Source organism: Methylobacterium sp. SyP6R (genome assembly GCF_019216885.1).
Classification (GTDB): Bacteria; Pseudomonadota; Alphaproteobacteria; order Rhizobiales; family Beijerinckiaceae; genus Methylobacterium.
Map to the genome: position 1 here is coordinate 5,380,255 of NZ_JAAQRC020000001.1, position 221,963 is coordinate 5,602,217.

Consider the following 221,963-nt stretch of genomic DNA (forward strand, 5'->3'; position numbering starts at 1 on the left):
ATCGATATATCCATGCTTTACGTATGCCATGATGAATGTTAGTCTTTTGTTTTATAAATTGTACTATGATGAAAACTTATCAGGAATGTTTTGCAAGCAAAATCGCCGACTTCAATTCATCGACCGTCGGCATCCCACGGAACACCTGCTCGCCGACGACGATGGTCGGTACGGACGTGATGGCCATGTCCTCGCGGGCGTGCCGCAGGGCCTCCCGATGGCTCTGCTCATACGTGCCCTCGTCGAGGGCCTTCCTCACCTCGTTCCGATCGAGCCCGGCCTCCGCGGCGAGTTCGACGAGGACGTCCGGATCGCCGATGTTGCGGTCTTCCTGGAAGAAGGCGCGGAGGACGCCCAGAGAGTAGGCGTGCCCGGCACCCCGCTCCTTGGCGAGCGCCAGAACCTCGAACGCCTTGGCGGTCCGCGGCTGCGGCGACCATGACGGCAGCCGGATCGGAATGCCGAGTCGCGCCGCGATCGGATAGACGGATCGCTGCCAGATCGCCGGAAGGTAGGGATCTTCGACCCGCAAGGTCGGAACGGGTTCGGGACGGAGTTCGAAGGCGCGCCACTCGATCTCGACCGGCAGGTCACCGATCGCGTCCTGGACGACCTTCTCCGCCAGCAGGCAGTAAGGGCAAACGTAATCGGTGTAGATCGCGATCTTATGCATCGACCCGCCTCGTGCTCGCGCAAGCCGCCGCGACCTCGCCGGCCGTGTGGCGCGCCGGCCGGCCTCTCGCCGATCGCTCCCGCGGGATGTATCCGTCCGGCGAGATCATCTTGGGATGATGCTGAGCCACCAGCCGGAGGATGGCGTCCGCCGTCGGGTTGTCGAACCGGATCGGGTCCGACAGGAATCGCATCGTTCCGCCCTCGTGGTAGGGCTGCGCGATCGCTGCGCGTCGACCGTCGAACTCGAGCGGCTGGATCCCGTACATCTTGCAGGTCAGCTTGTTGAAGACCGGCGCTGCCTTGAGCCACTCCCCACCCACGTTGACCTCGTTGTACCAATGCAGGAAGACATCTCCGCCGACGAGGGCCTCGATCGCCGACGAGGTGACGTGGTTCCGGACCGTCGCGGCGAGAACCCGGCAAGGGATGCCGGCCGTCCGGCACGCCGCGGCATAGATGAGGGCCTTATGGAGGCAGAAGCCCCGGCCGGCGGCAATCGCCAGGCTGGCGGAGATGCGACTGCCGAGATAGGTGCCGAAGATCTCGTAGAAGATCTCGTCCCTGACGGCGTAGTACAGAGCCACGGCGATCGATCGATCGTCGAGGCGCACCCCCCTCAGCGCCCGGTCGACGAAGGCCTGGACCGCCTCGTCGTCGCAATCGAGGACCGCGCAGGGTGCGAAGGGTTCGATCGAGGGAACCGGGAATGCGTGCGAGGCAAGAGGCGAGTAGCGGCTGCCTATCATAGATTGACCCCCAGCAAGGCTGCAATGCGTCCGCGTTGTATATCGTTCGTTCCGGAGTAGATCGGACCGGCGACTGCACTCGCCAGGTCGGCATCGAGCTTGGTCTCCGACAGGATGCCCCTGCCGCCATGGATCTGTATCGCGTCGAGAGCGCTCGCAACGGCGGACTCGCTGACGAAGATCTTGGCGATCGCGATATCGCTCGTGATGTCGTCGTTGCTTCGGATCTTGTCGGCAACATAGTAGAGCCATTTCTGGCTCAATTCATACCTGATCTTCATGTCGGCAAGGCGATTGGAGACCGACTGGAAGCTTCCGATGTTGGCACCGAACTGTCTGCGGTGGTTGGCGTAGGCGACGCATGTGTCCAGCCGCCGTCGCATCTCCCCGACCGTGATGGCGAAGGCGAACAGGATTTCGCGCTTCATATCGCATCAAGATGCTTGCTCATGCAAATTTCCTGCTTCGAGTTGAACCTGATCGCACGCCGATCCGGCTTTCCCGTCGGGGTTCGGGGTTCGGGGTTCGGGGAATGGGAGCCGCATCGACCGTGAAGCGATGCGGCAGCGCCGTGCGCGGCAAGTGATCGGCACAATGGCGACGGAGGGCGAGGGCCGTGACGGGCGCATCCTCGTCGATTTGCACCGACGCATGGAGGATGGACCCGTCGCCGGCAGAATCCCGCAGGGGACTGACGACGGCGGCCCGCACGGATGGATGCCGCTCGAGAGCGATCTCGATATCCCTCAGGTTCGTGCGGACACCCCGCACCTTGATGTTGAGATCCTTCCGTCCGAGCAGGACGAGGGCTCCGTCCTCGTCTCGCCGAACCACGTCGCCGGTGCGATAGAACGAGCAATCGTCGTGTCGATAAAACGAAGCGCCGGTCCTTTCCTTATTCGTGTATCCCAGGGCAGCGAAGGGCGTCGAAGTATGCAATTCGCCGACGCCCGCCCCCTCGAGGTCGTATCCTTCATCCGTGACGATGCGATAACGGGTTCCTTCGATCGGACGACCTATCGGAAATCTGTCAATCGTGCCGAAATCAGCAGAGCTTGTGCTGAATATGAAGCTGTCGTTCGTTTCCGTGGATCCGTAGACGTTGTGGCAGCGCGACCGGGGGAAGTGCTCGGCGATCAACCGTCTCAGATCCCCGCTCAACGCCTCGCCGGTGACGATCAGATCCGATGGAGCGGGAAGAGGGCAGTCCGCGCCCTGGAGGAGCAAGCAATAGAGAAGCGGAACCCCCTCCAGCAGATGAGGGCGATGCTCCCGTATCATGTCCCGGAGCAGGCGCCCGTCTACCGCCTCCCGGGCGGAGACCGCGATCACGGTCGCCCCGGCGTGGAGGGCCGCCCAGATCTCGAGCAGGCTCAAGTCGAAGTTCAACGGCGCGTAGCTGAAAACACGACGTCCCGTGCTCAGCGCGAACTGCGTCTCCCCCCATGCGAAGAAGCGGGACAACCCTGCGTCGGACAGGAGAACGCCCTTCGGAACACCCGTGCTTCCCGAAGTCGTGAGGATGAGAGGTCCCGCCCCGCTCGGGGGAACACGGCCGGAGTCCGACATCGCCGCCCCGCCGCAAGCCTCGAGGGCGAGACGCTCGGCGTCGACATGAGCCTCTGCAACGACGTTCGCCTCTCGATAGACCGCGAATTTCGCCGTCGAACCCAGGTTGTCGGGGGCGATGAGAGTCGTATGCCCGAGGCGATTGAGCGCGATGACAGCCGAAAGTCGTTCCGGTTCCTTTCCGGATCGAAGCGCGACCACGCTTCCCGGGGGAAGACCTGAGGTTGCGAGGTGACGTTCCGCGCGAACGGTCATGTCTTGCAACGTCTCGAAGCTGATGCGGCAGTCCCGGTAGATCAGTGCCGTTGTGCCCGGTTGCACGCAGGCCCAATGGCGCAAGCGATGCGAAAGTATGCCGTCCGTCATGCACCACCCTCGACCCACCGGAACCCAGCAGATATTTGCATGCGCAATCACATACATGGACGGTGACCTGCGTGTCAACACTGCAAACGGCGAGAATTATGAAAACTGGACGACAGTATCGCCGAATGACGGCCTACGAATAAAATTCTATCGCCATGCCGGTTTCAAAGACGATTTTTTGAGGGCGCTCAAATCATATCTAGCAGTCGATCGAGATTGTATTTTTTCAGATTTTTTGAAAGATCGCTTTCATAGAGTGTCGAGGCTATTATTAATTTCTCTCGACCTAATTTTGTAATAACGCAGTACACCCCCCTTTTGTCGCTCGGGCATGTATCGCGTACCGTTAGGCCCATTTTTTCTAACTTATCGGTCATTCGGGAAATAGAACTTTGTTTTAATCCTAGCTTTTGCGCAAGGTCTTGCATGCGTAACTCGGAATTGCTTGCATCTGATAGATGCTTGAGCGCGCGGTACTCATTCAATCCGAGCCCGTGACGAAACTCTAGATTGTGTGCGAGAGCGGCCTCGATGTCGGATATCGAGCGCGTCAAGCGTTCCCATTTCTCATGCTTCCCACCCATAAAAACCGACTCTCCGATAGCTTAAACATCGATAATAGCATTAGATGCTTGTACACACAAGCATCGGAACGGGAAGCGGCGCGCCGAGACAAGCAAGACGGTAAAGCGGGCCGAGACCGAGATCCGCGACCCCTTGCGGTGGGCGCTGCCGGCGCATCGCGTGTCCCGCCGGGTCTCTCCTGACGCCGCAGCGGCGTTCGAGCCGCGAGATTTTACCGCAATTTCCGCGACGAACCGGCAGCCACTGCGTCGCAAGACGCACGACGGGTTCCGGCGGACGCGCAACCGTTTCGGGCGCAATAACCCCCGACTTCGTGGTGATCGATTCGGAGAGCGCCGCGACACCGCGGCGATCCGCTTCAACCCGGCGATCCGGCATGGCGCGCTCCCGCGCGGCCTCGCCTGACCCCCGCCGACGCGGCGTGGACCGCCATCGGCTTCCTGTACGCTCATCCGGAACCCTCCCATCCGCTCCGGAGGCAGGTCATCGCACTCGCACGCGCCATCCTCGACGCGCAGGCACTGGCGGCCGGCGCGGACGGAGCCCGGCGTCTCTCCCCCTCGCCTGAACGGGTGCCCCTGTACGATGCATGCGGCGGATCGGTCGGACCTGGGCTATTTTCGGACGCAGCGAACCGCCCGATGGGGCTGCGTCCCACCCGCACGAATGGGCGCGTGTTCATCGATCACGGATTGGATCACATCGAGCTGACCCGACCCCTCGACCGGGGGCAGCCCGTCACCCATGGCATCGAACACCTGTCGCCCTCGTCCCCGGCCCGCATGTCCCGGGGGGAGGGCAGGCCGCCCTCGAAGGGAAGAGCGCTCGGACCGAGACGTGTGATACGGCTTCCGGAAGATTCCTTCCGGACGCCGTATCACCAGCCCGCGCGGCGCGTGAGCGAAGCCGATTTCCGCATCGCGAAGCGATCAATCGGAAATCGTATGAATGCGATTAGCGCAGGAGGAGGAGGGCTACGACGCGGACCGCATGACGGCAGGAAACCGACCCGAGGGGCGCACCATGTCGAGACGGGACGCTCGTCAGGCCGGCGGCCCCAGGGCTGCGCAGCGGAAGGCGCCGTAGCCGGATTGTGCCAGGCGTTCGGCGAGCGCCGGCAGGACGGTGTCGGCCTCCTCGCGCAGGGTCCAGGGCGGGTTGACCACGATGAGCCCGCTGCCGCTCAAACGGGTCGGGTCGGGCCGGTGGATCAGGAGGTCGAGGCGTAAGGCGGGTCGGGGCAGCGCCGCGTCGAGGGTGGCGGCCAGCCGGTCGATCACGGCCACGTCCTTGATCGGGTACCAGGCGAGGTAGGTGCCGGTCGCCCATTTCCCCACCGCCTTCAGCAGCTCGCGGCCCAGCCGCTCGACCTCGCCCGGCACCTCGTAGGGTGGGTCGATGAGCACCAGGCCGCGGCGCTCCTTCGGGGGGATGAGGGCGGGGAGCGCGGTCCAGCCGTCCAGGGCCAGCACCTTGGTGCGGGAATCCTGGTTGTAGCGGGCATGCAGCACCGCGCCGTCGGCCGGGTGCAATTCCACGAACACGCCCTGGTCGCCGGGGCGCAGGAACTCGCGGATCAGGGCCGGCGAGCCCGGATAGATCGTGGCGCCGTGGCGCGCCCGGACGGACGCCACCGCCGCGCGATAGGGGGCGAGCAGCGCCTCGGCCGCGCCGGGGAAGGGCGCATCGAGCCGGCCGATGCCATCGTGCCACTCCCCGGTGCGCCCGGCCTCGTCGGCGGTGAGGTCGTAGAAGCCGAGGCCGGCATGGGTGTCGATCGCCCGGAACGGCGTCGCCTTGCGCTGGAGATGCGCCAGCACCCGGGTCAGCACCCAGTGCTTGAGCACGTCGGCGTGGTTGCCGGCGTGGAAGGCGTGGCGGTAATTCACGGGTCCTACGGTCCTCGTCTCGCCGTCCCGCATGAGAATCGGCACGGGAAGCCCTATCATCATCGCATGCGCCGCGACGAGGTCCTTGCCGGCTTGAAGTCCACCGAGCCCGTGTTGCGGGCGATCGGGGTTGCCGCACTCTACCTGTTCGGCTCCCATGCCCGGGACGAGGCCCAGGAGGATTCGGATATCGACGCGTTCGTCGATCCTGCGCCCGGTGTCGCGTTCGGCTTCCTGCCTGTCATGGCAGCCTACGAGGCGATCGAGGCGGCGGTCGGGTCGATTACGGCACGCCCAGCGGCCTACATCCGGGTTTGCGCCCGCAGATCGAGCGGGATGCGGTCAGGGTGTTCCGATGGTCTTCGGACGCCCGACAGGGCATATCCCGCCACAACCTCATCCTGAGGTGTCAGAGCATTTTCCGACGAAGTGGATGCCGGTTCGTCGCAGAAAATGCGGCACAATCAAAGACCGAGAGAGCTTCGCGATTGCAACGCGATCGTGAAGTGCTCTAGCCGGTCGGGGATCGGCTGACCTCGAAGGAGGGCTCCAGGGATCGCGGAGGCTTCTGGAGCCCTCCTTCGAGGCTCCTTTCAGTCGCACCTCAGGATGAGGTGGTGGGTAGGATATCCCCCCAATAATCTCAAGTATTTTTCAGAAATTGCTGCTCAAACAGGCTCTCAGGATGAGGTGGTGAATTGGATCGGCAGCGCCCCTCACCGCCCCGCCCCCACCGTCACCTCCCCGGCGCGGCAGTTCTGGCGCGCCACCTCGGGGCAGGCGGTGAAGCCGCGCAGGTCCTTGGTGAAGCAGATCCGCACCTCCTCGAGCCGGCCCGCCTTGCAGGTGACCGACATCATGTCCGGGCGCAGGCCCGGATTGGCGGCGACGAACTGGCGGGCGATGTCGATGGGGGCGGCGCGCAGGTCTTCCCTGGGGGCCGACAGGGCGGCGGGAATCGTCACCGCCGCGCGGGCCTTGGCGGTCGCGCGGAAATAGGCGGCCGGGTCGAGGCCCGAGCAGGTGCCGTGCTGGCGCCATTCGTGCCGGGCCAGGCCCTCGCTCGGGAAGACGCCCTCGGCCTCGGCGAGCGCCGGGCGGCTCGGGCTGCGGGAAAATGCGCCGCACTCGCTCGGGAAGCCGCGGTCGTATTGCGGCCACAGGCCGTGGACCACGAAGCCCGGGTTGCGGCCGGTGTCGCATTGCCGGTCGTTCCGCCGCTCGCCGGTCAGCGCGCAATAGGTCGGCGACCAGGACAGCGCCAGGACGTAGAAGTCGAACGAGCCCGGCTCGCCCCCGCGCCCCTGCGCGGCGGCGGGGCCGGCGGCGAGAGAGCCCGCGACGCTCGCCGCGAGGAGAAGACCGGCGAGGGCGCGCATCAGGGCCGGGCCTCGCGGCAGGACGACGCCGAGGCGTAGGCATAGGCGAGGTTGCGGTCGAGGCCGTGGACGCAGAACTCGACGCCGTAGGTCGCCCCGATGATGCCGAGGCTCTCACGCACCGAGTAATCCACCCGCCGGCGGATTCCGTCCGAGGTGGTGGCGACCGCGGTGCAGAAGCGGCGCGGGTAGAAGTCGAGGCCCCAGGGCCGCCAGGCGGTGCGCTCGATGCTGTCGTAGGCCGCGATCGTCAGCGTCGAGTTCCAGAACTTCGCCTCCTTCTCGGCGAACTGGTAGGTGATCTTCTCCAGCACGCCGGCATCCTGGCAGCCGGGGATCTGGGCGTCGAACGGGAACTCGCGCTCCTCGGCCGGGGCGATCTCCTGGCGGGCCGAGCGGGCCTGCGCGGCGGACAGGCCGGCGGCGGTGAGCCCCAGCAGGAGGGCGGCGAGAAGGGGTGTCTTGCGAGGGGGTGTCTTGCGCATGGGCCGGTCCCTGGGCCCGGGCGGCGCCCGCGCGAAGGCGGCACCCTGGTCCCCGGGCGAATGACGGTTGCTCTCTCGAACCTGACACCAAGCCTCCGCATGCGCCAAGTCAAGCTTCCGGGCTAGGCCCATGGCGCTTTCGCGGGCGCCTGGTGTGCGGGAGGCACACTCCCTTGCCTTGATGTGTGTCGGGAGCGCACCCATTCCCCGGGGAGCGCGCCCGCGCCGCGGTTTGCCTCGCCTACGCGACGCACTAAGACGGGGATCACACGCCCGCCGAAAAGATGTCAGCCCGCATGAGCACCGAGACCGCCCCCGAGACGAAGCCCGTCGGCCCCGGCGATCAGGTGCTCCTGGTCGACGGTTCGTCGTTCATCTTCCGGGCCTATTTCCAGTCGATCAACCAGCCCGAGCGCTACAACTTCCGGCCCTCCGACGGCCTGCCGACCGGGGCGGTGCGGCTGTTCTGCGCCAAGCTCGCCCAGTTCGTGCAGGAGGGCGCGGCCGGGGTGATGCCGACCCACCTCGCCATCGTGTTCGACAAGTCCGAGGGCTCGTTCCGGAAGGAAATCTTTCCGGACTACAAGGGCCACCGGCCCGACGCGCCCGACGACCTCAAGCGCCAGATGCCCTTGATGCGCGACGCGGTCCGCGCCTTCGGCCTGCATCCGATCGAGTTGCAGCGCTACGAGGCCGACGACCTGATCGCGACCTATTCCCGCCAGGCGGAAGGCCGGGGGGCCGGCGTCATCATCGTCTCGTCCGACAAGGACCTGATGCAGCTCGTCGGCGATCTCGTGCGGTTCTACGATTTCGAATCGGGCCAGAAGGGCAAGCCGGGCTACCGCCCCGAGCGCAACCTCGACCGCGCCGCGATCATCGAGCGCTGGGAGGGCCTGAACCCGGAGCAGATCGGCGACGCCCTGGCGCTGATCGGCGACACCTCCGACAACGTGCCGGGCGTGCCGGGCATCGGGCTCAAGACCGCCGCGGCGCTCATCAAGGAATTCGGCAGCCTGGAGGCGCTCCTGGAGAAGGCCTCCACGATCAAGCAGCCCAAGCGCCGCGAGACCCTGCTGAGTCACATCGACCAGGCCCGGCTGTCGCGCCGCCTCGTCGCCCTCGACGAAGCCGTGCCGGTCCCGGTGCCCCTCGACGCTCTCGCCCTGCCGAAGCCCGATCCCGAGCGCCTCGTCGGCTTCCTCAAGGCGATGGAGTTCAACACCCTGACGCGCCGCATCGCCCAGATGCTGCATGTCGACCCCGAGGCCGTGCGGGCTGATCCCTCCCTGCTGCCGGAGGGCGCCGAGGCCGGCTTCTCGAACGAGAAGGGCGGCAGCGACGTCACGCCGTTCTTCGGCGACACGCCCGACGGCGCTCCGGCTTCAGCCGCGGCGGAGGTCGATCCCTTCGCCGATCTCGCCCTGCCGGATGCGCCCCCGAAGCCGAAGGCGCCCGCCGAGGCGACGCCGACGACCCTCGTGGCGGCGCGCGCGGCGGAAGCGGTCAAGCCCTTCGACACGGGTGCTTACGAGACCGTCACCACGGTCGAGAGCCTGGAAGCCTGGATCGCCGAGGCGATCGAGGCGGGCGTCGTCGCGGTCGATACCGAGACGACCGCGCTCGACGCCAACAAGGCCGACCTCGTCGGCGTCTCGCTCGCCACCGCGCCGGGCCGCGCCTGCTACATCCCGCTCAGCCATCGCGGCGGCGAGGACCTGTTCGGCGGCGGCCTGCTGCCGGGGCAATTGTCCTGGGAGGCCGTGCAGACCCGCCTGAAGCCGCTCTTGGAGAATCCGGCGGTGCTCAAGGTCGGCCAGAACGTCAAGTACGACTGGCTGGTGCTCGCCCGTCACGGCATCGAGGTCCGGCCCTTCGACGACACGATGCTGATCTCCTACGTGCTCGATGCCGGCAAGGGCTCGCACGGCATGGACGAACTGGCGCGGCGCCATCTCGGCCACCAGCCGATCACCTTCGCGGACGTCGCCGGAACCGGGCGCCAGAAGATCACCTTCGACCGCGTCGCCCTCGACAAGGCCACGGCCTACGCCGCGGAAGACGCCGACGTGACCCTGCGGCTGTGGCGGCTGATGAAGCCGCGGCTCGCCGCCGAGCGCCGCGCCTCGGTCTACGAGACCCTGGAGCGGCCCCTCGTCCCGGTGCTGGCGCGGATGGAGCGCGAGGGCATCAAGGTCGACCGCCAGATGCTGAGCCGGCTCTCGGGCGATTTCGCCCAGTCGCTCGCGCGGCTGGAGGACGAGATCCAGGAGATGGCGGGGGAGAAGTTCTCGGTCTCGTCGCCGAAGCAGATCGGCGACATCCTGTTCGGCAAGATGGGCCTGCCCGGCGCCAAGAAGACCCCGTCCGGCCAGTGGGCGACGCCCGCGACCCTGCTGGAGGAACTGGCCGGCCAGGGCCACGACCTGCCGCGCCGGATCCTGGAATGGCGCCAGCTCTCGAAGCTGAAATCGACCTATACCGACAGCCTGCAGGAGCATGCCGACCGGGCGACCGACCGGGTCCACACGTCCTTCGCGCTCGCCGCCACCACGACCGGGCGGCTCTCCTCCTCCGACCCGAACCTCCAGAACATCCCGATCCGCACGGAGGAGGGCCGGCGCATCCGCCAGGCCTTCGTGGCCGATGCCGGGCACAAGCTGATCTCGGCCGATTACAGCCAGATCGAGCTGCGGCTGCTCGCCCACATCGCCGACATCCCGCAGCTGCGCCAGGCCTTCGAGGAGGGCATCGACATCCACGCGGCCACCGCCTCGGCGATGTTCGGCGTGCCCCTCGACCAGATGACCCCGGACCTGCGCCGGCGCGCCAAGACGATCAATTTCGGCATCATCTACGGCATCTCGGCCTTCGGCCTCGCCGACCGGCTCGGCATCCCGCAGGGCGAGGCCTCGGCCTTCATCAAGCAGTATTTCGAGCGCTTCCCCGGCATCCGCGCCTATATCGACGACACCAAGAAGATCTGCCGCGACAAGGGCTACGTCACGACCCTGTTCGGCCGGGTCTGCCACTATCCGCAGATCCGCTCCAACAACCCGCAGGAGCGCGCCTCGGTCGAGCGCCAGGCGATCAACGCGCCGATCCAGGGCACGGCCGCCGACATCATCCGCCGGGCGATGGTCCGGATGGAGGGGGCCTTGTCCGAGGCCGGCCTCACGACCCGGATGCTGCTCCAGGTCCACGACGAGCTGGTCTTCGAGGCGCCCGACGAGGAGGTCGAGCGGGCGCTGCCGATCATCGCCCGGGTGATGGAGGAGGCGCCGCACCCGGCCGTCTCCTTACGGGTGCCGCTCGCCGTCGAGGCCAAGGCGGCCCTGAACTGGCAGGAGGCGCATTGAGCCGGACGACGCGGGCGTTCAAGCAAGGCGCCGCAGGCATTTGAGAAGGGCGCTGCACCGTCAGGAGCGGCGCCCCTCGCTCACGGCAGGGCCGGGACCGGCTCCCGGGCCGGGCCGGGCTGGGGCTGCGCCACCTCCCACACCAGGATCCAGAACAGCGCCACCAGCACCGCCGGCATGCCGCCGAAGCCCAGCATCTGCAACGGCATCATCAGAGTGGGGCTGATCCAGGCGAAGAGCGTGATCCTGTCCGTCTGTGCCCCCGGCTCCGCGGCCGAAATCCGCCAGACCAGCACGGCCGCCACGAGGGTCAGGTCGTAGTTGAAGGCATAGGGCGTCAGGAGCGGGACGGCCGTCGCGACGAGGCCCGCGCGCTGCACCGGGTCGCGGGTGCGGCGCACGGCCCAGACCGTCGCCGCGAGGACCGGGACGGCGACGAGGATCTGCGCGGTCCAGGACGCGCCCATCGACAGCCCGAAGGTGCGCGCACCCGCGAAGACCGACGCCATCATGTAGGGGTAGAACCCCTCGAAGGAGTCGAGGAGGCCGTACAGGAAGGCGCTCGTCTCGCCGAGATTGTGCCGCCAGGGATCCACCCCGAAGGCCAGGACCGAGGCGCCGACCAGCGCCACGGTGGTGGCGCAGGCCGCCGCGATGGTCCGCCAGGCGCCCAGCGCGATCAGGACCGGCGGCAGCACGAGGCCGAGCTGCGGCTTGTAGGTGAGCAGGCCGAACAGGAGGCCGGCGAGCACCGGCCGGCGATCCAGGGCGAGCAGGCCGCCGAGCAGCAGGGCGCCGGTGAGGAAGCCGTTCTGGCCGCCGGCGGCGTTGATGAGGCAGGCCGGCGCCAGGCAGAGGAGCAGCAGGGCGTGCAGGCGCCGCCCGGGGGGCACACAGGACAGCGTCACGCCCGCGAAGGCGGCGAACAGCCCGATCGTCCAGATCGCGAGCGCCACGAAATAGGGCAGCTGCCCGAGCGGCCCGAGCAGCAGCAGCGTGAAGGGCGGATAGCTCCAGTTGTGGAACGGCAGCGGGGTGCCGAACAGGGTGCCGATCGCCGCGTGATAGGCCCGGAGGTCGAACAGGGTGTCGAGCTGTCCCGCGAAGGCGAGGCGCGGCCCGGCCCAGGCGTTGATGAAGTCGCGTCCGATCGGGTGCCCGGTGACGTCGAGCCCACCCTCGGCCGGCCAATAGTAGCGCACGAGGATGGGCAGCGCGCTCAGGACCCCCAGGAGGATCAGCAACGTACTCGGCGCGATCGACCGCCTGGGTGCGGAATTCAGGGGCATCGCGTGACCTCTCGCATCGGGGCGCGTCCGGCCGGCCGCAGCGTACGTCGCGTGCCCGCGGCCGGCGCCCGTCTCCGGGAGGCGCGTCGGGTCCGGTCGGCGCCCGCATGCGGCCTGCCTCCGGCCGAGAGGGTAAGGATGCCGGTCTTAACGGTGGGTTGCGCCGGTCCTCACGCCGGGACCCGCACCGTCGCCCGCAGGCCCCCGAGCGGGGAATCGTGGAGCGCCACGTCGCCGCCATGCGCCCGGGCGATGTCGAGGGCGATGGCGAGGCCGAGGCCCGATCCCCCGGCATCCTGGCGGGCGTCGTCGAGGCGCACGAAGGGCTTGAACACCTCCTCGCGCTGCTCGGGCGGGATGCCCGGGCCGTCGTCGTCGATCGAGACGGCGAGCCAGCGCGCCTCCTGGCGGGCGGTGATCGCGATGGTGTCGCCGTAGCGGGCGGCGTTGGCCGCGAGGTTGAACAGGCAGCGCCGGAACGCGTCGGGCCGCACCGTCACGGTCGCCTGGCCCTCCAGCGTCACCTCGGAGACGTGGCCGCCCAATCGCTCGACGTCGGTGCGGACGTCCTCGAGCAGGGCCCGGAGGTCGATGGCGGCGGCCGGCTCGCCGGAATCGCCCTTGGCGAAGGCGAGATAGGCCTCGAGCATCCGGCTCATCTCGTCGACGTCGCGTTGCAGGTCGTCGATCTCGGGGGTCTGGGGCAGCAGCACCAGGGAGAGCCGGAAGCGCGTGATGATGGTGCGCAGGTCGTGGCTCACCCCGTTGAGCATCGTGGTGCGCTGCTCCATCGCCCGCTCGATGCGCCTTTTCATCTCGATGAAGGCGTGGCCGGCCTTGCGCACCTCGCGGGCGCCGCGGGGGCGGAAATCCAGCTCCCGGCCCTTGCCGAAGCTCTCCGCCACGTCGGCGAGCCGCAGGATCGGCCGGATCTGGTTGCGCAGGAACAGGATCGCGACGCCGAGCAGCACCATCGAGGAGCCGCCCATCCAGAGCAGGAAGATGTGCGAGTTCGAGGCATAGGCCTGGCTGCGCCGGGCGATCACCCGCATCACCCCGCCGGGGATCTCGACCCGGATCTCGATCAGGCTGGAGCGCCCGACCGTGTCGATCCAGAACGGCCGCGCGATCTGGCGGCGGATCTCGTCGGACAGGGCCTCGTCGAGGAGCGAGAAGAACGGCCGCGGGCCGGGGGTCGGGAGCTTGGCGCCCTCCAGGATGTCGACGTCGAGGTTCAGGCGCTCGCTGGCGATCCGCTCCAGGGTCTCGGAGCCCTTGTCCTGGGGGTAGCTCTCGTAGATGTCGATGAGGGCCGCCACGTCGGCGGTCACGGCCGCCGAGAGGCGCCGGGTCACCAGCTGCCAGTGCCGCTCCATGAAGGTGTAGGCGATCACCGATTGCAGCAGCACCATCGGGGCGATGATGATGATGAGCGAGCGGGCGTAGAGCCCCTTCGGCAGCCGGTCGCCGATGACGCGGCCGAGGCGGCGCCAGGCCCGCCGGGGCGTCGGGAGCGTCCCGGCGAGGGTGGGGGCGGGCACGTCCTTCAGTCCAGGACCAGCCGGTAGCCGACGCCGCGCACGGTCTGCACGTAGCGCGGGTTGGCCGGGTCGTCCTCGATGCGCCGGCGCAGGCGGTTCATCTGCACGTCGACGGTGCGCTCGTTGGCCGCCCCGTTGGTGCCGGTCAGCGCCTCGCGCTCGACATTGCCGCCGCGCGCCAGCGCCAGGATGGTCAGGATCTCGCGCTCGCGCTCGGAGAGGCGGATCGCCTCGTCGTCGCGGGTCAGCTCGCCGCGCTCGATGCGGAACTGGAACGGCCCGAACCGCACCGCGTCGAGGGGGGCGGCCGTCCCGTCGGCGGGTCCCCGGGCGTTGCGGCGCAGGATGTTGTTGAGGCGCAGGATCAATTCCCGCGGCTCGAAGGGCTTTGGGAGATAGTCGTCGGCACCGATCTCGAGCCCGGTGACCCGGTCGTTCGGGTTCGAGCGGGCGGTGAGCATCAGGATCGGCACGCTCGAGGTCAGGCGGATCTGGCGGGCATAGTCGAAGCCGGTCTCGCCCGGCATCATCACGTCGAGCACCACCGCGTCGAAGACCAGGCTGCGGCCGCGCGCCCGGGCCTCGGCGGCGCTGGCTGCCGCCGTGACCCGGTAGCCGTTCTCGCCGAGGAAGCGGGCGAGCAGGTCGCGCAAGCGCCGGTCGTCGTCGACCACCAGGATGTGGGGGGCGTGGTCCGGGAGTTCCGCCCGGGGGGCGATGGCGGGGCCGGCGCTCACGGGCGGGCCTCGCTCTCCGCCGCCGGCTCGCCGCCCGCGATGAGCCGGCTCACCGCCGCGCGCTCCTCCGGCTCGATCATGGCGAGCAGGAACCGGCTCGCCGGTTCGCGCAAGTCCGGACCCATCTCGGCCAGTGCCCGGCGGACGCGGCGGCCCTGGACCCCGGCGAGGCGCTGGGCCAGCTGCCGGCCTTCCGGCGTGCAGCTGAGGAGGCGGTGGCGGCGGTCGCTCGTGCCCGTCCGCTGCGCGATGTAGCCCTGCTCGATCAATTCCTTCAGCACCCGGTTCAGGCTCTGCTTGGTGATCCGCAGGATATCCAGGAGTTCGGCGATGGTGAGGCCGGGATGGCGGTCGACGAAATGCAGCACCCGGTGATGGGCGCGGCCGAAGCCGTACTCGGCCAGGATGCGGTCCGGATCGGCGACGAAGTCGCGATAGGCGAAGAACAAGAGCTCGATCAGGTCGTAATGCGGCTGTGCGTCGTCGGGCAGGACGGACTCGTGCCGGGCGGACTCTTGCCGGGCGGACTCTTGCAGACCGGACTCTTGCGCCGCCTGCGCGGGGGAGTAGCCTGCATCCGGCAGGTCCTCGTCGGCGACGTCCGGGATGGGGGCCGGACGGGTCCGGGCGGCCTGGGTCACGGGTCGCACCTCTTTTGCGGGACAAGTCGACGGGATTTGCGGCCTTCGCGGGCCCTCGTCATTTATGTCAGTCTTGTTGACATATCTCAGCCCCATTGATACCCGTCAACCCCGCCGGCGAAACGAACGTACGCCCCGCGCCCCGCTCAAGCACGAACGTTGCGCGAGAACGAGCCTGGCGGAAACGAACGCATACGAGGATCATCGTCATGTCCGTCATTCCCTTCGACCAGCGTGAAGGCCACATCTGGTTCGACGGCCGCATGGTGCCGTGGGCGGACGCGAAGATTCACGTACTCAGCCACGGCCTGCACTACGGCTCCAGCGTGTTCGAGGGCGAGCGCGCCTATGGCGGCCAGATCTTCAAGTGCACCGAGCATTCGCAGCGCCTGCGCCGCTCGGCCGAGCTCCTCGACTTCGAGGTCCCGTACTCGGTGGCCGAGATCGATGCCGCCAAGAAGCTGGTGCTGAAGGAGAGCGGCCTTAAGGACGCCTATCTCCGCCCGGTCGCCTGGCGCGGCTCGGAGATGATGGGCGTCTCGGCGCAACACAACACCATCCACCTTGCCATCGCGGCGTGGGAGTGGCCGAGCTACTTCGACCCGGCGACCAAGATGAAGGGCATCCGAATGGACCTGGCGGAGTACCGCCGGCCCGATCCGCGCACCGCCCCCTCCGCCTCGAAGGCGGCGGGTCTGTACATGATCTGCACGATCTCCAAGCACCGGGCCGAGAACAAGGGCTATGCCGATGCCCTGATGCTCGACTGGGAGGACAACGTCGCCGAGTGCACCGGCGCCAACGTGTTCTTCATCCAGGACGGGGTGATCCACACGCCCCAGGCCGACCGCTTCCTCAACGGCATCACCCGCCAGACCGTGATCGACCTGGCGAAGCGCCGCGGCTACGAGGTGGTCGAGCGGCGCATCCGCCCCGAGGAGATGGCGGGCTTCTCCGAGTGCTTCATCACCGGCTCGGCCGCCGAGGTCACCCCGGTCTCGGAGATCGCCCAGTACCGCTTCACCCCGGCGGCGATGACCCAGACCCTGATGGACGACTACACCGCCGAGGTGCAGCCGCGGGCCAAGGCGGCCTGAACGAAGGCGGCCTGAACGAAGGCGGCCTGAACCTCGCGACGATCGCCTGAACCGAAGGCCCCGGGCGGGAGACCGCCCGGGGCCTTCGCGCGTCCGGATCTGCGATTTCCCGGGGACAAGCCGCCGCTGCGACGGTCGACCCGGGAACGCGGGCCGGGGCTTCCCCGTTATCTGGGCGGAACATTCAGAGAACATGAGGCTCTCATGACCGCCAAGACCGCCGCCGCCAAGACCGCCGACCACCACGAGACCGAGAACCCGAAGCAGGACCCGAAGGATACCTCGAACCGCATCAAGGACCCGAAGGACTGGACCACCGGCTCCGAGCCGATGACCGGGGCCCAGGCCTCCTACCTCAAGACCCTGGCCGAGCAGGCCAAGGACGACGATGCGTACGACCCCGATCTCGACAAGGCCGAGGCCTCGCAGCGCATCGACGCCCTGCGCAAGGAGACCGGCAAGGCCTGACGGCGAGGTTCGCCGCGCGGACGACGCAAGCGGGGGCCGGGACAGGGGGGCGCTCCCCCCTCCCGGAACGACGAACGGGGTCTCGCCCGGCAGAGGGACACCGCAGCGGCGGATTAGCCCATCGGGTTAACCCCCGGTGAGGGGATCTGCCGTAATGTCCCGGGCGACGGACCGGGAGAAGGCGACGTGCGTGGCAGATCACGGGGGACGGCGGCGCCGCGGTGCTTCCGACGTGACCAATCCGGCGCGACGGCGATCGAGTACGCCCTGATCGCGGGCCTGATCTTCCTCGCTCTGACGACCGCACTCGCGGTCTACGGCGATTCGGCCGGCGGCCTGTTCGGGAACCTCAGCAACCGGTTCGTCGCGGCCCTGCGCTGAGGCCGCTTTTCCGTCGTCATACGCTTTCCGATTGATCGCTTCGCGATGCGGAAAGCGGCTTCACTCCGCCGCCATCCCGAGATTGTCCAGGCATTGCCGGATCTGACCGGCCAGGATGTCCGCCAGCGGATTGGGCTCCTCCGCGCGGTGGCGCATCAGTCCGATACGGCAGGCCGGCAGGGCCGCGAAGCCGTCCTGCGGCCCGAGCACCCGCATGCCGGGGCGCAAGGCGCTTTCGGGCAGCACTGAGACCGCGAGCCCCGCCAGCACCGCGGCCCCGACCGCGGTGGAGTTCCAGCTGACGAACAGGATCCGGCTCTGGCGCCCGCCGCGCTCCAGCGCCTCGATGGCCGCCCGGCGCCAGTTGCAGGCCGGCCGCCCGAGGGCGAGGGGCACCGGCTGCGCGGTATGGACGGCGTGGCGGCTCGACGTGACCCAGAGCAGGGCCTCGGTGCGGATCGTCTCGACGGTGCGTCGTCCCTTCTCCTTCGCAGACCCCTTGGCCTCCGTCACGATGGCGAGGTCGATGTCGCCGTCGGCGATCCGCTCGGCCAGCATGTCGGTGGGTTCGCAGATCACCGTGACCTCGGCCCGGGGATGGGTCCGGGCGAAGCGCCCGAGGATCTCCGGCAGGTAGCGGTCGACGTAATCGTCCGGCAGGCCGAGGCGCACCCGCCCGGCGAGGTCGCCCTCGTCGAAGGTCGCCAGGCACTCGGTCTGCAGCCGCACGATGCGCCGCGCATAATCGAGCAAGCGCTCGCCGTCGTCGGTCAGCCGCACGCCGCGGCCGGCCTTGGCGAAGATCTCGCGCCCGATCCGCTCCTCCAGCCGCTTCATCTGCATCGAGACGGCGGACTGGGTCTTGTGCACGAGGTCCGCCGCCCGGGTGAACGAGCCGCTCTCGGCGATCGCCACCAGGGTCCGGAGCTGGTCGATGTCGAGGGGATGCACCGGGCCGCTCCGTCGTCGATTCTCGCATCAATCCTTGTGATGTGACATATCTCAATCATTCGCTCAACGCATCGGCGAAGCGCGGCTATGACGGGTGCAGCGGAAAGAGCGATGGCCGGCGCATGACGAGGTTCGCCGCATGCTCTTCGCGGGAGACCACGATGACGATCAGCTACGCCCCCCTGTACGGTGCCCTCACGATGGCTTTCGGCTTCGGCCGCAAGGCCGTGCAGATCGCGGCCCGGATCGTCACCCTGTGGATCAACCGCCGCGCCGCCTACCGCCTCGCCGAACTCGACGACCGGGCGCTGAAAGACATCGGCCTCACCCGCAGCGACGTGCTCGGCGCCCTCGACCTGCCCTTCGCGCAAGACCCGACCCTGCCCCTGGTGCATCGACGTCGCGCGCGGCGCCAGCCCCCGCCGCCGGCCATGACCGTGCGGCTGGCCGCCCGGGACGGGCGGGCGGTGGAGGGGAAGGCGCGGGAGGCCTGACGGGCTCGCGCTGTCCCCGGTCGACCCGCTGAGCGGACGACGGATCCTCTCTCCCGCCCGGGAGAGAGGATTTTTTATGTTTTTCCAGGATCTTACGTGTTCTGTGCCATGGACCACGACACCGGCAGCGCGTCCACCCGGCGGATCGCGGACGAACCGCGCACGGTCAGCGGTCGATCGAGGCGCAGGCCGGGCAGCCGGCGAGTGAGCGCCCGCAGGCCCTCCTCCAGCTCGATGCGGGCCAGCGCCTCGCCGAGGCAGCGATGCGCGCCGCCGCCGAAGACCGGGTGCCAGCGCGGGTGGTCGCTCCGGCGAATGTCGAAGACGTCCGGATCGGCGTAGAGGGCCGGATCGCGCATCGCCGACAGCGTCGAGACCGACAACAGCGCGCCCGCCGGCAGCACGGCGCCCTCCAGCGGGATGTCGGCCAGCGCGAAGCGCGGGAACGACCCGACCGCCGGCTCGAAGCGCAACGCCTCGGCCACGGCGCCCGGGATCAGCGCCTCGTCGCGGCAGACCGCCTCCCATTGGTCCCGGTGCGCGAGCAGCAGGCCGGTCTGGATCGCCAGCGCCGCCCGCGTGGTGTCGCTGCCGGCGAGGATCAGGGAGACGATCTGCATGCGCGTCTCCGCAGCCGATTCCGGATCGTCCTCGGCGATGGACGGCAGCAGGGCGGAGATCAGGTCGTCCCGCGGGCTGCTGCGGCGCTCCGCCACCAGGTCCTCGACGTAAGCGATGAGCCGGCGCGCCGCCTCGTCGCTCTCGGGGAAATCCTCAGGTCTCCAGACCGAGGTCAGGGCGCGGGACACCGCGTAGACCCAAGCGGTGAAGTCCGGCACGTCGCGCTCGGGGAGGCCCAGGATCAGCGCGATCGCCCGGGCGGGGAGGGGGGCGGCGTAGTCGTCGAGCAGGTCCATCCGGCCGCGGGCCGCATGCTCGGCCACTAGGCCTTCTGCGAGGGCCCGGATGCGCGGGCGCAGGGCCGCCACGACCTGAAACGCGAAGGTGCGGGCGATCGGCGCGCGGCGACGCTGGTGGACCTCGCCGTTGGAGAGGAGCACCGTCTGCCGGAAGAACTCGAACAGCGGCCCCGATGTGATGCCGCGCAGCCGCGCGAATTCGGTCTCCACCTGCCGCGTGCGCGGATCGGTGACGAGGCCATGGACGTCACGGGCGCGCAGCACCATGACCGCGCCGTCGTCGGTGCGGATGCAGGGGACGGCGGCGCGGTATTGCGCGAGGACGGCGTGCGGATCGGCCTCCAGGACGGCACGGGGGACGAGGACGAGGTCCGTTGGCGAGCCGTCCGGGGCGGCCGCGTGCGTGTTTGTGGCCATCGTCGCCTTCCTGAAATTGCCCTGGCCGATACCATGAACCGGAACAAGCCGGATTTCAGCGGGGCACGGTGATGGGACGGCCCCTGCTTGGTGACATCGCGAGGGGTGGGACATCACGGGGGCAGCCGTTCCCCCATCGCCTAACGGCTCGCGACCTCCCGCCGCTCCAGCACCCCCACCGTCCGGAACGCCAGGGCCAGCCCCACCACACCGAACAGGGCCGACCCGATCCCCATCCCGGCCATCGCTCCCTCCGGCCCGGCGAGATGCGCGCCGAGCCAGGCGGTCGGCATCGTGCCCAAAGTCGCCCGGCCCCAGTTGAGGGCGCTCGCGGCGAGCGGGAAGCCGAGATTGTTGAACGAGGCGTTGCCGAGGAAGAGCAGTCCGTTGAAGAACCAGATCGCCCCGCCGGCGAGGCAGAAGAAGGCCAGCAGGTCGGCGCCCGCTCCGTCGAGCCCGAACAGGGCGGTGAGCGGCCCGCGGGCGAAGACGAGCGCGAGCCAGACCGCCGCGACGTAGAGGCCGGTGACCAGGGCGGCGTCGCGCAATGTCGCGCGCATCCGGTCGAAGCGGCCGGCGCCCCAGTTCTGGCCGAGGATCGGGCCGACGGCGCCCGAGAGCGCGAACAGGCCGCCGAAGGCCACCGGCACCACCCGGTCGACCACCGCGTTGCCGGCGACCGTCGCGGTGCCGAACCCCGCCATGACGTGGGCGAGGAAGGCGCTCGCCACCGGTGGCGCCAGGTTGGTGAGCACGGTGGGCAACGCGACGCGCAGGATCGGCCCGGCATCGGCCATCACTGCCGCGAGGGTCGGTTTCGCCACCATCCGGTGGACGCGCACCGCGCCCGCATAGCCCACCCAGGCAAAGGCGAGGCGGGCGATGACGATGGTGGTCGCCGCCCCCTCGATCCCGAGATGCAGGCCGAAGATCAGCAGCGGGTCGAGCATCACCGTGACCGCGGCGCCGGCGAGCGTGACGTTCATGCCGCGCCTTGCGTCGCCGACCGCCCGCAGCACGCCGGAGAACCCCATGCCCACGGCCATCAGCAGGGTCGAGGGCAGGGCGATCCACAGGAAGGTCCGGGCCGCCGGCACGGTCTCGGGGCCAGCGCCGATCAGCGTCAGGAACGGCGTGAGCAGCGGCAGCATCAGCGCCGTGACGAGGCCCGAGGCGACGACCGCCAGCACCAGGGACGAGGCGGCGAGGCGGCGCGCCCGCGCGACGTCGCCGCTGCCGAGCGCCCGCGAGACCAGGGCGCCGACGGCGATCATCATCCCGATATTGATCGATACCGCGAAGATCTGGACGATGGTGGCAAAGCCCACCGCCGCCGTCAGGACCGGATCGCCGAGCCGCGCGATGTAGAGCAGCGACAACAGATCGACGACGAAGATCGCCATCAGGCCGACCGAGCCGGTCGCCCCCATCACCACGACGTGGCGGAAGGTCGAGCCGGTGACGAAGCGGGCGGGCGGGGGAGCGGGGCCGGTCTCCGGCGGGCGCACCTCACCCATCGGCGCCGGCCCGCTCGCGGGCGATGATGTCCTCGGTCTCGGGGTTGAGGCCGTGCGAGGCGTGGAGCGGCGCGGTCAGGGGCTCGGGCTTGATCCGCACCAGGCTGCGCAGGGGGTCGGTCCGGTCGAGGGGATCGCCGGCCTGCTGCAGCACCAGCCGGGCGAGGTCGCGCTTGCGCACGTCGTCGACCGTGCGGGCCGCCTCCTCGGGGGGGAGGCCCAGCGCCTCCAGGGTGGCCCGCCCGAAGGCGAGGGCCGATTCGAAGGTCTCGCGGATCTGGTAATCGACGTCGCGGCCCATCGCCTCGATCGCCTGCACCCGGTCGAACACCCGGACATAGGTGCGGGCGGCCGGGAACTCGGCATGGACGAGATCGACGATCTTGAGGGTCGCTTCCGGATCGTCGATGCAGATGCAGACCACCTCGGCCTTGCCGGCACCCGAGGAGCGCAGCACGTCGAGGCGGGTGCCGTCGCCGTAATAGACCCGGAAGCCGAAGCGGGCGGCGCTGCGGATCTGCTCCACGTCCTTGTCGATCACCGTGACACTGAGGCCTTGCGCCAGCAGCACCTGGTTGAGGATGTGGCCGAAGCGGCCGAAGCCGATCACCAGGACGCGGGCCTCCGCGCCCTCGATCGCCTCGGGCTCGGGTTCGAGCGGGGCGGTGGTGCGCCGCGCCAGCACCCCGTCGAGGACCTTGGCGCCGATCGGGCCGATCAGCATGGTGATGGCGGCGAGCGCGATGGCGAGGCGCCCGGACTGCCCGTCGACGAGGCCGAGTTCCTGGCCCACCGGCAGCAGCACGAAGGCGAACTCGCCCGCCGGCGCCAGCACGGCGGCGCCGCGCAGGCCGTCGAGCCAGGACGAGCCGAACAGCCGAAAGAGGCCTGCCACCAGCGCGACCTTGATGAGGATCGCCCCGACGGTGGCGACGGTGAGGCCGAGCCAGTTCTGGCCGACGAGGCCGAGGTCGATCGACATGCCGACGCTCATGAAGAACAGGCCGAGCAGCATGCCGCGGAACGGCTCGATATCGGCTTCCAGCTGGTGGCGGAAATTCGATTCGGCCAGCAGCAGCCCGGCGAGGAACGCCCCCATCGCCATCGACAGCCCGACCTCCTCCATGACGAGGGCGGTGCCGAGCACGACGAGGAGGGCGGCCGCCGTCATCACCTCGCGGGCGCCGCTGGCGGCGAGCAGCCGGAAGAACGGGTTGAGGCCGTAGCGCCCGACCAGCACCACGCCGATCACCGCCGCGACCGCCGTGCCGGCCGATTGCAAAGCCGTGCCGAGCCAGGCCTCGCCGCCCTCGCCCGTCCCGGTCTGGGCGACGAGCGGCAGCAGCGCCAGGATGCCGACGATCGACAGGTCCTGGAACAGCAGCACCGCGAAGGCGCGCTGGCCGTAAGGGGCCGCGAGGTCGCGGCGCTCCTCCAGGAGCTGGAGCGCGACCGCGGTCGCCGAGAGGGCGAGCGCGATGCCGATCACCGTCGCGGCGCCGCCCGACAGGCCGGACAGGAAGCCGAGGCCGCCGAGCGCCAGGGCGCAGAGCCCGAGCTGGAGCGTGCCGAGGCCCAGGATGTCGCGTCGCAGCGAGATCAGGCGCGAGATCTCGAGCTCCAGCCCGACGATGAACAGGAGCAGCACCACCCCGAGTTCCGAGACGCTGCGGGCGGTCTCCGGCTCGGTGATGAGCGAGAGGCCCGACGGGCCGATGACGACGCCGGCCACGAGGTAGCCGAGCACCGCGCTCTGCCCGAGCAGGCGGAAGATCGGCACGCCGATCACCGCGGCGGACAGGAAGGTCAGGACCGGCGGCAGGAAGCTGGCGTGGTCGGCGGCGGTCGCCATCGCGCGGGATTCTCCCGGGTTCGAGGTCGGCTCAAGCCTCCCCTTACCCCGAACCGGGCCGCCGGGCTAACCCGGTCTTCACCCCGTTTCGCGTATCCCGTGTGCGTGTCCCGTGCCGACCGTCGCGCGCGTGCCGCAGGGGACCCGTCACGCGCGCGACCTATTGATCGCCACGATTGCGTGGCACAAGAGGTTGACAGGGACCGTCCCGCCTCGCCACATCCCGGATCATGAGCGCCTCCGTGAACCAGACCGACGCCGGTGCCGCCGCGCCCGCGAAGCCGCCCCTCGAGATCCTCCTCTGCGCGCCGCGCGGGTTCTGCGCCGGCGTGGTGCGGGCCATCGACGTCGTCGAGCGCGCCCTGGCCCTCTACGGCCCGCCCGTCTACGTGCGGCACGAGATCGTGCACAACAAGTACGTGGTCGAGAGCCTGAAGCGCAAAGGCGCGGTCTTCGTCGCCGAGCTCGACGAGGTGCCGGACGGCAAGGCCCCGGTGATCTTCTCCGCCCACGGCGTGGCCAAGACCGTGCCGCAGAACGCGAATTCCCGCGGGCTGACCACCATCGACGCGACCTGCCCGCTGGTGACCAAGGTCCACCGCGAGGCCGAGATCCACCACAAGCGCGGCCGCCACGTGCTGCTGGTCGGCCATTCCGGCCACCCGGAGGTCGTCGGCACCATGGGCCAGCTGCCCAAGGGCTCGATCACCCTGGTGGAGGATATCGAGCAGATCGAGGCGCTGGAGCCCGAGAGCCGCGACAACCTCGCCTGGGTGACCCAGACGACGCTGTCCGTCGACGACACCCACCACATCGTCGAGGCGCTCAAGCAGAAGTTCCCCAAGATCGTCGGCCCGCACAAGGACGATATCTGCTACGCCACAACCAACCGCCAGGAGGCGGTGAAGCAGGTCGCCCCCCTCGTCGACGCGCTGATCGTCGTCGGCTCCTCGAACTCCTCGAACTCGCAGCGCCTGCGCGAGGTCGCCGAGCGGGTCGGCTGCCCGATCACCCGGCTCGTCAACCGCGCCGAGGATCTGGACTGGGACGCCTTCTCCAACATCCGCCGGCTCGGCCTCACCGCCGGCGCCTCGGCCCCCGAGGTGCTGGTGGAAGAGATCATCGACGCTTTCGCGACCCGCTACGAGGTCACGGTCGACACCGTCTCGACCACGACCGAGGACATGGTCTTCCCGCTGCCGCGCGAGCTGCGCAGCGAGGCGGCTGAGTAACATCACACGACCGGTTACAAGGTTCGCGCCTCCCCTCCCCACAAGGGGAAGGGAGGCGCGAACCTTTTGCGGTTCCGGCAGCGACGCGCGACGCTGCGTCTCCATCCCATCTCTTCGAGCAAAGCAGAACGGCCGTGGCGGTCTACACCGAGGTTCCGGACGAGGCGCTGGCCGCCTTTCTCGCCGCCTACGAGATCGGCGATCTCCTGTCCTACAAGGGCATCGCCGAGGGGGTGGAGAACACCAACTTCATCCTGCACACCACCACCGGCGCCTATATCCTGACGCTGTACGAGAAGCGGGTGAAGGAGGGCGACCTGCCGTTCTTCCTCGGGCTGATGCAGCACCTGGCGGCGAACGGCCTGGCCTGCCCACAGCCGATCCGCACCCGCGACGGTGCCACCCTGGGGCGGCTCTGCGGCCGGCCGGCCGTGATCGTGTCGTTCCTCGAGGGCGTCTCGGTACGCCGGCCGGGGGTCAAGCATTGCCGGGCGCTGGGCGCGGCGCTCGCCGGCCTGCACGCCGCCGGGGCCGATTTCCCGATGCAGCGGCCGAACGCCCTCTCGGTCGCGGGCTGGCGCCCGCTCTTCGAGGCGGCCGAGCCGCAAGCCGACCGCGTCGCCCCGGGACTTGCCGCCCGCACCCGCGCGGACCTGGCGCTCCTCGAAGAATCCTGGCCGCAGGGTTTGCCCGGCGGCGTCATCCACGCCGATCTCTTCACCGACAACGTGTTCTTCCTCGGCGACGAGGTGTCGGGCCTGATCGACTTCTACTTCGCGTGCACCGATTCTTTCGCGTACGATCTGGCGATCTGCCTCAATGCCTGGTGCTTCGAGGCGGATTACGCGTTCAACCGCACCAAGGGCCAGGCGATGATCGCCGCCTACCAGGCCGTGCGCCCCCTCGACCCGCGCGAGGTCGCGGCGCTCCCGCTGCTCGCCCGCGGCGCGGCGCTCCGCTTCATGCTGACCCGCCTCGTCGACTGGCTCAACGTGCCCCCCGGCGCCCTGGTGAAGCCGAAGGACCCGCTCGAATACGACCGCAGGCTCGCCTTCCACCGCAAGGTCGCGGCGGCGGAGGAGTATGGGTGGAGCGCGGTGGCCGGGTGACGAGCGGCCCTTCCCCGGTTGAGAATGGTATGAAAGAATCATACCCATTCCGCCCACCGTCCGGGGAGCTGCGATCATGTCTGCCACGACCAAGCGGACCTTCAGCCTGCCCGACGAGCAATCGCACTATATCGACAGCCTGGTCGCCTCCGGCACCTATGCGACCGGCAGCGAGGTGGTGCGAGCCGGTCTGAGGGCTCTGCAGGAGCGCGACGCGGCGGTCGAAACCTGGCTGCGCGACGAGGTCGTGAAGACCTACGACGAGATGGCGAGCGACCCGGGACGCGGACGATCCGTGGACGATGTGCGCGCCGGCCTCCGCGCCCGTCATGCTGCCCGGCTGCGGGCGCCAATCGGTGAGCCCGACGGTCGTCCTCTCACCGGAGGCCGAAACCGATCTGCAGGGCATCGACGACCATGTTGCTGAGAGGGCCGGGACGACGCGCGCCCTCGGCTATGTCGAGCGGATCCTGGCCCATTGCGAAGGGTTCGCGACCTTTCCGGAGCGCGGGCGAAGACGTGACGACCTTCGCCCGGGTTTACGGGTGACGGGATTCGAGCGCAGGGTCACGATCGCGTTTCATTGCACGGTCGACCAAGTGGTGATCGACTGAATCCTCTGCGCGGGCCGGAACGTCGAGGCTGCTTTCGACGCGGACGATGCGCCGTAGGGCACGCCCGGCCCGACATTCCTCACAACCGCGCCAGCAGCTCCGTCTTCTTCGCGGCGAACTCGGCCTCGGTCAGCACGCCCTTGCGGTGCAGCTCCGATAAGCGCTCGATCATTCCGAAGACGTCACCGGTCGGGGCGGTCGGGGCATCGGCCGGCTTCGAGGGGGCCGGCGGCGAATAAGCCTCCGGCTCGGGCGCAGCATAGGACGCGGCCTGGGGCGCGGGGCCCGCCTCCTGCCTGCCCTCGTTTTGCGCAGGCTCCCCCACCACCGGCAGTTCCTCCAGCCGCACCGGGCCGTGCTGGCTGGTGAAGCTCAAGGAGTACGAAGAGCCCTGCTGCTGCGAGACGCCGCCGATCTGGTGGTCGCCGGTGTCGTAGAGCGTCACCCGGCCGCCGGTCTCGATCGCCAGGCGGCGGGATTCGGGGAAGAAGGCGTAACGCGTGTCGTTCTGCGAGCCGGAGGTCGCCGGCTGGCCGAGACCGTCCGGCCACCAGGAGCCGCCCCAGGATCCACCCCCCGACTGATTCCAGGATCCGCCCGAGCCGGAACCCTGGCTCTGGCTCGATCCCCAGCCCGATCCCTGGTTCTCCCCGGTGGCGAGCGGCGCCAGCTCGTCGCAGAGCGCGACGACCCTGGCCTTGAGACCGGAATTGAACATGTCGCCGATCATCGTCATCCCGCCGGCGGACCACTGACCCATGCCGCCGAGATCGGGATGGTTGAACTGCGCCATCCGGCCGTGGCCGCGGGCGAGCGCGTCGAGGAGGTGGCGGACGGCATCAGGGCCGACGCCGTGGCGGGCGGCGATCGCGTCGAGGTCGGGCATCGGTCAGGTCGCTCCGGAGCAGAAGCCGGACTTAGCGCAGTCCCTGCCCGAGGGGAACGCCCCCGGGAAGCACCAGGCGTCAGCCGGTCCCCGGCCACATCCCGCGCAGGCGTCCCAGCAGCCCGCCGGGCCGGCGGGGCAGGGGCGGGATCGTCGGCGAGAGGTGCCAGGAGCCCGGATCGGCGCGCAGGTCGCTCTCCCGCAGGGAGTCGATCCGGGCGATCTTGTCGAGGAGTTCCGCCGCCACGGTCTCGGGCTCCCGCAGCACGAAGTTGACGGTGAAGCCGTCGCCGGCGTGGCTGCTGGTTCCGACCGGGTAGTAGTAATGCGCCTGCGTGCCGGTGATGAGGTCGATCAGCCGGTAGGTCCCGCTCAGCTTGAGCCGGTCGGCGAGCGCGATCACCCGCCGGCCCGGCGGCGCGAAGAGCAGGGTGTGGAAGGCCGAGCCGTTGGCCCCGAGGATCACCCGGTGGCGGGCGAAGAGGCGCACCTGCTCGGGAAAGCTCAGGAGCTCCGGGTGGACGATCCGCACCCCCTCGCGCTCCAAGACGTGCGTCACCGCCTCCTCGTTGGAAAAGCGCCGCACGCCGCCGGTCAGGCGGGTCTTCGAGAGGTAGACCGGCTGCGGGTCGGCATCGACCTCCTCGGGCGCGTAGTAGCCGCGCCCGATCTCCCGACACAGATCGGCCATGACCGGGAAGGCGTAATCGTCCTGCTGCAGGGCGGCCTGCGGCGCCAGGAGGGTCGGGATCCGGACCGGCCGGCCGAAACTGGCGAGATCCATCACGGTGAGGCCCAAGCGGCCGAGGATCTCCGGGATGAACGGGGTGCCGCTCCAGTCGGCGTCGAGTCCCGGCCCGTGGCAGAGCAGGGTCGGGCGCAGGCCCCTCCCGTCGAGGTCGAGGAGCGGCCAGAACCGCGCCAGGGTGTTGATGACGAAGTGGCCGTAATGCGGGTGGATCGCCCCGACATAGAGATAGGTGCCCTCCGGCGCCTCGTCGGTCACCGGGCCCTGATGCGCGGGCCACTCGGTCGTCTGCCAGGTCGGGGTGCGGTCGCCGCTGTGGTGGTCGAGGGATTCGGGCACCATCCGGCGCGCGGCATCGAAGATCACCGGCACCTTGTCGAGGTCGGGCACCCGCATGAGGTAGTGGGCATCCTCGACCAGGCGCAGGGCCGGCCGGCCCTGCCGCACGTCGGCACGGCCGTAGAACGCTTCGCTCCGCTGCAGGATCATGCCGAACTTGAGTTCCCGTCGCCCGCGAAGCCTCAGGGCTGCGCCGCCGGGCTCGCATCCCCCGGCACTTCGATCACTGCCCTTAAGCCGCCGAGGGCGGCCGCGTCGAGACGCAGGCGCCCGCGATACAGGGCGGCGAGGTCGGAGACGATGGAGAGGCCGAGGCCCGAACCGGGCTTGGTCTCGTCGAGCCGCCGGCCGCGCTCCAGCACCGCGGCCCTTGCCTCCGGCGGCAGGCCGGGCCCGTCATCCTCCACCGTGACGATCAGGTGCGGGTACTCGCCCTGGCCGATCACCTCGGCGCGGATCGAGACCCGGGCATGGGCCCATTTGGCGGCGTTGTCGACGAGGTTGCCGATCATCTCCTCGAAATCCTGGCGCTCGCCGCGGAAGCGCAAGCCCGGGGTGACGCTGGTGTCGAAGGTCAGGTCCTTGTCGTAGAAGATCTTGCCGAAGGTGCGCACCAGAGCCGCCACCACCGGCTCGACGTCGGTGAAGGTGCCGAGCGCGCCGGCCAAAGCCGCGGCCCGGGCCCGGTCGAGGTGGTAGTTCACCTGGTCGCGCATCACCGCGGCCTGCTCGCGCACCTTCACGGCGAGTTCGCTGTTGGCGTCCCCCGCCGAGGCTTCGTTGACGATGATGCTCAACGGGGTCTTCAGCGCATGCGCCAGGTTGCCGACCTGGGTGCGGGCCCGCTCCAGGATCTCGCGGTTGGTCTCCAGCAGCAGGTTCACCTCGCCGGCCAGCGGCGCGATGTCCCGCGGATACTCGCCCGAGATGCGGTCGGCCTCGCCGCGGCGGATCGCGCCGAGGGCCGCCCGCAGCTTGATCAGGGGCGCGAGGCCGAAGCGGATCTGCAGCAGGGTGGTGAGGCCGAGCGAGAGGCCGAGCAGCGAGAAGGTGGTGGTGAGCGCCAGCGTGAAGCGCCGCATGTCGGCGGCGATCTCGTCCGACGGGCCGGCGACCCGCACGATGTAGCGGCCCTCCTCGCCGAGATCGACGGTGCGCTCGATGATGCGCAACGGCCGGTCGTCCTGCGCCTTGCCGTAGCCCTTGCGCAATTGCCCGGCCCCGGCCTCGCCGACGGCGTTGTCGGGGGGCTGGAGCGGCACGCCGACGAGGGAACGCGAGGTGCGCAGGTCCCGCGGCCGGGCATTGGGCCGGCCGACCTGCCAGTACCAGCCCGACAGGGGCAGGTCGAAGCGCGGATCGCCGAGCGCCCCGAAGCTGCGCGCCTCGGAATCGGACGGGGAGACGAGGTTGGTGGCGAGATCGTTGGCGTAGACGAGGAGCCGGCTGTCGAAGGCCCGCTCGGTGGTCTCGCGGTAGAGAGTCGAGAGGATCAGCCCGGCGATCAGCAGGATCAGCGCGCTCGAGATCAGCGACGAGACCGCCAGGCGCACCGCGATCGAGCGCTTGCGCCACGGCCGCCAGCCGAACCAGCGGCGCGGCGTGGCGGGGGCGACGCCGCCGGCGAGCCCCGTTTCCGGCTTTGCCTCGGCCGCGGCCCGGCCGGGGCCGGTCACGGCTGCTTTCCGCCGGCGCCCGCGTCGATCAGGTAGCCGAGGCCGCGCACGGTCTGGATCAGGTCGACCGCGAGCTTCTTGCGCAGGCGCCCGACGAAGACCTCGATGGTGTTCGAGTCGCGGTCGAAATCCTGGTCGTAGAGGTGCTCGGTCAGTTCGGCCCGGGAGACGACCCGGCCGGTATGGTGCATCAGGTAGGAGAGCAGCCGGTACTCGTGCGAGGTGAGCTTGACCGGGCTGCCGTCGACGAAGACGCGGCCCGACCGCGTGTCGAGCACCACGGGGCCGACGCTGATCTGGCTCGTGGCGTGGCCGGCGGTGCGGCGCAGGAGCGCGCGGACCCGCGCCAGCAGCTCCTCCATGTGGAAGGGCTTCGTCACGTAGTCGTCGGCGCCGGCATCGAAGCCGTTGACCTTGTCGCTCCAGCGGTCGCGGGCGGTGAGGATGATGACCGGGGTCTTCACCTGCGCCCGGCGCCAGCCCGACAGGACCGAGACGCCGTCGGCCTTCGGCAGGCCCATGTCGAGGATGATGCAGTCGTAGGGCTCGGTCTCGCCGAGGAAAGCGCCCTCCTCGCCGTCGAACGCCTTGTCGACGGCGTAGCCCGCCTCCTCCAGGGCGCTCACGACCTGGCGGTTGAGATCCCGGTCATCCTCGACCACGAGCAGACGCACGACCCGAACCCCTTCGCTCACAGCAAATCCGCGGCAAACCCGCGTTTCACCACTGGCCGGCCACTTTCCCCGACCGGGCATCCACCATCACGTGCACGAACTGCCCGTCCTTGCGCAAGGCCGTCAGCATGTAGACCAGCACCTCGTCCCGGCGGCAGAGATTGGCCCGCACGATGTCGGCCCGCGGCACGGCGGCCCGCGCCGCCCGGATCGCCGCCACCGGCTCGACCACCCGCTTCTCCGCCACCGCCTCGCGCAGGTCGCCGGAGGAGAGGCAGGTCTGGGCGGTCTCGGCGGCCTTGACCGGCCGGGCCGGCACCGCCCCGGTGGGGGTCTCGTCCCGCTCCTCCGCGGCCGCGAGCCAGCCCGAGGCGCCGGCGAGGCCGACGACGGCGGGGAGCAGGAGAAGAACGAGCTGGCGCATGCCGGGGACCATCGTCGCCGGGCACTGAATGCACCCTGAATGCGAAAGTGCCTGGGTCGGGAGCGTCGGGGCGGTCACATCCTCGTGTGCCGCGAGGTCCGGCGGGGGCCGGCCGTGGCTTGAGGCTGTGTCGTGGGTCGGTGTCGTGGGTCGGTGTCGTGGGTCGGTGTCTTGGGTCTGTGTCTTGGCACTGTGGTTTTCCTGGCGCGGGTGAACCGATCCGGCGGCATGGCGGTTATGGTTAAGGCTGCGTTCACCGCGCCGGCCGACCCTGCCGGCCACCATCCAGGGAGAGGCCATGCGCTCCGCCGCTTTCCCGTTCCTCGCCGCCGCCTGGTGCTGCGCCGGAGCGGCTTTCGCCCAGGACGCTACCCCCGTGATGACGCCGGCGGCCGCCATCGCCGATCTGGGGAGCGCGCCCTTGCTGCTGCGCATCCGTCCGCGGGACGAGATGCCGGAGGACGGTCCGGGCGCCGACGCGGCCGAGGCCGCCCGGGAGGCGGAGGCCTCGCGCCAGGCGGCCGTCGCCCGTGCCGCGGCGGCCCGGGAGGCGTTCGAGGCGCGGATCACCGCCCGGGCCAACCGGGCGATCGCCTCGGTCTGCACCGGGTGTCTCGGGCCGGTGCCGCCCTCGGTGGCGCTGGCGCCACCGGATGCGGTGCCCGCGCCGCCGCGGCTGGTGCCGGCGTCGGTCGCCATGACGGAGCCCTGAGACGGAGCGGTGATCGACGGGGTTGACGAAAGGTCCGAGTCGGCTTCCGCTGTCATCGGCGGACGCGGCGGAGCTGTGTCCGTCCCGGTCGACTCGGAGCAGGGGGCATCGGCGAGCATGGCCGCTGACATCGAACTCGTGTTGTTCGACCTCGACAACGTCCTGTACCACTACGACCGCCGCCGGCGCGTCGACTATCTTTCAGGCATCACCGGCATCCCGGCCGACGCCATCTACGCCGCGATCTGGGACAGCGGCCTGGAGTTCCAGGGCGATAGCGGCGCTCTTTCGCCCCGGGCCTATCTCCAGGCCTTCGGCGAGCGGATCGGATATCCGGTCAGCCTGACGGACTGGCTGGAGGCGCGCCGCGCCGCGATGGCGCCCGACACGGAGGTCCTCGCGCTGGTCGAGCGGGTGAGGGCCGCGACGGCCGTCGCCATCCTGACGAACAACTCGGAATTGCTGACGGGACACATCGACGTGCTGTGCCCGGAACTGCGGCCCCTGTTCGGGAATCGGATCCACGCCTCGGCCTCGTTCCGCACGGCCAAGCCCGATGTCGCCTGCTACCAGCGCTGCCTCGCGGGCCTCGGGGTGAGGCCGTCGGCGGTGCTGTTCACCGACGATCTGCCCGAGAACGTCGCGGGCGCGCGGGAGGCGGGGCTCCACGCCCATCATTTCACGTCGGTCGACGCCTTGCGCCGGGACCTCGCGGCGCGGGGAATGGATGTGTAGGATTGCTGATCTGATAGGCGTCAATCGTCTCAACGCGTGCCGAGCCGCCTCCCCGCTCGCTTCAGGGTGCCGTTCATCCGGGTTTGCCAACCATCGCCCGTTGCCTTGAACGCTTCGACCACGTCGCGATCCAGGCGGATGGTCACCGGCACCTTTGTCACGTCGGCCCTGGGCCGGCCGCGCGGGCGCGTCAATGCTGTATAGGGTGCGGGCGGCAGCACCTCGGCGGCTGGCCGCATCCTCGCAAATCGCTCCGCCGTGATCTCCGGATTGTCGGGATCCTGCGCGATGCCGGCCTGGATCTCCGCCTCCTCGGCGTCAGTCAGGGGGGTAGGCTCGCCTTACGCGTGGTCATTGCGACTCCTCTCACTGCGGCTTGCCCGCCATAGGCTGATGGCTGAGATGGCCTCGCTGCCGACGAGGGCAAAGACCAGGGACGCGAGCTTCCCATCGAGGAAACCGATCGCAAGGAAGCGCGGGCGGCCGTCCGACGCGGGCCTGGCCGCCTCGACCACGGCGTCCATCCATTCGAACCGGTCGCGCGCATCGGCAAAATCCATCCGATGCTTGCGGATGTTGCCCTCGCGCTTGAACTCGTCCCAGACCATCCGCAGGTCTCACCGTTCCATGCGGAGGCCTCGCACGCAAGATTTTCGTGCGTACAAAAAATGTCGGCTCGGTCCCTGTCTCCGCCCAACAATCTGCCCGGGTCTGCCGATCGCCTCGAAACTGCCGCCGCGATCATCCGAATCCGACCGACTGCCGATCTCCGCACCTCCGTCGATCATCGCAGCCCACCACCCTGGACCTCCCACGCCCGATCGGGCAGGGCAGGGCGCCAGACCCGCCGACCCGAGAGCGACGTGATCCGCCCAACCCTCCCATTCCTCGCCGCCCTCCTCACCCTCGCCACCCCCGCCCAGGCCGTGGTCGGCGGGAGCGAGGCGCCCGGTGCGGCGCTCGCGCGCTCCAGCGTGATGGTGCTGTCCTCCCGCGGCGGGGTCTGCACCGGCATCGTGCTGGCCCGCGACGTGGTGCTCACCGCGGCCCATTGCGCCGCGCCCGGGGCCGAGCACCGGGTGCATTTTCGCGATGAGCAAGGGGAGCCGGTACTTCTCGGGGTCGCCGCCCGGGCGGTGCATCCGGGCTACGATGCCGGCGCCATCGCCGGGCGGCGGCGCTCGATCGACCTCGCGCTCCTGCGCACCGACACCGCCCTGCCGGCCCGCTTCGTCCCGGCCGCCCTCGCCGAGGCGCCGGTCGCCGCCGGCACGCCGCTGACGCTCGGCGGATACGGCGTGGCGCGGCCCGGCGACCATCGCAGCACCGGCACCTTCCGCACCGCCACCCTGCCGCTGGTCGAGCCCTACGGCCCGAGCCGGATCCTGGTCTGGCTGAAGGGCGCGAGCGCCTCCGGCGCCTGCGAGGGCGATTCCGGCGGGCCGATCGCCGGCGCCGGCGGGGCCGTGCTCGCGGTGACCACCTGGGCGAGCGGGGCCGGCAAGGGATCGGAAAAGTCGCCGTGCGGCGGCGTCTCGCAGGGCGTGCTGGTCGCGCCGCAGCGGGCCTGGATCGACCGCACGACGGCGGGCTGGGGCGCCGCGCCGCGCTGGGAGTGAGCCTCCTGCCACCGTCACGCTCACGGTTTCGTTCCTGCCGCGGTTCTCTGCCGGTGCGGAACCACACCCCTTCCGCCAGACTTCACTTGTCGAGCGTGGCCGCACGCTTCTAGGGTGGTTCCATGCGCGTCTCTCCCTTCCGCCTCCGCCCCGCTCTCGCTGCCCTCGCGGTGGCCGCGCCCCTCGGCCTGTGGAGCGGCTCCGCCGGCGCCGTGGTCCGGGGCGAGGTGACCCGCGATCCCGACGGCCTGCGCGGCTCGGTGGTGCGGATCGAGAGCACCACCGGCGAGATGTGCTCCGGCTCGCTCATCGCCCCCGACCTCGTGCTGACGGCGGCCCATTGCGTGATGCGCAAGGCCGGCTACTGGGTCGTGGCCGTCGACCGCAATTTCCGCCAGCGCCGCCTGCGGGCGATCGCGGCGGCGATGCATCCGGATTTCGTGCCCGGCACCACGCCCGAGACCCAGCCCGGCACCGACCTCGCCATCCTGAAGCTCGACCAGCGCCTCGGCCCCGATTTCCGCCCCCTCGACACCCGCTCCGGCGGCGACATCGCGCAAGGGGACAACGTCGCGATCGCCGGCTACGGCGTGGTGGCGGAGAACCGCCGCGGCACCGCCCGCGTGCTGCGCCAGGCCCGCCTCGTCTCGCTGGGCGAACTCCAGGTCGCCAACACCGTCACGGTGGTGGCCGACCGCCACACCCTCGCCGAGACCGCCGGCGCCGGCGCCTGCCTCGGCGATTCCGGCGGGCCGATCCTGCGCGCCGGCCCCGGCGGCTACCAGCTCGTCGGCGTGGTGAGCTGGTCGAGCGGTGCCGCCCAGCAGGGCCGGGTCCGCACCGCCTGCGGCGGCTTCACCGCCGTCACGCCGATCGGCCTGCATGCCGGCTGGATCAACGCGCGAGCCGCCGAGCTCGCCCGTTTCGAGCCCGGCGAGGCGATGCCGGCGGGGAACCGCCCTCATCCGGCGGACTGGACCGGGGGGCGCTGACGACAGCTTGACTGTTCGGCGGCAAGGTCTTCCAACGGGCTCCATCAGATCCCGGAGTGTCCGATGAGCCAAGCCGTCTTCAGTCTCGCCCGCATCCTCGTCGTCGTGCTGTTCTGCGTCTCCGGCGCCCAGAAGCTGATGAACCCGGCCGGCGTCGTCGCCGCGGTCTCGAGCAAGGGGCTGCCCTACCCGGAGGTGCTGGCCTGGCTCACCATCGCGGCCGAACTCGGCCTCGGCCTGCTGATCGCGCTGGGCTTCTACGCCCGGGCGGCCTCGGTGCTGCTCGCCGTCTTCACCCTGACGACGATCGTGTTTTTCCACAATTTCTGGGCGATGACGGGAGACGCCGTCCGCATGAACCAGATCCAGGCGATGAAGAACCTCTCGATCATCGGCGGCCTCCTGATGATCGCCGCCGCCGGTCCGGGCCGCTTCGCTCTCAACCGTCGCTGAGCATGACGCTTTTTGTCCGAAGGACGGCGCCGGAACGGCGGCGCCCCCGGTACGTTGACCGGCCCTGAAGGAGCGCGATCGGCGACAGGAGCAGGCGAGGGACATGGCCGCGGACACGACACTGCCGGACGCGGCCTTCCGCAGCTTCGCCGAAGGCGCCGGGCTCATGATCTGGCGCGCCGATCCCCAGGCGCGCCTCATCTACGTCAATCCGGCCTGGACGGAATTCCGCGGCCGGGCGGCCGATGACGAACTCGGCCACGGCTGGAAGGACGGGCTCCATCCCGAGGACCGGGCCGGGCACGAGGCCGCTCTCGCGGCGGCCTACGCCAAGCGCCGGCCCCACAGCGCCGAGTACCGCCTGCGCCGCCACGACGGCGCCTTCCGGTGGGTCCACGGCCACGCCTACCCGCTGCACGAGGGCGACGATTTCACCGGTTTTGCCGGCTCCTGCTTCGACATCACCGAGCGCAAGGAGGCCGAGGAGCACGCCGCCCGGGCGATGGCCGAGCAGGACGCGCTCTTGGCCGAGATCTATCACCGGGTGCGCAACAACCTCCAGGTCACGGTCAGCCTGATCGGCCTCTATGGCCGCGCCGCGGCCGGCCCCTGCCGCCCGGCCTTCGATGCCCTCGGCCAACGGGTGCGGGCGATCGCGCTCGTGCAGCAGCACCTGCACGAGGCGCCGCAGATCGCCAGCGTCGACCTCGCCGAATACCTGACCCGCCTCGCGGAAGGGTTGGGCCAGCTGCGCCGGGCCGGACGGATCGCCGTGACGGTCGAGACCGGGCGCACCGCTCTCCTGGAGCCGCGCCGGGTCAACGCGCTCGGCATGATCCTGGCCGAGATCGTCGCCGAATGCCTCGACGGCACCGACGAGGGCTCTGCCTGCGTCACCCGGGTCGAGGTGCCGGGGGATAAGCCGTCCGATCCGGTGCGGGTGCGGATCACCTCGGGCGGCGTCGCCGGCGAACCGCCGGAGGGCGTGCCGCGGATCGGTCCCCGGTTGATCGCCGCCTATGCGGCCCAGGCCGAGATCGCGGTCTCGGGCAAAGGCACCCCGGAGGCGCCGCTGGAACTGACCCTGCCGCCGTGACACGGTGGCGGCCCGCCCGCCCGCCTGGCCTGAGATGGTGGCGGGCGGGGCGCCGCCCGCCTATATGCCGGGTCTCATCTCCTTCATCCCCGTTCAGGTCCCATGCTGCCGCCCATCGACGAGATCGTCTCCAACTTCGAGTTCCTGGACGAGTGGGACGACCGCCATCAGTACCTGATGGAGCTCGGCCGCAAGCTGCCGCCCCTGCCGGAGGAAGCCCACAATGAGGCCAACCGGGTGCGCGGCTGCGTCAGCCAGGTCTGGCTCGAGACGAAGGTGGACCGCTCCGGCCCCGAGCCGCGCCTGCACTTCCTCGGCGACAGCGACGCCCACATCACCAAGGGCGTGGTGGCCGTCCTGATCGCGTTCTTCGACGGCCGCACGGCCTCGGACGCCGCCCGCGCCGACGCCCTCGGCCTGTTCCAGACGCTCGGCCTTTCCGAGCACCTGACGGCGCAGCGCTCGAACGGCGCCCGGGCGATGATGGACCGCATCCGGGCCGACGCTCAAGGAGTGGCCGCCGCGGCGTAGGCGCGCCCTTGCAGCGGCGCCCCCGGGACGGCACATCCATGCGACGTGCAACATCCCGGGGAGCCGCATGACCCTTCGCCTGAGCCCGCCTGCCGCCGCGCCGACGGCGCCCGTCCGGCCCGTCACCGTCACGGTCCATGGCCGCGCGGTGACCGACCCCTATGCCTGGCTCAAGGCGGAGAACTGGAAGGACGTGCTGAAGGACCCCGCTGCCCTGCCGGCGGAGATCCGCACCCTCCTGGACGCCGAGAACACGTACGCGGATGCCGCGCTCGCCGGCACCAAGGCTCTGCGCGAGACGCTGGTCGCCGAGATGCGTGGGCGCATCCGCGAGGATGACGGCAGCGTGCCGGACCTCGATGGCCCCTTCGCCTATTACACCCGCTATCGCGAGGGCGGGCAGCACCCGCTGGTCTGCCGCCGCCCGGCCGACCGTGTCACCCCCGGCCTCGTCGGCGATCTCGCCGGCGAAGGCGAGGAGATACTGATCGACGGCGACCGGGAAGGGGAGGGGCACGCCTTCTTCAGCCTGGAGGATGCCAGCCATTCCGACGACCATCGGCTGGTCGCCTGGAGCGCCGACACCAAGGGCTCCGAACTCTACACCATCCGGGTCCGCGACCTCGCGACGGGGCGGGACCTGGAGGACCAGATCCTCGCCACCACCGGCGACGTGGTGTGGAGCGGCGACGGACGCGCCTTCTGGTACGTCGCGGTCGACGAGAACCACCGCCCCGCGACCGTGATGCTGCACCGCCTCGGCACGCCGCAGAGCGACGACGACACGGTCTACGAGGAGAGCGATTCCGGATTCTTCGTCGGCATCGGCGAGACCCAATCCGGCGCCTATCTGGTGGTGACGGCGAACGACCACGAGACCTCGGAGGTCCATCTCGCCGAGCGCGCCACGCCCTTCGCCCCCCTGCGGGTGGTGGCGAAGCGCGAGCACAAGCTGATCTACTCGGTCGAGCATCGCGGCGACGAATTGTTCGTGCTCACCAATGCCGACGGCGCCGAGGACTTCAAGATCGCGGTGGCGCCCCTCGACAGCCCGGCCCGGGCGAATTGGCGCGACCTGATCCCGCATCGCGCCGGGGTGATGATCCGCTTCCAGCACGTGCTCGCCCGCCACCTCGTGCGGCTCGAACTCGAGAATGCCCGGCCGCGCCTGATCGTGCGCGACGCGACGAGCGGCGCCGAGCATACCGTGGCCTTCGCCGAGGAGGCCTATTCCCTCGGTCTCTCGCCGGGCCACGCCTTCGACACCGATCTGATCCGCTTCACCTACTCGTCGATGACGACGCCGGCGGAGACCTACGACTATCACGCGACGACCCGCGACCGGACCTTGCGCAAGCGCCAGGACGTGCCGAGCGGCCACGATCCGGCTTCCTACGTCACCCGCCGCCTGTTCGCGACCGCGCCGGACGGCGAGCAGGTGCCGGTCTCGCTGCTGCACCGGCGCGACACCCCCCTCGACGGGACCGCGCCGCTCCTCCTCTACGGTTACGGCTCCTACGGCTCGCTGATGTCGGCGGCCTTCCGCACCAACCCGCTCTCGCTCGTCGATCGCGGCTTCGTCTACGCCATCGCGCATGTCCGCGGCGGCACCGAGAAGGGCTGGCGCTGGTACCTCGACGGCAAGCGCGAGAAGAAGCCCAACACCTTCTCGGACTTCGTGGCCTGCGCCCGCGCCCTGATCGAGGCGCGCTACACGGGAGCCGGCCGCATCGTGGCGCACGGCGGCAGTGCCGGCGGCATGCTGATGGGGGCGGTGGCCAACCTCGCGCCGGAGCTGTTCGCCGGCATCGTCGCCGACGTGCCCTTCGTCGACGTGCTCAACACCATGCTCGACGGCGACTTGCCGCTGACCCCGCCGGAATGGCCCGAATGGGGCAATCCGGGCGCCGACCTCCAGGCCTTCGAGACCATCCTGTCGTATTCGCCTTACGATAATATCGGGGCGAAGACCTATCCGGCGATCCTGGCGCTCGGCGGCCTCACCGACCCGCGGGTGACCTACTGGGAGCCGGCGAAATGGGTCGCGCGCCTGCGCGCCACCATGACCGGGGGTGGGCCGGTGCTGCTGCGCACCAACATGGAGGCGGGGCACGGCGGCGCGGCCGGCCGGTTCGACCGGCTGGAGGAGGTGGCGCTGATCTACGCCTTCGCGCTGGCGGCGGTGGGGGCGGAGGCGGTGGTGTAAGCGCCTGTTCGACTGACCCTTGCTCCCACCCACAACCTCATCCTGAGGCGCGAGCAAAGCGAGCCTCGAAGGAGGGCTCCAGGGGTCGCTGAGATTTATGGAGCCCTCCTTCGAGGTCAGTCGATCTGCGATCGACTAACACCTCAGGATGAGGTCGCGGGTGGGAGAGAAAAGCCAATCCCGCTCCTCTTCCCGCGAGTCAGGCCAGCTCAGTGGCCGGCGGCGGAGGTTGATGCTCTGTCCGCCGTCACCATCCGGTCACGCCAGCGTGCTGAATCGGGCTCCACAAGGAGAACCGCGTGACCGGCAGCCCCCGCTACGCCCTCTACTTCACGCCGAGGCCCGGCTCGGACCTCGCCCGCTTCGGCAGCGCCGTCCTCGGCTATGACAACCATACCGGCGCGGAGATCCCCCGTCCGGGTAGGTTGGCCGACCTTCCGGGCGTGACCGGCTCGCCGCGGGTCTACGGCTTCCACGCCACCCTGAAGGCGCCGATGCGTTTGCGAGCTGGCGCCACCGAGGCCGATCTTCTGGAGGCTGCCGCCACCCTGGCGGCGGATCATCCGCTGGTGTCGGTAGGTCCCTTGCAGGTCGCGACGCTCGGCGCCTTCACGGCCCTGATCCCGGTGGCCGCACCGCCGGAGCTCGGCCTGTTCGCCGCCGAATGTGTCGCCGCCTTCGAGCCGTTCCGCGCTCCCCTGACCGAGGCGGAGATCGTCCGCCGCAGGCCGGAGCGCCTGAGCCCCCGCGGTCGGGCGCTGCTGGCGGCCTGGGGCTACCCGCACGTCTTCGAGGAATTCCGCTTCCACATGACCCTGACCGACGCCCTGCCGGAGGCCGACCGTGCGCCCTGGCGCGAGCGCCTGGCGGCGGCCTATGGCGAGGCCGAGCCCCTCACCCTCGACGCCCTGTCGGTGCTGCGCCAAGACGTCCTGCCCGACGGCGGGGCAGGCCGGTTCCGGGTGGTGCAGCGCCTATCCTTCGGAGGTTGATGCCATGGCCGGACAGCTTGGCCTGGAGCCCACCGTCGACCCGACCGCCAAGGTCCGGGACTGCCGTCTCGGCCGCTACACCGAAATCGGCCCGCGCACCCAGCTCGCCGAGACGAGTCTCGACGACTATTCCTATATCGGCAACGACGGTGAGGTGATCTACACCACGATCGGCAAGTTCTGCTCGATCGCCGCGATGGTGCGGATCAATCCGGGCAACCACCCGATGGAACGGGCCTCGCAGAGCCACTTCACCTACCGCGCCGCCTCGTACTGGCCGCAAGAAGAGAACGAGCCGGCTTTCTTCGACCGGCGCCGGGCCTTGCCCGTCACGATCGGCCACGACGTCTGGATCGGCCACGGCGTCGTGGTTCTGCCGGGGCGGACCATCGGGACGGGGGCGGTCGTCGGCGCGGGCGCCATCGTCACCCGGGACGTCGCGCCCTACACCATCGTGGTCGGCAACCCGGCCCGGCCCGTGCGCCGCCGCTTCGGCGAGGCGGTGTCCGAGCGCCTGTTGCAACTCGCCTGGTGGGACTGGGACCACGACCGGTTGCGCGCCGCGCTCCCGGATTTTCGCCAGCTTCCGATCGAAGCCTTCCTTGATCAGTACGCCGGCTAAGCACTGACGAACTGTCATCCGGCTGTCGCTTAACGGGCGTTTACGTTCGCCGAACAGTGGAGTCGGGCGAACGGATGCTGGTTGTCGAGAATCTCACGCGTCAATACGGGGCCCGCCGGGCCGTGGACGGGGTCAGCCTGTCCATCGAGCGCGGCAGCTTCGTCGGCGTGATCGGGCGCTCGGGCGCCGGCAAGTCGACCCTGCTGCGGATGCTCAACCGCCTCGCCGACCCGACGGCGGGGCGCATCCTCTACGACGGCACCGACGTGACGGCCTTGCGCGGCGGCGCCCTTCGCGCGTGGCGCGCCCGTTGCGCGATGATCTTCCAGCAATTCAACCTCGTCGGCCGGCTCGACGTGATGACGAACGTGCTGATGGGCCGGCTCAACCAGGTGCCGGCCCACCGCTCGCTCCTGAAATTGTGGAGCGAGGAGGACCGGGCGCTGGCCCTCGCCGCCCTCGAGAATTTCGACATGGGGGCCTTCGCCGCCAACCGGGCCGACCAACTCTCCGGCGGCCAGCAGCAGCGCGTCGCCATCGCCCGGGCCCTGGTGCAGGAGCCGGAGATTATTTTGGCCGACGAGCCGGTCGCTTCCCTCGACCCGCGCAACACCCGCCTGGTGATGGACGCGCTCGCCGACGCCAACAAGCGCTACGGCATCACCGTGTTGTGCAACCTGCACTCCCTCGACCTCGCCCGCGCCTATTGCGACCGGCTGATCGGCCTCTCGGCCGGCCGGGTGGTGTTCGACGGCCGCGGCTTCGACCTCACCGAGGACGTCGCCCGCACTCTCTACGGCCTCGAGGCCGGCGAGGTGATGGACCGCGGCGAGCCCGAGACGCTGCCGATGCCGGTGCGGGCGCCTGTCCGCCATGCCGAGGCGCTGAGCGCCTGAGATTTTTTTCGTTCCGAGAAGGACTCGATCGATGCTGAACCGTCGCACCCTCGTGGGCGCCGCTGCCCTGCTGCTCGCCGCCGGCCCCGCCTTCGCGCAGGATTGGAAGGCGAAATATCCCGAGCTGACGCTGGGCGTGATCCCGGCCGAGAACGCGTCGGGCACCGTCGACCGCTGGACCCCGCTCACCGCCTATCTCACCAAGGAACTCGGCGTTCCGGTGAAGCTGCGGGTCGCGAATGATTACGCCGCGGTGATCGAGGGCCAGCGCGCCGGCAACATCCAGATCGCCTTCTACGGCCCGGCCTCCTTCGCCCGCGCCGCCATCACCGGCGTGAAGCTCGAGCCGCTGGTCAACCAGAAGCACGAGACCGGCGTGTCGGGCTATTACTCGGTGATCTACGTGCGGGCCGACAGCCCGTACAAGTCGATTGAGGACCTGAAGGGCAAGAGCCTGGCGCTGGTCGATCCGAACTCGACCTCCGGCAACCAGGCCCCGCGCTTCTTCCTGCACAAGGCCGGTCACGACGTCGACAAGTTCTTCGGCAAGACCTTCTACGCCGGCAGCCACGAGAACGCCGTGCTGGCGCTGGCCCAGGGCACGGCCGACGCCGCCGCCAATTTCTGGAACTCCGACACCGACAGCAACCTGACCCGGATGCTCACCAAGGGCATGGTGAAGAACGCCGACGGCACGCCGATGAAGCAGTCGGATTTCCGCGTCGTCTTCAAGTCCGAGTTCCTGCCCGAGGGGCCCTTCGCGGTCCTCGCCAGCCTGCCGGACGACCTGAAGCAGACAATCCGCCAGGCCTTCATCGACTTCCCGACCAAGGACAAGGCCGCCTTCGACAAACTCTCCGACGGCAAGGACCTCGGCCTCACCCCGGTGACGCTGAAGGACTACCAGCCGATCATCGAGATGCTCCGCCACAACGACGAGCAGCGCAAGCGGTCGTGACGCACGGGTCTTCTCCTCTCCCCGCGGGCGGGGAGAGGGCCGAACCTCCGTTCAGGAGGTGAGGCGAGCCCGCAGGGCGAGGGTGAGGGGGTGTTTCCGGATGAGACTCCTCCGGAAACACCCCCTCACCCTCGCTTCGGCTGCGCCTCCGCTAGCTCCGTCGACGACAAGGTCGCCGGAGCCCTCTCCCCGCCCGCGGGGAGAGGGGACACCCGCGCTCGACTGTCTCGCTGGATGCCCTCCCGACGTGAGGGCGCCGATCCGGCACCGGAGACCCAAAACCCCGTGACCGTCCGCATCGAGACACTACCGCCCGAGCGCGAGAACACCCTGCTCGCCGCCTATTCCGGCGCCGTCGCCTCGGCGCGCCGACGCAACCTGGCGGTCTTCGTCGTCATCGTGGCCCTGTACCTGCTCGCCGGCTGGATGGCCGAGGTGCGGCCGCTCACCTTCCTCGACAACATCCAGAACTTCACCGCCTATCTCGGCCAGATCCTGCCGCCGCTGACCCTCGCCAACCTGCCGGCGGATGTCGCGGCCTGGTACTGGGGCCTGCCGAAATGGCTCGCGCTCCTGGGCGAGACGATCCTGATGGCCTATCTCGGCACGCTGTTCGGCGGCATCGCGGCGTTTGGCCTGTGCTTCCTCGCCTCGGCCAACCTGGTGCGGTCCCCGGCAATCCGCTTCTGCGCCCGCCGCTTCCTGGAAGTGTGCCGCACGGTGCCCGAGGTGGTGTTCGCACTGATCTTCGTCATCGCCTTCGGGCTCGGGCCGATGGTCGGCGTGCTGGCGCTCGCCATCCACACCACCGGCGCGCTCGGCAAGCTCTTCTCCGAGGTGGTCGAGAACATCGACATGAAACCGGTCGAGGGGCTGACCGGCACCGGGGCGGGCTTCCTCGAGACCGTGCGCTTCGCGGTGGTGCCGCAGGTGCTCTCCAACTTCGCCTCCTACGCGCTCCTGCGCTTCGAGATCAACGTGCGGGGCGCGGGCGTGATGGGCTTCGTCGGGGCCGGCGGCATCGGCCAGGAATTCCTGGTGGCGATCCGCAACTTCTACTATTCGGACGTGAGCGCGATCCTCGTCCTCATCATCCTCACCGTGGTGGCGATCGACCTCGCCACCGAGCGCTTGCGCCACCACCTCCTCGGCCGGGAGGCCCACGCGTGAGAAACCGCCCGCCCTCCGCCTTGCGCCAGGCCGCGCTCGCCGACCTCGACGGGTTGCGCGCCCGCCACCCGGCGGTCTTCCGGGCCGCGTGGTCGCGCCGCGCGGTCGTCATCGGCAGCCTCGCCCTGGTCGTCGGCCTCGCGGTGTTCGCGATGATGCGGCTCGATTTCTCGCTGCTGCGCATCCTCCACGGCCTGCATCGCTTAAGCGAGTTCGCCGGCATGATGCTGCCGCCTTCCGCGGAAGGGCGGTTCGGCCTGTTCCTGACCGCGTTGGGCGAGACCCTGGCGATCGCCTTCCTCGGCACCCTGACGGCGGCCTGCCTCGCCTTTCCGGTCGCCTTCCTCGCCGCCCGCAACGTGGTGCCCAATCCCTTCCTGCGCTTCGGGGTGCGCCGCGGCTTCGACGTGATCCGCTCCGTCGACGTGCTGATCTGGGCGCTGATCTGGATCAATGTCGTCGGCCTCGGGCCGTTCGCCGGGGCGCTCGCCATCGCCTGCTCGGATTTCGGGGCCTTCGGCAAGCTGTTCTCCGAAGCGATCGAGACCGCCGACCGCAAGGCGCCGGAGGGCGTGACCGCGTCCGGCGGCTCCCGGCTGCACCGGGTGCGGTTCGGCCTGGTGCCGGCGGTGCTGCCGGTGCTGGCAAGCCAGGTGCTGTACTTCTTCGAGTCGAACACCCGCTCGGCCACCATCATCGGCATCGTCGGGGCGGGCGGCATCGGCCAGTACCTCACCGAGCTGATCCGGGTGCTGGAGATGCAGCAGGTCGCCTTCCTGGTGCTGATGATCCTCGTCACCGTGGCGCTGATCGACCTCGTCTCGGCCCGCCTGCGCCGGGCGATCATCGGCGGCGCGGCGCACTGAGCCTTCGGGGTTAGAGGCCTGATTCCACCGCGTTTTCGCGAGTGCGAAGGGTTGCGAAAGCCTCGCGCGGCGCGAGTGTCTTCCGCATTGTCTTCTCCCCGGGCGCGCGCCTATAAGCCGGCTGTCTCACGCAAGGCCTTGCGGCGTCGAGAGCCCCGCCGGGCGCTCTCCGCGCGCAAGGATCAACCAATCCGCCGGGGAGCACCATGGCCGGGCATTCACAGTTCAAGAACATCATGCACCGCAAGGGCCGCGTCGACGCGGTCCGCTCGAAGGTGTTTTCCAAGCTCGCCCGAGAGATCACCGTCGCGGCCAAGCTCGGCACGCCCGACCCGTCGATGAACCCGCGCCTGCGCGCCGCGATTCTCGCGGCCCGGGCCGAGAACATGCCCAAGGACAACATCGAGCGCGCCATCAAGAAGGCGGCCGGGGGCGACGCGGAGAATTACGAGGAAGTGCGCTACGAGGGCTACGGCCCCGGCGGCGCCGCGCTCATCGTCGAGGCGCAGACCGACAACCGCAACCGCACGGCGAGCGACGTGCGCTCGGCCTTCACCAAGTCCGGCGGCAGCCTCGCCGAGACCGGCGCCGTGTCGTTCATGTTCGACCATGTCGGCCTCGTCGCCTTCGACGCCAAGGTGGCCGATGCCGACACGATGCTGGAAGCCGCCATCGAGGCCGGCGCCGACGACGTGAAGTCCGACGAGAGCGGCCATGAGGTCACCTGCGAGCAGGGGTCCCTCGGCGAGGTCGCCAAGACCCTGGAGGCCCGCTTCGGCGAGCCCCGCCGCACCGCCCTGATCTGGCGCGCCCAGAATACCGTCGACGTCGACGACGAGACCGCCGAGAAGCTGATCCGCCTCGTCGAGACCATCGAGGACCAGGACGACGTGCAGAACGTCTTCGTGAATTTTGCCGTTTCCGACGCGATGCTGGCGAAGATGCAGGGGTGAGATCCTGTTCGCATTGAGTACAAGCTAGCAGGATTTCTTCTGTTATCCATGGGCTCGTCGGCGCGGTCGGGATCATGAAATCCATAGGGGCGCGGGTTTTCTCCTCTCCCCGCGGGCGGGGAGAGGGCCGATCCCCCGTTCAGGGGGAGCGGCGAGCCCGTAGGGCGAGGGTGAGGGGGTATTTCCGGAGAAGCCTCCCTCGTCGAGACCCCCTCACCCTCGCTCCGGCTTCGCCTCCGCTTGCCGTGTCTCCTGAACGTCGACACGGCCCTCTCCCCGCCCGCGGGGAGAGGAGAGGACCTGCGCCATCCTTGTGCCCGACTGCCCCTTGAGATGACGCGGAGGGTGTCTCTTCTGCTGAGGTGAGCGAACTTCCGGCTCCAGCGGCCGCAGCTCACCCCGGCAGCCGCAGCCTTGCCCGCAAGCCCCCCATCGCCGACCGGTCGAGCTCCAGCCCGCCGCCATAGAGCTCCGCCAGTTCCGTCGTGATGGCGAGGCCGAAGCCGTGGCCCGGCACGGTCTCGTCGAGGCGCCGGCCGCGCTGCGCCACCGCCGCCAGCGCCGCCTGTCCGAGGCCGGGGCCGTCATCCTCGATCGCCACCACCACCTCGCCGCCCGAGCCTTCCGCCGATACCCGCACCGCGCGGGTACACCAGGTGCAGGCATTGTCGACCAGGTTGCCCAGCATCTCGTCGAGGTCCTGCGGGTCGCAGGCCGCGGCGAGGCCGGGCGGGACCGCGCAGGTCACCCGCACGCCCTTCTCGGCGTGCAGCCGCTCCAGGGCCCCGGCGAGATCGGTAACCGGGCCGGCGAGTTCCGTGCGCAGCCGCGTCGCCCCGGTCAGCGCGGCGCTGCGGGCCCGGCGCAGGTGATGGCGCACGGAGCGGTCGAGGTGGGCCGCCAACTGCGACAGCCGCCCGTCCGGGTCGCGGCCGGGCTCGGACAGGGCGAGCGACAAGGTGGCGAGCGGCGTCTTCAAGCCATGGGCGAGGTTCGCCACATGGGTGCGGGCCTGGGCGAGCTGCGCCGCGTTCTGGTCCAGGAGGGCGTTGATCTCGGCGGCGAGCGGCCGGACCTCGACGGGCTGGGAATCCGGCACCCGCTCGCGCCGGCCTGCCCGCACCGCCTCCAGCTCCTGCCGCAACCGGTCGAGGGGACGAAGCCCCAGGCGAACCTGCGCCACGCCGGCGGCCGCCAGAACCAGCCCCAGCACCGCCAGGCAGGCGGCGAGGCTCAAGCCCGCCTCCCGGAGCGGGCCGTTCAGGGCCGCGCGGGGGGCGCTCGCCGCCACCACGGTCCCGTCCGGCAGCGTCAGGATGCGCAGGATCAGGGCCTGTCCCTGCGGGCCGGTGCCGTCCGCCGGGCGGGGTCCTTCCTCGTCCTCAGGCAGCGCCGGAACGGTCAGGCTGCGCTCCCCGAGGGAGGCGGAGCGCAGGACCGTGCCGCCGCGCTGCACCTGCCAGGTCCAGCCCGAGCCCGGCCGGTCGAAGGGCGGCGCGTCGAGGTCGCGGGAGAGATGTAAAGCGGGGCCGGGCTCCAGCCCCGAGACCAGGGCGACGATCTGCGCATCGAGCCGGGAGTCGATCTGCCCCCGCACGAACCGGGCGAGGATCAGCGCGATGGCGATTCCCGCCACGATTAGCGCGGTCGCGCCCAGCGCCAGCGCCCCGAGGAGCAGGCGCCGACGCAGGGAACCGATCTGGCCGAGCCCGATCACGCCGCCTCGCCCGCGGTGAGCCGGTAGCCGTGGCCGCGTACGGTCTCGATCCGGGCCGGGGCGATCTTGCGGCGCAACCGCGTGATGATGACCTCGACCGAGTTCGAATCGACCTCCGCGTCGCCCTCGTAGACCCGTTCCATCAGCTCGCCCCGCGGCACCACTCCGTCGCGGCGCAGGATCAGGCAGGACAGCACGCGCCATTCGAGCCCGGTGAGCTTGAGCGGCAGCCCGTCACGGGTGAAGGCGCCGAGGCCGGGATCGAAGCTGATGGGACCGCAGGTCACGATGGTCGCCCCATGGGCGGCGGCGCGGCGCACCAGGGCGCGCAAGCGGATCACCAGCTCCTCGACCCGGAACGGCTTCACCAGGTAGTCGTCGGCCCCGGCCTTGAAGCCCGCCACCTTGTCGCTCCAGGCGTCCCGCGCGGTGAGGATCAGCACCGGCAGGGTTCGGCCGGCGGCCCGCCAGCCCTGCAGCACCGAAATCCCCTCGCGCTTCGGCAGGCCGAGATCGAGCACCGCCGCGTCGTAGGTCTCGGTGTCGCCGAGATGCGCGCCGTCCTCGCCGTCATGGGCGTGGTCGACGGCACAGTTCTCGGCGCGCAGGACCCGCAGGATCTCGGCGGCGAGCGCCGCATCGTCCTCGACGAGCAGGAGCTTCATGAGCGGTCGAACCCGGGTGGCACAAGCGGATTCCGCCGTAGTCCCGGCGGTTTAACCGAACCTGAACGGCCGGGTTCAGGCCCGGTTCCCGGGGCCTGACGTAGAAGAGCGCCAACCCGGACAGGGCCTCATCACACAGGAACGACAGACATGACCGACCGCACCACCATCGAGGGCAAGGCCACCGAGATCGAGACCAGCACGGTCGAAACCTCGAAGACCGACGCCGTCACCCCGCGCGCCAAGCCCCGCCGCGGCCTCCTCGTCGGCGCCGTCGCGGTGCCGCTGGCCCTCGGCGCCGTCGGGCTCTCCCTCGCCCAGCCCGCCCAGACGCCGCTCACCCCCGTCGCCCCGGTCGCGGTGAGCGCGCTCCAGCCCTCCGGCGCCATCGCCGCCAAGGGCGAGGTTGCCGAGATTTTCGGGAACAAGTTCATCCTTCAGGACGGCACCGGCCGGGCGCTGGTCGAGACCGGCCGGTCCGGGGAGGGCGGCACCCTGGTGGCCAAGGGCGAGAGCGTGACGGTGCAGGGCCGGTTCGAGAACGGCTTCCTCCACGCCAGCGCGCTCACCCGGGCCGACGGCAAGACCGAAGCCCTCCGGCCGGTCGGCCCGCCCCCCGGCGGCCTCGACTGGGCCAAGGACAAGGTCGGGCTCGGGCCGAACGTGGACGTCCCGGCCCTCACCAAGGCGGTCACGGATGCCGGCTACTCGGACGTGCGCGTCGCCGGCCGCGGCCCGCGCCACCTCGACGTGGCGGCGAAGGGGCAGGACGGCAAGGAGCGGATGCTCCATGTCGGCTTCGATGGGCAGATCCGGGAGAAGCGGGTGTTCTGAGTCGTCGCGACCGGCTCGGCTCGACGAGGTCGGGCAGCATCGCTGAGGCGGGCTGTCCGGGGAAAGGTGTGGCGCGAGCTTTTCCTCTCCCCGCGGGCGGGGAGAGGGCTGCGAACCCCTTGTTGGGTTCGCAGCGAGCCCGCAGGGCGAGGGTGAGGGGGTGGTTCCGGAGAAGCCTCACTCGTCGAGACCCCCTCACCCTCGCTTCGGCTGCGCCTCCGCTTGCTGCCGACCCGACAAGGGGTCAGCAGCCCTCTCCCCGCTCGCGGGGAGAGGGGATTCCTGCGCCAGCGTAAGGGCTTATCGGCAGCGCCCGGTCGGAAGGAACAACCTCACAACGTCGCCAGCACGCCCCCATCCACGTAGAGAATCTGTCCGTTGACGAAGTCCGACGCCGCCGACGCCAGGAAGATCGCCGCGCCCTGCAACTCCTCCACCCGGCCCCAGCGCCCGGCCGGGGTCCGGTTCTTCAGCCAGGCATCGAATTCCGGATTCTCGATCAGAGCCTGGTTCAGGGGCGTCGCGAAATAACCCGGGCCGATGCCGTTCACCTGAAGGCCGTGGCGGGCCCAGTCGGTGCACATGCCCTTGGTCAGGTTCTTCACCGCGCCCTTCGAGGCGGTGTAGGGGGCGATCGAGTAGCGCGCCGCCTCGCTCTGGAGGCTGGCGATGTTGATGATCTTGCCGCGCTTGCGCGTGATCATGTGCCGGGCCACCGCCTGACCGACATAGAACACGCTGTCGAGATTGACCCGCATCAGTTCATGCCAGGTCTCGACGGGATAGTCTTCGAGCGGCGCGCGGCGCTGGATGCCGGCATTGTTGACGAGAATATCGAGGGCGCCGATCTCGGCCTCGATCCGGTCGACGCCCACCTTCACCGCAACTGCGTCGGATACGTCGAAGGCCGCGGCTTGCGCCGTGATGCCCTCGTTGCGCAGCTCCGCCACGGCGCCGTCGAGCTTGGCCGCATCGCGCCCGTTCAGCACGATCGCCGCCCCCGCGCGGCCGAGGCCGAGCGCCAGCGACAGGCCGATGCCCTGGCTGGAGCCGGTCACCAGGGCGCGGCGGCCCGACAGATCGAACAAGGCGGTCGACACCGGCAAATCCCTCCCAGATGCGCCCCGCATCCGGCGGCCGTTCGGGGCCGATCCCGCGGTTGCGCTTATGCCCGAAGGGAAGCATGGTACCGATACCAACGCAAGCGGCATCGCGGCGCCGGAGAATCGGCAGCCAGAGAGCCCGCCGGGAGGAGATTGGTGCCATGACGCTCGCCGCGCGCATCCACGCCGCCAAGGACCTGCGGATCGAGCCGATCTCGCTGCGCGAGCCGGAAGCCGACGAGGTCGTGGTGGCGCTCGGCGCCGGCGGCATCTGCGGCTCGGACCTGTCCTATTACGGCAAGGGCCGGGTCGGGGACTTTTCCTTACGCGAGCCGATGGTGCTCGGCCACGAGGTCGCCGGCACGGTGACGCGGGTCGGCGCGGCGGTCGCAAGCGTCAGGCCCGGCGACCGGGTCGCGGTCGATCCGAGCCGGCCCTGCCTCTCCTGCGATTATTGCCGTGCCGGCCGCTCGAACCTGTGCCGCAACATGCGTTTCTTCGGCTCGGCGGCGATCTTCCCGCACGTCCAGGGCGGCTTCAGCGAACAGTTCCTGGCGCGTGCCGACCAGTGCGTGCCGATCCCCGATGCGATGCCGATGCGGGTCGCGGCCTGCGGCGAGCCGCTGGCGGTGGCGCTGCACGGAATCCGGCGCGCGGGCGAACTGCTCGGCCGCCACGTCCTCATCGCCGGGGCCGGGCCGATCGGCCTCCTGTGCCTGATGGCGGCGAAGCTCGCCGGCGCCCGCCGGATCGTCTGCACCGACCTGTCGGACGTGCCCCTCGCCATCGCCCGGGAGATCGGCGCCGCGGAGACCATCAACGTCGCCGCCGAGCCCGAGCGGCTGGGATCTTACGAGGCCGACAAGGGCACGTTCGATGTCGCGCTGGAGGCGACCGGCGCGCCCGCGGCCCTGGCCTCGCTGTTCCGGGTGGTGCGGCCCGGCGGCCGGGTGGTGCAGCTCGGCATGATGCCGCCGGGCGACGTCCCGGTGCCGGCCAACCTCCTGATGGCCCGCGAGATCGACTTCGTCGGCGCCTTCCGCTTCCACGAGGAGTACCGTACCGCCATCGCGCTGCTGGCCGCCGGCCGGATCGACGTCGCGCCGATCCTCTCGGCCGAGATACCGATGTCGCGGGCCGACGAGGCCTTTGCCCTCGCCGCCGACCGTACCAAGGCGATCAAGGTCCACCTCGCCTTCTAGGCCGACTCTGCGCGGGCACGACCATGGCCGAGGACCAGGCACCGTTGCGCCGGGCGCCCTTGCGCCGGGCACCGACGATGCGCGACGTGTCGCGCCTCGCCGGCGTCTCGCCGATGACGGTCTCGCGCACCCTCAGCCAGGCCGCCCTCGTCTCGGAAGAGACGCGGGCGCGGGTGCTGGCGGCGGTGGAGCGGCTCGGCTACGTGCCGGATCGCGGGGCGGGGGGATTGTCGTCGCGGCGCACCGGCTTCGTCGCCCTGATCGTCCCCAGCCTGACCAACCCGAACTTCGCCGACACCGCCGCCGGCCTCACCCAGGCGATGCGCCCGCGCGGCTACCAGCCCCTGATCGGCGTCACCGGCTACTCGCTGGACGAGGAGGAAGTGGTCTTACGCGCGATGCTATCGCGCCGCCCGGACGCGATCGTGGTGTCGGGCATGCAGCATTCGCCCACGACCCGCGACCTTCTGGCCCGCGCCGGGGTGCCGGTGGTGGAGATCTGGGACCGCCCCGAGGCGCCGCTCGACCGGGCGGTGGGTTTCTCGAACTACGAGGTCGGCCGGCTCGCGGCGAAGACGCTGATGGACCTCGGTGCCACCCGCATCGCCGGGCTCGGGCCGGATCGGACCGGCGAGGTCCGCGACTTCCGCGGCGAGGAGCGCCTGAGGGGCCTGCGCGACGGCCTCGCCGAGGCCGGTCTCCCGGACGATCTGATCCTGCATCACGGACGGGCGGCGGGCGCCTTCGCCCACGGCGCCGAGGCGATGGCCGAGCTCCTGCGCCGCGGCGGCGCCGAGGCTTTGTTCCTCGTCTCCGACATCTCGGCCTTCGGCGCCGTGATGGAATGCCGGCGCCGCGGCATCCGGGTGCCGGAGGACGTGCAGGTCCTCGGCTTCGGCGATTTCGAGATCGGCCGCCAATGCGTGCCGCGCCTCTCCACCATCGCGGTCGATGCCGCCGAGATCGGCTTGCGGACCGGTGGGTTGCTGCTCGGGCTCCTCGACGGGGGGGCTACGGCTCCGGCGGTGATCGATCTCGGGTTCCGGCTCGTCCTGCGGGAGAGCACGATCCGGCGGTGAGAATCAGGCCAGCCGCGGCGCCTGGGTCTGACGCTGCCGCAGCACCGGGGCGACGGCGTCCCGCTCGGTCTCCTCCCGTGTGTTGCGCGCGGGCCGTGCCAGCTCGACCGGCGGGAACAGGTCGTGCAGCCCGCGCGAGACGCCGATGAGGACAGGAGCGAAGGTCCCGTTGAGCGCGGAGGGGGCCGCATCGGCCTTGACGAATCGTGAGCTGGACATGTGCAGTGCAAACCCCGCGGTCAGGCTCAACGCGCTGCACCATGGTTTGGTTCACGACCTGCGTGCAGATGATGTGCGGATCCCCTTCGGCGATGCGAGCGGGCGACATGACACGACCCGTCGGCGGCGAGGCGCCCGTCCCGTGGCGCTGCCAGGGATCGACGGCGTGTGTCAGTTCCGTGCCGTCGGGGCGATCAGCGTCTCGGTGGCACCGGCCGGGTCCATGCCGATGCGGCCCCAGCCCGGCAGCTTCAGGGCCGGGCGGCGCAGGTCGAGCCCCGCCACCGCCCCGAGGACGTTCACCTCGATCCCCTCGACCCAGCCGAGGGTGAGCCCGAGATAGCCCCTGCCCGAGAGCTGCAATCCGGTGCGGCTCGGGGTCCAGGCGACCACGTCCTCCGAAAAATCCTTGCCGAGGGCCGTCGGCGGCAGCGCCACGGCGAGCTCCGGCACCGCCCGCAGCACATGGGTCACGAAGGTGTTGGAGTTCGGCCCCGGCCAGGCGCTGTAGCTGCCGGCGGCCCGGTGCGGATAGGTCGCGACCGCGGCGCGGATCCGCGGCACGGCGCGCTCCGCCGCCTCGCCGTCGAGGGCCAGCACCACCTGCGGCGGGTTGCCGAACCAGCGCGCATCGGCCGCGTAGGCGTCGGTCCGCACCGGCAGGCCCCAGCCGACCACATCGTAGCGGGTGTAGCGCGGGGCGCCCGCCTCCTTGACCACGATCCAGGTGTGGTGGGCGAAGATGCCCCGCCAGCGCCCGACCCGGGCGGCGTAGATCCGCACCTTCGCCTCCGGAGCGGCCGTTGCGGCGGGCAGGAGCCGGGCGCTCGACCAGTCGGCGGTGGACCAGTCGGGAGCGACGTCGTCGCGGCTCCACCACCACAGGGCGTGGGCGGCGAGCGGCAGCAGGAACAGGATGACGAGGGCGAGCACCAGGGTGCGCGCCAGCCAGGCCAGGGCGAGAAGCATGACCGCAAGATGGCGCTGCGAGCGTGGCCGCGCAACCGGCGCGGCGATCCGCCGTTCATCCGCGAACCGGAGCCGCACGAGACCGTTGTCGGCAAAGAGATGAACTGTGACGGGTACGGGAGGGCGTGATGGCCGAGGTGAAACGGGTGCTGGATGCCCTGGTGCGCAGTCGCCGCGGCGGGCTCGCGGCCTCCGCCGCCCTCGGTGGGCTGGCGCTCATCGCCGGGCTTGCCCTGCGGGCGACGCAAGCGGAGGCGCCGGCCGCGCAACCGTCGTCGAAGTCCCCCGCGACCCCCTTCGAGGCCGGCGCGCTCAGCGACGACGAGGCGACGCTCTGCCTGCGCATCATGGTGGCGGCCTCGGCCGCCGACGGGGTGATCGATGCCCGCGAGCGCGAGCGGCTCGACGCGGCGGTTGCCGAATCCGGCCTCGACCTCGCCGGCCGGCAATGGCTCGCCCGCGAGCTGGAGGACCCGGCGACGATCGACGAGATCGCCGACCGGGTCCAGGATCCCGAATCGGGCGCCCGGGTCTACGCCGCGGCCCGCCTCGCCATCGACCCCGATACGATGCAGGAGCGCACCTTCCTGCGGATGCTGGCGGAGGCCCTCGACCTCGACGAGGGTGCGGTCGCGCGGGTCGAATCCGGCCTCGCGGCCTGACCGGGGCGAGGCTTCCATGCACGCCGCAGGCCGGCAAGCCCTCGAACTGCTCGCCCGCCTCGGCTACGGCGCCCGCGGGGTCACCTACTGCCTCGTCGGCGGCCTCGCCCTGCTGGCGACGATCGGCGTCGGCGGGCAGACCGGGGGCAGCCGCAGCGCACTCCTGATCCTGCTGGAGCGGCCCTTCGGCTGGATCCTGCTCGGGATCGTCGCCTTCGGCCTCGCCGCCTTCGCACTCTGGCGGGTGGTCGAGGCGCTCACCGATGCCGACGGCTACGGCCGCTCGGCCAAGGGGCTGGCGACCCGGGCCGGCCACCTCGTCAGCGGCGTCACCTATGGCGGCCTCGGCGCCTCGATGATGCTGGCGGCGCTGGGGCGCGGCACCGCCCGCCAAGCCGAGGACCAGGGCGCGCGGGACTGGACCGCCTGGCTCCTGCAGCAGCCCTTCGGCCAATGGCTCGTCGGCGCGGTCGGGCTGATCGTCATCGGCGCCGGCCTCGCCTTCGCGTGGAAGGCCTGGAAGGGCGACGTGTGCAAGCGCCTCTCCGTCCCTCACGATGCCCGCGACTGGGTGCGCCATCTCGGCCGCTTCGGCTATGCCGCGCGGGCGCTCACCTTCGGGCTGATCGGCGGCTTCCTGATCGCGGCGGCGCTCGCGAGCCGGTCGAGCGAGGTCAAGGGCCTCGGCGGCGCGCTGCAAACCCTGCGGGGCGAGCCCTATGGCTGGGTGCTGCTCGGCCTCACCGCCGCCGGCCTCGCCGCCTTCGGGGTGTTCGGCCTCGTCCAGGCCCGCTACCGCCGCATCGACCCGCCGGACCTCGACGCGGCGCGCCGGGCGGTGGAAGATATCGCGCGATAAGAGTGATCGGAGGAGAGGGTTTTGGATACGCCGCTGCCGCTTCGCACCGAGTTCCTGTTCCGCATCGCCCTGACGGTCGGCGCGCCGCAAGCGATCGGCCCCTCCCGCGGCACCGACCTGCGGGTCGTGCCGGTGACCGGCGGCACCGTCTCAGGCCCGCGCCTCGACGCCGAGGTGCTGCCTGCTCCTGCCGGCGACTGGCTGCGGGTCGAGCCTGACGGCACGACGCATCTCGACGTGCGGCTCACGTTTCGGGCTTCGGGCGGCGGCCTCGTCTATTGCCAGTATTCCGGCCTGCGCGCCGGCCCGCCGGAGGTGCTGGCCCGCCTCGGCCGCGGCGAGGCGGTGACACCGGAGGCGTATTACTTCCGCACGGCGTTGCGCTTCGAGACCGGGGCGGAGGATCTGGCCTGGCTCAACCGGGTGGTCGCCGTGGGGGTGGGGCAGCGATTGCCGCAGGGGCCGGTTTATGATGTGTATGGCGTGATGTGATGCGGCTGAAGCCGGTAGAGGTGACACGGCTGTTCCCGGTACCGTGTATTGAGTTCCCGCAGCAATTATTGACACCCTCCGCGTCATCCCGGGGCCGCGCAGCGGAGCCCGGGATCCAGAACCGCAGGTCTTGCAGACGAAGCCGAGGCGTGTTCCGGGTTGCCGTTCTCAGCCTGACTATCTGAATTCCAGACTCCGCTGCCCGGCTTCGAAATGACATGTTGGAAAATGATCGATACGGTGAAGATATTTTTCGTTCTGCTCTCGGGATCTGTTGATCGATCCAACGACTTAATCCCACACACAACCTTATCCTGAGGTGTCAGGCCATCGGAGATGGACTGACCTCGAAGGAGACTCCATAAGTCGCTGCGATCGCTGGAGCCCTCCTTCGAGGTCAGTCGATCTGCGATCGACTAACACCTCAGGATGAGGTGGGAGGGTGGGATATTTCGTGCTCCCTCTCAGTTTTCGGCAGAGCAATCCACTCAGACAGACGCTCAGGCTCGGTCTGACGTGCTGGATATGGCCGTGCTGCACGTGGCAGAACGGACATCCTCATCACAGGCCAGCTGCGCGCACATGCGGGCGAAGGCTTCTGCGACAGGCATGAGTCGTCCCGCCTCGGCATCGGCGATGCCGCGAACAAGAGCGGCATCGATCGTTTTCAGCCTCGTCTCGCGATCCGTCACAGTCCAACTCTATGCTCGGACGGAGAGGATCGGGCCACGACGCTCTGACAAACGCCGAGCCGGCGCCTCAGCGCCGATTCCCCTCCAGGAACGCCCCGATCCGCTCCAGCGCCCGCGCAATATTCTCCGCAGAATTGGCGTAGGACAGGCGCAGATACCCCTCGCCATGCACGCCGAAATCCGGCCCGCCGATCGTCGCGACGCCGGCTTCTTCCAGCAGCGCGGATGCCAGCGCCTTGGCCTTCCACCCGGTCTCGGAGATGTTCGGGAACGCGTAGAACGCGCCCTTCGGGGTGATGCAGGACACGCCCGGCAGGCGGTTCAGCCCCTCGACCACCAGGAGGCGGCGGCGGTCGAACTCGGCCATCATGGCGGCGACGCAATCCTGCGGCCCGTCCAGCGCCGCGATGCCGGCCCATTGCGTCGCGGCGTTGACGCAGGAGAACGAGTTCACCGCGAGCTTGCGGGCGGCATCGTAGAGCGGCGCCGGCCAGACCGACCAGCCGAGGCGCCAGCCGGTCATCGCGTAGGTCTTGGAGGCGCCGTCGAGGTAGATCAGTCGGTCGCGGATCTCCGGATAGGCGAGCAGCGTGTGGTGGCGCTCGCCGTCATAGGTCATCGTGCCGTAGATCTCGTCCGACATGATCGTCACGTCGGGATGCGCGGCGAGGCCGGCGACGAGCGTGTCGATCTCGGCCTTCGGGGTCACGCCCCCCGTGGGGTTGGCGGGAGAGTTCAGGATCAGCAGGCGGGTGCGCGGGGTGATGAGCGCGAGCGTCTCCTCGGCCGAGAAGGCGAAGCCGTTCGCCTCGCGGATCGGCACCGGCACCGGCGTGGCGCCGGTGAACTCGATCATCGAGCGGTAGATCGGGAAACCCGGATCCGGATACAGGATCTCGGCCCCCGGCTCGCCGAACATCAGGATCGCCATGAACATGGTGACCTTGCCGCCCGGCACGATCATCACGCTGTCGGGCGAGACCTGGACGCCGAGACGCCGGTCGAGGTCGCGGGACACCGCCTCGCGCAAGGGCAGGATGCCGGTCGCCGGGGTGTAGCCGTGATGCCCGTCCTGCAGGGCCTTCACCGCCGCCTCGACGACGTGGGGCGGGGTCGGCATGTCGGGCTGGCCGATGCCGAGATTGATCACGTCGCGGCCGGCCTGGGCGAGGGCGGTCGCGCGGGCGAGGACCGCGAAGGCGTTCTCCTCCCCGATGCGCGAGAAGGCGGGGACGATCACGGGCATGGCGGTCTCTCGTTTCCTCGAATGCGGTCGAGGCGGGGCGTGCCCCGCCTTTAGCGGTCCCGCGGCCTTCTGGTGCCGTCGGGACGGTTCGATCAGCGCGACGAGTTCTTCTCGGCGAGCCGGCTGACGCCGAACGAGAGCGCGCCGCCGAGCACGATCAGGATGATGCCGGTCTTGATCGCGGCCCAGAGCAGCGAGCGCTCGATGCCCTCGTCGGTCAGCATGATGATCAGGCAGACGAGGACCGGGATCGACACCACGATGGCGATCGGCACCAGCGGGTTGGTCGTCTTCTCTTGGCTCATTGGGCGGCTCCCCCGAACGATCGAGCTGTATGGTTCAGCCGGCCTCATAGCACCGCTCGCCCGCCTTGCGACAGCGCCCGGACGATAAACTTATGGCTCGTCGGGGTCGCAGGCGGCGGAGGCCCGGGCATGCGCGCGGCGGTGTTGCCTTCCTGCACCGGCCGGGTCCATAGGTTCCCCGGAACGGTTCTCGACAAGAACGAATTCGGGAAGGACGACCCCGCCATGGCCCAGACGCCGCGCCCCCGCATCGACGCCAGCCGCCTGCGTTCGCGCCTCTGGTTCGACAACCCGGACAACCCGGGCATGACCGCGCTCTACCTCGAGCGCTACCTCAATTTCGGCCTGACCGTCGGCGAGCTGCGCGGCGGCAAGCCGCTGATCGGCATCGCCCAGACCGGCTCCGACCTGTCGCCCTGCAACCGCCACCACCTCGAACTGGCCAAGCGCGTGCGCGAGGGCATCACGGCGGCCGGCGGCGTGGCCTTCGAGTTCCCGTGCCACCCGATCCAGGAGACCGGCAAGCGGCCGACGGCGTCCCTCGACCGCAACCTCGCCTACTTGTCCCTCGTCGAGGTGCTGTACGGCTATCCCCTCGACGGCGTCGTGCTGCTCACCGGCTGCGACAAGACCATGCCGGCCTGCCTGATGGCGGCCGCCACCGTGAACATCCCGACGATCTCGCTCAATGTCGGCCCGATGCTGAACGGCTGGAGCCGCGGCGAGCGCACCGGCTCGGGCACCGTGGTGTGGAAGGCCCGCGAGCGCCACGCCGCCGGCGACATCGACTACCAGCAATTCCTCGACATCGTGGCCTCCTCGGCGCCCTCGACCGGGCATTGCAACACGATGGGCACCGCCTCGACCATGAACGCGCTGGCGGAAGCGCTCGGCATGGCGCTGCCGGGCTCGGCGGCGATCCCCGCGCCCTACCGCGAGCGCGGACAAGCCGCCTACGCCACCGGCCAGCGCATCGTCGACATGGTGTGGGAGGACCTGAAGCCCTCCGACATCCTGACCCGCGAGGCGTTCGAGAACGCGATCGTCGCCAACACCGCTATCGGCGGCTCGACCAACGCGCCGATCCACATCAACGCCATCGCCAAGCTGATCGGCGTGCCGCTCTCCTGCGACGACTGGGAGCGCGTCGGCTACGACATCCCGCTCCTCGTCAACATGCAGCCCGCCGGCCAATATCTCGGCGAGGAATATTATCGCGCCGGCGGCCTGCCGGCGGTGATGTCGGAGCTGATCGAGGCCGGCAAGCTCCATGCCGACGCGCTCACCTGCAACGGCAAGACCGTTGCCGAGAACTGCGCGGGCGCCCAGACCTGGGATCGCGACGTCATCAAGCCCTATGGCGAGCCGATGCGGGAGCGCGCCGGGTTCCTCAACCTCAAGGGCTCGCTGTTCGATTCCGCGATCATGAAGACCAGCGTGATCAGCCGGGAGTTCTACGACCGCTACCTCGCCAACCCGGACGATCCCTACGCCTTCGAGGGGCGTGTCGTGGTGTTCGACGGGCCGGAGGATTACCACCACCGCATCGACGATCCGGCGCTCGAGATCGACGAGCACACGGTGCTGATCATGCGGGGCGCCGGGCCGATCGGCTATCCGGGCGCGGCCGAGGTCGTGAACATGCAGCCCCCGGGCGAGCTGATCCGCAAGGGCGTGCTGTCGCTGCCCTGCATCGGCGACGGGCGCCAGTCCGGCACCTCGGGCACGCCCTCGATCCTCAACGCCTCGCCGGAGGCGGCGGCCGGCGGCGGTCTGGCGCTGCTCCAGAACGGCGACCGGGTCCGGATCGACCTCAACAAGCGCACCGCCGACATCCTGCTCCCCGAGGAGGAGATCCAGCGGCGCCGCGACGACCTCAACGCCCGGGGCGGCTACCCCTACCCGGCGAGCCAGACCCCCTGGCAGGCGATCCAGCGCGCGATGGTGGACCAGCTCTCCGAGGGCATGATCCTCAAGGGCTCCGAGGCCTTCCAGCGCATCGCACAGACGCATGGGGTGCCGCGCGACAACCACTAGAGCATTTTCCGACGAAGTGGAAACCGGTTCGTCGCAGACAATGCGGCAAAACAAGGACTTAGAGAGCTTCGCGATTGCAGCGCGATCGTGACGTGATCTGAAAGACCGCCGCCCCGGACCGCGGACGATTCGGGGCGGTACAGGGTCCCGGCTCATCCCGGGAGCCTGTTCGAGCGGTTGCGTCGATCGATCCAAATAGAAATTCGCGAGCCCAGGGTGGCATTTGCCACCCTTGGCTCGCGAAACAATTTCATCCGCTAGGGACCGCGAAGCCGGTGAACAACTGATACCAACTGTCGTTGAAAACGACCTTTGGTTCCGTTCTCGAATTTTCCGCCAAGCCCAAGATCCCGGACTTCTGGGCTTGGTGTCGAAAATTCGAGATGGGTCAATGGCCCCGTCGATCTCGGGCTCGCCCGAGATCGAAGCGATGCGTCAGCATCTTGGGCCGTTGGTTATGAGATCGGAATCGACCGATCCAAGAGCCTCTCGCGCTAAGAATTTCTTAACCACAAAACGCTCAAAATTCTAGACCATGCAGGTCACGGGCCACGAAAAAGCCGGGGCGCGAACCCCGGCCCGCCGTCGACGACCGATCGGGCGTGAAGCCCGGCTCAGCCGAGGTTCAGGCGGTCCACCTTCGTGCCCGCCCCGCGCAACGATTCCGGGATCGCCGCGAAATCGGCGTAACCCGCCTCGCGCGCCATCGCGTCGAGGGCCTGCTGCTCGTTCTCGGCGCCGCCGGTCCAGAGAATGGCGCCGGTCGCGGTCTGCCTGACCTGGAAGATGGCCATGAACACTGTCCTCCCACTGAAGACTGAGATCCTGGCCGTCAACGCGCGCCGCTCGGTGGAGGTTGCACGGCATCGAACGTTGCGGGAACACCCGAATCGGGTGTAGAGAATGAACGTTCATTCTCATGGCCTCCCCACGTGCCGCCTCAAGCCAGCCCTGCCCGCCTCGATTCGGCCGAGGGACGCCGCTCCCGCATCCTCGATGCGGCGGAGGCCTGCTTCGTCCGCCACGGCTTCCACCGCGCCACGATGCACGACGTGGCGGCGGAGGCCGGCATGAGCCCCGGCAACCTCTACCGCTACTTCCCGTCGAAGGACGCGATCGTCGCCGGCCTCGCCGAGCGCGACCGCGCCGCGGTGGCCGAGGATTTTTCGGGCATCGAGGCCGCCCCGGACCTGATGCAGGCCTTCGCTTCCCTGGCGCGGCGCCACCTCGCCGAGGCCCCGGCCGAGAAGGCGGTGCTCTGCCTGGAGATGTGGGCCGAGGCGACCCGCAACCCCGCCATGGCGGCGATCTGCCGGGACTTCGAGCGCGAGATCTCGGCGCGCCTCTCCGGCCTCTACCGCCGGGCGCAAGACCGTCTCGACCGACAAGACCGTCTCGACCGACAAGACCGTCTCGACCGACAAGACCGTCTCGACCGACAAGATCGTCGCGACCCGCCGCTCCCCGGCGCCGACCCGGAGGCGCTCGCCCGCCTCGCCATGGTGATGGCCGACGGCATCATGGTCCGCCGTGCCCTCTCGCCCGATTTCGCCCCCGGCCCCGTCATCGACGCCATGCTGACCCTGATCGGCGCGGCGCTCGACGGCCGCTTCGACCCGACCGGCCCCGTCCCGACGGGGCCGTCCACTCCGGAACCCGCCCGATGATCCGCCTCCGTCGCCGCGCCGGCGTTCCGGCCGCCCTTCTCGCCGCTCTCGCCGCTGCACCCGCCATCGCCGCCGAGACCGCGCCCGCCGCCGGCCCCGTCGTCACCGCCGCGCCCGCGCCCGCCGTCACCGTCGCGGTGGCCGCCGAGCGCGAGGTCGTCGAGCACGCCGTCGTCACCGGCAACCTTGTGCCGCGCGACGAGATCCTCGTCTCGCCGGAGATCGAGGGCTGCCGCATCACCGAGCTGCTGGTGGAGGAGGGCGACCGGGTCGCCAAGGGGGCGGTGCTGGCCCGCCTCTCCCGCGAGATGATCGACACCCAGCTCGCCCAGAATGCCGCCGCGATCGCCCGCGCCGAGGGCGCGGTGGCGCAGGCGCGCAGCTCGATCGTGCAGGCCGAGGCCGCGCAGGTCGAGGCGAGCCTGTCGCTCGAGCGCGCCCAGAGCCTGATGAAGACCGGCAACGGCACCGCGGCGGTGCTGGAGCAGCGGGAATCCGCCGCCAAGGGCGCCGAGGGCCGGCTGTCGGCCGCCCGCAACGGGCTGACCATCGCGCAGGCCGACCTCGCCCAGGCGCGGGCGCAACGCAGCGAACTCGACCTGAAGCTCGCCCGCACCGAGATCCGCGCGCCGGAAGGCGGCATCGTCAGCCGCCGCACCGCCCGGGTCGGCGCCACTGCGAGCGCCTCCGCCGAGCCGCTGTTTCGCCTGATCGCCCGCGGCGAGATCGAGCTCGAGGGCGAGGTGCCGGAGACCGGGCTCGCGCGGCTGCGCGCCGGCGCCCCGGCAAGCCTCGACCTCGACACCACAGACGGGCCGGTCGCGGTCTCAGGGCGCGTCCGGGTCGTCTATCCGGAAGTCGACCGGGCGACCCGCCTCGGCAAGGTCCGCATCAAGCTCGAGGCCGATCCGCGCCTGCGCATCGGCGCCTTCGCCCGCGGCGCCGTCGAGGCGGCGCGGCGCACCGGCGTCGCGGTGCCGCTCGCCTCGGTGGTCTACGGCGCTTCGGGCCCGACCGTGCTGGTGGTCTCCGGCGAGCGGGTCGAGCTGCGCCCGATCCGCACCGGCCTCTCGGCCGGCGGCTTCATCGAGGTCCGCGACGGGGTCAAGGCCGGGGAGGCCGTGGTGGCCCGGGCCGGCAGCTTCCTGCGCGACGGCGACCGGGTGCGGCCGATCTATCCCGCGATGCCCGCGACCGCCGAGGCGGGGCGTCCTTGACGCCCCCATCCTGATTCGCCGGCGTCCCTGACACCTCTCGCTTCTCATTCCTGAACGGATCCGCGCGATGCGCCTGAACGTCTCCGCCTGGGCGATCCGCAAGCCGATCCCCTCGATCGTGCTCTTCCTGGTGCTCGGGCTGCTCGGCCTCGTGAGCTTCCGCAGCCTGCCGATCACCCGCTTCCCCAACATCGACATCCCGATCGTCTCGGTGACGGTGACCCAGGCCGGCGCCGCGCCGAGCGAATTGCAGACCCAGGTCACCAAATGGGTCGAGGACGCGGTGGCGGGGGTGAAGGGCGTCAAGCACATCATCTCGGCGATCACCGAGGGCACCTCGACCACGACGGTCGAGTTCCGCCTGGAGGTCAACACCGACCGCGCCGTCAACGACGTCAAGGACGCGATCGCCAAGATCCGGATGAACCTGCCGCGGACGATCGACGAGCCGATCATCTCGCGCGTCGAGATCGCCGGCCTGCCGATCATGGTCTACGGCGCCTCGGCGCCCGCGATGACGCCCGAGGACCTGTCCTGGTTCGTCGACGACGTGGTGGCGCGCCAGATCCAGGGCCTGCGCGGCGTCGGCGGCGTCGAGCGCCTAGGCGGCGTCGCCCGCGAGGTCCGGGTGACCTTGAAGCCCGACCGGCTGCTGGCGCTGGGCATCACCGCGGCCGACGTGAACCGGCAGTTGCGCCTGACCTCCGCCGACATGGCCGGCGGCCGGGCCGAGGTCGGCGGCCAGGAGCAGTCGATCCGGACGCTCGCCGCCTCCTCGACCCTCGACACCCTGGCGGCGACCTCGATCGTGCTGCCGGGCGGGCGCAAGGTCCGCCTCGACGACCTCGCGACCTTGACCGACGGGGCCGAGGAGCCCCGCACCTTCGCGCGCCTCAACGGCGAGCCGGTCGTCGCCTTCGCGATCTCGCGGGCGAGCGGCGCCAGCGACGCCTCGGTCGGCGAGGTGGTGGCGAAGAAAATCGAGGAGTTTGCCAAGGAGTATCCGGGCGTCCGCTTCGACCGGATCGATTCGTCGGTCACCAACACCATCGGCAACTACGAATCCGCCATGCACAGCCTGATGGAGGGCGCGGGGCTGGCGGTGCTGGTGGTGTTCCTGTTCCTGCGCGACTGGCGCGCGACGCTGATCGCCGCGGTGGCCCTGCCGCTCTCGGTCTTCCCGACCTTCTGGGCGATGAGCGCGATGGGCTTCTCGCTCAATGCGGTGAGCCTGCTCGCCATCACGCTGGTCACCGGCATCCTCGTCGACGACGCGATCGTCGAGATCGAGAACATCGTCCGCCACATGCGGCTCGGCAAGTCGCCCTACCGCGCGGCGATCGAGGGCGCCGACGAGATCGGCCTGGCGGTGATCGCCATCACCGCCACCCTGATCGCGATCTTCGCCCCCGTCTCGTTCATGGGCGGCATCGCCGGGCAGTACTTCAAGCAGTTCGGCCTCACTATCGCGGCGGCCGTGTTCATGTCGCTGCTGGTGGCCCGCCTCATCACCCCGATGATGGCGGCCTATTTCCTGCGCGACCACGGCCACCACGAGGAGCGCGAGGGCCCGGTGATGCGGGTCTACAACCGCGTCGTGCTGTGGTCGGTGCGGCACAAATACGTGACCCTGGTCGTCGGCCTCGCGCTGTTTGCCGCTTCCATCATGTCGACGAGCCTCCTGCCGGCGGGCTTCCTGCCCAAGGAGGATGCCGCCCGCACCCTGATGGTGGTCGAGCTGCCCCCGGGCGCGCGGCTGGAGGACACGATCGCCGTCACCGACCGGATCGCCCAGCGCATCCGTACCCTGCCGGAGGTCCGCTCGGTCTTCGTCGATGGCGGCCGCCAGTTGCCGGGCAAGAAGGAGGTGCGGCTTGCCACCTTCACCATCAACCTGACGCCGAAGAACGCCCGCGTGCGCAAGCAGGCCGACGTGGAAGCGGCGATCATGGACCTGATGCGCGACGAGCCGGACGTGCGCTACTGGTCCTTGCGCGAGGGCGGCCAGCGCGACTTCACCCTCATCGTCGCCGGCGGCGACACCGCCCAGGTGACCGACGTCGCCGAGAGGATGCAGCGCGAGGTCGCGGCCCTGCCGAACCTCGTCAACGTGATGTCGACCGCCCCCCTCGACCGGACCGAGGTGCGCATCCGCCCCAAACCCGGCGTCGCCGCCGATCTCGGCGTCTCGACCGACACCATCGCGGAGACGGTCCGCGTCGGCACGATCGGCGACATCGGCCAGAACCTCGCCAAGTTCAACGCCACCGACCGGCAGATCCCGATCCGGGTGCAATTGCCGATGGCCTTGCGCGGCGACCTCTCGGCGTTGGAGAGCCTGAAAGTGCCGGCGAAGAACGGCGCCTCCGTGCCGCTCGCGGCGGTGGCCGATATCAGCCTCGGCCGCGGGCCGACCGCGATCGACCGCTACGACCGGGCGGTGCGCGTGGCGCTGGAAGCGAACATGCAGGGATCCGACGCGCTCGGCGAGCAGATCAAGCTCGCGATGAACACCCCCACCGCCCGCAACCTGCCGCCCGGCATCTCCTTGCGCCAGACCGGCGACGCCGAGGTGATGGGCGAGGTGTTCGAGGGTTTCGCCATGGCGATGGGCGCCGGCCTGATGATGGTGCTCGGCGTGCTGATCCTGCTCTTCGCCTCCTTCTTCCAGCCCCTCACCATCCTGTTCTCGCTGCCGCTCTCGATCGGCGGGGCGATCCTCGGCCTCCTGATCTTCAACCGGCCGATCTCGATGCCGGTGGTGATCGGCATCCTGATGCTGATGGGCGTGGTGACCAAGAACGCGATCATGCTGGTGGATTTCGCCGTCGAGGAGATGGCCCGCGGCGTCGACCGGGTCACCGCCATCACCCAGGCCGGTGCCAAGCGCGCCCGGCCGATCGTGATGACGACCATCGCCATGGCGGCCGGCATGGTGCCGAGCGCGATGGCCTTCGGCATCGGCGGCGAGTTCCGCTCGCCGATGGCGATCGCGGTGATCTCCGGCCTGATCGTCTCGACCCTGCTCTCCCTCGTCTTCGTCCCGGCGATCTTCCTCCTGATGGACGACCTGTCGCGCCTGACCGGCCGCCTGTTCGGGCGCTTCGTCGGCGCGGTCGACGAGCCGCCGGGGCACGAGGCGGCCCACCGGCCGGCACCGGCGGAGTAGGGGAGCGATCGACAGCGGCGGGCGTGTCGTGGGACAAGATGGGTGTCTGCTCCGGGCCCTCTACGAGCCCGCCGGCTTCATGCCCCGTGGGGGCCGTTCACGGGTCATGCGGACGATCCGCTCAAGCGGCCTCATGGAGCGGCGCCTGTGAGACTCGACGGCCCGTCGATCTCGGGCTCACCCGAGACCGAATCGATGTGCCGGCATCCCGAACCGGCGGCAGGACGTGCAGCCTTGCCGTGCGGCGGTCTGCCTTGCAAGCAACGGCTCGGTCAAGCCGTACTCGTGATGGAGAATTTGTCATGAAACCGCGGCCGTTTCGTGCGTGTTGACCGGTCTCTGACCAAGAGGAAGAGGCCATGATCAAGCCGCTGATTTCCGCCGCCGTGTGCGCCGCCTGCCTGCTGTCGGTGACGCCAGTCTTCGCCGCCGAGAACACCATTCCGCAAGGCAGGCGGGATGAGATGTCACAGAAATACACCGAGAATCAGATCAAGCAGCAGCACAAGGAGAACAAGGAGGCCAATCAAAACGTCGATCGGCTGATCACAAACCGGAAATAGACGCCCGATCGAGGCTCTTGCGGCGGCGCCTGGATGCCGGCATGGGGCATGTCCTCGGGTCAGGTCCTCGTCGAAGGTGCCGGCAGCGACCCGGACGGGATGAGGCCTGGTCGGGGGCATCGCGCCCGGGCGCGCAGGAGCGAAGCCGAAATCCGCATTGCGAAAGCGATTCGACTGGATTGCCCGAAGCAACCACGAAGCAAACACCCGGATTTCGCATGAACCGATCGACGATCGGCCGATTCCGAAGGTGGGCTCCAGACTTCCCTGCGATCCCTGGAGCCCGCCTTCGAGGCTGCCGCCCGCGACGGCGCGTCGGGACGAGGCCGTGACGCGGGAAGCGTGAGCCAGGCGCTCGACCTCCGCCCGATTCAGGCTCTGCCGTGCGGTGCAGGCTCTCCTGACAGCGCGGAACCGTCCACCGGCTCGATCCCGCTCCGGTCGAGCCGCGCCAGCGCCTCCCTCACCGTCTCCCCGCCGATCGCCAGGTCCGGGGCGATCTCGGCGAGGGGCACCAGCACGAAGGCGCGCTCGCGCAGGAAACGGTGGGGCAGCACCAGCCGCTCGTCGCTGACCGTGGCGCCGGCATAATGCAGCACGTCGATGTCGATCACCCGCGGGCCCCAGCGGCGCTCCCGCACCCGGCCGATGCGGGTCTCGGCGGAGAGGCAGGCCTCCAGCAGGGCGTGGGGCGACAGCGTCGTCGCGATCCCGATCGCGGCATTGAGGAACCAGTCCTGGTCGGTATCGCCCCAGGGCGGCGTGCGGTAGTTGCGCGAGCGGGCCGTCACCGCGATGCCGGGCGTGGCGGCGAGCGCCGCGATCGCCGCGTCGAGCATCGCGGCCTTGTCGCCGAGATTGCTGCCGAGTCCGAGAAACGCGTCAGGCACGCCGGATCCTCGTGATCTCGACGGCCACGTTGTCGAGCACCAGCGGCACCGGCGCGCCCGGCTTGTCGATCCGGACCGTCAGGGACTGGAGTGCCGGGAAGGCCTTGAGCGCCTCCTGGGCGATGGTCTCCGCCAGGGCCTCGATCAGCCGGAAGCGGCGCTCGGTGGCGATGCGGTGGGCGAGGCCCGCGAGGTCGGCATAGCTCACCGTGGCGCCGATCTCGTCGCTGCGCCCGGCCTCGCCGAGATCGAGGCGAGCTTCCAGCGAGAGGTAGAAGCGCTGGCCCAGCACCTCCTCCTCCAGCAGCACGCCGTGACGGGCGAAGACCGCGAGGCGGTGGATCAGGATGCGGTCCAAAGGGTCAGGCTCCGGCGCGGGAGGCGGGGCGCATGATCGCATCGACCACCTGGCAGGCCTCGACATGCGGGCGCACGTCGTGGACCCGCACGATGTCGGCCCCGAGCGACGCGGCGGCGACGTGGGCGGCGATCGAGCCGAACAGGCGGTCGGACGGCGCGGTGGCGGCGTTGTGGATGCGCCCGAGCACCGATTTGCGCGAGACGCCGACGAGGATGGGCAAGCCGAGCGACCTCAGTTCCGGCAGGCGCCGCAAGGCCTCCAGATGCTGTTCCCAGCTCTTGCCGAAGCCGATGCCGGGATCGAGCACGATGTCGCGCTCGGAGATGCCGGCCCGGCGTGCGATATCGAGCGAGCGCTCGAAGAAGGCCCGCATCTCGTCGACGATGTCGAGGCTCGGATCGACGGTCTCGCGGTTGTGCATCACCACCACCGGCGCGCCGTGATGGGCCGCGACCCGGGCGATCTCCGGCTCCCGCTGCAGGCCCCAGACGTCGTTGACGATGCGGGCGCCCGCCTTCAACGCGACCTCGGCGGTCGAGGCCTTGTAGGTGTCGATCGAGATCGGGACGGGGAGGGCGGGGGCAAGGGCCCGGATCGCCGGCAGCACCCGGGCCTGCTCCTCCTCGGCCGGCACGGGCTGATGGCCCGGCCTCGTCGATTCGCCGCCGATGTCGAGGAGGGCGGCGCCTTCCTCGACCAGGCGGGTCGCCTGCTCTCGCGCCGCATCGAGGTCCTGGAAGCGGCCGCCATCCGAGAACGAGTCGGGTGTGACGTTCAGGATGCCCATCACCAGGGTGCGGCGGCCGAGATCCGGCAGCAGGGCGGCGAGTGCAGACACGGGACGAGAATCCTCACGGGCGACCAGTCCGGGATAGGCCGGCGGGCGCCGGCGCGCAACGGTGCCCGAACTGATCACCATCCGGCGAGAGGACGCCCGAAACCGCGCTCGCTCAGGGACTTATCCTGGCATCGGGCGGCGGCGTCCTCTACATTGGTCGCAAGCGGCGAGAGGCCCGCATCCGGGAGAGCGTCATGAGAGTGTTGCCGGCCTTGATGATGGTGGCGGCTCTGGCCGGCCCGGCCGCGGCGCAGGACGACCGACCCGAGACCACCTGGCGCGAGCTGCGCCCCAGCGTCGTGGGCGAGCACCCGGTCGAGGACGGGGCCGGGCTGGTGAGCCTGGAGGCGCCCAAGCGCGCCGAGGACGCCGCCATCGTGCCGGTGACGCTCCATATCGCGATCCCCGAGGGCGATGCCCGCCGGGTGAAGAGCCTGACCCTGGTGGTGGACGAGAACCCCTCGCCGGTGGTCGGCACGATCCGGTTCGCGCAAGGGCAGCGCCATTTCGACCTCTCCACCCGCATCCGGGTGAATTCCTATTCCTACGTCCGCGCCATCGCCGAGACCGAGGATGGCGGCCTCTACATGACCAAGGCCTACGTCAAGGCGGCGGGCGGCTGCTCGGCGCCGGCGGTCAAGGACCCGGCCGAGGCCAAGGCCCATCTCGGCGAGATGCGCTTCCGCGCCTTCGCGGATCGCGGCGAGGCCCAGGTCCAGGTCCGCCACCCGAACTATTCCGGCCTGCAGATGGACCAGGTGACCCGGCTCTACACCCCGGCCTGGTTCGTCGAGTCCTTGAGCGTGCGCCAGGGCGAGACGCCGCTCTTCTCGATGAGCGGCGGCATCTCGATCAGCGAGGACCCGACCTTCCGCTTCACCTATACGGGCAATGCCGAGCCGGTGACGGTGGCGGCCAAGGACACCGAGGGGCGGGTGTTCACCCGGACCTTCCCGGCGGGCAATGGGACCTGACGGCGGAAGCTCCAGCAGGGACGATGTTTCGCGATGCGGCTCGGCTATGTGATCCTGTACGTCCCCGACGTGGCGGGAAGCGTCGCGTTCTACGAGCGCGCCTTCGGGCTGGCGCCGCGCTTCGTCCATGAGAGCGGGCAATATGCCGAGATGGAGACCGGTGCGACGGCCCTGGCCTTCGCGGAGGAAAAGTTCGTCGCAGAGACCTGCCCGGGCTTCCGCCTCAACCGCCGCGCCGAGGCGCCTTCCGGCTTCGAGGTCGGCCTGATCGCCGAGGATGTCCCGGCCGCCTTCGCCCGGGCCGTCGCGGCCGGAGCGCTGCCGGTGGCGGAGCCGGTGACGAAGCCCTGGGGCCAGGTCGTCGCCTATGTGCGGGACGGGGATGGGGTGCTGGTGGAATTGTGCAGCGCCATGGGTGGGTGACCCTCCTGCCGGAGGGCGCTCGCCGTCACACGGGGCGTCGTCGCGGCCGCAGATGCGTGCCCGCATAGAGCGCGCCGACCGGGCAGAGCAGACCGAAACGCGGCAGGATCGGCTCGTCGTCGGTGCCCGACACCACCTCCGCCAGGAGATAGGCGCGGTCGACGAAGCGGCGGCCGGGCACCGGATCATAATCGATCACTGCCACGTCCGGCTCCGGACGGTAGGCACCGGCAAACCCGAGACCTGCCAGCGCGGCAGGGCCGAGCCCGAGTTCGATCCCCACGCGCTGCACCGCCTCGCCGTCGGGATCGTGCCGCTCCAGGGCCTCGTTCAGCAGGCGTTCGAGGCGGATGGCGATCCGGTGGTGATCGATCGGCTGCGGCGTCATCATGACCGGCGTCCCATCGATCGGCTCCCAGCGCTCCTCGTCGGGCCGGCCGTCCTGGAAGGACCGGAACGCCGCCGGGGAGAGACGGCCCTGCATCGTCATACCCGTCTCCTCCTCCGCCTCCTCACGGCCCCGTCGGCCGCATCACCCCATCCGCGTCGCGGCGCAGAGGTGCGGGTTGCTGCGGCAGCGGCGCGCCCGGCACCGCATCGACGCTGACGCCGTGCGGCCAGCCCGCCGGCGCGATGGCGACGTAGCGGGCATAGCCGCCGGTGCCGCCTAGCGGCTTGGCGAAGCCGATGGCGATCAGGGCACCGGCCTCCGGCACCTGGTCGAGATTCGTCACCCCCTCGGCTTGGGCGAAGTTGTTGTGCATCAGCCAGGCCTCGCCTTCGAGGGTCGGCGTCGTGTCGGTGTCGAGCGGCTCGTGGCCGTGGAACAGGATCTTGCGCTCGAGATGCAGGAACTGCAGCGCCGCGAGGCTCACGCCGGGGAACGGCTTCTGCCGGAACCGCTCTCCTTCCGCCCAGCGCTTCGACCAGTCGGAGCGCACCATCACCACGGCCCCGGCCGGGATGCGGCCGTGCTTCTCTTCCCAGGCCGCGATGTCGGCGACCTGAAGGTGGTAGCCCTCATCGCGGGCGACCTTGGCCGAGATGTCGATCGCCGCGAGCGGCCGCAGGGTGTAGGTGGCCGGCAGGTCGCTGATCGTCGCGCCGCGCGGGTTCCAATGCGCCGGCGGGTCGAGCTGGGTGCCGTACTGGTCGGTCGGCAGCTCGTAGGCGGTGGCGACGAAACCGTGGGTCTCGTAGGTGAAGACGTCGCCTTGCCTGGCAAAGCCGTCGAGGGTGCGCCCGGCCCGGGCCGGCTTGAAGCGGGCGCCGGCAAAGCCCGGCCAGACCGGCTGCACCGGCGCGAAGGCGTGGGTGAGGTCGATATACTTCGCCGAGCGGAGTTTTTGGTCGTAGAGCGCCCACAGGGAGAGGTCGTCCGCCATGGCCGGCCTGGCGAGAAGTCCCGCCGCCAGCACCCATCCCATGAGCCGCTTCATCGCGCATCCCCGCCGATCGAGAGGCACCCAGAGTGCCGGCCCGCGGGCGGAGCCGCAACCGCCCCGGGCGCTCTCGCGCACGGGGGAGGCACGCCGTCAGTTCGCGCTCGGCCGGTAGCAGCGGATCTCCGCCTCGGCCTGGGCCCGGCGCAGCTCGGCGATCTTGTCGTCGAACATCTTGGTCGAGCGGAACTCGTTGGCGCGCTGGCCGATACCCTGGCGCATGCCCAAGATGGTCGAGGCCTGGACGTACTTGTCGTAGGGAAGGATCGCCGCGATGGCGTCGATCGAGCAGGCGCATTTCGTCAGCGCCTCGCGGGTCTGGCCGTTGGCCGCCATGCAGCCGAACACGTAATCGGCCCGCGCCTCGGTCGGGTAATCGTTGTCGTCGGCCCGCGCGGAGCCGAGGCCGGCCGCGACCAGCAGGCCGCCCGCGAGGAATCCCTGAACGAGAGCATCGCCCAATCGCGTTGCGATCGGACGCTGCTCTCGGTTGTTGTTTTTGCCGCATTGTCTGCGACGAACCGGTGTCCACTTCGTCGGAAAATGCTCAAGCATTCGGTTCATAGGTCAGCGTTTCCTGAAGCAGAATTCCGCCGTCGGGGCTCGTCGCCCGGGCGTCGATCGAGACGATCTGGCCGGCCACCTTCGGGGAGACCACGAAGGTGTAGGTCAGGCTGTCGAAGCCGCGCAGGCGGTCGCGGACCGGATCGTCGACGAAGGGCCGCGCCACGACGCGCCAGCCCGGCTCCGTCCTGCCGTCGACCTCGACCTCGGTCGGAGTCACGGTCGCATTCTCCCGCAACGCGCGCCGGATGCCGTTCTTGATGTAGCGCGGATTGCCCTTGAGCACCTTGGCGAGGTCGTCGAGGTGATGCTCGAGGAAGCGCACCATCACGGGGTTGCCCGGGATGTCCTCGTAGGTCGCGGTCGGCATCCGGCGCTCGCCGGAGAACATCTCGACCTTGAGATTGCGGTTCTCCGCGCTCGCGCCCGGCGCCACCTCCTCGCGGATGCGGTCCTCGACCGGGGGGCCGAACGGCGCGCCGTCGATGCCGCTGAAGCGGGTGTAGCGGTAGCTGAGCACCTGGCCCGGCCGGGTATTGGCGAGCTGGTTGGTCTCGAACAGCAGGGTGGTGGCGTTCGGCGGCGTGGCTTGAGCGGGGGCAGCTTGGACCGGGGCGGCAGCTTGGACCGGGATAGCTTGGACCGGAATAGCTTGGGCTGGCGCGCTTTGCGGCGGCGTGGTCGGGGAGGGCGTGTCTTGCGCGAGAGCCCGGCCGCCGAGGAGGGCGGACAGAAGACCAACCAGGACGAGACGGCTCACACGGGTGCTCCCTCGGGCACAGCGGCGCGGGGTGCGCCGCCGATGGTGCGGTACTGGTAGTCGGGCGCGGTTTCCAGCGCCGATTCGGCGATCGCCAGGGCCTGGACCTTGCCGTGGAGCGGCGACAGCGAGCAGGCCGGATCGGTCGCCGCGGCATCGCCCGCCAGCGCCAGGGCCTGGCAGCGGCAGCCGCCCCAATCCTTCTCGCGCCGGTCGCAGGAGCGGCAGGGCTCCTTCATCCACTCGGTGCCGCGATAGGCCCGGAAGGCCGGCGAGTCGGCCCAGATCTCCGCCAGCGAACGATCCTGGACGTGCCAGAAGTCGAGGCCGGGAATCGTCTCGGCGGCGTGGCAGGGCAGCACCTTGCCGGTCGGCGTGACGTTCATCAGCCGCCTTCCCCAGCCGCCGGCGCAGGCCTTGGGGTACTTGGCGTAGTAATCCGGCACGACGAGGTCGATGACGAGCTGACCTTTGAGGCGCTCGCGCGCCTCCTCGACGGTGCGGATCGAGCGGTCGACATCGGCCTTCGCCGGCATCAGGGCGGCGCGGTTGACGTAGGCCCAGCCGTAATACTGGGTGTGGGCCACCTCCAGGCGCTTGGCGCCGAGACGGACCGCGAGATCGATCAGCGCCGGCACCTCGGCGATGTTGCCGCGGTGGATCACGGCGTTCAGCGTCAGCGGCAGGCCGAGCGCCGTCACCCGCTCGGCGAAGGCGAATTTCTGCGGTTGCGCGTTCTTGAGGCCGCCGATGCGCTCGGCATTGGCCGCCTCGACCGCCTGGACCGAGAGCTGCACGTGGTCGAGCCCGGCCTCGGAGAGCGCGTCGAGCTTGTCGAGCGCGCCGGCCACCCCGGAGGTGATCAGGTTCGAGTAGAGCCCGAGTTCGGCGCAGGCGCGGGTGATGTCGACGATGTCCTGCCGCGCCGTCGGCTCGCCGCCGGAGAGGTGGACGTGGAGCACGCCCAACGCCGCCGCCTCGCGGAGCACCCGCTGCCAGGTCGCCGTGTCGAGCTCGGCCGAGCGCCGGTCGAGTTCGAGCGGGTTCGAGCAATAGGGGCAGCGCAGCGGGCAGCGATGCGTCAGCTCGGCGAGGAGCCCGATCGGGGCCGGCAGAGTGGGCGTGACGGCGTTCATGACTGTCCCTCCCGGGGCTCTAAGCAGGCCTGGCGATGCAAGCCCGCTCGGAGTTTTGTTTCGTCGCAGATTTTTGTCGCAAAACCGGCCGCCACTTTTGCGAAATCTGCTTACGCCGCCGGCACGGTCTCGAGCACGCGCTTGAGCAGCAGGCCGTCCAGCATGGTGATCACGTCGGGCTCGATGATCGCGGCGTCGACTTCGTATTGCCGGCTCAAGGCCTCGGCGATGGCCCGGATGCTGCGCGACCCGTCGACGAGGCCCAGCACCGCGACGGCGTTCTGGTCGAGGTCGAAGGTGCGCTCGGGGGCGAGCAGCACATGGGCATCGCGCACCGTGTCGTGGCGCAACCGCACCCCGCGGGGCAGGCGCGGCACGCTGTCGGGGGTCAGGCTCATGCGCCCTCTCCCGTGCGCAGCCCCTCACCGGGCTGCCAGGCATCCGGCGGGATCATCCCGGGGGACACGTAGGCGAAGTAGAGCGCGTCGAGCTGGGTCCACAGCACGCTGCACTTGAAGCGGAGCGCATCGAGGGCTCGAGCCTGCTGCTCCGGTGTGACGGCGTGGCGCTTCACGTAGTCGAGGGCGAAATCGGCGTCGCGCGGCGCCTGGGTCAGGCGCTTGTCGAAATAGGCCAGGGTCTCGCGGGTGATGAAGTCGTAGTTCTTCAGCATCCCGGCGACGCGCTCGGAGATGATGGTCGGCGAGAACATCTCGGTGAGCGAGGACGCGATGGCCTCGAGCAGCGAGCGCTCGGCGACGAAATGCACGTAGGCCTCGACCGAGAAGCGGGTCGCGGAGAGGATGCCCCTGGTCGAGAGCACGTAGTCGCGATCGAAGCCGACGCCCTCGGCGAGCTTCAGCCAGCGCTCGATGCCGCCGTCGCCCTCGTGGTCGCCGTCATGGTCGACGATGCGTTGGCGCCAGACCCGGCGGAGATTCGCGTCCGGCAGGCGCGCCAGCAGGGTGGCGTCCTTCACCGGGATCATCGCCTGGTAATAGTAGCGGTTGAGCGCCCAGGCCCGCACCTGGTCCTTGTCGAGCTTGCCGTCGTGCAGCAGGCGGTGGAACGGGTGCAGGTTGTGGTAGCGCCGCGCCCCGATGTCGCGCAGCGCCGCTTCCAGCTCCGCCGGGGAGAGCAGACGGTCGGCGGGCTCGGTCGGGCCGATGGCAAGGGCGAGGGAAGCAGTCATGGCGTCGGGCGTCCTGAAGGGTCCGGCTTCTTCGTTAGCGGTTGTCCCGTGGGCGGGAATTTGATCTGCCGCAAGGAGGGGTCAAGGGCGACCAAAGTGCGTGGGGGCTGCGATGTCTCGGTAGGATTGGGCTCAAAGAGCCAACCTCTCACGCTGAAGCGCGGGGAGAGGGGAAAACCGGCGCCACGTCCTTCCCTGGATAGCCCTTCCCATACGGGCGAGGGGCTCCCGCATTCCTCTCGTCGAGAACGAAGCCTCACACCCGCAGCGTCAGCCCGTCATGGGCCACGACCCACCCCGCCGCCTCGACGCCGCGGCGCTCCTCCGAGTCCTCGACCAGCACCGGATTGGTGTTGTTGATGTGGACGAAGACCCGCCGGCCGATCGGGAGATCGGCGAGCGCCGCCACCGAGCCGCCCTCGCCGATCATCGGCACGTGGCCCATGCGCCAGCCGGTCTTGGTGCCGACGCCGGCGCGGATCATGTCGTCGTCGGCCAGCACGGTGCCGTCGAACAGGAGCGCGTCGACCCCGGAAATCCGCGCCCTCAGCCCGTCCGTGACGCGGGCGCAGCCCGGCACGTAGGCGAGGCGCCTGCCCCCGGCCTCGATCATCGCGCCCACCGTGGTCTCGGTCTCGGCGCCGATTTCCGGCGTGCCGTCCTCGAGCCAGAGCGGGACCTTGCCGGGCACCGGGAACAGCGTGACGGTGAGGCCCGGCACCGGCGAGAACGGTTGGTTCAGGGCGATCTCGCTGCGCTCCACCACGCCCTGCGCCATCACGTCGAAGACGCGGTTGGCCCCGATCGAATCGAGGATGCCCCGCGTGGCGTGAAGGCGGAAGGGCTGGCCTTCGCGCAGGGTGAGCAGGCCCGCGACGTGGTCGACGTCGCCGTTGGTCAGCAGCACCGCCCGGATCGGCGAGTGGCGCAGGCCCTCGCGCGGGTGCAGGGAAGGCGTGTCGAACAGCTGCTGGCGGATATCGGGTGAGGCGTTCACCAGGAGCCAGGAATCGCCGTCGGCGGAGACGGCGAGGCTCGACTGGGTGCGGGGCAGGACCCGGCGGTCGCCGGCCCGGGCCATGGCGCAGATCGGGCAGCGGCAGTTCCACTGCGGCACGCCCCCGCCCGCCCCGGACCCCAGAACGATGGCGTGCATGATCTTACGGCCGATCCGGTTTTAGTTGAAGGGATCGATCTCGGCGGATTCGTAGGACGTGACTTCCATGCCGACGCAGATTTCGGCAACGATGGGCAGCGACCAGGTCATGCTTTCCTCCTTGGACTTCGGCGAACGATCCGGCTCGAATGGCCGGTTGGACGATCGTTAAGTCGCGCGCCGTCCGGCGGGGGACCGCCGGAGGCGCAGACCGGTGAGCCCTTAGTTGAAGGGATCGATCTCGGCCGACTCGTAGCTGGTGACTTCCATGCCGACGCAGACTTCGGCGACGACGGGCATCGACCACTTCATGGCGTTTCTCCTGATCGGCGAAACCTCTAAGAGGTTCCTAAGACTCTGAGATGACAGGGTTTTCCGTCACCTCGGGATATATCGGCAATCGTTGCCCGGAGTGCAAGCGCTATTTTGCCGAAAGGCCGAGACGGTTAAGGCCGGCGTTTCTCAGACCGGTCTTATTGTGCCGAATCGTCATGGGCTTAGCCCGCATCGATTGTGCCCAAAATAATTTCGTCCCTAACGAAGCTCGGCTTCGTGCATGGTTCGTCCCTGACGAAGCTCGGCTTCGTGCATGGTTAGTCATTGGCGAAACCCGGCCTCGTGCATGTCGAGCATGAAGCCGCGGCCGCGCACGGTGACGAGGCTGGGGCCGCCGGCCCGGACGATGTCGGCGAGCTTGGTGCGCAGGTAGCCGACATAGACGTCGACCACGTTGAGGGAGAGGCCGCCCTGGCTGGCCCAGAGCCTGTCGAAGATGTCGCCCCGCGTGACCGGGCGGCTCGCCTGCTCCATCAGGATCGCCAGCAATTCCGCCTCGCGCTGGGTCAGGCGGGCGGTGACCTCGCCGAAGCGGACCTGCCGTGTGGCGAGGTCGAGGGAGAGCCGCCCGGCGCTGACCAGGGTGCGGGATTCGCCGGTCGCGCGCCGCCTTTGCAGGTGGACGCGCAGGCGCGCCAGCAATTCGTCGAACACGAACGGCTTGACGATGTAGTCGTCGGCCCCGACCGCCAGGCCGTCGACCCGGTCGCCGACCTCGTCCTTGGCGCTCAAGAAAAGAATCGCCCCCGGATAGCCGCCCTCGCGCAACGAGCGGCAGACGTCGTGGCCCGAGCCGTCCGGCAGCATGTTGTCGAGCAGCACCGCCTCGGGCACCCGCTCGCGGGCGGCGGTCAGCGCCTCGTCGACCCCGCCCGCGAGATCGACGCCGAAGCCCTCGGCGGAGAGGCCCCGCGCCAGCATCGCACGGATGTCGCCGTCATCCTCGACGATGAGAACGTGGTTCATGCGCGGTCTCCCGCTCGCCGGTTCATGCCGCGTCCTCCCTCATGTCCTCGCCGGGCAGCTCCAGGATCACCCGCGCGCCCGGGCCGCCCGATTCCAGGCGGATCACCCCATCATGGCGCTCAACGACCCAGCGCGCCAGTGCGAGCCCGATGCCGAAGCCGGAGGCGGCCGGACCCGGCCCGCTCCCCCGCCGGAAACGCTCGAACAGGCCCTCCGATTCCGGCGGGAAGCCCGGGCCGTCGTCGCTCACCGTCACGGTGGCGCCGCTGCCATGGGCCGCGAAGCCGAGCCGGACCTGAGTGGCGCCGACCGCGTGCCTGAGCGCGTTGTCGATCAGCCCCTCGACGATCTGGCGCAGCCACTCGGCATCGGCCAGTACCTCGACGTCGGCGGCGCTCGGCTCCAGCACGAGCGCGATGCGGCGGCGCCCGGCCTCCGGCGCGCAGCTCTCCACCGCTTCCGCCAGGATGGCGGCGAGGCCGACCGGCCGGCGCTCCAGGGCGATCTCGCCGGATTCCGAGCGCGCGACCCGCAGCATGTCGCCGACCCGGCGGTGCAGCCGCAGGGCCCGCTTGCGGATGGTGGCGATGACCGGACGGAGATGGTCGGGCGTGTCGGGGGAGCGGGCGGCAAGGTCGCATTCGCCGAGGATCACGGTGAGCGGCGTGCGCAGCTCGTGGCTGACATCGGCGAAGAAGCGCCGGCGCGAGCGGTCGATCTCCTCGAGCCGCGCATTGGCGCCGCGCAGGTCGGCGGTGGCCCGGGCGACGGTCTCCTCCAGGGCGGCCCGGTCGGCGGCGACCCGGATCTCGCGTCGCTTCAGCCGCGCCGCCATGCGGTTGAAGCTGGCCACCAGCAGGCCCAGCTCGTCGTGGCTCGCTACCGGCAGACGGGTGTCGAGCTCGCCTCGGCCGATCGCCGCGGCCCCGGCCCGGATCGCCTCGATCCGTCGCAGGATCGGACGGGTCAGGCCCTGGTGCAGCAGGACGAGGAGCAGCACGATCACCACGGCCGCCGCCACCGCGACGAGGCGCATCCGGCCCGCGAGCCGCCGGACCTCCGCCGCGGAGGCCTCGACCGCCCGGCGCTCGGCCTCGACCAGGAAGGTGAGGGGCTGGCCCGTCACCGCCCCGAAGGCGTTGAGCGCCCCCCGGATCGCGTCGGCGCGCCGGGCCGAATCCGGTTCGCGCTGGATCTGCGCCACCTGCCGGTCGAGCATGGCGCGGGCGGCGCGCAGGCGCGCGAGCGGACGGGCTCGCGCCGTATATTGCGTGCGATCGAGGACCCCGCCGGCCCCGGCGACCGCCCGGCTCACGCCCTCGTCGACGGCGTTCAGCGCCTTGTCGACCTCGTTGCGGGCATTGGCCAGCCGCTCGGGCCGGCCCGGATTGTCGCTCACCGCCTCGACGGCGGCGAGGCCGAACTCGGTCAGACGCCCGGACAGTTCGGCGATCAGTTCCAGGCGCACCTGCGCGTCGAGCGTCGCGTCGAGGGTGCGCTCGGCGGTGTGCAGGGCGCCGTAGAGGCCGATCGCCGCCAGCACCACGAGGGAAGCCGCGCTCCCGACCAGCAGCCCGAATCGTACCCTGAGCGATCCCATCCCGGCGCGACACTCCCGTTCCGCCCGTCATCCTGACCGGGGTCGCCGGTCGGCGCGAGGTACCGATCGGTGGGGGCACCCCCGCAGCACGTCCTGCATACCGCCCGGCCAGCGCGACCGCCAACGCGGCCGGACCGCGTCTCAGCCCGCGCGCCTTTCCGAGAGGCACCCCAACCCCGCCAGCGTCTCCCGCGCCGCCACGTCGAGCGGGGTATGCGGCTCGTGCCCGAGAAATTCCATCAGCCCGGCATTGTCCATCCGCAGCGGTTCCCGCCACAGGTAGCGCATTTCGCGGATCTCCCGCGCCAGCGGCCAGAACGGCGCGGCGAGCGGCAGGAGGCCCCAGGGGAAGCGCCGCACCTTCACTTTGCCGCCGGCCGCGCGGGCGATGGCGGCGATCATCTGCCGGCCGTCCGGGTCCCAGTGGCCGTCCATGTTGAACGTCGCGAAGCGGGGCAGGTCCGCCTCGCGCGCGGCCAGCCGCACCAACGTCTCGGCGACGTCGGGCAGGTAGGCCCATTGGTGGCCGATCCCCGGGGTACCCGGATCGAGCACGGTTCGCACCGGCTTGCCCGGCCGCACCAGGGCGGCGGAGAACCAGGAATTGGCGGTGGTGCGCGGGCCGAAGAAGTCGCCGGCCCGCAGGACCAGGCTGCGTATGCCGGACTCGCGCAGGCCGTCCTCCATGGCGATGCGGATGCGGCCCTTCGCGGTCCGGGGCGTCCGGGGCGCATCGGCGCCCGGGTTCGGGCCGGCGTCGCGTCCGTAGACGTAGACGTTGCCGGGCAGGATCAACCGGGCCTCGGCGGCCCGGGCGGCCGCGATCGAGGCGTCGAGCATCGGCAGGACCAGCCGGTCCCAGTCGCGGTAGCCCGGCGGGTTGACCGCGTGGACGATCAGCGACGCGCCCGAGGCCGCCGCGATCACGTCGCCGGGCACCATCGCGTCGCCCCGCATCCAGGCGAAGCCGTCCGCCTCATGGGCGACACCCTCCCGGGCGAGGCGGGCCGGATCGCGGTGCAGGGCCCGCACCGTCCAGCCCTCGGTCAGGAGGCGCCGCGCCACCGCGCCTCCCACCCCGCCCGTCGCGCCCAGCACCAGGGCCGTCCTCGTCGTCATCGCGCGCTCCTCGTTCGCCGTCGGCGAAAGATGTGCCAGGGGAGGGGTACGACGAGAATTGCCGAAGCACGGCGAGTCGCTATACGATTTCGTATGGCCGAACCGAGCTGGGACCATTTTCGCGCCGCGCTCGCCGTGCTGGAGGAGGGCTCGCTTTCCGGCGCTGCCCGGGCGCTCGGCCTGACGCAGCCGACCCTCGGCCGGCAGGTCGCGGCCCTGGAGCAGGCCTTGGGCACGGCCCTGTTCACCCGCTCGCCCACCGGCCTCGTGCCGACCGAGGCCGCCCTGACCCTCGCCCCCTATGCGCGCTCCCTGAAGGCGACCGCGGAGGCGCTACGCCGGGCGGTGGCGGCGGATGCGGAGGGACTGTCGGGCCGGGTGCGGATCACGGCGTCCGAGGTCGTCGGCGCCGAGGTGCTGCCGCCGATCCTGGCTGCCTTGCACGCGCGCCATCCGGGTCTCGCCCTCGACGTGGTGCTGTCCGACCGGATGCAGGACCTGCTGCGGCGGGATGCCGATATCGCCGTGCGGATGGCTCCGCCGACGCAAGAGGCGCTGGTGGCGCGGCGGGTCGGCACCGTGACCTTGGGCCTCTACGGCCACCGCCGCTACCTTGAGCGGCGCGGCGTACCGGAAGTCCCGGCGGATCTGGCGCAGCACAGCGTGATCGGCTTCGACGCCGAGACGCCGTTCCTGCGGGCGATGATGCGGGTGACGCCCGCGCTCGGTGAGACCTCCTTCGCCTGGCGCAGCGACAGCACGCTGGCCCAGCTCGCGGCGCTCCGGGCCGGCTTCGGCCTCGGCGCCTGCCACACGGCGCTCGCCGCCCGCGACCCGGAGCTGATCCGGGTGCTGCCGGAGATTTTTTGGGAGTTGCCGACCTTCGTGGTGATGCACGAGGACCTGCGCGCCTTGCGGCGCTGCCGGATGGTGTTCGACGCCCTGGCGGAGGGGATGGCGGAGTATTGCCGGGAGTGAGCCCGGTTAAGCCTCGCCACCCCTCACGGCAACTCCCGCACCACCACACGCCCGCCCTGTGCCGAGAGCGCCAGGCGCCCGGCCTTGAGCGCCAGCGCCTTCTCGCCGAACAGCCCGCGGCGCCAGCCGTGCAGCACCGGCACGTCGGCCGCGTCGTCCTCGGCGAGCGCCTCGAGGTCGTCGACGGTCGCGATGATCTTGGGCGCCACCCGCTCGTCCTCGCAGACCGCCTTCAGCAGCACCTTGAGGAGCTCGACGAGCGCCCCGTTGCCGCCGCTGCGGGCGCGGCCGCGCTCAGGGGTCGGCACCGTCGAGGGCTCGCGGGACAGGCCGCGCTCGACCGCCGCCAGGATGTCGGCGCCGGTGCGCGAGCGCTCGAACCCGGCGGGGATGGTGCGCAAGCGGCCCAGGGCCTCGACGCTGCGCGGCGCCGAGGTGGCGATGTCGATCACCGCCTCGTCCTTCAGGATGCGCCCGCGCGGCACGTTGCGGCTCTGCGCCTCGCGCTCGCGCCAGGCCGCCACCTCCATCAGCACCGCGATCTCGCGCGCCTTGCGCATCCGGGAGCTCAGGCGCTTCCAGGCCTGGTCCGGATCGGCCTTGTAGGTATCGGGGGAGGTGAGGACCGCCATCTCCTCGTCGAGCCAGGCGCCGCGGTCGGTGGCGACCAGTTCCCGCCCCAAGGCCTCGTAGACCTTGATGAGGTGGGTGACGTCCGACAGGGCGTAGCTCAGCTGCGCGTCCGAGAGCGGCCGGCGCGACCAGTCGGTGAAGCGCGACGACTTGTCGATCTTCGCCTTGGCGACGTCGTTGACCAGCTGCTCGTACGAGACCGAGTCGCCGTAGCCGCAGACCATCGCGGCGACCTGGGTGTCGAAGAACGGCTGCGGCAGCAGACCGCCGAGCAGCCAGATGATCTCGAGATCCTGCCGCGCCGAGTGGAAGACCTTCAGCACGCCCTCGTCGCCCATCAGGGCGAAGAACGGCGCGAGGTCGATCTCGGGCGCCAGCGGATCGACGAGCGCGGTCGACCCGTCCGGTGCCGCGATCTGGATCAGGCACAGCTTCGGATAATAGGTCGTCTCGCGCATGAACTCCGTGTCGACGGTCACGAAGGGTTGCGTGGCGAAGCGCGCGCAGGCGGAGGCGAGTTCTTCCGTCGAAGTAATCAGCTTCATAGGACCGGCTATAGCGGAGCCCGCCGCCGAGGGCGAGAGACCGGCACCGTGGGTTATGGGGATTGGGCGGCGCGACACGCGAAAATCACGCGGCGCGCGGCCTGTTCCGGCGCAGGGCAGCGGCGCGGGCCCGCCGTGTCCCTTCCGCCCGGCGGGTGAGCCAGTCGAGGATGTTGCGCTCCACCCGCTCGCCGGTCTCCCGGTCGGTCAGGCGGTGGATGCGGTCGGCGCGAAAGCCCCGGTAGCCGTCCCGGTCCCGGTCGGTGCCGCCGACCAGCACGCGGCCCGGGCCGATCTTGAGTTCGCGCGCCTGCAGCCGGCGCACGCTCCAGGCGCCGTTGCCGTCCTCGTAGACGAGTTCGAACCGGCCCTCGATCGGCAGCACCCGCCAGGTCCCGTCCTGGCGCTCGATGAATTGGCGCTCGATGAACGTGTCCTTGCTCTCGGTCGGCATGACTCGGGCCTCCGGTCGCGGCGTGTGGCGCGCCGTGGGCGCGTCCCACGGCGGATCGGGCAGGGTACCGGCGGGCGGCTCGAAGGAGCCGAAAAAGCTGTTCTGATCCATGGGGATAATATAATTGTTCGTTGTTTGTTCCACAAGTGCGAACGCGCCCGCATCGGGCCCCCGCGCTTGACTTCGCTCCCCCCTTCGCGAATGGGTGCCGCACGTTTTCGCGTGCGGGTGAAATGCCCGCGCGCCCGGCCTAGCGGCCCAGTCGAGACAGCCCAGACTCTGGACAGCGAAGACACGCCCATGCACCGCTATCGTTCCCATACCTGCGGGGCGCTCCGCCCGTCCGAAATCGGCGCGACCGTCCGCCTCTCCGGCTGGTGCCACCGCGTCCGCGACCATGGCGGCGTGCTGTTCATCGACCTGCGCGACCATTACGGCATCACGCAATGCGTGATCGACGCCGATTCCGCGGCCTTCAAGGCGGCGGAAGCCGTACGCTCCGAGTGGGTGATCCGCATCGACGGCCGGGTGCGCCAGCGGCCGGCCGGCACCGAGAACGCGGAGCTGCCGACCGGCGCGGTCGAGGTCTACATCACCGATCTCGAGGTGCTGGGCGCCGCCGCCGAACTGCCGATGCCGGTCTTCGGCGACCAGGATTACCCCGAGGAGACGCGGCTCAAGTACCGCTTCCTCGACCTGCGCCGCGAGAAGCTGCACGCCAACATCATGCGCCGCGGCGCGATCATCGATTCGCTGCGCCGGCGGATGCGCGAGGGCGGGTTCTTCGAGTTCCAGACCCCGATCCTCACCGCCTCGTCGCCGGAAGGAGCGCGTGACTTCCTGGTGCCGTCGCGCCTGCATCCGGGCAAGTTCTACGCCCTGCCGCAGGCCCCGCAGCAGTTCAAGCAGCTCACGATGATCGCCGGCTTCGACCGGTACTTCCAGATCGCGCCCTGCTTTCGCGACGAGGACGCCCGCGCCGACCGCTCGCCGGGCGAGTTCTACCAGCTCGACATCGAGATGAGCTTCGTCACCCAGGAAGACGTGTTCCAGGCGGTGGAGCCGGTCCTGCGCTCGGTGTTCGAGGAATTCGCCGACGGCAAGCGGGTCTCGCCGAGCTTCGTGCGCATCCCCTACGCCGAGGCGATGCTGAAATACGGCGTCGACAAGCCGGACCTGCGCAACCCGCTCGTCATCGCCGACGTGACGCAGGAATTCCTGCGCGAGGACGTGACCTTCAACGCGTTCAAGAACGCCATCAAGGCCGGCGGCGTGGTCAGGGCGGTTCCCGCCCCCGGTGCCGCGTCGCAGCCGCGCTCGTTCTTCGACAAGCTCAACGACTGGGCCCGCTCCGAGGGCGCGCCCGGCCTCGGCTACATCGTGTTCGAGGAGGAGGGCGGCCAGCTCACCGGCCGCGGCCCGATCGCCAAGTTCATCCCGGCGGAGGCGCAAGCGGCGATCGCCGCCAAGGCCGGCATCAAGGCCGGCGACGCGGTGTTCTTCTCCGCCGGGCCCGAGGCCAAGGCGGCGGGGCTCGCCGGCAAGGCCCGCATCCGCGTCGGCGACGAATTGGCCCTGTCCGACAAGGACCAGTTCGCCTTCTGCTGGATCACCGACTTCCCGATGTACGAGTGGAACGAGGACGAGAAGCGGGTCGATTTCTCGCACAACCCGTTCTCGATGCCGAATTTCGACCACGACGCCTTCATGGCCCTCGACCCCGAGGACCACGCGACGATCCTCGGCATCAAGGCGTTCCAGTACGACATCGTCTGCAACGGCATCGAGTTGTCGTCGGGCGCGATCCGCAACCACCGTCCCGAGGTGATGGAGAAGGCCTTCGGCCTCGCCGGCTACCCTCGGGAAGTGCTGGAGGCGAAGTTCGGCGGCATGCTGAACGCGCTGAAGCTCGGCGCTCCCCCGCACGGCGGCATCGCCCCGGGTGTCGACCGCATCGTGATGCTCCTCTGCAACGAGCCGAACATCCGCGAGGTGGTGCTGTTCCCGATGAACCAGCGCGCCGAGGACCTGATGATGAACGCGCCGTCCGAGGTGACCACCAAGCAGCTGCGCGAGCTGCATATCCGCCTCAACCTGCCGCAGAAGCAGGGCTGATCGGCGGACGTGCCCGGTCTCGTCGCGGTCGTCGTCGCGCATGACAGTGCCGGCGTGCTGCCGGCCTGTCTCGCGGCGCTCGCCCGCGAGCACGTGCCGGCCCTCGTCGTCGACAATGCCAGCCGCGACGGCTCGGCGGACCTCGCCGCCCGTCTCGGCGCGAGGGTGCTGCGGCTGCCCCGCAACGAGGGCTACGGCCGGGCCAACAATGCCGGCATCTGGGCGGCGGGGCGGGCGGAATACGCGCTGATCGTCAACCCCGACGTGGAGTTGCAGCCGGGTGCGGCCGACGCGTTGCTCGCCGCGGCCGAGGCCTATCCCGATGCCGGGCTGTTCGCGCCGCGCATCGTCGAGCCGGACGGGCGCTTCTTCTTCCAGCCGCGCTCGCTGCTCGCGCCCTATCTCACCAATCCTGGCGGTAAGCTCCATCCGCCCGAGGCCGATGCCTGCGCGCCGTTCCTGTCCGGCGCCTGCCTGATGGTGCGCCGCGACCTGTTCCTGGCGCTCGGCGGGTTCGATCCGAACATCTTCCTGTTCTACGAGGACGACGACCTCTGCCGCCGGATCGCCGACGGGGGGAGGGCGCTGATCCACGTCCATGGCGCCGTGGCGCTCCACGGCCGCGGCGCATCGAGCGCGCCGGAGCCCGGCCGGGTGCGCCGCTCGCGCTGGCACCAGGCCTGGTCGCGGGCCTACGTCTCGCGCAAATACGGCCTGCCCGACCCGACCGGGGCGATGCTGGTCAAGAACGGGATCAAGGCGCTGCTCGCCGCCCTGGCCTTCCGGCGCTCCGGGTTGGAGCGCTACGGCGGCTCGGTCGCCGGCGCCTGGGCGGCCCGCAAGGGCCGCACGGCGCTGGCGCAGGAGGGCCTGGCCGAGGCGCCGCCGGAGGCTGCGCCGTGGTGACGGTCGCCGACGGTCTCGCCCGACCGCACAACGCCTTCGGGGCGGTCCGGCTGGCGCTGGCGCTCCTCGTCGTGGTCTCGCACGCCTTCAGCGTCACCACCGGCGCCGTCCTCGACGAGCCGCTGATGCATCTCACCGGCTACACGCTGGGCGAGCACGCAGTGAACGGCTTCTTCGCCGTCTCCGGCTTCCTCGTCACGATGAGCCTGATGCGCCGCGGCCCGCGCGACTACGTCGTCGCCCGGGCGTTGCGCATCGTCCCCGGGCTGGTGGCGGCGACCCTCGTCGTGGCCCTCGGCCTCGGCAGCCTGATGACCACCTCGAGCCTCCCGGCCTATTGGAGCGATCCGGGCCTGTGGCGGTTCATCCAAGGAACGCTCACCACCTTCAAGAGCAATGCCGCCCTGCCGGGGGTCTTCTCGGACAACCCGTTCCGGTTCCCGATGGGCACGGTCTGGACGCTCAAATACGAGGTCCTGTGCTACCTCGGCCTGCTGGCGGCGGGACTTTTCGGAGCTCTGCGCCAGCGCTGGCTCGCTCCGCTTCTGGTCGCCGGACTCTTCGTGGCCCTTAGCCTCGCCGGCCTGCGGGCTGGCGAGATGCCGAAGGGCCTCGAGACGAGTTTGCGCCTGCCGCTGATCTTCGCCGCCGGCGCCGCGCTCTTCCTCCATGCCGATCGCGCCCGGCTGAGCTGGCCGCTCGCCTTCGCGCTGCTCGCGCTCGCGGCTCTCCTGCACGGCACCGCCCTCTACCCGCCCGCGCTCTTCCTCGCCGAGGCCTATGCCGTCCTCTGCCTCGGCCTCAGACCCCCCCTGCGGCACCCCGCCCTCGATCCGCGGGCCGACCTCTCCTACGGCACCTATCTCTACGGCTGGCCGATCCAGCAGAGCCTGCACGCGCTGTTTCCCGCGGTCTCGGCCGGGTGGCTGCTGCCGCCCTCGCTCCTCCTCACCCTCGCGGTGGCGGCCCTGTCCTGGCACTTCGTCGAGCGGCCGGCGCTCGGCTGGAAGGCGAGGCTGATCGGGCGGCGGGCGGCCGCGGACTGACGCGGGCCGAGGCCCCGCCCTCCGCGGCGTTGCCGAAAATTTGAGCAAAACCGCCCCAGCCCCGGCGTGATCCGCACCACCCGGCCTGACCCAGCGCGAAGTCGGGGGGCGCCTCTGTGAACAGGACGCATTTCCTTTGCCTTGGCCCCCGTCTTGCGTCTAGCTTCGGGTCAAACAGAGGGACGCCCATGCCGCTCAGCGCGTTCGACGAAATGACGGGAACTCAGGAGAGCGGACTGAGCCCGGCCGCCGTGCGCGAGGCGTACGCGGCGCTTAAAACCTGGCTCGAAAATACTCCGCCCGAGCACTTCGACACGCGGCGCAGCCAGGCGGAATTGTTCTTCCGCCGGATCGGGATCACCTTCGCGGTCTATGGCGACAACGAGTCGACGGAGCGGCTGATCCCGTTCGACATCATCCCGCGGGTGCTGACCAAGCCCGAATGGGGTTTCCTCGAACGCGGCCTGAAGCAGCGCGTCACCGCGCTCAACATGTTCCTGGCCGACATCTACGGCCCGCAGGACTGCATCAAGGCCGGGATCATCCCGGGCGACCTCGTCTTCCGCAACCCGCATTACCGGCTGGAGATGCGGGATTTCGAGGTACCGCACGGCAAGTACGTCCACATCGCCGGCATCGATATCGTGCGCACCGGCGAAGACCAGTTCTTCGTGCTGGAGGACAATGCCCGCACGCCGTCGGGGGTCTCCTACATGCTGGAGAACCGCGAGGTGATGCTGCGGCTCTTCCCCGAACTGTTCTCCAAGCACCGGGTCTCCCCGGTCGAGGCCTATCCGGACGCGCTGCTCGCGACCCTGCGCAGCCTGGCGCCGATGCGCGCCGCCCGCGACCCGAGCGTGGTGCTGCTGACCCCCGGCCGCTTCAACTCGGCCTTCTACGAGCACTCGTTCCTGGCCGACAAGCTCGGCGTCGACCTCGTCGAGGCCTCCGACCTCTTCACCAAGGACGACGTGGTCTACATGCGGACCACCGAGGGGCCGCGGCGCGTCGACGTGATCTACCGGCGCATCGACGACGACTTCCTCGATCCGCTGGTGTTCCGGCCCGATTCGGTCCTCGGCGTGCCCGGCCTGATGAGCGCCTACCAGAGCGGCAGCGTCACGCTCGCGAACGCGGTCGGCACCGGCATCGCCGACGACAAGGCGGTCTACAGCTACATGCCGGAAATCGTGCGCTTCTTCACCGGCGAGGAGCCGATCCTGCACAACGTGCCGACCTTCCGCTGCCGCGAGAAGGAGGCGTTGTCCTACGTGCTCGCCAATCTCGGCGACCTGGTGGTCAAGGAGGTCAACGGCTCGGGCGGCTACGGCATGCTGGTCGGCCCCCACGCCACGAAGCGCGAGATCGAGGAATTCGGCCGCAAGCTGCGCCACGCGCCGGACGGATTCATCGCCCAGCCGACCCTGGCACTCTCGACCTGCCCGACCTTCGTCGCCTCCGGCGTCGCGCCCCGCCACGTCGACCTGCGGCCCTTCGTGCTCTCGGGCGCCGACGACATCCGCATCGTGCCCGGCGGCCTGACCCGGGTCGCCCTCAAGGAGGGCTCGCTCGTGGTCAATTCGAGCCAGGGCGGCGGCACCAAGGATACCTGGGTGCTCGACGGCTGAGCGGCCCTTTCGCTCGTGAGAACGGGACCGGGCCCGACGCCCGGTCCGCCCGCACCACCCAAAGCGTGAGCCATCCGCCCGCCATGCTCTCCCGCACCGCCGACAACCTGTACTGGCTCTCGCGCTACGCCGAGCGCGCCGACTTCGTCGCCCGCATCCTCGACGCCGCCCTGCGCCTCTCCGCCCTGCCGGCCAATTACGGCGGCGGCGACGCGAACGAATGGGAATCGGCCCTGGCCTCGGCCGGCAACATCGATCTCTTTCGGCCGCTCTACGACAGCGTCAACGAGCACACCGTCCGCGACTTCCTGGCCTTCAGCCCCAACAACCCGTCCTCGATCCGCTCCTGCCTCCAGACCGCACGGGAGAATGCCCGCAGCGTGCGCACGGCGCTGACCAGCGAGATGTGGGAGGCGATCAACGAGGCCTACCTGCACCTGCGCAGCTTCGAGGGCCGGGACATGACCCGGGAGGAATTCGCCCGCTTCCTCGACTGGGTGAAGGGCGTGTCGCTGGCCTTCGACGGCTCGGCCTACCGCACGATGCTGCGCAACGACGCCTACTGGTTCACCCGGCTCGGCGTCGCCATCGAGCGGGCGGACAACACCGCCCGCATCCTCGACGTGAAGTACCACGTGCTTCTCCCCGAGACCGAGCGGGTCGGCGGCAGCCTCGACTACTTCCAGTGGACCACGATCCTGCGCGAGGTCTCGGCGCTCACTGCCTATCACTGGGTCTATCGCGAGAGCATCAAGCCCTGGCTGGTCGCCGACCTCTTGATCCTCAACCGCGAGATGCCGCGCTCGCTCGCCAATTGCTACGAGATGCTGGTCAACAACCTCGACCGCATCGCCGACGCCTATGGCCGCCGGGGCCCGAGCCAGCGACTCGCCCGCGGCATGCTCGCCAAGCTCGACGACACCACGGTGGACGAGATCTTCGCCTCCGGCCTGCACGAGTTCATCGAGGCGTTCATCGCCGAGAACAACCGGCTCGGGGCGGCGATCGTCGAGCAGTATCTGGGCTGAAGCCCCCCACGCCCGGACGGTTTCGCCCACGAGCGGGACGGTGTATGACCGCCCCGCACGGCTTGAAGCTTTAGCGTGACAGCGAGCATCGCGACCCCATGCGCATCCGCGTCGTCCACGAGACGGTTTATCGATACGACAGCCCGGCCCGGGGCCTGATCCAGATGCTGCGGCTGACGCCGCGCGACCATGACGGCCAGCACGTGCGCGCCTGGCGCATCGAGCCGACCGTCGACGGCCGCCTGAGCCGGCGCGAGGACGGCTTCGGCAACATCGTCCACGTCTTCAGCGCCGACGGCCTCGAGGAGGCGATGACGATCCGGGTCACCGGCGAGGTCGAGACCACCGAGACCCATGGGGTGATGCGCGGCATCTCCGAGTGGCTGCCGGACCCGTTCTACTTACGCGAATCGCGCTTCGCCGTCGCCGACGAGGCGATCCGGGCCTTCGCCGACGAGACGGTGGGCGACAGCGCCGATCCCCTCGACCGGCTGCACCGGCTGCTCGCCGGCGTCCACCAGGCGGTCGATTACGCCCCCGGCCCGACCGGGGCCACCACCACCGCGGCGGAGGTCTTCGCCCTGCGCAAGGGCGTGGCGCCGGACGTCGCCCACGTCTTCATCGCGGCGGCGCGCCACCTCGAGATCCCGGTGCGCTACGTCACGGGCTATTACTGGCGGCCCGACACCGCGGAGCAGGAGGCCGGCCACGCCTGGGTCGAGGCCCGGGTGCCGGATCTCGGCTGGGTCGGGTTCGATCCCGCCCACGGCATCGCCGTGACGGAAGCCCATCTGCGGGTGGCGATCGGCCTCGATTATCTCGACGCCGCGCCGGTCCGCGGCAGCCGCACCGGCGGCGGCACCGAGACCATGACGGTCCGGGTGCGGGTCGACGATGCCCAGGCCACGCAACAATCCGAGAAGGACCGGGCCGAGAACAAGCAGGCCGAGACGGAGCAGGCTCACGCGCAGGCGCAGCAGGCTCCGGCCGCGCAGAGTCAGGCCCAGGTCTGACGCGCCGCCTGTGGCACCGCCGCGATAGGGGCGGGCCACCTCACCTGGGGGCAGCGAATTCGGCTGGATTCGCCGCACGGGCTGCGCCAGGGTGGCGCCCGCGCGCGGTGCCGGACCGCCCGCATGACGGCTCGCCGGGGGGCGGTGTGCGATGACCTATTGCGTCGGGATCCTGGTCGAAGAGGGTCTCGTCATGATCGCCGATACCCGCACCAATGCGGGGCTCGACGACATCTCGACCTATCGCAAGCTGCACATGTTCACCAAGCCCGGCGAGCGGGTTCTGGCGTTGGCCTCGGCCGGCAACCTGTCGGTGACGCAGTCGGTGCTCTCGCTCCTGACCGAGGGCGTCGAGGATCCCGATACCGGCAAGCCGGAGACGATCTACGACGCGCCGACGATGTTCCGCGCCGCCCAGCTCATCGGCCGCGCGATCCGGAAAGTCCGGGCGATCGAGCGCGCCGGGTTCGAGGCGGCGCAGCTGCGCTTCGAGGTGTCGTTCCTGTTCGGCGGCCAGATCGGCGACGGGCCGATGCGGCTCTACATGATCTACTCGGCCGGCAACTTCATCGCCTGCAGCCAGGACGCCCCGTTCCTGCAGATCGGCGAGCACAAATACGGCAAGCCGATCCTCGATCGCGCCGTCACCTACAAGACCGACATCTACGACGCGCTCAAGGTCGGCCTCGTGTCGATGGATTCGACCATGCGGTCGAATCTCGGCGTCGGCCTGCCGATCGACCTGACGGTGATCCGCCGCAACACCTGCGACACCGAGGTGCTGCACCGGATCGAGGCCGGCGAGCCGTATTTCCACGACCTGCGCGAACGCTGGTCGGCGGCGCTCCGTGCGGCGCATCGGGCGATCCCGCGACCGCCTTATGGACCGGGGGTGAAGTAGGGGGGGCGGCCGCCGTCCATGACGGACGAGCCGGTGACCAGCACGCCAGCCCGTCCCACGCGCGGCCTCTCCCGGAGGTATTGGCGATCGGTGATCAGTACACCGATGATGGGCTGATACCTCAGTGCGCGTTTGAATGATATTTTTGAACCAAAACTTGATGTAGATCGGATCATCCTACCCTCCCACCTCAGGATGAGGCTGTGAGCAGGATAGGCCCTGCTATGTTCGTCTTTATGAAAGACGACCCCGCTCAAACAGGCTCTGAGTCTCGAATGAGCAATCCAGATAGACCTGAGACTTCTAGAGTCCTCCTTCGAGGTCGGTCGATCTCCGATCGCCGGCATTTCAGGATGAGTTTGCGCATGGGATGGGCTGGCATTCTACGCGGCGCCTGGCTTCGGGCGATTCAAGACGGTGTTCAGGTCAAGCGGGCGCCAATCCCCCATAAGGGATAACGAATGTCGGCATTCTGCTCCTTGCCGATCCTCGAACGGCACGCTTCCGGCCTTTTGAGGCGGAGACCGACGCCAAAGTCGGGTGAATGTGAAGCCGTTCGCTTGCGCGAAGCAAACGCATCCACGCGGACCTCACCGTTCGGCCGATTGCGCCCTATGCGGGTTTTCAGAAGCAGCCTTCTGTGCATGGCGTGAATCCTCCCAGGGGAACGCCCCAGGCAAGTTTCCTATCTCTCATGCGGATGCCCCAGCCGCCACACACACGGCCCACGTTCATGATAGTCGTTGTTGTGTTCCAGAATGCACAATCCGTGTCATATCTGGCTTTCGCGTCATCAAGACCAAAATTCTCAAGAATTTTATCTACTTTTCTCGGCCGTATATCGAAGCCGATCTCGTTTGTGTAGATGGCTGATATTGCCGTCGGTTCCATATCGTTTTTGTCGCATTGAGAGGATCGGCCCGGGCAGTGGAATGATACATAGTAAGTAATGCCATTAAAATCAGAAATAAAAATAATAGCTCCATGTTCAGTGGTGTAATAACTGGATTTAAGTGCCGTCTCTGCTTCAGAGGTGTTCATTCTCATGTGCAGAATGCCGAATGGAGTTCTGATTTCTTGTGCGTGGCTAGGCAATGTGGAGGCAGTCGATATCGCAGCGACGGAGGCGGTAAGCAACAAGGCGTTCATGAGCGTCCTCGAACATGAGACAATCTGCGCTCAATCCTATGCGTCGCGGCTACGATTTTTTACCCGGAGCCCGCTTCGACTGTTCATCACGCCAAGACTGCGTTCGGAATGGTCCATCGATCATCGGGATACCTCGCAGGGCTCAGGTGCGGAGCGTCTGCTTCCGGAAAGTGGGCAGGGTCCGCGCCCCACCCTCGGCGAGGTCTCGCAAAGCATGGATCCGAGGAAGGGGCGATACCGGATCTCCCCACCTCCCTTGCGAGACGGGAGCGCAGACGCGCATCCCGCCCGTGATCGAAGTCCTGAGCCGGATCTCAATCCGCCAGCGGCCGGGCCTCTTCCGGCAGCATGATCGGGATGCCGTCGCGGATCGGGTAGGCGAGCTTGGCCGAGCGGCTGATCAGCTCCTGGCGCCCGGAATCATACTCCAGCCGCTCCTTGGTCAGGGGGCAGACCAGCAGCTCGAGCAGCTTCGGGTCGATGCGGGTGGCCTCGGCGGAAAGGGGAGAGTCGGTCACGGTTGGTCCTTCCGAATGATCCGTGGGAGGCCATACCCCAAAGCGCCGCTTATTGCAGCGTCGGCTCGCCGCCCGCTCCGCGCACCAGCTCCATCTCTGTGACGGCAATCAGAACCTCGGCCCGGGTCTTGAGGTCGGGGGCCTCCAGCATCGCCTGCTTCTCGCGTGGGCCGAACGGGCTCATCATGCAGAGCGCGTTGACCAGGGCCTCGTTCGGCGCCTCCTCGATCCCGGCCCAGTCGACCTTGAGGTCGTTGGCGTCGACGAAATCGCGAAGCGCCTTCAGCACTCCGGCGCGGTCCACCGCCTCCTCGCCGGCCCGCGCATGGAAGTCGCTCTCGAAGGGCGCGAAGGTGACCTTGCAGCGGCGATAGCCGGTGGTGGTGGCCATCTCCTCCTCGATCCGGAACCGGGCGATGCCGGTGAGCGAGATCAGGTAGCGGCCGTCGCCGGTCTCGGCGAACTGGGTGACGCGGCCGGCGCAGCCGACCCGGAAGAGTTTGGGCGACAGCGGGGTTTCGCCGGAATCGGAATCCGGCTGGATCATGCCGATCACCCGGTCGGTGCGCAAGGCATCGTCCACCATCGCCAGGTAGCGCGGCTCGAAGATGTTGAGCGGCATCTGGCCCCGCGGCAGCAGCAGCGCGCCGGGGAGCGGAAAGACCGGGATCACGGTCGGGCAGTCGGCCGGGCCCTTGTAGGCGACGTTCATGCTCATCGGCGTCGCTCCCGCGCGGATCGATCAGGGCTCCCGGGCCCCGTCGTCTCGGGCCCGGGATCGCAAGCCTACCACTTAGGGCGCTGCCCTCCGGCGTGGATACCTGTCCGGCGTAATGCCGCGCCGGACATGCACTTTGGTACGCCGTCAGGAGAACATCAGCGTCGAGAGCTTGCGCCGGCCGCGGATGGTCATCGGGTCCATCGGGCCCCAGGCCTCGAACAGCTGCAGCAGCTGCTTGCGGGCGCCGTCGTCGTTCCAGGTCCGATCGCGGCGGACGATCTCGATCAGCTGGTCGACCGCCTCCTGCTGCTGGCCCTTGGCGTTGAGGCCGAGCGCCAGGTCGAACCGGGCCTGGTAATCGGCGGGATCCGCCTCGATCCGGCGCTGGAACCCGGCGAGGTCGCCGAGCGAGGCCGCCTGCTCGGCAAGCTCGATCGCCGCCTTCACGGCCGCGATGGCCGGGTCCTTGGCGGCCTCGGGCGGGGCGGCGTCGAGGAAGCGGCGGGCACCCTCGATGTCGTCGCGGTCGAGGAGGAGGCGGGCGAGCGCCGCGATCGCGCCGGCATGGCCCGGCTCCTGGCCGAGCACGGCGGCGTAGATCTCGGCGGCGGCATCCGGGTCGCCGGCCTCGCCGGCCGCTTGCGCCTCCGCCATCAGGTCCTCGACCGCGGTCGGGCCGAGGGGGCCGACCAGGCGCTCGATGAAGGCCTTCACCTGGCCCTCGGGCAGGGCGCCCATGAAGCCGTCGACCGGCTGGCCGCGCTGGAACGCGATCACCGCCGGGATCGACTGGATGCCGAGCTGCCCGGCGATCTGGGGATGCTCGTCGATGTTCATCTTGACGAGCTTCACCTTGCCGCCGGCATCCTTGACGGCTTTCTCGATGATCGGGGTGAGCTGCTTGCACGGCCCGCACCACGGCGCCCAGAAATCGACCAGGACCGGCTGCTGCAGGGATTCCTGCATCACGTCCTGGCGGAAGGTCGCGGTGGTGGTGTCCTTGATCAGGGCGCCCGCAGGAGTCTGGCCGGCCGCGGGAGTGTCGGTAAGCATCGATGACCTCAGGAGAACGGCCTTCACGTCACGGGCCTCACCGGCCCGCCGAACAGATGGGGTAGACCGGCCGCCCCGGCCAGGGCAAGGCGCGCAAAGCCGGAAAAAGCCCGGAAAAACAGGAGCCGGACCCGCCGCGGTGGCGCGTCCGGCGTAACCCTCACGCCGTTGCCGGCGCCGCCTGGCGCATCCGGCCGATCATCAGCGACATCAGGGCGGCCATCACGGCGGTGAGGCCCGCGGCCAGGAACGCCTCGAGGTAGCGCCCCTCGGAGGCCCGCACCAGGCCGGCGCCGAAGGCGGCGGTGGCGGCCCCGAGCTGGTGGCCGGCGGCGATCCAGCCGAACACGATCGGGGCGTCGCGCTCGCCGAAGGCCTCGTTGGCGAGCCGCACCGTCGGCGGCACCGTGGCGATCCAGTCGAGACCGTAGAACACGGCAAAGATCGACAGGCTGTAGAACGAGAAATCGGTGAAGGGCAGGGCCATCAGCGACAGGCCGCGCAGGCCGTAATAGACGAAGAGCAGCTTCCTCGGGTCGTAGCGGTCGGTGAGCCAGCCCGAGCCGGTGGTGCCGATGAGGTCGAACACGCCCATCAGCGCCAAGAGTCCCGCGGCCCGCACCTCCGGAATGCCCTGGTCGGCGCAGAACGAGATCAGGTGGGTGCCCACCAGCCCGTTGGTGGTGAGCCCGCAGATGAAGAAGGTGCCGAAGAGCAGCCAGAAATCGCCTTTGCGGCTCGCCCGCACCAGCCCGTCGATCGCCGCCTTGAACGGATTGGCGCGCCGCGGCGGCTCGGAGACGGTACCCGGCGCAGCCCCGTAGGGCGTGAGGCCGATGTCGGAGGGACGCTCCGGCAGGAGCCAGGCGACCAGCGGGATCAGGGCCGCGATGGCGCAGGCGACGGTGAGCACCACCGGCTGCCAGCCGCCGGCCTGCGCGATCGCCGCCAGGCCCGGCAGGAAGATCAGGGTGCCGGTGGCGGTGCTGGCGGTCAAAAGCCCCATGAACAGGCCGCGGCGCACGGCGAACCAGCGGTTCACCACCGTGGCGCCGAGCACGATGGCGACGCAGCCGCTGCCGAGGCCCGACAGCACGCCCCAGGTGGCGATCAGGTGCCAGGGCTCGCTCATGAGCGCGCTCAACGCCGTCGAGGTCGCCATGAGCGCCAGCGCGCAGAGCAGGGTGCGGCGGATGCCGAAGCTCTGCATCAGCGCCGCCGCGAAGGGGCCGACGAGCCCGTACAGGAAGATGCCGAGGCCGGCGGCAAAGGAGGTGGTGGAGCGGCTCCAGCCGAAGGCCTGCTCCAGCGGCAGGATCAGCACGCCCGGCGAGGCGCGCAGGCCCGCCGCCGCGAGCAGGCACAGGAAGATCACGCCGATGACCACGAAGGCGTAGTTCTGGCCGAAGGGCCGGGGTCTCGGTGCAGTCGGGGCCGGGGAGGCGAGGCCCCGCGGCGACACGGTCGAACTCATGCTGGGACATCCTCCCCGAATCGTGCTAGGACGTTACGTACCGGTCAGTAACATCGTCAAGGACCAAACATGGCGGAGGGGCATGACGGGAGCGCACCCGTCCGGGCCGGCGACCGGATCCGGGCGGCGGCCCGCGAGCTGTTCTACTTGCGCGGCTTCCGGGGCGTCGGGGTCGACGAGATCGTGGCCCGGGCCGGGGTGACGAAGCCGAGCCTCTATCGCGGCTTCGCCTCGAAGGACGCCCTCGTGGTCGCCTGCCTGGAAGATTACGATGCGGGCCTGCGCGGGCGCCTCGACGAGGCGCTGGCGGCCCATCCGGACGACCCGGGGGCGGGCCTCATCGCCTTCCTCGACGGGATCGCCCGGCGCAGCGCCCGGCCGGGCTTTCGCGGTTGCGGCCTCACCAACGCCGTGATCGAGTATCCGGAGGCGGACCACCCGGTCCACGCGGCGGCCTGCGACGGCAAGCGTGCGCTCCACGCCCGCCTCGCCGAGGTGGCCGGCACCCTCGGCGCCCGGGCACCCGACACCCTTGCCGACGCCTTGCTGCTGCTGATCGAGGGCGCCTTCGCCTGCGGGCAGATCTTCGGGGCCGAGGGGCCGAACCGCTCGCTCCGGCAAGCCGCCGAGGCCCTGATCGCGGCGAGCCGGGCGCAACCAGCATCCCGCACCGCACGATAGAATTCCGTCAATAAATCGGGGGGCAGTCGCAGCACGGCCTTGATTCCGTCGCCGTGATCGGTCGATACGCGAGAGTTGACGCCGATCGCGGCCCATCGCCTCTCAATGGCCTTTGGGCAGCGACCCCCGTGGAGTTGAGCGTATGACCCTCGTACGACGTTTCCAGGTTGCGCCGGCGCTGGTCCGCCTGATCCGCAAGGAGCGCGGCTCCTCCCGCATCACCGAAGGTTACTTCCCGCCCCAATCCGGCCGGACCTCGTTCGTGCGCGTCGATGGCGGCCAATGCCACCTCGTCCTGGTCACCTCCGACAACGGCACCTCGCACGAGGAGCGCACCGAGGTGCCGCGCGCCCATGGCGACGCGCTCCTCGACGTCTGCGCCGGCCGCGCCGCCTACGACCGCACGCAGGTCGCTCTCGGCAACGGCCGCGACGCCCTGATCGACCGCTACGTCGCCCCCGGCAACGTCGACGTCGTCTCGGTGGTGTTCGACAATCCCGACGAGGCGAACGGTTTCCCGGCCCCGCCGTGGTTCGGCCCCGAGGTCACCGCGGATGCCGCCTACGAGGGCCGCAGCATCGCGCTCCAGGGCGTGCCGCAGCCCGGCGAGATCGGTTTGTCCAATGCGGCCCTCGACGCGGTGCTCGACCTGATCGAGCCGCGCTACGGCTTCGGCCGCTACGCCGCGCCGAGCCGCAACGGCGACGAGGGCGGGGTGGTCAATGCGCTCCGCCGCATCGCCACGCCGCCTACGCCCGAGCCGGCGCCGGCCCCGCCGCCGGAGCCCGAGCCCGTGCATGTCCACGAGGCGCCGCCCCCGCCGCCCCAGGCCGAGGCCGCCCAAGAGCCTCCTCAGCCCCCGCCGGCCCCGGAGCCCCACGCCGATGCCCGCATCGACGACGTGATCGAGAGCCTGTCCCAGGCGCTCGGCGCCGCGGTGCCGGGCGGGGATGCCGCCCGCGACGACGGTACACCCGCCTTCGAGCGCTGGACCGTGCGCCCGCGCCGGACCCAGCCGACGCCCTGAGGGACGGACCCCGTCCGACACCCCTTCCCCGATCTCGACCCATCCCGGGTTCCGCCTTGGCCGGAACCCGGGATTTTTCGTGTCGAGCGGGCGCATCCGACCGCGACGAATCCGTGTTGCACGGTTGAATGGCACACCGTAATCCGTCAGCCACTTGACGTCGCCGCGCCCAAGCGGCACGCCGCATTCCGGCTGGACCGTGCCCGGTTTGACGACCGGCCGTGCGAGGGCGGCTTTCGAGGTTCCGGCAACGACCGGACGCCATCGGCTCCCCTTGTCGCAAAGACAGCGGGGCCGTGAGCCGGGGCGACCGCAGGGTTATCCCGGATTTTCGACTTGGAATTGGCGGGCCGGACTTCCTACACTGTCCGGACCGCGTCCCGTTCCAGAGGACATCACGCGGCGAAGGCCGCACCGCGACGGCCGATCACAAGCGACCGGCCCCCTGGGGAGAGAACGAACATGCAGCACGCCACGCCGTCCGCGACGGCCCCGGGCTCGTCGCAGCCTTGGTACAGGGTCCTCTACATTCAGGTTCTGATCGCCATCGCGCTCGGCGTGCTGCTCGGCTACGTGGCGCCCGACACCGCCAAGTCGATGAAGTGGCTCGGCGACGCCTTCATCGCGCTCATCAAGATGATGATCGCCCCGATCATCTTCTGCACCATCGTGCACGGCATCGCGTCGATCGGCGACCTGAAGAAGGTCGGCCGCGTCGGCCTCAAGGCGCTGATCTATTTCGAGGTGGTGTCCTCGCTCGCCCTGCTCGTGGGCGTGATCGTCGGCGAGATCGTGCAGCCGGGCGCCGGTTTCGGCGCCAATCCGGCGCAGCTCGACGCCAAGGCGGTGGCCGGCTACGTCAGCAAGGCGCAGGCGGATTCGACGGTCGCCCACATCATGGCGATCATTCCGAAAAGCTACTTCGATGCCTTCGCGGGCGGCGACCTGCTCCAGATCCTGCTGATCGCGGTGCTGACCGGCGTGGTCATCACGGGCTTGGGCGAGCGCGGCAAGCCGGCGATCCACGCCATCGAGGCAGCGGGCGAGATCTTCTTCCGCATCATCGGCATGATCGTGAAGCTCGCGCCGCTCGGCGCCTTCGGCGCCATGGCCTACACGATCGGCCAGTACGGCATCGGCAAGCTCGGCAACCTCGCGGGCCTCGTCGCCACCTTCTACCTCACCAGCCTGCTCTTCGTGCTGGTGGTGCTCGGGCTGATCGCGCGCTTCTCCGGCTTCTCGATCCTCAAGTTCCTGGCCTACATCAAGGACGAGCTCCTCATCGTGCTCGGCACCTCGTCGTCCGAGACGGTGCTGCCGCACATGATGCAGAAGATGAAGCGGCTCGGCGCCTCGGATTCGGTCGTCGGCCTCGTCATCCCGACCGGCTACTCGTTCAACCTCGACGGCACCAACATCTACATGACGCTGGCGACCCTGTTCCTGGCCCAGGCCGTGGGGGCGGATCTCAGCTTCGGGCAATACGCCACCATCATCGGGGTCGCGATGCTGACCTCGAAGGGGGCGTCGGGCGTCACCGGCGCCGGCTTCATCACGCTCGCCGCCACCCTCGGGGCGATCCCCGGCAACCCGGTCCCGGTCGCCGCGATGGCGCTGATCCTCGGCATCGACAAGTTCATGTCGGAATGCCGCGCGCTCACCAACCTCGTCGGCAACGGCGTCGCCTGCGTGGTGGTGAGCCGCTGGGAGGGCGAGCTCGACCCGGTCAAGCTGCGCGAGGTGATGGCCAATCCCCTCGCCATCGGCACCGAGATCGCCGACGAGAAGCCGGTCCCGGTCGCGCCCTGACGGCGATGGCGGTCCTTCGCATCGGCATCGATCTCGGCGGCACCAAGATCGCCGGGATCGCCCTCGACGCATCGGGCCGGGTCCTGGCCGAGCGCCGGATCGCCACCCCGCGCGGCGAGTACGATGCTTCGCTCCGGGCCATCGCCGCCCTGGTCGGCTTCCTCGAAGCCGAGTCCGGCGGCACCGGCACCGTCGGGGTGGGCATCCCCGGCGCGCTGGTGCCCGAGACCGGCCGGGTCAAGAACGCCAACTCGACCTGGCTCAACGGCCGGCCGCTCGGCGACGACCTCTCGCGGGTTCTCGCCCGCCCGGTGCGGCTGGAGAACGACGCCAATTGCCTGGCGGTCTCCGAGGCCGTCGACGGGGCGGGGCAGGGGGCCGCCGTCGTCTGGGCGGTGATCCTCGGCACCGGCGTGGGCTCGGGCATCGCGCTCGCGGGCCGGGCCCTGTCCGGGCGCCAGCGCATCGCCGGGGAATGGGGCCATAACCCGCTGCCGAGCCCCCGCGACGACGAGCGGCCGGGCCCCGCCTGCTATTGCGGCCGGCACGGCTGCCTCGAGACATGGCTGTCCGGGCCGGGATTGGCTGCCGACCATGCGCGGCGCACCGACTTGGCGATGACCGACTTGGCGATGACCAACTTGGCGATGACCGGGGAGGCGATCGTCGCGGCGATGCGCGGCGGCGATGTGGCGGCGCGCGAGACCTTCGCGGTCTGGCTCGACCGGCTCGGGCGCGGCATCGCGGGCGTCGTCAACGTGCTCGACCCGGACGTGATCGTGCTCGGCGGCGGCCTCTCGACGATTTCCGAGATCTACGACGCGCTCCCCGAGCGGGTCGCCCCCCACATCTTCGGCGGCTTCGCCACGCCGATCCGGCCAAGCCGCCACGGCGACGCCTCGGGGGTGCGCGGAGCGGCATGGCTGTGGAACGAACAGGATACATCCGCCGCCTGAGGCGTGCTAGAGCGCTTCACGATCGCGTTGCAATCGCGAAGCTCTCTAAGTCTTTGTTTGATCGTATTTTCTTCGACGAACCGGTGTCCACTTCGTCGGAAAATGCTCTAGGCGGTCGTTTCGACCGGCTTTCGCCCGTCGGGAGACAAGACCATGCCGGCCAGACCCGTCGACCTCGACCCGGCCTCGATCCGCATCCTCGAGCACCTGCAGCAGGACAGCGAGATCGGCATCGGCGACCTCGCCGAGGCGGTCGGCCTCTCGACCTCGCCGTGCTGGCGCCGGGTCGCCGATCTCAAGGCCCGGGGCATCATCCGGCGCTGCGTCGCGGTGGCCGATCCGCAGGCGCTCGGCCTCCAAGTCAACGTTTTCGTCCACGTCTCGCTGGAGAAGCAGACCCAGGCCGCCCTCCAGGCCTTCTCCGACGCCATCCGCCACCGGCCCGAGGTGATGGAGTGCTACCTGATGAGCGGCGAGGCCGATTACATGCTGCGCGTCGTGGTCGAGGACCTGGCCCAGTACCAGCGGCTGATCGTCGAGCACCTCACCCGGATCCCCGGGGTGGCGAAGATCCGGTCGAGCTTCGCGCTCGACCAAGTGAAGTATACGACCGCGTTGCCGCTCGATCATCTGAAGGAGTAGTGGGGCTGCGGGTGGGAGAGCCCCATAGCCGGCAGGCTTCAGGCAGCTGTCGAGTACCGTGGAGGCGGACGACGGCCCGGAGGCGTCATCCAACTCCGCAGAGATCAGAAGAGATCAGCCCGCCGGTCCCGAGAGCCAGTCCGGCACCCGGTCGAGCCCGATCAGCTCCTCGTAGGAGAGCCGCGGGCGGATCACCGCGTGGTCGGCTCCGCGCACCAGCACCTCGGGCACCAGCGGCCGGGTGTTGTAGGTGCAGGCCTGCACGGCGCCGTAGGCGCCGGCCGACATCACGGCGATCAGGTCGCCGGGCTTCACCTCGGGCATCTCGCGGGCGAGCGCCAGGTAGTCGCCGCTCTCGCAGACCGGGCCGACCACGTCGGCGGTGAGGCGGTTCGCCTCGGGCTTCGGCTCGGCCACCGGGCGCAAGCCGTGGTAGGCCTCGTAGAGCGTCGGGCGGATCAGGTCGTTCATCGCCGCATCGACGATCACGAAGGTGCGGCCCTCGCCGTGCTTGACGTAGAGCACGCGGGTGACCAGCACCCCGGCATTGCCGGCGATCATCCGGCCGATCTCGAAGACGGGCCTGAGACCGAGCGGCTTGAAATGGGGCCGCAGCACCGCCGCGAAGGCGGCCGGGTCGGGCGGGGGCGCGTTGTCGTCCCGGTAGGGGATGCCGAGCCCGCCGCCGAAATCGACGTGGTGGAGCCGGTGGCCCGCCGCCATCAGGTCGCGGGCGAGGCCGCAGAGCAGGGCGGCGGCGTTGTCGTAGGGCGCGAGATCGGTGATCTGGCTGCCGATATGCATGTCGACGCCGACGAGCGACAGGCCCGGCAGGGAGGCCGCCCGGTCGTAGACCTCGCGGGCGCGGGAGATCGGGATGCCGAACTTGTTCTCGGACTTGCCGGTCGAGATCTTGGCGTGGGTGCGGGCATCGACGTCCGGGTTGACCCGGATCGAGACCGGCGCCGTCGCGCCCTTGGCGGCGGCGACCCGCGACAGCTGCTCCAGCTCGGGCTCGCTCTCGACGTTGAAGCACAGGATGCCGGCGTCGAGGGCCGCCGCCATCTCGCCCTCGGTCTTGCCGACGCCCGAGAACACGATCCGCTCGCCCGGCACGCCGGCGGCGAGCGCCCGGCGCAGTTCGCCCTCCGAGACGATGTCCATGCCGGCGCCCAGCCGCGCCAGGGTGGCGAGCACCGCCTGGTTCGAATTCGCCTTCATGGCGTAGCAGACCAGGGCGTCGTCACCGGCGAACGCCTCCGCGAAGACCCGGTAATGCCGTTCCAGGGTGGCGGAGGCGTAGCAGTAGAACGGGGTGCCGACCGCGCCCGCGAGCCGTGCCAGGTCGACATCCTCGGCGTGGAGCACGCCGTCGCGGTAGGTGAAGTGATGCATGAGGGTGACCGACGTCCGGGCGCTGCCGCGCCTGCTGCGAGCGCGTGAGACGCGCCCTCTACACGAAACCGGCCGGCCTTTGCACCCTCGCGCGCGTCTCAGAGCAGCGGGTCGAGGGGGAAGGGCCCCTTGGGGATCACGTAGCCCTTGCGGCGGCGCGACGACGATTCGGTCGGGGCCGGGATCCCGGTCGGTGCCGCGACGGCGGCCGACGGCAGTTCGTCCTCGGGATCGGGCGCGGAGGCGCCCGCCGAGAGCCCGACGCCGGCCGGCAGGGTGTTGACCGCGGCCGCCCCGGTCTTCGGCCGGGTCACGCTCGGATTGGCCCCGGCCGCATTGGCCCCGATCTGCGGCTGGCCGGCCGGCGCCGCCGCGGGCGGCGGCTCGAGCGGGCCGCGCCGGCCGCAGGCGGCGGCCGAGAGGGCGATCAGGCCGAGAAGAACGAGGGTATGGGGACGGAACACGGGCGGGATCCGGAAAACGCGAAGCGTGGCCGCGGCACCATAGCGGTCTGCACCCCTTGAGGCGAGCCCGGCACTCACAGCCTTTGCGCGCCGGTTGCGCGGCATTCGAGCGTGACCGTTAAGGCGGTGTTGGAAGGAGGACCGGAAGAGTGCACGAACCTGTCCCGGGCGCCTCTTCGAGCCCCGGGCGACACAAAGCCACGCCGAAAGGCCCCGATGGGACGACGGAACGGCGATCGTTTCGCTCGCCAATCCGTTAATCAACGGTTAAGCTTATCGCCGATCCTCGCGTCGGCTCCCGTCGCGTTTGTGAGTGTCCCGTGAGCCTTTCGACGGTGCGGCTGCACCAGCTCCTCGTCGCCGCGGCTTTCCTGGTGCCGTGCGTCGTCCTGGTGGGCGCGGCGTGGTGGAACCGGGCCGAGGTGCTGCGGGAAGAGGACAGCGCGGTCGTCCGCACCGCGGCGGTCATGCACGAGCACGCCTCGAAGGTGTTCGACACCGCCGAACTGGCGATGGACCGGGTCGACGACTACATCTTCGATCGCAGCTGGAGCCAGATCGCGGCGCCCGCCACCGGCGGGTTCCTGGCGAGCCTGAAGGCGCCTCTGGCCCAGGCCCGGGCGGTCTGGGTGGTCGACCCGCAGGGAAAGATCCAGGCCTCCAGCCGCGAGGCCGATCTCGGCCGCGACATCGCCGGGCGCGACGTGTTCTCGGTCCATCGCCAGCGCGACATCGGGATCTATGTCAGCCCCGCCATGCGCGAGTCCGACGGCACCACCGCCTTCATGGTCAGCCGCCGCCGCTCGACCGATGACGGGCGCTTCGACGGCGTGATCGTGGTCCTGCTCGGTACCGAGTATTTCGCCCGCTTCTACGCCGAGATCGCCGCCCCGACCGACCATCGGGCGATGCTGCTGCGCGCCGACGGCGCGATCCTGGTGCGCGAGCCGCCCGGCCCCGAAGTCGACGAGCGGCTGGCCCCGGCCGACCCGCTGCTGCGGGCGATCCGCGCCCGGCCGCAGGGCGGCGCGGCCGCCGGCACCCCGGCGGGCGAGGCCGAGCGGCTCTATGCCTGGCGACGGATCGGCGACTACCCGGTCGAGGTCGCCTTCTCGGTCGAGACCGCGATCGCGCTGGACCGCTGGTACGACAACCTGCGGGTCTACGGCCTCGTCGCCACCGTCTCGGCCCTGACCTTGGTGCTGATGGCCTGGCTGGCGCTGGCCCGGGCGCGCGCCGAGCAGCAGGCGCTCTCCGACCTCAAGCGCGAGCACGCCCAGCGGCTCGCCGCCGAGAGCCAGCTGCGCCAGTCGCAGAAGATGGAGGCGGTGGGCCAGCTCACCGGCGGCATCGCCCACGACTTCAACAACCTGCTGGCGGTCATCACCGGCTCGCTCGAACTGGTGCAGCGCCGCATCGCCCGGGGCGACACCGATGTCGGCCGCTTCATCGCCGGCGCCCTCGACGGCACCGACCGGGCGGCGAAGCTGACCCACCGGCTCCTGGCCTTCGCCCGCCAGCAGCCCCTCGAACCGCGCCCGACCGACCCGAACCGCCTCGTCGGCGGGATGATCGACCTCCTGCGCCGGACCCTCGGCGAGACCGTCCGGGTCGAGACCCGGCTGATGGCCGATCCCCCGGCGATCTTCGTCGACCAGAACCAGCTCGAGAATGCGATCCTGAACCTCGCGGTCAATGCCCGCGACGCGATGCCGGGCGGCGGCAAGCTCGCGCTGGAGACCGCGCACGGCACCCTCGACGACGGCACGAAGGCGGTGTCGGTCACCGTGCGGGATAGCGGCACCGGCATGCCGCCGGACGTGGTGGCCCGCGCCTTCGAGCCGTTCTTCACCACCAAGCCGCAGGGGCGGGGGACGGGCCTGGGCCTGAGCCAGGTCTACGGCTTCGTCACCCAGTCGGGCGGGCGGGTGCGGATCGACAGCCAGCCCGGCCAGGGCACCGCCATCGAACTCACCCTGCCGGTGAGCGCCGACGGCGTGCCGGCCGAGACCGCCGGGCGCGGGAGCCTCGCCCCGCCGGTGCCCGGGCGGGCCCGGCAGACGGTGCTGGTGGTGGAGGACGACGCCGCGGTGCGGCTCGCCAGCGCCGAGACGATCGGCGAACTCGGGTACCGCACCGTGACGGCGCCGGACGGGGCGGCGGCGCTCGCCGTCCTCGACAGCGAGCGGCACGTGGCGGTGCTGTTCACCGACGTGGTGATGCCGGGCATCGACGGGCCTACGCTCGCGGCGGAAGCGCGGCGGCGGCAGCCCGACCTGCGGGTGATCTTCGCCACCGGCCATCCGGCCGACGACGGCCAGGAAGGCCCGCGCCCTGGGCCCGGCGAGACGGTCCTGCGCAAGCCCTTCACCATCGAGGCCCTGGCCGAAGCCTTGGAGGCCGCGAGCCGGGCCGAGGCCTCGGCGTGAACCGAGGCCTCCGAGTGTCCGGCCGCTTGGCGTCCTACTTGTGGGTCTGCTCGTAGTAGTCGATCGCCTTCTTGCAGTTGACCGAAATCTTCTTCATGTTCTTCTCGAAGCAGCGATCGACCTCGGGGCTGTCCGGCGGCAGGTTGCCGCAATAGGTCATGTAATCGCCGGTGCAGTACTTCTTCAGGTTGGGGTCGTCCCGCTGGGCCAGGGCCGGTCCGGCGAGCACCATCAGGCTGCCGGCAGTCAGGAGAGCGAGCGACATCGGCCTGAGCATCATGTCTGTCGAAGCCTTGCAGAGCGTGGGAAGTGGCAGCGACATGGCCCGAAACACGTCACCTGACAAGGGTCGGGACGCGATGCAGGAATCGCCAGGGCGACGGCCGGGATCGGCCGAGACTCGCCGACTAGGAAAGAAAACCGAATGATGTCAATCGTTTAGGTAGTGTTTCCAGGGTATTTCCGGTTCGGTGCGGCGCGTCCACGGGCGGATCGGGCCGGCCGCGATGTGCCGCAGGGCACAAAGCCCACCGATTCCCGGCGGGTCATCCCGCCGCGGCGGGTGTCGGCCGCTGGGTCGATTGTCCGAGCTGGGTCGCCGGCGGCAACCGCGGCTCCGGCCGGCCTTGCGCCTGCATCAGGGCATCGGCGACCTCGGCGATCCGGCGCTCCAGGGCGGCGTTCTCGGCGGCGATGCGCTCGGGCGGCGGGGGAGCGGCCTTGCTCGACGCCGCTTGCCGCGCCTCTTGCCGCGCCTCTTGCAATGCTTCTTGCAGCCGCGCGATCTCGGCCCGCGCACCTTCCGCCTCGGAGGCATGGCGGGTGACGAGGTCGGCGAGCGCGTCCTCGAGGGCCTGGATCTGCTCACGGGCGGCGCTGGCGACGCTCTCGCCCGCCGCGGCGACCTGCCCGCGGGCCGCCCGGACCCGCTCCTCGGCGACGCCCCTTGCCGCCTCGGCCTCGGCCTGACCGCTCCGTCTCGTCTCGACCTCGGCCCGCAAGGTGGCAAGCTCGGCCAGGGCCCGCTGGTAGGGGCCTTCCAGCGCCCGCATCGCCTCCTCGGCGGCGGCCCGGGCGGTGCGGGCCTCGGCCAGCTCGCCCTGGATCTGCGCGAGGCTGCCGCGCGCCTCGACGAGGTCGCGCTCGATCTCGGCGAGATGCGCGTCCCGGCGCTCGATCTCCTGGGTCAGCGTGCCGATGCGCACGGTGCGGCGGCCCATCTCCTCCATTTCGGCCCGGCGGGCGGCCATCGCCTCCTCGACCCGGCGCTCGAGCTGGCGCTCGCGTACGGCGAACTCGGCCCGCAGGTGGTCCTTCTCGGCGGTCAGCTCGACGATCGACATCGGGTACAGCGCCTCGAGCCGGCGGCGCGTCAGGCGCTCGGCCCGGGCGTTGAGCGCCGGCAGGACCAGCAGGGCGCACAGGCTGGCGGCGAGGAACCCCAGCGCCGCGAACATCAGGGATTCGATCACCCGGGCGATACTCTCTCGGCGTCCGGGCGGGAGGCTCCGCACGGACGGTTGATACGATCGGCGTGCCCCGCGCACGGCCGGAAGCCGGGCACGGGTGGCGCGGCCGGACCCTGCCACGGGAACGCCGCCAGGGCCAGCTTGCAAGGCCCCGCCTGCGAGGCCTGCCTGCGAGACCTGCCCGCAGGACCGGCGCGGCCGGTCCCGTCAGAACGGGTTCCAGGTCGGCGAGTCCGTGAACTTCAGATAGCCGACATTGATCCCGAACCGCGCGCCGACCCCGGCGCGGATCGGCACCACCACGATGTTGTCGGCGGTGACCGCCGACATGCCGAAGCCGCCGACCACGTAGGCCGAGCCGTCCATGCCGACGAAGCGCCGGTAGAGCGCGTCGACCCGCGGCAGGTTGTAGACCAGCATCATGGCGCGGGCGCCGTCGCCGCCGACGTCGAAGCCGAGGGACGGGCCCTGCCAGAAGATCTTGCGCTGGCCGGCATTGCGGGTGAACAGCGTGCCCTCGCCGAAGCGCACGCCGCCGATGATCGCGCCGGAGGCCTCCTGGCCGAGGATGTAGCCGTTGGGCTCGCCCCAGCGCCGCGTCGCCTCCTGAACCGTCAGGGCGAGGCCGCGGGAGACCGAGCCGAAGAACTGGTGGCCCGAATCGATGATCTCCCGCGGCTGGAAGGTGCCGGGATCGCCGGGCCCGCGCCCCTGCGCCGCGGCGGGGAGGGCGGCCAGCATCGCGGGAGCGGCGAGGAGGGCCGCGAGGGCGCGCCGGCGCGAGATCCGGAGGGGCTGCCGGGTCCGAGAGGCGGAGCCGGCGATCTGCCGACCTGGCGGGGCGGAGGAGGCTGAGAGCATTCGTTAGGCATCCCGGCTTTAGATGGTCCTGGCCGGTCCCGGCGAGCGGGAGCCGGCGCGGACGGGCGGCGGGATGCCACAGATGCTGCGAATATGGGTAAGATCCGGTTAACGCGGCGCGGCGTGCTGTCGCTTCTTCCCGCAGCGGTGACCCTGCCCGCCGCAGCGATCCGGCCGGCCCGCGGCGAGACGCCGCTCGGCGTGCCCGATCTCTACGCCGCCGACCCCCTGACCGGCCTGGCCTTGCGCGGCTTCGACGCGGTCTCCTACCGGCTCGGGCCTGCGCCCTTGCCCGGCTCGGCGGCGCATGAATTCACTTGGTCGGGCCTGGTCTGGCGCTTCGAATCCGCGGCGAATCGCGGCGCCTTCGCGCGGGCGCCCCAGGCCTACGCCCCGCGCCTGGGCGGCTTCGATCCGGAGGGCATCGCCGCCGGCCGCCTCGTCGAGACCGATCCCCTGGTGGCGGCTCTCGGCGACGACCGGCTCTACCTGTTCCGCGACGCCGAGCGCCGGGCGCGCGCCGACACCACGCTCATCGATGCCGCCGAGGCGCGCTGGCCGCTCCTGCGGCCCGACGCCGCGATCGGCGGCTGAGCAGGGTCGCCCGGCGCTACGTCGCTCGCTTCGGGCTCGTCGCCGGCAGCACGGCCCGGGCGGCCTGGGACGGGTCGCCGAAGGCCGCGAACGGGCCGTTGAGGTACTGGCCGGGCCGGCGTCCGTAGCCGAAGGGCCGGCCGTCGGGGCCGACGAGGCAGCCGCCGGCCTGGGTGAGGATGTGGTCGCCGGCCGCCGTGTCCCATTCCATCGTCGGGCCGCAGCGGACGTAGACGTCGCCCTCGCCGCAGGCGAGGAGCCCGAACTTGAGGGCCGAGGAGACTCCGCGCCGCGCGCCGATCGGCAATTCGGCGAGGAACGCCTCGTCCGCCGCCTCGCCGTGGCTGCGGCTGACCAAGGCCGTCATCCCCTCCGGCGGGACGGGTCGGGCCGCGACCGGCCGGAAGGCGCTCAGGACCCCCTCGACGACCGGCGCCTCGACGGCGTGGGTGCCGGCGGCCCAGACCCGGCCGAGGGCGGGGGCGGCCAGCGCCGCCGCGACCGGCCGCTCGCCGGCGACGAGGGCGATGTTGACCGTGTACTCGCCGGTTCCTTTCAGAAAATCCTTGGTACCGTCGAGGGGATCGACCAGGAAGAACAGGGCGGCCGGAGCGGCTTCGGCGGCGGTCTCCTCGGCGATCACCGGGATGCCGGGCCAGGCCTCTTCCAAGGCGGCGACGATCTGCGCCTCGGCGGCGAGGTCGGCCTGGCTCGTCGGCGAGCCGTCCGCCTTGAGGTGATGGCGGCAGCCGCCGAGTTCGTAGGCCCGCAGGATCGTGCCGGCGGCCGCCGCGATCTCGGCGAGCCGCAGGGCGACGGCGTCGCGCTCGGCGGGTTCGGGCTGCCGGTCGAGGGACAGAGAGGGCACGGGTTTGGTTGCGGGTGTCATGCCGCCGTCATGCCCGGCGCCGGCAGGTTTGTCGATCGATCGCGCCTGATCGGCCCCGCCGGATCGACCATGCCGAGGCGATCCGACCCTGCCGGGCGCGCGATCGCCTTTTCAAACCGGCCCGCGGCGGCTATCGGTGCCGGCAAACCGTGGCGGGAGCCGCCGCGACTCGACATCATCTGCCGGCCCCGCGGAGCACTCCCATGACCACCGTCACCCTCGACGCCCTCGACCTCTCGGCGCTGCTCTGCTCGCGGGTCTGCCACGACGTCATCAGCCCGGTCGGCGCCATCGTGAACGGGCTGGAGGTGCTGGAGGACGAGGACAGCGCCGAGATGCGCGACTTCGCCCTCGACCTGATCCGCAAGAGCGCCAGGCAGGCCTCGGCCCGGCTGCAATTCGCCCGCATCGCCTTCGGGGCGGCGGGCTCGGCGGGGGCCAGCATCGACCTCGCCGATGCGGAGAACGTCTCCCGCGGCATGTTCGGCGACGAGAAGACGCAGCTGTCCTGGAGCGCGCCGCGGGCGCTGTTCCCGAAGAACAAGGTCAAGCTGCTCCTGAACCTGGTGGTCATCGCCGTGACGGCGATCCCCCGTGGCGGCGTCATCGACGTCAAGGTCACCGGCGAGGCCGAGGCGCCGCTCTTCATCCTCACCGCCAAGGGCGCCTATGCCCGCATCCCGCCGCATGTCGAAGCGCTGATCGCCGGCACGCCGGCGAGCGGCACCGTCGACGCCCACGCGATCCAGCCGTTCTATGCCGGCCTGGTCGCCCGGGCCGCCGAGATGGGCGTGACGTTCTCGATCGAGGGCGACACGGTGACGATCCGGGCCGAGCCCGCCGCCCCGGCCGAAACCGTCTCCGAGACCGACGTCGAGGCCGACGATAACGGCATCTAACCCTGCGATCGGCCGTCGGGACGGGGCGTTTTCTCTTGGCCGTCCCTGGTTTTTCCCGGCCCCGGGCGGAATTGTCACCGGGGTCGGAGCGTTGTGAGGATTTGCGGCAACGGATCATAAAGGCTCGCGTGGCACCGTGACTCTGCGCAGAGATCCTGCGTGGATCGACGAGTGGCCGCGATGGACGATTTGTTGCGTGAGTTCCTGACGGAGTCCGGTGAGCATCTGGACACTGTCGACCTCGAACTCGTCCGGTTCGAGCAGGATCCCAACAACCAGACGATCCTGCGGAACATCTTCCGTCTGGTTCACACCATCAAGGGCACCTGCGGGTTCCTCGGCCTGCCGCGCCTCGAGGCGCTGGCGCACGCCGCCGAGACCCTGATGGGCAAGTTCCGCGACGGCATGCCGGTGACGAGCCCGGCCGTCAGCCTGATCCTGCAGACCCTCGACCGGATCAAGGTGATCCTCGCCGAACTCGAGCGCACCGGCGGCGAGCCGGCCGGGGTCGACGAGGACCTGATCGGCGCCCTCGAGCGCATGTCGGAGGAGCCGATGCCGGCGCCCGAGCCGGTGCCCGTCGCCGCCCCGGCGGCCTCCGGCACCCTGGTGCTCCAGGGGCTGGAGCGGGCCCTGAAGCCCGGCGAGGTCTCCCTCGACGACCTCGAGCGCGCGTTCCGCGATACCGCCGTCGAGATCGAGGCGCCCGCGCCCGAGGCCCTCGCCCCGCTGCCAGTGCCCGAGCCGGTCCGGCCGGCGCCCGTCCGTCAGGAGCCTGCCCCCGCGGCGCCTGCGCCCGCGCCGGTCGAGGCCCGCCGCGCCGACCCGGCGCGGGCCGAACAGCCCGCCGCCGAGAGCGAGAACGGTCCGGTCAGCAAGGTGCAGACGATCCGGGTGAACGTCGACACCCTTGAGCACCTGATGACCATGGTCTCGGAGCTGGTGCTGACCCGCAACCAGTTGCTCGAGATCGCCCGCCGGCACGAGGACGGCAACTACAAGGTGCCGCTGCAGCGGCTCTCCCACGTCACCGCCGAGCTGCAGGAAGGGGTGATGAAGACCCGCATGCAGCCGATCGGCTCGGCCTGGCAGAAGCTGCCGCGGGTGGTGCGCGACCTCTCGTCGGAACTCGGCAAGAAGATCGACCTGGTGATGCAGGGCGCCGAGACCGAGCTGGACCGCCAGGTCCTCGAGGTCATCAAGGACCCGCTCACCCACATGGTGCGCAACTCGGCCGATCACGGCATCGAGTCGGGGGCGGAGCGCAAGGCCGCCGGCAAGCCCGACAAGGGCACGATCCGCCTCAACGCCTTCCACGAGGGCGGCACGATCACGATCGAGATCGCCGACGACGGCAAGGGCCTCGACCTGCAGGCGATCCGCCGCAAGGCGGTCGAGCGCGGCGTCGCGACCGAGGCCGAGGTCGAGCGGATGACCGACGCCCAGGTGGCGAAGTTCATCTTCCATGCCGGCTTCTCCACCGCCAAGGCGGTCACCTCGGTCTCCGGCCGCGGCGTCGGCATGGACGTGGTGAAGACCAACATCGAGCTGATCGGCGGCACGATCGACATCCAGACCCAGCTCGGCCGCGGCACCACCTTCACGATCAAGATCCCGCTGACGCTGGCCATCGTGGCGGCGCTGATCGTCTCGGCCCGCGAGCAGCGCTTCGCGATCCCGCAGGTCTCGGTGCTGGAACTGGTGCGGGTGCAGCCCGGCACCGATCACACCGTCGAGCGCATCAACGGATCGCCGGTCCTGCGCCTGCGCGACCGCCTGCTGCCGATCGTGCCGGTGGCGGCGATGCTCGGCCTCGACGCCCCCGACGCCCCGGCCAAGACCGACGAGGGCTTCGTGGTGGTGAGCCAGGTCGGGCGCCAGCGCTTCGGCATCCTGGTCGACGGCGTCTTCCACACGGAAGAGATCGTCGTGAAGCCGATGTCCTCGAAGCTGCGGCACATCCCGCTCTTCTCGGGCAACACCATCCTGGGCGACGGGGCGGTGGTGCTGATCATCGATCCGAACGGCGTCGCCAAGATGGTCGGCTCCGGCACGGCGACCGGCCAGCAGGGCGAGATCGAGGCGGAGGCCGAGGGCGACGAGAACGGGGCCGATCAGGCTGTGACGCTGCTCGTGTTCAAGGGCGGCGGCGACTCGCTGAAAGCCGTGCCGCTCTCGCTCGTCACGCGCCTGGAGGAGATCGACGCGGCCAAGATCGAGTGGGTCGGCGGGCGTCCGCTGATCCAGTATCGCGGCCGCCTGATGCCGCTCGTCCCGGCCGATCCGGCCCAGGCGCTCAAGCGCGAGGGCGCCCAGGCCCTGGTGGTGTTCTCGGACGGCGAGCGCTCGATGGGCCTCGTGGTCGACGAGATCGTCGACATCGTCGACGAGGTGCTGGACGTCGAGCTCGTCACCGAGCGCTCCGACCTGATCGGCTCGGCGGTGGTGCGCAACCGGGCGACCGAGATCGTCAACATCGCCCATTACCTGCCGCTCGCCCACGACGATTGGGGCCAGGCGGCGCATCGCGCGGTGCCGAAGGCACCGAGCCTGCTGCTGGTCGACGACTCGGCCTTCTTCCGCGAGATGCTGACCCCGGTGCTGAAGGCGGCCGGCTTCCGCGTGACGCAGGCCGGCGATGCCGAGGAGGCCCTGCGCCATCTCGGCGGCGAGGCCCGCTTCGACCTCGTGGTCTGCGATCTCGAGATGCCGGGCCGCTCGGGCTTCGACCTGATCGAGGCGATGCGCAAGGTCGGCGGCCGGCTCGCCACGATGCCGGTGGTGGCGCTCGCCGGCACCATGGCGCCGGACTCGCTCTCCCGCGCCCGGGCGCTCGGCGTCGCCGATTGCGTGGCGAAGTTCGACCGCACCGGCCTGGTGGCGGCGGTGAACGAGATCACCAGCGGCCCCCTCGACGCCGCGGCCTGACGGCCTGCCGGCCCGGCCCGGACGCCTGACGGCGCCCGGGCCCAGGAAGACCACCCGCCACGCCCTCGCACGGATTATCGAGTCCCGCCCATGATGGCCGCCAACACCAACACCGCCGGCACGACCGCGCCCTCCACCGGCGAGACCACCGACTACGTGACCGTGCTCCTCGGCGACGAGCTGTTCGGCCTGCCGATCGACCGGGTGCACGACGTCTTCATCGCCACCAACCTGACCGACGTCCCCCTGGCGCCGCCGGAGATCAAGGGCCTGCTCAACCTGCGCGGCCGGGTCGTCACGGCGCTCTGCCTGCGCCGGCGCCTCGGCCTGCCCGACCGCACCGGCGACGGCCGCAACATGGCGGTGGGCCTGGAGCATGGCGGCGAGGCCTACGGCCTGCTCGTCGACCAGGTCGGGGAGGTGATGAAGCTCTCGGCCGACACCTACGAGCCGAACCCGGTCCATCTCCACAACCGCTGGCGCGCGGTCTCGCGCGGGGTGCACCGCCTCGACGGCCGCCTGCTGATGATCCTCGACGTCGAGGCGGTCCTCGCCTTCGGCGACGAGCGCCAAGCCGCCAGCGCGGCGTGAACGTAAGGACGGCCGGATGAGAACCTTCCTGATCGTCGACGACTCCGCGGTGATCCGCAAGGTGGCGCGCCGGATCATCGAGGGCCTCGGCTTCCGGGTGGCGGAGGCCGAGGACGGCCGCCAGGCGGTCGAGAGCTGCCAGGCGGCCATGCCGGATGCCATCCTGCTCGACTGGAACATGCCGCACATGGACGGGTACGACGTCCTGCGCGCCCTGCGCCGTCTGCCCGAGGGCGACCGCCCGAAGGTGCTGTTCTGCACCATCGAGAACGACGTCGCGTCGATCGCCCGGGCGCTGCATGCCGGCGCCGACGAGTACATCATGAAGCCCTTCGACAAGGACATCATGACCGCCAAGCTCCAGGCGGTCGGCCTCGCCTGAGGCCGGCCGCGCCGTCGGCCTCGCCCGAGGCCGACCGCCCATGAGCCTCGCCCGAGGCTCCGCGTGCCATCGATCCGACGCCCCGAGACGCCCCGGCCTTGCACCGGGGCCCGATCCCCCTGGCCCGCCCCGCGGCGCGCCGACCGAGACACGCCATGGCCGCATCCGCCGCGCCCTCCACCCCGTCCCCGAGCGCCGGTCCGCGCATCCGCGTCCTCGTCGCCGACGATTCCGTCGTGGTCCGCGGCCTGGTCTCGCGTTGGCTCGAGGAGGCCGGCTGCGAGATCGTCGGCACCGCCTCGAACGGCCGCATCGCGCTCGACGCCCTCGACCGGGTCCAGCCCGACATCGTGCTCCTCGACATCGAGATGCCGGAACTCGACGGCACCCAGGCCCTGCCCAAGATGCTGGCCAAGCGGCCCGGGCTCCAGGTCGTGATGATGTCGACCCTGACCCAGCGCAACGCGGAGATCTCGCTCCGCTGCCTGGCGCTCGGCGCCATCGACTACCTGCCCAAGCCCGAGGGCAACCGCGGCGTCACCACCCAGGCGAGCTTCCGCGAGGACCTGGTCCAGAAGATCCGGATGCTCGGGGCCGACCTGCGCAACCGGCCCCGCGCCCGGCCGGCGGCCTTCTCCGAGCGGCCCGGCCCGGCGGGCCTGCCCGAGCGCCCGGCCGCGATCGCCGCGCCCGCTCCGGCGCCGCGCCCGGCTGCGGCCGCCGCCCCGGCGGTCGTGCGCCCGCGTCCCCTGCGGACCAGCCCGCCGCGCTGCCTGCTCGTCGGCGCCTCGACCGGCGGACCGCGGGCGGTGGGGGAGGTGCTCGAGGGCATCGGCGCCGCGACCCTGCGGCGCGTCCCGATCCTCATCGTCCAGCACATGCCCCCGGTCTTCACCGCCGTCTTCGCCGAGCACCTCGGCGCCCGGATCGGCCTGCCGGCGGCGGAAGCCAAGCACGGCGAGCCGGTGCGTCCCGGCATCGTCTACGTCGCCCCCGGCGGGCGCCACATGGGCCTGTCCGGCACCGCCAACGATGCGGTGATCCAGCTCAACGACGGTCCGCCGGTGAATTTCTGCCGCCCGGCGGTCGACGTGATGTTCCGCGACGCGGCCGAGGTCTACGGCGCCGCCACCCTGTCGGTGATCCTCACCGGCATGGGCTCGGACGGCACCAAGGGCGCCAAGGCACTCGTCGAGGCCGGCGGCATCATGCTCGCCCAGGACGAGGCGAGCTCGACCGTCTGGGGCATGCCCGGCAGCCTGGTGAAGGCCGGCTACGCCCACGAGATCCTGCCGCTGGCGGCGATCGGTCCGGCCCTGCGCACCGCCCTCGGTGGCCCAGGTGCTGGAATGAGTGGCCACTGATGCGCACCCTGCCACGGATCCCGGGGAGGATGCCGCGCCGATGACCGAAACCGAGTTCGATTTCCTCCGCCTCTACCTCAAGCAGCGGTCCGGCCTCGCCCTGACGGCGGAGAAGCGCTACCTGGTCGAGAGCCGCCTGTCGCCGGTCTGCCGGCGCTTCAACCTCGCGGGGCTCCCCGAGCTGGTCGGCTGCCTGCGGCTTGCCCGCGACTCTGCCATCGAACGGGCGGTCGTCGAGGCGATGACGACCAACGAGACCTTCTTCTTCCGCGACCGCACGCCGTTCGACCTGTTTCGCGACGTGCTGCTGCCCGGGGCGCTGACGGCCCGGGCGAACCAGCGCCGCCTGCGGATCTGGTGCGCTGCCGCCTCGACCGGCCAGGAGCCGTATTCCCTGGCGATGATGCTCGCCGAGGCAGCCGCCCGGCTCGCCGGCTGGCGGGTCGAGATCGTCGCCACCGACCTCTCGACCGAGGTGCTGGAAAAGGCCAAGCTCGGCCTCTACAACCAGTTCGAGGTCCAGCGCGGCCTGCCCGTGCAATTGATGCTCAAGCACTTCACCCAGGTGGGCGAGCAGTGGCGGATCGCCGAACCGTTGCGCCAGATGGTCGATTTCCGGCCGCTCAACCTGCTGCAGCCGTTCGAACAGCTCGGCACCTTCGACATCGTCTATTGCCGCAACGTGCTGATCTACTTCGACACGGCGACCAAGGCCGACGTGCTGCGCCGCATCGCCGACCAGCTCGCCCCCGACGGCGCGGTGCTGCTCGGCGCCGCCGAGACGGTGATCGGCATCACCGAGTCGCTGATGCCGGATCCCGAGCATCGCGGCCTCTACCGCCACGCCAAGGCGGCGGCGAGCCCGGGCGTTGCGGCCCCGAGCCTTTCGACCGCGAGTCTTGCGACCCCGAGCGTGCCGACGGCCGCCGCAGCGATGGCCGGCCTGCGCTGGGCGACGCGCTGAAGGCTCCGGCGCCCGCCTTTGCGGGTGCCACGACCCGGCTGATCGGCGCATGAGAGGCGTCGGTCCCGCCGCCCGGGACGGCGGCTCTGTCATCCCCATGAAAAAGGTGGAGCAAGGCTCCGACCCAAGCGCTGCCACAGCCCTGCGCAAGGCGGGGAGGGGAAGATGCCGCCTATCCCGGGCAACGCCCCCATTGCCCGGGGCCCGACATCCCGAAAATGACATCGGCAGCTGTTTGACTCGCCCTGAACTCACATTCAACGCATCATTCGAGGGCCGCGCAAGCCGAGCCCGGAATGATACCAACGGTCGTTGAAAACGACCTTTGGTTCCGGTCTCGAATTTTCGCCAAGTCTCGAATTAACGCCAAGCCCGGGGTCCCGGACTTCTCGGCTTGGTGTCGAAAATTCGAGATGGGTCGACGGTCCCGTCGATCTCGGGCCTGCCCGAGATCGAATCGATGCGTCAGCATCGTGGGCCGTTGGTATGACACGGTGGGTTCAGAATGCGTGGGGACCGATCGAGCAGGCTCCGAGTAGCTGTTTGACTGTTGGACCTGCTCTGTCCCACCCTCGACCTCATCCTGAGGTGTTGGTCGATTGAAAATCGATTGACCTCGAAGGAGGGCTCCAGGGAATACAGTGTCATCTGGAGCCCTCCTTCGAGGCTCCGTTCAGTTGCACCTCAGGATGAGGTCGAGGGTGGGACGAAGAATTCCTATCGAGATGCTGGCTTTGCCACTCCGACAGGCTCCGAAAGAATGAACCAGGCGCAAGGCCGGCCGTGCTCGATCCTGCGCCGCCTGTCGGTCGTGGCTGTGTTTTTCCGCTCCGGCAGAGCGCCGTTCCGCGCGCCGGGCGTAAAGCCGGGCGGCCTTCAAAAAGGGATCGTGCCTGCCGGGCGCCCATGACGCTCAGGGCCGCCGATCCAGCCCTCGTTTCCCCCTCTCCGCCGCCAACGAAAAAACCCCGCCGGAGCGGGGTTCTTTCGTCCGTCCGGACCCGAAAGGGGCCCGGTCGTCAGACCGCGATGCGGTCCTCTTCCTCGGCCGGCTCGCGCAGCACGTAGCCGCGGCCCCAGACCGTCTCGATGTAGTTCTTGCCCTGGCTGGCATTCGCGAGCTTCTTGCGAAGCTTGCAGATGAACACGTCGATGATCTTCAGCTCGGGCTCGTCCATGCCGCCGTAGAGATGGTTCAGGAACATCTCCTTGGTCAGGGTGGTGCCCTTGCGCAGGCTGAGGAGCTCCAGCATCTGGTACTCCTTGCCGGTGAGATGCACCCGGGCGCCCGACACCTCGACCGTCTTCTGGTCGAGGTTCACGATCAGGTCGCCGGTGGTGATCACCGACTGCGCGTGGCCCTTCGACCGGCGCACGATCGCGTGGATTCTCGCGACCAGTTCATCTTTGTGGAAAGGTTTGGTGAGGTAATCATCGGCACCGAAGCCGAGGCCCTTCACCTTGTCCTCGATCCCGGCCATGCCGGAGAGGATCAGGATCGGGGTCTTGACCTTCGCCACCCGCAGCGAGCGCAGAACCTCGTAGCCCGACATGTCGGGCAGGTTCAGGTCGAGCAGGATGATGTCGTAATCGTACAGCTTTCCGAGATCGACACCCTCCTCGCCGAGGTCGGTCGTGTAGGTGTTGAAGTTCTCGGACTTGAGCATCAACTCGATGCTCTGCGCCGTGGCGCTGTCGTCCTCGATCAGAAGTACCCGCATCTCAGGTCCCCAAGCCCTGGCCCTCAAGGGTTAAGGCAAGCCCCCGCCGCCCGTCTCCCACCGGCCCGTGGGGGACGCCCGTTATCTTCCGAACCGCGACGCTAGGCCCGAACGGTTAACAAACCCTGCTCCGGTCCCGCAAGCGGTTAGGAAACCGCTGACGGTCCGGCCCCTTGCGGGTTGGCGTTCCGTTCCGGCCGAATCGCGGCAGCATACCTGCATCCCGCTCCCGGCGAGCCGCCTAAATGACTCGCATCATTGAGGCCTGCCCGTGATGTTGCCCCCGCGCCACGCCACCGGAGAACCTCCGGGCAGCGGACGCGGATCCCATCTGCCTCAGTGTTAAGGAGAGGGGTAAATGGATCGTTGATGGAATCCGGCAATGGCAGCGTCACGGTTCGGGAAACCGCCTCGTATCAACAGGATGGTGCCGGGAGAGGGGGTATGACGGGGGGAGGGCGCTTCGACGCCGCCCGCGCGGCGCTCGCCGGGGTGGAGGAGGTCGAAACCTTCGGGCGGGTCGTGGCGGTGCGCGGCCTCCTGATCGAGGTCGCCGGCCCGGTGGCCGCCATGCGGCTGGGCGGCCGGCTCGATGTCGTGGTGAACGAGGCCGCGGGCGCCGCCGTGCCCTGCGAGATCATCGGCTTCTCCGGCGCCCACGCGCTGGCCATGCCGTTCGGCTCGCTCCAGGGGGTGCGGCGGGGCTGCCCGGCCCGGGTGCGGGCGGAAGGGGCGGGGGCGATCCGGCCGAGCCGGGCCTGGCTCGGCCGCGTCGTCGACGCGCTCGGCCGCCCGATCGACGGCAAGGGGCCGCTGCCGCCCGGACCCGCTCCTTACGGCCTCCAGGCCGATCCGCCGCCCGCCCATGCCAGGCGCCGGGTCGGGCCGCCCCTCGATCTCGGGGTGCGCTGCATCAACACGTTTCTCACGATGTGCGCCGGCCAGCGCATGGGCATCTTCGCCGGCTCCGGCGTCGGCAAGTCGGTGCTGCTCTCGATGCTGGCGCGCTACACCGCCGCCGACGTCGCGGTGATCGGCCTCGTCGGCGAGCGCGGCCGCGAGGTGCAGGAATTCCTCCAGGACGATCTCGGGGAGGAGGGGCTGGCCCGCTCGGTGGTGGTGGTGGCCACCTCCGACGAGCCGGTGCTGATGCGCCGCAACGCCGCCTACGTCACCTTCGCGCTGGCCGAGTATTTTCGCGACGAGGGCGCGCAGGTTCTGTGCATGGTCGATTCGATCACCCGCTTCGCCATGGCCCAGCGCGACATCGGCCTTGCCGCCGGGGAGCCGCCGACCGCCAAGGGCTACACCCCCACCGTCTTCTCCGAATTGCCGCGCCTGCTGGAGCGGGCCGGACCCGGGACCGGGGACGGGGCGATCACCGGCCTCTTCACCGTGCTGGTCGAGGGCGACGACCACAACGAGCCGGTGGCCGACGCGGTCCGCGGCATCCTCGACGGGCACATCGTGATGGAGCGCGCCATCGCCGAGCGCGGGCGCTACCCGGCGATCAACGTGCTGCGCTCGGTCTCCCGCACCATGCCGCGGGCCTGCGACCCCGACTACCTGCCCACCGTGCGCCGCGCCCGCCGGGTCCTCTCGACCTATGCGGACATGGAGGAGCTGATCCGCCTGGGCGCCTACCGGCCCGGCAGCTCGCCGGAGGTCGACGAGGCGATCGGCCTGATGCCGGATCTGGAGGCTTTTCTGGGGCAGGGTAAGGAAGAAGCAACCTCCATCCGCGAGGGTTACGAACGTCTCGCCGCGATCGTCGGCGGGGCGTGAGGGCCGGTCGCGCGGTCCGCTACCGCGGCCGCGTGACGGCGCGTGGCGGTCGGACGCTCGGCCGCATGCCGCTGGCTGGAGTGGAGTACAATGAAGTCGCGGGACACGCTCATCCGGCTGCGCCGCTTCCAGGCCGACGAGAAGCGCCGCAAGGTCGCGCAAATCGAGGCGATGATCGCCGATTTCGCCCGTATGGCCGCCGATCTCGACCGTGAGATCGGCCAGGAGGAGCAGCGGGCCGGGATCTCCGATCCGGCCCATTTCGCCTACCCGACCTATGCCCGCGCCGCCGCCCAGCGCCGCGACAACATCCGTCGCTCGGCCGAGGAGCTCGACGTCCAGCTCGCCGCGGCCAAGGCGGCTCTCGCCGAGGCGTTCGAGGAACTGAAGAAGGTCGAGATCCTCGACGACCGCGAGCGCTCGGGCGAGCGCGCCGCCGAGAATGCCCGCGACCAGGCCAGCATGGACGCCATCGGGCTCGGCCGCGCCCGGGCCTGACGCATCATTCCGCCAGCAACGGGATCTGCCCGGCAGCCATGCGGGGCAGGGCACCGGTGAGCCGCGGATCCGGCGCCACCTCGATTGCCCGCGCATAGGGGCGAAAGCCCGAGCGCCGGTAGAAATCGACCGCGCCCGGATGGTCGAAGGTGCAGGTATGCACCCAGAACCGCCGGATCGGGCGCGCGAAGGCGCGGGTCAGGGCCTCGTCCATCAGGCGCCGCCCGCGACCCTGCCCGACCGAATCCGGCACGAGGCCGAAATAGACGAGTTCCACCTCGCCGGGCTGCCGCCGGTCGAGTTCGAGCAGGCCGATGTCGCGCCCGTCCTCGACGAGGGCCAGGGCCTCGACCTCCGGGTCGCCCAGGATGGCCAGGAGCGCGTCGTCGCTCATCCCCGCGCGGCCGAACCACAGCCAGGGCGTGCCGATGGCGGCGTAGAGCGCCCGGTAGCGGGCGATGTCCGTGCCGATCGCGGCGAGCGGCAAGGGCTCGGGCTCGGGCTCCCGCGACCGTGGGGGAGGGGGCTCCCGCATCTCCAGGTAGGTCACGACGGCGGCGACATGGGTCGGCGGGATCGGGGTGTGCCCGTCGAGGCGCAAGGGCTGCTCGTCGGTCGGATGTTCGCTCACGGCGGTTTCGCCTCCTGTCGGCACAAGCGTAGCGCGAGGGGGCCGGCCCGTTTCCCTTGTGTCAAGCTTTCCCATGCGACTCTGTCGCGATGCGGGGTCTTCGCCGTTCGGGTACCTGTCCGGGCGGGGCGTGACCGTTAGATTCCACCGATCGCGTGTCCTGTCGCGACCCGCCGGACCGTTCGAGAGGCACGATCATGCACGACGCCCATGCGCGGGACCGGCGCCGCTTCACCGTCGTCACCGAGCCGCGTGCCCAGGTGTCGCGCCGCCTGATCGAGCGCCGCGACGGCCCGGCCCTCGAATGGATCGAGGCGCAGCCCGCCGGCGAGCCCCGCGGCGCGCCGCTCCTGTTCGTGCACGGCGCCTTCGGCGGCGCCTGGATGTTCGAGGAGATCTTTCTGCCCCACCTCGCCCGGCGCGGCCGCCGCGCCGCGGCTTTGAGCCTGCGCGGCCACGGCCGCAGCGAGGGCGGGCGCGACCTGCGCAATGCCACGCTGACCGATTACGTCGCCGACGTGGCCCTGGCGCTCGCGCAGTGGGGCGAGCCGCCGGTGCTGATCGGGCATTCCCTCGGCGGGCTCCTGGCGCAGCGCCTCCTCGGCCGGGTGCCGTTGCGCGCCCTGGTGCTGATGGCGTCCCTGCCGCCGGAAGGCCTCGGCGTCGTCGGCCCGCGCATCGCGATGACCGATGCGGGGTTCTGGGTCGAGGCGCTGGCGGGCTCGCTTCTGCCCGGCCGCGAGCCGGCGGTGGCGCTCGCCCGGCACTGGCTGTTCTCGGAAGGCCTGCCGCTGGAGCGGGCGCAGAACTATGCCGGCCGGATGTCGGCCGAGAGCCCGGTGGCCCTCGCCGAGGCGCATTGGCCGGCCCTGCCGCTCTCGGCGGCCTTCGCGGGCGTGCCGGCCCTGGTGCTCGGCGGCGCCGACGACCGCATGATCTGGCCGGCGACGACGTGGCGCACCGCGCTCTACCACGGCGCCGAGCACCGCACCGTGCCGAACATCGCCCATTTCCTCCAGCTCGATCTCGGCTCGGAGGGCGTCACCCGCCTTCTCCTCGACTGGCTCGACCGGCGCGGCGCCTGAAGGCCGCTTGCGCCGCGGACTCGGCACGAAACCGTCACGATCTCATGAAAGGAGGGGCCGCCGGCGCGGGGCCGTCCTTGCGGTCGCCCGCAGGGTCGGGCAGAAGCGCGCGCGAGAACGGGGACGCGACGGGACCGCGATGAAGAAGATCAAGGATTTCATCTGGCCGGTCGTCGGCCTCGGGGCCGTCGTGGTCTCCGTCTATCTGCTGTGGCACCTGCTGAAGGGCCTGTCCTTCGCCGACGTGAAGGCGAGCCTGGCGGCGATCCCGCCGCACCGCTACGCGCTCGCCGTCGGCTCGACCCTCGTGGCCTATGCCGCTCTGGCCTGGTACGACCGGATCGCGCTCCTGCATCTCGGGGTGAAGGGCATCTCCTGGCTCTTCGTCTCGGTCTGCTCCTTCACCACCTACGCGCTGTCGCACAATATCGGCGCCTCGGTGTTCTCCGGCGCCGTGGTGCGCTACCGCGCCTACACGTCGAAGGGCCTCTCGCCCGCCCAGGTGGCGGTGCTGGTGGCGCTCTGCTCCTTCACCTTCGGCCTCGGCACGGCGTTCCTCGGCGGCCTGGTGCTGGTGCTCGAGCCCGAGCTGCTCCAGCGCGTGGCGAGCCTCCTGCCGACCGTGCTCGCGAGCCCGACCACCGCCCGCCTCGTCGGCTTCGGGCTCCTCGGCTTCGTTGCCCTCTACGTCATCGGCTCGATCCTGCACTTCCGGCCGCTGCACATCCGGTCGTTCAAGATCGAGTATCCGCGCCCCAACATCATGGGTCGCCAGCTGATCGCCGCCCCGCTCGAGCTGCTGGGTGCCGCCGGCATCATCTATTTCGCCCTTCCGGAAGCCGGGAATCCGGGCTTCCTCGTGGTGCTGGCGGTGTTCCTCGCCTCGTTCTCGGTGGCCCTGGTCTCCAACGCGCCGGGCGGCATCGGGGTGTTCGAGCTCGTCTTCATCACGGCGATGCCGGACCTGCCGAAGACCGACGTGCTCGCCGCCGTCCTGATCTTCCGCCTGTTCTACCTGCTCGTGCCCTTCGCCCTGGCGATCGGCGTGGTTCTGCTGTTCGAGCGCGGCCGCCTCGCCGAGGCCCTGCGCAACAAGGCGAAGTCCCCCGGCACCGTGCCGCCGCCGCCGGTCGACGGCCCCGGCATCACCCCGGACCTGCGCGACGTGCAGGTGCACGACGTGAAGGTGCGCAAGGCGGTATGAGCCGCCTGCGCCGCGCCGGGCTCGGTCTCAGCACCCTGCTCGGGATCCGGCCGGGCGGTTTCCTGATCCCGTACCGGCATGCCGGTGCGGCGCGGGCGGAGGGCTACCCGGCCCTCCGCCCGATCTTTTCCGGGGCCGAGCCGGAATTCCGGGCGGTCCTGGCGGCGATCGAGGCGCATGCACCGGACCTCGCCCGCATCGCCGCCGGAGGTCCCGATCTCGTCGGCGAGCGGCCGGCGCGCTTCACCCAGGACTGGTTCCCGCGCCTCGACGCGGCCGCGGCCTATGCCCTGGTGCGCCGCGAGAGGCCCTGCCGCATCGTCGAGATCGGCTCGGGCCATTCGACCCGCTTCCTGGCGCAAGGCGTCCGTGACGGCGCGCTCGCCACCGCGATCACCTGCATCGACCCGGCGCCCCGCGCGCCGCTCGCCGGCCTCGGCATTCGCCACGAGGCACGCCTGTTCGGGCCTGCTGATGCGGAGGCCGCGGCCGCGCTCGCACCCGGCGACCTGCTGTTCATCGATTCGAGCCACGTCGCGATGCCGGGCACCGACGTCGACCGGCTCGTCCTCGACGTGCTGCCGCGGCTGCGGTCGGGCGTGATCGTGCACCTGCACGACGTGTTCCTGCCGGACGCCTATCCCGACGAATGGGCCTGGCGCGGCTACAACGAGCAATTGCTGGTCGGCGCGCTGCTTCAGGGCGGCGCCTACGCCCCGCTCTTCGCCAGCCGCTACGTCGCGGTTGGGACCGGCTGGCCGCTCGACGGAATCCTGGCGCGGCTCCCCCTGCCGCCCGGCGCCTTCGAAACCAGCCTGTGGCTGCGCAAGGCGTGAAACTGCCGACGACCTGATCACCGACGGGGCGCTCCGGTCCCGGGGTCAGCGCCCGGCCAGCTCGACCGCGCCGTCCTGATCGCGGCTCGTCGCAGCGGCGCGCGGACGGTCCGGCCACGCCTCGCCGGACAGCGTGGCCAGCCCCGCGACGGGCCAGCCGTCCTCGCGCACCAGGGCCGCTCTCACCTCTTGGCCCGTGGCGCGGTCCACGACCCGGAGCGGTCTGCCGTCCGGGTGGGGCATGTGCCGGTCTCCCCATTGCATGAGCGCGACGAGCACGGTCGCCAGGGCCTCCCCCTTCTCGGTCAGCCGGTACTCGTGACGGGTGCGCTGAGCGCCGTCGCGATAGGGCACGCGGGCGAGCAACTCGTCATCCACCATGCGGGCGAGCCGGTCGGCCAGGACCTTCCGCGAGGTGCCGAGCTGGGCCTGCATGTCGTCGAAGCGGCGCACGCCGTAAAAGGCCTGGCGCAGCAGCAGCATGGTCCAGCGCTCGCCCACGACGCCGAGCGCGCGCACCAGCGAGCAATCCTCGGGCGCGACGGGTGGTGACGATGAACACGCTGTCATGGCCTCGCTCGGCTGGATTTCATTTGGGAACTCAGATAGGTCGGTCTAGGTTCCGAATCAGAACCTAGCGCGGCGGGCGTCGATTCGCCACCGTGGGAGGAAGATTGCCGATGCCGATGATCGACTTGTACGCGCCCCAGGATGCCTTGCCGGAAGCGGACCTCGCTGCCCTTGCCGGCCGGATCGCGGACATGGTCAATGCCGAGGAGGGCTATGCCGGGAGCCGCTTCGCCGCGAACGTGACGTGGACCTACATCCATGAAGTCCCGGCGGGCCGCTTGATCGTCGGTGCCGAACCCGCCCGCAAAGCTGTCTGGCGCCTGGAGGTGACCAGCCCCGCAGGGTCGCTCGACGCCGCCGCCAAGGCCCGACTCGGCCGTGAAGTCGCCCATCTCGTGCTGGAGGCTACAGGCGAGGGCTGCGATTCAGCGCGAGCGAGTCGGGTGTGGTGCCTGTTCCACGACGTGGTCGAGGGCGAGTGGTTCGCCGGCGCGCGCGCCGTCTCGGTCGGGCTCGTCCGTGACGCCGTCGCGCGCGAGCGGAACGCGGCTGTCGCGTGACCACGAGATGGTCGTGACCAGGCCCGCTCTGCTGTCGCGTCGGAGCACCGCTCATTCCAAGTCTCGGCGTCCAAGGCTCGGCGTCCAAGGCTCGGCGTCCAAGGCTCGGCGTCCAAGGCTCGGCGTCCAAGTCTCGGCGTCCAAGTCTTCGCGAGATGCCGCGCGGCGCGTGGGCGAAGCCCGCTTTCCGCATCGCGAAAGCGATCCGACAGGATCGCCTCAAGCGATCAATCGGACAGCCTACGATTCACCCCACTTCGAGGCACCGGCCGGAAAACGGCAGCGCTTCGCGCCAATCCCTCGAATGCCACCGATCGAGTGCGATGCCGGGTTAACGTCGGACGCCCATCGTGGTTCTGGCATCCGGCCGGAGCTTGCGGCCGCGAGGGGGATACAGGAATGCGTGCGGGTCTGATGGCCGGGCTGGTCGCCCTCGGGATCCTGGTGGCAGCGGCGCCCGCGGAGGCGAGGGGCCGGCGCGGCGGTGGCGGCGTGTTCTTCGTCACAAGCCGGAGCCACGCCGTCACGGCGGAGCCCCGCACGGCCCTGGGTCCGGAGCCGCGGCTGCGCACGGCGGCGGCCGATGCCGGCGGGCCGGAGCCGATGACGACCGGCACCACCGCGCCGATCCCAACTCGCGAGGCCGCTCCGGCGCCGTCGTCCGCGCCGGCACCTTTGCGACCCTGGTGCGCGACCGGCCGGGTGTTCGGCTCGGGCGCGGGCTTCTGCGCGATCAATTGACCGGAGCGGAGAGGCGCTCGACGTTGTTGCGGACGTGCTCGCGGTAGCGGTCGATCACCGCTTCCGGCGTGCCGCCGCCGAGCAGGGTGCTGGTCGCCTCGAGGGCCGCGCCGATCTTCTCGCTCACCATCCGCTGCGCCTCGACCTGGCCGGCGAGGCCGCCCCAGGCGATCTTGACCATGCGCAGTTCGATGACCTTCTGGGACTCCATGGCGAGCATCGCCGTCGCGTACCAAGCGTCCAACATCCCGGTCTCCTTTGCGTTTTGCAAAAATCGCGAGCCCGGGCCGGCACGGAGGGCGCCGGCCCGTAACACGTTGTCAGGCGGCGCGGGCCCGGGGCGCCGTGCAGGCCGGGAGACGGCCCATCCGGCGGGCGAGGTCGGTCCAGCAGGCGAGCGCCGCATCGACGGCGCGGCTCATCTCGGCGGCCTGGAGCTGCGCGAGGTCGCTCGGCGAACGAACTGCGAGCGCGGCCTTCCAGAAGGCGAGGGCCGCCTGGCTCTCGCCCTGGAAGAACGCCACCAGCCGTCCGTTGATCTCGATGAAGCCCTGCATGGCAGCGAGGGGAACCTCGTCCTGGCCGGACGGCCCAGGCGCCGCGGCCGGCTCGGCGGCGGCCGAAGAGGCAGGGGCCGTGACGCCCGACGCCTCCCCCGGGGTCGGCTCGCTCTCGGCGGCCTCGGTCTCGAGGGCTGCCGGCTCCGAGGTCGCCGATTCCTGGAAGGCGGGCGCTTCCACCGAAGCGTCCTCGGTTGACGGCGCTGCGATCTCGGGCTCCTCGGACACGAACTCGGCGAATGCGGCCGGCGCCTCGGCGGGATCCTCGTGCACGGGCGCCGGCTCCGTCTCGGCCGTCGAAAGCTCCGGCGACGCCTCGGATTCGGCCATCGGCGCATCGCCGGTTTGATCGGGCTCTTCCGCGTCGAACGGGGCCTCGGGCGCGTCGGCTACGACAGGAGCCGCCACGGGACCTTCAGCCGCGAGCATCGCGACCGTGGAGGTTCCGGACAAGAGCGGATCGGCCGCGGCGGTCTCGCTCAAGTGCGGCTCGGCCGCGTGGATCTCGGACACGAGCGGCTCGGAAGCGGCGGTCTCGGGCATCGGCGGCTCGGCGGCGACCTCGGCGGGTGTCGTGTCCATGGCCGTGGTCTCGCTGGATTTGGCAGGATCGTCCGTCCGCGCCGCCGTCCGGACGGGAGGGCGGCGGGGCGGCTTGCGGGTCTTGTCGATGCGGCGCGTCGTGGTCATAGGCTCGGCCTCCTCGGAATAGCGGGCGGCGCGTCCCTGGCGCGTCACCCGGCGGGCGGCCGCCCTCACCCGATGCGGGGGCGGACGCGCAAAGCCGGAGCGCCGGCAGGCTCGTCCGGGGCACCGGCAGGTCGGCGCGGGCAAGGCCGCGCGGCCGTCGGCGGCGCCAAGGTGACGCGCCGCCGGTCTCATATTTCGGCTTCGCTCAGACGCCGCGCGGGCTGGCGAGACGATGCCCGGACAGGAATTTCCGGAGATCGTCTCATCCCCTTGGCCGGGGAGCGTCAGCAGGGTGCGCGGCCCCGCTCCGGCGGCCGGCAGTCGCGATCGTCCTCGACCGTCTCGGGGCGAGGCCGAGCCTCACCCCGGAGGGAATCAGGCCTTGGCCTGGGTCTTGGTCAGGTCGTCCTTGATCGACTCGGACAGGGTGGCGAATTCCTTCGCCTGGCTCTGCAGCGCGCTCATCTGGTTGCGCATGTACTCGCCCTGCAACTCCAGGGCTTCCTTCACGTCGCGGGTGCGCACGAGCTTCTCGGCGAGGTCGAAGGTCGCGGAGGCGTGCTGCTCGGTATACTCGAAGCCGCGGGCCACGGCGGTGCCCATGCCGGTCTGCGAGGTCTGGGTCGAGGATTGCACGGTCTCGGCGAGCTTGCGGGCGGTGCCCAGGAAGGTGCCGAACGCCGTGCGGGCGTTCTGCACGCCCTTCTCGGCGAAGTCGCGCATCTCGGTCGGGATTTCGAAGGGCTTCTGGGTGGTGCTCATGGGCGTGGCCTCAGGCTCGTCGCTACGCGCGCCGCCCGCGAGGATTTGTGCGACGCAGCAATTACGATGCTGCAACGCAATGCGAGAGTCAACGGGTCGCGCGCGGGACGGCCTTGTCCGCCGGTGATGAGGCGCTACGGCGCGGGACGGAACGGCACGATCGCGGTGGCGATTCTCCGGGAGACCGGCACGCGGGCTTTCGCCGCGACGAGGTCGGAGCAGACGCGGCCCTCGAAGGTGCAGGATTTCTGCCTGTCGGTGCTCCCGCAGAGTGTCGTCCCCGTGCCGCCGCGTTTGCTCTAACAAACAAGATCTCACGACGGGGAGTCAATGGTCCGGCGACAGGACCCTCGCCTGCGCGGTAAGGCGGATCACGATGCGTTAAGGTTTTCGACGACGAATTGCGGCAAGGCGGTGTTAACGAAGAACCGTCATGCTCACAGGCAATCGTGTTCCCGGGTTCGGGACATCCTCTGCCGCCGCGGCGGCCCTACGAGTACCTGACGAGGATTGCCGATGCGCACCTTTCGGTTTCGCCTCCATCCCGCCGCCGTCGCGGCGGGCATCCTCGGCCTCGGTACCCTGTCGGGCTGGGGCGCTTACGCCGTCTCCTCGTCGGGCAAGGCCGCGCTCCGGGCCCAGCTGGCGGAGGTCGAGGGTCAGCGCGACACGCTCGCCGCGCGCTTCAAGCAGTTCCAGGATGTCGACGCCGAGCTGCGCGACCGCCAGGCCAAGATCGCCGCGACCCGGGACGAGATCGCCCAGCTCGGCGCGACCCGCGACAAGGCCAAGGCGCAGCTCACCGCCACCCAGCGCGATCTCGCCTCCCTCAACAAGCGCCTCGACCAGGCGAAGGACAAGGTGACCCAGACCGGCAGCATCACGCCGGCTGCCGGAGAGGCGGCCAAGAAGCCGGCGCGCTGAGAGCCTGTTTGACGTGTCGTGCCAGTCATCTGGCATGGATGCCGATACGTCTCGACGTCATCCTGGGGCTCGTCGAAGACGAGAACCCGGGATCCATAACCGCTGACCGTCCAAGATGCAGCGGAACGCAGCCCGCTTTGTCCCGCACCGTCAGCGGTCATGGATCCCGGGTTCCGCTTTCGCGGCCCCGGGATGACAAGGAGGGTGAGATGTCTGCGTGGGCCCATCAAACAGGGCTCTGGAAGACTCGATCCAGTGCCGGGGCTTCCTACGCCGGCACGAGGTCCGCACCCTGCTCCTGCGGATGCTGGAGCGCCGTCTCGGCTTCGCGGCGCGACAGGCGCTCGACCAGGGCGGCCCAGCGCATGCCGACCTCGTGCCCGAGGGTGAGGCGGCCAGCCTCGTCGTAACGGCGCCAGCCGCAGCGCGGGGCGCCGTCCGCCCCGATTTCGTCGTAGGTCTCATAGCGCGCCACCAGACGGTCGAGCCGGTCGTATTCCTGGTGGAACCAGCAGATCCCGAACACCCGGCCGCCGCGGCCGAGCATCCCGGCGCTCTCCAGACGGTGCTCGCCCGGAATGCGGAAGATGGTCTCGAAGGCGGGCGGCGCGCAGCGCATGGGTCATCTCCGTCGCGGGGTGTCGAGGGAGCGGCGCCGGCAAGCGAACGGGCGCCCAGTCGGAACGTCAAGTCTTCGAACGTCACGTCTACGACCGGCCGCCGCCGGACATCGTGCAGATTCGGGGATCACCCCGAGGATCGCGCGTTAATGATTCCTCAACAATTTGTGCGCTGCAACCATCCGGGCGTCAAGCCCGGACGGTTCGTCGTCACCCGCGCGTCGATCACTGCCCCTTGGCGGCGATCGCCTCGGCCCAGGCCACCGAGCGGCGGGCCATCGGGACGTGCTGGCGCTCGAACATGCGGCCGTTGATCTGGATCGCGCCGCGCTTGGCGTTCTCGGGCCGCTCGTAGATCTCGATGACGGTGCGGGCGATCCTGACCTCGTCCTCGGTCGGCGCGAAGGCGGCGTTGGCCAAAGCCACCTGGCTCGGATGGATCAGCGTCTTGCCGTCGAAGCCGAGGATGCGGGCCTGCTCGCATTCCTCGCGGCAGCCGTCGAGGTCGGAGAAGTTGTTGTAGACGCCGTCGAGGATGGTCAGCCCCTCGGCGCGGGCGCCGGCGAGCGCGGTCATCAGCCAGGGCATCATCGGGGCCCGGCCGGGCACGATCTGCGTCCAGGTGTCCTTGGCGAGGTCGTTGGTGCCGAGCACGAAGCAGGCAAGCCGGGTGCCCGGGTTGCGCCGCGCCGCCGCGATCGCCTGGATGTTGAGGATCGCCGCCGGGGTCTCGATCATCGCCCAGATCTTGATGCCGGGCGGCGCATCGAGGGCCTCCAGCCGGTCGGCGATGTTTTCGAGCACCGCCGGGGAGGAGACCTTCGGCATCAGGATCGCGTCGGGCCCGGCCTCGATCGCGGCGCGCAGGTCGGCCTCGCCCCAGGGGGTCTGGGGCGCGTTGACCCGGATGATCAGCTCGCGGTCGCCGTAGCCGCCCTGGCGCACCGCGGCGCAGACCTGCTCGCGCGCCACGTCCTTGGCATCGGGGGCGACCGCGTCCTCGAGGTCGAGGATCAGCGCATCGGCCGCGAGGCTGCGCGCCTTCTCGAGGGCGCGCAGGTTGGAACCCGGCATGTAGAGCACGCTGCGGCGGAGGCGGAGATCGATCATCGCGAAACGGTTCCCTTACGGTCCGTTCCTGCTTACGGCAGCGCCCGATTGCGTTGCAACATGGGGCGCGGCCGGTCGCGCGGTCACGCTCCCGGATCGTTCTCCAGCAGGATCGGCCGGCCGTGCGGCGTCGCGGCGGCCGCCCGGGCGAAGGCCGCGCGGCGCTCGGCCAGGGCCGCCGCATCGGTCAGGCCGCGCTCGGCGAGTAGGGTCTCGATCGTGTCGAGCCACAGGGCGTAATCCGCCGGGCGGTCGCCGGACCGGCCCAGCGCCTGCGCCCAGTCCGACCAGGTGAACAGGCCGGCATCGTGCAGCGACACCACCAGGGCGAAGGTCTGCGCCTCCCAGGGCGCGGCGAAGACCGGGGGCTCGGGGGGACGGTTCATGCAGTCGCCGCCCGGGCCGGTTCGAGATAGCTCTCGAAGGCGTTGACCGAGACGGCGAGTCCCGGATCCGCGTCCTCGCCCCACAATTCGATGCCGGAGAACCGCACGGTGTAGAGCCATTGCGGCGCCTCGCCGGCGAAGGCGGCGTTGGAATCCGGGAAGACGAAGCCGCCATGGACCCGCTCGACGATGCCGGTGCGGCCCCGGACGTAGCGCGGCAGGCGGGTATGGCCTTTCGGGTTGACGATTTTCGCCCGCACCTCGTCGCCGGGGGAAAAGCGGGCGGGATTCGTCACCGGGCGGTCGCTCGGAAAGCCGCGGGCAAACAGCGGCGCCACCTCCTCGGCCTTGAGCACCCGGGCGACCGGGGCCGGCGGCGTCAGAGCGGCGCCGGCCGCCAGCTCGCCCGCCTCGACGAGGCCGTGCTGCTGGACCTGTTTCTCCAGGGCCCGGAACCAGATCCGGTAATAGCTGGAGGTCAGGTACTCGCCGGGCGGCAGCGATTCGCGGGCGGCGCGGCTGGCATCGAGGTTCCAGGTGCCGGTGAGCCCCATCGCCATCGCCATGGCGAAGACCCGCTTCTCCCAAGGAGCGTGGAACCAGGGCTCGTCCGCCTCGAGACCCAGCGGGCCGAAGCCCTGCATGCCGCCCAGATCCTGTCCGCCGTTCATGCGTGCACCACCTGGTCGGGGCTCAAGGGAAGCCCGGTGCCGATCATCGAATCGCGGGTGACGAGGTCGGCCAGCGCCGCTTCGTCGAGGCGGTCGGTGCCGGGCGGGCGCATCGGCAGCACCATGTAGCGCAGCTCCGCGGTCGAGTCCCACACCCGGATCCGGGTCTCGGGCGGCAGCACCGTGCCGAATTCGGCGAGCACCCCGCGCGGATCGATGACGGTGCGGGAGCGGTAGGGCGGCGACTTGTACCAGACCGGCGGCAGGCCGAGCACCGGCCAGGGATAGCAGGAGCAGAGCGTGCAGACGACGACGTTGTGTTCCTCGGGCGTGTTCTCGACCACCACCATGTGCTCGCCGCCGCGCCCGCCGACATCGAGCTCGCGCATCGCCGCACTGCCGTCGGCCAGGAGGCGGGCCTTGAAGGCGGGATCGACCCAGGCCCGTGCCACCACCCGGGCGCCGTTATGCGGCCCGACCTTGGTCTCGTAGGTCTCGATCAGGGTGTCGAGGGCGGCCGGATCGACGTAGCCCTTCTCGACCAGGATCGATTCGAGGGCGCGCACTCGCAGGTCCAGCGGCGACAATTCGCTGCCGTGAGGGTGGTCGTGATGATCGTGATCGTGGTCTTGGTGGTCGTTGTCTTGCGCCATCTCTGCCCTCCTGCAAGCCACGAGGATACGCGGGAGGCTCTCACGCCGCCACCGTCACGGACGCACGGCCGGGGTCTCGACGGGGAGGGGCGCGGCGCGCTGCATCAGGTAGAGGGTCAGCGCCACCGCCTCCGCCGAGCCGGGCGTGAACGGCTCGGCCCGCATGCCGGTGAGGCAATTGCGGAAACGCCGTTCCAGCGAGCCGAGATCCTGCCATTCGAGCCGGTAGAGCGGATAGCCGGTCGGATGCCCTTGCGGGATCGTGGCGGCACCGAGCCGCCGGCCGCGGTTCTCATCGTGGCAGGCGGCGCAGGAGAAGCCGAGCTGGCCCATCGGCGTCGTGAACAGACGTTGCCCCTCGGCGCGGGCCGGCGCGAGGCGGGGATCGTCCGGCGATGCGATGGCAGCGCCGCGGGAAAGATGGCCGAGATACGCCGTGAGCGCTAGGAGGTCGCGGCCCTCCCGCTTCAGCGGCGTCGCGCCTTGGTGGCGGGTGCGGCAGAGGTCGACCCGGCCCTCGATGTCGATCGGCCGGCCGGTTGCCGCGTCCCAGGCCGGGTAGCGGGCGGTCACGCCTTGCAGGGACGCTTCGGTGTGGCAACCGGCGCAGGCTGGCGCGCCGGGGGAGGGCGCCCGGGCGAACAGCTCGGCTCCGTCCTGCACCCAGAGCATGCCGGGATTGGCGGTGTCGTCGGCCTGCATCGCCCGGGTCTCGGGCGCCATCTCGTCGAAGCCGGAGCGTCGTTCGGCAGAGGGAATTTCAGCTGCTGCCGCCCCGCCGAGGAGTAGGCCCGCGAGGGCGAGGACGCCGAGGAGGTGGCGTCCCGGAGCCCGCGGATACCAGGGTCGTCCGGAAAAAATCCCGTTCAGAATCAGGCGCGGGTCTCTCCTCTCCCCGCGGGCGGGGAGAGGCTTTCGTCCCCCTTGCCGGGGGCGAAAGGAGCGCGAAGCGCGAGGGTGAGGGGGTGTTTCCGGAAGAGTCTCACTTGTCGAGACCCCCTCACCCTCGCTCCGGCTGCGCCTCCGCTTGCTTCGTCTCCTGAACGGAGACACAGCCCTCTCCCCGCCCGCGGGGAGAGGAGAGACCCGCGCCTCTCCCGTTACCTGGACAGCTCTATCCGGCCCCGAGACGACTTTCCCATGCGCGAGGGGCTTCATGGCCGCCGTCATTCCCGATTCCACCGCGTTAGGACTCCGCTGACCAAGACGCGCTACAAGGCAGGTCCCTCGATCGGATCCCACCCTTGCGCTATCCCCCCCACCTGCTCGAAGAGATCCGCTCCCGCCTGCCGGCCTCCGAGGTCGTCGGGCGGCGCGTGCGCCTCAAGAAGGCGGGGCGGGAATGGCGCGGCCTGTCGCCGTTCAACGCCGAGAAGTCGCCGTCGTTCTACGTCAACGACCAGAAGCAGTTCTACCACTGCTTCTCGTCCGGCAAGCACGGCGACATCTTCACGTTCCTGATGGAGACCGAAGGCGTCTCGTTCCCGGAGGCCGTCGAGCGCCTGGCCTCCGAGGCCGGCGTCGCCCTGCCGGCGCCGAGCGAGGCCTCGCGCGAGAGCGAGACGCGGCGGCGCGGCGCGCTCGAGGTGATGGAACTCGCCTGCACCTTCTTCGAGGAGCAGCTGGCCGGTCGCGCGGGGGCCCGCGCCCGCGACTACCTCGCCGGCCGCGGGCTCGACGGCGAGATCGGCCGCACCTTCCGCCTCGGATACGCCCCGCCGGAGCGCTACGCCCTTCGCGATCACCTCGCCGCCCGGGACGTGCCGGCCGAGATGATGGTGGAATTGAACCTGCTCACCACCGGCGACGACATCAAGGTGCCGTTCGACCGGTTCCGCGACCGGGTGATCTTCCCGATCCGCGACGTGCGGGGCAAGGTCGTGGCCTTCGGCGGCCGCGGCATGAGCCCGGATGCCAAGCCCAAATACCTCAACTCCTCCGAGACGCCGCTCTTCCACAAGGGGCGGATGCTCTACAACCACCATGCCGCCCGTAAAGCCGCGCACGACACAGGCCGGGTGATCGCGGTCGAGGGCTATGTCGACGCCATCGCGATGACGCTCGCCGGCCATCCGGAAGTGGTGGCGTCCCTTGGTACCGCGCTCACCGAGGATCAGCTCGCGCTGCTCTGGCGCATGGCCGACGAGCCGATCCTGTGCTTCGACGGCGACGGGGCCGGACGCCGCGCCGCCTATCGCGCCCTCGACGTGGCCCTGCCGGCGCTGCAACCGGGAAAATCGCTCCGCTTCGCCCTGATGCCGGAGGGCCAGGACCCGGACGACCTCCTGCGCACCGGGGGCCCGGGCGCCATCGACCGGGTGCTCGACGGCGCCCGGCCGATGGTCGACGTCCTGTGGTCGCGCGAGACCGAGATGAGCCCGGTCGACACGCCGGAGCGCCGGGCCGGCCTCGCCCAGCGCCTGCGCGAGATCGTCAACGGCATCCGCGACGAGACCCTGAAGCGCTACTACCGCGACGACATCGAGGCCCGCCTGCGGGGGACGGGCCCCAATGGCGGTGCCCGCCAGCAGGGCGGGGGCGAGCGCCAGTACCGCGAGCGCGCGCCTTTCGTGCCGCGCGGCCGCGGCGCCCCGCCGGCGCCGGTCTCGCCGCGGCTCACCGCCCGGGCGAGCCCGCTGCTCGCCCGCTCCTCGCTGTTCTCCGGCGGCTCGTCCTCGCGAGAGGCCTTGATCGTCGCTGCCCTTCTGGTCCATCCCGAGTTGCTGGCCCGCGAGGCCGAGGAACTGGCCGAAATCGAGTTCGAGGGCGCCGATGCCCGCTCCTTACGCGGCGTGCTCCTCGATTTCGCGGCGGAGGGGGGAGCGAGCGACACCACGTTCCTCGATGCGCGGCTGGAGCGGGCCGGCCTCACGGCGGCAGCGGGCCGCATCGCCGGCCTGGTGCGGCCCGGCGACCGCTGGGTGCTCGATCCGCACGCCGATCCGGTGCGGCTGGAGGACGCGCTCCGGCAGGCCGTGATCTTGCACCGCAAGGCCGGAACGCTACATAGCGAACTCCGGGCCGCCGAACGCGCCCTGGCGGACGAGGAGACGGAAGCCAATTTCGCCTGGCTGCGCGACGTGAAGACCCGCCTCTCCGTAGTGGCGGGCGCAGAAGCCGAGGCGGATGAGGCCCAGGAAGCGGAATCGTGACGGGATCGCCCTGACGCCACGCGCGGCTTGCAGCTTTCGTCCGGACTAGTTAACGGCAAGTCGATCGAGTGGCTTGCACATTTGCGTGAGATCCTGGGGCGGCTCGTGCGCCGCCGGACGAGACATCACGGTGCCGGCACGGCGGGAGTCTCCCCCGCCCGGGCACTGCCGACACCGGGAAGCATAGGCTGAGCATGGCGACGAAGGCAACGGAACGAGACGAGACCGAGGCGGCCCCCGAGCAGCAGACCGACGGCCCGCTCCTCGACCTGACGGATGCCTCCGTCAAGCGGATGATCAAGCTCGCCAAGAAGCGCGGCTACGTCACCTACGACGAGCTGAACGAGGTGCTGCCCCAGGAGGAGTTCACCTCCGAGCAGATCGAGGACGTGCTCGGCCAGCTGTCCGAGCTGGGCGTGAACGTGGTCGAGGCCGAGGAGGCCGACGAGCAGCAGGGCGAGGCCCCGGCGCAGGAAGGCGCCGAGGAGGAAGAGGCGAGCGAGGGCGGCGAGGTGGCCGAGGTCGCCGCCGCGCGCCCCGTGGCCCTGCGCGCCGAGACCGCCAAGGAGCCGACGGACCGCACCGACGATCCGGTCCGGATGTACCTGCGCGAGATGGGCTCGGTCGAGCTTCTCTCCCGCGAGGGCGAGATCGCGATCGCCAAGCGGATCGAGGCCGGGCGCGAGGCGATGATCGCCGGCCTGTGCGAGAGCCCGCTGACCTTCCAGGCCATCATCATCTGGCGCGACGAACTCGTCGACGGCCGGGTGCTCCTGCGCGACATCATCGATCTCGAAGCCACCTATGCCGGCCCCGACGGCCGCGCCGGCCCCGCCGAGGGCGAGGTCGAGGCTGAGGGCGACGAGGAGGCCGAGGGCGAGACCCCGCCGGAAGGCGAGGGCGACGAGGACGACCTCGAGAACAACGTGTCGCTCTCGGCGATGGAAGCCGAGCTGAAGCCGCGCGTGCTCGAGACCTTCGACGCGATCGCCGAGAACTACCGCAAGCTGCGCAAGGTCCAGGCCGAGCAGGCCGAGACCCGGCTGAAGGGCGCGGCGGCCTCCGAGTCGCAAGGGCAGCGCTACTCCGAGCTGAAGAACACCGTCGTCGCCGACGTGAAGTCGCTGTCGCTGAACTCGAACCGCATCGAGGCGCTGGTCGAGCAGCTCTACGACATCAACAAGCGGCTGATCTCGCATGAGGGCCGCCTGATGCGGCTCGCCGAGAATCACGGCGTCGCCCGCGACGAGTTCCTGCGCCACTACCAGGGCTACGAGCTCGATCCGCACTGGGTCGAGCGGGTGGCCAAGCTCGGCGGCAAGGGCTGGAAGAACTTCACCGAGCGCGGCGCGGTCAACATCCTGACGCTGCGCGAGCAGATCATCTCGCTCGCCTCCGAGACCGGCCTGGAGATCCAGGAATACCGGAAGATCGTCCACATGGTCCAGAAGGGCGAGCGCGAAGCCCGCCAGGCCAAGAAGGAGATGATCGAGGCCAACCTGCGGCTGGTGATCTCGATCGCCAAGAAGTACACCAACCGCGGCCTGCAATTCCTGGACTTGATCCAGGAGGGCAATATCGGCCTGATGAAGGCGGTCGACAAGTTCGAGTACCGCCGCGGCTACAAGTTCTCGACCTACGCGACCTGGTGGATCCGGCAGGCGATCACCCGCTCGATCGCCGACCAGGCCCGCACGATCCGCATCCCGGTGCACATGATCGAGACGATCAACAAGATCGTCCGGACCTCGCGCCAGATGCTGCACGAGATCGGCCGCGAGCCGACCCCGGAGGAGCTGGCCGAGAAGCTGGCGATGCCGCTGGAAAAGGTGCGCAAGGTCCTCAAGATCGCCAAGGAGCCGATCTCGCTCGAAACCCCGATCGGCGACGAGGAGGATTCCCACCTCGGCGACTTCATCGAGGACAAGAACGTCGTCCTGCCGATCGACGCGGCGATCCAGTCGAACCTGCGCGAGACCACCACCCGGGTGCTCGCCTCGCTCACCCCCCGCGAGGAGCGCGTGCTGCGCATGCGCTTCGGCATCGGCATGAACACCGACCACACCCTGGAGGAGGTCGGGCAACAATTCTCGGTGACCCGCGAGCGCATCCGCCAGATCGAGGCCAAGGCCCTGCGCAAGCTCAAGCATCCGAGCCGGTCGCGGAAGCTGCGGAGCTTCCTCGACAACTGAAGGCCCGATGATCGATCGAGGAAGGCCCGGGAGGCGACCGCCCCCGGGCCTTCTTCGTTACGGCGCCACGAGCCGCGCCACGGCGCGCCGCACCAGCGGCAGCACGAGCAGCAGGGTCGGGAAGGCGACGAGCCAGGAGACGCCCCAGGCCCGCGGCCAATGCCACAAGGCGTCGGGGGTCGGCCCGAGGCTGAGCAACGTCGCGATTGCCGAGACGATACACGTCATCATCACCGACAGCAGCAGGGCGGTGAGGAGCGGCGCGGCGGAGGCCGGCAAGCGGCGCGGAGCGGGAAAGGACAGCATGGCACGTCTTTCGGAACGGGCGATCGGCCCGGACGAGGCATTGCGCACCCGCCCGGCGATAAAACCGCCCGGGGAGTGCGTTGCCTGACGTGAGACGCTTACGGCCTGCCGGGATGGAGCCCGGCGACGACATCAGCCTTAGCAGGCGCGAAGTCGAGTGCCAAGGTCGAGTGCCAATCCGGCGGGCCGGTCGCCCGCTGCCAAGCCTTACTCTCAAGCCTTGCCCTGGCAGGGCGCAGAGCCCATGTCAGAGCCATGTCCGACCAGCCTCGCCCCGCCCCCGCTCCGATGCCCACGGCCGCGGCGGACGGATCGGAGGCGAGCGACATCCCGATCGGCCTGTTCCGCGATTGCGTGGCCCTGCGCGACTGGCTGCTCAGCGAAGGCGCGCGGCTGCCGGAATCCGGCGATCTCCTCGCCGGCATGGCCGAGCGGCTGAACGCGCTCGGCGTGCCGGTCGACCGGGCCACCACCGCCATCGACGCGCTGCACTCGGACTATTCCGGCGTCGGCCGGTTCTGGACCCGGGAGGACGGCGTCAGCTTCCGCCTCTTCCCGCACGGCGAGGTCACCGAGCAGGCGCTCGCCCGCAGCCCCTTCGCCCATGTCTACGGCACCGGCGAGTGGCTGATCCTCGACCTGCGCGAGACGCCGGACGACCGTTACAGCATCATCCCCGAACTCAAGGCGGCGGGCTACACCCATTACATCACCGTGCCGCTGTTCTTCACCAACGGGACCAAGAACGGCGTCACCTTCGCGACCCGGGATCCGCGCGGCTTCGGCGACGACGACCTGGCGATCATGCGATTCATCATCCCGACCCTGTCGGCGGTGATGGAGATGCGCGGCCTCAACGCCCGGCTCGACCACGTGCTGCGGGTCTATGTCGGCGACGGGCCGCACCAGGCGATCCTGGCCGGCTTCATCCGCCGCGGCCAGGTCGAGCGGATCCGCTCGGCGATCCTGTTTGCCGACATGCGCGGCTACACCCACCTCACCGACGCGCTCACCCCCGAGGCCTCGGTGGAATTGCTGAACACCTATTTCGACTGCCTCGTCCCGCCGATCGAGAGCGAGGGCGGCGAGGTGCTGAAATACATGGGCGACGGGCTTCTCGCGATCTTTCGCGAGAGCGGCGACGATCTCGGCGGCGCGGCGCAAGGCGCGCTCTCGGCCGCGCAAGCCGCACTCCGCCGGGTCGAGGAGGCCAACCGCGCCGGGCGCTTCCCCACCCGCATCGAGATCGGCATCGCGCTCCACCACGGCGAGGCGGCCTACGGCAATGTCGGCTCCGGCGCGCGGCTCGACTTCACGGTGATCGGCCGCGACGTGAACCTCGCCAGCCGGCTCGCCAAGCTCAACAAGGTCCTGTCCGAACCGCTCCTGATGTCGAAGCCCTTCGTCGACTTCCTGTGGGGCGATCCGGAACTCCTCGGCACCCACCCCCTCGACGGCATCGCCGAGGAGATGGCGATCTATCGTCCGGGGAAAGGGGCCTGACCGAAGGCGGTTGACGAACACGAGCCGGCTCGCCACATTCCGGCCGTTCCAGGGAGATCCCCGGCAAGGGGCTGAGACACCGCTGGACCTGTGGCCCCTCTGGCCCGGTCGGCGCGGAAATCCTTCGAACCTGATCCGGCTCATACCGGCGTAGGGATTGGACAGGTCCGTCAGGACCGCGCGCGCATCATCCGGCAATCGGGCGCCGTCCACTCTCTTCGGGCCACCGTGGAGACGAGGGTGCACGCGCAGACGATCGGACGGCGAGGCGGACCGTCCGAGACCCCAGACATCGACCGGCTGCCGGACCGCGCGGACGTGGCGGTGATCGGCGCCGGGCTGATCGGCCTGTCGATCGCGTGGCGTCTGGCGTGTGCCGGTCTCGCCGTCGCGGTGATCGAGCGGGGCAGGGCTGGCGACGGCGCCAGCCTCGCGGCCACCGGTATGCTGGCGGCCGCGGCCGAGCACGAGCCGGGCGGCGAGATCCTGTCGCCGCTCTGCCTCGAGAGCCAGCGCCTCTGGCATCCCTTTCGCGATGAGCTGGAAGCCGAATCCGGCCTGACCATCGATTACCGCCGCGAAGGCACCCTCGTCATCGCACTGGGCCGCGACGAGGTCGAGCGCTTGCGCTTCCGCCACGACCTGCAGCGCCGCGACCACCTCGCCGTCGAGTGGTTGTCCGGACCGGCGGTGCGCACCCGCGAGCCGGGCCTGCGCCCCACCGTCACCGCCGGCCTGTTCTGTCCCGACGACCACCAGGTCGATCCTGCCCGGGTGATGGCCGCCTTGCGCCAGGCGTTTCGTAGAGCCGGCGGCCGGCTGATCGAGGAGACCGCCGTCACCGCGCTCGTCCGCGAGGCCGGCCGGGTCACCGGCATCGAGACGAAAGCGGGTTCCCTGCGCGCCGGTATCGTCGTGCTCGCCTCCGGCGCCTGGGCCGGGGAGGGGAGCCTGGTGCCGGATCTCGCGCTCCCGGTGCGCCCGCTCAAGGGCCAGTCGATGGCGCTCCAGATGACGCCGCGCAGCGGCTCCCTCGCGCATGTGGTCTGGACCGAGCAGGTCCACATGGCGCCGAAGGGCGACGGTTCGCTCATCGTCGGCGCCACCGTGGAGGAGACCGGCTTCGATCCGCACCTCACCGCCGGCGGTGTCTTCGCCCTGCTGGAGGGCGCCCGCCGTGCCTTGCCGGGGGTGGAGGAGATGCAGGTTTCAGGCATCTGGAGCGGCTTTCGCCCGACCTCCGACGACGACGCCCCGATCCTCGGCGAGGCCCTGCCCGGCCTGGTGCTCGCTGCCGGCCACCACCGTAACGGCTACCTCCTGGCGCCGGTCACCGCCGAGGCCGTCTCCACCCTGATCCTGCACGGCGAGACGCTGCCGGTGGCCGCCCCCTTCGGCGTCGCCCGGTTCGCGCGTGCTTCCGGAGTCCCAGCATGAAGCTCCTCGTGAACGGCGAGCCCCGCGACAGCGAGGCCGCCACCCTCGACGCCCTCTGGCGCGCGGAGACCGCCGATCTCGACCTGCCTGGCCCCCAGGGCTTCGCCATCGCGCTGAACGGCGCGGTGGTGCGCCAGCGCGACTGGGCGGGCACGGCGCTCTCGGAGAACGATCGCGTCGAGATCGTGCGCGCCATGCAGGGCGGGTAGTGAGTGTGAGGTCGTTCGATGGGGTTGCGCGATACCACCGACTTTTCCTTCATCCCACCCACGAACCTCATCCTGAGGTGTCAGTCGATCGAAGATCGACTGACCTCGAAGGAGGGCTCCAGCTATCGCTGCGATCCCTGGAGCCCTCCTTCGAGGCTCACTTCGTTCGCACCTCAGGATGAGGTTGTGTGTTGGATTGCAGGTATCCCTTGAAACGGATCAGTCGGCGGAGACCATTCTTCATGAACGCCTTCGTCTACATGCTTCGATGCGCCGACGGCAGCTACTACGTCGGCTCGGCACGCGGTGAGACCCTCGACAAGCGTCTCGGCGAGCACCAGGACGGCACCTATCCCGGTTATACGCGCGAGCGCCGACCCGTGACACTCGTCTATGCCGAAATGTTCGAGCGCATCACGGACGCGATCGCGATGGAGCGGCGAGTCAAAGGCTGGGGACGTGCAAAGAAGGAAGCACTGATCCGAAGTGATTGGGGTCGCCTCAAGCATCTGTTCAGACGGCATTGCGTGCAGGAGAAGCTCATTCGCGAAAATAGTGATGTGCGGGGCTTCTCGACAGAACTCGAAAATGTTGTCGAATCCAAATCGCGACCTCAGGATGAGGTCGCGGGTGGGAATCGGTGAAGCGACGGAACTAACTTTTTCAGACACGCTGAGGAATTTCCATGACCGACACCCCCGACGATCCCTTCGTCATCGCCGGCACGACCCTGTCCTCCCGCCTCCTCATCGGCACCGCCGGCTATCCGACGCAGGCCATCATGAGCGAGGCGGTGCGGGCGAGCGCGGCCGAGGTGGTGACGGTCTCGATCCGCCGCATCTCGCTCCACGGCCACGGCTCCGACACCGTGGCGCGTCTCAAAGGGGCGCGCTTCCTGCCCAACACCGCCGGCTGCGAGACCGCCCGCGATGCCGTGATGACGGCGGAACTCGCCCGCGAGGCGCTCGGCACCAGCTGGATCAAGGTCGAGGTGATCGGCGACCGCGAGACGCTCTATCCCGACGTCGCCGAGACGATCGAGGCCACCCGCCAGCTGGTCGAATCCGGCTTCACGGTGCTGCCCTATTGCAACGACGACCCGGTCGTGTGCAGCCGGCTCGCCGATCTCGGCGCCGCCGCCGTGATGCCGATGGGCTCGCTCATCGGTTCCGGGATGGGGGTCGCCAACCCGGCCAATCTCGAACTGATCTGCCGCCGCTCGCCCGTGCCGGTGATCGTCGATGCCGGTATCGGCACCGCCTCGGACGCGGTGATCGCGATGGAACTCGGGGCTGCCGCGGTGCTCCTCAACACCGCCGTCGCCAAGGCCGACGATCCGGTGCGGATGGCCCGCGCCATGCGCCATGCCGTCGAAGCCGGTCGCCTCGCGCATCTCGCCGGCCGCATCCCGCGTCGGGCGCGTGCCGAGCCGTCGAGCCCGCAGCTCGGCCTCGTCGGCTCGTGAGCCTGCCCGCGCGCCTGCTGATCGTCACCGACCGGCACGGCTGCCCCGAGCCCATGGAGACCCGCGTCGCCGCCTGCCTCATCGCGGGCGCCCGCTGGATCTGGCTGCGCGATCGCGACCTGCCAGCTCCGGAGCGCGCGACCCTGGCCGAGATCCTGGCCGGCCAGGTGGCGCGGGTGGGTGGGGCGCTGACGATCGGGCGCGACGTGGAACTGGCGGCGCGCGTGGGTGCGGCAGGCATCCAGCTCGGCGAGGCCGCCGCCGTGGCGCCGGCTCGCGCCCGCCTCGGGCGCGGCGCCCTGCTCGGCGTCTCGGCCCATTCCCTGGGCGAGGTGCGGGCCGCCCGGGAGGCCGGGGCGGATTACGTGACCCTGAGCCCGATTTTCCTGACCGCCAGCAAGCCGGGCTACGGGCCGGCGCTCGGACTGGCGGTCTTGCGGGAGGCGGCGGGCGTGATGCCGGTCGTGGCGCTTGGCGGCATCGATCCCGGCACGGCCGCATCCTGCCGCGAGGCGGGGGCCGCCGCCGTCGCGGTGATGGGGGTGGTGATGCGGGCGCCGGAGGTCGGGCCGCTGATCCCGGCGCTCGATCCTCAGACGTTTCCGGTCAGGCGATCCAGCGCATCACGATCAGCACCGTCGTGACCGTCACGGCGCCGCCGATGCGGGTCGCGATCTGGGCGAACGGCATCAGCTGCATGCGGTTGGCGGCGGTGAGGATGGCGACGTCGCCGGTGCCGCCCTGGCCCGAATGGCAGGCATTCACGATCGCGGCCTCGATCGGGTACATGCCGAGGCGGCGGCCGACGAAGGCGCCGGTCGCCATCAGGGTGAACACCGTCGCGATGATGGTGATCAGGTTCGGGACCGTGAAGGCGGACATCAGCTTGTCCCACGGGGTCAGCGAGACGCCGATGGCGAAGAGCAGCGGATAGGTCATGCCCGTCTGCACGAACTTGTAGACGACGAAGCCGCCCGCCTGCAGGTGGGGAGAAACGGCGCTCGACAGCTTGGCCAGCACTGCCAGGAACAGCATCGCGACCGGAGCCGGCAGGCCGATCACGTGGTGCAGCATCACGCCGAGCAGGTAGAGCGTCACCGCCGTGAGCCCCGCCGCCGCGATGGTGGAGACGTCCATGGCGCTGCCGCCCTTCTCGGCGGTCACCGCCTCGTCCTTGGGATCCATGTCGTCGTGCTCGCCCGGTTGCAGCCGGCCCTCGCCGGTCAGGTGCGGGTATTTCTTGCCGACGAAGTTCAGGATGCCCGAGAACACGATGGCCGTGAGGCTGCCGAGCATGACCGGGGGCAGCACCTGGGCGAACAGGTCTCCTTGCGACGCGCCGAGGATCGCCGCGTAGCCGATCGAGAGCGGAATCGCGCCCTCGCCGACGCCGCCGGCCATGATCGGCACGACGATGAAGAAGAAGGTGTGGTAGGCGCCCAGGCCCAGCGCCGTGCCGACCAGCGTGCCGACGAGGCCGGCGGCGATCGACCCGATGCCGAGCGGCACGAAGATCTTCAGGAAGCCCTTGATCAGCACGCCACGGTCCATGCCGAGGATGCTGCCGACGATGATCGCCGCGATGTACAGGTAGAGGAAGTTCGTGAACTTGGTGAAGTCGATGATCGACTTCTCGATCTGCGGCGGGATCAGCTTGTAGTAGGCGAGCGCCGAGGGGATGAAGGTGGCGAAGATGGCACCGGCACCGATGTTGCGCAGGATCGGCAGCCGCTTGCCGATCTCGGCGCAGGTGAAGCCGCCCAGCACCAGGACGGCGATCATCGTCGGCGCGTCGGCCTTGATCTCGCGCTCGAAGGTCAGGATCGTCAGGAGCGCGACCAGGATCAGGTAGACCGGGATCGGGATGATCCCGATCTTGATGTCCATCAGCCGCCACCAGCCCTGCGGCCAGAATTTCTTGGATCCCGGCACGGTCGTCCGGTCTGCCGGTGTCGTCTCATGAGCCTTGGCGAGATCTGCAGTCCCCGATGTCATCGGTGGTTCCTCCCAAAAATGTCGTTGCTGAGTCGTATTTTTGACGGTTCGTGTTCTTGTCGACCGGCCTTCCTCGTCGGGCAACGGTCTTGCCGATGCGCCCCCGGGACGGGCCTTTGCGCGTGGCGATCTCGATGTAATACCAATGGCCCAAGATGCTGACGCATCGGGCCATTGATCCATCTCGAATTTTCGATTTCAAGCCAGAGGCTTGGCAAAAATTCGAGAGCGGAACCAAAGGTCGTTTCCAGCGACCGTTGGTATAAGGGGCCTGCCATTCCGGCTGCCGGGGGCTCGCGCGGGGCTTTTCCGCGGTGAGCAGGCGCCGCGTTCAGGCCGTGAGGCGGCGGGGTGAGGCGGGCAGGCGCGGGTCCGTCACCTGCATCGGTTTCCTCCAGGATTCGTTGGGACCCGCGCTAGCGGCCGAACCTGTCGCGAACCTGTCAAGGATCGGGGCGCGGGTGCATCCCTGCCGTTGATCCCCGCCTCAGGCCGCCGCCGTCAGGCCGCTGCGCCCTCGCAGGAACTCGGCCACCCCGGCAGCGGGGATCGGCCGGCTCAGCAGGAAGCCCTGGACCTCGGAGAAGCCGCTCGCCCGCAGCCGGGCGAGCTGGTCGGCCGTCTCGACGCCCTCGGCCGTCGTGGTGATCTTCAGGATGCGGCCGAGCTCGGCCACGACATGGACGATGGCCGCGGATTCGTCCCGCTCGGTCAGGTTGCGGACGAAGGATTGGTCGAGCTTGATCTTGTCGAAGCGGAAGCTGTTGAGCGAGCTCAGGGACGAGTAGCCGGTGCCGAAATCGTCCATCGAGAACCGCACGCCGAGGCGGCGCAGCTGGGTCAGCATGGCGTGGGTCGCCCGGTCCTGGCTCAGGATCACCGATTCGGTGATCTCGAGTTCGAGGCGCTGGCTCGGCAGTCGGGTCGCGCGCAGGACCTGCTCGACGACCCGGTCGAGGTCGCCCTTGCGGAACTGCAGCGGCGAGATGTTGACCGCGACGCGCAGGGTTCCGGGCCATGTCATCGCGTCGGCGCAGGCCGTCCTGAGGACGGTGAGGCCGAGGGCGTCGATGAGGCCGGTCGCCTCGGCGACGGGGACGAACTCGCCCGGCGAGATCGGCCCGCGTTCCGGATGGGTCCAGCGCGCCAGCGCCTCGAAGCCGGTCACCGCGTTCGTCGCGAGGTCGAACAGGGGCTGGTAGTGCAGGGCGATCTGCCCGGTCTCGATCGCGAGCTTCAATTCGCGCTCCAGCCAGCGGCGCTGGTGCTGGCGCTCCTCCATGTCCGGCTCGAAGACGCGCACGCGCCGGCCGCCCTCGGCCTTGGCAACGTAGAGCGCGAGATCGGCGCGGCGCAGCAGGTGGTCGCCGTCGTCGATGTCCCGGGGATCTTGGGCGCCCGAGACCGCGATGCCGAGGCTCGCCTCGGCGGAGACGAGCTGATCGGCGATGAGGAACGGGCGCTTGAGCTGGCGCAGGGCCTCCTGCGCCAGGCGGAGCGCCTCGTCCGGCAAGCTGGATCCCGGCAGGTCGGACCCCGGCAGGACCACGGCGAACTCGTCGCCGCCGAGCCGGGCGACGGTGCTGCCGGGCGGGCTCGATGCCGCCAGCCGGCGCCCGACCTGCCGGAGCAGCTCGTCGCCCGCCGGGTGGCCCAGCGTGTCGTTCACGCTCTTGAAGTCGTCGAGGTCGAGGCAGATCGCCGCGACGGCGCGGCCGCCCCGGGCGTGCTCCGATACGGCCTCGGCCAGGCGCTCGGCCAGGAGGACGCGGTTCGGCAGCCCTGTCACCGCGTCGTGGGTCGCCAGATGGGTGATCCGCGCCTGGGCGAGCACGCTCGCGGTCACGTCCTCGTGCGTCTCGACCCAGCCGCCATCGGCCATCGGCTCGACGGTGATCTCGACGCAGCGGCCGTCCGCGAGGGTCGCGGTCTCGGTCCGGCCCCGCGTGTCGGTTTCCGCCTCCGCGAGGCCGGCGAGCCGTCGGACCTCTCCTTGAGTCGGATCGCCGTCGAGCGCGCCCGGCGGAATGGCGTAGATGCGCAGGAACTGCGCGTTCGACACCTTGAGGCGGCCATGCGGGCCGAACAGGCACAGGCCCTGGGACATGTTGTTCAGGGCCGCGTCGAACCGGCTGTTCTGCTCCTTCAACTGGCCCTCGCGCTCGGTCAGGATCTCGTTCTGCCGGAAGACGTCGCCGCGCAGCTGGTCGCGCTCCGCCAGGGAGTGCTCGAGGACGACGACGGCGCGGGCGATGTCGCCGACCTCGTCCTGGCGGCCGACCTCCGGCACCGCCACGTGCCAGTTCCCGCGCGCCACCTCGGCGACCGTCTGGGTGATCCGCACCAGCGGGCGGGTGATGCGTCCCGACAGGAGCAGCAGGACGAGCGCGACGAGGCACAGGGTGAAGCCCGCGGCGGCGCCGAGCGTCCGCAAAAGCGACCGGGAACTCTCCTCGCCGATGCCCACGACCTTGCCGGCGAGCTGCTCGAGCTCGCTGAGCGGCGCCGCGGCGCAGAGCCGGAGGCCCTGCGCGAGGGGAATGCACCGGGCGACCTTGCCGGAGCCGGTGACCGGATGCAGCCCCGCCCCCGACGCCTCGCCGAGCGCCGCGCCCGGGATCTCGGCCCCCGCCGAGGAGAGGAGGAGGGGCCCTGAGAAGATCAGCACGTCGCGACCGCTCAAAGAGGCGAAGGCCTCCAGCGTCGGCTCCCGCGCCCGCAGGACGCGGTAGCCGACGAGGGCGCCGATCACCTCGCCGAAATCGTCGAAGAGCGGCTGCCCGAGCACGTCGACGACGGAGCCGCTCTCCTCCGCCGCGAGCGCCCGGGCGAGGCCCGCATCCCAGCGCAGGGTCTGGACGAAGCCGGTCGAGCGCTCGGGATCGTTGCGGTCCATCATCCCGCGCAGGGCCGCGGCGAGCGGCGTGCTCTTGAGGCCCGCATTGGCCGCCAGGAGGTCGGCGTCGACCCGGTCGGCGGTGAGCGCACGCAGGTTCCGGTCGAAGGCGATCACCCCGTCGATGTCCGCGAGCGCCAGGGCGGGCCGCATCAGCTCGGAGGCCGCCACCGTGTTGCCGGAGAACACCGCCTTCGATACGTCCCAGCGCCTGGCGAGGGTGGCGAAGCGGCGCTCGACATCCTCGCGCTGCATCTGGAGCCGGGAGGCCGCGAGCTTGGCATCGCTGCGGAGGCGCCCGGACAGCTGGCTCTCCGACCAGCGCGACACCTCCTGGGCCTGCTCGCTCAGGGTCTGACCGGACCGGAGCACGACGAGGCCGACGAGGCCCGCGAGCGCGAGTGCGACCGTCGAGAGCGTGGCGCCGACGAGGCGCGCGCGCAGTGAGCGCCGGAGCATGGAGCGCCGGATCAGGGACAATCGGAACAGGGGGGCGATCACGGCGCCAGCGGAGCGCCGCCCCGCTCCGCCAGCAGGTGCCGCGCCCGGTCGGACGTGGCGAAGGCGAGGAAGGCGGAGGAAGCCTCGTCCCGGGTGGCGGTCTTGTAGATCAGCGAGAGGGTCACGGCGCTCGGATACCTGACGTCGCGCGGGGCGCTGCCGTCGATCGTCAGAACCGTCATGTCCTGCGCGAGCGTGGGCGAGAACGGCCCGAAGCCGATGGCGCCGGGCGTCTGCCGCACGGTCTCGATCGCGTCCTGGGTCGTGGTCGCGGTCTTCGAACGGCTGGTGAGGGCGAGGGCGCGCCAGCCCGGCATGCTCGCCCGCAGCACCGCGAGCGTGCTGTCCGTCTCCTCGCGCCGGACCACCCGGATCTTGAGGTCGGGCCCGCCGACCGCGCTCCAGTTCTCGATCTTTCCCGAGAAGATGTCCGCGACCTGGTCGTGCGTCAGGCCCGTGACGCCGGCATCCCGGTGGACGAAGATCGCCGAGGGAATGCGCACTAGGGGCACCTCGACGAGGCCCTGGGCCTTCTCCGCCTCGGTGAGCGGACGCGCGATCCGGCCGAGCTTCTCGCGCTCGCCCCCCACCGCCGCCACCGCCCCGCCGGAGCCGATGCTCGGCGGGACCGTGATGCGGATCCCGGCCGCCACTGCCGGATTACGGGCTTCGCCCGCTTGTGCCGGAATGCGGGCGTCGCCCGCTTGGTTTGCCGAACTGCGGGCTTCGCCCGCCTGGCTGGCCGTATCGCGGGCTTCGCCCGCCTGGCCGTTATAGGCGGTCGCGAGCGCCTGCAGCATCTCGATCCCGTCGCCCGTTCCGACGACGGCGAGATCCTCCGCCCGCGCGCCGGTCGCGAGGGCGAGAGCCAGGAGGACGGCGGAAATCCGCCGGAAACGCGCGAATGCTTGGGCCATGGGCGCATTCTGCAGCTTACGTCGTGAGATTCCAACCGCCGAATATCGGCTCACAGGCTATTGGTTAAAAAATCACTCGGCAGGAGAATCGGCTTGGGTGCTTCGATTACCTGAAAGTCGCTGAAGGAATCGCCGGATGAAGTTTGTGTCCGGCACATCATCGGCATCGGTACTGCGCCCGGCCGGATGAAACGGGTCGGCGTGGCAGGTCGCACCAGCGACTGCTGCCAGGAACTGGACCGCCGCGACCATGCCGGGGGCGCCGGCCGCCAGGACGGTGTCGGCCGCCGTGAGCATCGGCAGATGCAAGGTCGGCCGGCCCGGCCGCGCATCGGCCGGCGGGGCCTCGCCGCTGCAGGTCAGGATCGCGGAGGCCCCGCGGTCGCGCAGCCAATCGAGCGCCGGGCGCATGTAGAGGTTGTGCGGGTGCCGCCCGCCGGCGACCACCACCAGGTCGCGCTGCGGCTCGCGCAGGCGGCTCGCCCGCGCCACCGCCCAGGCCGGCGCCCAGCCGACCCCCGACGAGACGACGACGAGGCGCCCGCGCCCGAGCCGGTGGAAGGCGTGGCCGAACGGCCCCTCGATCGTCACCGCGTGGCCTGCGCCGATCCGCCGTCCGAGATGCGGCGAGACGGCGCCCCCGTCCTGGCGCCGGATCTGGAAGATCAGCTCGTTCAACTCGCCCGACCCGTCGGCGCGGAGCGTCGGGCTGTAATCCCGCGGCGGCAGGCCCGCGAAGGTGACCCGCACGTACTGCCCCGGCAGGTACACGAGGCGCTTGCGCAGGGCTACCGTGACCTCGACGATGTCGGGAGTCAGCGCGACCACGCTCTCGATGCTGCCGCGGCGCCGGACGGTGTCCGGCACCTCGTCGAACTCGATGACGGTTTCCGGCTCCGTCCCGGCGGCGAGCCGCGCCCGGCAGGCGAGCACGGTGTCGCCGAGACGCGTGCCCGCATCGTCGACGGTCCCGGCATGGACCCGCACCCGGCAGGTGTCGCACTGCCCGGTGGCGCAATCGTGCGGGATGACCTGCCCGCCGGCGAGCGCGGCATCGAGCAGGGTCTGGCCGGCGCGGGCGGCGACGCGCCGGCCGTTGATCACGAGGGCGACCGGTCCGGCCATGGCCGGCATTTCCGGATCAGCGCAGCAGGACTTCGACCGGCCGCATGTGCCGCGTGTGCCGCGTCTGCGTGTGGTCGAAGGCCGAGACGTAGAGGTAGAACGTGTTGCCGGGCAGGAAGTCGACGTCGTACTTGCTGCCGGTCGCGATCCTGCGCGAGGCCACCAGCGTCCAGTGGTCGTCGGCCCAGTGCGCCGCCGCCGAGATGCCGGCGCGGTCGCCGGTATAGCCGTCGGTGAGCAGCACGCCCGGCATCACCGTGCCGGCCGGGATCTCCGCGTCGAGGGCGGCGGAGTAGGGGACCGTCTCGCTCGCCTCGACCATCCACCACCGGGCGCCCTCCGAGGCGCCGGCATCGGGCGACAGGTCGACGGTGCCGAGCGCCGCCACTGTGGCGCGCCAGTCCTTGGGCAGCCGCAGCGGCTCGACGGTGGCCGCGTAGCCGCCCGGGCCCTCGAACCGGAAGTTGTAGCGATAGGCGCTGGTGCCGGGATCGCCCCAGTAGCCGGCCTGGTAGCGGCCCTTGACCGCGCGCTCAGTTGCGGTCGGGTCGGTCGGCGGCCCGATATGCATGTCCTCGACCACGCCGAGCATGCCGCCCCGCGCCGCCTTCCACTGCCACATGTCGATGTAGCTACCGTCCGTGGTGTAGTGGTAACCGCGGCCGTTGAGCGGCGCCGGCGCGTCGGGCAGGGGCCGGGGGCCGAGATGGGTCGCGCCGCCGCTGCCGAAGGCGTCGGACCGCGAGAAGATCACCGCGAGCTTGTCCTCGTAATAGGCGGTCACGTCCGCCCGCGCGGCATCAGAGTCGAGGACGTGCCAGCCGTCCTCGCGCTTGATCAGCGGGACGCGCTTGAGCGACCGCGACGGGTCCCACCAGCGGAAGGCGAAGTAGACCTTGGCGTCGTCCCGCACGGCGCGGATCTCGACGGTGGTCTCGCCGGTGCCGCCGAAATTGGCGCCCTGCATCGTCCGCACCGAGACCGGCCGGGCGGCGCGCCAGACCGGATCGTCGAGGAGCCGGCCGAGATCGGGACCGGTCGCCACCTTGTCGATCACCAGGGTGGAGCGGCCGGCAAGATCGGCCCATGCCAGAGCGGCGACGACCGGGACGCCGAGCGCGATCGCCCCCAGCAGGGGCCGGCGGCGGCGTAGACCCTCGTCCGCCAGGGGTGCCGGCCGGAACAGGCGCAGGAGCTGCCACAGGCCGCCGTACAGGAAATGCGCCAGCGTGTGCACGGCGATGTAGGCGAGCGCGACCAGAGCCAGGGTGGCGTGGAGCCACACCACCCATCCGCCATAGCCGAGATAGAGCGCGACGCCGGTCGCCGTGAGGACCGCGACGACGGCGTAGATCAGCCAGTGCAGCGCGACGTTGACCGCGCCCCAGCGGGCCTTGCGCGCCGCCTTGGTCCGTCCGCCGACGCGCAGCGCGCGCAGGCGCGAGGGGCCGTTGCGGTCGGTGAGGCGGCCGCGCACCAGGTAGACGAGATAGGCGGTGATGCCGAAGAACAGGGTGAGGCCGGCCACGAAGTGGACGGTCCAGACCTCGCCCTGGGGCAGCAGGGGCGCCAGCAGCTTCGCGGTGCGGGCGACGGGCGCGTCGGCCGAGATGCGCAGGCCCGTGATCAGGCTCGCCACCATCGCGATCACGACGACCCAGTGGATCACGATCGTGCCCGTGTCGGAGCGCGGACGCGGATCGGGTTTTCCGGCCGGTGAAGCCTGCCGCCCGGAGACGGCTTCGCCGCGGCCGGACGGGTCCCGCGAGAGGGTCGACGAATCCGACATCCCCGATCCTTGGATAGTTGTTGCGGCCCGGCCGGAAGGTATTTCTGTACGGCTTAGCAGGGCCGCCGACGCTGCGCTACTGCCAAGTTTGCCGTTCCGGACTCCTTCATGCGATGTATTCTGCGGCGAATGACGTCATACGGCCGTCGCATGGCGGCGGCCCGCATGAATCGGCCGGGTCACCGACGCTCAGCGGCTTCCGATATCGCGGGTCATGCATCGCAAATATTTCCGAGGCGGCGGCGAAGCGAGCCGGGATTCATTGCCCCGATCGCCAGTACGATGGTCGCGCGACGGCCGGCGGGGTTCATCCGGAGATGACGTCGTACCGTGTCTGCTGCGGGCGGCCGCATGGTACTGGCTCTGCCGTGGCCGTTGCTCCGATCCGCGGGCCGTGACCTGCGATGAGGTACCATCATCATCGAAGGGGCTGCTTCGATCATTGCGAGATTGGCGCACGACCGTTGTTATGTTGGTAAATGACTGATAAACGATCGTCTGAACAAAGAAATATTCGGGAAGAACTGGGATGCACCCTGCAGTCCTCCAGCAATGCGTCGTGCCAGCGGCTAGCGAATCGGGCCTCTCTGCGGCATGTTCAATGCTCAATAAACTTATCGATGCGGCCGCCAATTAAAATGCCAATCAAATGAGACGCATAATTCACCGAGATGGTGATTAATAAAAATCGAAAATATTTCTGCATAACCATTGATTGATATCAAATAAATAGCAAAAATTGCGTAATTAATCTGGTGTGCCGGGGCGGGTGGCGCCATCGCGGGGTAGGTGTCAGGCCCCCTTCGCCAGCCCGGATAAGATGGGCCGACGAACGCGCGTACCCAAAAATACTCCGTGGATAACTATGGTGCGATAGTGGATAATTATGGTGCGATAGCTGAATCGAAGCATCAGGAAGTATAACAGCTCGTATCCCAGCGGCTACATCTGCTGTTTAAGGTGGAATGTAAAATTTATTTAATTTATGATTGATTATTGTTGATAAATTATTGCAATTGAAGTCACATATGGCAGGACGTATTTTGATGCAGGGCTCATATTTCTTCCTTTACGATTCGATAGCCAGCCGTTCATTGTATTGGTATTTTATAAAAATTATATATTTATCTCTTTAAGAGAACGACAGCATACCAAAATAACAAGCAGCATGCTGGAAATATCAGAATAAAAAACTTCACGCGATTGGATTCTATCCAATTTATACAATTTAATATATTTTTCTCGTTATTTAATATTATTATAGACGCACCAAATACGCATGGCAGCAAATTTGTAAGTATAAAAAACACGCATATCTTTGTATATAGATGAGGGGACGTAAGATTTTTATCAAGCGCAAATGCAAAAAATATTGCAAATATTTCCAACGCCACGATTATATAAGCGGCATTTTTTATGTAGTTTTTATTTAAAACGGACATGAAAGCATGTTCCTGTGCACGACGAACAATTAAGGCGGGGACCGGTCACTCTAATATTTTTGAATAAATATATGGAAACCTTTTTGCGATGATAGCGTGGCAGATCGCCGAATAATCACCATGTTTCTAGTCCACGTCAACGTGATTATGGATTTCCTGTCGCGATGCTAATGAATTATTATATTCTTATAAAATTGCCCTCATGCAAACCATTGCAATATAGTGCAATCGATTGTCCCGCTGGATAATAGAAAATATTCCTAAAATCATAATTGCTGAAATTGATTTACTTAAAATAACCTTACAATTATTTTTATGAAATATCGAATAATATTAATACAGACAATTGGAGAAGAGGCTTCAGTATGGCTAGCGGCCTCGCTTCTGATTCGGTTTGCAGATCAGAAGAGATGACGATGTATCTTATCACCATCACCGTTATCCGCACGAATCGAGCCGTGAAGACCGTGGAGGCCCCGAACGTAGTGGTCTTCGGCGATGTCTGAGCGCCTCAGGACGAGATCGTGGGCGTAACTGCCGATCACGCTTCCCCGGGACGGTCCACCGTCGCCCGTCCGGCACGCCACCCTCGTCGGCGGCGAGCCGGCGGGTCGTCAGCCCTCGCCCCGCTCCGCCGCGGCCTTGGCCGCGTCGAGCAGGAACTGGCCGATATACAGGTCCTGGAGCGCGATGCCGGAACTGTCGAAGACGGTGATGTCCTCGCGCGACGTGCGGCCGGGGCAGCGGCCTTCGAGCACCGCGCCGATCGGGGAGAGAACCAGTGCGCCGCTCTCGATCCGGTCGCGGACGTGCTGGAACTCGCCGATCTCGACCGATTGCGAGGGCAGGTCGCAGAACAGGCGCGCGGTCTCGTAGAGCTCCACCGGCACTTCGTGCTTGCCGCGGGCGTCCGAGCCCATGCCGGCGATGTGCGTCCCGGGACGCACCCAGGCCGCCTCGAAGAGCGGCACGCGCGAGGGTGTGGCGGTGACGATCACGTCGGCGGCGCGGCAGGCCGCCTCCGCCGTCGAGAGCGAGACATCGAGGGCGACGCCCTGGTCCTCGAGCCGCTTGGCGAAGCCCTCGGCCTTCTCCCGCTCGCGGGCCACGACGTGGAGATGCGTCAGGGGCAGGATGCGGGCGAGCGCTCCGACCTCGTAGAGGGCCTGGTTGCCGGCGCCGAAGATCGCCAGCGTGCTGCTGTCGGGCCGGGCCAGGGCTTGGGCCGCCACCGCGTTGGCGGCGGCGGTGCGGTAGGCGTTGGCCGCGGCGGCCTCGACCACCGCGCCGATCCGCCCGCAATCCTGGTCGATCAGCAGGATCGTCGAGTTGTGGCGCGGCAGGCCCCGGGCGGGGTTGTTGTGCCAGAACGCCCCGACCTTGAGGCCGGCGAGTTCCGCGGTCGAGCCCGACTTGATCGAGAAGGTGTCGCGCGGGTCCGAGGCCCGGGCGATCACCGCCGGGAACACGGAGGCGCCGTCGGACGCCGCCGCGACCAGCGCCCGCCGCACGGGCTCGAACGCCGCCTCGTGCGAGATCAGGCGGGCGGACTGGGCTTCCGGAATGAACGTGGCCATCGCTGCGTCCTCGGTTCAGTCCTGTTGCCGGTAGAAGCCCAGGATGGCCTTGGTCTCCAGATATTCCTCAAGACCCTCGCGGCCGTATTCCCGGCCGTTGCCCGAGCGCTTGTAGCCGCCGAACGGGGCGTACGGGTCCCAATCGGGCGCGTTGAGGTGGACTTGGCCCGCCCGGATCTGCCGCGCCACCGCCCGGACCTGCTCCATGTCGGTGCCGTGCACGTGGGCGCCGAGACCGTAGATCGTGTCGTTGGCGATCGCCACCGCCTCCTCGACCGTGTCGTAGGGCAGGATCGCCAGGACGGGGCCGAAAATCTCCTCCTGGGCGATCGCCATGTCGCAGGCCACCTCGGAGAAGACGGTCGGCCGGGCGAAGAGGCCGGTGGTCAGGCCCTCGGGCCGCCCCGGCCCGCCGGCGACGAGCTTGGCGCCCTCCTCGATGCCGATCCGGATCATCTGCTGGATCCGGTCGTACTGCGCCCGGTTGGCGATCGCCCCGTGGGTCGTCTCCTCGCGGCGCGGGTCGCCGACCACGAATCCCTCTGCGGTCTTGGCCGCCAGGGCTTCGACCTCGGCGAGACGCGCGCGGGGCACCAGCATCCGGGTGGGGGCGCTGCAGGACTGGCCGAGGTTGCGCATCGCTGCCGCGACGCCGAGCGGGATGCAGCGGGCGAGATCGGCGTCCGGCAGCACGATGTTGGGCGACTTGCCGCCGAGCTCCTGGCCGACGCGCTTGACGGTGGGAGCCGCGGCCTGTGCGACGAGGACACCGGCCCGGGTCGAGCCGGTGATCGAGATCATGTCGACCTCCGGATGGACGCTGAGCGCCTCGCCGACCACCGGCCCGGTGCCGTTGACGAGGTTGAACACGCCGGCCGGGCAGCCGGCCTCGTGCATCACCTCGGCGAAGAGCAGGGCGCTCAAGGGCGACAGCTCGCTCGGCTTGAGCACCACCGTGCAGCCCGCCGCGAGCGCCGGGCCGACCTTGGCGGTGATCTGGTAGAGCGGCCAGTTCCAGGGCGTGATCAGCCCGCAGACGCCGATCGCCTCGCGGGCGATGGCGGTGGTCCCGCGCTGCGACAGGAAGGGATAGGTCGCCAGCAGGTCGCGGGCGACCCGCAGATGCGCCGCGGCGAGCGGCACTTGCGCCTGGCGCGCGTAGGTGATGGGCGCGCCCATCTCGGCGGACAGCGCCTGGGCGAACAGCTCCAGCCGCTCCATCACCAGCCCGTGGACGCGGTCGAGGAGGGCCGCGCGCTCGGCCGGCGCCGTCCGCGACCAGGCCGGGAAGGCCCGCCGGGCCGCAGCCACCGCGTGCTCGACGTCTTGCGTGCCGCAGAGCGCGATCTCGGCGATCACCGTCTCGTTCGCCGGATCGACGACGCCGACGCGCTCGAGGCCGGCCGGCTCGCGCCACGCCCCGTCGCTGTAGAAGCGGCCGAGCATGCCGGCCTCGGTCAGATGCCGAAGGGGATCGGTCATTGGAAGCGGTCCTTCAGGCGGTAATAGGCGCCGACCACCGGCAGGAACCAGGGCGGGCCGAAATGGCCGGGAATCGCCGGCCAGGCGAACTGGCTCCAGGGGTTCAGCTCGGCGCGACCATCCATGACCTCGGCCATGATGGTGCCCATCAGGGTCGACATCTGGGTGCCGTGGCCGCTGTAGCCCATCGAGTAGTAGATGCCGTCGCGCTCGCCGGCCCGGGGAAGACGGTCGCGGGTCATGTCGACCATGCCGCCCCAGCAATAGTCGATGCGGACCTTGGTCAATTCGGGGAAGACGTCGTGCAGGGCGGCGCGCAGGATTTCGCCGCTCTTCTCGTCCGAGGCCGGGTTCGAGACCGCGAAGCGGGCGCGTCCCCCGAACAGAAGCCGGTTGTCGGGGGTGGTGCGGAAGTAGTTGACGAGGTTCTTGGTGTCGGTCGCGTTGCGGCGGCGCGGGGTGAGCCGGTCGAGCATCTCCACCGGCAGCGGCTCGGTGACGATGAGGAAGGCGCCGACCGGGACGATGCGCCGGCGCACCCAGCCGAGCGGACCGGCCTGCGAGATGCCGCTGGCGAGCAGAACCTGCTTCGCCCGCACCGTGCCCTTGGGCGTGCCGACGAGGTGGCCGCCGCCCGGCGCCGCCTTCAGGCTCGTCATCGGAGTGCGCTCGTGGACGGCGACGCCGCGGCGCGCCGCGGCCTCGGCCAGCCCACGGACGAAGCGGCCGACATGCAGGGCGGCGCTCTTGCGGTAGATCAGGCCGCCGTAATAGCGCTGCGACCCGATCTCGGCCGGCAGATCGGCGCGGCTCACCATCTCGGTGTCGGGATCGACGGTGGCGGCGAGCAGTTCCTGGCTGCGCGCCAGCTTGTCGTAATGCTCGGGCTTCGCCGCGAGCTTGATCTTGCCGACCCGGGCGAAGCTGCAATCGATCGCCTCTTCCCGCACCAGGCGCTCGACCGTGTCGACGCCGGCATCGAAGGCGCGATACAGCGTGTTGGCGACATCCGGGCCGAGCTTGCCCGAGAGGGTGGCGTAATCCTGCGCAAAGCCGTTGTTGCACATGCCGCCGTTGCGGCCCGAGGCGGCGTTGCCGATCGTGTCGGCCTCCAGGAGGACGACGCGGGCGCCCTTCTTGGCGAGCGCCAGGGCGGCGGAGGAGCCGGTCAGGCCGCCGCCGATCACCGCGACGTCGCAGGTGCCCTCGACGGGTCCCTGAGCGCCGCCCGAAAACGGCGTCGACGTGTCCAGCCAATAGGAAGTGAGCTTCATCGCGGCACCGGAAGATTGGAAAACAGGGAGGCGGCGCCGGTCGACGCCGCGTTCGGCCTCGGCATCATTTCACCGGCCGCGAACGGCCGGCGGTTCGGCGGCGACAATGACGCAGGAGCAGGCTGATCAGCAGCATCGTCGGGCCACTTCAGGTTGGAGCATTTTCCGACGAAGCGGATACCGGTTCGTCGCAGAAGATGCGGCAAAATCGAAGACGAGAGAGCTTCGCGATTGCAGCGCGATCGTGAAGTGCTCTAGTTGAACGACTGGTTGGCGAGGGCGAAGAGGTGCGCCGGCCCGGTCGGCGGCAGGACGCCGCGCACCATGGTGAGGGCGTCGCCGACCAGCGGCAGGCCGATCCCGGCGAGCCAGGGCGAGAGCTGCGCTTCGTCCGGCACGTCGATCCGCACGAAGCGGCCGTCGAGGGGAGCGAGCGCCGCCTCGATCAGGCGGCGCGCCTCGTCCTGGCTCCCGGCGACGACCGGGCCGATCACGTGGCCGCGGCCGAAGGGGCGGGCGATGGCGTAGCCGGCGGGCGCGCCGTCCCGCAGGAGCACGACGCCCTCGCCGGCCGCGGCGAGGCGGTCCAGCATCGGGCGGCGCGCAAACCCGGTCGCCTCGCGGTCGAGCCGCGCGATGGCGGCGAGATCCGCCGGGCCCATCGCGCGGATGTCGCCATCCGGGCGGATGTCGCCATCCGGATCGGGCGCGGCCGCGCGGTGGAGCCGGTACGGGCCCTGGTGCTGCGACAGGGTGCCGACGGGCTTGAAGCCGTAGCGTTCGTAGAGCCCGCGCCCCGCCGCGGTCGAGTTGAGCAGGATGCCGCGCGGCCCGGCCGCCGCGAGCAGCGCCTCCAGCAGGCGCTTGCCGTAGCCGCACCCCTGAGCCGCCCCCGACACGATGATCATGCCGACGGTCGCGAGCGCACCCTCGTCGGGAAACAGGGCCGCCGTTCCGATCATCGCCCCGTCGCGTTCGAGGGCGAAGCCCCGGCCGACCTGAAGCGCGAAGTCCCAATCCTCGAGCCGGTAGGGCCAGGACATCTCCTGGGAGAGGCTCAAGGCACCGGGCAGATGCGCCGCCGCGAAGGGCACCAGGGCGACCGGATCGGTCTCGATCGGCAGTCCCGGGAGGGTGTCCGGGGGAACGGCCGGGCGGATTGCGGTGTCCATGATGGTGGTGGTCTCGCGCGGGTTGCAGGACGGGACGGGCAAGGCCCGCCCATCGGTCGCGAACGGCGTCCGCCGGAGGCCGACGGCCTTCGCGCGTCGCCCGGTCGGGCATGGGAGATCAGAGAAGAGCCGCATGGCGCGACTCCACCGGGATCGGATGGGTCTGCGGTGTCGCCGACGGCCGGGGCGACGACGGATCGGCCCGATCGTCGTGGCGTCGATCTAAGCAGACTTGCGTTGGCAAGCCAACGCTTCGTCCGCTTAGGTTGTTGAATTATCGCAGATTTTTGTCGCAAAACCGGCCGCCACTTTTGCGAAATCTGCTTAGCTCAGGGCATGGGCTGCCAGGCCGTAGATCCCCGGACGTCCCGGCTCCACCAAGGGGAGCGGCGCGCCGCGGGTCAGGGTCTTGGTCGTGTCGAACAGCTTCAGCCCCGCCGCGTCCAGGAAGGAGCGGAGCGGGCCGGGGGATTGGCGCGTGTCGAGGCGGACGAACCGGCCGTCGAGGCCGGTGAGGAGGGAAGCGACGAGCGCGACGGCGTCCTCCTCGCTCTCCGCCGCGACCGGCCCGATGACGATGCCCCGCCCGAAGGCGCGACGCATGCCGTAGCCGACGAGGCGCCCGTCGCGGCGCAGGCCCCGGGTCTCCGCCGTCTCGGCGAGATGCGCCATCAGCCGGGGCCGGACCGCCCCGAACGCCGACGCGTCCAGGGCCGCGACCTCGCCGAGCCCGGCCGGCGCGATCGCCTCGACCGCGTCGGCCGAGCCGGGGAACGATGCGGCCCAGGGCGTGGCGTAGCCCTGGTGCTGGTAGACCGTCGCCTGCGGCTCGAAGCCGAGGGAGACGTAGAGGCGATAGGCGGCGCGGGTCGAGTTCAGGATCAGGCGGCGGTCGCCGCATTGCTGGAGGATGCGGTCCATCATCCAGCGCCCGCCGCCATGGGTCTGGAGGCGCGGCGAGGTGATGACCATGCCGATGGTCGCGCACTCCTCGCCGTGGGGAAACCACATGGCCGAACTGAAGACGCGGCCGATCGCGTCGAGCGCGACGATGCCGTGCCCGAGGGTGCGGAACGCATCCCAGTCGCCGGGGCGATGCGGCCACTCGACGCCGAGGGACAAGGCGTGGAGCGCTTCCACGTCGACGGAGGCGATGTCCTGCGTGGCGAGCTCGAAGGACTTCAGCCGCATCGTGTTGGGGGACGTCGTCACCACATCAACTCCTTTCGGCCGGCGCCTGAGCAGATTCCGCAAAAGTGGCTGCCGGTTTTGCGGCAAGAATCTGCGACGAAACAAGAATCTGCGACGAAACAAGAACCTGAGCGGACGAAGCGTTGGCCTGCCAACGCAAGTCTGCTCAGGAGCGCGACCCGGACCGTCTCGGCCCGCTTCGCGTCTCCATGGCGCCACCGCTCACCGTAAGATGGGACGGATCGCGCCGACATTTCCGCTGGAGATCGAGCGGTTTTCGGAATTTTCGCCCGAAGCCTCCCGATTTACGGCAGCAGCCCCCGGTTGTCCGTCGATAGGGTCGAGGCGGTTCAAGGGGAGGCAGGCCAAGGCGAGGCAGGCCAAGGCGAGGCAGGCGATGCGTCGCAGCCGGCCGGCCGACGACCGGGCTCTCCCGCCGAGGAAACAAGCATGTCCCTTCTGATCACCATCGACACCGACCCGCAATTCGCCCCGAAGCTCGGCCTGCCGCTGCCCGAGCGCCTGATCTCGGGCTCGCCCGAGTTCAAGACCTGGGCGCAGGACGAGTCCCGCGGCGAGATGATCAAGACCGGAATCTGGGAGGCCACCCCGGGCGAGACCCATTCGATCAAGGGCACCACCTTCGAATTCTGCCACATCCTCTCCGGCCTGGTCGAGATCGAGGAGAAGGGCGGCGAGACCACGACCTACCGGGCCGGCGACAGCTTCGTGATGAAGCCCGGCTTCGTCGGCATCTGGCGCACGATCGAGACCGTGCGCAAGATCTACGTCTGCGTCTACGAGTGATCCCGGCCTGACGTAGGGCCGATTTCGAAAGTGGGGGAGGCGGCCGGGAGGCCGCCTTTCTTGCGTTTGGGCGCATAGGACACGACACGGCAGGTTGCGCAGTGTGGCTGCGCTCGACCGTCGCTCCCGCACTGCGCAACCTCACGTGTCGTGTACCGCGGCCCGACCCACAGATCGGCGGTCGAACCCGGCGGCTCCGACGAAAGCACACTATTGCGCCTGTCGGCCGGCCGGCGGCATCGCCGGGGGCGTGGCGATCCGCGCCACGGACCGGAGCGAGGGTGGCGCCATCCAAAAATGCCACCTGCCGCAATCTCTGCGTCGATGATCCGCAGACGATACCGGCAGTGTCGAGAAATTGCTTTCATCCGCGGCGACGACGTCAGTCCCCGCGCGACCGTTGGCCGTCTTTAATATTACGGTTAACATGCGAGATTTCGCCGACATCGCTACAAGGATATGGAGATATCGTATCAGGACGGCAAAGAGCTTCTAGAAATCTGCCGAATCAGGATGCGGTGGTGCCTCGCACAAATTTTGCCGGAACCGCATATTCGCAATTTTGTGCCGTCCCTTTCCGTCGTTTCGGTGCAAATCGCGTTGCGGATGAGCCACACTGCTTCCATCGAGAAACGGGCCGCACGCCGCTCCCCCGGAGGGTCACGGAGGCGAGGGCGCCGGCCAGGATCGGATGGCATGGGCTTCGCTCCATCCGCCGAGGTTCACCCGCCGCCGCTCGGCTCGACGACGGCGTCGGACGGCCCGCCCGCGCTCCCCGAGCGTGGGACGGGTACTCGAATGCGACGGCCCGCGAGATCGGATGTCGCCCTTGGCCGGGCCTCCACGACCGATCCGCCAGCGTCCTCGTCACGACCGTCGTCGCGGGATGCGGCCCGCCTCGACCCGTTTCCTTCAACCCCCGCGCCGTCGGCGGATCACCGCCGCACCAGGAGCTTGCGATGAGCGACACGATTGCCAACTGGACTCCCGGCGACGACGCGATGGTCGAGACCGCCATCCGGCGCGGCGCCGACCGGCGCGAGCTGCTGCGGATGCTGATGGGCGGCGGCATCGCACTCTCGGCCGGCGGCGCGATCCTCGGCCGGGCCGGCGCGGCGCTCGCCGCCGAGCCGGTCAAGGGCGGCCACCTCAAGATCGCAGGCTTCTCGGCCTCGACCGCCGACACCCTCGATCCGGCCAAGGCCTCGAACGCCACCGACTACACCCGGTGCTGTGCCCTCTACAACCGGCTGACCTTCATCGACGGCACCGGCAAGCTCGTCATGGAACTGGCCGACAGCGTCGAGAGCGCCGACGCCAAGACCTGGACCGTCAAGCTGCGCAAGGGCGTGACCTTCCACGACGGCAAGAGCCTGACGGCCAAGGACGTGGTCTTCTCGCTCAAGCGCCACCTCGACCCCGCCGTCGGCTCGAAGGTCGCCACGCTGGCCAAGCAATTCGCCGACGTGACGGCCGCCGACGACCTGACCGCCACGATCACGCTCGTCGCCGCCAATGCCGACCTGCCGATGATCCTGGCGCTGCACCACTTCATGATCGTGGCCGACGGCACGAGCGACTTTTCCAAGGGCAACGGCACCGGCGGCTTCGTGCTGAAGGAGTTCAAGCCCGGCGTGCGCTCGGTCGTCGCCCGCAACACGAATTACTGGAAGTCCACCGGTCCCTATTTCGACAGCTTCGAGTATTTCGCGATCTCGGACGAGTCGGCGCGCCTCAACGCGGTGCTGTCGGGCGACATCCATGTCGGCGCCAACCTCAACCCGCGCTCGCTGCGCGTCATCGAGGGCAACCCGTCGATCGCCCCCTTCATCAGCAAGCTCGGCACCTATACCGACCTCAACCTGCGGCTCGACATGGCGCCGGGCGACAAGGCCGGGGTGGTCGAGGGCTTCAAGTACCTGGTCAACCGGCCGGTGATCCAGAAGTCGGTCCTGCGCGGGCTGGCCGAAATCGCCAACGACCAGCCGATCCCGTCCTGGAGCCCCTATTTCAACGCCGAGCTCAAGCAGCGCGAGTTCGATCCGGAGCGGGCCAAGTCCCTGTTCCAGAAGGCCGGCCTCCTCGGCCAGGAGGTCCGCATGGTGGCCTCCGACGCCGCCAGCAGCTCGGCCGACTACGCCGCCGTGATCCAGCAGGCGGCGGGCAAGATCGGCCTGAACGTCGTGATCGACCGCGTCCCCTCGGACGGCTTCTGGTCGAACCACTGGCTCAAGGACGCGGTCGGCTTCGGCAACATCAACGCCCGGCCGACCCCGGACATCATCTTCTCGACGTTCTACCAGTCGACCGCGCCGTGGAACGAGAGCCGGTACAAGTCGGAGAAGTTCGACGCCATGCTGGTCGAGGCCCGTGGCCTTCTCGACCAGGGCAAGCGCAAGCAGATCTACGGCGAGATGCAGGCGATGGTCGCCAACGAGGCCGGCACCATCATCCCGGTCTTCCAGTCGAACCTCGACGGCGTGACGCCCAAGCTCAAGGGGCTGGTCGCCAACCCGCTCGGCGGCATGATGGGCTACACCCTGCCGGAATACACCTGGTTCGGGGCCTGACCGCCATCCTCCGCCGGTCCCGGGGGTGATCACCCCCGGGACCTCGTGCCAGCCCCGCCAGCCATGGTTCGTCCATGAACACTCTCATCCTCCGCATGATCGCGGGACGCGTGGTGGTCACCCTGATGACGCTGCTGATCGTCGCCGTCATCATCTTCTTCGCGACCGCGTTCCTGCCGGGGGATGTGGTGCAGATCCTGCTCGGCCAGGCGGCGACGCCCGAGGCGGTGGCGGGCCTGCGCCAGGCGATGCATCTCGACCAGCCGGCCGCCCTGCGCTTCCTGCTCTGGCTGAAGAACCTCGCCACCGGCGACCTCGGCGTGTCCTACGTCAACAACATCCCGGTCGCCGAGCTGATCGGCAACCGCTTGGGCAACTCGCTGAAGCTCGCGGGCGTGACCGCGGCGATCTCGGTGCCGTTCGCCCTGACGCTCGGCATCACCGCCGCCATCCTGCGCGGCACGGTCGTCGACCGGATCATCGCGATCTTCACCATCGCGGTGATCTCGGTGCCCGAGTTCCTGGTGGCGACCCTCTCGGTCATCGTCTTCGCGGTGTATCTCGGCTGGCTGCCGGCCCTGTCGATGACCGGCGACGTCACGACGCTCGGCGGCCTGCTCAAGGCCTTCGCCATGCCGGTGATCACGCTCAGCTTCGTCATCTCGGCGCAGATGATCCGCATGACCCGGGCCGCCGTGATCGAGACCCTGAGCGCGCCCTACGTCGAAATGGCGCTGCTGAAGGGGGCCTCGCGCCGCCGCATGGTGCTGCGCCACGCCCTGCCGAACGCCCTCGGGCCGATCGTCAACGCGGTGGCGCTCTCCCTGTCGTACCTGCTGGGCGGCGTCATCATCGTCGAGACGATCTTCAACTATCCGGGCATCGCCAAGCTGATGCTCGACGCGGTGTCGACCCGCGACCTGCCCCTGATCCAGGGCTGCGCGATGATCTTCTGCCTCGCCTACCTCCTGCTGATCACGATCGCCGACATCGTCACCATCGTCTCCAATCCGAGGCTGCGCCACGCATGAGCGTTTCCCTGTCCAGCACGAGGCCGGCGCGCCGCTGGCGCATCGGCTACCGGATCAGCCCGGTCGGGGCGGTCGCCTTCCTGGTGATCCTCGCCTGGGCGATCGTCGCGGTGATCGCGCCGCTGATCGCCCCTCATCCCGTCGGCGAGATCGTCGATTTCGACTTCTTCCAGCCGATGTCGGCCGCCTACCCGATGGGCACCGACTATCTCGGGCGCGACGTGCTCTCGCGCATCCTGTTCGGCGCCCGCTACACGGTGGGGATCTCGCTCGCCTCGGTGACGATCGCGTGCATCTCGGGCGTCACCCTCGGCATGGCGGCGGCGGTGATCGGCGGCGTCTTCGACGCAGGCCTCAGCCGTTTCCTGGACGCCCTGATCTCGATCCCGAGCAAGATCATGGCGCTGGTGCTGGTGGCCGCGGTCGGCTCCTCGATCCCGGTCCTGATCCTGACGATGGCGGTGATCTACATCCCCGGCTCGTATCGCTTCGCCCGGGCGCTCGCCGTCAACGTCAACGCCATGGACTACGTCACCGTGGCCCGGGTGCGCGGCGAGCGCCTCGGCTATCTCATCCGGGCGGAGATCCTGCCGGGGATCGTCGGCCCGGTCCTGGCCGATTTCGGCCTGCGCTTCGTCTTCATCGTGCTGCTCCTCTCGAGCATGTCCTTCCTGGGGCTCGGCGTGCAGCCGCCGAACGCCGATTGGGGCTCGCTGGTGAAGGAGAATATCGGCGGCCTGTCGCTTGCCGCGCCGGCGGTGATCTTCCCGCTCATCGCCATCGCCAGCTTGACGATCAGCGTGAACCTCCTGATCGACAACCTGCCCAAGAAGATCCGCGACCGGAGCGACAACGCATGACCCGCCTCGTCGAAGTCCGCGACCTGCGAATCGAGGCGCGCACCGATGCCGGCCGCATCGTCGAGATCATCCGCGGCGTCTCGTTCGACATCGACGAGGGCGAGATCGTCGCCCTGATCGGCGAGAGCGGCTCGGGCAAGACCACGATCGCCCTCGACCTGATGGGCTATACCCGCCCGGGCTGCCGGGTCACCGGCGGCACCGTCACCCTCGACGGCGTCGAGATGGGGGCGCTCCCCGAGAGCAAGCGGGCGACCATGCGCGGCTCGCTGGTCTCCTACGTGCCCCAGAGCGCGGCCGCCGCCTTCAACCCCGCCCACACGATCATGGACCAGGTGGTCGAGGTCGTGCAGATCCACGGCTCGATGCCGGTGGCCGACGCCCGCATTAAGGCGGTCGGGCTGTTCCGGGCGCTGGCCCTGCCGAACCCCGACACGATCGGCGACCGCTATCCCCACCAGGTTTCGGGCGGCCAGCTGCAACGCCTGTCCGCCGCCATGGCGCTGATCGGCGATCCCAAGCTCGTGATCTTCGACGAGCCGACCACCGCCCTCGACGTCACCACCCAGGTCGAGGTTCTGCGCGCCTTCAAGTCGGTGATGCGCAAGGGCGGCATCGCGGGCGTCTACGTCTCGCACGACCTCGCGGTCGTGGCGCAGATCGCCGACCGGATCGTCGTGCTGCGCCACGGCGAGATCCAGGAGGAGGGGCGTACGGCCGACATCCTGGAGCGCCCGCAGCATCCCTATACCCGCCAGCTCCTGGCGGCGTTCCGGCCCGACGCCGCCCCGCGCCCGGCCCGCATCGACCAGGACGAGGCCCCGCTCCTCGAGGTGCGCGGCATCGTCGCCGGCTACGGCAAGCCCGACGCGGAGGGCCTTCCGCCGGTCCGCATCCTCAAGGACGTCAGCCTCACGCTCGCCCGCGGGCGCAACCTCGGCATCGTCGGCGAATCGGGTTGCGGCAAGTCCACGCTCGCCCGGGTCATCGCCGGGATCCTGCCGGCGGCCCGCGGCGAGATTCTGCTCGACGGCCGGACCCTGGCGCCGGATTTCCGGAAGCGCCGCCGCGAGGACCTGCGCGACCTCCAGATCGTGTTCCAGTCCGCCGATACCGCGCTCAACCCGCACCAGTCGATCGGCGAGATCCTGGGCCGGCCGCTCGCCTTCTACCACGGCATGGGCGGCCGGGCGCGGGAAGCGCGGATCGACCAGCTGCTCGACATGGTGCGGCTGCCCCGGCCTTTACGCCATCGCCGCCCCGGCGAACTCTCGGGCGGCCAGAAGCAGCGCATCAACCTCGCCCGCGCGCTCGCGGCCGACGCCAAGCTGATCCTGTGCGACGAGATCACCTCCGCGCTCGACACCGTGGTGGCCGCCGCGATCATCGACCTCCTGAAGGAACTCCAGCGCGAATTGTCCCTGTCCTACCTGTTCATCAGCCACGACATCGAGACCGTGCGGGCGATCTGCGACGAGGTCGTGGTGATGTACAAGGGCGAGAAGGTCGAGCAGCTGCGCCCCGACGTGAATGACGGGCAGCCGACGGAAGCCTATTCGCGGCTGCTGTTCTCCTCCGTGCCGCAGCTGCGCACCGGCTGGCTCGACGGCTTGGCGCAGGATCCGGAACTGACCCGGGCGTTTGCGCAGAGGTGAGGTGGGGGGCGGTTGCGCCGGTTCGGGCCGGCGGGGATGCAGGATCGTCCGGTGAAAGATGAAGCGCGGGTCCAACCCTCCCCCCTCTGCGGGGGAGGGTGGCGAGCGGAGCGAGCCGGGAGAGGGGATGCCGCTTCCGGAAAAGTCGCGCCTATGATGAAGGGCGCCCTCTGGATCAGCGTCGCGCTGCCCCTCTCCCGGCCTACTCCGTAGGCCACCCTCCCCCGCAGAGGGGGGAGGGGAAAACCCGCGCCATTCTTTTTTCCTCGACAGCCCTGCAAGTATCGGGACTTCCGCCGCCCGCCTCAAAGCTTGAACATCGTATCGAGCGGCAGGTACGTCCGCACGATCGGCGACTTCAGCACGACGTAGCTGAAATACTGCTCGATGCCGACATCGAGGTCCAGCAATCGCTCCATCGTCGTCTGGTACTCGATCACGTCGACCGTCACGAACTTGAGCAGGTAATCGTAGCCACCGGAGATCAGGTGGCATTCCATGATCGACTCGATCTTCTCGATGGCCGCCAGGAACCGGGCGAAATCCGCCTGCCTGTGGTTCTTGAGCGTCACTTCGGTGAAGACGGTCAGGGCCTGTCCCAGCTTCGACAGATTGATCTGGGCGGAGTAATTCGCGATGTACCCTTCCGTCTGGAGCTTCTTCACTCGCATGAGGCAGGGGCTCGGCGACAGATTGACCCGCTCGGCGAGCTCGACGTTGGTAATACGGCCGTTCTTCTGTAATTCAGAAAGAATCTTGAGGTCGATCCTGTCGAGCTTCATGGGCAGCTATCTGGTTCGTCATCCACGACGTCGAGTTTCGCCGCGTGGCGCGCGCCCCGCAATCGTGCGGTCACGGCGAATACCAGAACATTCGCCTTCCGTCCTGTGCCGGGCGGCAGAAAATGCCATCGTGGGCTTTTATCCCGTTAGACGGCCTGGGGGCCCGGCCATCCCGGGGCGGGGCCCATCCGAACCGTCAGGCCTTGGCCGGGCCGGCCTTGTCGAGATAGGCCCAGGCCTGTGCCTCCTCGGACAGCTCGAACGTCCGGGTCTCGACCGGCAGCACCGTTCCAGACAGGGTGATCATCGCCCGGGCGAAGGCCGGCGCGCCGACCACGACGTAGTTCCGGATATGGGCCACCGAGCGGGCCATCACCCCGGTGGCGTAGGCGTCGAACCGCGCACCGAGATCCGAGCCCTCGTAGTGCGACATGATCAGCAGCATGTCGATTGTGTCGTGCGTCCGCATGGCCTCGTCGACGAGGGCCGACATCCACTCGATGTCCGGCTTGGTGATCCGGTCCTTGATCTCGAAGGCCAGGAGATCGGGCCGCTTCGCGTCGCGCCGGATGATCGAACCGTCGGGTGCCGTGTTCATGAAACCGTCTCCACCGTCGCCGCCTGGACCACATGCTCGACCAACCGCGGATGACCGCTTTTGATCCGGCGCGGCGACGGTGGCGTGCGCGTGAGACCGGAATCCCGTCAGCTTGGCTGTACGTTCAGCTCCGGCGTCTCGATACTTGGGCAACCTGTGCTCGATACCCCGTGTTCTCCTTGCCCTGCGTCGTCGTTTGCCCTGCCTTGATCGCGCCGTTCGTTGATCTCGCGGTCCCGGCGGATTATGCATCGCCGCCATGGAACTCCACGCGCCCGTCCAACACTCCCCGGCTCCCTCGCGATCCCCGGCTCTCCCGGCCTGCCCGCCCCTGGCCTTCACGCCGCCGCGCGCCGGCAAGGCGGCGCCGTTCCTGCCGATGAGCCGCGCCGAGATGGCGGCGCTCGGGTGGGATGCCTGCGACATCGTGCTGGTGACCGGCGACGCCTATGTCGACCATCCGAGCTTCGGCATGGCCATCATCGGCCGGCTGCTCGAGGCGCAGGGGTTCCGGGTCGGCATCATCGCCCAGCCCGACTGGCAATCGGCCGAGCCGTTCAAGGTGCTCGGCCGGCCGAAGCTGTTCTTCGGCGTCACCGGCGGCAACCTCGATTCGATGGTGAACCGCTACACCGCGGACCGGCGGCTTCGCCACGACGACGCCTACACGGCCGGAGGGGAGGGCGGGAAGCGCCCGGACCGCTCCACCATCGTCTACACGCAGCGCTGCCGCGAGGCCTACAAGGACGTGCCGATCATCCTCGGCGGCATCGAGGCCTCGCTGCGCCGCATCGCGCATTACGATTATTGGTCGGACAAGGTGCGCCGCTCGATCCTGGCGGACGCCAAGGCCGACCTCCTGATCTACGGCAATGCCGAGCGCGCCGTGGTCGAGGTGGCCAACCGCATGGCCGCCGGCGAAGCGCCCCACGACCTCGATTCGATCCGCGGCGTCGCCCTGTTCCGCCGGGTGCCCGAGCACTACACCGAGCTGCCCGCCGACGACCTCGATTCCGCCGACGAGGCCGCCACCCGCAAACCCGGCGACACCGTGATCCGGCTCCCGGCCTACGACGACGTGAAGGACGACAAGGAGGCCTATGCCCGCGCCTCCCGCGTGCTGCACCGGGAGGCCAATCCCGGCAACGCCCGCCCGCTGGTGCAGCGCCACGGCGACCGCGACCTGTGGGTGAACCCGCCGCCGATCCCGCTCACCAGCGAGGAGATGGATGCGGTCTACGACCTTCCTTACGCGCGGGCCCCCCATCCGTCCTACGGCGATGCCAAGATTCCCGCCTGGGACATGATCAAGTTCTCGGTGACGATCATGCGCGGCTGCTTTGGCGGCTGCACCTTCTGCTCGATCACCGAGCACGAGGGCCGGGTGATCCAGAACCGCTCCGAGGGCTCGATCCTGCGCGAGATCGAGCTGATCCGCGACAAGACCCCGGGCTTCACCGGCGTGATCTCGGATATCGGCGGGCCGACCGCCAACATGTACCGGATGGCCTGCAAGGATCCGAAGATCGAGGCGGCGTGCCGGCTACCCTCCTGCGTCTTCCCGGACATCTGCCCGAACCTCAACACCTCGCACGACGACCTGATCCGGCTCTACCGCAAGGTCCGGGAGGTGAAGGGCGTCAAGAAGGTGATGGTGGCCTCGGGCGTGCGCTACGACCTCGCGGTCAAGAGCCCCGAATACGTCAAGGAACTCGTCACCCACCACGTCGGCGGTCGCCTCAAGATCGCGCCCGAGCATACCGAGCGCGGGCCCCTCGACAAGATGATGAAGCCGGGGATCGGCACCTACGACCGCTTCAAGGAGATGTTCGACGCCGCCGCCAAGGAGGCGGGCAAGAAGTACTACCTGATCCCGTACTTCATCGCGGCGCATCCGGGCACGACCGACGAGGACATGATGCACCTCGCGCTCTGGCTCAAGAAGAACGACTATCGCGCCGACCAGGTCCAGACCTTCCTGCCCTCGCCGATGGCGACCGCCACGGCGATGTACCACACCGAGGTCAACACGCTGAAAGGCGTGCGGCGCGGCGGCAGCGAGCCGGTCGAGGCGATCAAGGGCCTGCGCCAGCGGCGCCTGCACAAGGCGTTCCTGCGCTACCACGACCCCGAGAACTGGCCCATCCTGCGCGAGGCGTTGCGGGCGATGGGCCGCGCCGACCTGATCGGGCCGCGGCCGGACCAGCTGGTGCCGTTCTCGCAGCCGCCGGGAACCGGGCTCGGCGCGAAGCCGGGCGCCAAGGGGCGGGGCCCACAGCGGCCGGCGGGCGGCGGGCAGCGTTTCACCACCAAGGGCGTGCCGTTGCTGAGGAAGTGACGGGGCGCGTCCGGTCAGGCAGCTTGTGGGCAAGCCGCCTGACCGGCAGCGGCATCGCAACCGTATCCGCTTCGGCCGGGCGCATTCGGCGAGCGCCGCATTGCCGAGCGCGATCGCCGGTCAGAATTCCATGCCGAACTTGACCCTGACGTTATGCCGCTCGAACTGGTTCAGGCCGAGGGCGCGGCCGGCCAGGGTCGGATCGGCGTCGCGGCCCCAAACCTGTCCCGCATACGCGACGGTCAGCCAGATCTTCTCGGTGAATCTGTGATGCAGGGCCGGTCCCAGGGTGAGCGCTTCGCTCTCCAGCCGGTTCAGGAAGGTTCCTTCGTAGCCGCGCAGGTAGCGTAGCTCCGGACCCAGATAGGTGCTCTCGCCGACTCGTCCCACGAGGGCGTTCGACCACAGGAACGTGGAGGAGCGATAGCCGGGACCGCCACCCCGCTGGCGCCCGGCGGCGGGCTCGAAGCTGATGTTGCTGCCGTACCAGAGCTTGTCCGGCACCACCTGGACATCGAGCTGGAGCAGGCTCTCGATGTCGAAAATGTCGGCGCCATTGCCTTCGACCGGCAGGATGCGCGTGAATCGCGGGCGCAGCTCCAGGGCGAGCCCGAGCGGCTGCTCCTTCGAACCTTTCAGGAACTGGTACTTCACCTCCATGGAGACGCCGTCGAAGGTCCCATAGGATTTGTCGTCGAGATCGATGATGTTGCGTTGCCGCCGCAGCGTCCCAAAAGCGCTGAGCTCGATGCTCAGCTTGTCGATCGGGTCGAACTGGTAGGCGAACCGCGTGTCGAAGACCCGGTACGTCGATGGGCCTGGGCCGTCTCTACGCTTGCCGATGCGCGTGACCGTATCGATCACCGCTTCCTGTTCGCCCTTTTCTCCGGCATCGGCTCCTTCCGTGAAGCCGAACAGATGCTCGGTATCGACGTCCTTCTGGTCGTTGCTCTTGTCGGACTTCTTCGCCTGATCGGACTTCTTTGCTTTGTCCTGGCCGGCATCGCGCACGCCATCCTGGTCTGTCATAGGTTGGCCACTTGGCTCAGCCTGAACGGGTACCAGAGCAGAGAGAACAAGCAGGACGGTCGCCGCGGCCGACAGGCGTCCGATCGGCGTGGTGCTTCCGGTCATAATCGCGCGACGGCCTTAGGCATGCAGTGGTCCAGTATCCCTGCTTAGAGACGATGCCGGCCGACCTGACTGCTGCAAACATGCAACAATCACAACAACTTCACGCTGCGGGGGATTGAACGGCGACGTGCATCACGGGGAACCGCACGGTCCCGGCGCCGATGATGCCCACCGCACTCGTTTCGACCCTATCCCGACCGTTGCCGGTCGCGCCGCTCGGGCCCGATCCCCAGCCTCTCGACTCCGAGCCCTTGACGCGAGCCGCGCGGGTCTCACGTTCGAGAGACCCGCGATCGAACCCGTTCCCACCGCATGCCCGACACCGCCGCCCCCGACCCCCCGTCCTTCCTCGCCGGAGGTGGGCGGATGGGCGCGATGATGCGGACCCATGACTGGTCGGGCTCGCCCCTCGGGCGGCCGGAGACATGGCCGCCGTGCCTGGGCGGGACGCTGAGCCTGATGCTCGGCTCGCGCTTCCCGATGTTCGTGGCGTTCGGGCCCGAACTCCGCTTCCTCTACAACGACGCCTATGCGGAGATCCTCGGCGACAAGCATCCGGCGGCGCTCGGCCGGCGCTTCCGCGATATCTGGTCGGAGATCTGGCCGGACATCGCGCCGCTGATCGACCGGGCGCTCGCCGGCGAGCCGACCTGGTCGGAGGACCTGCCGCTCGTGATGAACCGGCACGGCTACGACGAGCCGACCTGGTTCACCTTCTCCTATTCGCCCCTGCGGGACGAGGCGGGCCGGGTCGCCGGCATGTTCTGCGCCTGCACCGAGACGACCGGGCGGGTCGTCGCCGAGCGGGACCTGCGCGAGGCGGAGGCGCGCCTGCGGGCGCTGACCGACCACCTGCCGGGCGGCTACGTGTTCCAGATCGCCACGCCCCGGGACGGGACCGGCCGACGCTTCCTCGCCGTCTCGCAGGGCTTCGAGCGCATGACCGGGGTTCCGGCCGAGGCCGTGCTCGCCGATCCCGCGGCCGCCTACGACCTGATCCTGCCCGAGCACCGGGCGCGCATCGCCGAGGCGGAGGAAGAGGCGATCCGGACGCTGGCGCCTTTCGACGTCGAGGCGCCGATGCGCCGCCCCGACGGCCGCCTCGTGCGGACCCGCATCATCTCGGCGCCGCGCCTCGCCGACGATCAGGTGATCTGGGACGGGCTCCATCTCGACGACACGGCGCGCCGGCAGGCCGAGGACCGCCAGCGCGAGAGCGAGGCCCGGCTGCGTCTCGCCACCGAGGCCGCCGAGATCGGGCTGTGGGACGTCGACGTCGTCGCCGACACCCTGTACTGGCCGGCGCGCGTGAAGGCGATGTTCGGCATCTCGCCCGAGGTGCCGGTCTCGATGGCGGATTATTACGCCGGCCTCCACCCGGACGACCGCGAGGCCACCCTCGCCGCCTATGCCGCCGCGGCGGATCCGGCCCGCCGCGCCGTCTACGACGTGGAATACCGCACGATCGGGAAGGAGGACGGGCAGGTCCGCTGGGTCGCCGCCAAGGGCCGCGGCCTGTTCGCGGATGGGGTCTGCATCCGGGTGGTCGGCACCGCCATCGACGTCACCGCCCGCAAGCAGGCCGAGGCGGCTTTCCGCGACAGCGAGGAGCAGTTCCGCGTGCTCTCGCAGGTGCTGCCCAACCTCGTCTGGGCCACCGACACGCAGGGAGGCGCCGTCTGGTTCAACGCGCGGACCTACGCCTATACGGGCGTCCCGCCCGGCGCGCTCGACGCCGAGGGCTGGTGCGCGATCATCCATCCCGACGACCGGGAGCGCGTGACCGCCGAATGGCGCGCCGCCGTCGAGGAGCATGCCGACTACCAGTGCGAATACCGCCTGCGGCGCGCCGACGGGGCCTATCGCTGGTTCCTGGCCCGGGCGCGGCCGGTCCTGACGGACCGGGGCGCGATCACCCGCTGGGTCGGCACCAGCACCGACATCGACGACCAGACGCGGATGATGGCCGAGCTGGTGCGGTTCAACGAGACCCTGGAGCAGCGGGTCGCGGAGCGCACCGCCGAGCACGACCGGGTCTGGCGCAACTCCCGCGACCTCCTGGTGGTGATCGGGGCCGACGGGATCTTCCGCTCGGTCAACCCGGCCTGGGAGGCGATCCTCGGGCACCGGCCCGCCGAGGTGGTGGGGCGCAGCGTCCTCGATTTCCTGTTGCCCGAGGATGCCGAGGCGACGACGGCCGCCCTCGAAGCCGCGGCCGCCGCCCGCCACCTCACCAGTTTCGAGAACCGCTACCTCCACCGGGACGGCACCCCGCGCTGGCTCTCCTGGCACACCTCGGTCGAGGGCGGCCTCGTCTTCGCCAGCGGCCGCGACGTCACCGCCGAGAAGGCCCAGGCCGCGGCGCTGGCCCAGGCCGAGGAGGCCCTGCGCCAGTCGCAGAAGCTCGAGGCGGTGGGTCAGCTGACCGGGGGCGTCGCCCACGATTTCAACAACCTGCTCACCATCATCCGCTCCTCGGTCGATTTCCTGCGCCGGCCGGACCTGCCCGAGGCGCGGCGCAGCCGCTACCTCACGGCGGTCTCCGAGACGGTCGACCGGGCCGCCAAGCTGACCTCGCAACTCCTCGCCTTCGCCCGCCGCCAGGCCCTGAAGCCCGAGACACTCGATGTCGGCGCGCGCCTGCGCATCGTCGCCGAGCTGATCGATACCGTGACCGGCGCCCGGATCACCGTCGCGACCGAGGTCCCGGACCATCCCTGCCTCGTGCGGGTCGATGCGAGCCAGTTCGAGACCGCGCTCGTCAACATGGCGGTGAATGCCCGCGACGCGATGGAGGGCGCGGGCACGCTGACGTTGCGCCTCGCCTGCGGCGTCGACCTGCCGCCGATCCGGGGGCATGCCGGGGCGGCGGGTCCGTTCGCGGCGGTCTCGCTGCACGATACCGGCACCGGCATCCCGCCCGACTTGCTGGCGCGGGTGTTCGAGCCGTTCTTCACCACCAAGGAGGTCGGGCGGGGCACGGGCCTCGGCCTCTCCCAGGTCTTCGGCTTCGCCAAGCAATCGGGCGGCGACGTTGCGGTCGAGAGCGTGCCGGGAGGGGGCACGACCTTCACCCTCTACCTGCCGGAGGTCGAGGCCGAGTTCGCAGCAGGGGAGGCGGTGCGGGGCGATTCCGGCCAGGTCGATCCCGGCGGCGTCGGCCAGCGGGTGCTGGTGGTCGAGGACAATCTCGAGGTCGGGCGCTTCGCGACCCAGATCCTGGAAGACCTCGGCTATGCCACGACCTGGGCGGTCAACGCCGAGGACGCGATCGAGAAGCTCGGGCCCGACGGCGCCGGCTTCGACGTGGTGTTCTCCGACGTGGTCATGCCGGGTATGGGTGGGATCGAGCTTGCCCGGCTCCTCGCCCGGCGGTTGCCTCACCTGCCGATCGTGCTCGCCTCCGGTTACAGCCACGTGCTCGCCGAGGAGAGCGCGGCCGGATTCGAGCTCCTGCACAAGCCCTATTCGGCCGAGCAGGTCTCGCGCATCCTGCGCAAGGTCATGCGGCACAACCCGCAGCGGCAGAAGGCGGAGCTCTGATCGCGGTCGCAGGCCGGGGCCTGACTGCAAGTAAAAATTTTTATCTCATCTTCCAGTGCCAGGGAGATGCAGCGGATCGGCGCTGCCGCGATCGAGGAATGGGCCGTCTCCTTCCGCCCTCGGCAGGGGGAGAATCGTTTTCGCGCGCCCGCGAGATTGCTTGCGGGCGGGATTGACCTTGCGCCGTCCGGGCCGGAAACGGGCGGCGGATGCCCGCGCGAGCGGTCGCCACCGCGCCGAAACGACCGCTCCTCCCGCCGGATCCGGCCACCCCTGCGGATCGCGGCCCGAAACCTGCTTGAGGCCGGGACGCCGAGGCGACGGCAGGCGCTCGCACCGCCGGGTTCGCAACGAGGACCGCGCATGATCACCCGTAAGTCCCTGCTCTCCGCTCTCGCCGCCATCGCCCTCGGCTCGCTCGCCGGGCTCGGGACCGGCCCCGCGCGGGCGGCGGACAAGAGCCTCACCTTCGCCTACCAGGACATGACGACGCCGATCCGCGTGCTGATGGAGAGCGGCGAGCTGGAGAAGCAAACCGGCACCAGGGTGAAGTGGGTCAAGTTCGCCACCGGAGCCGACGTCGTCCGCGCCATGGCGTCGGGCAGCGTCGATGTCGGTGAGTCGGGCTCCGCGGCGATCGCCGCGGCGGCCTCCCAGGGGCTGCCGATCAAGCTGTTCTGGATCCTCGACGACATCGGCAATGCCGAGCAGCTCGTCGCGCGCAAGGGCACCGGAATCGCGTCGATCAAGGATCTGAAAGGCAAGACGATCGGCGTGCCCTTCGTCTCCACCGCCCATTACCAGCTGATGTACGCCCTCAAGGAGGCGGGGTTGGGCCCGAAGGACGTCCGGATCCTCAACATGCGCCCGCCGGAGATCGCCGCCGCCTGGGAGCGCGGCGACATCGACGCCACCTTCGTCTGGGCGCCGGTGCTGACGAACGTGAAGAAGACCGGCACGGTCCTGGCCTCGGCCGGCGACTTCGCCGCCAAGGGCAAGGCGACCTTCGACGGCATCGTGGCGACCGACGCCGCCCTCAAGGCCCACCGCGATGTCCTGGTCACCTTCGTGCGGCTGCTCGCCGCCGCCGATGCCGATTACGCGAAGTCGGGCAGCAGCTGGACGACGACCTCGCCGCAGGTCGCGGCGATCGCCAAATGGACCGGCGCCGCGCCTGCCGACGTGCCGGATTCGCTCGGGGCCTACCGCTTCCCGACGCTGCCTGAGCAGGCCTCGCCCCGCTGGCTCGGCGGCGGCGCGGCCGACGCGCTCAAATCGACGGCGGAATTCCTCAAGGAGCAGGGGCGGGTGCCCGAACTCGCGCCGAATTACGGCGCCTTCGTCACCGCCGACTTCGCCGACGCCGCCCTCAAGCCCTGATCGGCAACCCCTGCCGCAAGGAGATCGGCCGATGCTGGAGATCCGGAAGCTCAGCGTCCATTACGGCGAGGGCGAGAGCGCGACGCTCGCCCTGTCCTGGGTCGACCTGACGATCGAGCCGGGGGAGTTCGTGGTGGCGCTCGGCGCCTCGGGCTGCGGGAAGACGACCCTGCTCAACTGCATCGCCGGCTTCCTGCCGCCGACGGAGGGGCAGATCCTGCTCGACGGGCGCCCGGTCACCGGACCCGGGGCCGATCGCGGCGTGGTGTTCCAGCGCCACGCCCTGATGCCCTGGCTCGACGTGCTCGACAACGTCGCCTTCGGCCTCAAGATGCAGGGGGTCCCGAGGCCCGAGCGCGAGGCGCGGGCCCGCGCCATGCTCGATCTCGTCGGCCTGAGCGATGTCGGGACGAAGCGGATCTACGAACTCTCCGGCGGCATGCAGCAGCGCGTCGGCATCGCCCGGGCGCTCACCGCCGATCCGCGCATGCTCTTGATGGACGAGCCGCTCGGCGCCCTCGACGCCTTCACCCGCGAGCAGGTCCAGGAGCTGATCCTGACCGTCTGGGCGCGCACGCAGAAGATGGCGTTCTTCATCACCCACGAGGTCGAGGAGGCGATCTTCCTGGCGACCAAGCTCGTCATCATGACCCCCCGGCCGGGACGCATCGCCGAGATCGTGCCGCTCGATTTCTGCCGGCGCTTCCTCGGCGGCGAGACCTCGCGGGCGGTGAAGTCCAGCCCCGACTTCATCGCCATGCGCGAGCGCGTGCTGCGCTTCATCCACGACCATGGCGGGGCGAGACCCGAATCCGAGCGAGGAGCCGCCGCATGAGACCCCTCACGTCTCCCCCTGCCGCGTCCGGCGAGGCCGTCGCCGACGCGCCCGACGCGGCCGCGCGCGCCCTGTCCTCGTTCCGCCGGCGCCGTGCGGCGATGCGGGGCGCCGCGCCGACCGCCCTGCTGATCAGCCTCGCGACCGTCACGGTCGCCTTCGTCGCCTGGCTCGCGGCGACGCAACTCGGCCTCGTCAAGCCGTTGTTCCTGCCCCGGCCGGCGAGCGTGCTGTCCGCCTTCTCGGATGCGCTGGACGGGCGGATCGACGGGGCGCCGCTCATCGAGCACGTGATGACCAGCCTGATGCGGGTGGTCGGCGCCTTCGTACTCGCGGCGCTGATCGGGATCCCGGTCGGCCTCGCCACCGGCCTGAACCCGAGCATACGGGCGATCCTCGACCCGTTCATCGAATTCTACCGGCCGCTGCCGCCGCTCGCCTACCTGCCGCTCGTCATCATCTGGTTCGGCATCGGCGAAACCTCGAAGATCCTGCTGATCTTCCTCGCCTGCTTCGCCCCCGTCGCGCTCGCGGCCCGGGCCGGCGTCTCGGCGGCGAGCCTCGACCAGGTCAATGCCGCTCGCGCGCTCGGCGCCAGCCGGGCGCAGGTGGTGCGCCACGTCGTCCTGCCGGCGGCGCTCCCCGACATCCTGGTGGGCCTGCGCATCGGCATGGGCGTCGGCTGGACCACGCTGGTGGCGGCCGAGATGGTCGCGGCCTCGACCGGCATCGGCCAGATGGTGCTCAACGCCTCGAATTTCCTGCGCACCGACATCGTGGTGATGGGCATCCTGGTCATCGGCACGCTCGCGGCAGCGTTCGAGTTCGGCATGCGCCGGCTGGAACGGCGCCTCACCCCGTGGAAGGGTAAGGTGTGACGCTTCCGGCCGATTCGCCCCCTCGTTCGAGAGACGCCCGATGAACGACATGTCCCGCACCAACGACCTGCGCCACGTCATCGAGGCGGACCGGGCCCATGTCTGGCACCACCTGTCGCAGCACAAGCTCTACGAGACCGTCGACCCTCGGGTGATGGTCGAGGGCAGGGGGATGCGCGTCTGGGACGCGACCGGGCGCGAATATCTCGACGCGGTCTCCGGCGGCGTCTGGACCGTCAATGTCGGCTACGGCCGCACCAGCATCGCTGACGCGGTGCGCGACCAATTGGTCAAGCTCAACTACTTCGCGGGCTCGGCCGGCTCGGTCCCGGCCGCCCTGTTCTCCGAGCGGCTGATCGAAAAAATGCCCGGGATGAGCCGGGTCTATTATTCGAACTCGGGGTCCGAGGCGAACGAGAAGGTGTTCAAGATGGTGCGCCAGATCTCGCACCGGCACCATGGCGGGCGGAAATCCAAGATCCTGTTCCGCGAGCGCGACTATCACGGCACCACGATCGGCGCGCTCGCGGCCGCCGGCCAGGACCAGCGCCGCGACCAGTACGGGCCGTTCCCGGACGGCTTCGTGCCGGTGCCGCATTGCCTCGAATACCGTAGCCAGTGGGGCGCGGTGGAGAATTACGGCGAGAGGGCCGCCGACGCGATCGAGGCGGTGATCCTGCGCGAAGGGCCCGACAGCGTCGGGGCGATCTGCCTCGAACCGGTCACCGCCGGCGGCGGCGTCATCACGCCGCCGAAGGGCTACTGGGAGAAGGTGCAGGACATCTGCCGCCGGCACGAGGTCCTGATCCACATCGACGAGGTGGTCTGCGGCATGGGCCGCACCGGCGCCTGGTTCGGCTACCAGCATTACGGCGTGAAGCCGGATTTCGTCACGATGGCGAAGGGCGTGGCCTCGGGCTACGCGGCGATCGCCTGCACGACGACGACCGAGGCGGTGTTCTCGCTGTTCAAGGACGACGCCTCGGATCCGATGTCGTACTTTCGCGACATCTCGACCTTCGGCGGCTGCACCGCCGGCCCGGCGGCGGCTCTGGAGAACATGCGGATCATCGAGGACGAGGGCCTGATCGAGAACACGCTGGCGATGGGCGAGCGGCTGATGGCCGGCCTGCATGGCCTGGCCGAGCGCCACGCCGTCATCGGCGACGTGCGCGGCAAGGGCCTCTTCTGCGGCGCCGAACTCGTCGCCGACCGCACGACCCGGGAGCCGGCGGAGGAGAAGCGCGTCCAGGCCGTGGTGGCCGATTGCATGGCCAACGGCGTGATCATCGGCGCCACCAACCGCTCGCTCGCCGGGCTCAACAACACGCTCTGCCTCAGTCCGGCCCTGATCGCGACCCCGGCCGACATCGACCGGATCGTCGAGGCGATCGACGGGGCGCTCGGCCGGGTCTTCGGCTGAGCCACGATCTCGGAAGGCGCAGGGCCGGTGGGGCAGCGCCCGATCGCGGTGCGGGCGGACGCTGCTCCAGGTCTTCGATCGTGCCGCATTCTTCGACGAATCGGTATCTGCTTCGTCGGAGTCTGCTTTAGCGGCGGCGGAGCGCCTGCCCGACGGCGGCCGGTAGCAGCGGCGTCAGCAGCATGGCGATCTGCGTCCGGTTGCTGAGCCCGTACTTGCGCATGATGTTGCCGATATGCGCCCGGACCGTGTTGGGCGAGATTCCCAATTCGTGGGCGATGAGCTTGTTGGGCAGGCCCCGGGCGATGAGCGCGATCAGCTCGCATTCGCGCGCGGTCGGCGCCGCGGCCTCGTCCTCGGGCGCGGCCGACCGGGTGGGCCGGAACCGGATCGCAGACCGGTTTCGCGACAGCGGGTGGGACCTTTTCAGAGCGACCATTCCTGCCTCCCCCCATCGGCCCGTCCGGGCCGCCTCTCGATGGTCACGCGGCCATCGTCACTCGGCCTTCAGCGCCTCCACCGGATCGAGCCTGGCCGCGCGGTGGGCCGGATAGAGCCCGAAGAACAGACCCGTGATCGCCGAGAAGCCGACCGCGACCGCGACCGCGCCCGCGTCGATGACGGTCGTCCAGCCGGCCGAGCGGGCGACGGTCAGCGAGATCGTCGCCCCGAGGACGACCCCGACGAGCCCGCCGGCCAGGCACAGGACGAGCGATTCGCACAGGAACTGCAGGCGGATGTCGCGGCCCCGGGCGCCGAGTGCCCGGCGGATGCCGATCTCCCGGGTCCGCTCCGTCACCGAGACGATCATGATGTTCATGATGCTGATGCCGCCGACGAGCAGCGAGACGCCGGCGATCGAGGTGAGCAGGATCGCGACCGTGCGGGTGGCGCCGCGCTGCGCCTCGGCGGCGGCGGAGGGGTCCTGCACCTTGAAGTCGTCCTCCTGGTCGTCCTGGATCCGGTGGCGCTGGCGCAGCAGGTCCTCGATGCTCGCCTTGGCCCGCGCCATCGCCTCGTCGGAGACGGCCTTGGCCAGGATGTAGGCGACCGCGTCCCGGGCGGTGCCGCCGGCGCTGCCGAGGAACCGGAGCTTGGCGGTCGAGAGCGGCACGAAGGCGACGTCGTCCTGGTCCGGCCCTTTCGGGCTCAGCACGCCCACGACCTCGAACGGGACGTTCATGATGCGGATCTCGGCGCCGACGGGATCGTCCTTGTCGAACAGCTCGCGGGCGACGACGCTGCCGAGCACCGCGACCTTGCCGGCCGTCGCCTCCTCGGTCGCGTTGAAGGTTCGGCCGGCCGCCAGCGTCCAGTCCCGGACCACGAAGTGGTTGGTGGTGGTGCCGTTGACCGTGGTGTTCCAGTTCCGGTTCTCGCGCACGGCTTGCGCGCTGCCGGCGATCGAGCCCGCGGCGGCGCGCACCTGCGGCACCTGCTCCAGGATGGCGTCGACATCGCCCTCGGTGAGGGTCGCGCGCGTCCCGGCCTTGAGGCGCAGGCCGCCTTGGCGGGCCGCCCCCGGATTGATCATCAGGACGTTGGCTCCGATCGCCCGGATCTGCCGGGTGACCTGGCTCTGCGCCCCGCTGCCGATCGCCAGCACCGTGACCACCGAGGCGACCCCGATCACGATGCCGAGCATGGTGAGCAGGCTGCGCAGGAGGTTGAGGCGCAGGGCCCGCAGCGCCATCAGGAGGGCTTGCCCCAGCATCAGACCGACGCCTCCGCCATCACCGAATCCGCGCTTCGACCATCGAGCCCCGGCGCGGCCCGGTCCTCGGAGACGACGCGCCCGTCCTGCAGGCGCACGACGCGCCCGCAGCCCGCCGCCACGCCCCTGTCGTGGGTGATGATCAGGATCGTCCGGCCCGCCGCGTTCAGGGCCTGGAACAGCCCGAGGATGTCGCTCCCGGTGCGGCTGTCGAGGGCGCCGGTGGGCTCGTCGGCCAGCACGATGCCGGGATCGGTCACGAGGGCGCGGGCGATGGCGACGCGCTGCTGCTCGCCGCCCGAGAGCCGGGTCGGCAGGTGGTCGGCCCGGTGGGCGAGGCCGACGGAGTCGAGCGCCCGCTCGGCCCGGCGCCGCCGCTCCGCCCGTCCCACGCCGGCATAGATCAGCGGCAGCTGGACGTTGTCGAGGGCGGAGTGGCGGGCAAGCAGGTTGTAGGCCTGGAAGACGAAGCCGATGCGGCGGTTGCGCAGGATCGCGCAGCGATCGGCCGAGAGCCGCCCGGTCTCGACGCCTTCGAGGAAGATCCGCCCCGCGCTCGGCCGGTCAAGCAGGCCGATGAGGTTCATCAGGCTGCTCTTGCCGGAGCCGGACGGGCCGACGACCGCGACGCTCTCGCCCTCGCGCACGTCGAAGGTGACGTCGTGCAGGACCGGGACCTGGACGTCGCCCATCCGGAAGGTGCGGCTGACCGCGACGAGTCTGACGATGCCGTCCGTCATAGCCCGAGCCTGATCCCGAGGAAGCGTGCCGGCTCGCTCGCATCGGCCTGCCCGACGACGACGCGGTCGCCCTCCTGGAGCGCCCCGCCCCGCAGCACGACCTGGTCCGCGCTCGACACCCCCGTCGTCACCGCGACCGGCCGCAGCGCGCCGGCTTGATCCTGCACCCAGACCGCCTGCTCGCGCACGCCCGCCTCGCCGCGCTCCGGCACGGCGCGGGCCGGCCGGAAGCGCAGGGCGGCGAGCGGCAGCTTGAGGACGTCGTCCTCGCGATGGACCGTCAGGCGCGCCAGCGCCGTCATGCCGGGCAGGAGCAGGCCCTCGCGGTTGTCGGTGGTCAGCACCACCGTGTAGGTCACCACGCCCTGGTTGGTCTGGGGGGCCTTGCGCACCTGGCGGACCGAGGCCTCGAAGCGCCGCCCCGGATAGGCGTCGACCGTGAAGCTCGCCCGCTGCCCCGGGGCGACCCGGCCGATATCGGTCTCGTCGACGCGGGCATGGATCTCCATCTCGCCGAGGTTGCGGGCGACGTTGAAGGCGGTGCGGGCCTCCAGCCCCGAGGCGAGGGTCTGGCCGGCGCTGACGAAGCGCCCGACCACGACGCCGTCGATGGGCGAGCGGATGGTGGTGCGGTCGAGCTCGATCTGGGCCGCCCTGAGGCTGGCCTCCTGCAGGGGCACCGCGGCCTTGGCCTGGATCAGTTCGGCTTCGAGCCGGCGCACGTCGGCCGCCGCGGCATCGACCGCGAAGGCGTTGAGCTCGAGATGCGAGATGGTCTCGCGCAGCTGCGCCCGGCGCGAGGCGAGATCGGTCTGCGCCTCCTCGAGGGTCGCGACCGAGGTGACCTCGCGCGAGCGCAGCATGGTCTTGCGGTCGAGGTTGCGCTTGGCCGCCTCCAGCATGACCTGTGCGTTCTCCAGGCGGGCGGCCAGCACCGTGCGGTTGCCCTTGGCGTTGTCGAGGTCGATGCGGGCGCGGTCGAGCCGCGCCTGCTGGACCCGGACGCTGGCCGAGGCCATCTCGAGCGAGGCGCGCGCCTGCTCGACCCGCGAGATGAAGCTGCGCTGGTCGATCCGTGCCAGCGGGTCGCCCTTGTGGACGCGGTCGTTGAAGTCGACGAAGAGGTCGGCGATCTGGCCCGCCAGCTGCGAGCCGACCTCCACGGTGTCGACCGGCTGCAAGGCGCCCGTCGCGGTGACGATCTGCTCGAGCTGCCCGCGCTGGATCGCCGCGGTGATGAACGGGGCCGGTTCCGGCGCGGGCGTCGAGACGAGGCGGGCGATCCCCGCATAGGCCTGCTCCTGCCGGGCAGCGAGACCGTCCAGGATCGGGCGCAGGCCCAGGGGATGGGCCTGCACCACCGCGGCGGCGGCGAGGCCGCCCGCGGCCATGGATGCGCACAGGGTGCCGACGATCCAGCGTCCCACCACAACCCTCCCTCACCTGCGGTCGACAGCATCCGACAGGGTGCGATCCGTCGATGTATTTGTTAGTGCATCGTCCAGCGCAGTAATGTTCTGACAGATCGCAACCGTGACCGAAATCCGCGTGACCCCGTACGGTCGAGCCCGTACGGACCGGGCCGGACCTCCTTCAGTCGAACCCCGCCTCCAGGGCGATGCGGACGAGGTCCTGCACGCTGGCGCATTCCGTCTTCGCCATGATCCGCGCCCGGAACACCTCGACCGTCCGATGGCTGATCGCGAGGTCGTCGCCGATCTCCCGGTGCGTCAGGCCCAGCAGGATGCGGGCGAGGACCTGCCGCTCGCGCTCGGTCAGCCGGGACAGGCGCTCGCTCGCGAGCGCGTGCCTGACGTCGGGCGCCGAGCCGCGGGCTCCCCGCACGGCGCACCGGACCGCCTGGACCAGGTCCTTCGGGGCGAACGGCTTCTCGATGAAGTCGAAGGCCCCGAGCTTCATCGCCCGGACGGCGGTCGAGACATCGGCATGCCCGGTGAGCAGGATCACCGGCACCAGCGACCCACCCGCCCGCAGCCGGGCCAGCAGGTCCAGGCCGTCGATGCGCGGCATGCGGAAATCGGTGACGACGCAGCCCGCTTCCGCCAGCGCGGGATCGACCAGGAGGCTGTCGGCCGCAGGGTGTTCCCGGACGGTGAAGCCGGCCTCGTTGAGGATGTCCGCCGCGAGCGAGCGCATCGCGGCGCTGTCGTCGACGAGGTGCACGAGCTGTCCGGTTGCCGTGAGTCCGGTTGCCGTGAGTCCGGTTGCCATGAGTCCGGTTGCCATGAGGCCGCCCTCCGAAAGCATCCTCGCGTCGGGACGGCCTTCACCCGTCCGGGCGCTTTCCTCCATGAACTGTTGTCGGCAGCATTCGTTTCTCAACCGCGAAGGTAGCGGCGTTTTGAGATCCTGAAAGGGATGTGTTATCACCCGTATGTCTGAAGATGCATCCCCCTTTGGGGGTAATTTATGGGTTGATAATTAGCGGGATATGCATGATATCCTGCAGCAGAGACGCATGACAATTGACGCAGTGTCAATAGTCTCAAGAGACTAAAACATATATCAGGCTTAATCGGCGGCGATTTTTGAGGAATGATTGCAACGGCGCTGGGGAATGAGCGGTGCTCTTCCGCCGAAGCACCATGTCGCGTGGCGCATCCGTCGCCTGGTTCACTCAAGGAGGCATCCGATGAAAAAGATCCTGCTCTCGGCCGTGACCGTCCTCTCGCTCGCCGGGCTCCCGTCGACCGGTTACGCCTTCTCGATCGGCAGCGGCAACGGCAACGGCAATGGCAACGTCGGGGTCGGCAACGGCAACGGCAACGGCAACGGCAATACCGGCGCCCTCAACGGCAACCTCAACGGCAACGGCAACACCGGCTACGGCAACGGCAACAACAACGGCAATGCCAATACCGGTGTCGGCAACGGCAACCTGAACGGCAATTTCAACTTCGGGATCGGCAACGGTAACAACAACGGCAATTACAACCTGGGCCTCCTGAACGGCAACGGCAACGGCAACCTCAACTGGGGCAAGTATAACGGCAACAACAACGGCAACAACAACCGCTGAGCGGGTTCGCGCGAGCGCAATCGCCGGAATGAATTTGCGAAATGGACTTGGCGGAGCGGCCTCTGCCGCTCCGCTCTCTCGATGCTTGGTTCCCGGATGCAAGGTTCCTGGACGCAAAGTTCCTGGACTCAAGTGGCCCTCGCGCCGCAAGGGAGGCTCGGATGAGACTATGGCCCTGTCTGTTCGCCGCGGTGCTGTTCGGTGCTGCACACCCCGCCGATGCGCGAAACCTGACGCTGAGCATGTCGGTCTCGACCGGCAACGGCAACGGCAACGGCAACGGCAATATCGGGATCGGAAACGGCAATTCGAACGGTAATTACAACACCGGGTCCGGTAATGGAAACGGTAACGGCAACGGCAACGGCGCACCGCAGACGGGCGGGAATATCGGCGCCTTCAATACCGGAACGGGCAATGTCGGCGCCTTCAATTCGGGGACCGGGAACGTCGGCGCCTTCAACGGCAACTACAACAGCGGGCCAACGAACGGGAGCGGCAACATCGGCGCATTCAACGGCAATTTCAATACCGGAATGTATAACGGAAACAACAACGTCGGCGCGTTCAATGGAAACTTGAACGGCGGCAGCTACAACGGCAACGGCAATGTCGGCGCCGTCAACGGCAACCTGAACGGGAACGGCAACCGGCCCTGAAAGTGGGCTTCGCGCCTGGCATGGGGCCTGGCACGCGTCGCAGGATGTCCGAGGTTCCGTCTCGATGCAATTTGCACGACGGAGCCGGCCGATCGAGAGCCGTCCCGGCGGAGACGCTCATTTCCGAGGCGATGTCCTTTCCAAGTCGCATGAAGCACGGCTGTCCCGGCCTTCGAGGCGAGGCGGGACAGCATCCGGAAGGAGACGACAATGCGCTTACCTCTGATCGCCCTCGCGCTGTCCGGAATCGCGCTCGCCGGCCCGGCCAGCGCCCAGATGCCCGGCTGGACGCCGCCCGAGGGTTTCCGGCATGGGGATTTTCACGGCTTCCACGGCGGCTTCCGGCATTGGCATGGGCGGCCGCACCGGTCGGGATTCCGGTCCTTCGATCTCAATTCGGGCGCCGTCGACGGTCCCGCCGTCGCGCCGGAGCCCCCCGGTCTCGCGGGCGTCTCGCCTCCCGGTCCCGCGGGTGGTTCGCCGCCTGGCCTGGCGGGCGCCGTGCCGCCCGGCCTCGCGAACGGTTCGGGCAACGGCAACGGCAATGTCGGGAACTTCAACGGCAACGGCAATACCGGCAACAACAACGGCAACGGCAATGTCGGGAACGGACTCGGAAACGGGTTCTCCACCAACGGGAACGGCAACGGCATCGGACAATGAGCCGATGCGTTCGACCGGCCCCCGGACCCGTTCGCCCGGATGCGGAGCTCCGCCGCATCCGCGCCGGACGGGGGTGTGTCGTCAGTAATTGATGGTCGCCCGCAAGCCCATCACGGTCGCGTTCTTCAAGCGCCGACCCCGGTCGTCGGCCAGCCCCCCGCCCGGGCGCATCACGACCTGCAGATCCGGCTGCAGGGTGAATCCCGGCACCACCTCGGCCTGGTAGGTCGCCTCGATCACCACCTCGCTGCTGCGCAGCGGGCCCGTGCCCTGGCCGAACCGGATGGTGTCGCGGTCGAAGGCGCGGGCGGCCGGGCTGATGCGCGAGTAGATGACCCCGAGGGCCGCGGTGTCGTTGGGGCGGCCGGGCAGCAGGCCCTTATAGGCGATGCCGCCGTCGAGATAGAGATCGATCAGGTTGCGGTCGGCCGGCACCTTCGACAGCCGCAGGAAGGCGCTGGCGCCCTCGTCCTCGGTCTCGGGCTCGCGGTAGAGCGTCTGGTCGATGATGCCGTAGACGCCGCGGTCGCCGCGGAAGCGCCGGGCGATGCCGCTCGCCTCCGGATCGGCGAGCAGCCGGCCGCCGACGCTGTCGAGGCGCGGGCTGTCGAAGCCGCCGAGATGGTCCCAGCCGCCGAGCGTCGCGGTACCGTGCAGGGGCTCCCCCCAGAGATCGAGCGTGTAGGCATACGCGACCTCGCCGATCAGCAGGGGCGGATCGTTGATCCGGAAGCTGGTGCCGGTGCGGTTGATCCGCTGCGGGTCGGTGTCGTCGCCCCGGCGCATGCCCGCCGGGTCGCCGTTGAACACCGCCGCCTGCAACGACAGGCGCTCGTCGGGCACGTATTTCACCCGCACGGCCGGGGTGGCGAGGGGATAGATCGGCCCGCCGCTCGGCAGCACCACGGCGCCGATATTGGGCCAGCCGAAGCCGGCATTGAAGAACACCACCGCCGACTGGGCGATGGCGAACTCGGTATCGGCCGAGACCTGGCCCGCCTTGATCGACAGCTTGCCGCCGAAGAAGCTCTGCTCGAGCCACAACTCGAACAGCCGGGTCGCCGGCAGGGCCTCGATGCCGCTCACCGTCGTCAGGTTGTTGACGTAGGAGCGCGACATCCCGTGGCCGTGGATCTGGAAGAAGTCGGTATGGAACTTCGCCCCGGTCCAGCCGGCGAGCCTGTCGAGGTCGACATCGAGCGACGTATCCAGGCGCCCGCCATAGGTGACGCCGCGCCTCAGGCCCCCGCGCAGGTTGGCCAGCCCCTCGCCGATATACGTGATGGTGGTGGTGATGCCCCGCTCGGAGAGAAAGGCGCGGGCGCCGAACGGGTCGCCATAGGGGCCGAGCGACGACTGGATCGAACCGCCGATCGTCACCGAGACCTGGTCGGAGGTGCGCGACTGGGCGATGGCGGTCTGCGGGTCGCCGCCGGCGCCGGTGAGCGGCCAGGCCGGCGGGACCACCGCAAGGCGGGGGGCCTGCTGCGCGGCGGCGCCCCCCGACATCAGGACGAGGACGGCCAGCGACGCCGCGCGCAGAGCCTCGCCCATCCCGATCTCAGTACCGCGCCGGCACGTACATCTCGGCCGGAACCGGGCCGCGGACGTAATCGGGGTTGCGCACCCGCTCGGGCAGGTGGACGGGCGGATGCTCGACGGTGCCGTAGGGCACCTGCTCCAGCAGGTGGCTGATGCAGTTGAGGCGGGCGCGCTGCTTGTCGACGGCATCGACTACCCACCACGGCGCCTCCTGGATGTGGGTGCGGGCCAGCATGTCTTCCTTGGCGCGGGTGTAGCTCTCCCAGCGCCGGCGCGATTCGACGTCCATCGGGCTCAGCTTCCACTGCTTGAGCGGATCGTGGATCCGCATCTCGAAGCGGTGAGCCTGCTCGGCGTCGGTGATCGAGAACCAGTACTTCACCAGGATGACCCCTGAGCGCACCAGCATACGCTCGAACTCCGGCACCGAGCGGAAGAACTCCTCCACGTCGGCCTCGGAGCAGAAACCCATGACCCGCTCGACGCCGGCCCGGTTGTACCAGGAGCGGTCGAACAGCACCATCTCGCCGCCGGTCGGCAGGTGGCTGACGTAGCGCTGGAAATACCACTGGCCGCGCTCGCGCTCGTTCGGGGCGGGGAGGGCGGCGACGCGGCAGACCCGCGGGTTGAGGCGCTGGGTGATGCGCTTGATGACGCCGCCCTTGCCGGCGGAATCGCGCCCCTCGAACAGGACAACGACCTTGAGCTTGTTGGTGTGGACCCAGTCCTGGAGCCGGACCAGCTCGTGCTGCAGGCGCAGGAGCTCGCGGAAGTAGAGCCGGCGGTCGAGGCTCGGGGCGGCGCCCTCCGGCGGCGGCACCAGCCCGGCGAGGCGCTCCTCCTCGATCTCGAGTTCCAGTTCCTCGTCGTAGGCCTCGGCGATCTCGCGCCGCAGCGCCTCGATCGTAGCCGCCTGCTGCGATGCCTCGAACTCGCTCATGGCCGTCTCACGTCCCTCAGGTCACCAGTCCCGCCTTACAGCAGCGGTCCGTGACAGGCGTGAGAAGAAGCCGCGCGAGACGAGCTTAGGGTGTGTGCGACGCCACGGCGCGGCGTGGCGCCGTGGCGAAGCCCGTCGACCGAGCGTCCCGTCAACGGCGTGTCGCGGACCCCGCGGTGCCGGACGTCCTGTCGCCGGTGCCGCCGCGCGAGGCCGTCCCGGTCGTGTCGGACTTCATCTCGTGGCCCGGTGCGTAACCGGACGCGCCGGGGCTGCCCTTCCGGATGCCGTGCTCCTGCATCTCGTGGCCGGGCGAGCGCGCCGAGGCTCCGTTCTGCTCCGCCGCCATCGCACCGCCCACCATGGTCGTCGCGGCGAGCAGGGCAATCGTGATCCGCATCATGGCTGTCACCTCTCTGAAGGCGGCCAGGAACGGCGCTCCCCGGAAAGTGGTTCCACGGAACCCGCACGCCGTTGCGCAATGATGTGGAAACAAAATCGGTCGCGCATCGGTCCGGAGATTGCGGAACGGTTTCGGCCACGTCGCCGTTGCTGGCGTCATTCGATCCGCATTCACGCGGTTCACTGGAGATATGCCGATGCGCAGGACCGTTCTTCCCCTCGCCTTCACCGCCATGGCCGCGGCAGCCGGCCTGTTCGGTGCTACGACCGGGGCGCAGGCCGATCCGGCCTGGGGCCGCGGCGGGCATGGGGGCTACGGCGAGGTCCGCGGTGGGCCGCCGGCCTGGGCGCCGGCGCATGGCTGGCGCCGCATGATGGAGCGCTGGGGCGACGACCGCCCGTACCGGGCGATGCGCTACCGGGAGGAGCGGCGATCCTATTACCGCTACTGAGCGGCCGGGATTGAGCCGACGAGGCGCCGCGCGGGCTCAGACCCGGCCGTTCCCGGCCGGGTCGTCGAGCGGCACGGCGTCGCCCGAGGCCGGGCCGGGACGGAGCGGCCTCGCCGCCGCAGCAGGGCGACGTCGCCGGCAGGCAGACCTCCGGCCGGCCGCCGCAACAGGCTTGCGTCAGATAATCGGTCAGGCCCGTCAGGCCTTCATGGCGCGCGGAGTAGATCACCGACGCGCCCTGGCGGCGCGAATCGACCAGGCCTGCCTCCTGCAACTGCCGCAGGTGAAAGGTCAGGGTCGAGGGGGCGCAGCCGATCGCCACGCCGAGCCGCCCGGCCGGCATCCCCTCGGGCAGGGCGTGCAACAGGGTGCGCAGCGCGCGCAGCCGCGTCTCCTGGGCCAGGGCGGTGAGAGCCGCGAGGGCTCCGGCTTCATCGAGCATCGGTCAAGCTTCTATTGCCATCGAAATTCGAACCGTTAAAAAGAAGGCAATCCGACGGGATCAGGGGCCCTCTCCCGACAATGACAATCAATTCGACCGCGCTGCCGCCCGCGCCACTGCCGCCCTCCGATATGCTTCCCTCGCACGTCATCCAGGATCACCTCAGACAATCTCTGCAACAATACTTCAGTCCGGTCGCCCAGGACACGCTGCCGGCACGCCTCACCGAGTTGCTGGCCCGGTTCGAGGCCTCCCTGGCGGCGCGGGGGGAGGCGATCAGCTTCGATTTCCGTAACGCCCTGATGACGGCGTTGCCGGCCCTGCGCACTTTCGGCCTCTCGCTGTCGCACGACGTGGTGCGGGCCGACGACCTGGTTCAGGAGACCTGCGCCAAGGCCTGGGCGAACCAGCACCGTTTCCAGGCTGGCACGAACTTCACCGCCTGGCTGTTCACGATCATGCGCAACCAGTTCTACACGGATCTGCGGAAGGGGCGACGGGAGGTCGAGGACGGCGACGGCCTGCTCGCCGGACAACTCGCAGCGCCGGCCGACCAGGATCATGCCAGCACCCTGCGGGTGGTCCAGGAGCGGATGCAGGCCCTCCCCGAGGCCCAGCGCCAGGCGCTGCTGCTGATCGGCGCCGAGGGATACACCTACGAGGAGGCGGCCGTGCGGCTCGGCTGCCAGGTCGGCACGGTGAAGAGCCGGGTCAGCCGGGCGCGCTCGTCGCTGCTGGCGGCGCTCGGCGAGGTAGTGGATCATTGATCCACCCGGCATCCAGAACGATCGATCGGGCTCGACGGCGTGGCCCGTATCGTCCGGTTCGCAGGTGACGGGACGTGGTGGGGGAAGTAGGACTCGAACCTACGAAGGCATAGCCAGCGGATTTACAGTCCGCCCCCTTTGCCGCTCGGGACATTCCCCCACGCTGCCGTTGCCGGCAGGGCCGCCGCATCGGCGGCGGGTCCTTATGCTGGGGTGCCCTGCGCCTGTCAAGCTGAGCGCACGGAGCCCCCAACGAGCCCCGCCGTCGATGCCTGACGACATCTGCAATACAGGGCTTGTTCTGAAAAATGGAATGGTGGGGGAAGTAGGACTCGAACCTACGAAGGCATAGCCAGCGGATTTACAGTCCGCCCCCTTTGCCGCTCGGGACATTCCCCCACGCTGCCGTTGCCGGCAGGGGCCGCCTCTCGGCGACGGGGCCCTTATGGTGGGGTGCCCGGGGGGTGTCAAGCCGCGATCGGTGGCCGGCTCATACGATCTCCGACTGATCGCTTTCGCGATGCGGAGATCGGCTTCGCTCAAGCGCCGCGCGGGCCGGTGAGACGAAATCCCGAGGAAATCTTCCGGATTTCGTCTCACCGGAGCCGTCTCAGCTCGCCTCCGCCACGTCGCAGAGGCGCAGCTCGACCCGGTCGGCGCCGCGCCAGCGGTCGCGGGAGAGGGTGCCGGCGGCGTGGATGTCGCGGCCGATATGCGAGAGCAGGAGCCGCCCGACCGGCGATTCCGCCGCCCGGAACGCGATGGCGCCGACCGCGACGCCGTCCCGGCCGCGCAGCTGTGCCTTGACGTGCCCGGTGCCGACGACGCGCGCATCGGCGACGCGGTGGCGGGCGAGCGCGAAGACCGGCTCCGGGGCGCCCTGGCCGAACGGACCGGCCCGCTCGACGGCATCCGCCAGATCCGGCTGCACGCCGCCGGCCGAGACCATGCCGTCGACCAGCAGCGCCTCGCCGAGGCGCGCCTCGGCCACCGAGGCCGCGAGGTCGCCCGACAGTGCCTCGCGGAACCGGTCGAGGTCGAGGGCGGCGAGCGTCACGCCCGCCGCCATGGCGTGGCCGCCGCCCTTGGCCGCCAACCCGGCCTCGACGCAGGCCCGGACCGCCCGGCCGAGATCGGCGCCGGGGATCGAGCGGCCCGAGCCGGTGGCGGTGCCGTCCTGGCGGAGCGCGAAGGCGAAGGCCGGGCGGCCGAAGCGCTCCTTGAGGCGGGCCGCGATCAGCCCGACGATGCCCGGATGCCAGTCCGGGCTGCCGGCGACGAGGACCGGCTGGTCGGGGTCGCGCTCGAGCCGCATTCCCATCTCGGCCTCGGCTTCCGCCACGGCGGCGGCCTCGATCGCCTGGCGCTCGCGGTTGAGCGCATCGAGTTGGGCGGCGATGCCGGCGGCCTCGATCGGATCCTCGCAGAGCAGCAGCCGGGCGCCGAGCGTCGAATCGCCGATGCGCCCGCCGGCATTGATGCGCGGCCCGAGCAGGAAGCCGAGATGCCAGGCCTGCGGCGCCTCCCCGAGGCCGGCCGCGTCGAGGAGGGCGGCGAGGCCCCGCCGGCCGCGCCCGCGCATCACCGCGAGGCCCTGGCGCACGAAGGCGCGGTTGAGGCCGTGCAGCGGCACCACGTCGGCGATGGTGGCGAGCGCCACGAGATCGAGACCGGCCATCAGGTCGGGAATGGCGAGGCCGTCGCGGCGCAGGCGCCGGTTGAGCGCCACCAGCGTGAGGAAGACGACACCGGCGGCACAGAGATGGCCGAGGCCCGACAGGTCGTCGAGGCGGTTCGGGTTCACCACGGCGCGGGCCTGGGGCAGCACCTCCGGCGCGCCGTGATGGTCGAGCACTACCACGTCCATCCCGAGGCGGCCGGCTTCGGCCAGCGGCTCGTGCCCGGCCGTACCGCAATCGACGGTAACGAGGAGGGTGGCGCCTTCCGCGGCGAGCATCCTGACCGCCGCGACGTTGGGGCCGTAGCCTTCGGTGATGCGGTCGGGGATGTGGAGCCGGTAGGGCACGCCGAGGTCGCGGAGCGCACTCGCGAGCAGCGCGGCGCTCGCCGCGCCGTCGACGTCGTAATCGCCGAAGATCGCGACTTTCTCGCGCTTCAGGATCGCCTCGGCCAGACGGTCGGCTGCCGCCTCCATGTCGACCAGCACGGCCGGGTCGGGGAGGAGGTCGCGCAGGCGCGGCTCGAGGAAGCCCGGCACGGCATGGAGATCGACCCCGCGGCCGGCCAGCACCCGGGCCAGCACCTCCGGCAGGCCGTGGCCCTGCGCGATGGCGACCGCGAGGCTCTGCGCCGGCGCCGAGGCGCAGCGCTCGTGCCAGGGCCGCCCGAGCGCGGAGCGGTGAACGTCGAGGAGCGGGCGGGGCAGGTCGAGGAGCATGGACACGGGCAGGAGTGTAGCGGGATTCGCAGGATCGCGCTGCCGCAGCCGGGCGACACCTGTGGGCGGTCGTGCGGCTGGGAGGCACGCCGGATGATCCCTCCCCGCCGAGGCAGGGCTGTTCGGGAGAAAGATTCGGGAGAAAGAAGTGGCACGGGCTTCTCCTCTCCCCGCGGGCGGGGAGAGGGCTGCGAACCCCTTGTCGGGTTCGCAGCAAGCCCGAAGGGCAAGGGTGAGGGGGTGTTTCCGGATAAGAGCCTCACTCGTCGAGACCCCCTCACCCTCGCTCCAGCTGCGCCTGCGCTTGCCGCGTCACCTGAACGGTGGTGGGATCTTCGATCCCCAGGCCCTCTCCCCGCCCGCGGGGAGAGGAGAGCACCCGCGCCTTTCCTTTTTCCGGACAGCCCTGCCGCAGAGGGGGAAGCGACTGCGCGGGCCCCTGGAACGCGAAAAGCGGGGCATGAAGCCCCGCTTTCCAAGTGCCGAGTAAAGCTCCGGCCAATCGTACCCTAACGGACCGACCGTCAGAAGTTCTTGACGATCTCGTCGACCACCTTCTTGGCGTCGCCGAACAGCATCATGGTGTTGTCGCGGAAGAACACCTCGTTCTCGACGCCGGCATAGCCCGAGCCCATGCCGCGCTTGATGAACAGCACGGTCTTGGCCCGCTCCACGTCGAGGATCGGCATGCCGTAGATCGGCGATTGCGGATCGGTCTTGGCGGCCGGGTTGGTGACGTCGTTGGCGCCGATCACGAAGGCCACGTCGGCCTGCGGGAACTCGCCGTTGATGTCCTCCAGCTCGTGCACCTCGTCGTAGGGCACGTTGGCCTCGGCGAGCAGCACGTTCATGTGGCCCGGCATGCGGCCCGCCACCGGGTGGATGGCGTACTTCACGTCGACGCCGGCCTTCTTGAGCTGGTCGGCCATCTCACGCAGCGAGTGCTGGGCCTGCGCCACCGCCATGCCGTAGCCCGGCACGATGATGACCTTCTCGGCGTTCTTCATGATGAAGGCCGCATCGTCCGCCGAGCCCTGCTTGACCGGCCGGGTCTCGACCTGCCCGCCGCCGGAGGAAGCCGCGGCGTCGCCGCCGAAGCCGCCCAGGATGACCGAGATGAACGAGCGGTTCATCGCGTGGCACATGATGTAGGACAGGATCGCGCCCGACGAGCCGACCAGCGCGCCGGTGATGATCAGCGCGAGGTTGCCCAGCGTGAAGCCGATGCCCGCGGCCGCCCAGCCCGAGTAGGAGTTGAGCATCGAGACCACGACCGGCATGTCCGCGCCGCCGATCGGGATGATCAGGAGGCCGCCGAGCACGAAGGACAGGATCACGATCAGCCAGAACAGCACCTTGCTGCCGCCGCCGATGAAGCCGGCGAGCAGCGCCACCAGCACGATGGCGAGCACGATGTTGATGGCGTGGCGCTGCGGCAGCATGATCGGCTTGCCCGACATGCGCCCGTCGAGCTTCAGGAACGCGATCACCGAGCCGGTGAAGGTGATGGCGCCGATGGCCACACCCAGACCCATCTCGAACAGCGACTGCTTGTGGATCGCGCCGTTCTCGATGATGCCGAAGGCCTGCGGCGCGTAGAGCGCGCCGGCCGCCACCGCGACGGCCGCGAGGCCGACGAGGGAGTGGAAGGCCGCGACGAGCTGCGGCATCGCCGTCATCGGTACGCGCTTGGCGATCACCGCGCCGGCGCCGCCGCCGATGCCGAGACCCAGCAGCACCAGGAACCATGCCCCGACGCCGGACGGCGCATGGCCGACCAGCGTCGTCAGGATGGCGATGCCCATGCCGATCATGCCGTACAGGTTGCCCTGCCGGGAGGTGGTCGGATGGGACAGGCCCCGCAGCGCCAGGATGAACAGGACGCCGGAGACGAGGTAGAGGAGCGAGGAGACGTTCTCCGACATCGCCTCAGGCCTTCTTCTTGTACATGCTGAGCATGCGCTGGGTGACGAGGAAGCCGCCGAAGATGTTCACGCTGGCAAAGACCAGGCCGATGAACCCGAAGAAGCGGGCCCAAGCAGTGCCCTTCTCGATCAGCGGAACGCCGACGGCCAGCAGCGCACCGACCACGATCACCGAGGAGATCGCATTGGTGACGGACATCAGCGGGGTGTGCAGCGCCGGGGTCACCGACCAGACGACGTAATAGCCGACGAAGATCGCCAGCACGAAGATCGCGAGGCGGAACACGGTCGGGTCGATGGCGCCGTGGGTCGCGGCGGCGACGCCGTGGCCGACGCTGTCGGCGATGATCGCCGCCTGGTCGGCGGCGCGGGCGGCGATGTCGGCCGCGTTGCGGGCGGCGGCGGCGGCGGCGCGTGCCTGCTCGGCCGCCTGGTCGGGGGGAAGGGTAGCCATGAGGTCTCCTCCGATTGCGGGGCGAGCGGCCTTAGGCCGCCTTGGGCTGGAAGTTCGGGTGGACGACGGCGCCGTCGCGGGTCAGGCAGGTCGCCTTGACGAGTTCGTCGTCCCACTTCACCGCCAGCGTCTTCGCGGCCTTGTCGACCAGGGTCTCGACGAAGGCGTAGAGGTTGCGGGCGTAGAGGCTCGACGAGGTGGCGGCCAGCCTTCCTGGCACGTTGGCGTAGCCGACGATCTTCACGCCGTTCCCGGTCTCGACGACCTCGTCGGCCTTGACGCCCTCGACGTTGCCGCCGCGCTCGACCGCGAGGTCGACGAGCACCGAGCCCGGACGCATCGCCGCCACCATGTCGGCGGTGACGAGCCTGGGCGCCGGCCGCCCGGGGATCAGCGCGGTGGTGACCACGATGTCCTGCTTGGCGATGTGGCTCGCGACCAGCTCCGCCTGCTTCTTGCGGTACTCGGCCGACATCTCCTTGGCGTAGCCGCCGGCGGTCTCGGCCTGCTTGAACTCGTCGTCCTCGACGGCGACGAACTTGGCGCCGAGCGACTCGACCTGCTCCTTGGCGGCGGGCCGCACGTCGGTGGCGGTCACCACCGCGCCCATGCGGCGGGCGGTCGCGATGGCCTGCAGCCCGGCGACGCCGGCGCCCATCACGAAGATGCGGGCCGCCGGGACGGTGCCGGCCGCGGTCATCATCATCGGCAGCGCCCGGCCGTAGACGGCGGCGCCGTCGACGACGGCGCGGTAGCCCGCGAGGTTGGCCTGGCTGGAGAGCACGTCCATCACCTGGGCGCGGGTGATGCGGGGCATCAGCTCCATGGCGATCGCCGAGACGCCGGCATCGGCCATCGCCTTGACCTCGGCCTCGTGGCCGTAGGGATCCATGATGGCGATCACGATCGCGCCGCGCTTCAGCGCGGGCAGCTCGTCGGCGGCGGGGCGGCGCACCTTGAGGACGATATCCGCCCCCTCGGCCGCGGCCTTGGCGTCGGGCGCGATCGAGGCACCGGCGGCCTCGTAATCCGCATCCGGCACGCCGGCCTTCAGGCCCGCCCCGGACTGCACCGTCACCTCGGCCCCGAGAGCCTTGTACTTCTTCACCGTTTCCGGGACTGCCGCGACACGCGGCTCCGCCGGATCGGTCTCGGATAGGACCGCGATCCGCATTCAGGCTTCCTCTGGTCGATACACGGCGCGACGCGCCGATCCCCCCTCCAGGGTCGGCATGTACAAGGCCACGCCTGCCCCACAACTGTAAAGCCGTCCCCTGTCGCCAGGGAACGGCTTTCGTTACAAATTCTACACGATTAAGTCACGCGCAATTTATCTGGCGCGGGAGGGAGGGGCGGGCAGGCCGCCCGCATCCTCAGTAGAAGGCCAGCATGAGGGCGAGCAGAGCGGCCACCACGGCGGGAGCGCGCCAGCCGATGCCGGGCGCGAGCGCCCCGATGGCCCCGGCGACGCCGCCGAGCACCACGCCGACGATGGCCGAGATCCAGGCCTCGCGGACGCCGCCGACGGCGAGCGACAGGACCCAGCAGATCACGACGCCGGTGGCGATCTCGACGAAGGTGACGAAGCCGCGATAGGTCGCCTCGTGCGACGGGCCGTCCATCTCCGGGCGGTAGGCGGAGTCGGTGGCGTGTGTGATGTCGGCCATGATGCGGTAGACCCCGTCTTGTGCTCGTTGGCCGGGCTTTAACGCATGCCCAAGGTCCCGGCAATCAGCCGCAGCCAAACCCCGCGCGGGACGCTGATCCCGCCGGCCAGGCTGCAAATCCCTGTGGATGTTCACGTCTTCGGCACCGGAGACGGCTCGGGCCGTCTCGTGCGGCCCCGATCCGCCGAAGGTCGAAGTGCGAATCCGCACCTTTTTCCCGGTCTAAGGTGGCGAGGCGCCGAGCCATCAGGCCGGTTGCGGCAAGCCCACCTTGTCCAGGGCCGCGTGCTGCCGGGCGGCGAGGTCGTCGAGGGAGAAGCGGTCGATCTGGGCCTCGAACAGGCGGTGATAGTTCAGTTCCGAGCGCAGATGCAGGAACACCGCGCCCAAGCCCACCGCCGCCCGGTCCATGAACACGAATTCCCGCGGCACCGTCACCGGCCCGCGCTCCTTGAGGGCGCGGTGGACCTCGAAGGCCTGGCGGCGGCCGTACTCGCTCGGCTTGACGCCGTCCGCCACGGTGCGGACCCGGTCCTCGAGCAGCGGCCCGTAGATGAAGCGGGCCCAGATGTTCAGGGTATCGACGAGGTCCCGGGTGAGATTGCGGAATCCCCAGGTCTCGTAGGCGTGGACGATCCGGGCCTCTTCGTCGTGCAGCAGCCCCTTGTAGAGATCGACCACGCCGCCGACGAAGCGGGGATGGAAGATGCGGATGCAGCCGTAATCGAGCAAGTTGATGCCGGCTGGCTCGTCGCCCTCGGAAAAGACCGTGTAGTTGCCGAGATGGGGATCGCCGTGGATCACCGCGGCGCGGCTGAAGGGGTGCCACCAGGCCTGGAACATCGCATGCGCCAGGCGGTTGCGCACCTCCAGCGGCCCGCCGGTGAAGCTCAGGATCTTCTCGCCCTGGAGCCAGCCCTGGGTGAGCAGGCGCTTCGTCGAGAGGTCGGGGAAGACGACCGGGACGCGGACCGTCTCGACGCCCTTGAGCACGTCGGCATAGAGGGCGGCGTTGCGGGCCTCGCGGGTATAGTCCAGCTCCTCGCGCACCCGGTCGCCGATCTCCTTGGCGATCTCGCGGGTGTCGATCACCGAGCTGATGCGCCGGTGAAGCGCGAAGGCGAGTTCGAGCTGCTTGAGGTCCGCCTCGACGGCGGATTGCATGTCCGGATATTGCAGCTTGCAGGCGAGCGGCACGCCGTCCAGGGTCTCGGCCCGGTGGACCTGGCCGAGGGAGGCGGCGGCGGCGGGGCGCAAGTCGAAGGTGCCGAAACGGTCCTTCCACTGGGGCCCGAGCTCGGCGGCCATGCGGCGCTTGACGAAGGCGGCACCCATCGGCGGCGCCTCGGATTGCAGCTTCTGCAACTCGGCGGCGTATTCCGGCGGCAGCAGGTCCGGCACGGTGGCGAGAAGCTGCGCCACCTTCATGATCGGCCCCTTGAGGCCGCCCAGAGCCTGGGCGAGGGCGGCGGCGCTGGTGACGTCCTCGCCCTTGCGGCCGAGGAGCCGCGCACCGGCCATCCGGGCGGCGACGCCGCCGACATTGGCGCCGACCTTCGCGTAGCGGGCGGCGCGGGCGGAGAAGCGATTGGCTTCGCTGTCGGAGGCGGACATGCGGGATAAGGCTCGTGCGAGGATGCGCGCAGGCTGCCGCGCGCCGGTCTTGGAGCCCTAGATAATCCCGGCCGCCGTCGCCGCCAGGGCGACCGGACAGCGCGGGGCAGGCTCTCAGGTCTGCCGGAGGGCGGCGCGCAGGACCCGCACCATCTCCTCGATGGCACCGTCCTGGTCCTTGGCGCGCACCGCGTAGTCGACGGAGGCGTCGAGATGGGTGCTGATGAGCTGGAGCACCGCCTCGCGCACCGCTGCCGTGATGGCGTTCATCTGCTGCACCTCGTCGAGGCAGTAGCGGTCCTCCTGCACCATCGCCTGGAGGCCGCGCACCTGGCCCTCGATGCGCTTGAGGCGCTGGAGGATAGGCTTTTTCTCCTCCTCCGTGCGTCGTATCTGGAGGCGCCCGTCGACGTACTGGTAATCCATGATGTGCCTTCCCCGACCGTGGGTCCGCCTCGTCCGGGGGGCGGGGGCGGCCCGGGCGACGTCGGGTCTGGTGATCGATTGCCGCCCTGTCCCTAAGGAACGGCAATCGATCCCCTATCAGGGGCGCACAGGTCAAGCTCAATCTTGGCGCAGGCTCCGCCCGCGCCTGCGCCGGATGGCCTAGCTCTTGCTTGGTCGGGTCTTGCTGGTGGTGGCCGGGGGAGCGGTCATCTGCTCTGTCTGGGCGCCGGAATCGGGCCGGGCGGGCCCGAGCACCGGTTCCTCGCCCAGCGGCTCGAAGGCCTCGAAGTGGAGCCGGCCCGTTGCCGTCGATCGACGGACCTTCCGCGAAGCGGCCGGGCGGGACCGGCGTGCCGTTGCGCTCGATACCCATGAACATGTCGCTGAATTCCCGCGCCTCCTTCGACTGGTCGAAGCCGTTGGGCACCGGCAATCCTTCCTTCAGCCCGCCATGTCCTCGACGATCGCCAGCCATTGCTGCTGGCGCATCGTTAGACGTGCGAGCAGTCGAACGGCGCGCCGTCGCAATTGACGGGCAGGGCCGCCATGCCGATGGAGAGCAGGCGGCGCTGGAGCATGCCCTCGACGACGTGGCGCGGGCGCTCCCCGACCATCACCGCCCCGACGATCGGGTTGGCCTGGGCCGAGGTCTCCTGGAGGGTGGCCGGCGCGTCCTCGAGGTTGAGGGCCACCGCCGTCGACAGCATCTCGATGTGGCTGATCCCCCCGGTGGCGGCGGTTCGAGCGCGGCGGCGGGTTTCTTCCTCTTCCCACGGGCTTGGCGTATTCACTCCCCCTCGGTCCGAGCGCTTCTCCATTCGGAAGTCGCGCGCCTCTCCTCTTCCGGGCGATCCCGGTCTTGCCCGGTATCGCCTGGGGATGGGAAAATGCTCGCTTGTACGAGGGGTTGGGCTTCCGAGACGGTATGTAAGCTTGCACGCTGCCCACAGGGAGAGGAGGGGTTCCCGCGCCTCGCCCCCGAACGACGGCCCTGTTTCCGAGGACTCAACTGCCGCCGATGCGCGTTCTCTTCGTCCACCAGAACTTCCCCGGCCAGTACCGCCACGTCGCCCCGGCTCTTGCCGCGCGGCCCGGCACCGAGGTGGTGGCACTCGGTATCAACCCGGCGCCCGTCCTGCCGGGGGTGCGCCACCTGCGCTACACGGTCGCCGGGCGTTCCACCTCCGGCATCCATCCGCTGGCGGCGAGTTTCGAGACCGCGACCCTGCGGGGCGAGGCGGCGGCGCGGGCAGCGCTCGCGCTGAAGGCCGAGGGCTTCCATCCGGACGTGATCTGCGGCCATTCCGGCTGGGGCGAGACGCTGTTTCTCAAGGACGTCTGGCCGCGGGCGCGGCTCCTGACCTTCGCGGAATTCTTCTACCATGCGACGGGTGCCGATTCCGGCTTCGATCCGGAATTTCCGAGTATCGAGGCCGACGCATGGCGCACCCGCGCCCGCAATGCCGGGCAGCTCGTCGCCTTCGAGGCCTCCGACCGGCTGGTCAGCCCGACCGCCTGGCAGGCGAGCCGGCTCCCGGCCGTGTTCCGCGACCGGCTCAGCGTGATCCACGACGGCATCGACACCGACCTGCTGCGGCCCGATTCCGGCGCCCGCATCACGCTGGGCCGCGATCGGCTGTCCCTAGGGGTCGGGGACGAGGTCGTCACCTTCGTCAACCGCAACCTCGAACCCTATCGCGGCTATCACAGCTTCATGCGGGCCCTGCCCGAGATCCTGCGCCGGCGACCGAAGGCCCGGGCGGTGATCGTCGGCGGCAGCGACACCAGCTACGGCGCCAGGCCCCCGGCCGGTCGAACCTGGCGCGACATCTTCCTCGACGAGGTCAAGGCGGAGCTCGACCTGTCGCGGGTCCATTTCGTCGGCAAGATCCCGTATCGCGACTATGTCGACCTGTTGCGGGTCTCGGCGGCCCACGTCTACCTGACCTACCCGTTCGTCCTGTCCTGGTCGATGCTGGAAGCGATGGCGCTCGGCGCCTGCATCGTCGGCTCGGCGACCCCGCCGGTCGAGGAGGTGATCCGTCAGGGCGAGAACGGGCTCCTGGTCGATTTCTTCTCGCCGGCCGCGATCGCCGAGGCGGTGGTCGGCGTGCTGGCCGATCCCGCCCTCGTCGCCCCCTTGCGGGCGGCGGCGCGGCAGACCGCGCTCGCCTACGACCTCGGGCGGGTCTGCCTCCCGGCACATCTGCGCCTGATCGAGGCGGTTGCCGCCGGGGGCGGAGCCTAGCAACCTTCTGCGCCGCCGGCTTCGCGGCGGGGGAGGCGGGTTCCCCTTGCCGCCCCCGGCGCCAGCGCCTAAGAGCGCGCGGCCCTCAGCAAATCTCAAGCGTCGCGCCGACGAGCGCGGCGCCCCGGACAGGAGTTGCCCATGCGCCCCTCGAAGCGCGCCCCCGACGAGCTGCGCAAGGTCACGCTGGAGCGGGGCGTCTCGCGCTACGCCGAGGGCTCCTGCCTCGTCACCTTCGGGGAGACCAAGGTGCTGTGCACCGCCTCGCTCGAGGAGCGCGGGCCGTCCTGGCTGCGCGGCTCCGGCAAGGGCTGGATCACCGCCGAATACAGCATGCTGCCGCGCGCCACCCACGACCGCAACCGGCGCGAGGTCAATGCCGGCAAGCCCTCCGGCCGCACCCAGGAGATCCAGCGCCTGATCGGCCGGTCCCTGCGCGCCGTGGTGAACCTGCCGGCGGTCGGCGAGCGCCAGATCGTCGTCGATTGCGACGTGCTCCAGGCCGATGGCGGCACCCGCACGGCGGCGATCACCGGCGCCTGGGTGGCGCTCCACGAGTGCTTCACCTGGATGCGCGGCCGCTCGATCATCTCGGTCGATCCGATGCGCGACCACGTCGCGGCGATCTCCTGCGGCATCCACAAGGGCACGCCCGTCCTCGACCTCGACTACGCCGAGGATTCCGGCGCCGAGACCGATGCCAACTTCGTCATCACCGGCTCGGGCGGCATCGTCGAGGTGCAGGGCACGGCCGAGGTGAAGCCGTTCTCCGAGGAGGAGTTCCTGAGCCTGCTGCGGCTGGCCAAGACCGGCACCGCCGAACTGGTGGCGCTCCAGAAGCAGGCCATCGCCTGATGGGCCGCCTCCTCACCGGGCGGGTCGTGATCGCGACCCACAATGCCGGCAAGCTGCGCGAGATGCGCGAGCTGCTGGCGCCCTTCGGCGTCGAGGCGGTCTCGGCCGGGGAGCTGAATCTCCCCGAGCCGGACGAGACCGGCACGATGTTCTCGGAGAACGCCGCCATCAAGGCGCGGGCGGCGACGCAGGCCACCGGCCTTCCGGCCTTCGCGGACGATTCCGGGCTCTGCGTCGATGCCCTCGACGGGGCGCCCGGCCTGTTCTCGGCCCGCTGGTCCGGCGGCTCGAAGGATTTCTCCGGCGCGATGGCACGCATCGAGCGCGAGCTGACCATCCGCGACGCCACCGACCGCCGCGCGCACTTCGTCTCGGCCCTGGTCCTGACCTGGCCGGACGGGCACGAGGAGCTGTTCGAGGGGCGGGTGTTCGGCGAACTGGTCTGGCCGCCCCGCGGCGACAAGGGTTTCGGCTACGACCCGATGTTCAAGCCGGACGAGAGCCCGTTCACCTTCGGCGAGCTGTCCTCGGAGGACAAGCACGGCATCGACTGGGAGACGCGAGAAGCGCTCTCGCACCGCGCCCGCGCCTTCCTGGCGCTCGCCGCCGCCTGCCTGCGCCGGCCGGACTGAATATGACAAAGGCGCCCGCTCCGGGGGAGGGGCGCCTTGCTGGGACGGGGGCGGCGCTCGAGGCCGCCCCGCCGCGACGGATTACGCGACCGTCAGGCCGACATCGACGTTGCCGCGGGTGGCGTTCGAGTAGGGGCACACTTGGTGGGCCTTCTCGACCAGCGTCTCGGCGGTCGCCTTGTCGAGGCCCGGCAGCGAGATGGTCAAGTCGGCGGTGATGCCGAAGCCGCCCTCGGAGCGCGGGCCGATGCCGACCTTGGCGGTCACGGTGGTATCGGCCGGGACGGCGATCTTCTCCTGGCCGCCGACGAACTTCATCGCGCCGAGGAAGCAGGCGGCGTAGCCGGCCGCGAAGAGCTGCTCGGGGTTGTTGCCGGCGCCGCCGGCGCCGCCGAGCTCCTTGGGGGTCGACAGCTTGACGTCGAGGCTGCCGTCCTGGGTCTGGGCGCGACCGTCGCGACCGCCATTCGCCGTGGCCTGGGTGGTGTACTTCACGTCGACCGACATCGGGGCTCTCCTCAGATCGGGCGGCCTGGGATGGAGGCATCCCGGCGCGCCGCGGCACGGTCATAGATCGAAATCCGATTGCGCGCAATTTGTTTTTGTGCGCCGTCATGGCTATGATCGTGACGAACCCGGGCGCAGAGTGTTCCTCGGGCCGCGGTCCGGCCCCGCTCGACGGAGCCCTAGAGGAGCCGGACATGGGGGAGCCGGACATGGGGGAGCCGGACATGGGGGAGCGGGACATGGGGGAGCGGGACGTAGGGGAGAGGGACATGGAGGAGCGGGACATGTCCGAGATCGACGCGCGCCGCGAGACCGTCGCCCGGAATTCCGACCGGGATGCCGGTCGAGATGATCCCGGTCAGGCGGACGCCCTGCACCTGTCCAACCAGATCTGCTTCGCGGTCTATTCGGCGGCGCACGCCTTCAACCGGATCTACAAGCCCCTCCTCGATCGGATCGGCCTGACCTACCCGCAATATCTCGTGCTGCTCCTGCTCTGGGAGCAGGACGGGCAGACGATGAAGACCCTCGGACAGCGCCTCTACCTCGATTCCGGCACGCTGACGCCGCTGCTCAAGCGCCTGGAGGCGGCGGGGCTGGTGACGCGGACCCGCGACGCCGAGGACGAGCGGCTGATGCGCATCGGCCTGACCGAGGCCGGCGCATCCTTACGCGACAAGGCGATGCCGTTCCCCGACGAGATCGTCTGCGCCTCCGGCCGGCCGGCGGAACGCCTGGTGGCCCTGCGCGACGAGATCCTGGCCCTGCGCGACAGCCTGCATGACTGCGCGGCGCCGGATCGCGGGGGGGCGTGAGGGCGCATCACAGCATCGGCAGGTGCCGCGGCTTCGGTCCGCGCGGGAAGGCGGCGTCGATCCGGGCAAGGTCGGCCTCGCTCAAGGCGAGGCTGCCGCCGCCGGCATTCTCGGCGGCATGGGCTGGGCTCGACGCCTTCGGGATCGCCAGGACGCCGTCGCCGCGGGTGAGCGCCGCCAGCGCGACCTGCCGCGGGGTGGCGCCGTGGCTCTCCGCGATCTCGGCCAGCACCCGGCCGCCCGGGGTCGCCGGGCCGGGGAAGCTGTCATGGCCGAAGGGGCTGTAGGCCACCACCGCGACGCCGTGGCGCCGGCACCAGGGCAGAACCGCGTGCTCGATCGCCCGCTCCTCCAGGTGGTAGAGCACCTGGTTGCAAGCGATGCGGTCGGGACCCGCGACGGAAAGCGCCTCGTCGAGGTCGGCGGCGTCGAAGTTGCTCACCCCCCAGGACAGGATCTTGCCCGCCCGCACCAGGTCCTCGAAGGCCCGGAAGGTCTCCTGCAGGGGATGCGGCCCGCGCCAGTGCAGCAGGTAACAGTCGAGCCGGTCGGTGCGCAGGCGCTTGAGCGAGCGCTCGCAGGCCTCGATCGTGCCGCGGCGCGAGGCGTTGCCGGGCAGCACCTTCGAGACCAGGAAAACCTCGTCGCGCCGGTCGCCGATCGCCTCGGCGATCAGCGGCTCGGCCTCGCCGTACATCTCGGCGGTGTCGACGTGGCTCATGCCGACATCGAGCCCGCGATTCAGGGCGGCGGCGGCCACGGTCGGCTCGCCCTCGTCGAGGTACCAGGTTCCCTGCCCGATCACCGGCACCGCGGGTCGGTTGCGTCCGAAGGGTTGCCGTCGCATCGCGTGCTCCTGCGATCTGTGCCGTCCTGGGCCGCGCGGCACCCGGTGGGCAAGGGCAGATCACCGAGGATGCACGGTTTTCTGCGATCCGTCGCCAACGGGAGGGTGAGGTGGCGGGGCCGTGAGAGGAAAAAAGACCTTCTCCCCCGGCGTGTTCTTCAAAAAGAACATTCCGGTTGACAGAAAGTCCGCTTCCGGGTTTTTGTGCCGGCCTGCCAACTGGATCAAGACACCCGCCGAAGGACCTCATGACCGCTCCCGTCTCCCCGCCCGCCCGGACCCGCGCGCCGTGACGGCCCCCGTCCGCGTGCCCGTGCCGGCGGACCTGAGCGGCCGGCTCGGCGATCCCGATGCGCTCGTCCGGCTGGAGAGCGTGGCGAAGACCTACACGGCGCGCCGTGGCGCCGGCGCCGTCACGGCGCTCGAGGATATCGATCTCTCGGTGTCGCGCGGCCGGGTGCTCGGCGTCATCGGCCGCTCGGGCGCCGGCAAGTCGACGCTGATCCGCCTGGTCAACGGGCTGGAGCGGCCGAGCCGGGGCCGGGTGATCGTCGATCGGGCCGAGATCTCGAGCCTGTCGGAATCCGCCCTGCGGGCCGAGCGCCGCGGCATCGGCATGATCTTCCAGCACTTCAACCTGCTCTCGGCCCGCACGGCGGCCGGCAACGTCGCGCTGCCCCTCGAAGTGGCGGGCGCCGACAAGCGCGCGATCCGCGCTCGCGTCGCGGAACTCCTCGACCTCGTCGGGCTCGGCCCCCAGGCCGACCGCTACCCGGCCGAGCTGTCGGGCGGCCAGAAGCAGCGTGTCGGCATCGCGCGGGCGCTCGCCACCAACCCGAAGGTGCTGCTCTCCGACGAGGCGACCTCGGCCCTCGACCCCGAGACCACCCGCTCGATCCTCGACCTGCTCGGCCGGATCAACCGCGATCTCGGCCTGACGATCCTGCTCATCACCCACGAGATGGCGGTGATCCGGGCGATCGCCGACGAGGTCGCGGTGCTCGACGGCGGCCGCATCGCCGAGAAGGGCGACGTGTTCGAGGTCTTCACCCGGCCGCAAGCCGCGATCACCCGCACCTTCCTCGACGAGGAGACCGGCCGCACCCTGCCGCCGGCGCTCGCCGGCCGCCTCAGCCCCGGCCTGACGGCCGGGGAGGGGAAACAGGCGGTCCTGCGCATCACCTTCCGCGGTCCGCACGCCACCGATCCGGTTCTGGCGCAGCTCGCCCGCGACGCCGGCATCCCGGCCGGCATCCTCTCCGGCACCGTCGACGAGATCGCCGGCCGCCCCTTCGGCACCCTGGTGGTCGGGATTCCCCCCGAGCCCGCAATCGTCGAACGGGCGCAGGCCTTCCTCGCCGCCCGCGGCCTCGACGTCGAGATGCTGGGCACCCTCGACCTCGCCGGCTGGCAGCAGACCGCCGCGCCCCGCCTCCAGAATCCCTCTCGGACCGATCCGCGTCATGTCGCCTGAACTGACCCGCCTCCTCGTCCAGGCCACGATCGACACGCTGCAGATGGTGGCGGTGGCGGCCTCGCTGGGCACGCTGGTCGGCCTGCCGCTCGGCGTGTTCCTCGCCACCAGCGGCCGCGGCGAACTCCTGGCCGCGCCCTGGCTCAACCGGGTGCTCGGCCTCGTCGTCAACGCCACCCGCTCGACCCCGTTCATCATCCTGGTGGTGGCGATCATCCCGTTCACCCGGCTGGTCGCCGGGACCTCGATCGGCACCAACGCCGCCACCGTGCCGCTCACCATCGCGGCGATCCCGTTCATCGCCCGCCTCGTCGAGGGCGCGGTGCGGGAGGTCGATGGCGGCCTCGTCGAGGCGGCCCGCGCCTTCGGGGCGAGCCCGCTGCAGATCGTCCTCAAGGTGCTGATCCCCGAGGCTCTGCCGGGCATCGTGCTGGGCCTCACCCTGGCGGTGGTGTCGCTGATCGGCTTCTCGGCGATGGTCGGCGCCGTCGGCGGCGGGGGCCTGGGCGATCTCGGCATCCGCTACGGCTACCAGCGCTTCATGCCCGAGATGATGCTCGCCGTGGTGGTGGTGCTGATCGTCCTGGTGCAGCTGGTCCAGACCCTCGGCGACCGGCTGGCGCGGCGCATGAACAAGCGCCTGCGCCACGGCTGATCCCATTTTCCCTTACCCTCGGAGCGTGAATTCGATGCTGCGTACCCTCACCCTGGCGGTCCTCCTCGCCACCGCCGGCCTGCCGGCCCTTGCCCAGACCCAGCGCGTGCGCATCGGCGCCACGCCGGGCCCGCACGCCCAGATCCTGGAGGCGGTCAAGCCGATCGCCGCCAAGAAGGGCATCGACCTTCAGGTGGTCGAGTTCTCGGATTACGTCGTGCCGAACGAGGCTCTGTCGTCCGGCGAGCTGGAGGCCAACTCGTTCCAGCACCAGCCCTATCTCGACAACCAGAAGGCCGATCGCGGCTACAAGATCGAGAGCGTGGCCCAGACGGTGAACTTCCCGATGGGCGTCTACTCGAAGCGCCACAAGAGCTTCGATGCGGTGCCCGCCGGCGGCACGGTGGCGATCCCCAACGACCCGACCAATGGCGGCCGCGCCCTGCTGCTGCTCCAGGACAAGGGGCTCCTGAAGCTCAAGCCCGATGTCGGCTTCAAGCCGAGCGTCGCCGACATCACCGAGAACCCGAAGCGCCTGCGCATCATCGAGGTCGACGCGGCCCAGACCCCGCGCTCCCTCGACGACGTCGATGCGGCCGCGGTCAACACCAACTACGCCACCGCCGCCGGCCTCAAGCCCGGCGACGCGATCCTGAAGGAGGACCCCAAGGGCCCCTACGTCAACGTGATCGCGGTGCGCAGCGCCGACAAGGACAAGCCCTGGGTCAGGACCCTCGTCGAATCCTACCGCTCGCCCGAGGTGAAGGCCTTCATCGAGACCAAGTTCGGCGGCGCGGTGATCACCAGCTGGTGAGCCGGCCGGGGATGGGGCCGGCCGAAGGATCGATCTCTGGCCGGACCTTATCCACAAGACGAACGCCGATTGCAGCGGAGCCATGAAACCAAACGCGGCCGTGCGCGTCTTCTCAGCACGGCCCGCGTGATGGGCTGGCCTTCTTGAGGTGCCCGATGAAGATCCTGACTTCCTGCCTGGTCGCGGCCGTCCTCACCGCTGCCGCCGTTCCGGCCTTCGCTCAGGGCGGTTCGCCCTACAACAATTCGGGCTCGCAGGCCGGTGGCCCGCTCGCCGGCCAGCAGCGCGAGATGGGTGCTCCGGGCGGCGGCCCGGCCATGGGTGCCGCTCCGCGCGCGACCATGCAGCCGACCATGCGCAAGAAGCGCATGATGAAGCACCGCCGCATGCACCGTCACCACCACGCCCGCTGAGCCGAACCAGTCGGGTTCAGCCTTTTTCCGGCGCGTTCGTCCGGCGGCTCAGGCCGCCCGGCGGGCGCGCCTTCGTGTTTTCGCCGTCCCTTGGACGGGACGCGTCTCTGCGGAGCCCCCGTCTCAGAACCCGCCGGTACGCCACAGCGCGACCCCAGCCGCCACAAGCCCGGCGAGCCAGAGGCCGGCGATCAGCGTCAGGGTGCGTCGGCGGCCCGATCTCGGCCGGTTGTCGTTGGCGGCGCGGCGCAGCCGGAGGGACGCGGCGGCGTAGCCGTGGGTGGCTGCCGCGATCGTGGCCGGGCGGGCGGGGGCGGTCTTGCGCAGGCTCGTCATGGCGATTCGTGCTCGTCGGACGACGATAGCACGAGGGTGAGGCGAGCGTGAGCGCCCGAACGCCGCAAGCCGTCCGCGCGGCCCGATTTCGGGCGAGGATTCAGGCAGGATTTCAGGCGAGATTTCAGGAAGGCAGCCGGATCGGGCGCGCGACGCTCCGGGGCGCGTGATCGTCGATCCAGTGCGGGCTGAGCACGGCGCCGTCCTCGGTGACGATCCAGGGCAGGGTCTCGGGATCGTCGGCGCGCGCCGCCGCCGCGAGGGCGGCGCGCAGGGTGGGGTAGCGGCGCATCTCCCGGGGGCCCGGCGCGGCCCGGGTGCCGTGCCACACCATCAGCCCGGCCGGACGCTCCATCTGCGGCTGCGACATCGTGCAACTCCTCTGGACCAAGCGAGGAGACACTGGCACGGCCGAGTTTTCGCGATGCTGGCCGGACGATTGCGGTTCGGTCATGAAGCGGGGGGAGGGCGGCGTCACGATTCCGCCGGCGCCTCGCGGTGCGGCCGCAGTTCCGGGGCGCCGAGTTCGGGCTCGGCCTCCGCCGCAGGCTCGGCCCGGCTCTCGGCCCGGCTTGTATCGATGAAAAGGCGGGCCTCGCCCTCGCTGAGTCCCAAGCTGCGCAGGGCGTAGAGCGCCATGCCGAAGCCGACCTCGCGCTCGGCCATCAGTACCAGGCCGACCTTCTCCTCCTCGAGGTTGCGCCGCTCGGTGTCGCTGTGGGTGCGCACCACCGTGTCGATGCCCGGATTGGCCTCGCGGGCGATCTCGATCAGGCGGCGGGCCTGGTGCGCGTCCGGGCTCGCGACGACCAGCAGGCGCGCCCGCCCGATATCCGCCGCGTCGAGGATGCCGGTCGCGCCGGCATCGCCGAACACCGTCGCGATGCCGGCATTGCGCAGTTCTTCGACCCGGCGCCGGTCGCGCTCCACCACCACGAAGGGCAGCTCCCAGGCGGCGAGCGCCTTGCCGATGGCGCCGCCGACCCGGCCGTAGCCGATCACCACCGCGTGCCCCTCCCGGCCCCTGGCATGGGCGGAGACCGCGATGGCGCCGCCGCGATGCTCGAACCGGGCGGCGAGCGCCGGCTTGCCCTCGACGAAATGGGCGAGCCGGCTCAAGGCGGCGAAGATCAGCGGGTTGAGGGTGATGGACAGGAGCGAGCCGGCCAGGATCAGGTCGCGGCCTTCCGGCGGCAGCAGCTTCAGGCCGATGCCGAGGCTCGCCAGGATGAACGAGAACTCGCCGATCTGGGCGAGGCTCGCCGCGATGGTCAGCGCCGTCGAGAGCGGATGGCGGAAGGCCAGCACGATGGCGACCGCCGCGAGCGACTTGCCGACCAGGATGATCGCCAGGGTGGCGAGCACGGCGAGCGGCTCGCGCAGCAGGATCGTCGGGTCGAACAGCATGCCGACGGAGACGAAGAACAGGACCGCGAAGGCGTCCTGGAGCGGCAGCGAATCCGCCGCGGCCTGGTGGCTGAGGTCGGATTCGGCGAGCACCATGCCGGCGAAGAAGGCGCCGAGGGCGAAGGAGACGCCGAACAGCTCCGCCGAGCCGTAGGCGATGCCGAGCGCGAGCGCCAGGACCGCCAGGGTGAACAATTCGCGCGAGCCGGTGCGGGCGGCCTGGTCGAGGAGCCAGGGCACCACCCGGCGGCCGCCGGCCAGCATCAGCCCGGCGAAGGCCGCCACCTTGGCGAAGGTCAGCCCGAGGGTGAGCCAGATGTTGCCGTCGCCGGCGATGCCGTGTGCCGCACCCGCGCTCTCGCCGCCGAGCGGCCCGGCGAGGGCCGGCAGCAGGACGAGGGCCAGCACCATCGCCAGATCCTCGACGATGAGCCAGCCGACGGCGATGCGGCCCTTGTCGGAATCGAGCAGGCTGCGCTCTTCGAGCGCCCGCAGGAGCACCACCGTCGAGGCGACCGAGAGGGCGAGGCCGAAGACGAGACCGGCGCCGAGGCCCCAGCCCCAGGCGACGCTGAGAGCCAGCCCCATCAGGGTGGCGACCGCGATCTGCACCACGGCGCCGGGCAGCGCGATGGCGCGCACCGACATAAGGTCGCCGATCGAGAAATGCAGGCCGACCCCGAACATCAGCAGGATCACGCCGATCTCGGCCAGCTGCCCGGCCAGTTCCGCGTTGCCGACGAAGCCCGGCGTGTGCGGCCCGACCGCGACGCCGGCGAGCAGATAGCCGACCAGGGGCGGCAGCTTCAGACGCTGCGCGAGCATGCCGCCGACGAACGCGAAGACGAGCCCGAGGGCGATGATGGCAATCAGCTCGGAGGCATGCGGCACGGTCGGGTCAGCTCCTTCGGATTCGGCATGCCGCCGGGGCGGCAATCTGAAGTCCGAAGTCTAGCAGCCTTTCCGGGTTCCCGCGGTGCTGCACCGCACGAAAAACCGCGGCAACATCCGGAAATCTCCCCGAAATCCTCGCGATGCCCGCGGGGCGGGGGAGCTCAGCGGCCCGCGGGCCGACGGGCGGCGCCGGGCAGCCGCGGCAGGCTCGTGCGCAAGGTCGCGCCTGGCCGGGCGGCGAGCACGATGACGATCGCGCCGAGGGCGGCGGAGGTCATCACGAGGAGCTCGGTCGTGAACATGCGGCGGCCCTGGGGGTGAGCGGACGCCGCGTCGCGGCATTCGAAAACGGCGGGTTTGGCCGGATGGACGATTGCCGCCCGGCGTCGCTGCTCTAGCTCGCCGCGGGAGCGGCCGGCCATGTGACATCCCGCCGTGAGGCAGCATGTCCGCGTCGACCGCCCACGATTCCGACGCAATGGGCCGGCCTCTGGCGTCCGGCCGCGCGATGCGGCATCAGCGATGGACATCAGTGTCGTGCGCGGGTCGCACCGCCAGACGAGGGTATGCAGTATGAAGAAGGTCCTGACCGGGGCGCTCGTGGCCCTCGGCCTGTCGTCCGGAGCGGCGCTCGCCGCGCCGAAAGACCCGAGCGGGACTTGGTTGACCGAGGACGGCCGGGCCCGCATCCGGATCGAGAAGTGTCCCGGCCGCGCCGACCGCATCTGCGGCTACGCCGTCTGGCTGAAGGTCCCCAACGACGACAAGGGCCAGCCGCGGGTCGACTTCAAGAACGCCGACGCCAAGAAGCGCAGCCGCCCCTCGCTCGGCCACCAGCTCATCATGGGGCTTAAACCCAACGCGGATAACCGTTACGAAGGGCAGATCTACAACGCCGACGACGGCAAGCTCTACGACGTCTCGATCTGGACCGAGGAGCCGGGCGAGCTCAACGTCCGCGGCTGCCTGATGGGCTTCCTGTGCGGCTCCCAGACCTGGACCCGCGCGAACGACACCGTGCCCGGTCAGCTCACCGCCGCGACCGGCGCCCCGAACGGCCCGCGGCCGGACCCCGAATGGGCCGCGGCCCCGAAGGCGCCTGCCCCCGCGGCTGCGGCCAAGCCGGCGCCGGCCGCCGCGCCCAAGCCGTAGCGCCCGAGCCGTAGCGCGGACCGGACCCGTCGTCCGTTCCATCATCGTCGCGACCTGTGCCGCTGCCTGCGGTGCGGGCGCCATGCCAGGGCATCCGCCGGTCGCGGCGGGTGCCTTTCTTTTTGCCTGCGGGTGCCATTCTTCTTGCGCGACGATCGTCATGCACAGTCGCCGCCCCGCCGAATGCCTTTCTAAGTTGTGGAGTTTTCAGGTTGCATCAGTGGCAAGCCCGCCACCCACGAAGGAGGCTCGGCCGTCGCTCGCAACCTCACGTATTGTTTCTTTCAGATTGCGGCGTGCCGGCCTCTCCGGACGTTGCAACCCCACGGTCAAAGGCTTAGGCCATTGGTGGGATATAACCGTGAGATCAATCATTGCGCATATATTCCTTTTGCAACCGTCTGTAGGCAAATCAGAACTTCCCGTAAAAGCACCGGCTGTGAATCGAATGGCTGTCAGCGGTTGCCGGTTGTGGCTCTCTACTCGCGGGAAAAAATTTTTCATTGACTGTTAGGAATTTTGGCGACATGTGCAAAGAAGTATTCCAAAAAGGGGGCCTTCATGAATGACGACGACCAGGCGCCGAGCTCGCATCTGATCAATCTTTCGGCGGACATCGTGTCGGCCTACGTGTCGAAGAACTCGGTGCCGGTCGGGGATCTGGCGAGCCTGATCGCCGCGGTGCACGCCTCCCTCGAACGCGTCGCCGCACCGCCGGCGCCCGAGCCCGAGAAGCCCACGCCGCCCGTCCCGATCCGCAAGACCGTCACGCCGGACTACATCGTCAGCCTGGAGGACGGTAAGCCCTACAAGTCGCTCAAGCGGCACCTGACCACCCGCGGTCTCTCGCCCGACCAGTACCGCCAGAAGTGGGGCCTGCCGCACGATTACCCGATGGTCGCCGCGACCTATGCCGCCCAGCGCTCGGAACTCGCCAAGAGCCTCGGCCTCGGCCAGATCCGGCGCGACCGCGCGGCGGCCGCCCGGCTCGCGGCGGAGACGAGCCATGCGGGCGGCGAGCAGGCCCCGGCCCGTCGGGGTCGCCCGCGCAAGGGCGAGTAATACGAACGGTCGTTGAAAACGACCTTTGGTTCCGTTCTCGAATTTTCGCCAAGCCTCTGGCTTGGTGTCGAAAATTCGAGATGGTTCAACGGCACGATGCGTCAGCATCTTGGGCCGTTGGTATAATCGAGGAGAGTGATGCCGTGTCCGGAAGACGACCTCCGAAAACGGCATCACAAGCCCATGCGGCGGAGCTTCTGGCTCGACACACTTGAGCCAAGGCAAAATCCGGACGGCGTGCGTCCGGGCCTCGCCGCCATCGCGACGACAGGCGCTGGAATCCGCTCCCCCGGGGGCGAGGGGCCAGCGCCTTTTTTATGGGGTAGGGGTGCCTCGGCGCGCCCGTGGCGATCGGACGTCCCGAGCTACAATCCCGCATCGGGCTTTGCAGGGTTTCCTGTCGAAGAAAACCCTTTCCGAGGAAACCCGCTCCATCGCGTGCGAGGGCGTCCGCCGATAGGATCGCCGGCCTCGGGCACGAACTCTTGTTGAAAGGAGCGCCCCGACGACGAAAACCCCCGCCCGGCAGTCGCACGCCGCGAGCGGCGCCGGACCCGGCGAGGGCTGAAACGACCGGGGCGGTCCCCCGGACGGGGACCGCGACATCGGCTCGATCGGTTTGCGCGCAGGCTTACTTGCGGCGCGCCTTGCGGGCGGCATAGCGGGCGTCGCGGGCGGCCTTGCGCTCCACCTCCTCGGCGGCCTCGCGCTCGGCGGCCTCGGCGGCCTCGCGCTCGGCGCGGGCCTTGGCCTCCGCCGCCTCGGCGGCCAGGCGCTCGGCCTCCGCCTGCTTGGCGGCCTCGCGCTCGGCGGCGCGGGCGGCACGGGCCTCGGCGATCTTCTGGCGCTCGGCCAGGCGGGCCTGGACCTCGGGGTCGTCGGCGGCGGGCTTGGCCCGGAACTTCTCCAGCAGGGCCTTCTTCGCGTCCGCGGACGTGCTCCGCCGATCGTTGAAGTTCTGGTCCTTGAAGCCGGCCATCGTGTTCGTCTCGTCGTCCTGCGTGCGAAGGCGCGCCTGGTCGTCAGGGCCGCGCCGGGATCCGTCATGGGCTGTCCGGCTCCCGCTGAGCTGAGCGAGGGGCCGTCGGAACGTGCTCTAGCGCCGACCGCGTCCGGTTTCAAAGCCAAAGACGCCGCGGCCGGCGGAAGAGAGGGCCGGAACCTCGCCCGATCGGTGCAAAACGCCTGGCCTGGGGGAGGGGATTGTCAAGGTTTCCCCGGCACCCTCGCGGGGTGTGGCGGCCCCTCGCCGGAGGATATCTCATGCGTGCGATCGTCCTCGACGATGCCGAGCTCAACAACCTCCTGATGCTCGAGGCGCTGCGGCCGATCGCGGGATGCCGGCCGCAGAGCTTCACGCGGCCGGCCGACGCCCTCGCCTACGCCGAGGCGCATGCCGACGAGATCGGCATCGTCCTGACCGATTACGAGATGCCCGGGATGGACGGGCTCGCGGTCATCCGGGCCTTGCGGGCGCTGCCGGGCTTCGCCCACGTGCCGATCGTGATGGTGACGAGCTTCGACCAGAGGGCGCTCCGCCGCTCGGCGCTGGAAGCGGGCGCCACCGACTTCGTCAACAAGCCCTGCGACCCGGTCGAGATCCGGGCCCGCGTCACCAACCTTCTGGCGCTCCGCCGCGCCCACAAGGCGGAGGCCGCGCAATCGGCCCGGCTCGCCCAGGAGGTCGCCGCCGCGGTGGCCCTGGTCGAGGCGCGCGAGCGCGAGATCGTCACCGTGCTGATGCGCGCGGCCGAGCACCGCGACACCGATACCGGCGACCACGTCGCCCGGGTGGCGAACTACACGGTGCTGATCGCCGAGGCGATGGGCCTGCCGCCCGAGCAAATCCGGCTGATCAGCCTGGCCTCGACGATGCACGATGTCGGCAAGATCGCGATTCCCGACGCGATCCTGCTCAAGCCCGGTCCCCTGACCCCGGAGGAGCGCCGGGAGATGGAGCGGCATGCCGAGCGCGGCGCCCGCATCCTGGCCAACAGCTCGTCCGACGTGGTCCGGCTCGCCGCCGAGATCGCCGTGAGCCACCACGAGCGCTGGGACGGCAAGGGCTATCCCAACGGCCTTGCCGGCGAGGCGATCCCGCTGCCCGGCCGCATCGTCGCGGTCGCGGACGTGTTCGACGCTCTCACCAGCGACCGGCCCTACAAGCGCGCCTGGAGCCTGGAGGACACCCACGCCTTCCTGCAGCGGGAGGCGGGCGGGCATTTCGACCCAGGCGTCGTCGCGGCCTTCCTGTCGCGCTGGGACGCCGTCGCGGATCTGGTCGGCCGCGCCGCCAGCCGGGCCGCCTGAGGCGCCGGATCGTGACCAGCGAGATGACGGACGAGCCGATCGCCGTGAGCGAGCCGGGCCAGAACCGGGGTTTACGCGCCCGGGTGATCGGCCTCGCGGAGGAGCCGGCCCCTCCGCCGCACGGGTCCGGACGGGCCGGCGGCGGCCTGCGGAGCGCGGACTCGGACACGGCCGGGCCGGGCCCGCTCCCAAGAGGCCCGCTCCCAAGAGGCCCGCTCACAAGCGCGGGACGCCTGGGCCTGCGGCGGCGCAAGACGCCCGTCGGTGCCCCGTCTCGCCCGCGAGGTCCTTTTCCCTGGCCGCGTCCCGCCAGACCCGACCCCGTGAAGCCTGCTTCCGCCGAGCCCGCTTCCGCCAACCCCGCTCCGGCCGAGGCCGGTCCCGTGGCGCCTGCGCCCTCGGCGCCGTCCCGTAGCCTCGCCGCGCGCCTGAGCCGGGTGGTGCTCGGCGCGGTGATCGTCGCGCTGGCCGCCGGCACCCTGATCGGCGCCTGGCAGGAGACGAACCGCTACGCCGCCGACACGCGCCGGTCGCTGAAGAGCCTCGCCAGCGTCTTCGCCGCCGCCGCCGCCGGGGCGGCGGCGGCCGACGATGTGCCGGGCGCCCACGCGGCCCTGCGGGCGATCGCCCAGGTGAGGGGCATCGTCTATGCCGGGCTGACCCGGATGGACGGCTCGGCCCTCGCCGAGCAGGGCATGGGCCTGCGGCTCGCCGACGACCTCGACCTCGACAAGGAGGACATCAGCCCGCTCGCCCTCGTCCTCACCGGCACGGTGAAGGTGAGCGTGCCGGTGGTGGAGAATACCCGCACCGTCGGGCGGGTCACGCTGATCGCCGACAACGCCACCCTCGTCGAGCGGCTCCGGGCCGTGGTGATCAACGCCCTCCTGACGGCGGCGCTCGCCATGGCGGTCGGCTCCGCCGTGGCCTGGCGCCTCGGCCGCGCCCTGACCCGGCCGCTCACCGCGCTCGCCCGCACCATGGACGCGGTGCGCGAACACCACGATTACGACCGTCACGCCGTCCTGCCGGCGGGGGCCTCCTCCGGCGACGAGGTCGGCCGGCTGGCGACGAGCTTCAACGGCCTGATCGACGCGGTGCGCGAGCGCGACCGCCGCCTGATCGAGCACCAGGGCCGGCTGGAGCAGGAGGTGAGCGACCGCACCCACGACCTCAGCGAGGCCAAGGAGGCGGCCGAGGCCGCCAACAGCGCCAAGTCGTCGTTCCTGGCCACGATGAGCCACGAGATCCGCACGCCGATGAACGGCATGCTGGTGATGGCCGAACTGCTCGCCGCCGCCGAGCTGCCGGCGCGCCAGCGCCGCTACGCCGAGGTGATCGCCCGCTCGGGGCAGAGCCTCCTGGCGATCATCAACGACATCCTGGACTTCGCCAAGGTCGAGGCCGGCAAGCTCACCCTGGAGCGCATCGCCCTCGACCCTGCCGAGGTCGCCGACACCGTGGTGACGCTGTTCGGCGAGCGGGCCCGGGCCAAGGGGCTCGACCTCGCGGCGATCGTCGGGCCGGACGTGCCGCGGGCGATCCACGGCGATCCGGTCCGCCTCGGCCAGGTGCTGGGCAACTTCGTCAACAACGCCCTCAAGTTCACCGAGGCCGGCCACGTCCTGGTGAGGATCGAGACGCTGGACCAGGGTGGAGCCTTGCGCCTGAGCGTCGCCGACACCGGCATCGGCATCCCGGCCGAGACCCTGCCGACGATCTTTTCCGCCTTCTCGCAGGCCGACGGTTCGACCACCCGGCGCTTCGGCGGCACCGGCCTCGGCCTGTCGATCGCCGAGCGGCTCGTCGCCGCCATGGGCGGGCGGATCGGGGTCGAGAGCGAGGTCGGGCGCGGCTCGACCTTCTGGGCAGAGATTCCCCTCGACATCGTCGCGGCGGCGGAGCCGGTCTCGCGCCAGGGCGGGATCGTCCCGGCGGTGGTCGTCGCGGTGCCGGGCCGAGCGACCGGACTCGCCCTGATGGAAGGCCTGCTTGCCGCCGGCTTCGCGCCGGGGGAGACGGGGGAGGGGGCGCACCATCTCGTCGAGGCCGGGGCCCTCGTCCGGGCCGGGCGCCGCCCGGCCGGGGCCGGCCGGGTCCTGGCGCTTGCGCCGATGGGCGAGCCGAGCGGGGCTGCCGTGCTGTCCTCCGGCCTCGCCGATGCCCTGCTGCGCTGGCCGCTGGCGCAAGGCGAGTGGCGCCCGGCGCTTTCGGCGCTCGCGACCGGCGAGACCTTCGCGGGCATCGGCGCCGAGGCCGGCCCGGTCGCGTCCCTGCCGCGCTTCCCGGCCGCGCGGGTGCTGGTGGCCGACGACAACCCGGTCAACCGCGAGGTCGCGGTCGAGGCTCTCGGCCGCCTGGGCGTCGCCTCCGTCGTCACCGTGGAGGACGGCTTCCAGGCGCTCGAGGCGGCGCGCGATGGCGGGTTCGACCTGATCCTGATGGACGGCTCGATGCCGGGCCTCGACGGCTTCGACGCCGCACGGGCGATCCGGCAATGGGAGACGGCGGAGGGTGCGGCCCGCATCCACATCGTGGCGGCCACCGCCCATGTCGTCGGCACCGCGGCCGGGGCCTGGCGCGAGGCCGGCATGGACGGCGTGCTCGCCAAGCCCTTCACCCTGACCGATCTCGCCCGCACGCTGGCCCTGGCCCTGGGGACGAGCGGCGACATGAACGCGTCCGCGGATCCGGCCGAGATCCCGCAGACCCGCGATGCGGCACCGGCGGCGCTCCTCGATCCCGATACCCTGGCCGGGCTCTCCGAGATGGCCGAGGGCTCCGGCTCCGCCTTCGTCGAGCGGGTACTCGGGCTGTTCGCCGCCCATGGGCCCGACGGCCTGGCGGCCTTGCGGGCGGCGACCGACGCCGAGGCCGCGGGCCGGGCGGCGCACGGGCTCAAGTCGATGAGCCTCAATGTCGGCGCCGCGGCCCTGGCCTCGCACCTGCGCGAGATCGAGCACGCGGCCAGGGTCGAGGGGCGGGTGCCGGACGGGGCGACGCTGGGGCCGCTCGACGGTCTGCTGACCGACAGCATCGCGGCGCTCTACGGGCATTTCGGGCTGGATCGTCCAGCGCCCGCGTTGCGCGATGCGGCCTGATCTTCAGGACATCGCGTCGCGCATCCCCGGACCCATCCGGCGCCTCGCGGCGTTACCGTCGTCAGCCGCGGCCACGCTCGCCGCGCGACGGGAGCTTTTGAACACATGGCTCATGAGAGCAGCGGCGCGATCTACACCGCCGCCGGCGCCAACCTGGCGATCGCCGTGGCGAAGTTCGTCGGCGCCTTCCTCACCGGCTCGAGCGCCATGCTGGCCGAGGGCGTCCACTCGGTGGTCGACACCGCCAACCAGATCCTGCTGCTCGTCGGGCTGAAGCGGGCGCAGAAGCCGGCGGATGCCCGTTTCCCGTTCGGCTACGGCCGCGAAGTCTATTTCTACGCCTTCCTGGTGGCCCTGCTGATCTTCCTCGGCGGCGGCGCCTTCGCGGTCTACGAGGGCATCCACAAGCTCCAGCATCCCGAGCCCGCGGCGGATGCGGTGATCTTCGGGCGGACCATCCCGGGCTTCTACGTGAACCTCGCGATCCTCGGCTTCGCGGTCGCGGCGGAAGGGTTCTCCTGCTTCGTCGCCCTCAAGGCGTTCTGGGGCGAGAAGGGCCGGCTGCCGCCGATCACCGCGATCCGCCGCAGCAAGGACCCGGCCCTGTTCACCGTGCTGGTCGAGGACGTGGCGGCCCTGACCGGTCTCGTCGTGGCGCTCTCCGGCGTGATCCTGGCCGAGGTCCTGGAAAAACCCGCCTTCGACGGCATCGCCTCGATCGTGATCGGGTTGATCCTGATCGGAATGGCGATCTTCCTGATGATCGAGACCCACGGCCTGCTCGTCGGGGAGGCGGCGGAGCCCGCGCTGGTCGCCGGCCTCCACGAGATCGTGCGGTCCGAGTCGGGGGTGCAGCACGTCAACGAGGTGCTGACGCAGCATCTCGGTCCCGCCGACATCCTGGTCAATGTCAGCCTCGACATGGACGACCGGCTCAGCGGCGGCGAGATCGAGCGCCTGGTCGGCCACCTGGAGACGCGGATGAAGGCCTTGAGCCCCAAGGTCCGGCGCGTCTTCATCGAGATCCAGTCCCGTCACGATGCGGTGGCGCGGCAGCCGGACAGGGTGGCCTGATCCATCGTCGGCCCGTCGCGCGACGCGCAGGGCCGACCGCTGCCGGCGGCCGGCCCTGCGACAGATATCGTGATCGTGGCTCCGCGCTCAGAAGCCGGCTCTCGATAGATTTTTATGCAATTATTGGCAACAAAAATTCGAAAATTGCAACCTTGGGTATATTGCGGTTGATTGTATCGCGGTGAAATCCACAAGAACTACCTCATTTGATCGCTGCGTTGCTGTTGCCAGCTTGCGGGATGGCCTGAGACTTGCCACCAAGTCTCAGGGACCGACGATCGCGCCGACGGACTTGGATAGCGGACGGCCCTCAAGAAGACCGAGTGGCGGCACGGTGCCGGACCGGCTCGCTGCGACGCCTCCGTCCACCACACTCTCGAAGCGGAAATCCTATGATGTCAGACGTGGATACTCACGATCAGGAGCCGGGCGAAATCGTCATGCTCACGGCCGATATCGTGTCGGCCTACGTGTCGAAGAACTCGGTGCCGGTCGGGGAGCTCGGCAGCCTGATCGCCGCGGTGCACGCCTCCCTCGAACGCGTCGCCGCACCGCCGGCGCCCGAGCCCGAGAAGCCCACGCCGCCCGTCCCGATCCGCAAGACCGTCACGCCGGACTACATCATCAGCCTGGAGGACGGTAAGCCCTACAAGTCGCTCAAGCGGCACCTGACCACCCGCGGCCTCTCGCCCGACCAGTACCGCCAGAAGTGGGGCCTGCCGCACGATTACCCGATGGTCGCCGCGACCTATGCCGCCCAGCGCTCGGAACTCGCCAAGAGTTCGGGCCTCGGCCAGCAGCGCAAGAACCGCGGGCGGTAAGGGGTTCGGCCCGTCGCCCGGCCCCGGGCACGGACCAGGCTCTCCTCGGAGGGCGCCCCGACTTGGGCGCCCCGACTTGGGCGGGCATTCTCCTTTGCCCTCCCAGGCGGGCTGTCCGGTGAAAGAAAAAGCGCAGGTTCGCCCTCTCCCCGCGGGCGGGGAGAGGCCTGAGCTCCGAAGGGGCTCGGGGAGCCCGAAGGGCGGCGGTGAGGGGGTGTTTCCGGAAGAGCCTCTCTCGTCGAGACCCCCTCACCCTCGCTTCGGCTGCGCCTCCGCTGGCTGATCCCCTTGGACAGGGGATCAGCCCTCTCCCCGCCCGCGGGGAGAGGAGATTCCTCCGCCTTTTCTTTTCCGGGCAAGCCCTGCTCCCAGCGGGATAGGATCTCTGCAACC

At 69.9% G+C, this 221,963-nt stretch carries 214 protein-coding genes, 2 tRNA genes, 2 pseudogenes and 1 riboswitch (1 of these 219 running past the window's edge); of the genes and pseudogenes, 105 read left to right on the forward strand and 113 right to left on the reverse strand.

Annotation, left to right across the window (positions count from 1 at the left end; all coding sequences use genetic code 11):
- The 8 genes from HBB12_RS24640 to HBB12_RS24675 all read right to left on the reverse strand — a co-directional run.
- Positions 1–30, reverse strand: partial view of a DMT family transporter gene (locus tag HBB12_RS24640; protein ID WP_236991786.1) — the start only. Its footprint begins 357 nt before the window's first position; only the first 30 of its 387 coding nucleotides appear in the window; it begins with the start codon at positions 28–30; the stop codon falls past the left edge of the window.
- Positions 31–79: 49 nt separating this feature from the next.
- Entirely contained in the window at positions 80–673 is a 594-nt protein-coding gene (locus HBB12_RS24645; RefSeq protein WP_236991787.1) for a DsbA family oxidoreductase, read from the reverse strand.
- A complete protein-coding gene (locus tag HBB12_RS24650) occupies positions 666–1,421 on the reverse strand; it encodes a transglutaminase-like domain-containing protein (RefSeq protein ID WP_236991788.1) in 756 nt (251 codons plus the stop codon). Before HBB12_RS24650 ends, HBB12_RS24645 begins: the two co-directional genes overlap by 8 nt.
- Positions 1,418–1,849, reverse strand: coding sequence for an acyl-CoA dehydrogenase family protein (locus HBB12_RS24655; RefSeq protein ID WP_236991789.1), 432 nt, complete (start codon positions 1,847–1,849; stop codon positions 1,418–1,420). Before HBB12_RS24655 ends, HBB12_RS24650 begins: the two co-directional genes overlap by 4 nt.
- 19 nt (positions 1,850–1,868) lie before the next feature.
- On the reverse strand, positions 1,869–3,356 hold the full coding sequence (locus HBB12_RS24660; RefSeq protein ID WP_236991790.1) for an AMP-binding protein: 1,488 nt from the start codon (positions 3,354–3,356) through the stop codon (positions 1,869–1,871).
- Between the two features lie 188 nt (positions 3,357–3,544).
- A complete protein-coding gene (locus tag HBB12_RS24665) occupies positions 3,545–3,940 on the reverse strand; it encodes a MarR family winged helix-turn-helix transcriptional regulator (protein ID WP_236991791.1) in 396 nt (131 codons plus the stop codon).
- A 40-nt stretch (positions 3,941–3,980) separates the two neighbouring features.
- Positions 3,981–4,319 (reverse strand): hypothetical protein, encoded by a 339-nt coding sequence (locus HBB12_RS24670; RefSeq protein ID WP_236991792.1) that lies wholly within the window; start codon positions 4,317–4,319, stop codon positions 3,981–3,983.
- A 665-nt stretch (positions 4,320–4,984) separates the two neighbouring features.
- Positions 4,985–5,830, reverse strand: coding sequence for a 23S rRNA (adenine(2030)-N(6))-methyltransferase RlmJ (locus tag HBB12_RS24675; RefSeq protein WP_236992880.1), 846 nt, complete (start codon positions 5,828–5,830; stop codon positions 4,985–4,987).
- Positions 5,831–5,896: 66 nt separating this feature from the next.
- Here HBB12_RS24675 and HBB12_RS24680 point away from each other — a divergent pair, with 66 nt between their 5' ends.
- The gene (locus tag HBB12_RS24680) at positions 5,897–6,235 is read left to right on the forward strand and encodes a nucleotidyltransferase family protein (RefSeq protein WP_236991793.1); all 339 of its coding nucleotides are present in this window, start codon (positions 5,897–5,899) and stop codon (positions 6,233–6,235) included.
- 311 nt (positions 6,236–6,546) lie between these two features.
- Here HBB12_RS24680 and HBB12_RS24685 read toward each other — a convergent pair whose 3' ends face one another.
- Positions 6,547–7,209, reverse strand: a complete 663-nt coding sequence (locus HBB12_RS24685; protein ID WP_236991794.1) for a ribonuclease T2 family protein — start codon at positions 7,207–7,209, stop codon at positions 6,547–6,549.
- Positions 7,209–7,694, reverse strand: a complete 486-nt coding sequence (locus HBB12_RS24690; RefSeq protein ID WP_236991795.1) for a hypothetical protein — start codon at positions 7,692–7,694, stop codon at positions 7,209–7,211. Before HBB12_RS24690 ends, HBB12_RS24685 begins: the two co-directional genes overlap by 1 nt.
- A 296-nt stretch (positions 7,695–7,990) precedes the next feature.
- Between HBB12_RS24690 and polA the strand changes: the two genes are divergently transcribed.
- Positions 7,991–11,053: a DNA polymerase I gene (gene polA, locus HBB12_RS24695; RefSeq protein WP_236991796.1), complete on the forward strand. Its 3,063-nt coding sequence runs from the start codon at positions 7,991–7,993 to the stop codon at positions 11,051–11,053.
- 80 nt (positions 11,054–11,133) lie between these two features.
- On the opposite strand, the gene HBB12_RS24700 is transcribed toward polA, so the two are convergent.
- The 4 genes from HBB12_RS24700 to HBB12_RS24715 all read right to left on the reverse strand — a co-directional run bounded on the left by HBB12_RS24700 (position 11,134) and on the right by HBB12_RS24715 (position 15,111).
- A complete protein-coding gene (locus HBB12_RS24700; protein WP_236991797.1) occupies positions 11,134–12,297 on the reverse strand; it encodes a glycosyltransferase family 87 protein in 1,164 nt (387 codons plus the stop codon).
- A gap of 215 nt (positions 12,298–12,512) precedes the next feature.
- Positions 12,513–13,883, reverse strand: coding sequence for an ATP-binding protein (locus tag HBB12_RS24705; RefSeq protein ID WP_236991798.1), 1,371 nt, complete (start codon positions 13,881–13,883; stop codon positions 12,513–12,515).
- A gap of 5 nt (positions 13,884–13,888) precedes the next feature.
- Positions 13,889–14,620 (reverse strand): response regulator, encoded by a 732-nt coding sequence (locus HBB12_RS24710; RefSeq protein WP_236991799.1) that lies wholly within the window; start codon positions 14,618–14,620, stop codon positions 13,889–13,891.
- The gene (locus HBB12_RS24715) at positions 14,617–15,111 is read right to left on the reverse strand and encodes a MarR family winged helix-turn-helix transcriptional regulator (RefSeq protein WP_236992881.1); all 495 of its coding nucleotides are present in this window, start codon (positions 15,109–15,111) and stop codon (positions 14,617–14,619) included. The genes HBB12_RS24710 and HBB12_RS24715 overlap by 4 nt, the downstream gene beginning before the upstream one ends.
- 359 nt (positions 15,112–15,470) lie before the next feature.
- On the opposite strand from HBB12_RS24715, the gene HBB12_RS24720 reads away from it, so the two are divergent.
- From HBB12_RS24720 to HBB12_RS24730, 3 genes are all read left to right on the forward strand, one after another.
- Positions 15,471–16,358 (forward strand): branched-chain amino acid aminotransferase, encoded by an 888-nt coding sequence (locus tag HBB12_RS24720; RefSeq protein ID WP_236991800.1) that lies wholly within the window; start codon positions 15,471–15,473, stop codon positions 16,356–16,358.
- A 204-nt stretch (positions 16,359–16,562) separates the two neighbouring features.
- Complete coding sequence (locus HBB12_RS24725; protein WP_236991802.1) at positions 16,563–16,826, forward strand: DUF3072 domain-containing protein; 264 nt, start codon at positions 16,563–16,565, stop codon at positions 16,824–16,826.
- Between the two features lie 186 nt (positions 16,827–17,012).
- Positions 17,013–17,207, forward strand: coding sequence for a Flp family type IVb pilin (locus HBB12_RS24730; protein ID WP_236991803.1), 195 nt, complete (start codon positions 17,013–17,015; stop codon positions 17,205–17,207).
- Between the two features lie 60 nt (positions 17,208–17,267).
- Here HBB12_RS24730 and HBB12_RS24735 read toward each other — a convergent pair whose 3' ends face one another.
- A complete protein-coding gene (locus HBB12_RS24735) occupies positions 17,268–18,158 on the reverse strand; it encodes a LysR substrate-binding domain-containing protein (RefSeq protein ID WP_236991804.1) in 891 nt (296 codons plus the stop codon).
- Positions 18,159–18,319: 161 nt separating this feature from the next.
- On the opposite strand from HBB12_RS24735, the gene HBB12_RS24740 reads away from it, so the two are divergent.
- A complete protein-coding gene (locus HBB12_RS24740; protein ID WP_236991805.1) occupies positions 18,320–18,652 on the forward strand; it encodes a DUF1127 domain-containing protein in 333 nt (110 codons plus the stop codon).
- Positions 18,653–18,744: 92 nt separating this feature from the next.
- Here HBB12_RS24740 and HBB12_RS24745 read toward each other — a convergent pair whose 3' ends face one another.
- The 3 genes from HBB12_RS24745 to HBB12_RS24755 form a co-directional block, all read right to left on the reverse strand.
- Entirely contained in the window at positions 18,745–19,989 is a 1,245-nt protein-coding gene (locus HBB12_RS24745) for a cytochrome P450 (RefSeq protein WP_236991806.1), read from the reverse strand.
- A 140-nt stretch (positions 19,990–20,129) separates the two neighbouring features.
- Positions 20,130–21,506, reverse strand: coding sequence for an MATE family efflux transporter (locus HBB12_RS24750; RefSeq protein WP_236991807.1), 1,377 nt, complete (start codon positions 21,504–21,506; stop codon positions 20,130–20,132).
- The gene (locus HBB12_RS24755) at positions 21,499–23,358 is read right to left on the reverse strand and encodes a monovalent cation:proton antiporter-2 (CPA2) family protein (RefSeq protein ID WP_236991808.1); all 1,860 of its coding nucleotides are present in this window, start codon (positions 23,356–23,358) and stop codon (positions 21,499–21,501) included. The genes HBB12_RS24750 and HBB12_RS24755 overlap by 8 nt, the downstream gene beginning before the upstream one ends.
- Positions 23,359–23,588: 230 nt before the next feature.
- Between HBB12_RS24755 and ispH the strand changes: the two genes are divergently transcribed.
- The 4 genes from ispH to HBB12_RS24775 all read left to right on the forward strand — a co-directional run bounded on the left by ispH (position 23,589) and on the right by HBB12_RS24775 (position 26,313).
- Complete coding sequence (ispH, locus tag HBB12_RS24760; protein ID WP_236991809.1) at positions 23,589–24,590, forward strand: 4-hydroxy-3-methylbut-2-enyl diphosphate reductase; 1,002 nt, start codon at positions 23,589–23,591, stop codon at positions 24,588–24,590.
- Between the two features lie 134 nt (positions 24,591–24,724).
- Positions 24,725–25,699, forward strand: a complete 975-nt coding sequence (locus HBB12_RS24765; protein ID WP_236991810.1) for a homoserine kinase — start codon at positions 24,725–24,727, stop codon at positions 25,697–25,699.
- Positions 25,700–25,775: 76 nt separating this feature from the next.
- Positions 25,776–26,126, forward strand: a complete 351-nt coding sequence (locus HBB12_RS24770; protein ID WP_336886951.1) for a type II toxin-antitoxin system ParD family antitoxin — start codon at positions 25,776–25,778, stop codon at positions 26,124–26,126.
- Positions 26,029–26,313, forward strand: coding sequence for a type II toxin-antitoxin system RelE/ParE family toxin (locus HBB12_RS24775; protein ID WP_236991811.1), 285 nt, complete (start codon positions 26,029–26,031; stop codon positions 26,311–26,313). Before HBB12_RS24770 ends, HBB12_RS24775 begins: the two co-directional genes overlap by 98 nt.
- 79 nt (positions 26,314–26,392) lie before the next feature.
- Here the strand turns inward: HBB12_RS24775 and HBB12_RS24780 are convergent, their stop codons facing one another.
- The 5 genes from HBB12_RS24780 to HBB12_RS24800 form a co-directional block, all read right to left on the reverse strand.
- Entirely contained in the window at positions 26,393–27,199 is an 807-nt protein-coding gene (locus tag HBB12_RS24780; protein ID WP_236991812.1) for an SHOCT domain-containing protein, read from the reverse strand.
- A gap of 79 nt (positions 27,200–27,278) precedes the next feature.
- Positions 27,279–28,436 (reverse strand): glycosyltransferase family 61 protein, encoded by a 1,158-nt coding sequence (locus HBB12_RS24785; protein ID WP_236991813.1) that lies wholly within the window; start codon positions 28,434–28,436, stop codon positions 27,279–27,281.
- A 32-nt stretch (positions 28,437–28,468) separates the two neighbouring features.
- Positions 28,469–29,962, reverse strand: a complete 1,494-nt coding sequence (locus tag HBB12_RS24790; protein ID WP_442919315.1) for a sensor histidine kinase — start codon at positions 29,960–29,962, stop codon at positions 28,469–28,471.
- On the reverse strand, positions 29,959–30,636 hold the full coding sequence (locus HBB12_RS24795; protein WP_236991814.1) for a response regulator transcription factor: 678 nt from the start codon (positions 30,634–30,636) through the stop codon (positions 29,959–29,961). The genes HBB12_RS24790 and HBB12_RS24795 overlap by 4 nt, the downstream gene beginning before the upstream one ends.
- Positions 30,637–30,682: 46 nt before the next feature.
- The gene (locus HBB12_RS24800; protein WP_236991815.1) at positions 30,683–31,060 is read right to left on the reverse strand and encodes a PepSY domain-containing protein; all 378 of its coding nucleotides are present in this window, start codon (positions 31,058–31,060) and stop codon (positions 30,683–30,685) included.
- A 298-nt stretch (positions 31,061–31,358) separates the two neighbouring features.
- Here HBB12_RS24800 and HBB12_RS24805 point away from each other — a divergent pair, with 298 nt between their 5' ends.
- A complete protein-coding gene (locus HBB12_RS24805) occupies positions 31,359–31,772 on the forward strand; it encodes a hypothetical protein (protein ID WP_236991816.1) in 414 nt (137 codons plus the stop codon).
- Between the two features lie 117 nt (positions 31,773–31,889).
- A complete protein-coding gene (locus HBB12_RS24810) occupies positions 31,890–32,507 on the forward strand; it encodes an HAD family hydrolase (RefSeq protein ID WP_236991817.1) in 618 nt (205 codons plus the stop codon).
- A 29-nt stretch (positions 32,508–32,536) separates the two neighbouring features.
- On the opposite strand, the gene HBB12_RS24815 is transcribed toward HBB12_RS24810, so the two are convergent.
- Both HBB12_RS24815 and HBB12_RS24820 read right to left on the reverse strand, forming a co-directional pair.
- Entirely contained in the window at positions 32,537–32,833 is a 297-nt protein-coding gene (locus HBB12_RS24815) for a BrnA antitoxin family protein (RefSeq protein ID WP_236992883.1), read from the reverse strand.
- 15 nt (positions 32,834–32,848) lie between these two features.
- The gene (locus HBB12_RS24820) at positions 32,849–33,115 is read right to left on the reverse strand and encodes a BrnT family toxin (protein WP_236991818.1); all 267 of its coding nucleotides are present in this window, start codon (positions 33,113–33,115) and stop codon (positions 32,849–32,851) included.
- 255 nt (positions 33,116–33,370) lie between these two features.
- Here HBB12_RS24820 and HBB12_RS24825 point away from each other — a divergent pair, with 255 nt between their 5' ends.
- The 13 genes from HBB12_RS24825 (at position 33,371) to HBB12_RS24885 (ending at position 45,861) form a co-directional block, all read left to right on the forward strand.
- Complete coding sequence (locus tag HBB12_RS24825; protein WP_236991819.1) at positions 33,371–34,126, forward strand: trypsin-like serine protease; 756 nt, start codon at positions 33,371–33,373, stop codon at positions 34,124–34,126.
- Positions 34,127–34,248: 122 nt separating this feature from the next.
- Entirely contained in the window at positions 34,249–35,118 is an 870-nt protein-coding gene (locus HBB12_RS24830) for a S1 family peptidase (protein ID WP_236991820.1), read from the forward strand.
- A gap of 63 nt (positions 35,119–35,181) precedes the next feature.
- Entirely contained in the window at positions 35,182–35,571 is a 390-nt protein-coding gene (locus HBB12_RS24835; protein WP_236991821.1) for a DoxX family protein, read from the forward strand.
- A gap of 103 nt (positions 35,572–35,674) precedes the next feature.
- A complete protein-coding gene (locus HBB12_RS24840) occupies positions 35,675–36,667 on the forward strand; it encodes a sensor histidine kinase (RefSeq protein WP_236991822.1) in 993 nt (330 codons plus the stop codon).
- A 102-nt stretch (positions 36,668–36,769) separates the two neighbouring features.
- Positions 36,770–37,198: a SufE family protein gene (locus HBB12_RS24845; RefSeq protein WP_236991823.1), complete on the forward strand. Its 429-nt coding sequence runs from the start codon at positions 36,770–36,772 to the stop codon at positions 37,196–37,198.
- A 67-nt stretch (positions 37,199–37,265) separates the two neighbouring features.
- Entirely contained in the window at positions 37,266–39,404 is a 2,139-nt protein-coding gene (locus HBB12_RS24850; protein ID WP_236991824.1) for a S9 family peptidase, read from the forward strand.
- Between the two features lie 299 nt (positions 39,405–39,703).
- Complete coding sequence (locus HBB12_RS24855; protein ID WP_236991825.1) at positions 39,704–40,396, forward strand: DUF1045 domain-containing protein; 693 nt, start codon at positions 39,704–39,706, stop codon at positions 40,394–40,396.
- A gap of 4 nt (positions 40,397–40,400) precedes the next feature.
- Complete coding sequence (locus HBB12_RS24860) at positions 40,401–41,018, forward strand: LbetaH domain-containing protein (RefSeq protein WP_236991826.1); 618 nt, start codon at positions 40,401–40,403, stop codon at positions 41,016–41,018.
- Between the two features lie 74 nt (positions 41,019–41,092).
- Positions 41,093–41,914 carry a phosphonate ABC transporter ATP-binding protein gene (phnC, locus tag HBB12_RS24865; RefSeq protein WP_236991827.1) on the forward strand — a complete coding sequence of 274 codons (822 nt, stop codon included), beginning with the start codon at positions 41,093–41,095 and terminating at the stop codon, positions 41,912–41,914.
- 31 nt (positions 41,915–41,945) lie between these two features.
- Positions 41,946–42,872, forward strand: a complete 927-nt coding sequence (gene phnD, locus HBB12_RS24870) for a phosphonate ABC transporter substrate-binding protein (RefSeq protein ID WP_236991828.1) — start codon at positions 41,946–41,948, stop codon at positions 42,870–42,872.
- 285 nt (positions 42,873–43,157) lie between these two features.
- On the forward strand, positions 43,158–44,042 hold the full coding sequence (gene phnE, locus HBB12_RS24875; RefSeq protein ID WP_236991829.1) for a phosphonate ABC transporter, permease protein PhnE: 885 nt from the start codon (positions 43,158–43,160) through the stop codon (positions 44,040–44,042).
- A complete protein-coding gene (gene phnE, locus HBB12_RS24880; protein WP_236991830.1) occupies positions 44,039–44,908 on the forward strand; it encodes a phosphonate ABC transporter, permease protein PhnE in 870 nt (289 codons plus the stop codon). Before phnE (HBB12_RS24875) ends, phnE (HBB12_RS24880) begins: the two co-directional genes overlap by 4 nt.
- A gap of 206 nt (positions 44,909–45,114) precedes the next feature.
- Positions 45,115–45,861 carry a YebC/PmpR family DNA-binding transcriptional regulator gene (locus HBB12_RS24885; RefSeq protein WP_048453006.1) on the forward strand — a complete coding sequence of 249 codons (747 nt, stop codon included), beginning with the start codon at positions 45,115–45,117 and terminating at the stop codon, positions 45,859–45,861.
- Positions 45,862–46,255: 394 nt separating this feature from the next.
- Here HBB12_RS24885 and HBB12_RS24890 read toward each other — a convergent pair whose 3' ends face one another.
- The gene (locus HBB12_RS24890) at positions 46,256–47,578 is read right to left on the reverse strand and encodes a sensor histidine kinase (protein WP_236991831.1); all 1,323 of its coding nucleotides are present in this window, start codon (positions 47,576–47,578) and stop codon (positions 46,256–46,258) included.
- The gene (locus HBB12_RS24895) at positions 47,575–48,243 is read right to left on the reverse strand and encodes a response regulator transcription factor (RefSeq protein WP_236991832.1); all 669 of its coding nucleotides are present in this window, start codon (positions 48,241–48,243) and stop codon (positions 47,575–47,577) included. Before HBB12_RS24895 ends, HBB12_RS24890 begins: the two co-directional genes overlap by 4 nt.
- A 150-nt stretch (positions 48,244–48,393) precedes the next feature.
- On the opposite strand from HBB12_RS24895, the gene HBB12_RS24900 reads away from it, so the two are divergent.
- A complete protein-coding gene (locus tag HBB12_RS24900; protein ID WP_236991833.1) occupies positions 48,394–49,077 on the forward strand; it encodes a DNA-binding protein in 684 nt (227 codons plus the stop codon).
- Between the two features lie 332 nt (positions 49,078–49,409).
- Here the strand turns inward: HBB12_RS24900 and HBB12_RS24905 are convergent, their stop codons facing one another.
- Positions 49,410–50,177: an SDR family oxidoreductase gene (locus tag HBB12_RS24905; protein ID WP_236991834.1), complete on the reverse strand. Its 768-nt coding sequence runs from the start codon at positions 50,175–50,177 to the stop codon at positions 49,410–49,412.
- A gap of 164 nt (positions 50,178–50,341) precedes the next feature.
- Here HBB12_RS24905 and HBB12_RS24910 point away from each other — a divergent pair, with 164 nt between their 5' ends.
- Both HBB12_RS24910 and HBB12_RS24915 read left to right on the forward strand, forming a co-directional pair.
- Positions 50,342–51,382, forward strand: a complete 1,041-nt coding sequence (locus HBB12_RS24910; RefSeq protein WP_236991835.1) for an L-idonate 5-dehydrogenase — start codon at positions 50,342–50,344, stop codon at positions 51,380–51,382.
- Positions 51,383–51,459: 77 nt separating this feature from the next.
- On the forward strand, positions 51,460–52,461 hold the full coding sequence (locus tag HBB12_RS24915) for a LacI family DNA-binding transcriptional regulator (protein ID WP_236992884.1): 1,002 nt from the start codon (positions 51,460–51,462) through the stop codon (positions 52,459–52,461).
- A 3-nt stretch (positions 52,462–52,464) separates the two neighbouring features.
- On the opposite strand, the gene HBB12_RS24920 is transcribed toward HBB12_RS24915, so the two are convergent.
- Together HBB12_RS24920 and HBB12_RS24925 are read right to left on the reverse strand one after the other, a co-directional pair.
- Positions 52,465–52,680, reverse strand: coding sequence for a hypothetical protein (locus HBB12_RS24920; protein WP_236991836.1), 216 nt, complete (start codon positions 52,678–52,680; stop codon positions 52,465–52,467).
- Between the two features lie 171 nt (positions 52,681–52,851).
- Positions 52,852–53,649: a DUF3750 domain-containing protein gene (locus HBB12_RS24925; RefSeq protein ID WP_236991837.1), complete on the reverse strand. Its 798-nt coding sequence runs from the start codon at positions 53,647–53,649 to the stop codon at positions 52,852–52,854.
- 128 nt (positions 53,650–53,777) lie between these two features.
- On the opposite strand from HBB12_RS24925, the gene HBB12_RS24930 reads away from it, so the two are divergent.
- The 3 genes from HBB12_RS24930 to HBB12_RS24940 are packed head-to-tail and all read left to right on the forward strand — an operon-like array spanning position 53,778 to position 55,662.
- Positions 53,778–54,311: a tellurite resistance TerB family protein gene (locus tag HBB12_RS24930; RefSeq protein ID WP_236991838.1), complete on the forward strand. Its 534-nt coding sequence runs from the start codon at positions 53,778–53,780 to the stop codon at positions 54,309–54,311.
- Between the two features lie 16 nt (positions 54,312–54,327).
- Positions 54,328–55,170, forward strand: coding sequence for a DUF1206 domain-containing protein (locus HBB12_RS24935; RefSeq protein WP_236991839.1), 843 nt, complete (start codon positions 54,328–54,330; stop codon positions 55,168–55,170).
- Between the two features lie 21 nt (positions 55,171–55,191).
- Complete coding sequence (locus tag HBB12_RS24940; RefSeq protein ID WP_236991840.1) at positions 55,192–55,662, forward strand: DUF3237 domain-containing protein; 471 nt, start codon at positions 55,192–55,194, stop codon at positions 55,660–55,662.
- A 759-nt stretch (positions 55,663–56,421) separates the two neighbouring features.
- On the opposite strand, the gene HBB12_RS24945 is transcribed toward HBB12_RS24940, so the two are convergent.
- Both HBB12_RS24945 and HBB12_RS24950 read right to left on the reverse strand, forming a co-directional pair.
- Positions 56,422–57,600, reverse strand: a complete 1,179-nt coding sequence (locus tag HBB12_RS24945; RefSeq protein ID WP_236991841.1) for a pyridoxal phosphate-dependent aminotransferase — start codon at positions 57,598–57,600, stop codon at positions 56,422–56,424.
- 92 nt (positions 57,601–57,692) lie between these two features.
- Entirely contained in the window at positions 57,693–57,905 is a 213-nt protein-coding gene (locus HBB12_RS24950; protein ID WP_236991842.1) for a hypothetical protein, read from the reverse strand.
- Positions 57,906–58,130: 225 nt separating this feature from the next.
- Between HBB12_RS24950 and HBB12_RS24955 the strand changes: the two genes are divergently transcribed.
- The gene (locus HBB12_RS24955) at positions 58,131–59,942 is read left to right on the forward strand and encodes an IlvD/Edd family dehydratase (protein WP_236992885.1); all 1,812 of its coding nucleotides are present in this window, start codon (positions 58,131–58,133) and stop codon (positions 59,940–59,942) included.
- 614 nt (positions 59,943–60,556) lie between these two features.
- Here the strand turns inward: HBB12_RS24955 and HBB12_RS24960 are convergent.
- Positions 60,557–60,736, reverse strand: a complete 180-nt coding sequence (locus HBB12_RS24960) for a hypothetical protein (RefSeq protein WP_236991843.1) — start codon at positions 60,734–60,736, stop codon at positions 60,557–60,559.
- A 138-nt stretch (positions 60,737–60,874) separates the two neighbouring features.
- On the opposite strand from HBB12_RS24960, the gene HBB12_RS24965 reads away from it, so the two are divergent.
- The 4 genes from HBB12_RS24965 (at position 60,875) to HBB12_RS24980 (ending at position 66,558) form a co-directional block, all read left to right on the forward strand.
- Positions 60,875–61,609 (forward strand): TetR/AcrR family transcriptional regulator, encoded by a 735-nt coding sequence (locus tag HBB12_RS24965; protein WP_236991844.1) that lies wholly within the window; start codon positions 60,875–60,877, stop codon positions 61,607–61,609.
- Complete coding sequence (locus HBB12_RS24970; RefSeq protein WP_236991845.1) at positions 61,606–62,826, forward strand: efflux RND transporter periplasmic adaptor subunit; 1,221 nt, start codon at positions 61,606–61,608, stop codon at positions 62,824–62,826. The genes HBB12_RS24965 and HBB12_RS24970 overlap by 4 nt, the downstream gene beginning before the upstream one ends.
- A gap of 67 nt (positions 62,827–62,893) precedes the next feature.
- Positions 62,894–65,995: an efflux RND transporter permease subunit gene (locus HBB12_RS24975; protein ID WP_236991846.1), complete on the forward strand. Its 3,102-nt coding sequence runs from the start codon at positions 62,894–62,896 to the stop codon at positions 65,993–65,995.
- A gap of 359 nt (positions 65,996–66,354) precedes the next feature.
- Positions 66,355–66,558, forward strand: coding sequence for a hypothetical protein (locus tag HBB12_RS24980; RefSeq protein ID WP_236991847.1), 204 nt, complete (start codon positions 66,355–66,357; stop codon positions 66,556–66,558).
- Positions 66,559–66,929: 371 nt separating this feature from the next.
- Here HBB12_RS24980 and folK read toward each other — a convergent pair whose 3' ends face one another.
- The 3 genes from folK to folP are packed head-to-tail and all read right to left on the reverse strand — an operon-like array spanning position 66,930 to position 68,596.
- Entirely contained in the window at positions 66,930–67,448 is a 519-nt protein-coding gene (gene folK, locus HBB12_RS24985) for a 2-amino-4-hydroxy-6-hydroxymethyldihydropteridine diphosphokinase (protein ID WP_236991848.1), read from the reverse strand.
- On the reverse strand, positions 67,441–67,806 hold the full coding sequence (folB, locus tag HBB12_RS24990) for a dihydroneopterin aldolase (RefSeq protein ID WP_236991849.1): 366 nt from the start codon (positions 67,804–67,806) through the stop codon (positions 67,441–67,443). Before folB ends, folK begins: the two co-directional genes overlap by 8 nt.
- A 4-nt stretch (positions 67,807–67,810) precedes the next feature.
- Positions 67,811–68,596, reverse strand: a complete 786-nt coding sequence (gene folP / locus HBB12_RS24995; protein ID WP_236992886.1) for a dihydropteroate synthase — start codon at positions 68,594–68,596, stop codon at positions 67,811–67,813.
- A 245-nt stretch (positions 68,597–68,841) separates the two neighbouring features.
- Between folP and HBB12_RS25000 the strand changes: the two genes are divergently transcribed.
- Complete coding sequence (locus HBB12_RS25000) at positions 68,842–69,621, forward strand: quinoprotein dehydrogenase-associated SoxYZ-like carrier (RefSeq protein WP_236991850.1); 780 nt, start codon at positions 68,842–68,844, stop codon at positions 69,619–69,621.
- A 33-nt stretch (positions 69,622–69,654) separates the two neighbouring features.
- Positions 69,655–70,044, forward strand: coding sequence for a VOC family protein (locus tag HBB12_RS25005; protein ID WP_236991851.1), 390 nt, complete (start codon positions 69,655–69,657; stop codon positions 70,042–70,044).
- Positions 70,045–70,069: 25 nt separating this feature from the next.
- Here HBB12_RS25005 and HBB12_RS25010 read toward each other — a convergent pair whose 3' ends face one another.
- The 12 genes and pseudogenes from HBB12_RS25010 to HBB12_RS25065 form a co-directional block, all read right to left on the reverse strand.
- Positions 70,070–70,534 (reverse strand): Uma2 family endonuclease, encoded by a 465-nt coding sequence (locus tag HBB12_RS25010; protein WP_236991852.1) that lies wholly within the window; start codon positions 70,532–70,534, stop codon positions 70,070–70,072.
- A gap of 22 nt (positions 70,535–70,556) precedes the next feature.
- Positions 70,557–71,483: a cyclase family protein gene (locus tag HBB12_RS25015; RefSeq protein ID WP_236991853.1), complete on the reverse strand. Its 927-nt coding sequence runs from the start codon at positions 71,481–71,483 to the stop codon at positions 70,557–70,559.
- 96 nt (positions 71,484–71,579) lie between these two features.
- Positions 71,580–71,909 carry a hypothetical protein gene (locus HBB12_RS25020; protein WP_236992887.1) on the reverse strand — a complete coding sequence of 110 codons (330 nt, stop codon included), beginning with the start codon at positions 71,907–71,909 and terminating at the stop codon, positions 71,580–71,582.
- A gap of 124 nt (positions 71,910–72,033) precedes the next feature.
- The gene (locus HBB12_RS25025; RefSeq protein ID WP_236991854.1) at positions 72,034–72,810 is read right to left on the reverse strand and encodes a hypothetical protein; all 777 of its coding nucleotides are present in this window, start codon (positions 72,808–72,810) and stop codon (positions 72,034–72,036) included.
- Positions 72,807–73,946, reverse strand: a complete 1,140-nt coding sequence (pqqE, locus tag HBB12_RS25030) for a pyrroloquinoline quinone biosynthesis protein PqqE (RefSeq protein ID WP_236991855.1) — start codon at positions 73,944–73,946, stop codon at positions 72,807–72,809. Before pqqE ends, HBB12_RS25025 begins: the two co-directional genes overlap by 4 nt.
- Before the next feature lie 110 nt (positions 73,947–74,056).
- A pseudogene (gene pqqC, locus HBB12_RS25035) lies at positions 74,057–75,138 on the reverse strand (pyrroloquinoline-quinone synthase PqqC).
- 256 nt (positions 75,139–75,394) lie between these two features.
- Positions 75,395–76,294 carry a pyrroloquinoline quinone biosynthesis protein PqqB gene (gene pqqB / locus HBB12_RS25040; protein WP_236991856.1) on the reverse strand — a complete coding sequence of 300 codons (900 nt, stop codon included), beginning with the start codon at positions 76,292–76,294 and terminating at the stop codon, positions 75,395–75,397.
- Positions 76,295–76,315: 21 nt separating this feature from the next.
- Positions 76,316–76,405: a pyrroloquinoline quinone precursor peptide PqqA gene (pqqA, locus tag HBB12_RS25045; RefSeq protein ID WP_048466505.1), complete on the reverse strand. Its 90-nt coding sequence runs from the start codon at positions 76,403–76,405 to the stop codon at positions 76,316–76,318.
- A gap of 111 nt (positions 76,406–76,516) precedes the next feature.
- Positions 76,517–76,606, reverse strand: coding sequence for a pyrroloquinoline quinone precursor peptide PqqA (gene pqqA, locus HBB12_RS25050; RefSeq protein WP_048426854.1), 90 nt, complete (start codon positions 76,604–76,606; stop codon positions 76,517–76,519).
- A gap of 285 nt (positions 76,607–76,891) precedes the next feature.
- Positions 76,892–77,596, reverse strand: coding sequence for a response regulator transcription factor (locus HBB12_RS25055; protein ID WP_236991857.1), 705 nt, complete (start codon positions 77,594–77,596; stop codon positions 76,892–76,894).
- Positions 77,597–77,618: 22 nt separating this feature from the next.
- Entirely contained in the window at positions 77,619–79,196 is a 1,578-nt protein-coding gene (locus tag HBB12_RS25060; protein ID WP_236991858.1) for a sensor histidine kinase, read from the reverse strand.
- Between the two features lie 141 nt (positions 79,197–79,337).
- Positions 79,338–80,315 (reverse strand): NAD(P)H-binding protein, encoded by a 978-nt coding sequence (locus HBB12_RS25065; protein ID WP_236991859.1) that lies wholly within the window; start codon positions 80,313–80,315, stop codon positions 79,338–79,340.
- 93 nt (positions 80,316–80,408) lie between these two features.
- Here HBB12_RS25065 and HBB12_RS25070 point away from each other — a divergent pair, with 93 nt between their 5' ends.
- Positions 80,409–81,293 (forward strand): LysR family transcriptional regulator, encoded by an 885-nt coding sequence (locus HBB12_RS25070; RefSeq protein ID WP_236991860.1) that lies wholly within the window; start codon positions 80,409–80,411, stop codon positions 81,291–81,293.
- 23 nt (positions 81,294–81,316) lie between these two features.
- Here HBB12_RS25070 and rnd read toward each other — a convergent pair whose 3' ends face one another.
- A complete protein-coding gene (gene rnd, locus HBB12_RS25075) occupies positions 81,317–82,471 on the reverse strand; it encodes a ribonuclease D (RefSeq protein ID WP_236991861.1) in 1,155 nt (384 codons plus the stop codon).
- 85 nt (positions 82,472–82,556) lie between these two features.
- Complete coding sequence (locus HBB12_RS25080) at positions 82,557–82,925, reverse strand: hypothetical protein (RefSeq protein WP_236991862.1); 369 nt, start codon at positions 82,923–82,925, stop codon at positions 82,557–82,559.
- A gap of 300 nt (positions 82,926–83,225) precedes the next feature.
- Here HBB12_RS25080 and aspS point away from each other — a divergent pair, with 300 nt between their 5' ends.
- From aspS to HBB12_RS25115, 7 genes are all read left to right on the forward strand, one after another.
- The gene (aspS, locus tag HBB12_RS25085; protein ID WP_236991863.1) at positions 83,226–85,040 is read left to right on the forward strand and encodes an aspartate--tRNA ligase; all 1,815 of its coding nucleotides are present in this window, start codon (positions 83,226–83,228) and stop codon (positions 85,038–85,040) included.
- Between the two features lie 9 nt (positions 85,041–85,049).
- The gene (locus tag HBB12_RS25090) at positions 85,050–85,946 is read left to right on the forward strand and encodes a glycosyltransferase family 2 protein (protein WP_236991864.1); all 897 of its coding nucleotides are present in this window, start codon (positions 85,050–85,052) and stop codon (positions 85,944–85,946) included.
- A complete protein-coding gene (locus tag HBB12_RS25095) occupies positions 85,943–86,992 on the forward strand; it encodes an acyltransferase family protein (protein ID WP_236991865.1) in 1,050 nt (349 codons plus the stop codon). Before HBB12_RS25090 ends, HBB12_RS25095 begins: the two co-directional genes overlap by 4 nt.
- A 188-nt stretch (positions 86,993–87,180) precedes the next feature.
- The gene (locus HBB12_RS25100) at positions 87,181–88,620 is read left to right on the forward strand and encodes a circularly permuted type 2 ATP-grasp protein (protein ID WP_236991866.1); all 1,440 of its coding nucleotides are present in this window, start codon (positions 87,181–87,183) and stop codon (positions 88,618–88,620) included.
- An 83-nt stretch (positions 88,621–88,703) separates the two neighbouring features.
- Positions 88,704–89,648 (forward strand): alpha-E domain-containing protein, encoded by a 945-nt coding sequence (locus HBB12_RS25105; RefSeq protein ID WP_236992888.1) that lies wholly within the window; start codon positions 88,704–88,706, stop codon positions 89,646–89,648.
- Between the two features lie 98 nt (positions 89,649–89,746).
- Positions 89,747–90,661 (forward strand): transglutaminase family protein, encoded by a 915-nt coding sequence (locus tag HBB12_RS25110; protein ID WP_236991867.1) that lies wholly within the window; start codon positions 89,747–89,749, stop codon positions 90,659–90,661.
- A gap of 151 nt (positions 90,662–90,812) precedes the next feature.
- Positions 90,813–91,562: a proteasome-type protease gene (locus HBB12_RS25115; RefSeq protein ID WP_236991868.1), complete on the forward strand. Its 750-nt coding sequence runs from the start codon at positions 90,813–90,815 to the stop codon at positions 91,560–91,562.
- Positions 91,563–92,186: 624 nt separating this feature from the next.
- On the opposite strand, the gene HBB12_RS25120 is transcribed toward HBB12_RS25115, so the two are convergent.
- The 5 genes from HBB12_RS25120 to HBB12_RS25140 all read right to left on the reverse strand — a co-directional run bounded on the left by HBB12_RS25120 (position 92,187) and on the right by HBB12_RS25140 (position 96,477).
- Positions 92,187–92,711 carry a hypothetical protein gene (locus HBB12_RS25120; RefSeq protein ID WP_236991869.1) on the reverse strand — a complete coding sequence of 175 codons (525 nt, stop codon included), beginning with the start codon at positions 92,709–92,711 and terminating at the stop codon, positions 92,187–92,189.
- Between the two features lie 314 nt (positions 92,712–93,025).
- Positions 93,026–93,229 carry a Trm112 family protein gene (locus HBB12_RS25125; protein WP_236991870.1) on the reverse strand — a complete coding sequence of 68 codons (204 nt, stop codon included), beginning with the start codon at positions 93,227–93,229 and terminating at the stop codon, positions 93,026–93,028.
- A gap of 49 nt (positions 93,230–93,278) precedes the next feature.
- Positions 93,279–93,947, reverse strand: a complete 669-nt coding sequence (locus tag HBB12_RS25130) for an LON peptidase substrate-binding domain-containing protein (RefSeq protein WP_236991871.1) — start codon at positions 93,945–93,947, stop codon at positions 93,279–93,281.
- A gap of 147 nt (positions 93,948–94,094) precedes the next feature.
- Positions 94,095–95,003 (reverse strand): thioredoxin, encoded by a 909-nt coding sequence (gene trxA, locus HBB12_RS25135; RefSeq protein WP_236991872.1) that lies wholly within the window; start codon positions 95,001–95,003, stop codon positions 94,095–94,097.
- Positions 95,004–95,163: 160 nt separating this feature from the next.
- Positions 95,164–96,477, reverse strand: coding sequence for an MFS transporter (locus tag HBB12_RS25140; protein ID WP_236991873.1), 1,314 nt, complete (start codon positions 96,475–96,477; stop codon positions 95,164–95,166).
- Between the two features lie 69 nt (positions 96,478–96,546).
- Here HBB12_RS25140 and HBB12_RS25145 point away from each other — a divergent pair, with 69 nt between their 5' ends.
- The 5 genes from HBB12_RS25145 (at position 96,547) to HBB12_RS25165 (ending at position 101,592) form a co-directional block, all read left to right on the forward strand.
- Positions 96,547–97,158, forward strand: a complete 612-nt coding sequence (locus tag HBB12_RS25145; RefSeq protein WP_236991874.1) for a TetR/AcrR family transcriptional regulator — start codon at positions 96,547–96,549, stop codon at positions 97,156–97,158.
- A gap of 142 nt (positions 97,159–97,300) precedes the next feature.
- Positions 97,301–98,185, forward strand: a complete 885-nt coding sequence (locus HBB12_RS25150) for a CYTH domain-containing protein (RefSeq protein WP_236991875.1) — start codon at positions 97,301–97,303, stop codon at positions 98,183–98,185.
- A gap of 462 nt (positions 98,186–98,647) precedes the next feature.
- Positions 98,648–99,994, forward strand: coding sequence for a dicarboxylate/amino acid:cation symporter (locus tag HBB12_RS25155; protein WP_236991876.1), 1,347 nt, complete (start codon positions 98,648–98,650; stop codon positions 99,992–99,994).
- Between the two features lie 5 nt (positions 99,995–99,999).
- Positions 100,000–100,950, forward strand: coding sequence for an ROK family protein (locus HBB12_RS25160; protein WP_236991877.1), 951 nt, complete (start codon positions 100,000–100,002; stop codon positions 100,948–100,950).
- A 153-nt stretch (positions 100,951–101,103) separates the two neighbouring features.
- Positions 101,104–101,592, forward strand: coding sequence for an Lrp/AsnC family transcriptional regulator (locus HBB12_RS25165; RefSeq protein WP_236991878.1), 489 nt, complete (start codon positions 101,104–101,106; stop codon positions 101,590–101,592).
- 114 nt (positions 101,593–101,706) lie between these two features.
- Here the strand turns inward: HBB12_RS25165 and lysA are convergent, their stop codons facing one another.
- Positions 101,707–102,987, reverse strand: coding sequence for a diaminopimelate decarboxylase (gene lysA, locus HBB12_RS25170; protein ID WP_236991879.1), 1,281 nt, complete (start codon positions 102,985–102,987; stop codon positions 101,707–101,709).
- A 98-nt stretch (positions 102,988–103,085) separates the two neighbouring features.
- Entirely contained in the window at positions 103,086–103,451 is a 366-nt protein-coding gene (gene lptM / locus HBB12_RS25175) for an LPS translocon maturation chaperone LptM (RefSeq protein WP_236991880.1), read from the reverse strand.
- Positions 103,452–103,771: 320 nt separating this feature from the next.
- On the opposite strand from lptM, the gene HBB12_RS25180 reads away from it, so the two are divergent.
- Positions 103,772–105,880, forward strand: coding sequence for a hybrid sensor histidine kinase/response regulator family protein (locus tag HBB12_RS25180; RefSeq protein ID WP_236991881.1), 2,109 nt, complete (start codon positions 103,772–103,774; stop codon positions 105,878–105,880).
- A 34-nt stretch (positions 105,881–105,914) separates the two neighbouring features.
- Here HBB12_RS25180 and HBB12_RS25185 read toward each other — a convergent pair whose 3' ends face one another.
- The 3 genes from HBB12_RS25185 to HBB12_RS25195 all read right to left on the reverse strand — a co-directional run bounded on the left by HBB12_RS25185 (position 105,915) and on the right by HBB12_RS25195 (position 108,090).
- Entirely contained in the window at positions 105,915–106,160 is a 246-nt protein-coding gene (locus HBB12_RS25185; RefSeq protein ID WP_099908642.1) for a 3',5'-cyclic-nucleotide phosphodiesterase, read from the reverse strand.
- Positions 106,161–106,425: 265 nt separating this feature from the next.
- A complete protein-coding gene (locus HBB12_RS25190; RefSeq protein WP_236991883.1) occupies positions 106,426–107,352 on the reverse strand; it encodes a coiled-coil domain-containing protein in 927 nt (308 codons plus the stop codon).
- A 204-nt stretch (positions 107,353–107,556) separates the two neighbouring features.
- Entirely contained in the window at positions 107,557–108,090 is a 534-nt protein-coding gene (locus tag HBB12_RS25195; RefSeq protein WP_442919377.1) for a DUF1134 domain-containing protein, read from the reverse strand.
- Positions 108,091–108,303: 213 nt separating this feature from the next.
- Here HBB12_RS25195 and HBB12_RS25200 point away from each other — a divergent pair, with 213 nt between their 5' ends.
- The gene (locus HBB12_RS25200; protein WP_236991885.1) at positions 108,304–108,804 is read left to right on the forward strand and encodes a YHS domain-containing (seleno)protein; all 501 of its coding nucleotides are present in this window, start codon (positions 108,304–108,306) and stop codon (positions 108,802–108,804) included.
- A 16-nt stretch (positions 108,805–108,820) separates the two neighbouring features.
- On the opposite strand, the gene HBB12_RS25205 is transcribed toward HBB12_RS25200, so the two are convergent.
- Positions 108,821–109,693: a 3'(2'),5'-bisphosphate nucleotidase CysQ family protein gene (locus HBB12_RS25205; protein ID WP_236991886.1), complete on the reverse strand. Its 873-nt coding sequence runs from the start codon at positions 109,691–109,693 to the stop codon at positions 108,821–108,823.
- Positions 109,694–109,896: 203 nt separating this feature from the next.
- On the opposite strand from HBB12_RS25205, the gene chpT reads away from it, so the two are divergent.
- The 6 genes from chpT to HBB12_RS25235 all read left to right on the forward strand — a co-directional run bounded on the left by chpT (position 109,897) and on the right by HBB12_RS25235 (position 116,821).
- A complete protein-coding gene (gene chpT / locus HBB12_RS25210; RefSeq protein WP_236991887.1) occupies positions 109,897–110,592 on the forward strand; it encodes a histidine phosphotransferase ChpT in 696 nt (231 codons plus the stop codon).
- Positions 110,593–110,772: 180 nt separating this feature from the next.
- Positions 110,773–113,520, forward strand: a complete 2,748-nt coding sequence (locus tag HBB12_RS25215; RefSeq protein WP_236991888.1) for a hybrid sensor histidine kinase/response regulator — start codon at positions 110,773–110,775, stop codon at positions 113,518–113,520.
- Positions 113,521–113,610: 90 nt separating this feature from the next.
- Positions 113,611–114,111, forward strand: a complete 501-nt coding sequence (locus tag HBB12_RS25220; protein WP_093569635.1) for a chemotaxis protein CheW — start codon at positions 113,611–113,613, stop codon at positions 114,109–114,111.
- Positions 114,112–114,127: 16 nt separating this feature from the next.
- Complete coding sequence (locus HBB12_RS25225) at positions 114,128–114,493, forward strand: response regulator (RefSeq protein ID WP_236991889.1); 366 nt, start codon at positions 114,128–114,130, stop codon at positions 114,491–114,493.
- A 155-nt stretch (positions 114,494–114,648) separates the two neighbouring features.
- Positions 114,649–115,857, forward strand: a complete 1,209-nt coding sequence (gene cheB / locus HBB12_RS25230) for a protein-glutamate methylesterase/protein-glutamine glutaminase (protein WP_236991890.1) — start codon at positions 114,649–114,651, stop codon at positions 115,855–115,857.
- 40 nt (positions 115,858–115,897) lie between these two features.
- On the forward strand, positions 115,898–116,821 hold the full coding sequence (locus HBB12_RS25235; RefSeq protein WP_236991891.1) for a CheR family methyltransferase: 924 nt from the start codon (positions 115,898–115,900) through the stop codon (positions 116,819–116,821).
- A gap of 1,019 nt (positions 116,822–117,840) precedes the next feature.
- On the opposite strand, the gene ctrA is transcribed toward HBB12_RS25235, so the two are convergent.
- Positions 117,841–118,542 (reverse strand): response regulator transcription factor CtrA, encoded by a 702-nt coding sequence (gene ctrA / locus HBB12_RS25240; protein WP_203156662.1) that lies wholly within the window; start codon positions 118,540–118,542, stop codon positions 117,841–117,843.
- A 444-nt stretch (positions 118,543–118,986) separates the two neighbouring features.
- Between ctrA and fliI the strand changes: the two genes are divergently transcribed.
- Both fliI and fliJ read left to right on the forward strand, forming a co-directional pair.
- Positions 118,987–120,327, forward strand: coding sequence for a flagellar protein export ATPase FliI (fliI, locus tag HBB12_RS25245; protein ID WP_236991892.1), 1,341 nt, complete (start codon positions 118,987–118,989; stop codon positions 120,325–120,327).
- A gap of 90 nt (positions 120,328–120,417) precedes the next feature.
- On the forward strand, positions 120,418–120,825 hold the full coding sequence (gene fliJ / locus HBB12_RS25250; protein WP_203156663.1) for a flagellar export protein FliJ: 408 nt from the start codon (positions 120,418–120,420) through the stop codon (positions 120,823–120,825).
- 4 nt (positions 120,826–120,829) lie between these two features.
- Here the strand turns inward: fliJ and HBB12_RS25255 are convergent, their stop codons facing one another.
- Complete coding sequence (locus tag HBB12_RS25255) at positions 120,830–121,456, reverse strand: GNAT family N-acetyltransferase (RefSeq protein WP_236991893.1); 627 nt, start codon at positions 121,454–121,456, stop codon at positions 120,830–120,832.
- 197 nt (positions 121,457–121,653) lie between these two features.
- Here HBB12_RS25255 and HBB12_RS25260 point away from each other — a divergent pair, with 197 nt between their 5' ends.
- From HBB12_RS25260 to HBB12_RS25270, 3 genes are all read left to right on the forward strand, one after another.
- Positions 121,654–122,541, forward strand: coding sequence for an alpha/beta fold hydrolase (locus HBB12_RS25260; RefSeq protein ID WP_236991894.1), 888 nt, complete (start codon positions 121,654–121,656; stop codon positions 122,539–122,541).
- A 139-nt stretch (positions 122,542–122,680) separates the two neighbouring features.
- Positions 122,681–123,745, forward strand: coding sequence for a lysylphosphatidylglycerol synthase domain-containing protein (locus HBB12_RS25265; RefSeq protein ID WP_236991895.1), 1,065 nt, complete (start codon positions 122,681–122,683; stop codon positions 123,743–123,745).
- Positions 123,742–124,581: a class I SAM-dependent methyltransferase gene (locus tag HBB12_RS25270; RefSeq protein ID WP_236991896.1), complete on the forward strand. Its 840-nt coding sequence runs from the start codon at positions 123,742–123,744 to the stop codon at positions 124,579–124,581. Before HBB12_RS25265 ends, HBB12_RS25270 begins: the two co-directional genes overlap by 4 nt.
- 45 nt (positions 124,582–124,626) lie before the next feature.
- Here the strand turns inward: HBB12_RS25270 and HBB12_RS25275 are convergent, their stop codons facing one another.
- The gene (locus tag HBB12_RS25275) at positions 124,627–125,151 is read right to left on the reverse strand and encodes a winged helix-turn-helix transcriptional regulator (protein WP_236991897.1); all 525 of its coding nucleotides are present in this window, start codon (positions 125,149–125,151) and stop codon (positions 124,627–124,629) included.
- 110 nt (positions 125,152–125,261) lie between these two features.
- On the opposite strand from HBB12_RS25275, the gene HBB12_RS25280 reads away from it, so the two are divergent.
- Positions 125,262–125,711, forward strand: coding sequence for a tautomerase family protein (locus HBB12_RS25280; RefSeq protein WP_236991898.1), 450 nt, complete (start codon positions 125,262–125,264; stop codon positions 125,709–125,711).
- A gap of 399 nt (positions 125,712–126,110) precedes the next feature.
- Positions 126,111–126,452 (forward strand): hypothetical protein, encoded by a 342-nt coding sequence (locus HBB12_RS25285; RefSeq protein WP_236991899.1) that lies wholly within the window; start codon positions 126,111–126,113, stop codon positions 126,450–126,452.
- Here HBB12_RS25285 and HBB12_RS25290 read toward each other — a convergent pair.
- The 3 genes from HBB12_RS25290 to HBB12_RS25300 all read right to left on the reverse strand — a co-directional run bounded on the left by HBB12_RS25290 (position 126,445) and on the right by HBB12_RS25300 (position 128,464).
- Positions 126,445–126,699, reverse strand: a complete 255-nt coding sequence (locus tag HBB12_RS25290) for a hypothetical protein (RefSeq protein WP_236991900.1) — start codon at positions 126,697–126,699, stop codon at positions 126,445–126,447. The two genes, HBB12_RS25285 and HBB12_RS25290, sit on opposite strands and share 8 nt — an antisense overlap.
- 73 nt (positions 126,700–126,772) lie before the next feature.
- Complete coding sequence (locus HBB12_RS25295; protein WP_236991901.1) at positions 126,773–127,702, reverse strand: phasin family protein; 930 nt, start codon at positions 127,700–127,702, stop codon at positions 126,773–126,775.
- Positions 127,703–128,077: 375 nt separating this feature from the next.
- Positions 128,078–128,464 carry a phasin gene (locus HBB12_RS25300; RefSeq protein WP_236991902.1) on the reverse strand — a complete coding sequence of 129 codons (387 nt, stop codon included), beginning with the start codon at positions 128,462–128,464 and terminating at the stop codon, positions 128,078–128,080.
- 516 nt (positions 128,465–128,980) lie between these two features.
- Here HBB12_RS25300 and HBB12_RS25305 point away from each other — a divergent pair.
- Complete coding sequence (locus HBB12_RS25305) at positions 128,981–129,388, forward strand: hypothetical protein (RefSeq protein WP_236991903.1); 408 nt, start codon at positions 128,981–128,983, stop codon at positions 129,386–129,388.
- Between the two features lie 268 nt (positions 129,389–129,656).
- Here HBB12_RS25305 and HBB12_RS25310 read toward each other — a convergent pair whose 3' ends face one another.
- The 6 genes from HBB12_RS25310 to soxA all read right to left on the reverse strand — a co-directional run bounded on the left by HBB12_RS25310 (position 129,657) and on the right by soxA (position 133,551).
- Positions 129,657–130,007, reverse strand: coding sequence for a hypothetical protein (locus HBB12_RS25310; protein ID WP_236991904.1), 351 nt, complete (start codon positions 130,005–130,007; stop codon positions 129,657–129,659).
- A 226-nt stretch (positions 130,008–130,233) separates the two neighbouring features.
- Entirely contained in the window at positions 130,234–131,118 is an 885-nt protein-coding gene (locus tag HBB12_RS25315) for an HpcH/HpaI aldolase/citrate lyase family protein (RefSeq protein ID WP_236991905.1), read from the reverse strand.
- A gap of 83 nt (positions 131,119–131,201) precedes the next feature.
- Positions 131,202–131,504, reverse strand: coding sequence for a nitrile hydratase accessory protein (locus tag HBB12_RS25320; protein ID WP_236991906.1), 303 nt, complete (start codon positions 131,502–131,504; stop codon positions 131,202–131,204).
- A complete protein-coding gene (gene nthB, locus HBB12_RS25325; protein ID WP_236991907.1) occupies positions 131,501–132,175 on the reverse strand; it encodes a nitrile hydratase subunit beta in 675 nt (224 codons plus the stop codon). The genes HBB12_RS25320 and nthB overlap by 4 nt, the downstream gene beginning before the upstream one ends.
- The gene (gene nthA / locus HBB12_RS25330; protein ID WP_236991908.1) at positions 132,172–132,828 is read right to left on the reverse strand and encodes a nitrile hydratase subunit alpha; all 657 of its coding nucleotides are present in this window, start codon (positions 132,826–132,828) and stop codon (positions 132,172–132,174) included. Before nthA ends, nthB begins: the two co-directional genes overlap by 4 nt.
- 54 nt (positions 132,829–132,882) lie before the next feature.
- Positions 132,883–133,551, reverse strand: a complete 669-nt coding sequence (gene soxA, locus HBB12_RS25335) for a sulfur oxidation c-type cytochrome SoxA (RefSeq protein WP_336886952.1) — start codon at positions 133,549–133,551, stop codon at positions 132,883–132,885.
- Positions 133,552–134,072: 521 nt separating this feature from the next.
- Between soxA and dnaG the strand changes: the two genes are divergently transcribed.
- Positions 134,073–135,980, forward strand: a complete 1,908-nt coding sequence (dnaG, locus tag HBB12_RS25340) for a DNA primase (protein WP_236991909.1) — start codon at positions 134,073–134,075, stop codon at positions 135,978–135,980.
- A 194-nt stretch (positions 135,981–136,174) separates the two neighbouring features.
- Entirely contained in the window at positions 136,175–138,172 is a 1,998-nt protein-coding gene (gene rpoD / locus HBB12_RS25345; RefSeq protein ID WP_236991910.1) for an RNA polymerase sigma factor RpoD, read from the forward strand.
- Positions 138,173–138,229: 57 nt separating this feature from the next.
- On the opposite strand, the gene HBB12_RS25350 is transcribed toward rpoD, so the two are convergent.
- Entirely contained in the window at positions 138,230–138,478 is a 249-nt protein-coding gene (locus HBB12_RS25350; protein WP_236991911.1) for a DUF2798 domain-containing protein, read from the reverse strand.
- 255 nt (positions 138,479–138,733) lie between these two features.
- Between HBB12_RS25350 and HBB12_RS25355 the strand changes: the two genes are divergently transcribed.
- The 6 genes from HBB12_RS25355 to HBB12_RS25380 all read left to right on the forward strand — a co-directional run bounded on the left by HBB12_RS25355 (position 138,734) and on the right by HBB12_RS25380 (position 143,736).
- Positions 138,734–139,981: an adenylate/guanylate cyclase domain-containing protein gene (locus tag HBB12_RS25355; RefSeq protein WP_236991912.1), complete on the forward strand. Its 1,248-nt coding sequence runs from the start codon at positions 138,734–138,736 to the stop codon at positions 139,979–139,981.
- A gap of 41 nt (positions 139,982–140,022) precedes the next feature.
- A riboswitch (TPP riboswitch) is annotated at positions 140,023–140,156 on the forward strand.
- A 65-nt stretch (positions 140,157–140,221) separates the two neighbouring features.
- The gene (thiO, locus tag HBB12_RS25360; protein WP_236991913.1) at positions 140,222–141,418 is read left to right on the forward strand and encodes a glycine oxidase ThiO; all 1,197 of its coding nucleotides are present in this window, start codon (positions 140,222–140,224) and stop codon (positions 141,416–141,418) included.
- Positions 141,415–141,627 (forward strand): sulfur carrier protein ThiS, encoded by a 213-nt coding sequence (thiS, locus tag HBB12_RS25365; RefSeq protein ID WP_236991914.1) that lies wholly within the window; start codon positions 141,415–141,417, stop codon positions 141,625–141,627. The genes thiO and thiS overlap by 4 nt, the downstream gene beginning before the upstream one ends.
- Before the next feature lie 242 nt (positions 141,628–141,869).
- Entirely contained in the window at positions 141,870–142,271 is a 402-nt protein-coding gene (locus HBB12_RS25370; protein ID WP_336886953.1) for a GIY-YIG nuclease family protein, read from the forward strand.
- Positions 142,272–142,312: 41 nt separating this feature from the next.
- Positions 142,313–143,092, forward strand: a complete 780-nt coding sequence (locus HBB12_RS25375; RefSeq protein WP_236991915.1) for a thiazole synthase — start codon at positions 142,313–142,315, stop codon at positions 143,090–143,092.
- Positions 143,089–143,736 (forward strand): thiamine phosphate synthase, encoded by a 648-nt coding sequence (locus tag HBB12_RS25380; protein ID WP_236991916.1) that lies wholly within the window; start codon positions 143,089–143,091, stop codon positions 143,734–143,736. The genes HBB12_RS25375 and HBB12_RS25380 overlap by 4 nt, the downstream gene beginning before the upstream one ends.
- Here HBB12_RS25380 and HBB12_RS25385 read toward each other — a convergent pair.
- The 10 genes from HBB12_RS25385 to HBB12_RS25430 form a co-directional block, all read right to left on the reverse strand.
- The gene (locus HBB12_RS25385; protein WP_442919316.1) at positions 143,699–145,087 is read right to left on the reverse strand and encodes a 2-hydroxycarboxylate transporter family protein; all 1,389 of its coding nucleotides are present in this window, start codon (positions 145,085–145,087) and stop codon (positions 143,699–143,701) included. The genes HBB12_RS25380 and HBB12_RS25385 overlap by 38 nt on opposite strands.
- 487 nt (positions 145,088–145,574) lie before the next feature.
- Positions 145,575–148,442, reverse strand: a complete 2,868-nt coding sequence (locus HBB12_RS25390) for a putative bifunctional diguanylate cyclase/phosphodiesterase (RefSeq protein WP_236991917.1) — start codon at positions 148,440–148,442, stop codon at positions 145,575–145,577.
- A 38-nt stretch (positions 148,443–148,480) separates the two neighbouring features.
- Positions 148,481–149,401, reverse strand: a complete 921-nt coding sequence (locus HBB12_RS25395) for a PstS family phosphate ABC transporter substrate-binding protein (RefSeq protein ID WP_236991918.1) — start codon at positions 149,399–149,401, stop codon at positions 148,481–148,483.
- A 72-nt stretch (positions 149,402–149,473) separates the two neighbouring features.
- On the reverse strand, positions 149,474–150,526 hold the full coding sequence (locus tag HBB12_RS25400; protein ID WP_236991919.1) for a 2Fe-2S iron-sulfur cluster-binding protein: 1,053 nt from the start codon (positions 150,524–150,526) through the stop codon (positions 149,474–149,476).
- 16 nt (positions 150,527–150,542) lie between these two features.
- Positions 150,543–152,315 carry an ethylbenzene dehydrogenase-related protein gene (locus tag HBB12_RS25405; protein WP_236991920.1) on the reverse strand — a complete coding sequence of 591 codons (1,773 nt, stop codon included), beginning with the start codon at positions 152,313–152,315 and terminating at the stop codon, positions 150,543–150,545.
- A 2,056-nt stretch (positions 152,316–154,371) separates the two neighbouring features.
- A complete protein-coding gene (locus tag HBB12_RS25410; RefSeq protein ID WP_236991921.1) occupies positions 154,372–155,334 on the reverse strand; it encodes an ornithine cyclodeaminase family protein in 963 nt (320 codons plus the stop codon).
- Positions 155,335–155,349: 15 nt separating this feature from the next.
- The gene (locus HBB12_RS25415) at positions 155,350–156,816 is read right to left on the reverse strand and encodes an aldehyde dehydrogenase family protein (RefSeq protein WP_236991922.1); all 1,467 of its coding nucleotides are present in this window, start codon (positions 156,814–156,816) and stop codon (positions 155,350–155,352) included.
- Positions 156,813–158,090, reverse strand: a complete 1,278-nt coding sequence (locus HBB12_RS25420) for an NAD(P)/FAD-dependent oxidoreductase (RefSeq protein ID WP_236991923.1) — start codon at positions 158,088–158,090, stop codon at positions 156,813–156,815. Before HBB12_RS25420 ends, HBB12_RS25415 begins: the two co-directional genes overlap by 4 nt.
- Before the next feature lie 254 nt (positions 158,091–158,344).
- Positions 158,345–159,397, reverse strand: a complete 1,053-nt coding sequence (locus HBB12_RS25425; RefSeq protein WP_336886954.1) for a GNAT family N-acetyltransferase — start codon at positions 159,395–159,397, stop codon at positions 158,345–158,347.
- A gap of 189 nt (positions 159,398–159,586) precedes the next feature.
- A complete protein-coding gene (locus HBB12_RS25430; protein ID WP_336886955.1) occupies positions 159,587–160,474 on the reverse strand; it encodes a GNAT family N-acetyltransferase in 888 nt (295 codons plus the stop codon).
- Positions 160,475–160,903: 429 nt separating this feature from the next.
- On the opposite strand from HBB12_RS25430, the gene HBB12_RS25435 reads away from it, so the two are divergent.
- The 5 genes from HBB12_RS25435 (at position 160,904) to HBB12_RS25455 (ending at position 167,376) form a co-directional block, all read left to right on the forward strand.
- Complete coding sequence (locus HBB12_RS25435) at positions 160,904–161,260, forward strand: cupin domain-containing protein (protein ID WP_236991924.1); 357 nt, start codon at positions 160,904–160,906, stop codon at positions 161,258–161,260.
- 959 nt (positions 161,261–162,219) lie between these two features.
- Positions 162,220–163,830, forward strand: coding sequence for an ABC transporter substrate-binding protein (locus HBB12_RS25440; RefSeq protein ID WP_236991925.1), 1,611 nt, complete (start codon positions 162,220–162,222; stop codon positions 163,828–163,830).
- Between the two features lie 74 nt (positions 163,831–163,904).
- Positions 163,905–164,861 carry an ABC transporter permease gene (locus HBB12_RS25445; protein WP_236991926.1) on the forward strand — a complete coding sequence of 319 codons (957 nt, stop codon included), beginning with the start codon at positions 163,905–163,907 and terminating at the stop codon, positions 164,859–164,861.
- Positions 164,858–165,721, forward strand: a complete 864-nt coding sequence (locus HBB12_RS25450; protein WP_236991927.1) for an ABC transporter permease — start codon at positions 164,858–164,860, stop codon at positions 165,719–165,721. The genes HBB12_RS25445 and HBB12_RS25450 overlap by 4 nt, the downstream gene beginning before the upstream one ends.
- Positions 165,718–167,376: an ABC transporter ATP-binding protein gene (locus tag HBB12_RS25455; protein WP_236991928.1), complete on the forward strand. Its 1,659-nt coding sequence runs from the start codon at positions 165,718–165,720 to the stop codon at positions 167,374–167,376. The genes HBB12_RS25450 and HBB12_RS25455 overlap by 4 nt, the downstream gene beginning before the upstream one ends.
- A 305-nt stretch (positions 167,377–167,681) precedes the next feature.
- Here the strand turns inward: HBB12_RS25455 and HBB12_RS25460 are convergent, their stop codons facing one another.
- Together HBB12_RS25460 and HBB12_RS25465 are read right to left on the reverse strand one after the other, a co-directional pair.
- Positions 167,682–168,158 (reverse strand): Lrp/AsnC family transcriptional regulator, encoded by a 477-nt coding sequence (locus HBB12_RS25460; protein ID WP_236991929.1) that lies wholly within the window; start codon positions 168,156–168,158, stop codon positions 167,682–167,684.
- Positions 168,159–168,354: 196 nt separating this feature from the next.
- Positions 168,355–168,756 (reverse strand): SpoIIAA family protein, encoded by a 402-nt coding sequence (locus tag HBB12_RS25465; protein ID WP_236991930.1) that lies wholly within the window; start codon positions 168,754–168,756, stop codon positions 168,355–168,357.
- A 379-nt stretch (positions 168,757–169,135) separates the two neighbouring features.
- Here HBB12_RS25465 and HBB12_RS25470 point away from each other — a divergent pair, with 379 nt between their 5' ends.
- The gene (locus HBB12_RS25470; protein WP_236992893.1) at positions 169,136–171,094 is read left to right on the forward strand and encodes a YgiQ family radical SAM protein; all 1,959 of its coding nucleotides are present in this window, start codon (positions 169,136–169,138) and stop codon (positions 171,092–171,094) included.
- 120 nt (positions 171,095–171,214) lie between these two features.
- Here the strand turns inward: HBB12_RS25470 and HBB12_RS25475 are convergent, their stop codons facing one another.
- The gene (locus HBB12_RS25475; protein WP_236991931.1) at positions 171,215–172,228 is read right to left on the reverse strand and encodes a DUF6662 family protein; all 1,014 of its coding nucleotides are present in this window, start codon (positions 172,226–172,228) and stop codon (positions 171,215–171,217) included.
- A 312-nt stretch (positions 172,229–172,540) separates the two neighbouring features.
- Here HBB12_RS25475 and HBB12_RS25480 point away from each other — a divergent pair, with 312 nt between their 5' ends.
- From HBB12_RS25480 to HBB12_RS25500, 5 genes are all read left to right on the forward strand, one after another.
- Positions 172,541–175,771, forward strand: coding sequence for a PAS domain-containing protein (locus HBB12_RS25480; RefSeq protein WP_236991932.1), 3,231 nt, complete (start codon positions 172,541–172,543; stop codon positions 175,769–175,771).
- Between the two features lie 363 nt (positions 175,772–176,134).
- Positions 176,135–177,151, forward strand: a complete 1,017-nt coding sequence (tauA, locus tag HBB12_RS25485) for a taurine ABC transporter substrate-binding protein (RefSeq protein ID WP_236991933.1) — start codon at positions 176,135–176,137, stop codon at positions 177,149–177,151.
- 31 nt (positions 177,152–177,182) lie between these two features.
- Positions 177,183–177,986, forward strand: a complete 804-nt coding sequence (locus HBB12_RS25490; protein ID WP_236991934.1) for a taurine ABC transporter ATP-binding protein — start codon at positions 177,183–177,185, stop codon at positions 177,984–177,986.
- Positions 177,983–178,864 (forward strand): ABC transporter permease subunit, encoded by an 882-nt coding sequence (locus HBB12_RS25495; RefSeq protein ID WP_236991935.1) that lies wholly within the window; start codon positions 177,983–177,985, stop codon positions 178,862–178,864. The genes HBB12_RS25490 and HBB12_RS25495 overlap by 4 nt, the downstream gene beginning before the upstream one ends.
- A 40-nt stretch (positions 178,865–178,904) precedes the next feature.
- Positions 178,905–180,287: an aminotransferase family protein gene (locus tag HBB12_RS25500; protein WP_236991936.1), complete on the forward strand. Its 1,383-nt coding sequence runs from the start codon at positions 178,905–178,907 to the stop codon at positions 180,285–180,287.
- A 127-nt stretch (positions 180,288–180,414) separates the two neighbouring features.
- On the opposite strand, the gene HBB12_RS25505 is transcribed toward HBB12_RS25500, so the two are convergent.
- From HBB12_RS25505 to HBB12_RS25525, 5 genes are all read right to left on the reverse strand, one after another.
- Positions 180,415–180,726, reverse strand: coding sequence for a response regulator transcription factor (locus HBB12_RS25505; RefSeq protein WP_236991937.1), 312 nt, complete (start codon positions 180,724–180,726; stop codon positions 180,415–180,417).
- Positions 180,727–180,783: 57 nt separating this feature from the next.
- Positions 180,784–182,001: an ABC transporter permease gene (locus tag HBB12_RS25510; protein ID WP_236991938.1), complete on the reverse strand. Its 1,218-nt coding sequence runs from the start codon at positions 181,999–182,001 to the stop codon at positions 180,784–180,786.
- Complete coding sequence (locus HBB12_RS25515; RefSeq protein ID WP_272913297.1) at positions 182,001–182,741, reverse strand: ABC transporter ATP-binding protein; 741 nt, start codon at positions 182,739–182,741, stop codon at positions 182,001–182,003. The genes HBB12_RS25510 and HBB12_RS25515 overlap by 1 nt, the downstream gene beginning before the upstream one ends.
- Positions 182,738–184,168 carry an efflux RND transporter periplasmic adaptor subunit gene (locus tag HBB12_RS25520; RefSeq protein WP_236991939.1) on the reverse strand — a complete coding sequence of 477 codons (1,431 nt, stop codon included), beginning with the start codon at positions 184,166–184,168 and terminating at the stop codon, positions 182,738–182,740. Before HBB12_RS25520 ends, HBB12_RS25515 begins: the two co-directional genes overlap by 4 nt.
- A gap of 166 nt (positions 184,169–184,334) precedes the next feature.
- Positions 184,335–184,988: a response regulator transcription factor gene (locus HBB12_RS25525; protein ID WP_236991940.1), complete on the reverse strand. Its 654-nt coding sequence runs from the start codon at positions 184,986–184,988 to the stop codon at positions 184,335–184,337.
- A gap of 406 nt (positions 184,989–185,394) precedes the next feature.
- Here HBB12_RS25525 and HBB12_RS25530 point away from each other — a divergent pair, with 406 nt between their 5' ends.
- From HBB12_RS25530 to HBB12_RS25540, 3 genes are all read left to right on the forward strand, one after another.
- Entirely contained in the window at positions 185,395–185,781 is a 387-nt protein-coding gene (locus tag HBB12_RS25530; RefSeq protein WP_236991941.1) for a hypothetical protein, read from the forward strand.
- Between the two features lie 161 nt (positions 185,782–185,942).
- Positions 185,943–186,440, forward strand: coding sequence for a hypothetical protein (locus tag HBB12_RS25535; protein WP_236991942.1), 498 nt, complete (start codon positions 185,943–185,945; stop codon positions 186,438–186,440).
- Positions 186,441–186,650: 210 nt separating this feature from the next.
- On the forward strand, positions 186,651–187,103 hold the full coding sequence (locus HBB12_RS25540; protein ID WP_236991943.1) for a hypothetical protein: 453 nt from the start codon (positions 186,651–186,653) through the stop codon (positions 187,101–187,103).
- A gap of 81 nt (positions 187,104–187,184) precedes the next feature.
- On the opposite strand, the gene HBB12_RS25545 is transcribed toward HBB12_RS25540, so the two are convergent.
- From HBB12_RS25545 to HBB12_RS25555, 3 genes are all read right to left on the reverse strand, one after another.
- Positions 187,185–188,657 carry a carbohydrate porin gene (locus tag HBB12_RS25545; RefSeq protein ID WP_236991944.1) on the reverse strand — a complete coding sequence of 491 codons (1,473 nt, stop codon included), beginning with the start codon at positions 188,655–188,657 and terminating at the stop codon, positions 187,185–187,187.
- A 7-nt stretch (positions 188,658–188,664) separates the two neighbouring features.
- Positions 188,665–189,585: a polyphosphate kinase 2 gene (ppk2, locus tag HBB12_RS25550; protein ID WP_236991945.1), complete on the reverse strand. Its 921-nt coding sequence runs from the start codon at positions 189,583–189,585 to the stop codon at positions 188,665–188,667.
- A 151-nt stretch (positions 189,586–189,736) separates the two neighbouring features.
- Positions 189,737–189,988 (reverse strand): hypothetical protein, encoded by a 252-nt coding sequence (locus HBB12_RS25555; protein WP_236991946.1) that lies wholly within the window; start codon positions 189,986–189,988, stop codon positions 189,737–189,739.
- Between the two features lie 196 nt (positions 189,989–190,184).
- On the opposite strand from HBB12_RS25555, the gene HBB12_RS25560 reads away from it, so the two are divergent.
- A complete protein-coding gene (locus HBB12_RS25560) occupies positions 190,185–190,439 on the forward strand; it encodes a hypothetical protein (RefSeq protein WP_236991947.1) in 255 nt (84 codons plus the stop codon).
- Positions 190,440–190,647: 208 nt separating this feature from the next.
- Here HBB12_RS25560 and HBB12_RS25565 read toward each other — a convergent pair.
- A pseudogene (locus HBB12_RS25565) lies at positions 190,648–190,881 on the reverse strand (ArsR/SmtB family transcription factor); the annotation flags it as partial.
- Between the two features lie 131 nt (positions 190,882–191,012).
- Between HBB12_RS25565 and HBB12_RS25570 the strand changes: the two are divergent.
- Complete coding sequence (locus tag HBB12_RS25570) at positions 191,013–191,648, forward strand: sigma-70 family RNA polymerase sigma factor (protein WP_236991948.1); 636 nt, start codon at positions 191,013–191,015, stop codon at positions 191,646–191,648.
- Positions 191,649–191,723: 75 nt separating this feature from the next.
- Here the strand turns inward: HBB12_RS25570 and HBB12_RS25575 are convergent.
- The 10 genes from HBB12_RS25575 to HBB12_RS25620 form a co-directional block, all read right to left on the reverse strand.
- Positions 191,724–191,808: transfer RNA gene (locus HBB12_RS25575), tRNA-Tyr, on the reverse strand.
- Between the two features lie 154 nt (positions 191,809–191,962).
- Positions 191,963–192,047, reverse strand: a tRNA-Tyr gene (locus tag HBB12_RS25580).
- Positions 192,048–192,258: 211 nt separating this feature from the next.
- On the reverse strand, positions 192,259–194,046 hold the full coding sequence (recJ, locus tag HBB12_RS25585) for a single-stranded-DNA-specific exonuclease RecJ (RefSeq protein ID WP_236992895.1): 1,788 nt from the start codon (positions 194,044–194,046) through the stop codon (positions 192,259–192,261).
- Positions 194,047–194,570: 524 nt separating this feature from the next.
- On the reverse strand, positions 194,571–195,971 hold the full coding sequence (locus HBB12_RS25590) for an NAD(P)(+) transhydrogenase (Re/Si-specific) subunit beta (RefSeq protein ID WP_236991949.1): 1,401 nt from the start codon (positions 195,969–195,971) through the stop codon (positions 194,571–194,573).
- Positions 195,972–195,975: 4 nt separating this feature from the next.
- Positions 195,976–196,425, reverse strand: coding sequence for a proton-translocating transhydrogenase family protein (locus HBB12_RS25595; RefSeq protein ID WP_236991950.1), 450 nt, complete (start codon positions 196,423–196,425; stop codon positions 195,976–195,978).
- 31 nt (positions 196,426–196,456) lie between these two features.
- Complete coding sequence (locus HBB12_RS25600; RefSeq protein WP_236991951.1) at positions 196,457–197,599, reverse strand: Re/Si-specific NAD(P)(+) transhydrogenase subunit alpha; 1,143 nt, start codon at positions 197,597–197,599, stop codon at positions 196,457–196,459.
- A gap of 199 nt (positions 197,600–197,798) precedes the next feature.
- Positions 197,799–198,092, reverse strand: a complete 294-nt coding sequence (locus HBB12_RS25605) for an aa3-type cytochrome c oxidase subunit IV (RefSeq protein ID WP_236991952.1) — start codon at positions 198,090–198,092, stop codon at positions 197,799–197,801.
- Positions 198,093–198,338: 246 nt separating this feature from the next.
- On the reverse strand, positions 198,339–199,706 hold the full coding sequence (locus HBB12_RS25610; protein ID WP_236991953.1) for an ABC1 kinase family protein: 1,368 nt from the start codon (positions 199,704–199,706) through the stop codon (positions 198,339–198,341).
- 114 nt (positions 199,707–199,820) lie between these two features.
- Positions 199,821–200,132 carry a metal-sensitive transcriptional regulator gene (locus HBB12_RS25615; RefSeq protein ID WP_236991954.1) on the reverse strand — a complete coding sequence of 104 codons (312 nt, stop codon included), beginning with the start codon at positions 200,130–200,132 and terminating at the stop codon, positions 199,821–199,823.
- A gap of 512 nt (positions 200,133–200,644) precedes the next feature.
- The gene (locus HBB12_RS25620; protein ID WP_236991955.1) at positions 200,645–200,860 is read right to left on the reverse strand and encodes a hypothetical protein; all 216 of its coding nucleotides are present in this window, start codon (positions 200,858–200,860) and stop codon (positions 200,645–200,647) included.
- Positions 200,861–201,171: 311 nt separating this feature from the next.
- On the opposite strand from HBB12_RS25620, the gene HBB12_RS25625 reads away from it, so the two are divergent.
- The 3 genes from HBB12_RS25625 (at position 201,172) to rdgB (ending at position 203,888) form a co-directional block, all read left to right on the forward strand.
- A complete protein-coding gene (locus HBB12_RS25625; protein WP_236991956.1) occupies positions 201,172–202,401 on the forward strand; it encodes a glycosyltransferase family 4 protein in 1,230 nt (409 codons plus the stop codon).
- Positions 202,402–202,542: 141 nt separating this feature from the next.
- Complete coding sequence (gene rph, locus HBB12_RS25630; protein WP_236991957.1) at positions 202,543–203,256, forward strand: ribonuclease PH; 714 nt, start codon at positions 202,543–202,545, stop codon at positions 203,254–203,256.
- Positions 203,256–203,888: an RdgB/HAM1 family non-canonical purine NTP pyrophosphatase gene (gene rdgB / locus HBB12_RS25635; RefSeq protein ID WP_236991958.1), complete on the forward strand. Its 633-nt coding sequence runs from the start codon at positions 203,256–203,258 to the stop codon at positions 203,886–203,888. The genes rph and rdgB overlap by 1 nt, the downstream gene beginning before the upstream one ends.
- An 81-nt stretch (positions 203,889–203,969) precedes the next feature.
- On the opposite strand, the gene HBB12_RS25640 is transcribed toward rdgB, so the two are convergent.
- Positions 203,970–204,395, reverse strand: coding sequence for an organic hydroperoxide resistance protein (locus HBB12_RS25640; protein WP_099954895.1), 426 nt, complete (start codon positions 204,393–204,395; stop codon positions 203,970–203,972).
- A 284-nt stretch (positions 204,396–204,679) separates the two neighbouring features.
- Between HBB12_RS25640 and HBB12_RS25645 the strand changes: the two genes are divergently transcribed.
- The gene (locus HBB12_RS25645) at positions 204,680–205,210 is read left to right on the forward strand and encodes a MarR family winged helix-turn-helix transcriptional regulator (RefSeq protein WP_442919378.1); all 531 of its coding nucleotides are present in this window, start codon (positions 204,680–204,682) and stop codon (positions 205,208–205,210) included.
- Positions 205,211–205,217: 7 nt separating this feature from the next.
- On the opposite strand, the gene HBB12_RS25650 is transcribed toward HBB12_RS25645, so the two are convergent.
- A complete protein-coding gene (locus tag HBB12_RS25650; RefSeq protein WP_236991959.1) occupies positions 205,218–206,057 on the reverse strand; it encodes an aldo/keto reductase in 840 nt (279 codons plus the stop codon).
- Positions 206,058–206,346: 289 nt separating this feature from the next.
- Between HBB12_RS25650 and HBB12_RS25655 the strand changes: the two genes are divergently transcribed.
- The 4 genes from HBB12_RS25655 to HBB12_RS25670 all read left to right on the forward strand — a co-directional run bounded on the left by HBB12_RS25655 (position 206,347) and on the right by HBB12_RS25670 (position 209,413).
- The gene (locus HBB12_RS25655) at positions 206,347–207,531 is read left to right on the forward strand and encodes a methionine ABC transporter ATP-binding protein (protein WP_272913298.1); all 1,185 of its coding nucleotides are present in this window, start codon (positions 206,347–206,349) and stop codon (positions 207,529–207,531) included.
- Positions 207,521–208,186, forward strand: coding sequence for a methionine ABC transporter permease (locus HBB12_RS25660; protein ID WP_236991960.1), 666 nt, complete (start codon positions 207,521–207,523; stop codon positions 208,184–208,186). The genes HBB12_RS25655 and HBB12_RS25660 overlap by 11 nt, the downstream gene beginning before the upstream one ends.
- A 34-nt stretch (positions 208,187–208,220) precedes the next feature.
- The gene (locus HBB12_RS25665; protein WP_236991961.1) at positions 208,221–209,000 is read left to right on the forward strand and encodes a MetQ/NlpA family ABC transporter substrate-binding protein; all 780 of its coding nucleotides are present in this window, start codon (positions 208,221–208,223) and stop codon (positions 208,998–209,000) included.
- Between the two features lie 155 nt (positions 209,001–209,155).
- Positions 209,156–209,413, forward strand: a complete 258-nt coding sequence (locus HBB12_RS25670; protein WP_165090534.1) for a hypothetical protein — start codon at positions 209,156–209,158, stop codon at positions 209,411–209,413.
- 123 nt (positions 209,414–209,536) lie between these two features.
- On the opposite strand, the gene HBB12_RS25675 is transcribed toward HBB12_RS25670, so the two are convergent.
- From HBB12_RS25675 to HBB12_RS25690, 4 genes are all read right to left on the reverse strand, one after another.
- Positions 209,537–209,749, reverse strand: coding sequence for a hypothetical protein (locus HBB12_RS25675; protein ID WP_236991962.1), 213 nt, complete (start codon positions 209,747–209,749; stop codon positions 209,537–209,539).
- Between the two features lie 124 nt (positions 209,750–209,873).
- Positions 209,874–210,119, reverse strand: a complete 246-nt coding sequence (locus tag HBB12_RS25680; protein WP_442919317.1) for a hypothetical protein — start codon at positions 210,117–210,119, stop codon at positions 209,874–209,876.
- A gap of 104 nt (positions 210,120–210,223) precedes the next feature.
- A complete protein-coding gene (locus HBB12_RS25685; RefSeq protein WP_236991963.1) occupies positions 210,224–212,047 on the reverse strand; it encodes a cation:proton antiporter domain-containing protein in 1,824 nt (607 codons plus the stop codon).
- Positions 212,048–212,211: 164 nt separating this feature from the next.
- The gene (locus HBB12_RS25690) at positions 212,212–212,352 is read right to left on the reverse strand and encodes a hypothetical protein (protein WP_236991964.1); all 141 of its coding nucleotides are present in this window, start codon (positions 212,350–212,352) and stop codon (positions 212,212–212,214) included.
- A 271-nt stretch (positions 212,353–212,623) separates the two neighbouring features.
- Between HBB12_RS25690 and HBB12_RS25695 the strand changes: the two genes are divergently transcribed.
- Entirely contained in the window at positions 212,624–213,202 is a 579-nt protein-coding gene (locus HBB12_RS25695) for a DUF2147 domain-containing protein (RefSeq protein ID WP_236991965.1), read from the forward strand.
- 561 nt (positions 213,203–213,763) lie between these two features.
- Positions 213,764–214,264 carry a Ros/MucR family transcriptional regulator gene (locus HBB12_RS25700; RefSeq protein WP_236991966.1) on the forward strand — a complete coding sequence of 167 codons (501 nt, stop codon included), beginning with the start codon at positions 213,764–213,766 and terminating at the stop codon, positions 214,262–214,264.
- Positions 214,265–214,895: 631 nt separating this feature from the next.
- Here HBB12_RS25700 and HBB12_RS25705 read toward each other — a convergent pair.
- Positions 214,896–215,243, reverse strand: coding sequence for a DUF6481 family protein (locus HBB12_RS25705; RefSeq protein WP_236991967.1), 348 nt, complete (start codon positions 215,241–215,243; stop codon positions 214,896–214,898).
- Positions 215,244–215,527: 284 nt separating this feature from the next.
- Between HBB12_RS25705 and HBB12_RS25710 the strand changes: the two genes are divergently transcribed.
- The 4 genes from HBB12_RS25710 (at position 215,528) to HBB12_RS25725 (ending at position 221,570) form a co-directional block, all read left to right on the forward strand.
- Positions 215,528–216,574 carry an HD-GYP domain-containing protein gene (locus HBB12_RS25710; RefSeq protein ID WP_236991968.1) on the forward strand — a complete coding sequence of 349 codons (1,047 nt, stop codon included), beginning with the start codon at positions 215,528–215,530 and terminating at the stop codon, positions 216,572–216,574.
- Positions 216,575–216,897: 323 nt separating this feature from the next.
- On the forward strand, positions 216,898–219,675 hold the full coding sequence (locus HBB12_RS25715; protein WP_236991969.1) for a hybrid sensor histidine kinase/response regulator: 2,778 nt from the start codon (positions 216,898–216,900) through the stop codon (positions 219,673–219,675).
- 105 nt (positions 219,676–219,780) lie between these two features.
- Positions 219,781–220,749, forward strand: a complete 969-nt coding sequence (locus HBB12_RS25720) for a cation diffusion facilitator family transporter (protein WP_236991970.1) — start codon at positions 219,781–219,783, stop codon at positions 220,747–220,749.
- A gap of 440 nt (positions 220,750–221,189) precedes the next feature.
- Positions 221,190–221,570 carry a Ros/MucR family transcriptional regulator gene (locus HBB12_RS25725; RefSeq protein ID WP_272913299.1) on the forward strand — a complete coding sequence of 127 codons (381 nt, stop codon included), beginning with the start codon at positions 221,190–221,192 and terminating at the stop codon, positions 221,568–221,570.
- The last annotated feature ends 393 nt before the right edge of the window (positions 221,571–221,963 follow it).

Coding starts and splice junctions, on each gene's coding strand:
- HBB12_RS25570 (WP_236991948.1), top strand. CDS start 191,013: ATGCTTCCCTCGCACGTCATCCAGGATCACCTCAGACAATCTCTGCAA.
- phnC (WP_236991827.1), top strand. CDS start 41,093: ATGCTGGTTGTCGAGAATCTCACGCGTCAATACGGGGCCCGCCGGGCC.
- HBB12_RS24975 (WP_236991846.1), top strand. CDS start 62,894: ATGCGCCTGAACGTCTCCGCCTGGGCGATCCGCAAGCCGATCCCCTCG.
- HBB12_RS24650 (WP_236991788.1), bottom strand. CDS start 1,421: ATGATAGGCAGCCGCTACTCGCCTCTTGCCTCGCACGCATTCCCGGTT.
- HBB12_RS24800 (WP_236991815.1), bottom strand. CDS start 31,060: ATGCGCCAGCTCGTTCTTCTCCTGCTCCCCGCCGTCGTCGGCCTCGCC.
- HBB12_RS24955 (WP_236992885.1), top strand. CDS start 58,131: ATGGCCCAGACGCCGCGCCCCCGCATCGACGCCAGCCGCCTGCGTTCG.
- HBB12_RS24910 (WP_236991835.1), top strand. CDS start 50,342: ATGACGCTCGCCGCGCGCATCCACGCCGCCAAGGACCTGCGGATCGAG.
- HBB12_RS25710 (WP_236991968.1), top strand. CDS start 215,528: ATGCGTGCGATCGTCCTCGACGATGCCGAGCTCAACAACCTCCTGATG.
- HBB12_RS25370 (WP_336886953.1), top strand. CDS start 141,870: ATGAACGCCTTCGTCTACATGCTTCGATGCGCCGACGGCAGCTACTAC.
- nthA (WP_236991908.1), bottom strand. CDS start 132,828: ATGGCGCAAGACAACGACCACCAAGACCACGATCACGATCATCACGAC.
- HBB12_RS25470 (WP_236992893.1), top strand. CDS start 169,136: ATGAGCCGCGCCGAGATGGCGGCGCTCGGGTGGGATGCCTGCGACATC.
- HBB12_RS24720 (WP_236991800.1), top strand. CDS start 15,471: ATGTCCGTCATTCCCTTCGACCAGCGTGAAGGCCACATCTGGTTCGAC.
- HBB12_RS24655 (WP_236991789.1), bottom strand. CDS start 1,849: ATGAAGCGCGAAATCCTGTTCGCCTTCGCCATCACGGTCGGGGAGATG.
- HBB12_RS24740 (WP_236991805.1), top strand. CDS start 18,320: ATGACGATCAGCTACGCCCCCCTGTACGGTGCCCTCACGATGGCTTTC.
- HBB12_RS25505 (WP_236991937.1), bottom strand. CDS start 180,726: ATGGTCGCTCTGAAAAGGTCCCACCCGCTGTCGCGAAACCGGTCTGCG.
- HBB12_RS25015 (WP_236991853.1), bottom strand. CDS start 71,483: ATGAAGCGGCTCATGGGATGGGTGCTGGCGGCGGGACTTCTCGCCAGG.
- HBB12_RS25455 (WP_236991928.1), top strand. CDS start 165,718: ATGACCCGCCTCGTCGAAGTCCGCGACCTGCGAATCGAGGCGCGCACC.
- HBB12_RS24980 (WP_236991847.1), top strand. CDS start 66,355: ATGATCAAGCCGCTGATTTCCGCCGCCGTGTGCGCCGCCTGCCTGCTG.
- HBB12_RS25395 (WP_236991918.1), bottom strand. CDS start 149,401: ATGGCCCAAGCATTCGCGCGTTTCCGGCGGATTTCCGCCGTCCTCCTG.
- HBB12_RS25600 (WP_236991951.1), bottom strand. CDS start 197,599: ATGCGGATCGCGGTCCTATCCGAGACCGATCCGGCGGAGCCGCGTGTC.
- HBB12_RS25205 (WP_236991886.1), bottom strand. CDS start 109,693: ATGACACCCGCAACCAAACCCGTGCCCTCTCTGTCCCTCGACCGGCAG.
- HBB12_RS25285 (WP_236991899.1), top strand. CDS start 126,111: ATGCGTGCGGGTCTGATGGCCGGGCTGGTCGCCCTCGGGATCCTGGTG.
- HBB12_RS25695 (WP_236991965.1), top strand. CDS start 212,624: ATGAAGAAGGTCCTGACCGGGGCGCTCGTGGCCCTCGGCCTGTCGTCC.
- HBB12_RS25615 (WP_236991954.1), bottom strand. CDS start 200,132: ATGGATTACCAGTACGTCGACGGGCGCCTCCAGATACGACGCACGGAG.
- HBB12_RS25105 (WP_236992888.1), top strand. CDS start 88,704: ATGCTCTCCCGCACCGCCGACAACCTGTACTGGCTCTCGCGCTACGCC.
- HBB12_RS25270 (WP_236991896.1), top strand. CDS start 123,742: ATGAGCCGCCTGCGCCGCGCCGGGCTCGGTCTCAGCACCCTGCTCGGG.
- HBB12_RS25665 (WP_236991961.1), top strand. CDS start 208,221: ATGCTGCGTACCCTCACCCTGGCGGTCCTCCTCGCCACCGCCGGCCTG.
- HBB12_RS24725 (WP_236991802.1), top strand. CDS start 16,563: ATGACCGCCAAGACCGCCGCCGCCAAGACCGCCGACCACCACGAGACC.
- cheB (WP_236991890.1), top strand. CDS start 114,649: ATGGCCGCATCCGCCGCGCCCTCCACCCCGTCCCCGAGCGCCGGTCCG.
- HBB12_RS24755 (WP_236991808.1), bottom strand. CDS start 23,358: ATGGCGACCGCCGCCGACCACGCCAGCTTCCTGCCGCCGGTCCTGACC.
- HBB12_RS25215 (WP_236991888.1), top strand. CDS start 110,773: ATGGACGATTTGTTGCGTGAGTTCCTGACGGAGTCCGGTGAGCATCTG.
- HBB12_RS25495 (WP_236991935.1), top strand. CDS start 177,983: ATGAGACCCCTCACGTCTCCCCCTGCCGCGTCCGGCGAGGCCGTCGCC.
- HBB12_RS25555 (WP_236991946.1), bottom strand. CDS start 189,988: ATGATGCGGATCACGATTGCCCTGCTCGCCGCGACGACCATGGTGGGC.
- phnD (WP_236991828.1), top strand. CDS start 41,946: ATGCTGAACCGTCGCACCCTCGTGGGCGCCGCTGCCCTGCTGCTCGCC.
- pqqA (WP_048466505.1), bottom strand. CDS start 76,405: ATGACCTGGTCGCTGCCCATCGTTGCCGAAATCTGCGTCGGCATGGAA.
- HBB12_RS25705 (WP_236991967.1), bottom strand. CDS start 215,243: ATGGCCGGCTTCAAGGACCAGAACTTCAACGATCGGCGGAGCACGTCC.
- HBB12_RS25060 (WP_236991858.1), bottom strand. CDS start 79,196: ATGGGATCGCTCAGGGTACGATTCGGGCTGCTGGTCGGGAGCGCGGCT.
- HBB12_RS25590 (WP_236991949.1), bottom strand. CDS start 195,971: ATGTCGGAGAACGTCTCCTCGCTCCTCTACCTCGTCTCCGGCGTCCTG.
- nthB (WP_236991907.1), bottom strand. CDS start 132,175: ATGAACGGCGGACAGGATCTGGGCGGCATGCAGGGCTTCGGCCCGCTG.
- HBB12_RS24835 (WP_236991821.1), top strand. CDS start 35,182: ATGAGCCAAGCCGTCTTCAGTCTCGCCCGCATCCTCGTCGTCGTGCTG.
- HBB12_RS25295 (WP_236991901.1), bottom strand. CDS start 127,702: ATGACCACGACGCGCCGCATCGACAAGACCCGCAAGCCGCCCCGCCGC.
- HBB12_RS24900 (WP_236991833.1), top strand. CDS start 48,394: ATGACCGACCGCACCACCATCGAGGGCAAGGCCACCGAGATCGAGACC.
- rdgB (WP_236991958.1), top strand. CDS start 203,256: ATGGGCCGCCTCCTCACCGGGCGGGTCGTGATCGCGACCCACAATGCC.
- HBB12_RS25610 (WP_236991953.1), bottom strand. CDS start 199,706: ATGTCCGCCTCCGACAGCGAAGCCAATCGCTTCTCCGCCCGCGCCGCC.
- HBB12_RS24680 (WP_236991793.1), top strand. CDS start 5,897: ATGCGCCGCGACGAGGTCCTTGCCGGCTTGAAGTCCACCGAGCCCGTG.
- HBB12_RS25500 (WP_236991936.1), top strand. CDS start 178,905: ATGAACGACATGTCCCGCACCAACGACCTGCGCCACGTCATCGAGGCG.
- HBB12_RS25525 (WP_236991940.1), bottom strand. CDS start 184,988: ATGGCAACCGGACTCATGGCAACCGGACTCACGGCAACCGGACTCACG.
- HBB12_RS25225 (WP_236991889.1), top strand. CDS start 114,128: ATGAGAACCTTCCTGATCGTCGACGACTCCGCGGTGATCCGCAAGGTG.
- HBB12_RS25650 (WP_236991959.1), bottom strand. CDS start 206,057: ATGCGACGGCAACCCTTCGGACGCAACCGACCCGCGGTGCCGGTGATC.
- HBB12_RS25540 (WP_236991943.1), top strand. CDS start 186,651: ATGCGCTTACCTCTGATCGCCCTCGCGCTGTCCGGAATCGCGCTCGCC.
- HBB12_RS24780 (WP_236991812.1), bottom strand. CDS start 27,199: ATGCCCGACCTCGACGCGATCGCCGCCCGCCACGGCGTCGGCCCTGAT.
- HBB12_RS24935 (WP_236991839.1), top strand. CDS start 54,328: ATGCACGCCGCAGGCCGGCAAGCCCTCGAACTGCTCGCCCGCCTCGGC.
- HBB12_RS25355 (WP_236991912.1), top strand. CDS start 138,734: ATGTCCGACCAGCCTCGCCCCGCCCCCGCTCCGATGCCCACGGCCGCG.
- HBB12_RS24850 (WP_236991824.1), top strand. CDS start 37,266: ATGACCCTTCGCCTGAGCCCGCCTGCCGCCGCGCCGACGGCGCCCGTC.
- HBB12_RS25725 (WP_272913299.1), top strand. CDS start 221,190: ATGCTCACGGCCGATATCGTGTCGGCCTACGTGTCGAAGAACTCGGTG.
- HBB12_RS25110 (WP_236991867.1), top strand. CDS start 89,747: ATGCGCATCCGCGTCGTCCACGAGACGGTTTATCGATACGACAGCCCG.
- HBB12_RS25195 (WP_442919377.1), bottom strand. CDS start 108,090: ATGCTGGCCGCCCTCCCCGCCGCGGCGCAGGGGCGCGGGCCCGGCGAT.
- HBB12_RS25320 (WP_236991906.1), bottom strand. CDS start 131,504: ATGAACCGTCCCCCCGAGCCCCCGGTCTTCGCCGCGCCCTGGGAGGCG.
- HBB12_RS25620 (WP_236991955.1), bottom strand. CDS start 200,860: ATGCTGTCGACGGCGGTGGCCCTCAACCTCGAGGACGCGCCGGCCACC.
- HBB12_RS25410 (WP_236991921.1), bottom strand. CDS start 155,334: ATGGCCACGTTCATTCCGGAAGCCCAGTCCGCCCGCCTGATCTCGCAC.
- HBB12_RS25150 (WP_236991875.1), top strand. CDS start 97,301: ATGACCCTCGTACGACGTTTCCAGGTTGCGCCGGCGCTGGTCCGCCTG.
- HBB12_RS25155 (WP_236991876.1), top strand. CDS start 98,648: ATGCAGCACGCCACGCCGTCCGCGACGGCCCCGGGCTCGTCGCAGCCT.
- HBB12_RS25065 (WP_236991859.1), bottom strand. CDS start 80,315: ATGACGACGAGGACGGCCCTGGTGCTGGGCGCGACGGGCGGGGTGGGA.
- chpT (WP_236991887.1), top strand. CDS start 109,897: ATGACCACCGTCACCCTCGACGCCCTCGACCTCTCGGCGCTGCTCTGC.
- HBB12_RS25510 (WP_236991938.1), bottom strand. CDS start 182,001: ATGCTGGGGCAAGCCCTCCTGATGGCGCTGCGGGCCCTGCGCCTCAAC.
- HBB12_RS24670 (WP_236991792.1), bottom strand. CDS start 4,319: ATGCCGGATCGCCGGGTTGAAGCGGATCGCCGCGGTGTCGCGGCGCTC.
- HBB12_RS25160 (WP_236991877.1), top strand. CDS start 100,000: ATGGCGGTCCTTCGCATCGGCATCGATCTCGGCGGCACCAAGATCGCC.
- HBB12_RS25140 (WP_236991873.1), bottom strand. CDS start 96,477: ATGAGTTCGACCGTGTCGCCGCGGGGCCTCGCCTCCCCGGCCCCGACT.
- HBB12_RS25400 (WP_236991919.1), bottom strand. CDS start 150,526: ATGGCCGGACCGGTCGCCCTCGTGATCAACGGCCGGCGCGTCGCCGCC.
- HBB12_RS25265 (WP_236991895.1), top strand. CDS start 122,681: ATGAAGAAGATCAAGGATTTCATCTGGCCGGTCGTCGGCCTCGGGGCC.
- recJ (WP_236992895.1), bottom strand. CDS start 194,046: ATGCTCCTCGACCTGCCCCGCCCGCTCCTCGACGTTCACCGCTCCGCG.
- HBB12_RS25480 (WP_236991932.1), top strand. CDS start 172,541: ATGCCCGACACCGCCGCCCCCGACCCCCCGTCCTTCCTCGCCGGAGGT.
- HBB12_RS25000 (WP_236991850.1), top strand. CDS start 68,842: ATGAGAGTGTTGCCGGCCTTGATGATGGTGGCGGCTCTGGCCGGCCCG.
- HBB12_RS25145 (WP_236991874.1), top strand. CDS start 96,547: ATGGCGGAGGGGCATGACGGGAGCGCACCCGTCCGGGCCGGCGACCGG.
- HBB12_RS24820 (WP_236991818.1), bottom strand. CDS start 33,115: ATGGTCTGGGACGAGTTCAAGCGCGAGGGCAACATCCGCAAGCATCGG.
- polA (WP_236991796.1), top strand. CDS start 7,991: ATGAGCACCGAGACCGCCCCCGAGACGAAGCCCGTCGGCCCCGGCGAT.
- HBB12_RS24840 (WP_236991822.1), top strand. CDS start 35,675: ATGGCCGCGGACACGACACTGCCGGACGCGGCCTTCCGCAGCTTCGCC.
- HBB12_RS24775 (WP_236991811.1), top strand. CDS start 26,029: ATGCTGCCCGGCTGCGGGCGCCAATCGGTGAGCCCGACGGTCGTCCTC.
- HBB12_RS25300 (WP_236991902.1), bottom strand. CDS start 128,464: ATGAGCACCACCCAGAAGCCCTTCGAAATCCCGACCGAGATGCGCGAC.
- HBB12_RS25005 (WP_236991851.1), top strand. CDS start 69,655: ATGCGGCTCGGCTATGTGATCCTGTACGTCCCCGACGTGGCGGGAAGC.
- HBB12_RS25460 (WP_236991929.1), bottom strand. CDS start 168,158: ATGAAGCTCGACAGGATCGACCTCAAGATTCTTTCTGAATTACAGAAG.
- pqqE (WP_236991855.1), bottom strand. CDS start 73,946: ATGAACGCCGTCACGCCCACTCTGCCGGCCCCGATCGGGCTCCTCGCC.
- HBB12_RS25235 (WP_236991891.1), top strand. CDS start 115,898: ATGACCGAAACCGAGTTCGATTTCCTCCGCCTCTACCTCAAGCAGCGG.
- HBB12_RS25670 (WP_165090534.1), top strand. CDS start 209,156: ATGAAGATCCTGACTTCCTGCCTGGTCGCGGCCGTCCTCACCGCTGCC.
- HBB12_RS24860 (WP_236991826.1), top strand. CDS start 40,401: ATGGCCGGACAGCTTGGCCTGGAGCCCACCGTCGACCCGACCGCCAAG.
- trxA (WP_236991872.1), bottom strand. CDS start 95,003: ATGCTTACCGACACTCCCGCGGCCGGCCAGACTCCTGCGGGCGCCCTG.
- HBB12_RS25680 (WP_442919317.1), bottom strand. CDS start 210,119: ATGTCGCAGCCGCAGATGGAGCGTCCGGCCGGGCTGATGGTGTGGCAC.
- HBB12_RS25465 (WP_236991930.1), bottom strand. CDS start 168,756: ATGAACACGGCACCCGACGGTTCGATCATCCGGCGCGACGCGAAGCGG.
- HBB12_RS25535 (WP_236991942.1), top strand. CDS start 185,943: ATGAGACTATGGCCCTGTCTGTTCGCCGCGGTGCTGTTCGGTGCTGCA.
- HBB12_RS25450 (WP_236991927.1), top strand. CDS start 164,858: ATGAGCGTTTCCCTGTCCAGCACGAGGCCGGCGCGCCGCTGGCGCATC.
- HBB12_RS24925 (WP_236991837.1), bottom strand. CDS start 53,649: ATGCTTCTCGCCCTGGCCTGGCTGGCGCGCACCCTGGTGCTCGCCCTC.
- HBB12_RS25530 (WP_236991941.1), top strand. CDS start 185,395: ATGAAAAAGATCCTGCTCTCGGCCGTGACCGTCCTCTCGCTCGCCGGG.
- HBB12_RS25165 (WP_236991878.1), top strand. CDS start 101,104: ATGCCGGCCAGACCCGTCGACCTCGACCCGGCCTCGATCCGCATCCTC.
- HBB12_RS25275 (WP_236991897.1), bottom strand. CDS start 125,151: ATGACAGCGTGTTCATCGTCACCACCCGTCGCGCCCGAGGATTGCTCG.
- HBB12_RS25055 (WP_236991857.1), bottom strand. CDS start 77,596: ATGAACCACGTTCTCATCGTCGAGGATGACGGCGACATCCGTGCGATG.
- HBB12_RS24915 (WP_236992884.1), top strand. CDS start 51,460: ATGCGCGACGTGTCGCGCCTCGCCGGCGTCTCGCCGATGACGGTCTCG.
- HBB12_RS24660 (WP_236991790.1), bottom strand. CDS start 3,356: ATGACGGACGGCATACTTTCGCATCGCTTGCGCCATTGGGCCTGCGTG.
- pqqA (WP_048426854.1), bottom strand. CDS start 76,606: ATGAAGTGGTCGATGCCCGTCGTCGCCGAAGTCTGCGTCGGCATGGAA.
- HBB12_RS25185 (WP_099908642.1), bottom strand. CDS start 106,160: ATGATGCTCAGGCCGATGTCGCTCGCTCTCCTGACTGCCGGCAGCCTG.
- HBB12_RS25435 (WP_236991924.1), top strand. CDS start 160,904: ATGTCCCTTCTGATCACCATCGACACCGACCCGCAATTCGCCCCGAAG.
- HBB12_RS24645 (WP_236991787.1), bottom strand. CDS start 673: ATGCATAAGATCGCGATCTACACCGATTACGTTTGCCCTTACTGCCTG.
- HBB12_RS25605 (WP_236991952.1), bottom strand. CDS start 198,092: ATGGCCGACATCACACACGCCACCGACTCCGCCTACCGCCCGGAGATG.
- soxA (WP_336886952.1), bottom strand. CDS start 133,551: ATGGCGCCCGAGACCCGGGCGATGCAGGCCGACGACACCGCCAATCCC.
- HBB12_RS25080 (WP_236991862.1), bottom strand. CDS start 82,925: ATGCCGACCGAGAGCAAGGACACGTTCATCGAGCGCCAATTCATCGAG.
- ppk2 (WP_236991945.1), bottom strand. CDS start 189,585: ATGAGCGAGTTCGAGGCATCGCAGCAGGCGGCTACGATCGAGGCGCTG.
- HBB12_RS24970 (WP_236991845.1), top strand. CDS start 61,606: ATGATCCGCCTCCGTCGCCGCGCCGGCGTTCCGGCCGCCCTTCTCGCC.
- pqqB (WP_236991856.1), bottom strand. CDS start 76,294: ATGCACGCCATCGTTCTGGGGTCCGGGGCGGGCGGGGGCGTGCCGCAG.
- HBB12_RS25100 (WP_236991866.1), top strand. CDS start 87,181: ATGCCGCTCAGCGCGTTCGACGAAATGACGGGAACTCAGGAGAGCGGA.
- HBB12_RS25305 (WP_236991903.1), top strand. CDS start 128,981: ATGCGCACCTTTCGGTTTCGCCTCCATCCCGCCGCCGTCGCGGCGGGC.
- folP (WP_236992886.1), bottom strand. CDS start 68,596: ATGGGCATCCTGAACGTCACACCCGACTCGTTCTCGGATGGCGGCCGC.
- HBB12_RS25415 (WP_236991922.1), bottom strand. CDS start 156,816: ATGACCGATCCCCTTCGGCATCTGACCGAGGCCGGCATGCTCGGCCGC.
- HBB12_RS24845 (WP_236991823.1), top strand. CDS start 36,770: ATGCTGCCGCCCATCGACGAGATCGTCTCCAACTTCGAGTTCCTGGAC.
- HBB12_RS24885 (WP_048453006.1), top strand. CDS start 45,115: ATGGCCGGGCATTCACAGTTCAAGAACATCATGCACCGCAAGGGCCGC.
- fliJ (WP_203156663.1), top strand. CDS start 120,418: ATGAAGTCGCGGGACACGCTCATCCGGCTGCGCCGCTTCCAGGCCGAC.
- HBB12_RS25260 (WP_236991894.1), top strand. CDS start 121,654: ATGCACGACGCCCATGCGCGGGACCGGCGCCGCTTCACCGTCGTCACC.
- HBB12_RS25490 (WP_236991934.1), top strand. CDS start 177,183: ATGCTGGAGATCCGGAAGCTCAGCGTCCATTACGGCGAGGGCGAGAGC.
- HBB12_RS24830 (WP_236991820.1), top strand. CDS start 34,249: ATGCGCGTCTCTCCCTTCCGCCTCCGCCCCGCTCTCGCTGCCCTCGCG.
- HBB12_RS25010 (WP_236991852.1), bottom strand. CDS start 70,534: ATGACGATGCAGGGCCGTCTCTCCCCGGCGGCGTTCCGGTCCTTCCAG.
- rnd (WP_236991861.1), bottom strand. CDS start 82,471: ATGAAGCTGATTACTTCGACGGAAGAACTCGCCTCCGCCTGCGCGCGC.
- HBB12_RS25675 (WP_236991962.1), bottom strand. CDS start 209,749: ATGACGAGCCTGCGCAAGACCGCCCCCGCCCGCCCGGCCACGATCGCG.
- HBB12_RS25120 (WP_236991869.1), bottom strand. CDS start 92,711: ATGAACGCCTTGTTGCTTACCGCCTCCGTCGCTGCGATATCGACTGCC.
- rph (WP_236991957.1), top strand. CDS start 202,543: ATGCGCCCCTCGAAGCGCGCCCCCGACGAGCTGCGCAAGGTCACGCTG.
- HBB12_RS25720 (WP_236991970.1), top strand. CDS start 219,781: ATGGCTCATGAGAGCAGCGGCGCGATCTACACCGCCGCCGGCGCCAAC.
- ispH (WP_236991809.1), top strand. CDS start 23,589: ATGAGCGCCTCCGTGAACCAGACCGACGCCGGTGCCGCCGCGCCCGCG.
- ctrA (WP_203156662.1), bottom strand. CDS start 118,542: ATGCGGGTACTTCTGATCGAGGACGACAGCGCCACGGCGCAGAGCATC.
- HBB12_RS25070 (WP_236991860.1), top strand. CDS start 80,409: ATGGCCGAACCGAGCTGGGACCATTTTCGCGCCGCGCTCGCCGTGCTG.
- HBB12_RS25200 (WP_236991885.1), top strand. CDS start 108,304: ATGGGTAAGATCCGGTTAACGCGGCGCGGCGTGCTGTCGCTTCTTCCC.
- HBB12_RS25645 (WP_442919378.1), top strand. CDS start 204,680: ATGTCCGAGATCGACGCGCGCCGCGAGACCGTCGCCCGGAATTCCGAC.
- HBB12_RS25595 (WP_236991950.1), bottom strand. CDS start 196,425: ATGGCTACCCTTCCCCCCGACCAGGCGGCCGAGCAGGCACGCGCCGCC.
- fliI (WP_236991892.1), top strand. CDS start 118,987: ATGACGGGGGGAGGGCGCTTCGACGCCGCCCGCGCGGCGCTCGCCGGG.
- HBB12_RS25475 (WP_236991931.1), bottom strand. CDS start 172,228: ATGACCGGAAGCACCACGCCGATCGGACGCCTGTCGGCCGCGGCGACC.
- HBB12_RS24950 (WP_236991842.1), bottom strand. CDS start 57,905: ATGAGCCAAGAGAAGACGACCAACCCGCTGGTGCCGATCGCCATCGTG.
- HBB12_RS24895 (WP_236991832.1), bottom strand. CDS start 48,243: ATGAAGCTCCTGCTCGTCGAGGACGATGCGGCGCTCGCCGCCGAGATC.
- HBB12_RS24750 (WP_236991807.1), bottom strand. CDS start 21,506: ATGGGTGAGGTGCGCCCGCCGGAGACCGGCCCCGCTCCCCCGCCCGCC.
- HBB12_RS24785 (WP_236991813.1), bottom strand. CDS start 28,436: ATGATCCTGCAGCGGAGCGAAGCGTTCTACGGCCGTGCCGACGTGCGG.
- HBB12_RS25515 (WP_272913297.1), bottom strand. CDS start 182,741: ATGACGGACGGCATCGTCAGACTCGTCGCGGTCAGCCGCACCTTCCGG.
- HBB12_RS24690 (WP_236991795.1), bottom strand. CDS start 7,694: ATGCGCAAGACACCCCCTCGCAAGACACCCCTTCTCGCCGCCCTCCTG.
- HBB12_RS25350 (WP_236991911.1), bottom strand. CDS start 138,478: ATGCTGTCCTTTCCCGCTCCGCGCCGCTTGCCGGCCTCCGCCGCGCCG.
- HBB12_RS24805 (WP_236991816.1), top strand. CDS start 31,359: ATGCGCTCCGCCGCTTTCCCGTTCCTCGCCGCCGCCTGGTGCTGCGCC.
- HBB12_RS25390 (WP_236991917.1), bottom strand. CDS start 148,442: ATGCTCCGGCGCTCACTGCGCGCGCGCCTCGTCGGCGCCACGCTCTCG.
- HBB12_RS25220 (WP_093569635.1), top strand. CDS start 113,611: ATGATGGCCGCCAACACCAACACCGCCGGCACGACCGCGCCCTCCACC.
- rpoD (WP_236991910.1), top strand. CDS start 136,175: ATGGCGACGAAGGCAACGGAACGAGACGAGACCGAGGCGGCCCCCGAG.
- HBB12_RS24745 (WP_236991806.1), bottom strand. CDS start 19,989: ATGGCCACAAACACGCACGCGGCCGCCCCGGACGGCTCGCCAACGGAC.
- HBB12_RS24665 (WP_236991791.1), bottom strand. CDS start 3,940: ATGGGTGGGAAGCATGAGAAATGGGAACGCTTGACGCGCTCGATATCC.
- HBB12_RS25290 (WP_236991900.1), bottom strand. CDS start 126,699: ATGTTGGACGCTTGGTACGCGACGGCGATGCTCGCCATGGAGTCCCAG.
- HBB12_RS25405 (WP_236991920.1), bottom strand. CDS start 152,315: ATGTCGGATTCGTCGACCCTCTCGCGGGACCCGTCCGGCCGCGGCGAA.
- HBB12_RS25280 (WP_236991898.1), top strand. CDS start 125,262: ATGCCGATGATCGACTTGTACGCGCCCCAGGATGCCTTGCCGGAAGCG.
- HBB12_RS25660 (WP_236991960.1), top strand. CDS start 207,521: ATGTCGCCTGAACTGACCCGCCTCCTCGTCCAGGCCACGATCGACACG.
- HBB12_RS25625 (WP_236991956.1), top strand. CDS start 201,172: ATGCGCGTTCTCTTCGTCCACCAGAACTTCCCCGGCCAGTACCGCCAC.
- HBB12_RS24945 (WP_236991841.1), bottom strand. CDS start 57,600: ATGCCCGTGATCGTCCCCGCCTTCTCGCGCATCGGGGAGGAGAACGCC.
- HBB12_RS25385 (WP_442919316.1), bottom strand. CDS start 145,087: ATGACATCGGGGACTGCAGATCTCGCCAAGGCTCATGAGACGACACCG.
- HBB12_RS25130 (WP_236991871.1), bottom strand. CDS start 93,947: ATGAGCATGAACGTCGCCTACAAGGGCCCGGCCGACTGCCCGACCGTG.
- HBB12_RS25425 (WP_336886954.1), bottom strand. CDS start 159,397: ATGCGGCTCTTCTCTGATCTCCCATGCCCGACCGGGCGACGCGCGAAG.
- HBB12_RS24960 (WP_236991843.1), bottom strand. CDS start 60,736: ATGGCCATCTTCCAGGTCAGGCAGACCGCGACCGGCGCCATTCTCTGG.
- HBB12_RS25375 (WP_236991915.1), top strand. CDS start 142,313: ATGACCGACACCCCCGACGATCCCTTCGTCATCGCCGGCACGACCCTG.
- HBB12_RS25310 (WP_236991904.1), bottom strand. CDS start 130,007: ATGCGCTGCGCGCCGCCCGCCTTCGAGACCATCTTCCGCATTCCGGGC.
- HBB12_RS24810 (WP_236991817.1), top strand. CDS start 31,890: ATGGCCGCTGACATCGAACTCGTGTTGTTCGACCTCGACAACGTCCTG.
- HBB12_RS24930 (WP_236991838.1), top strand. CDS start 53,778: ATGGCCGAGGTGAAACGGGTGCTGGATGCCCTGGTGCGCAGTCGCCGC.
- HBB12_RS25690 (WP_236991964.1), bottom strand. CDS start 212,352: ATGTTCACGACCGAGCTCCTCGTGATGACCTCCGCCGCCCTCGGCGCG.
- lysA (WP_236991879.1), bottom strand. CDS start 102,987: ATGCATCACTTCACCTACCGCGACGGCGTGCTCCACGCCGAGGATGTC.
- thiS (WP_236991914.1), top strand. CDS start 141,415: ATGAAGCTCCTCGTGAACGGCGAGCCCCGCGACAGCGAGGCCGCCACC.
- HBB12_RS25560 (WP_236991947.1), top strand. CDS start 190,185: ATGCGCAGGACCGTTCTTCCCCTCGCCTTCACCGCCATGGCCGCGGCA.
- HBB12_RS25440 (WP_236991925.1), top strand. CDS start 162,220: ATGAGCGACACGATTGCCAACTGGACTCCCGGCGACGACGCGATGGTC.
- HBB12_RS25420 (WP_236991923.1), bottom strand. CDS start 158,090: ATGAAGCTCACTTCCTATTGGCTGGACACGTCGACGCCGTTTTCGGGC.
- HBB12_RS25315 (WP_236991905.1), bottom strand. CDS start 131,118: ATGATCGATCTCCGCCTCCGCCGCAGCGTGCTCTACATGCCGGGTTCC.
- HBB12_RS25115 (WP_236991868.1), top strand. CDS start 90,813: ATGACCTATTGCGTCGGGATCCTGGTCGAAGAGGGTCTCGTCATGATC.
- HBB12_RS24770 (WP_336886951.1), top strand. CDS start 25,776: ATGTCTGCCACGACCAAGCGGACCTTCAGCCTGCCCGACGAGCAATCG.
- HBB12_RS25700 (WP_236991966.1), top strand. CDS start 213,764: ATGAATGACGACGACCAGGCGCCGAGCTCGCATCTGATCAATCTTTCG.
- HBB12_RS24920 (WP_236991836.1), bottom strand. CDS start 52,680: ATGTCCAGCTCACGATTCGTCAAGGCCGATGCGGCCCCCTCCGCGCTC.
- HBB12_RS25545 (WP_236991944.1), bottom strand. CDS start 188,657: ATGGGCGAGGCTCTGCGCGCGGCGTCGCTGGCCGTCCTCGTCCTGATG.
- aspS (WP_236991863.1), top strand. CDS start 83,226: ATGCACCGCTATCGTTCCCATACCTGCGGGGCGCTCCGCCCGTCCGAA.
- HBB12_RS25640 (WP_099954895.1), bottom strand. CDS start 204,395: ATGTCGGTCGACGTGAAGTACACCACCCAGGCCACGGCGAATGGCGGT.
- tauA (WP_236991933.1), top strand. CDS start 176,135: ATGATCACCCGTAAGTCCCTGCTCTCCGCTCTCGCCGCCATCGCCCTC.
- HBB12_RS24685 (WP_236991794.1), bottom strand. CDS start 7,209: ATGCGCGCCCTCGCCGGTCTTCTCCTCGCGGCGAGCGTCGCGGGCTCT.
- HBB12_RS25445 (WP_236991926.1), top strand. CDS start 163,905: ATGAACACTCTCATCCTCCGCATGATCGCGGGACGCGTGGTGGTCACC.